Source organism: Paenibacillus sp. NPDC058367 (assembly GCF_042723305.1).
In the GTDB taxonomy this organism is placed as follows: domain Bacteria; phylum Bacillota; class Bacilli; order Paenibacillales; family Paenibacillaceae; genus Paenibacillus_AQ.
On record NZ_JBHXIZ010000003.1, the window covers coordinates 326781 to 557466 of the forward strand.

At 43.7% G+C, this 230686-nt stretch carries 196 protein-coding genes, 1 pseudogene and 1 riboswitch (1 of these 198 running past the window's edge); of the genes and pseudogenes, 31 read left to right on the forward strand and 166 right to left on the reverse strand.

What is annotated here, in order from left to right:
• From ACFWMP_RS18325 to ACFWMP_RS18360, 8 genes are all read right to left on the reverse strand, one after another.
• On the reverse strand, positions 1-211 hold a 211-nt coding region (locus tag ACFWMP_RS18325; RefSeq protein WP_379424419.1), incomplete at its 3' end, for a hypothetical protein.
• A gap of 657 nt (positions 212-868) precedes the next feature.
• A complete protein-coding gene (locus ACFWMP_RS18330) occupies positions 869-1174 on the reverse strand; it encodes a hypothetical protein (RefSeq protein ID WP_379424420.1) in 306 nt (101 codons plus the stop codon).
• A 321-nt stretch (positions 1175-1495) separates the two neighbouring features.
• Positions 1496-2410, reverse strand: coding sequence for a hypothetical protein (locus ACFWMP_RS18335; protein ID WP_379424421.1), 915 nt, complete (start codon positions 2408-2410; stop codon positions 1496-1498).
• 640 nt (positions 2411-3050) lie between these two features.
• Positions 3051-3236, reverse strand: coding sequence for a hypothetical protein (locus tag ACFWMP_RS18340; protein WP_076219113.1), 186 nt, complete (start codon positions 3234-3236; stop codon positions 3051-3053).
• A 26-nt stretch (positions 3237-3262) separates the two neighbouring features.
• A complete protein-coding gene (locus ACFWMP_RS18345; RefSeq protein ID WP_379424422.1) occupies positions 3263-3910 on the reverse strand; it encodes a hypothetical protein in 648 nt (215 codons plus the stop codon).
• A 29-nt stretch (positions 3911-3939) separates the two neighbouring features.
• Positions 3940-4167: a hypothetical protein gene (locus ACFWMP_RS18350; protein WP_076219111.1), complete on the reverse strand. Its 228-nt coding sequence runs from the start codon at positions 4165-4167 to the stop codon at positions 3940-3942.
• Positions 4164-4763, reverse strand: a complete 600-nt coding sequence (locus tag ACFWMP_RS18355; protein ID WP_076219110.1) for a GIY-YIG nuclease family protein — start codon at positions 4761-4763, stop codon at positions 4164-4166. Before ACFWMP_RS18355 ends, ACFWMP_RS18350 begins: the two co-directional genes overlap by 4 nt.
• A 925-nt stretch (positions 4764-5688) precedes the next feature.
• Entirely contained in the window at positions 5689-6036 is a 348-nt protein-coding gene (locus tag ACFWMP_RS18360; protein ID WP_379424423.1) for a hypothetical protein, read from the reverse strand.
• 282 nt (positions 6037-6318) lie between these two features.
• Between ACFWMP_RS18360 and ACFWMP_RS18365 the strand changes: the two genes are divergently transcribed.
• Positions 6319-6561 (forward strand): helix-turn-helix domain-containing protein, encoded by a 243-nt coding sequence (locus tag ACFWMP_RS18365; protein ID WP_379424424.1) that lies wholly within the window; start codon positions 6319-6321, stop codon positions 6559-6561.
• Positions 6558-6797: a hypothetical protein gene (locus ACFWMP_RS18370; protein WP_379424425.1), complete on the forward strand. Its 240-nt coding sequence runs from the start codon at positions 6558-6560 to the stop codon at positions 6795-6797. The genes ACFWMP_RS18365 and ACFWMP_RS18370 overlap by 4 nt, the downstream gene beginning before the upstream one ends.
• Before the next feature lie 355 nt (positions 6798-7152).
• Here ACFWMP_RS18370 and ACFWMP_RS18375 read toward each other — a convergent pair whose 3' ends face one another.
• The 29 genes from ACFWMP_RS18375 to ACFWMP_RS18515 all read right to left on the reverse strand — a co-directional run bounded on the left by ACFWMP_RS18375 (position 7153) and on the right by ACFWMP_RS18515 (position 32281).
• Positions 7153-7701 carry a hypothetical protein gene (locus tag ACFWMP_RS18375; RefSeq protein ID WP_379424426.1) on the reverse strand — a complete coding sequence of 183 codons (549 nt, stop codon included), beginning with the start codon at positions 7699-7701 and terminating at the stop codon, positions 7153-7155.
• A 517-nt stretch (positions 7702-8218) separates the two neighbouring features.
• Positions 8219-8341, reverse strand: a complete 123-nt coding sequence (locus ACFWMP_RS18380) for a hypothetical protein (RefSeq protein ID WP_379424427.1) — start codon at positions 8339-8341, stop codon at positions 8219-8221.
• Positions 8342-8867: 526 nt separating this feature from the next.
• The gene (locus tag ACFWMP_RS18385) at positions 8868-9845 is read right to left on the reverse strand and encodes a tyrosine-type recombinase/integrase (RefSeq protein WP_379424428.1); all 978 of its coding nucleotides are present in this window, start codon (positions 9843-9845) and stop codon (positions 8868-8870) included.
• 184 nt (positions 9846-10029) lie between these two features.
• Positions 10030-10845, reverse strand: coding sequence for a sporulation transcription factor Spo0A (gene spo0A, locus ACFWMP_RS18390; protein ID WP_042129795.1), 816 nt, complete (start codon positions 10843-10845; stop codon positions 10030-10032).
• A 199-nt stretch (positions 10846-11044) separates the two neighbouring features.
• Entirely contained in the window at positions 11045-12157 is a 1113-nt protein-coding gene (gene spoIVB / locus ACFWMP_RS18395) for a SpoIVB peptidase (protein ID WP_081382880.1), read from the reverse strand.
• A 138-nt stretch (positions 12158-12295) separates the two neighbouring features.
• Complete coding sequence (gene recN / locus ACFWMP_RS18400; protein WP_379424429.1) at positions 12296-14023, reverse strand: DNA repair protein RecN; 1728 nt, start codon at positions 14021-14023, stop codon at positions 12296-12298.
• A 59-nt stretch (positions 14024-14082) separates the two neighbouring features.
• On the reverse strand, positions 14083-14532 hold the full coding sequence (gene ahrC, locus ACFWMP_RS18405) for a transcriptional regulator AhrC/ArgR (RefSeq protein ID WP_042190440.1): 450 nt from the start codon (positions 14530-14532) through the stop codon (positions 14083-14085).
• 148 nt (positions 14533-14680) lie between these two features.
• Positions 14681-15046 carry a hypothetical protein gene (locus tag ACFWMP_RS18410; protein WP_262495691.1) on the reverse strand — a complete coding sequence of 122 codons (366 nt, stop codon included), beginning with the start codon at positions 15044-15046 and terminating at the stop codon, positions 14681-14683.
• A gap of 219 nt (positions 15047-15265) precedes the next feature.
• Positions 15266-16168, reverse strand: a complete 903-nt coding sequence (locus tag ACFWMP_RS18415; protein WP_379424430.1) for a TlyA family RNA methyltransferase — start codon at positions 16166-16168, stop codon at positions 15266-15268.
• Between the two features lie 46 nt (positions 16169-16214).
• Positions 16215-18119: a 1-deoxy-D-xylulose-5-phosphate synthase gene (dxs, locus tag ACFWMP_RS18420; RefSeq protein ID WP_379424431.1), complete on the reverse strand. Its 1905-nt coding sequence runs from the start codon at positions 18117-18119 to the stop codon at positions 16215-16217.
• A 99-nt stretch (positions 18120-18218) separates the two neighbouring features.
• Complete coding sequence (locus tag ACFWMP_RS18425; RefSeq protein WP_042190447.1) at positions 18219-19166, reverse strand: polyprenyl synthetase family protein; 948 nt, start codon at positions 19164-19166, stop codon at positions 18219-18221.
• The gene (gene xseB / locus ACFWMP_RS18430) at positions 19153-19410 is read right to left on the reverse strand and encodes an exodeoxyribonuclease VII small subunit (RefSeq protein ID WP_042129807.1); all 258 of its coding nucleotides are present in this window, start codon (positions 19408-19410) and stop codon (positions 19153-19155) included. Before xseB ends, ACFWMP_RS18425 begins: the two co-directional genes overlap by 14 nt.
• On the reverse strand, positions 19388-20767 hold the full coding sequence (gene xseA, locus ACFWMP_RS18435) for an exodeoxyribonuclease VII large subunit (protein ID WP_379424432.1): 1380 nt from the start codon (positions 20765-20767) through the stop codon (positions 19388-19390). Before xseA ends, xseB begins: the two co-directional genes overlap by 23 nt.
• Positions 20768-20779: 12 nt before the next feature.
• Positions 20780-21637 (reverse strand): bifunctional methylenetetrahydrofolate dehydrogenase/methenyltetrahydrofolate cyclohydrolase FolD, encoded by an 858-nt coding sequence (gene folD, locus ACFWMP_RS18440; RefSeq protein ID WP_042129810.1) that lies wholly within the window; start codon positions 21635-21637, stop codon positions 20780-20782.
• Positions 21638-21782: 145 nt separating this feature from the next.
• On the reverse strand, positions 21783-22235 hold the full coding sequence (nusB, locus tag ACFWMP_RS18445; protein ID WP_042190451.1) for a transcription antitermination factor NusB: 453 nt from the start codon (positions 22233-22235) through the stop codon (positions 21783-21785).
• 298 nt (positions 22236-22533) lie between these two features.
• Complete coding sequence (locus ACFWMP_RS18450; RefSeq protein ID WP_042190453.1) at positions 22534-22767, reverse strand: DUF2273 domain-containing protein; 234 nt, start codon at positions 22765-22767, stop codon at positions 22534-22536.
• A 15-nt stretch (positions 22768-22782) separates the two neighbouring features.
• Positions 22783-23322 (reverse strand): alkaline shock response membrane anchor protein AmaP, encoded by a 540-nt coding sequence (gene amaP, locus ACFWMP_RS18455; protein ID WP_042129814.1) that lies wholly within the window; start codon positions 23320-23322, stop codon positions 22783-22785.
• 74 nt (positions 23323-23396) lie between these two features.
• Entirely contained in the window at positions 23397-23813 is a 417-nt protein-coding gene (locus ACFWMP_RS18460; RefSeq protein WP_042132343.1) for an Asp23/Gls24 family envelope stress response protein, read from the reverse strand.
• A 114-nt stretch (positions 23814-23927) separates the two neighbouring features.
• A complete protein-coding gene (accC, locus tag ACFWMP_RS18465; protein WP_042190455.1) occupies positions 23928-25271 on the reverse strand; it encodes an acetyl-CoA carboxylase biotin carboxylase subunit in 1344 nt (447 codons plus the stop codon).
• Positions 25272-25325: 54 nt separating this feature from the next.
• Positions 25326-25835, reverse strand: a complete 510-nt coding sequence (accB, locus tag ACFWMP_RS18470) for an acetyl-CoA carboxylase biotin carboxyl carrier protein (RefSeq protein ID WP_042190457.1) — start codon at positions 25833-25835, stop codon at positions 25326-25328.
• A 147-nt stretch (positions 25836-25982) separates the two neighbouring features.
• Complete coding sequence (locus tag ACFWMP_RS18475) at positions 25983-26909, reverse strand: SpoIIIAH-like family protein (RefSeq protein WP_379424433.1); 927 nt, start codon at positions 26907-26909, stop codon at positions 25983-25985.
• Positions 26910-26976: 67 nt separating this feature from the next.
• The gene (gene spoIIIAG / locus ACFWMP_RS18480) at positions 26977-27618 is read right to left on the reverse strand and encodes a stage III sporulation protein AG (protein WP_379424434.1); all 642 of its coding nucleotides are present in this window, start codon (positions 27616-27618) and stop codon (positions 26977-26979) included.
• A 40-nt stretch (positions 27619-27658) separates the two neighbouring features.
• Positions 27659-28420 (reverse strand): stage III sporulation protein AF, encoded by a 762-nt coding sequence (spoIIIAF, locus tag ACFWMP_RS18485; protein WP_379424435.1) that lies wholly within the window; start codon positions 28418-28420, stop codon positions 27659-27661.
• Between the two features lie 104 nt (positions 28421-28524).
• Complete coding sequence (gene spoIIIAE / locus ACFWMP_RS18490) at positions 28525-29766, reverse strand: stage III sporulation protein AE (RefSeq protein ID WP_042190464.1); 1242 nt, start codon at positions 29764-29766, stop codon at positions 28525-28527.
• A gap of 42 nt (positions 29767-29808) precedes the next feature.
• Complete coding sequence (gene spoIIIAD, locus ACFWMP_RS18495; protein ID WP_042129828.1) at positions 29809-30198, reverse strand: stage III sporulation protein AD; 390 nt, start codon at positions 30196-30198, stop codon at positions 29809-29811.
• Between the two features lie 7 nt (positions 30199-30205).
• A complete protein-coding gene (gene spoIIIAC, locus ACFWMP_RS18500) occupies positions 30206-30409 on the reverse strand; it encodes a stage III sporulation protein AC (protein WP_036682849.1) in 204 nt (67 codons plus the stop codon).
• A gap of 13 nt (positions 30410-30422) precedes the next feature.
• Complete coding sequence (spoIIIAB, locus tag ACFWMP_RS18505) at positions 30423-30941, reverse strand: stage III sporulation protein SpoIIIAB (protein WP_042190466.1); 519 nt, start codon at positions 30939-30941, stop codon at positions 30423-30425.
• Complete coding sequence (spoIIIAA, locus tag ACFWMP_RS18510; RefSeq protein WP_339266316.1) at positions 30934-31935, reverse strand: stage III sporulation protein AA; 1002 nt, start codon at positions 31933-31935, stop codon at positions 30934-30936. The genes spoIIIAB and spoIIIAA overlap by 8 nt, the downstream gene beginning before the upstream one ends.
• An 82-nt stretch (positions 31936-32017) precedes the next feature.
• Positions 32018-32281: a YqhV family protein gene (locus tag ACFWMP_RS18515; RefSeq protein WP_371915730.1), complete on the reverse strand. Its 264-nt coding sequence runs from the start codon at positions 32279-32281 to the stop codon at positions 32018-32020.
• A 302-nt stretch (positions 32282-32583) separates the two neighbouring features.
• Between ACFWMP_RS18515 and ACFWMP_RS18520 the strand changes: the two genes are divergently transcribed.
• Positions 32584-33450, forward strand: a complete 867-nt coding sequence (locus ACFWMP_RS18520; protein WP_081382878.1) for a YitT family protein — start codon at positions 32584-32586, stop codon at positions 33448-33450.
• A 96-nt stretch (positions 33451-33546) separates the two neighbouring features.
• Here the strand turns inward: ACFWMP_RS18520 and ACFWMP_RS18525 are convergent, their stop codons facing one another.
• From ACFWMP_RS18525 to ACFWMP_RS18540, 4 genes are all read right to left on the reverse strand, one after another.
• Positions 33547-34800, reverse strand: coding sequence for an aspartate kinase (locus ACFWMP_RS18525; RefSeq protein WP_379424436.1), 1254 nt, complete (start codon positions 34798-34800; stop codon positions 33547-33549).
• A 302-nt stretch (positions 34801-35102) separates the two neighbouring features.
• Entirely contained in the window at positions 35103-35660 is a 558-nt protein-coding gene (efp, locus tag ACFWMP_RS18530) for an elongation factor P (RefSeq protein ID WP_042190473.1), read from the reverse strand.
• Positions 35661-35707: 47 nt separating this feature from the next.
• Positions 35708-36778 carry a M24 family metallopeptidase gene (locus ACFWMP_RS18535; RefSeq protein ID WP_076300855.1) on the reverse strand — a complete coding sequence of 357 codons (1071 nt, stop codon included), beginning with the start codon at positions 36776-36778 and terminating at the stop codon, positions 35708-35710.
• 74 nt (positions 36779-36852) lie between these two features.
• Entirely contained in the window at positions 36853-37344 is a 492-nt protein-coding gene (locus tag ACFWMP_RS18540; RefSeq protein ID WP_076284474.1) for a YqhR family membrane protein, read from the reverse strand.
• 207 nt (positions 37345-37551) lie between these two features.
• Between ACFWMP_RS18540 and ACFWMP_RS18545 the strand changes: the two genes are divergently transcribed.
• Positions 37552-38499: a DUF1385 domain-containing protein gene (locus ACFWMP_RS18545; RefSeq protein ID WP_371916578.1), complete on the forward strand. Its 948-nt coding sequence runs from the start codon at positions 37552-37554 to the stop codon at positions 38497-38499.
• Positions 38500-38506: 7 nt separating this feature from the next.
• Positions 38507-38848: a hypothetical protein gene (locus ACFWMP_RS18550; protein ID WP_042190481.1), complete on the forward strand. Its 342-nt coding sequence runs from the start codon at positions 38507-38509 to the stop codon at positions 38846-38848.
• Between the two features lie 80 nt (positions 38849-38928).
• Here ACFWMP_RS18550 and ACFWMP_RS18555 read toward each other — a convergent pair whose 3' ends face one another.
• The 3 genes from ACFWMP_RS18555 to mntR form a co-directional block, all read right to left on the reverse strand.
• Positions 38929-39858: a patatin-like phospholipase family protein gene (locus tag ACFWMP_RS18555; RefSeq protein ID WP_379424437.1), complete on the reverse strand. Its 930-nt coding sequence runs from the start codon at positions 39856-39858 to the stop codon at positions 38929-38931.
• Positions 39859-39949: 91 nt separating this feature from the next.
• Complete coding sequence (locus tag ACFWMP_RS18560; protein WP_379424438.1) at positions 39950-41581, reverse strand: family 10 glycosylhydrolase; 1632 nt, start codon at positions 41579-41581, stop codon at positions 39950-39952.
• A 303-nt stretch (positions 41582-41884) separates the two neighbouring features.
• Positions 41885-42310 (reverse strand): transcriptional regulator MntR, encoded by a 426-nt coding sequence (mntR, locus tag ACFWMP_RS18565; protein ID WP_042190488.1) that lies wholly within the window; start codon positions 42308-42310, stop codon positions 41885-41887.
• Between the two features lie 193 nt (positions 42311-42503).
• Here mntR and splB point away from each other — a divergent pair, with 193 nt between their 5' ends.
• On the forward strand, positions 42504-43580 hold the full coding sequence (gene splB / locus ACFWMP_RS18570; RefSeq protein ID WP_379424439.1) for a spore photoproduct lyase: 1077 nt from the start codon (positions 42504-42506) through the stop codon (positions 43578-43580).
• Here the strand turns inward: splB and ACFWMP_RS18575 are convergent.
• From ACFWMP_RS18575 to ACFWMP_RS18610, 8 genes are all read right to left on the reverse strand, one after another.
• On the reverse strand, positions 43577-44290 hold the full coding sequence (locus ACFWMP_RS18575; protein WP_379424440.1) for a cytochrome c biogenesis CcdA family protein: 714 nt from the start codon (positions 44288-44290) through the stop codon (positions 43577-43579). The genes splB and ACFWMP_RS18575 overlap by 4 nt on opposite strands.
• A 63-nt stretch (positions 44291-44353) precedes the next feature.
• Positions 44354-45157, reverse strand: a complete 804-nt coding sequence (locus tag ACFWMP_RS18580; protein ID WP_042194307.1) for a metal ABC transporter permease — start codon at positions 45155-45157, stop codon at positions 44354-44356.
• Positions 45158-45388: 231 nt separating this feature from the next.
• Positions 45389-46138 (reverse strand): metal ABC transporter ATP-binding protein, encoded by a 750-nt coding sequence (locus tag ACFWMP_RS18585; protein WP_042190495.1) that lies wholly within the window; start codon positions 46136-46138, stop codon positions 45389-45391.
• Positions 46139-46172: 34 nt separating this feature from the next.
• Positions 46173-47171: a metal ABC transporter solute-binding protein, Zn/Mn family gene (locus ACFWMP_RS18590; RefSeq protein WP_076284469.1), complete on the reverse strand. Its 999-nt coding sequence runs from the start codon at positions 47169-47171 to the stop codon at positions 46173-46175.
• A 210-nt stretch (positions 47172-47381) separates the two neighbouring features.
• Positions 47382-49394 (reverse strand): methionine--tRNA ligase, encoded by a 2013-nt coding sequence (gene metG / locus ACFWMP_RS18595; protein WP_339242880.1) that lies wholly within the window; start codon positions 49392-49394, stop codon positions 47382-47384.
• Between the two features lie 350 nt (positions 49395-49744).
• Positions 49745-50008, reverse strand: a complete 264-nt coding sequence (gene yidD, locus ACFWMP_RS18600) for a membrane protein insertion efficiency factor YidD (protein WP_042190501.1) — start codon at positions 50006-50008, stop codon at positions 49745-49747.
• A 2-nt stretch (positions 50009-50010) separates the two neighbouring features.
• Positions 50011-50472, reverse strand: coding sequence for a Fur family transcriptional regulator (locus ACFWMP_RS18605; protein ID WP_042190503.1), 462 nt, complete (start codon positions 50470-50472; stop codon positions 50011-50013).
• A gap of 228 nt (positions 50473-50700) precedes the next feature.
• On the reverse strand, positions 50701-52953 hold the full coding sequence (locus ACFWMP_RS18610) for a stalk domain-containing protein (protein WP_379424441.1): 2253 nt from the start codon (positions 52951-52953) through the stop codon (positions 50701-50703).
• A 315-nt stretch (positions 52954-53268) separates the two neighbouring features.
• Here ACFWMP_RS18610 and ACFWMP_RS18615 point away from each other — a divergent pair, with 315 nt between their 5' ends.
• Genes ACFWMP_RS18615 through ACFWMP_RS18625 form a run of 3 tightly spaced genes read left to right on the forward strand, consistent with a single transcriptional unit; the run spans position 53269 to position 57631 of the window.
• The gene (locus tag ACFWMP_RS18615) at positions 53269-55074 is read left to right on the forward strand and encodes a sensor histidine kinase (protein WP_379424442.1); all 1806 of its coding nucleotides are present in this window, start codon (positions 53269-53271) and stop codon (positions 55072-55074) included.
• 11 nt (positions 55075-55085) lie between these two features.
• Positions 55086-56330 carry a response regulator gene (locus ACFWMP_RS18620; RefSeq protein WP_379424443.1) on the forward strand — a complete coding sequence of 415 codons (1245 nt, stop codon included), beginning with the start codon at positions 55086-55088 and terminating at the stop codon, positions 56328-56330.
• 23 nt (positions 56331-56353) lie between these two features.
• Complete coding sequence (locus ACFWMP_RS18625) at positions 56354-57631, forward strand: ABC transporter substrate-binding protein (RefSeq protein ID WP_339242888.1); 1278 nt, start codon at positions 56354-56356, stop codon at positions 57629-57631.
• An 82-nt stretch (positions 57632-57713) separates the two neighbouring features.
• Here ACFWMP_RS18625 and ACFWMP_RS18630 read toward each other — a convergent pair whose 3' ends face one another.
• The 20 genes from ACFWMP_RS18630 to ACFWMP_RS18725 form a co-directional block, all read right to left on the reverse strand.
• Positions 57714-59312 carry an ABC transporter substrate-binding protein gene (locus tag ACFWMP_RS18630; RefSeq protein WP_379424444.1) on the reverse strand — a complete coding sequence of 533 codons (1599 nt, stop codon included), beginning with the start codon at positions 59310-59312 and terminating at the stop codon, positions 57714-57716.
• Between the two features lie 93 nt (positions 59313-59405).
• Positions 59406-60368: a carbohydrate ABC transporter permease gene (locus tag ACFWMP_RS18635; protein ID WP_379424445.1), complete on the reverse strand. Its 963-nt coding sequence runs from the start codon at positions 60366-60368 to the stop codon at positions 59406-59408.
• Positions 60369-60383: 15 nt separating this feature from the next.
• A complete protein-coding gene (locus ACFWMP_RS18640) occupies positions 60384-61376 on the reverse strand; it encodes an ABC transporter permease (protein ID WP_379424446.1) in 993 nt (330 codons plus the stop codon).
• 563 nt (positions 61377-61939) lie between these two features.
• Positions 61940-62725 (reverse strand): response regulator transcription factor, encoded by a 786-nt coding sequence (locus ACFWMP_RS18645; RefSeq protein ID WP_076284462.1) that lies wholly within the window; start codon positions 62723-62725, stop codon positions 61940-61942.
• Positions 62700-64556, reverse strand: a complete 1857-nt coding sequence (locus tag ACFWMP_RS18650) for a cache domain-containing sensor histidine kinase (RefSeq protein WP_076284461.1) — start codon at positions 64554-64556, stop codon at positions 62700-62702. Before ACFWMP_RS18650 ends, ACFWMP_RS18645 begins: the two co-directional genes overlap by 26 nt.
• Positions 64557-64584: 28 nt before the next feature.
• Entirely contained in the window at positions 64585-65415 is an 831-nt protein-coding gene (locus tag ACFWMP_RS18655) for a carbohydrate ABC transporter permease (RefSeq protein WP_042129876.1), read from the reverse strand.
• Positions 65415-66299 carry a carbohydrate ABC transporter permease gene (locus ACFWMP_RS18660; protein ID WP_042190519.1) on the reverse strand — a complete coding sequence of 295 codons (885 nt, stop codon included), beginning with the start codon at positions 66297-66299 and terminating at the stop codon, positions 65415-65417. Before ACFWMP_RS18660 ends, ACFWMP_RS18655 begins: the two co-directional genes overlap by 1 nt.
• 126 nt (positions 66300-66425) lie before the next feature.
• On the reverse strand, positions 66426-67835 hold the full coding sequence (locus ACFWMP_RS18665; protein ID WP_042190521.1) for an extracellular solute-binding protein: 1410 nt from the start codon (positions 67833-67835) through the stop codon (positions 66426-66428).
• A 422-nt stretch (positions 67836-68257) separates the two neighbouring features.
• Positions 68258-68995 (reverse strand): pyruvate formate-lyase-activating protein, encoded by a 738-nt coding sequence (gene pflA / locus ACFWMP_RS18670; RefSeq protein ID WP_379424447.1) that lies wholly within the window; start codon positions 68993-68995, stop codon positions 68258-68260.
• A 215-nt stretch (positions 68996-69210) separates the two neighbouring features.
• Complete coding sequence (gene pflB / locus ACFWMP_RS18675) at positions 69211-71472, reverse strand: formate C-acetyltransferase (RefSeq protein WP_042190525.1); 2262 nt, start codon at positions 71470-71472, stop codon at positions 69211-69213.
• 252 nt (positions 71473-71724) lie between these two features.
• The gene (gene adhE / locus ACFWMP_RS18680) at positions 71725-74346 is read right to left on the reverse strand and encodes a bifunctional acetaldehyde-CoA/alcohol dehydrogenase (protein ID WP_042129885.1); all 2622 of its coding nucleotides are present in this window, start codon (positions 74344-74346) and stop codon (positions 71725-71727) included.
• Positions 74347-74746: 400 nt separating this feature from the next.
• Positions 74747-76210 carry an ABC transporter substrate-binding protein gene (locus tag ACFWMP_RS18685; protein WP_076300846.1) on the reverse strand — a complete coding sequence of 488 codons (1464 nt, stop codon included), beginning with the start codon at positions 76208-76210 and terminating at the stop codon, positions 74747-74749.
• A 132-nt stretch (positions 76211-76342) separates the two neighbouring features.
• Complete coding sequence (locus ACFWMP_RS18690) at positions 76343-77215, reverse strand: carbohydrate ABC transporter permease (protein ID WP_042190530.1); 873 nt, start codon at positions 77213-77215, stop codon at positions 76343-76345.
• A gap of 1 nt (position 77216) precedes the next feature.
• Complete coding sequence (locus ACFWMP_RS18695) at positions 77217-78137, reverse strand: carbohydrate ABC transporter permease (RefSeq protein WP_042129891.1); 921 nt, start codon at positions 78135-78137, stop codon at positions 77217-77219.
• A 117-nt stretch (positions 78138-78254) separates the two neighbouring features.
• Positions 78255-79583, reverse strand: coding sequence for a response regulator (locus ACFWMP_RS18700; protein WP_042190532.1), 1329 nt, complete (start codon positions 79581-79583; stop codon positions 78255-78257).
• A gap of 19 nt (positions 79584-79602) precedes the next feature.
• Complete coding sequence (locus tag ACFWMP_RS18705) at positions 79603-81396, reverse strand: cache domain-containing sensor histidine kinase (protein ID WP_042190535.1); 1794 nt, start codon at positions 81394-81396, stop codon at positions 79603-79605.
• A gap of 400 nt (positions 81397-81796) precedes the next feature.
• Positions 81797-81937: a hypothetical protein gene (locus ACFWMP_RS18710; protein WP_379424448.1), complete on the reverse strand. Its 141-nt coding sequence runs from the start codon at positions 81935-81937 to the stop codon at positions 81797-81799.
• A gap of 281 nt (positions 81938-82218) precedes the next feature.
• Positions 82219-82854 (reverse strand): beta-phosphoglucomutase, encoded by a 636-nt coding sequence (pgmB, locus tag ACFWMP_RS18715; RefSeq protein WP_076300843.1) that lies wholly within the window; start codon positions 82852-82854, stop codon positions 82219-82221.
• A 32-nt stretch (positions 82855-82886) separates the two neighbouring features.
• Positions 82887-85169, reverse strand: coding sequence for a glycosyl hydrolase family 65 domain-containing protein (locus ACFWMP_RS18720; protein ID WP_379424449.1), 2283 nt, complete (start codon positions 85167-85169; stop codon positions 82887-82889).
• On the reverse strand, positions 85166-87472 hold the full coding sequence (locus tag ACFWMP_RS18725) for a glycoside hydrolase family 65 protein (RefSeq protein WP_379424450.1): 2307 nt from the start codon (positions 87470-87472) through the stop codon (positions 85166-85168). Before ACFWMP_RS18725 ends, ACFWMP_RS18720 begins: the two co-directional genes overlap by 4 nt.
• 418 nt (positions 87473-87890) lie before the next feature.
• Here ACFWMP_RS18725 and ACFWMP_RS18730 point away from each other — a divergent pair, with 418 nt between their 5' ends.
• Positions 87891-88616, forward strand: coding sequence for a Crp/Fnr family transcriptional regulator (locus tag ACFWMP_RS18730; RefSeq protein ID WP_042129903.1), 726 nt, complete (start codon positions 87891-87893; stop codon positions 88614-88616).
• Between the two features lie 174 nt (positions 88617-88790).
• On the opposite strand, the gene ACFWMP_RS18735 is transcribed toward ACFWMP_RS18730, so the two are convergent.
• The 9 genes from ACFWMP_RS18735 to ACFWMP_RS18775 form a co-directional block, all read right to left on the reverse strand.
• Positions 88791-89582, reverse strand: a complete 792-nt coding sequence (locus ACFWMP_RS18735) for a formate/nitrite transporter family protein (protein ID WP_042190547.1) — start codon at positions 89580-89582, stop codon at positions 88791-88793.
• A 52-nt stretch (positions 89583-89634) separates the two neighbouring features.
• Entirely contained in the window at positions 89635-89955 is a 321-nt protein-coding gene (locus tag ACFWMP_RS18740; protein ID WP_042190549.1) for a nitrite reductase (NAD(P)H) small subunit, read from the reverse strand.
• A gap of 32 nt (positions 89956-89987) precedes the next feature.
• On the reverse strand, positions 89988-92411 hold the full coding sequence (gene nirB / locus ACFWMP_RS18745) for a nitrite reductase large subunit NirB (RefSeq protein ID WP_339242909.1): 2424 nt from the start codon (positions 92409-92411) through the stop codon (positions 89988-89990).
• A 218-nt stretch (positions 92412-92629) separates the two neighbouring features.
• Complete coding sequence (locus ACFWMP_RS18750) at positions 92630-93340, reverse strand: hypothetical protein (RefSeq protein WP_379424451.1); 711 nt, start codon at positions 93338-93340, stop codon at positions 92630-92632.
• Between the two features lie 535 nt (positions 93341-93875).
• Positions 93876-94625: an iron-sulfur cluster repair di-iron protein gene (gene ric, locus ACFWMP_RS18755; RefSeq protein WP_379424452.1), complete on the reverse strand. Its 750-nt coding sequence runs from the start codon at positions 94623-94625 to the stop codon at positions 93876-93878.
• Between the two features lie 213 nt (positions 94626-94838).
• Positions 94839-95570 carry a hypothetical protein gene (locus ACFWMP_RS18760; RefSeq protein WP_379424453.1) on the reverse strand — a complete coding sequence of 244 codons (732 nt, stop codon included), beginning with the start codon at positions 95568-95570 and terminating at the stop codon, positions 94839-94841.
• Between the two features lie 250 nt (positions 95571-95820).
• Entirely contained in the window at positions 95821-96138 is a 318-nt protein-coding gene (locus ACFWMP_RS18765; protein ID WP_042129916.1) for a winged helix-turn-helix transcriptional regulator, read from the reverse strand.
• A gap of 124 nt (positions 96139-96262) precedes the next feature.
• Complete coding sequence (locus ACFWMP_RS18770) at positions 96263-96586, reverse strand: hypothetical protein (protein WP_094873764.1); 324 nt, start codon at positions 96584-96586, stop codon at positions 96263-96265.
• A 25-nt stretch (positions 96587-96611) separates the two neighbouring features.
• Positions 96612-97547 (reverse strand): Gfo/Idh/MocA family protein, encoded by a 936-nt coding sequence (locus ACFWMP_RS18775; RefSeq protein ID WP_339242921.1) that lies wholly within the window; start codon positions 97545-97547, stop codon positions 96612-96614.
• Between the two features lie 165 nt (positions 97548-97712).
• Between ACFWMP_RS18775 and ACFWMP_RS18780 the strand changes: the two genes are divergently transcribed.
• Together ACFWMP_RS18780 and msrA are read left to right on the forward strand one after the other, a co-directional pair.
• Positions 97713-98333, forward strand: a complete 621-nt coding sequence (locus ACFWMP_RS18780) for a TVP38/TMEM64 family protein (protein ID WP_339242923.1) — start codon at positions 97713-97715, stop codon at positions 98331-98333.
• Between the two features lie 99 nt (positions 98334-98432).
• Positions 98433-99419: a peptide-methionine (S)-S-oxide reductase MsrA gene (gene msrA / locus ACFWMP_RS18785; protein WP_339242925.1), complete on the forward strand. Its 987-nt coding sequence runs from the start codon at positions 98433-98435 to the stop codon at positions 99417-99419.
• Positions 99420-99539: 120 nt separating this feature from the next.
• On the opposite strand, the gene ACFWMP_RS18790 is transcribed toward msrA, so the two are convergent.
• Together ACFWMP_RS18790 and ACFWMP_RS18795 are read right to left on the reverse strand one after the other, a co-directional pair.
• Entirely contained in the window at positions 99540-100670 is a 1131-nt protein-coding gene (locus tag ACFWMP_RS18790; RefSeq protein ID WP_379424454.1) for a DUF4349 domain-containing protein, read from the reverse strand.
• Between the two features lie 237 nt (positions 100671-100907).
• A complete protein-coding gene (locus ACFWMP_RS18795) occupies positions 100908-101687 on the reverse strand; it encodes a hypothetical protein (protein WP_339242926.1) in 780 nt (259 codons plus the stop codon).
• Between the two features lie 369 nt (positions 101688-102056).
• Between ACFWMP_RS18795 and ACFWMP_RS18800 the strand changes: the two genes are divergently transcribed.
• On the forward strand, positions 102057-102209 hold the full coding sequence (locus ACFWMP_RS18800; protein WP_076120659.1) for a DUF1540 domain-containing protein: 153 nt from the start codon (positions 102057-102059) through the stop codon (positions 102207-102209).
• A gap of 138 nt (positions 102210-102347) precedes the next feature.
• Here ACFWMP_RS18800 and metE read toward each other — a convergent pair whose 3' ends face one another.
• From metE to ACFWMP_RS18845, 9 genes are all read right to left on the reverse strand, one after another.
• On the reverse strand, positions 102348-104648 hold the full coding sequence (gene metE, locus ACFWMP_RS18805; protein WP_379424455.1) for a 5-methyltetrahydropteroyltriglutamate--homocysteine S-methyltransferase: 2301 nt from the start codon (positions 104646-104648) through the stop codon (positions 102348-102350).
• A 154-nt stretch (positions 104649-104802) separates the two neighbouring features.
• A riboswitch (cobalamin riboswitch) is annotated at positions 104803-105008 on the reverse strand.
• A gap of 258 nt (positions 105009-105266) precedes the next feature.
• Complete coding sequence (locus ACFWMP_RS18810; protein ID WP_042190575.1) at positions 105267-106127, reverse strand: undecaprenyl-diphosphate phosphatase; 861 nt, start codon at positions 106125-106127, stop codon at positions 105267-105269.
• Positions 106128-106176: 49 nt separating this feature from the next.
• Complete coding sequence (locus ACFWMP_RS18815) at positions 106177-106800, reverse strand: DedA family protein (protein ID WP_042190577.1); 624 nt, start codon at positions 106798-106800, stop codon at positions 106177-106179.
• Between the two features lie 17 nt (positions 106801-106817).
• Entirely contained in the window at positions 106818-108767 is a 1950-nt protein-coding gene (locus ACFWMP_RS18820) for an ABC transporter permease (RefSeq protein ID WP_379424456.1), read from the reverse strand.
• Positions 108742-109512: an ABC transporter ATP-binding protein gene (locus ACFWMP_RS18825; protein WP_379424457.1), complete on the reverse strand. Its 771-nt coding sequence runs from the start codon at positions 109510-109512 to the stop codon at positions 108742-108744. The genes ACFWMP_RS18820 and ACFWMP_RS18825 overlap by 26 nt, the downstream gene beginning before the upstream one ends.
• A gap of 85 nt (positions 109513-109597) precedes the next feature.
• Entirely contained in the window at positions 109598-110596 is a 999-nt protein-coding gene (locus ACFWMP_RS18830) for a sensor histidine kinase (RefSeq protein ID WP_042190583.1), read from the reverse strand.
• The gene (locus ACFWMP_RS18835) at positions 110593-111294 is read right to left on the reverse strand and encodes a response regulator transcription factor (protein ID WP_379424458.1); all 702 of its coding nucleotides are present in this window, start codon (positions 111292-111294) and stop codon (positions 110593-110595) included. Before ACFWMP_RS18835 ends, ACFWMP_RS18830 begins: the two co-directional genes overlap by 4 nt.
• A 585-nt stretch (positions 111295-111879) precedes the next feature.
• A complete protein-coding gene (locus ACFWMP_RS18840) occupies positions 111880-112233 on the reverse strand; it encodes a hypothetical protein (protein ID WP_379424459.1) in 354 nt (117 codons plus the stop codon).
• A gap of 218 nt (positions 112234-112451) precedes the next feature.
• Positions 112452-113246 (reverse strand): TIGR00266 family protein, encoded by a 795-nt coding sequence (locus ACFWMP_RS18845; protein ID WP_042190589.1) that lies wholly within the window; start codon positions 113244-113246, stop codon positions 112452-112454.
• A gap of 481 nt (positions 113247-113727) precedes the next feature.
• Between ACFWMP_RS18845 and trhO the strand changes: the two genes are divergently transcribed.
• Positions 113728-114624 carry an oxygen-dependent tRNA uridine(34) hydroxylase TrhO gene (trhO, locus tag ACFWMP_RS18850; RefSeq protein WP_042190591.1) on the forward strand — a complete coding sequence of 299 codons (897 nt, stop codon included), beginning with the start codon at positions 113728-113730 and terminating at the stop codon, positions 114622-114624.
• 258 nt (positions 114625-114882) lie between these two features.
• On the opposite strand, the gene ACFWMP_RS18855 is transcribed toward trhO, so the two are convergent.
• The 6 genes and pseudogenes from ACFWMP_RS18855 to ACFWMP_RS18880 all read right to left on the reverse strand — a co-directional run.
• Positions 114883-115554, reverse strand: coding sequence for a YitT family protein (locus ACFWMP_RS18855; protein WP_379424460.1), 672 nt, complete (start codon positions 115552-115554; stop codon positions 114883-114885).
• Between the two features lie 317 nt (positions 115555-115871).
• The gene (locus tag ACFWMP_RS18860; RefSeq protein ID WP_042190595.1) at positions 115872-116372 is read right to left on the reverse strand and encodes a Crp/Fnr family transcriptional regulator; all 501 of its coding nucleotides are present in this window, start codon (positions 116370-116372) and stop codon (positions 115872-115874) included.
• Positions 116373-116646: 274 nt separating this feature from the next.
• Positions 116647-118578, reverse strand: coding sequence for a PTS fructose transporter subunit IIABC (locus ACFWMP_RS18865; RefSeq protein WP_379424461.1), 1932 nt, complete (start codon positions 118576-118578; stop codon positions 116647-116649).
• A 38-nt stretch (positions 118579-118616) separates the two neighbouring features.
• Positions 118617-119528, reverse strand: a complete 912-nt coding sequence (gene pfkB / locus ACFWMP_RS18870; RefSeq protein ID WP_379424462.1) for a 1-phosphofructokinase — start codon at positions 119526-119528, stop codon at positions 118617-118619.
• A gap of 147 nt (positions 119529-119675) precedes the next feature.
• Positions 119676-120215 carry a DeoR/GlpR family DNA-binding transcription regulator gene (locus tag ACFWMP_RS18875; protein ID WP_331281445.1) on the reverse strand — a complete coding sequence of 180 codons (540 nt, stop codon included), beginning with the start codon at positions 120213-120215 and terminating at the stop codon, positions 119676-119678.
• A gap of 51 nt (positions 120216-120266) precedes the next feature.
• A pseudogene (locus tag ACFWMP_RS18880) lies at positions 120267-120449 on the reverse strand (DeoR family transcriptional regulator); the annotation flags it as partial.
• 309 nt (positions 120450-120758) lie between these two features.
• Between ACFWMP_RS18880 and ACFWMP_RS18885 the strand changes: the two are divergent.
• Positions 120759-121049 carry a hypothetical protein gene (locus ACFWMP_RS18885; protein WP_042190603.1) on the forward strand — a complete coding sequence of 97 codons (291 nt, stop codon included), beginning with the start codon at positions 120759-120761 and terminating at the stop codon, positions 121047-121049.
• Between the two features lie 198 nt (positions 121050-121247).
• Positions 121248-122357 carry an AI-2E family transporter gene (locus ACFWMP_RS18890; protein WP_379424463.1) on the forward strand — a complete coding sequence of 370 codons (1110 nt, stop codon included), beginning with the start codon at positions 121248-121250 and terminating at the stop codon, positions 122355-122357.
• 93 nt (positions 122358-122450) lie between these two features.
• Here ACFWMP_RS18890 and ACFWMP_RS18895 read toward each other — a convergent pair whose 3' ends face one another.
• From ACFWMP_RS18895 to rnhA, 3 genes are read right to left on the reverse strand one after another with little or no spacing between them, the layout of a single operon-like run.
• Positions 122451-122855, reverse strand: a complete 405-nt coding sequence (locus ACFWMP_RS18895) for a hypothetical protein (RefSeq protein ID WP_042190609.1) — start codon at positions 122853-122855, stop codon at positions 122451-122453.
• Between the two features lie 31 nt (positions 122856-122886).
• A complete protein-coding gene (gene ung, locus ACFWMP_RS18900; protein ID WP_379424464.1) occupies positions 122887-123555 on the reverse strand; it encodes a uracil-DNA glycosylase in 669 nt (222 codons plus the stop codon).
• A 44-nt stretch (positions 123556-123599) separates the two neighbouring features.
• Entirely contained in the window at positions 123600-124262 is a 663-nt protein-coding gene (rnhA, locus tag ACFWMP_RS18905) for a ribonuclease H (RefSeq protein WP_379424465.1), read from the reverse strand.
• Between the two features lie 310 nt (positions 124263-124572).
• On the opposite strand from rnhA, the gene ACFWMP_RS18910 reads away from it, so the two are divergent.
• Positions 124573-125145 (forward strand): hypothetical protein, encoded by a 573-nt coding sequence (locus ACFWMP_RS18910; protein ID WP_042190616.1) that lies wholly within the window; start codon positions 124573-124575, stop codon positions 125143-125145.
• Positions 125146-125202: 57 nt separating this feature from the next.
• Here ACFWMP_RS18910 and ACFWMP_RS18915 read toward each other — a convergent pair whose 3' ends face one another.
• The 4 genes from ACFWMP_RS18915 to ACFWMP_RS18930 form a co-directional block, all read right to left on the reverse strand.
• Positions 125203-125775 carry a type 1 glutamine amidotransferase family protein gene (locus ACFWMP_RS18915; protein ID WP_379424466.1) on the reverse strand — a complete coding sequence of 191 codons (573 nt, stop codon included), beginning with the start codon at positions 125773-125775 and terminating at the stop codon, positions 125203-125205.
• On the reverse strand, positions 125776-126888 hold the full coding sequence (locus ACFWMP_RS18920; RefSeq protein ID WP_379424467.1) for a DNA alkylation repair protein: 1113 nt from the start codon (positions 126886-126888) through the stop codon (positions 125776-125778).
• Positions 126889-126988: 100 nt separating this feature from the next.
• Entirely contained in the window at positions 126989-127636 is a 648-nt protein-coding gene (locus ACFWMP_RS18925; RefSeq protein ID WP_379424468.1) for a hypothetical protein, read from the reverse strand.
• Positions 127637-127652: 16 nt separating this feature from the next.
• A complete protein-coding gene (locus ACFWMP_RS18930; RefSeq protein ID WP_341128864.1) occupies positions 127653-128183 on the reverse strand; it encodes a hypothetical protein in 531 nt (176 codons plus the stop codon).
• Positions 128184-128449: 266 nt separating this feature from the next.
• Here ACFWMP_RS18930 and ACFWMP_RS18935 point away from each other — a divergent pair, with 266 nt between their 5' ends.
• Positions 128450-128668 carry a hypothetical protein gene (locus ACFWMP_RS18935; RefSeq protein ID WP_042190628.1) on the forward strand — a complete coding sequence of 73 codons (219 nt, stop codon included), beginning with the start codon at positions 128450-128452 and terminating at the stop codon, positions 128666-128668.
• 88 nt (positions 128669-128756) lie between these two features.
• On the opposite strand, the gene ACFWMP_RS18940 is transcribed toward ACFWMP_RS18935, so the two are convergent.
• Positions 128757-129770 (reverse strand): Gfo/Idh/MocA family protein, encoded by a 1014-nt coding sequence (locus ACFWMP_RS18940; RefSeq protein WP_379424469.1) that lies wholly within the window; start codon positions 129768-129770, stop codon positions 128757-128759.
• Positions 129771-129894: 124 nt separating this feature from the next.
• Complete coding sequence (locus ACFWMP_RS18945; protein ID WP_339242965.1) at positions 129895-130749, reverse strand: sugar phosphate isomerase/epimerase family protein; 855 nt, start codon at positions 130747-130749, stop codon at positions 129895-129897.
• A gap of 173 nt (positions 130750-130922) precedes the next feature.
• Here ACFWMP_RS18945 and ACFWMP_RS18950 point away from each other — a divergent pair, with 173 nt between their 5' ends.
• On the forward strand, positions 130923-131828 hold the full coding sequence (locus tag ACFWMP_RS18950) for an AraC family transcriptional regulator (RefSeq protein ID WP_339242967.1): 906 nt from the start codon (positions 130923-130925) through the stop codon (positions 131826-131828).
• A gap of 433 nt (positions 131829-132261) precedes the next feature.
• Here the strand turns inward: ACFWMP_RS18950 and gnpA are convergent, their stop codons facing one another.
• From gnpA to ACFWMP_RS18970, 4 genes are all read right to left on the reverse strand, one after another.
• Positions 132262-134415, reverse strand: coding sequence for a 1,3-beta-galactosyl-N-acetylhexosamine phosphorylase (gene gnpA, locus ACFWMP_RS18955; protein WP_379424470.1), 2154 nt, complete (start codon positions 134413-134415; stop codon positions 132262-132264).
• Positions 134416-134441: 26 nt separating this feature from the next.
• Positions 134442-135296 (reverse strand): carbohydrate ABC transporter permease, encoded by an 855-nt coding sequence (locus tag ACFWMP_RS18960; protein WP_339242971.1) that lies wholly within the window; start codon positions 135294-135296, stop codon positions 134442-134444.
• A 9-nt stretch (positions 135297-135305) separates the two neighbouring features.
• On the reverse strand, positions 135306-136247 hold the full coding sequence (locus tag ACFWMP_RS18965) for a carbohydrate ABC transporter permease (protein WP_339242973.1): 942 nt from the start codon (positions 136245-136247) through the stop codon (positions 135306-135308).
• A gap of 90 nt (positions 136248-136337) precedes the next feature.
• Positions 136338-137816: a carbohydrate ABC transporter substrate-binding protein gene (locus tag ACFWMP_RS18970; RefSeq protein ID WP_379424471.1), complete on the reverse strand. Its 1479-nt coding sequence runs from the start codon at positions 137814-137816 to the stop codon at positions 136338-136340.
• A gap of 431 nt (positions 137817-138247) precedes the next feature.
• Here ACFWMP_RS18970 and ACFWMP_RS18975 point away from each other — a divergent pair, with 431 nt between their 5' ends.
• Positions 138248-139936, forward strand: coding sequence for a sensor histidine kinase (locus ACFWMP_RS18975; RefSeq protein ID WP_379424472.1), 1689 nt, complete (start codon positions 138248-138250; stop codon positions 139934-139936).
• 14 nt (positions 139937-139950) lie between these two features.
• Positions 139951-141558: a response regulator transcription factor gene (locus tag ACFWMP_RS18980; RefSeq protein WP_256716408.1), complete on the forward strand. Its 1608-nt coding sequence runs from the start codon at positions 139951-139953 to the stop codon at positions 141556-141558.
• Between the two features lie 62 nt (positions 141559-141620).
• On the opposite strand, the gene ACFWMP_RS18985 is transcribed toward ACFWMP_RS18980, so the two are convergent.
• Both ACFWMP_RS18985 and ACFWMP_RS18990 read right to left on the reverse strand, forming a co-directional pair.
• A complete protein-coding gene (locus ACFWMP_RS18985) occupies positions 141621-142163 on the reverse strand; it encodes a DinB family protein (protein ID WP_379424599.1) in 543 nt (180 codons plus the stop codon).
• Positions 142164-142230: 67 nt separating this feature from the next.
• Positions 142231-143178, reverse strand: coding sequence for a helix-turn-helix transcriptional regulator (locus tag ACFWMP_RS18990; protein WP_379424473.1), 948 nt, complete (start codon positions 143176-143178; stop codon positions 142231-142233).
• A gap of 205 nt (positions 143179-143383) precedes the next feature.
• Here ACFWMP_RS18990 and ACFWMP_RS18995 point away from each other — a divergent pair, with 205 nt between their 5' ends.
• Positions 143384-144574, forward strand: coding sequence for a coenzyme F420-0:L-glutamate ligase (locus ACFWMP_RS18995; RefSeq protein WP_379424474.1), 1191 nt, complete (start codon positions 143384-143386; stop codon positions 144572-144574).
• A gap of 403 nt (positions 144575-144977) precedes the next feature.
• Here ACFWMP_RS18995 and ACFWMP_RS19000 read toward each other — a convergent pair whose 3' ends face one another.
• The 3 genes from ACFWMP_RS19000 to ACFWMP_RS19010 all read right to left on the reverse strand — a co-directional run bounded on the left by ACFWMP_RS19000 (position 144978) and on the right by ACFWMP_RS19010 (position 147980).
• Positions 144978-146117: a 5-methyltetrahydropteroyltriglutamate--homocysteine S-methyltransferase gene (locus ACFWMP_RS19000; RefSeq protein WP_042190650.1), complete on the reverse strand. Its 1140-nt coding sequence runs from the start codon at positions 146115-146117 to the stop codon at positions 144978-144980.
• Between the two features lie 128 nt (positions 146118-146245).
• Positions 146246-147019: an ABC transporter permease gene (locus ACFWMP_RS19005; RefSeq protein ID WP_076284690.1), complete on the reverse strand. Its 774-nt coding sequence runs from the start codon at positions 147017-147019 to the stop codon at positions 146246-146248.
• Positions 146997-147980 (reverse strand): ABC transporter ATP-binding protein, encoded by a 984-nt coding sequence (locus ACFWMP_RS19010; RefSeq protein WP_339242984.1) that lies wholly within the window; start codon positions 147978-147980, stop codon positions 146997-146999. Before ACFWMP_RS19010 ends, ACFWMP_RS19005 begins: the two co-directional genes overlap by 23 nt.
• A gap of 245 nt (positions 147981-148225) precedes the next feature.
• Here ACFWMP_RS19010 and ACFWMP_RS19015 point away from each other — a divergent pair, with 245 nt between their 5' ends.
• Entirely contained in the window at positions 148226-148495 is a 270-nt protein-coding gene (locus ACFWMP_RS19015) for a hypothetical protein (protein WP_379424475.1), read from the forward strand.
• 56 nt (positions 148496-148551) lie between these two features.
• Here ACFWMP_RS19015 and ACFWMP_RS19020 read toward each other — a convergent pair whose 3' ends face one another.
• From ACFWMP_RS19020 to ACFWMP_RS19030, 3 genes are all read right to left on the reverse strand, one after another.
• The gene (locus ACFWMP_RS19020; protein WP_042129995.1) at positions 148552-148740 is read right to left on the reverse strand and encodes a hypothetical protein; all 189 of its coding nucleotides are present in this window, start codon (positions 148738-148740) and stop codon (positions 148552-148554) included.
• Positions 148741-148814: 74 nt separating this feature from the next.
• Complete coding sequence (locus ACFWMP_RS19025) at positions 148815-149438, reverse strand: nucleotidyltransferase family protein (protein WP_340971974.1); 624 nt, start codon at positions 149436-149438, stop codon at positions 148815-148817.
• Between the two features lie 421 nt (positions 149439-149859).
• Positions 149860-150744 carry a LysR family transcriptional regulator gene (locus tag ACFWMP_RS19030; RefSeq protein ID WP_339242994.1) on the reverse strand — a complete coding sequence of 295 codons (885 nt, stop codon included), beginning with the start codon at positions 150742-150744 and terminating at the stop codon, positions 149860-149862.
• 110 nt (positions 150745-150854) lie between these two features.
• Between ACFWMP_RS19030 and ACFWMP_RS19035 the strand changes: the two genes are divergently transcribed.
• Positions 150855-152246, forward strand: coding sequence for an MFS transporter (locus tag ACFWMP_RS19035; protein WP_379424476.1), 1392 nt, complete (start codon positions 150855-150857; stop codon positions 152244-152246).
• A 91-nt stretch (positions 152247-152337) separates the two neighbouring features.
• Here ACFWMP_RS19035 and ACFWMP_RS19040 read toward each other — a convergent pair whose 3' ends face one another.
• From ACFWMP_RS19040 to ACFWMP_RS19080, 9 genes are all read right to left on the reverse strand, one after another.
• Positions 152338-153270, reverse strand: coding sequence for a hypothetical protein (locus ACFWMP_RS19040; protein ID WP_379424477.1), 933 nt, complete (start codon positions 153268-153270; stop codon positions 152338-152340).
• A 96-nt stretch (positions 153271-153366) separates the two neighbouring features.
• Entirely contained in the window at positions 153367-154578 is a 1212-nt protein-coding gene (locus ACFWMP_RS19045) for an MFS transporter (protein WP_042190672.1), read from the reverse strand.
• Entirely contained in the window at positions 154565-155749 is a 1185-nt protein-coding gene (locus tag ACFWMP_RS19050) for an MGDG synthase family glycosyltransferase (protein ID WP_379424478.1), read from the reverse strand. The genes ACFWMP_RS19045 and ACFWMP_RS19050 overlap by 14 nt, the downstream gene beginning before the upstream one ends.
• Positions 155750-155847: 98 nt before the next feature.
• The gene (locus ACFWMP_RS19055) at positions 155848-156627 is read right to left on the reverse strand and encodes a COG4705 family protein (RefSeq protein ID WP_156113166.1); all 780 of its coding nucleotides are present in this window, start codon (positions 156625-156627) and stop codon (positions 155848-155850) included.
• 57 nt (positions 156628-156684) lie between these two features.
• On the reverse strand, positions 156685-157434 hold the full coding sequence (locus ACFWMP_RS19060; protein WP_042190678.1) for an ABC transporter permease: 750 nt from the start codon (positions 157432-157434) through the stop codon (positions 156685-156687).
• Positions 157409-158164, reverse strand: coding sequence for an ABC transporter ATP-binding protein (locus ACFWMP_RS19065; RefSeq protein WP_379424479.1), 756 nt, complete (start codon positions 158162-158164; stop codon positions 157409-157411). Before ACFWMP_RS19065 ends, ACFWMP_RS19060 begins: the two co-directional genes overlap by 26 nt.
• 225 nt (positions 158165-158389) lie before the next feature.
• Positions 158390-159079, reverse strand: a complete 690-nt coding sequence (locus tag ACFWMP_RS19070) for a response regulator transcription factor (RefSeq protein ID WP_379424480.1) — start codon at positions 159077-159079, stop codon at positions 158390-158392.
• Positions 159054-160541: a sensor histidine kinase gene (locus ACFWMP_RS19075; protein WP_339243002.1), complete on the reverse strand. Its 1488-nt coding sequence runs from the start codon at positions 160539-160541 to the stop codon at positions 159054-159056. Before ACFWMP_RS19075 ends, ACFWMP_RS19070 begins: the two co-directional genes overlap by 26 nt.
• Before the next feature lie 15 nt (positions 160542-160556).
• Entirely contained in the window at positions 160557-161189 is a 633-nt protein-coding gene (locus tag ACFWMP_RS19080) for a DedA family protein (protein WP_379424481.1), read from the reverse strand.
• Positions 161190-161273: 84 nt separating this feature from the next.
• Between ACFWMP_RS19080 and ACFWMP_RS19085 the strand changes: the two genes are divergently transcribed.
• Complete coding sequence (locus ACFWMP_RS19085; protein WP_379424482.1) at positions 161274-162728, forward strand: hypothetical protein; 1455 nt, start codon at positions 161274-161276, stop codon at positions 162726-162728.
• Position 162729: 1 nt separating this feature from the next.
• Here the strand turns inward: ACFWMP_RS19085 and ACFWMP_RS19090 are convergent, their stop codons facing one another.
• From ACFWMP_RS19090 to ACFWMP_RS19130, 9 genes are all read right to left on the reverse strand, one after another.
• A complete protein-coding gene (locus ACFWMP_RS19090) occupies positions 162730-163401 on the reverse strand; it encodes a response regulator transcription factor (RefSeq protein ID WP_379424483.1) in 672 nt (223 codons plus the stop codon).
• 285 nt (positions 163402-163686) lie between these two features.
• Positions 163687-164700, reverse strand: a complete 1014-nt coding sequence (locus tag ACFWMP_RS19095; protein ID WP_379424484.1) for a zinc-dependent alcohol dehydrogenase family protein — start codon at positions 164698-164700, stop codon at positions 163687-163689.
• A 31-nt stretch (positions 164701-164731) separates the two neighbouring features.
• On the reverse strand, positions 164732-167281 hold the full coding sequence (locus tag ACFWMP_RS19100; protein WP_379424600.1) for a beta-mannosidase: 2550 nt from the start codon (positions 167279-167281) through the stop codon (positions 164732-164734).
• 66 nt (positions 167282-167347) lie between these two features.
• Complete coding sequence (locus ACFWMP_RS19105) at positions 167348-168409, reverse strand: BtaManbiosPhlase (RefSeq protein ID WP_379424485.1); 1062 nt, start codon at positions 168407-168409, stop codon at positions 167348-167350.
• Positions 168410-168445: 36 nt separating this feature from the next.
• The gene (locus ACFWMP_RS19110) at positions 168446-169390 is read right to left on the reverse strand and encodes an MTP-1 family protein (protein WP_379424486.1); all 945 of its coding nucleotides are present in this window, start codon (positions 169388-169390) and stop codon (positions 168446-168448) included.
• Positions 169391-169407: 17 nt separating this feature from the next.
• Entirely contained in the window at positions 169408-171063 is a 1656-nt protein-coding gene (locus ACFWMP_RS19115) for an alpha-glucosidase (protein ID WP_379424487.1), read from the reverse strand.
• Between the two features lie 23 nt (positions 171064-171086).
• Positions 171087-171926 (reverse strand): carbohydrate ABC transporter permease, encoded by an 840-nt coding sequence (locus ACFWMP_RS19120; protein WP_379424488.1) that lies wholly within the window; start codon positions 171924-171926, stop codon positions 171087-171089.
• Positions 171913-172791 (reverse strand): carbohydrate ABC transporter permease, encoded by an 879-nt coding sequence (locus tag ACFWMP_RS19125; RefSeq protein ID WP_188114673.1) that lies wholly within the window; start codon positions 172789-172791, stop codon positions 171913-171915. Before ACFWMP_RS19125 ends, ACFWMP_RS19120 begins: the two co-directional genes overlap by 14 nt.
• Before the next feature lie 2 nt (positions 172792-172793).
• Positions 172794-174107 carry an ABC transporter substrate-binding protein gene (locus tag ACFWMP_RS19130; RefSeq protein ID WP_379424489.1) on the reverse strand — a complete coding sequence of 438 codons (1314 nt, stop codon included), beginning with the start codon at positions 174105-174107 and terminating at the stop codon, positions 172794-172796.
• Between the two features lie 345 nt (positions 174108-174452).
• On the opposite strand from ACFWMP_RS19130, the gene ACFWMP_RS19135 reads away from it, so the two are divergent.
• The gene (locus ACFWMP_RS19135) at positions 174453-175463 is read left to right on the forward strand and encodes a LacI family DNA-binding transcriptional regulator (protein WP_076284701.1); all 1011 of its coding nucleotides are present in this window, start codon (positions 174453-174455) and stop codon (positions 175461-175463) included.
• 175 nt (positions 175464-175638) lie between these two features.
• On the opposite strand, the gene ACFWMP_RS19140 is transcribed toward ACFWMP_RS19135, so the two are convergent.
• From ACFWMP_RS19140 to ACFWMP_RS19200, 13 genes are all read right to left on the reverse strand, one after another.
• Positions 175639-176754, reverse strand: a complete 1116-nt coding sequence (locus tag ACFWMP_RS19140) for a glycoside hydrolase family 88 protein (RefSeq protein ID WP_379424490.1) — start codon at positions 176752-176754, stop codon at positions 175639-175641.
• Complete coding sequence (locus tag ACFWMP_RS19145) at positions 176735-178609, reverse strand: DUF2264 domain-containing protein (RefSeq protein ID WP_379424491.1); 1875 nt, start codon at positions 178607-178609, stop codon at positions 176735-176737. The genes ACFWMP_RS19140 and ACFWMP_RS19145 overlap by 20 nt, the downstream gene beginning before the upstream one ends.
• A 24-nt stretch (positions 178610-178633) precedes the next feature.
• The gene (locus ACFWMP_RS19150; protein ID WP_042190710.1) at positions 178634-180232 is read right to left on the reverse strand and encodes a response regulator transcription factor; all 1599 of its coding nucleotides are present in this window, start codon (positions 180230-180232) and stop codon (positions 178634-178636) included.
• Entirely contained in the window at positions 180207-181979 is a 1773-nt protein-coding gene (locus ACFWMP_RS19155) for a cache domain-containing sensor histidine kinase (RefSeq protein ID WP_076300792.1), read from the reverse strand. Before ACFWMP_RS19155 ends, ACFWMP_RS19150 begins: the two co-directional genes overlap by 26 nt.
• A 132-nt stretch (positions 181980-182111) precedes the next feature.
• Entirely contained in the window at positions 182112-183476 is a 1365-nt protein-coding gene (locus ACFWMP_RS19160) for an ABC transporter substrate-binding protein (protein WP_076284704.1), read from the reverse strand.
• 139 nt (positions 183477-183615) lie between these two features.
• Positions 183616-184398, reverse strand: a complete 783-nt coding sequence (locus ACFWMP_RS19165) for a carbohydrate ABC transporter permease (protein WP_283912227.1) — start codon at positions 184396-184398, stop codon at positions 183616-183618.
• A 63-nt stretch (positions 184399-184461) separates the two neighbouring features.
• On the reverse strand, positions 184462-185361 hold the full coding sequence (locus ACFWMP_RS19170; RefSeq protein WP_076284705.1) for a carbohydrate ABC transporter permease: 900 nt from the start codon (positions 185359-185361) through the stop codon (positions 184462-184464).
• A gap of 293 nt (positions 185362-185654) precedes the next feature.
• Complete coding sequence (locus ACFWMP_RS19175; protein WP_076300765.1) at positions 185655-187037, reverse strand: MATE family efflux transporter; 1383 nt, start codon at positions 187035-187037, stop codon at positions 185655-185657.
• An 18-nt stretch (positions 187038-187055) separates the two neighbouring features.
• Entirely contained in the window at positions 187056-187487 is a 432-nt protein-coding gene (locus ACFWMP_RS19180; RefSeq protein WP_042190718.1) for a MarR family winged helix-turn-helix transcriptional regulator, read from the reverse strand.
• Positions 187488-187745: 258 nt separating this feature from the next.
• Positions 187746-190676, reverse strand: coding sequence for an insulinase family protein (locus ACFWMP_RS19185; RefSeq protein WP_076300764.1), 2931 nt, complete (start codon positions 190674-190676; stop codon positions 187746-187748).
• 151 nt (positions 190677-190827) lie between these two features.
• On the reverse strand, positions 190828-191301 hold the full coding sequence (locus ACFWMP_RS19190) for a YhjD family protein (protein ID WP_042190722.1): 474 nt from the start codon (positions 191299-191301) through the stop codon (positions 190828-190830).
• Positions 191298-192560 (reverse strand): DNA polymerase IV, encoded by a 1263-nt coding sequence (locus tag ACFWMP_RS19195; RefSeq protein WP_379424492.1) that lies wholly within the window; start codon positions 192558-192560, stop codon positions 191298-191300. Before ACFWMP_RS19195 ends, ACFWMP_RS19190 begins: the two co-directional genes overlap by 4 nt.
• Entirely contained in the window at positions 192553-192750 is a 198-nt protein-coding gene (locus ACFWMP_RS19200; RefSeq protein WP_042190727.1) for a hypothetical protein, read from the reverse strand. Before ACFWMP_RS19200 ends, ACFWMP_RS19195 begins: the two co-directional genes overlap by 8 nt.
• A gap of 319 nt (positions 192751-193069) precedes the next feature.
• Between ACFWMP_RS19200 and ACFWMP_RS19205 the strand changes: the two genes are divergently transcribed.
• Positions 193070-193948: a helix-turn-helix transcriptional regulator gene (locus ACFWMP_RS19205; RefSeq protein ID WP_379424493.1), complete on the forward strand. Its 879-nt coding sequence runs from the start codon at positions 193070-193072 to the stop codon at positions 193946-193948.
• A gap of 44 nt (positions 193949-193992) precedes the next feature.
• On the opposite strand, the gene ACFWMP_RS19210 is transcribed toward ACFWMP_RS19205, so the two are convergent.
• Positions 193993-196176 (reverse strand): alpha-galactosidase, encoded by a 2184-nt coding sequence (locus ACFWMP_RS19210; protein WP_379424494.1) that lies wholly within the window; start codon positions 196174-196176, stop codon positions 193993-193995.
• A gap of 267 nt (positions 196177-196443) precedes the next feature.
• Entirely contained in the window at positions 196444-198909 is a 2466-nt protein-coding gene (locus tag ACFWMP_RS19215; RefSeq protein WP_379424495.1) for a beta-mannosidase, read from the reverse strand.
• Between the two features lie 131 nt (positions 198910-199040).
• On the opposite strand from ACFWMP_RS19215, the gene ACFWMP_RS19220 reads away from it, so the two are divergent.
• Positions 199041-199892: a helix-turn-helix domain-containing protein gene (locus tag ACFWMP_RS19220; RefSeq protein ID WP_339243035.1), complete on the forward strand. Its 852-nt coding sequence runs from the start codon at positions 199041-199043 to the stop codon at positions 199890-199892.
• A 68-nt stretch (positions 199893-199960) separates the two neighbouring features.
• Here ACFWMP_RS19220 and ACFWMP_RS19225 read toward each other — a convergent pair whose 3' ends face one another.
• The 3 genes from ACFWMP_RS19225 to ACFWMP_RS19235 form a co-directional block, all read right to left on the reverse strand.
• A complete protein-coding gene (locus ACFWMP_RS19225) occupies positions 199961-201574 on the reverse strand; it encodes an extracellular solute-binding protein (RefSeq protein ID WP_379424601.1) in 1614 nt (537 codons plus the stop codon).
• Positions 201575-201711: 137 nt separating this feature from the next.
• Positions 201712-202602 (reverse strand): carbohydrate ABC transporter permease, encoded by an 891-nt coding sequence (locus ACFWMP_RS19230; protein ID WP_042190738.1) that lies wholly within the window; start codon positions 202600-202602, stop codon positions 201712-201714.
• A gap of 27 nt (positions 202603-202629) precedes the next feature.
• Positions 202630-203586: an ABC transporter permease gene (locus ACFWMP_RS19235; RefSeq protein ID WP_042190740.1), complete on the reverse strand. Its 957-nt coding sequence runs from the start codon at positions 203584-203586 to the stop codon at positions 202630-202632.
• A 227-nt stretch (positions 203587-203813) separates the two neighbouring features.
• Here ACFWMP_RS19235 and ACFWMP_RS19240 point away from each other — a divergent pair, with 227 nt between their 5' ends.
• A complete protein-coding gene (locus tag ACFWMP_RS19240) occupies positions 203814-205568 on the forward strand; it encodes a cache domain-containing sensor histidine kinase (RefSeq protein ID WP_340972030.1) in 1755 nt (584 codons plus the stop codon).
• Between the two features lie 59 nt (positions 205569-205627).
• Here ACFWMP_RS19240 and ACFWMP_RS19245 read toward each other — a convergent pair whose 3' ends face one another.
• The 3 genes from ACFWMP_RS19245 to ACFWMP_RS19255 all read right to left on the reverse strand — a co-directional run bounded on the left by ACFWMP_RS19245 (position 205628) and on the right by ACFWMP_RS19255 (position 214817).
• The gene (locus ACFWMP_RS19245; RefSeq protein WP_379424496.1) at positions 205628-210436 is read right to left on the reverse strand and encodes an S-layer homology domain-containing protein; all 4809 of its coding nucleotides are present in this window, start codon (positions 210434-210436) and stop codon (positions 205628-205630) included.
• 287 nt (positions 210437-210723) lie between these two features.
• On the reverse strand, positions 210724-212265 hold the full coding sequence (locus tag ACFWMP_RS19250) for a response regulator transcription factor (protein WP_379424497.1): 1542 nt from the start codon (positions 212263-212265) through the stop codon (positions 210724-210726).
• A gap of 227 nt (positions 212266-212492) precedes the next feature.
• On the reverse strand, positions 212493-214817 hold the full coding sequence (locus ACFWMP_RS19255) for a glycoside hydrolase family 95 protein (protein WP_379424498.1): 2325 nt from the start codon (positions 214815-214817) through the stop codon (positions 212493-212495).
• Positions 214818-215070: 253 nt separating this feature from the next.
• Here ACFWMP_RS19255 and ACFWMP_RS19260 point away from each other — a divergent pair, with 253 nt between their 5' ends.
• Positions 215071-215940: a helix-turn-helix domain-containing protein gene (locus ACFWMP_RS19260; RefSeq protein ID WP_042190749.1), complete on the forward strand. Its 870-nt coding sequence runs from the start codon at positions 215071-215073 to the stop codon at positions 215938-215940.
• Positions 215941-216011: 71 nt separating this feature from the next.
• Here ACFWMP_RS19260 and ACFWMP_RS19265 read toward each other — a convergent pair whose 3' ends face one another.
• From ACFWMP_RS19265 to ACFWMP_RS19295, 7 genes are all read right to left on the reverse strand, one after another.
• The gene (locus ACFWMP_RS19265; protein ID WP_379424499.1) at positions 216012-218078 is read right to left on the reverse strand and encodes an alpha-galactosidase; all 2067 of its coding nucleotides are present in this window, start codon (positions 218076-218078) and stop codon (positions 216012-216014) included.
• A gap of 503 nt (positions 218079-218581) precedes the next feature.
• Positions 218582-220960: a glycoside hydrolase family 95 protein gene (locus ACFWMP_RS19270; RefSeq protein WP_379424500.1), complete on the reverse strand. Its 2379-nt coding sequence runs from the start codon at positions 220958-220960 to the stop codon at positions 218582-218584.
• 146 nt (positions 220961-221106) lie between these two features.
• Positions 221107-222813 carry an alpha-1,3-galactosidase-related protein gene (locus tag ACFWMP_RS19275; RefSeq protein WP_379424501.1) on the reverse strand — a complete coding sequence of 569 codons (1707 nt, stop codon included), beginning with the start codon at positions 222811-222813 and terminating at the stop codon, positions 221107-221109.
• A 61-nt stretch (positions 222814-222874) separates the two neighbouring features.
• Positions 222875-224008, reverse strand: a complete 1134-nt coding sequence (locus ACFWMP_RS19280; protein WP_379424502.1) for an SGNH/GDSL hydrolase family protein — start codon at positions 224006-224008, stop codon at positions 222875-222877.
• 98 nt (positions 224009-224106) lie between these two features.
• Positions 224107-225762, reverse strand: coding sequence for an extracellular solute-binding protein (locus tag ACFWMP_RS19285; RefSeq protein WP_042194338.1), 1656 nt, complete (start codon positions 225760-225762; stop codon positions 224107-224109).
• A 107-nt stretch (positions 225763-225869) separates the two neighbouring features.
• Positions 225870-226766: a carbohydrate ABC transporter permease gene (locus ACFWMP_RS19290; RefSeq protein ID WP_042190759.1), complete on the reverse strand. Its 897-nt coding sequence runs from the start codon at positions 226764-226766 to the stop codon at positions 225870-225872.
• Positions 226767-226781: 15 nt separating this feature from the next.
• A complete protein-coding gene (locus ACFWMP_RS19295; RefSeq protein WP_143759569.1) occupies positions 226782-227666 on the reverse strand; it encodes an ABC transporter permease in 885 nt (294 codons plus the stop codon).
• A 408-nt stretch (positions 227667-228074) separates the two neighbouring features.
• Here ACFWMP_RS19295 and ACFWMP_RS19300 point away from each other — a divergent pair, with 408 nt between their 5' ends.
• Entirely contained in the window at positions 228075-228998 is a 924-nt protein-coding gene (locus ACFWMP_RS19300; RefSeq protein ID WP_379424503.1) for a helix-turn-helix transcriptional regulator, read from the forward strand.
• Between the two features lie 179 nt (positions 228999-229177).
• On the opposite strand, the gene ACFWMP_RS19305 is transcribed toward ACFWMP_RS19300, so the two are convergent.
• A protein-coding gene (locus ACFWMP_RS19305) for a helix-turn-helix domain-containing protein (protein WP_379424504.1) crosses the window boundary here: on the reverse strand, positions 229178-230686 show its 3' portion. Its footprint extends 702 nt past the window's final position; 1509 of the gene's 2211 nt are visible here — the last part of the coding sequence; its start codon lies off the right edge, out of view; the stop codon is at positions 229178-229180.

A 230686-nucleotide genomic window follows, 5' to 3' on the forward strand; every position in this document is an offset into this window, starting at 1 on the left:
GCACTTCAGGTGCAATTCCTATCTTTGCAGCATCATATGCGCTCCCTAGCTTCAGCACTTCAGGTGCAATTCCTATCTTTGCAGCATCATATGCGCTCCCTAGCTTCAGCACTTCAGGTGCAATTCCTATCTTTGCAGCATCATATGCGCTAGGAATTTCCTTCAACTCACTTGATTCAGTTATTAACGGTTTATCTTTGTCATCTAGCATCTCTGTCCCTCCACTAAAAGTAATAATTTATTTTTCATTGTTTTTAATTATCAATAAGACAAAATTCAAAACTATGCATAAACTAAAATCTTGGTATTTACATTATACCAGTTGTCACTTGGTTATTTTTTGAAATTGTTTGTCCTATTTAAGTAAGTTGATGGTGAAAGGTTACTCCTTAAACAAACGCTATACTACTGATAATCTTCTTCGCTTGGCTTTCATTCTCAGAATGATATACATTGGACTGTATACGCTTAATTTCATTTCAAATTATTGTTCTCTCCTGCTTCCTCAAGTCCAGTAATGAAGCTTAAGACATGTATTGTAGCGTTGGGATCATGTTTCCCTCTCAAATGCTAAACGCTTCTAAAATACTAAACCATTCCTTTCTATTGCGAATGATTATGACTATCCATACGTTCTTCTGGATACTATGCCACAGTCTGTCTGTTACCTAATATGGATTAGGTAACACTTTTCATATATAAAAACTACATTAATTACAAATAATGTATTTATCTACTACTAATTATAGATTTTCAACAAAGTGTCCTTGAGACATGGACATCTGGAGAGTTAAGCCATGAGAATAGGTTTTAAAATGCCCTAGTGAAAATTCCTTGTAGCCTCCACTTATAACAAAGGAGACTATCGCTAGGCTCCTTCCTGTTGTATATCATATTCGCCATCTATATATATATATCTCATATCAGTGAAATCTGAATCAAGCTCATTGACTCTTTTGGTCAACCTTGGCATGTCAGCCTTCACAAGCATGATCACTCTTTCTAGTTGCTCCAATCTTTTCCCAAATCGTTCTTCCCTCAGTGCTGAACCATCGCTAACCGCAAGTTTCTCTACCAATTCCTCCAGCATATCCTCTACTCGCTTGTTACTCTCCCTTTGTTCCCTTATAAAATCCTGTAACTCATTCTGTAAGCCTCTGATATCTTCATTCATATTGAATTACCTTTCATCTATGGAATTTTAGTTGTTAATATGAATAATATAATTTCGTATGATACTTGCTATCGTTCATTGTTTTCAATTCATGTAAACTTCAGCCAACTTTTTGATTTCTTTCAATTTCAGCTTCACTCAAAATTAGCAGCTCTCAGCGATTGAATTAATGGCATTTCAAGGCTTTTTCACAAATACTATCGCTAGGTAACAGGCGTCGCGGCGTAGAACTGTTAAACAGGCTACCCGATTAATATGGTAGCCCGATACCTTATTTCGTTTTAGAATCCTCATAACGCATTCCAGCTTTCAAGTAAACCCTCAATGGTAGATTCCTTGTTCATCATATCCATGTTCTAACGTCATGCCGCTGATATTAAAGTCTTCACTCTCTTGTTCGTCTTCAAAGTCCTCTTCCTCAAAATCTAAACCATCATCGTCTTCACCTATAAATTCAATCTCCTCAACATCTTCCTTGCTATTCCACCGTTGAGTATTTCTATTCATAGTCTCTTTATTTATTTTTAAGAAATCTTCATATTTCATAACACTTTTGCAAATCTTATGCTCAAGCTTTTTTCCACCTTTTCCGTTATTTCTATAAAAAGAACATAACACATTTTTCTCATTCATAACTTTGATATATTTATGGATTGTATCTTGATGACTTCCCAATGTTGCTGCCATCTTTGTAATCGTCATAAAAGCCTTTTGTTCTAGACCATTTGACAACTTAGACATCAAGCAATGTAATGGAAGGTATTTGTCACTTAGTTTTTTTCCCTTATACAATTCGAGCATGTCTAAATCTACAGAAATCCATAAATCATCAGCACTCTTTATCTCGTCCACTCGCTGTCCTTCTTTCATAACTGAAACAGTCTGTGGCACATCAATTGCTCTCAGCACAATTAGCTCTTTAACTTTAGTTTCTTTTTTTTCATCTTTTAACCTGTCCCATCTAGTTGGCTTTTCTAGTTTAATAATCTTCTTTCTTATGAGCAATTTCAATAATTCTATGGTTTCATCAGCAGAATAACCACTTTCATGCCTTAATTCTGTGATTGTAGTATAGAATAAGAACTCCTCATTTAAATTTTCTCTTTTCAGTCTATATTTGCATAGAGTCAAGTACATGTTAAGTCCTTTGTAGCCTATATCCAAAATCTTTCTTTTTTTATTTTTTTGGTCGAACCAAGATGATTTAATCTTTACGCTTCCATATAACTTCTCCAAGTTACTCTAGTCTCCAATGTATAAATTTTTTGGTAATTCTGCCCGAAGGGCATTAGGCGAAGCCAATCAAAGAATTAGTAAGCTTCGCTTGCTAAGAGATATTAATCTTTATTAAGGGAGTATATTAATAATATTTAATATGTCCTATTATCAGGAGATTTGGCATCGTCGTAACATCCTTATTAATCTAATTTTCAGCTTATTGTCATTAGTTCCATTTCAAGACTTCTGAGATTAATTCTTATTAAACATGGCTAACATCATTCCGTTTACTTTTGATCTGTATATCCTGATTTCGAGACTTTTGTCACTACAAATTAAAAATGGATACCCTGTTATTGGACGGTTTGTCAGCAAACTGAACAGTCATATCCTAACTTATCGAACGTGGTCATTGTGGTTTGCAAATTTCATATGCTTTCTCGGTAGTAATAAGAGCTTAAAAAAAGCTACCTGTCATTTTACGTAATCCACTTCAATTCAGCTCCTTTCGAAGTCCGCAGATAGGGAACAAAACTCTACTCTCCATGGACTTCGAAATACTCAAACCTTTCAGTTCACGTTCACTGTGTCTTCAATATATCTGCTCATAACTGACTTTAACAATCTGAGAACGGATAAGATCCATCACTGTTTCAAGCTAATTTGTAGCGATCATTGTTTTAATTTCACTCATTTCAGTTTGAATATTGTCGTACATTGTCTTTAGTTCCTCATACATCTGCAACATAGCAGCTTTTGCCACATCGTTATAACCAGCTTCTATGTTCATGAGATGTACCCTTTGCTCAAGTTCTGACAATTTCTCATTGATATTCGCTTCCATGTTTCTATTCCTCCATTATAGAAATATTATTTTTCGCGCTCTTCCCTAGACAAGCGTATTGCCTCTTCAACTGACATATCAGCATTTTTTGGCAGCTCACCAAGTTCCTTTCTCATGAGAAAATACACTTGTCCACATTCCACGCACTCCCACCCTTGACACATTTCTAAATCTTCATTTTCTTTTTCTATCTCTGCAAAGCTATTACTACTACAAATACACATGGCTGGACGCGAAAGCACATAATACACTGGATTAGCCTCGTCACGAATTATGAAGGGCTTCATCATCTCTTTTCCGCCAACGTTAACGTATGGTAATGGCTCAATCCCAATAATGCCTGATTTGCAAACATCAATAACGCATGTATGAGCAGCTTCCTTTGCAATAGGAGTATCCTGATCAAAGAGAATAAGTATCTCCTGCTCTGATTCAGTAATTATTGCGTTGTACATCGGAAACTCCACCTCACCAACTTTGGGCAAATGTATATCAATTAGGGACTCATCACCATCTCGCTTGTTAATAATTCTTATTCCTAACAAATTGTCCGCAGCATCGTAAAGAAGGAAACAACATATATCAGAGCGCGTCTTAGTTCTCTCATGCTTGTGTTCCTCGCTGTCTTTTAAATAGATATACATCATGCAGTCCTCAGATATTGTAATTTGCAAGTCCATCCCTCCAGTTCTTCAAGTGAATTTTACTTGATTCTACCAATTTCGCGTTCCAATTCACCAATCCGAGTCCAACAGGTTTTAATATCCATCCAGTTCGTCGCTAGTAGCTGCTCTAGTCTTCTTACTCGTGCTGGTAGGGTAAAATGTGAGGTATTCTCAATCCCCTCACTCTGAATAGCCTTCAATTGTTCCTTAACCTCTTTGAGTTCAGTAGATAGCTTGTCTAGCATCATGGATTTATCACTACTCATATAGCGAACCTCCGTTTAGTTTTGAATTGTTTATTCCCCAAGTTTTCAATCCATTCAACTGTTGGCTTGAAGTTTTCATCATGTATTGATTTTCCCCTTATACTATTAAAATACGCTGGACCCCTTTTCCATACTCTGTCTATTTTTACATATTCGTTTATCAGATACTTATATATGCCTGTATCATAAAAAGCTTTTTGATAATTCAAGATTGGTTTATACCTATTAATTAACTCCAGTTCAAGAAGCAACATATCTACATATGAGGATACGTACCAAACCGTAACACCACCACAGTAAAACCCATGGAAATTCATATCAGCCAAGGAACCAGATGCCATTCCAATATATTTTTGGATTGTTCTGCTTCGAACCTTCCTTGATGCACCAACATTTAATATAGTTGAATAAGCATTTTTCAAGCCATATACAGCTTCTACGTCTGCCTCTATGTCATAAGGATTCTCATACTCAACACTACGAAAATTCGACTCACATCCTAGAAATGAAAATAACAATTTTCTGTATTTTAGGGACTCATAATACACACTCCATTTTTCTTCTTCAGTAGTTTTCTCTGTGATTGCTATTAACATTCTGCGTCAATCTCCTAAAGGTGTTATCTTATGTTTATTTATCTCTGTTATTCCAGGCTCTCCATATCAAATAAACGATAATGACAAAGCAACCACCTAATCCAAACCCCTTAACGTAGGACATTTGAAATTTCTCATTCGTTAGCTCTATTACATTCATCTTCACATCTAAGAATCGTATATTCATATTTATCAGAATGATTTTTTGCTCCTTCCTAGGTAATACGAATAACCTTCATGGGTACTGACAATCTCTTTTTGTTGACATTCAAGTCTTTTCAGATTATAGTTATCACATAAACTGAAAATTTATAATGTGATATCTGTATAAACATCATTTTTAGTACAGATAAATATGTGTGCTTACTATACTTTACTATATCTCAAATAGTCAAGAGCATTTTGATGCTCTTTTTTTTGCGTTGAAAGATAATTTCAAACGCACACTTTTCCTGACTTGTCACCAGAGCAGCTCCTATACGTTGTACCGCTCTCTCTTTGCTACTCCAACACTCCCATGCTTCAGTCTTTTAAGAGGCGCTCTACTCTATTTGAATTGCTCTCAGCCCCATATTCATGCTTCAAACCTTCTCGTCACAGAACAAAAATAGGACTACGCAATATCTAGGGAAGTGGCTATGTATCCTTTAAGCGAAGATTTTCAATACCATGACAGTTATTTCATTGTTGGGAATCCATGGATTCTAATATTTATTGTGATTGTTCTTACTCTGTTTGGCGTGATGATCTATAGGCTTATAAAAGAAAAGTAGTACCCAACCAATTAACATTTTACTGGCTTCGCCCAAGGTTTCCTTTGAAAGCGACAAAGAGTACTCCACCCAACTCGCCAGTTGATGAAAAGTGATGAATTTCTATAAAATAGTAAAGGACGACTTTTCGGGTCGCCCTTTTTTTTGAATACTCATGCTGTTTTTCGTGTTTTCTCTCCACTAATTAAGTTCCACACATGTTCCACAGTATCATTCATTCTTGCATGGTATATCCATTCACCTGTAATTCCTGATGCCTCCAGAAGCTCTACCATCCACGCAGGGACAGCTTCAATGAATAATGCTTCCAGAGCTAGTTTCTTGCTGTTACAATACAACGATTCAAATTCAGAAAATGAAATTTTCGATTGCACATGTTGCATTTTGTGCTGGCGAAAATCACAGATATCAGCAGGAATTGTATCAATATTACCACTCCAGAAGCCGTTCCACTCTCTCAGATCAGCTTCGTTTTGTAATAAAAAGTCCAGTTTTTGCAACCAAAATGGGATGTACGTTGTTGTATTGTAGAAGTTCTAGCCAAGTTTTCTTTGAATTTCCAAGGTCATTGAGTATTGATTCGTAGGTCTTTCCGTTTCCCAGCATTATAGATCATTCTCCTTCGTAAAATAGGCATAGTTAAACAAGGAAATATATATACACTCCTTCATTAAAATGATATGATCGTTTTAAGTTTATATACGTTAAACGACTATATTTAAACTATAGGACTATAGACGTTTAATGTCAATAGTTTATTATTTATTCATTGGAGGAGTATTATGAAAAACATGTTTTCTCTTCATTGCAATCTTGCTCAAATCCTTACCAATAAAGAAATTACACCATACAAACTGTCGAAAGAAACCAACGAAAGAATAGGTACAATCTACAAGTTGGCTAACAATGATGTTGAAGGAGCAAGACTCCCAGCTTCTTTACTGGCAAACGTTTGTGGGTATTTGGATATAACGCTGGACGAATTGTTTACTATCGTAGGGAATAAAAAGGAGAATGAACTATGATCTCTGATAATGCTTTGAATGAGATGGGAGTTATCAAAAGCAAAGATGGGGTATTCATTCCGAAAGACTTCTGTCTGGTTACGCTGCTGAATCATTATCAAACTGAAAACACTGTGCTAACTGATGAAGAACACAATGCGATATCTAATTTCCTTTTTCATCTAGAGCTGGATTTAGGAATCTGTGACGGAACGAAACAAAAATACATGAAACAGAGAGTTGTTGAAGCGGAGTAAGCGGCTCATTCGCTCATATACTTCGTGGCTCTTCCTGCTTGTTCCCCTGACTAAGGGAAAAGGAAGTGCTAAACTTTATAATGGTTTGTTCTCAGCACCATACTCACATTTTCATCCAGTAACGACTGCCACGGTGTCAGCAAAAAATGTTTTTGTCCCACGTGGCTTTTGATTTATCATACCGTCAGACTTCATTAATAAGTTTTAGACTGAGCCTAGTAATTGATAAAGCTATAGCCAAGGACATGAAAATAAAGTCCTAGATTTTCGCTGGTCATTGAGCTAACATTACACATTAGCTCAATGAATTTCAGCCTGACAAAAAGGGTATATGCCTTGATGCGTAGATATGTTATTATGCATAGCTACTTATGAGATCACTCAATAGAATTTTTTCTGTTTTGGAATCTCCATCCTTCTTACACATTACATAGATGTTATCTGAGGTATTGTCAAACGTAGAAATATCCTCACTAAACCACCTCATAAATTTTTCAATAAATTCGTATAACGAATAATTATACAAAATAAAAATTCCGTTCCTGTAATTATAATCCCGTATAAATATGCTAATTGTTTGGAAATCTTTTTTTATTTGCTTCTTAACTAATACACCTTTTACTTCAATTACTATTTCGTTATTAGAATGCGAGCCAGCACTATGCAGAATAAAATCTGGGTTTTTCTGATCTACTCTCCTGAAGTCACGATGACCTCTCTTATCAATTTCACCACACAACGATAACTCAGGTTCGTCTCCCATAATCATTCTTATCTGATGATACAATTCATAACAAAAAACTCTTTCCCTAATAACATTAGTAGAATAAGTAGTAATAACATCGTGATATCTACTCTCCACTTTATTTAAAGCACTTTCAATGATTTCTAATTTTGATTCCACAGACGACCCTCCAACAGTAATTTTCGCGTAACCTTCTCTTTTATAAATTTTGCAAACTCACCATACCTGAAGTTTTCTCGAACTAATTAAGTTATCATACCCGTTAGCGTAATATGACGCTACCAATCTAAAACTATATTTTCTTCTACTACAGAATCGAAAAAGTTGTATCACAGCTTACGAATCCTATTGAATTGCGCTAATATTCGATTTAAATAGTAGACATAGAGTAATAGAGGAAAAGGGGTATCTAAATGTTTTTCAAGCATTCTACACCCCTTGATTTTACCCTCAAATGTTCGGTTTCGAGGGAGCCTCTGGACGTGATCGAAACCCCTGAGATTAGGATATGCCAGTGGATGTGAGGAAAGCCTTATGGGACAAGGGATTGAGAGCAAATTTTGACACGCTGCTCCGTGATTGAAACCTCCGTTTTGCCCTCTGACGAGGCTCTGCGGCGTGATTCAACCCTCCGAAATTAGGATATAATATTCTTTTTTATATCTTTAATATTCTCTTATATATCTCCGGTGAACGGGGTTCCCCGTTGGGGCGGCTTCGCCTTTGGACGCTTCGCTTGTTGGGCTTCGCCCATGGCTTCCTTCGGAAGCGAAATACGTTGATACAGGTAAAATGACAAAGAGTAATCCACCCCCCAACCCTGAGAAAGTTGATGGATTACTTTTTGCGTAGTGCTTCTTTGTGAAAAATACTTCTTTGTCCTGAAAGACATGAACAAAAAGAAATAATCCGCCCACCCTCAAAAAGTGACGGATTACTCTTTGTATGCAAATAACAAGGAAAATAATAGCACAAAAATATATAAATGCAAGTTTTCCCAAAACCAAAAATCAAATCATACCTCACCACAACCATCCCACATCATTTAAATGCCGCTGTATCCTCTATGGGCAGATTTACCTATTCTGTTTCTACAGAAGGTATCCACTGATATTTGAATCGCTCTGAGAGCGTCTCTGAGAGTAAAGAAATGATCATCCTTCCACACTTTAATTTGCCGCTAATCAGATATTCTTCTAAACTCTAAGCTTATTGAAGATCTAATGATATATCGTACAACATCAGCATCTTCTGGCATAGTTGCAGCATTAGAATTAATATCCACCTTCCTTTGCATATCAATCTGACAGATACATTAATCAGCATCATAACTCTTCAATGAAAGTCAGCGGACTATGTTTCTGATATTTCTTCCCAATCTCTTCGTCTGAAAAATCAAGATATGCTTTTTGAGTAACCTCCACTGAGGAATGACCTAATATTCTACAAAGACTAAACCAATCCCCTCCATTCAATATATAATATTTTGCAAAATTGTTTCTTAACAGATGTGGGTGGACATGAACTCCAACTTTTTCACCAGCTTGACGTAAAGCTCGTTCATAATTCCGCACTTCAAGCTGCGTACCTTTGGTGGTAGGAAACATAAATGGACTGTCAGAATATCTATCTCTGAACCGCAACCATGATTTTAACTCATTTGCAGTTTTATAGGAAAAATAAACGAAACGTTCTTGTTTGTTTTTTGCGTTTATCACATGGATACTCTTATGCTGGAAGTCAATATTCTCAGGCAATAAACTCAAACATTCACCAACACGCATTCCAGTATCAAGAAGTAGTCTGGTGATCACACGATTTCTGTAACCATGAAATGTACTGGATTCAAATTGATTAAAAATACCTTTGAGCTGATTAGGTGACAAAGTTTGCTTTAACTTGCGTTCAACTTTAGGATTCTCTATTTTCTCCATAGGATTCTTGGTAATTTCTTTTTCGACCTGATAAAGGTAATTGAAAAAAACTTTGATATTTCGGACGTAATTAGAAATTGTAGACGTTGATACTTCTGAGTTGTAATCTTTTCTGCCTTCTGGATGGTTGTTATGATTTGAATTTGACGCAGCAACTACTGTGTATTTGCCACGCTCCCTTAGATACTTGATGTAGTGCCTCATATGTCCTGTTTGAATTTTCTTGACTTCTTCAATTTGGAATTCGTTTTTAAGATACAGCATAAAAAGCTTCAGTGTCTGTTCGTAACTCGCAAGTGTTTTCCGTGACAAATTCTTGGATGAACAATAAAGCATAAAGTTGTCCAATTGAAATTGCATGTCTGTCATAAAAAAATACCGCCCTTCATTAGGTTTTTGACAAACCCAATAAACAACGGTATCAGTACATTTATCATATAGAAGTTAGTTGGCTTCAAGCGGCTGATTTAAGATGTTTACCGCCATAATTGTTCTGACTGTAAACACCTACCAGCAACCCACAATCCCTTACCACGCACTGCCCCTAACCCTTTCAACTAACCTTATGCTCAATCCGCAGCTTGTCTGCTACCATGGCAATAAATTCCGAGTTAGTAGGCTTAGATTTGGAGATATTAATGGTGTAGCCGAATAAATGGCTGATGGAGTCGATGTTGCCACGGGTCCAAGCCACTTCAATTGCATGGCGAATCGCGCGTTCTACGCGTGAAGGCGTGGTCTTGAATTTCTCTGCTATGGCTGGATAGAGTGTTTTTGTAATCGCACCAAGGATCTCGATATTGTTATATACCATGGTGATCGCTTCGCGCAGGTACTGATAGCCCTTGATATGTGCTGGAACACCGATTTCATGGATGATCGAGGTAATGTTAGCATCAAGATTCTTGCCCTTCGTAAGCGGCACTACATTCGATCTGGACGTCGACGAATAGTTGTACATGTTAGAGGATGAGCTCATGCTGCCTTGGACCCCTACAAGCTGACGTACACGATTTGCCAGGACCTCCATATCGAACGGTTTCAAAATATAATAGGATGCACCAAGCTGTACAGCTCTTTGAGTGATGTTCTCCTGACCAAAAGCGGTCAGCATGATGATCTTCGGTTGAGGATTCAGATCCATATCACGCAGACGTTCCAAGACACCCAGACCGTCTAAATGTGGCATGATGATATCAAGAATAAGGACATCGGGAACTTTGCGTGCTTCGCTTAGCATTTGAAGCACTTCTTCACCATTGTAGGCGATACCCGTTACCGTCATATCTTCTTGTTCAGAAATGTATTCGGAAAGCAAATTCGTAAACTCCCTGTTATCATCGGCCAACAACACTTCAATATTCTGCACTGGCTGCTTCCTCCTTAATTATATCTGCTATTCGAAAATAACATTTTTTTCTTGTCTCTTAACATTTTCGACATGGAGATTGAATTCCCTTCTGTCGAAAATTATTTTTCTTTATTTTTTTTCTGGCATGGATTATAATTAAATATTTTATTTCAAAGTTCGATGATCTTCGTATTCCTTCGACAAAAAAATCTTAAGGCTAAACCGCCTTAAGATTTAATGGATACCTATTCTCCTGTAGGGTTACACCAGAATCCTTAAGCATCCATTCGATGAAGCAACCATAGCCGGACTTAGGATCATTTACAAACACATGAGTTACAGCGCCGATGAGCCGTCCATTTTGAACGATTGGACTTCCACTCATCCCTTGAACGATACCACCTGTCTTATCAATTAATCGCGGATCTGTGATACGAATGACCATACCCTTCGTCGCCGGCGTCTGCTGATGTGCCACATGAATGATCTCAACCTTAAATCGTTCTACCTGCTGCCCATCTACAACGGTAAGAATTTCAGCTGGACCTTCCTTGACTTGATTGCTCATTGCTACAGGAATAGGTTCTTTATAAAGACTATGCTCGGGATTACGACTCATTTTACCGAAGATGCCAAAATCTGTGTTACTCTCCACATTACCAAGCACTTGGCTTTCTTTTAAGAAATGGGCTCGTTTCTCACCCGGATCGCCATCCTGGCTTTTAGAAATCGAAGTTACACTGGACTGAACAATATGACCGCTGCCAACAACAATTGGTGTTCCTGTATTCATGTCCGTAATCACATGTCCTAAAGCTCCATAAACCCCCTGTTTCGGGGCATAAAAAGTTAACGTGCCGACACCCGCTGCAGAATCTCGAATGTACAGGCCTAACCTCCAGACTTTGTCATTAATATCATACGCAGGTTTCAGCTTGGCTGTATGCTCTTTCCCAGCGCGTTTAAAGACAATCGTCAGAGAATTATTCGCTTTTCCAGCACGATCCACAAGCTTGGCCACCTTAGATAACTCGTCCAACTTCTCTCCATCAATGGAGATCATCAAATCACCTGGCACCAAACCGCTGACCTCACCTGGGGAAAGCTTGGATTTCTCGGATACTTCAATCAGATGATGTCCAACAACCAGAACACCTGCTGATTTCACCTTTACTCCGATCGTTTGACCTCCCGGGATCACCTTCAGTTCCGGTTTCATTCCATGCGCAGTCACCTTGGCAGGTTCACTGTTCAGTGGTGCGGCAAAACTTTGGTGGGTTCCCGTTATGCCCGATAAACTAAGAAAGAAGGCAAATAAAAGGCCTGGCATTAACTTCCTGAGGTTAGGCTTCAATGGCTGTCACGCTCCCTTTTGCTTCTTTCGCTTGACGAAAAAGGTGGTCGCCAATTGCGTACCTATAAGATAACCTTGCCCCCAGGCTTTTATTACTGTCAATCATTGTTCCGCTTAGCTTGTTGCAGCCTTACTTGCCTCGGCCAAATTAAGCATTTCCTGCGAATGGTGCAATGTTTTTTCGGTAATTTCCACCCCACCCAGCATTCGGGCCAGCTCCATTACACGTCCATCATTCGAGAGTGATTCCACTTCCGTCATGGTTCTTCCGTCCTCAACCTTTTTGCGGATTAAGTACTGATGATCAGCCATACAAGCCACCTGCGGTAAGTGCGTAATGGAGAACACCTGACAAGTGGAGGACAGCTTATACAGTTTATCTGCAATGGATTGAGCAGCCCGACCACTCACACCGGTATCTACCTCATCAAAAATCAGAACTGGAATCGCATCATGACGCGCAAAAATACTCTTCATTGCCAACATAATTCGCGACAACTCACCACCCGAGGCAATTTTGCCAAGAGGTCTTAACGGCTCGCCAGGGTTAGGGGAAATCATAAATTCCGCAATGTCGATCCCTTGTCTTGTAAGACGAATACGCCGACCCTTATAATCAACTCCACGTGGGTCCTCCAACGTGTCTAATTTAACCTGTAGCGAAGTTCTTTCCATCTGAAGATCTTTAAGCTCACTCTCCACTTGCGTGGCTAAATCAGACGCACACAGCTTCCGTGCTTCACTTAATTCAGTAGCTGCTTCCATCAATACAGACAGCAATGCATCGCGTTTGGTCGTCAGTTTCTCCAGATATTCATCTTTATTCTCAAGCAGATCGGTTTCCCGATGGATTTGTTCATAATAAGCCAAGATCTGTTCTACACTATCTCCGTATTTACGGCGGAGGCCGGTAATTAAATCGAGACGATTCTCGATTTCTTCGAGTCGCTGTGGATTGAATTCGATCTCTTCTCGGTAATCACGAAGCTGAAATGCAGCATCCTCTAGTTGATAATAAGAAGATTGCAGCTGCTCAAGCACGGATTTAAGACCCTTTTCATCATAACGAACCGCATCCTCGAGTCTGGAAATGACATTACCTATGGATTCTAAGCCTTGTCTATCGTAGAGAAGCTCATATGCACCGGATACGGAATCCATCATTTTCTCACTGTGGGATAGTTTGACCCGTTCTTCGGCAAGTAATTCATCTTCTCCCGGTTTTAATGCTGCAGATGAAATTTCTTCTAACTGAAAACGGTACAAATCAAGCATTTGATAAGCCTTTTGGCTAGATTCCTGCAGCTCTCGGAGCTCTTTCTCCACTTTTGCAAAGGCTGAATACCTTTCCTGATATACCGCTTTTAGCGGCCCGATAATGGGTTCGCCGTATGTATCTAACAGTCCCAAATGTCGTTCTGCCTTCAATAAGTTTTGGTGTTCATGCTGTCCATGAATATTAACCAGCTGCTCGCCAATTTCACGTAGCATAGTAAGATTGACCATCTGTCCGTTTACACGTGATGTACTTTTACCCTGAGAGGTGAGCTCACGGCGTATTATAAGATGCTCCTCACGCTGAGCCTCAATGCCAAGACGCTCTAAAGTATCCCAGACGGGATGACCGCTTGGGAGGCTGAAGAGCGCTTCCATCTCTGCTTTTTCACAACCGTAACGAATAGAATCCGCGGAGCCGCGCCCTCCGGCAATCAGTCCAAGCGCATCAATAATAATGGATTTACCTGCCCCAGTCTCCCCTGTGAGCACATGGAAGCCAGGATAAAAATGCACATCTACCGCCTCAACGACGGCTAGATTGCGGATAGACAAGGTTTCTAACACTAATAGAGCACCTCCGAGAAGATGATAAGAATATAATGAAATTTATACTTTCTTATAATTTAAGAAATGTAACCCATGATTTGTGAAATTACAGTCTTACTGTCCTCAGGCTGGCGGCAAATAATTAGAATGGTATCATCACCAGAGATGGTCCCCATAATTTGTGGCCAGTCAATATTATCAATCAAAGCAGCGACTGAGTTAGCCGTCCCTGGTAAGCATTTCATCACCACAAGATTAGCCGATGAATCGATCTGCACAAAATTATCCACCAAAACGCGCTTCAGCTTCTGTATTGGATTGTACCGTTGGTCAGTTGGAAGCGAATATTTGTATCTTCCATCATCCATAGGAACCTTGATGAGCAATAGCTCTTTAATGTCTCGAGATACTGTAGCTTGGGTAACCTGGAAACCAGATTCACGCAAGGCTTCTACCAGCTCGTCCTGTGTCTCGATATCCTTTTGCGTAATAATCTCACGTATCTTAATATGTCGTTGACCCTTCATTGTTGCCTCCTAAAAGTTTTGTAAGCGACACTTCCAGATTAGCAGCGACAAAACTACATCGGAAGCATGGACTTAGTTTTGTAAGCGATGCTCCCCGAATTGCTTCGGCAAAACTACTTCGGAAGCATACACCTAGTTAAATATGGACTCAGTTTGATTCTCCGTCATCTCTGCCAAGCTTAATCACTTGAATAGATCCCGCTGCAGTATTTACATACAAAACTCCGCTACATTCCGGATAAATCAGCAAGTACGGAAGCAAGGTATCTCGTAAGCCACTGCCTGTGAAATCCAAAGGTTTGCGTGGTCTAGAAAGAATAACCAAATATATTGATCCTTCCTCTTTAGTCGCCACATAATCTATAAATAACCGGCTATACATCTGCGCCCCGTTTACGTTGAAGGACAACGGGATTTTGAGCTTCCCTCCAACGACCTCGTACCCTTCATCCTCTAGTATGTCTATAGATGGGTGAGGAATAATCACTTTATTAAACGGGATCTGATCCTTCATGAAAGAACGCGGAGAACTTTGCAGCCATATATATATCCGATAAATTATAAAAATCGATAATGCTACTCCAATAAACGCCATGACGACCTTGTCAGAGCTACCCGCCACTATCAATCACCTCGGTGATTTATTCGCGTGAAGCCATGCCAATTCCTTCTTCTAAGCTGCCTTTTTAGAAGCTTTCCGAATAATTGTTATTTTCCATATGGAAAAAGAAACTCACCGGCGCGATGAGTTTCCATGAGTCGAATTTACATTAAAAGTACCCGTAGCCTGCTTAATCACTTCATCCGCTAGGGATGGAGAATCCTCCACTGGAATGACTGATGATACAGCATCTGAAGGCTGTAATGTACCTTCTTCAGTTTCCGCCGATTCAGGCGTTAGTCTCCAGTGAGCAAGAAACTCAATATTGCCCTCCCCACCTGTAATCGGTGAAAAGGTTAATCCCTGCAGCTGGTAACCCAGCTCTGCCGCCATGGTCAGTACATTAATTAATACCTCTTTATGAACAGCAGAATCACGAATTACACCTGATTTACCAACCTTCTCCCGTCCTGCCTCAAACTGTGGCTTGATCAGCGCAGCAATATCCGCCGGGCGCTTAAGCAAAGCTTTGAGCGGTGGAAGAATTATTTTTAAGGAGATAAATGAAACATCAATACTCGCAAAATCTGGAATCGGACCCACCAAATCTGGAGGCGTCATATATCGGAAATTCGTTCGTTCCATCACACTAACGCGTTCATCATTACGCAGCGACCAATCCAGCTGATTATAGCCAACATCAATCGCGTACACATGGCTTACCCCATTCTGAAGTGCACAATCCGTAAAGCCTCCAGTAGAAGCACCGATGTCCAGCATGGTCCGTCCCGTAAGATCAATATTAAATTGGCGTAGAGCCTTCTCCAGCTTTAGGCCCCCACGACTGACATATGGATGCACAGAGCCTTTAACCTTAAGGGTAGCCTCCCGTGACACCTTCATACCAGCCTTTTCAATGCGTTCTTCATCCGCGAGCACCAGTCCTGCCATAATGGCTGCTTTAGCCTTCTCACGGCTTTCATAAAAACCTTGCTCAACAAGTAGTACATCTATCCGTTCTTTACGGTGTTCCATGGTCATCTCCCGATCGTTCAAAGGGTTGCTAATTTCCGGCTTCCATTTAGGAAGACGAAGTTGTTTTGTAGTTATAAGCACTCAAAGCCATCATGGACTTGATACGTGCACATAGCGCTTCTACAGTAAGACCTGTTTCCTGGCGCTGTTCTTTAATAGAGCCGTGCTCCACAAAGATGTCAGGTACACCCATCAGATGTACACGAGCATCATAAATTTCATTCTCTGCGTAGAATTCTAATACCGAGCTTCCGAGGCTTCCCGCTTGGCAAGCCTCTTCAATAACAACCATGTTGGTTCCAGCGTGAGCCAAATCAAGCAGCATGGAGTTGTCGAGTGGCTTCAGGAACCGCGCATTCACGACGCCTACCTGAATCCCTTCCCGCTTCAGTAAATCAGCGGCTTCTTCAGCCACTTGAACCATAGGTCCACAGGCTACAACAGCATAACCTTCGCCTGTACGCAGTCGTTCCCATGATCCGATTGGAATAGTACGCAGCTCAGGATCCATTGCTACACCTGTACCGTTAATACGCGGATAGCGATAAGCAATCGGACCGTCATTATATTCAAGCGCCGTCTTCATCATATGACGCAGCTCATTTTCGTCTTTTGGCATCATCATCACCATATTCGGAATATGGCGCATAAAAGCAACATCGTACACACCCTGATGAGTCTCACCATCCGCACCTACAAACCCCGCGCGGTCAATGGCGAACATAACATTCGCGTTATGCCGGCAAATATCATGGACGATCTGATCATAGGCACGCTGCATGAAGGTAGAATACACCGCATATACCGGCTTCATCCCTTCCATAGCCAAAGCTGCACAAAGCGTAGCCGCATGTTGCTCGGCAATCCCGACATCAATCATACGATCGGGAAATTCCTTAGCAAAAGGAAATAAACCCGAGCCTCCTGGCATCGCAGGTGTAACAGCAATCAGACGGGAATCTTCCCGACCCAGTTCGATCAGCGTCTCGCCAAATACTTCCGTGTACATTGGAGGACCCACAGCTTTAAGCGCCTGACCCGACTCAATTTTGTATGGTGAAATGGCATGTGATTTATAGAAATCGGTCTCAGCCGGTTTGTAGCCCTTACCTTTAGTTGTTAGTACATGTACCAACACAGGTCCAGCCACGTTATCTGCTTGGTGGAAGGTATCAATCATCTTCTCCAGATCATGTCCGTCTACAGGACCGAGATACGTAAACCCGAGCTCTTCAAACAATACTCCAGGTACCATCATATATTTGAGACTATTCTTTAACTGTTCAGCAGTCTTCGCTAATCGTCCTCCGATGGCAGGAATCTTCTTAAGCAGCCCTTCGACCTCGTCTTTGGCACGCAAATAGTGGCGATCTGAACGTATTTTACTTAGATAATTATGCATCGCCCCTACATTAGGAGCAATTGACATTTCATTATCGTTCAAAATAACCATCAGCTTACGCTTCTCATGGCCAATATGGTTAAGTGCTTCAAACGCCATTCCACCAGTAAGAGCACCGTCACCAATCACAGCAATAACCTTATTGTCTTCACCCTTGAGATCGCGAGCCATCGCCATCCCCATTGCTGCAGATAATGAGGTACTGCTATGTCCAGCTTCCCACACATCATGCTCACTTTCGGTGCGCTTAACGAAGCCGCACAAGCCCTGATATTTACGCAGGGTATCGAAGCGGTCTTGACGACCAGTCAGAATCTTGTGGACGTAAGCTTGGTGCCCTACGTCGTAAATCATTTTGTCACGAGGGCTGTTATAACAATAATGCAAAGCCAAAGTGAGCTCCACGACTCCCAGATTGGATCCGAGGTGCCCCCCAGTTGCTGTAAGCTTCTCAATCAGAAATCGACGAATTTCCTCCGCTAAGGTAGTTAATTCATCGACTGACAATGATTTTAGTTGCTTAGGATCATTTATTTGTGGAAGCAGCACGTATAGTTCCCCGCTTTCCTAGATGTTGTAAATTATATAAAACCCATTATAACACAAACGAAACGGCTGTCGAAATACAGCCGTTTCGAAAGTTCATAATTAGTGATCACGTGCCATTAAGTAATCTGCAATTTCCAGCAGGCGCTGGCTGTCATGAAAACCACCGTTCAGAACAGCATTTCGGGCTGTTTCTGTAAGCTGCTTCACTTCTTCTCGCGATGCTTCGAGACCGATAAAATAAGGATAGGTTACTTTATGCTGCTTAACATCACTGCCTGTTTTTTTGCCAAGTTTACCTTCGTCTCCAACCAAATCTAGAATGTCATCTTGGATTTGAAAAGCGAGTCCAATGGCTGTTCCAAATTTATGCAAAGCCTCAAGCTGCTGCTCGTTAGCACCTGCAATACGACCGCCAGCTAGTAGCGAAAAGATAATCAAATCTCCTGTCTTATGCAGATGAATGTACTTTAGCTGTGCAAGATCGGTTAGACCCTGCTCGCCTTCCATATCTGCAATCTGACCGCCAACCATACCACGAGGGCCTGCCATTTCCGCCAAATCCTCCACGATGGATAGTACACTTTCCGCAGGGACGCCAAATTTACGTGAGGCTTGTACCACACTGTAGAAAGCATGGGTCAGAAGGGCATCACCCGCAAGAATAGCGGTCGCTTCGCCAAAGACTTTATGATTCGTCAGCTTCCCGCGCCGATAATCATCATTATCCATGGCAGGCAAATCATCATGAACTAACGAGTAGGTATGTACCATCTCTATAGCAGCAGCGACAGGCAGGGCAGCCTCTCGATTTCCTCCTAGTGCTTCACATGCGATAATCACCAGCAGTGGCCGGAGGCGTTTGCCCCCAGCCATAAGTGAATACTTCATGGCTTGCTGCAAATTCTCTGGAACCATCCATTGTGTGGGGAGAATAACCTCTAGTTCATGTGAGACTAGATCGCTTAAGGACGCGATGTAATCCTCCAGTGGCTGACGCACTGTTTCTCCTTCAGAGCTTCTCTCAAGCTCATGCTCAAAGCGAGTCATCGGCGTCCCCTTCCAGACGTGCACCAAACGGCTTCTTACGCAGTTCTCCGTCCTCTAGGGTAATCATTTCGATCTTACGCTCTACCTGCTCAAGCTTGCTGCCGCAAAGCTGAGATAACTTCATACCTTGCTGAAATAAATCGATGGCCTTCTCCAGGGGAACGTCGCCGTGTTCAAGCTCACGTACGATTTCCTCCAGCCGGTCCATGGCGCCTTCAAAATCAAGTTCCGCTTCCTTCGTCATCGTCTTTGCCATCCTCCTTCATTCCCCATACCTGGCAGTTCAGCTGTCCGTCATTCATCTTTATCACTACAAGATCGCCAAGCTGTACTTCGGTCAGCGATTTGATTAAATGTTCTTCTGCTTCGTCATAGACTAAGCTGTAGCCTCTCGACATAACTTTAAGAGGGCTCAGTGCATCCAGATGACGAATCTCCGCTACATAGCGAGCTCGCTTCTCCTGCAGGCGGGCCTGCATAGCACCCATCAGCTCACGGCGTATGCTTTCGGTGCGCTGACGCGCAGCGGCAACACTGCCGTGCGGATGGAACCGCTGCAGACTATGATGCAGCACAGCTTTGCGCTCGCGGGCACGGCTAAGCCGTGCATCCGCTGAGCGCTGGAGCCGCTCACGCAGCTGATCCAGCCGCTGCGTGTGCTGCATCAGCGAGCGGCGCGGGCCTGCCAGCGCCAGCGAGCGTTCCAGCCCCGCGTGACGCTCGCGTCCGCGCTGGGCGCGTCTTTGCAGCGCTTGGCGGAGCCGCTGTTGCTGCTGGCGAAGCTGCGCAGCTAGCTCGCCGGCGTGTGGCACGGCCAGCTCCGCGGCCGCTGTGGGCGTAGCCGCGCGGAGGTCGGCGGCGAAATCGGCAATCGTGAAATCGGTCTCGTGGCCAACGGCCGAGATGACCGGAATCCTTGATGCCGATATCGCTCGCGCGACTTCCTCCTCGTTAAACGCCCACAGCTCCTCGAGCGAACCGCCGCCGCGGCCGACGATAAGCACGTCGGCCTCACCCATGCGGTTCAGCGCTCCAATCGCCTTCACGATCGAAGGCGCGGCGCCTTTGCCTTGCACCAGTACGGGATAGATTACAATAGCCACCTGCGGGAACCGCCGCTGGAGAGTAATCACGATATCCCGCACAGCTGCACCCGTTGGCGAAGTAATCACGCCAATGCACTTTGGAAAGCGAGGCAAAGGGCGTTTACGCGCTTCTGCAAACAGCCCCTCTTGCTCAAGCTTGCTCTTCAGCTGCTCATAGGCTAAATATAGACTACCAATTCCATCAGGCTGCATGTGAGTGGCATAGAACTGATACTGCCCGTCCCGTTCATATACGGTCACATTACCTCTAGCAATTACCCGAGCACCTTCCTTCGGAATAAAGGGTAGGCGCTGGTTATGAGAAGCAAACATAATCGCCTTGATCCGACTGCTCTCATCCTTTAGCGTGAAATACATATGACCGCTACCATGATGCGTAAAGTTGGAAATCTCTCCGCGAATCCATACATCCGAAAGTAAATTATCCGAGTCTAGCTTCATGCGGATGTAACGGTTGAGTTCTTTTATCGAATAGACCTGCCGCTCTGCCGCCATGAATTCCTACCCCTATTCCAAGCCGTGACGGCGTTTAGCCGCAATCAGCGTATTGCTCATCAGCATTGTAATCGTCATCGGTCCAACCCCACCCGGAACAGGTGTGATGTATCCGGCAACTTCTTTTGCACTATCATAATCAACGTCACCCGCAAGCTTACCGTTATCCAAACGGTTCATACCCACATCAATGACAACAGCACCCGGTTTCACGTACGAAGCGTCAATGAAATTCGCGCGTCCGATCGCAACAACTAGAATATCTGCTTGGCGGCTAATTTCTTGCATATTAGCTGTACGGGAATGGCACATCGTCACAGTAGCATTCTCACGTTGCAATAACAAAGACACTGGCTTACCTACAATATTACTGCGGCCAATGACCACAGCATGTTTACCAGCCATTCCTGTTCCTGTACGTTTGATTAGTTCAATTACACCTGCAGGTGTACAAGGAAGCAGACTGTCAGCACCAATCACTAGGTTACCTACATTTACAGGGTGGAAGCCGTCAACGTCTTTCTCCACGGAGATCGCATCAATAACAGCTTTTTCCTCAATATGCTTAGGCAATGGAAGTTGAACTAGAATCCCATCAATATCATCGCGTCCATTAAGCTGCGCTACGAGAGCCAGCAATTCTTCTTGAGTAGTAGACTCATCCAGTTTATGCACTTCCGAATGGAAACCAAGGCTGATACAAGATTTTTCCTTGTTGCGAACATAAACTTGTGATCCTGGATCTTCACCTACTAGAATTACTGCCAGACCGGGCTTCACGCCACGTTTCGCCAGTTCAGCAACCTCCTGGGCAATACCAATACGAATTTCCTCAGATACTTGTTTACCACTGATGATTGCTGCTGTCATGATAGTCTCTCCCCTTTTATATACTTTACTATTGTACAAGCATAAACGCCTTCGGCGTCCTTATGTGGACGGTAAGCGTTTATGCGAGAAATATAAAACATAAAGAATAGGTGAATAACTTATACTTGCTTATATTTTTTTAAAATTAAGAATGGTCAGCTTTAATTGTATCTATCTCCTGGATCATCTTACCAAGCACACCGTTTACAAACTTACCGGAATCATCCGTTCCAAAATGCTTGGCCAAATCTATAGCCTCATTCACAGCAACCTTAGCCGGAACATCATTCGCGAACACCATTTCATACGCCGCAAGACGTAAAATTTGACGATCCACACGTGACAGACGGCTCATTTGCCAGCCTTTCAAGTAATGCTCAAGCATATCGTCAATTGCAACCTTGTGCTCCCACACACCGTTTACATGCTCCACCACATAGTGCTTAAGCTGAATTTCGTCCGTAATTACACGCTCTGTTTCATTCTCCTCTGAAGCTTCCTCCAGCAGCATTTCCACAGCTTCCGCGCTCTCTACATCGTTCATTTCCATCTGATACAGGCTTTGGACAATAATCTCTCTCGCTATACGTCTTTTCATGTGTTCCTCCTAAAATCTTATATCGCATTAACATCTTTACTCAAACTTCTATAACGTCGGGCAACCATAAATATAACTTCACACCTCAAGTGTGATAATAATTCAGACTTTAATGACATCGCCTATAATTATTTTAAGCCCAAATCCTTCGAATTCTATCCCTAATCCTTAGAGGATTATTGTCCGATGTCCGTTAAAGATATCTTTCACAATTAAAAAAACCGCAAAGTCTTTCTTCCAGGGGCATTGGACAACACAAACTTACGGCTTCCTGCTCCGGGAAAAAGACTATCGCGGTTCACTTGAAGGGACGCCAGCGTCCGGATAGACGCGTAATCAGCTCCTGCCACTGAAACAGGGGAGCCTCTGCGTTATCCTTTCTTTTGCCGAACGTATATCCGATGAACACTACCAGTGCAAAGAACAACATATCCCAAAAACCGCAAATTAAATATATCAAACCTAGACCAATGCCGAAAGTCACTCCGGCGATTCTACCCCCGTGACTTTCCCATACTTCTTTCCAAGACATAAGGGAAATTCACCTCTATTCCACTCGACTTTTGAAGCTTGGAGACTGCGTGAGGTTAGCAATGTATACAGACACATCAGCAACCGGAATACCGGTTGTCTCCTGCACAAAATCATGCACCTGACGTTGCACTTCTGTGGTTAGTAGCGGCAATGAATGTTCACCATCCACTACTGCGCGAATTGTAATTTCAAGGCCCGCCTGAGAAACGCGAATACGCGATTTGAGATCTCTGATTCCCTTCACTTTACCGGCAGCCTTCAGACTCAGATTCTCAATGGTCTCCACTGAAATCTGGATATCCCCATACTCTGTACGCTGATCAACAGAAGGTAAAGAAGCGCGATCACGACGCAAAGAGATATAGAAAAATCGGATGCTCAGAAGGAACAAGACAACTGCTACTACAATTGCAGTAATATAAGCTGCTGGTCCATTCTCAATCTCCAAAGTTTTAGGAATAGCACCGCTCAAGAGGAGGATGGCAATAACAGATAATATTCCGATACTTAAGCTGTAGACAAACAGCAAAAGTCTGTCCAAAATTTTTGCCACGAGTCTCATAACCTCCTTAAATTAGAGTAAACCCTCGACTTTACTGTCGGGGGTTTATGGAAGAACGACGACTGTTATTTCACGCGAAGAACCGTTTCAGCTTCCTCGTTCTTGTCTACAGTGTTGTTGTTCTTGAATTGTACATCATGAATATGCACATTCACTTCCACAACAGTCAGACCAGTCATAGTCTCGATGGAACGCTTAACATTACGCTGAATTTCAGCAGCCACTTCAGGAAGACGGTTACCATATTCAATGATTACAGAAACATCCACTGCAGCTTCGCGTTGTCCAACCTCTACTTTAACTCCTTTAGACAAGTTCTTACGTCCGAGAAGCTCAACAATACCACCGGCGAAACCACCGCTCATGCCAGCTACACCTTTAACCTCAACGGTCGCTAAACCTGCGATCACCTCGATCACTTCAGGAGCAATCTGGATCTCACCGATTTCTGTCCGTTCGTATTCTGTCGGCAATGTACTCATTTTAGACTTCACACCTTTCAACAAAGATTCTCATAAATTCAAGCGTAAAGCACGTCTCTTATTAAACATACTATATCATTTGACGAACTTTATGACAAACAAAGCGAAGTCGTCCTAAATTTCATACTCTTCCAGAAACTTGATGTCAAAATTACCATCCAGAAATACAGGATGCTCCAACAGTTTCTGATGGAAAGGGATCGTAGTATGGATTCCCTCCACGGCAAATTCAGCCAAGGCACGCTTCATCTTTGCAATCGCTTCCTGACGTGTGGGTGCCCATACAATCAGCTTTGCAATCATAGAATCATAGAAAGGGGAAATCGTATACCCAGGGTACGCCGCGCTGTCTACACGAACACCGAGACCTCCAGGCGGCAAATAAAAGCCGATTTTACCTGGTGAAGGCATAAAATTACGTTCTGGATCTTCCGCATTGATACGGCATTCAATCGACCAGCCATTAATCACGATATCTTCCTGTGTAAATGACAAAGGATTTCCTTCTGCAACCGAAATCATTTCCTTGATCAAATCCACACCCGTAACCATTTCCGTTACCGGATGCTCTACCTGAATACGAGTATTCATCTCCATGAAGTAGAACTGTCCATCCGGTCCAAGCAAGAATTCAAGCGTTCCCGCTCCCGAATAATTCACAGCGAGTGCTGCACGAACTGCTGCATTCCCCATCGCTTCACGGATATCCGGTGTAAGTACAGAACAAGGTGCCTCTTCAATCAGCTTTTGGCGACGACGCTGTACGGAACAGTCGCGTTCACCTAAATGCACTACATTACCATGCTTATCTGCAATAATTTGAATTTCTACGTGCTTCATACCTGTAAGGTACTTTTCCAAATATACACCAGCGTTGCCGAACGCCTTCTGCGCTTCCTGTTGTGCAGCAGTAATCTGCTTCACCAATGATTCCTCGTCCTCAGCAATCCGAATGCCCTTACCCCCGCCACCTGCGGTAGCCTTAATGATAATCGGGTATCCGATATCACGACCCAGCATGACGGCTTCCTCAACATCACCTACAAGGCCATCTGAGCCCGGGATGATCGGAACTCCAGCCAGCTTCATGGTTTCCTTCGCCACAGCTTTATCACCCATACGGTTGATTGCATCTGGAGATGGCCCAATGAAGATAATATTGCAAGATTCACAAATCTCTGCAAAATCTGCATTCTCAGCTAAAAATCCATAACCAGGATGGATGGCATCACATTCTGTTAAGGTGGCTACACTCATAATATTTGTAAAGTTCAGATAGCTGTCCTTGGACGGCATCGGACCGATGCAGTAAGCTTCATCAGCCAACCGGACATGCAGTGAATCCCGGTCGGGTTCCGAATAGACCGCGACGGTGGAAATGCCCAGTTCTCGGCAGGCCCTAATAATGCGGACCGCGATTTCGCCGCGGTTGGCAATCAACACTTTTTGAATGTTCATGCGTTTCCTCCCAAAGTTTTGCGAAGCTTCCGCTCCATAAGTAATCTGCGGTATTTATTCCGGTTTAACCAAGAATAGTGGTTGACCGTATTCTACAAGCTGACCATTCTCGGCCAGTACGGACACGATTTCACCTTTAATCTCCGCTTCCAGCTCATTCATCAGCTTCATCGCTTCGATAATGCATACCGTTGTTTTCTCACCAACACGGTCTCCAACATTAACAAACGATGGCATTTCCGGAGAAGCGGCACTATAAAATGTTCCCACCATTGGAGATACAATTTTATGTAGTTTGCCTTCTGCGACGGCTTGTGGCTGCTGCGCTGGAGGAACCTCACTGATTACTGGATAGGACACTTGCTGCACGCTCTGCGGCTGCGGGGCAGGCGTAAAGGGATAGGCATTATAAGGAGTCGCCTGTACTGCTGTTCCATCAGCTTCAGGGCGATCCGGTTTGCGAATTGCAAGCTTCATTCCTTCGCTTTCGATCTCCAACTCATGTACAGAGGAGGTCTGGTCCAGCAATTTAATTAATTCCTTAATTTCGCTCAACTTGAACATACATTAGTTCACTCCTTCAGCTTTCTCTCGAAGCCACTTCTTAAGCGGACAAGATAACTTTATGTATTATATCATAAACGCTAGAAATGGAAAGAGCCCGGGAGAACCCGAGCTCTTTCGTCATTTTTCCTATAATTTCACGTCTTATTATTTCTCGGAAACGTATTGAACACTAACTTTATCCTGAGACACACTCAGTTCCTTCATTACGAGATCAACGATGCTAACCGCTTGTTTTACATCCAGCTTGTCACTCAGGACGACTACTTTATAGCTGTCCCCAGCTTCTTCCTTCACGATGGCTTCCCCATATTTTTGTTGAAGCTGTTCTTCGATGCCCGTAATTTTAGATTCTTTTTCTTCAAGGTTAAGGAGCTGTTCTTGAGCAACTGCGTTATCAGCAGGCGTCTTCTCCATATCGTTAATCAAAGCCAGTAAGTCTTGTTGGCTCTTTAGATTCTTTTGCTCACGTTCATACAGGTAGTTAGTGAACATGCTGCTCGCCGATACACTTTGTGAAGCTACTTCATCCAGGATTTCTTTATCATTCTTAGCAGGGGTTTTGGATGTTGTAGTAGCCGCTGTATCCTTAGCTGCCGTATCCTTAGTTACTGTATCCTTAGTTACTGTATCCTTAACTGCTGTGTCCTTAGTTGCTGTGTCAGAAGTTTTACTGGAGTCTTTTGCAGCAGTGTCCGTAGAAGCTTTCTCAGAGTTACCGCTGTCTGCTGCTTTACTGCTATCATCCTTAACCGCTGTAGTTGCACTGTCATCAGTAGTTGCAGTGGCTGCACTATCGTCAGTGGCTGTAGTGCCGCTAGCGTTATCTACAACGCCTCCATCAGCAACAACATCTCCTTGATTGACAACTTCGTTCACAACGATGCCTTTGTCGCCAACCGTTGGTAATGCTGCGTTTGCTGTATCTTTTTTCAAGGAGTCTACCTGCATAGTTCCTGCTGTGTCTTTTGGAACCGATGCACCTGAATCTTCAGTAAATAAATAGTATGCCGAGAGTACAACCATCAAACTGAGCATAGAAACCAACCATATTGTTTGTCTTTTGCCGTTCATTCTTAATTCCTCCTAAAATTTAATCTAGTGGCTGCTTCGGAAGCACTCACTTCTTGACTTTCTCCTGCTACTCTTGTTTGCGTGGTACTACTGAAATGCGCTGAATTGGGACATTCAAGCCTTTTTCGATAGCCTGCTCGATAAGTCCACGAACGACTTTGTTCTCTGCACCTTTGGCAACTACCAGTACGCCGCGTACCTGAGGCTTAATCCGCTTCGTCACAATAGGTGTTTCATCACCCGATTGCGAGTAGGTTACGATTTCGCCATCCCTCGTATATTGTGTCGTGTGACGTTTTCCACCACTGGCATCCGTCTCCTCACTAAGCTGCTGGGAGTCGTTCATATTTCGCACCACGACAATTTCTTCCGTGGATTCCACAGTGACCATGATATCAACGGTACCGACACCAACGATTTTTTCCAAAATCTCCTTCGTCCGGTTCTCCAGTGTCTGTTCAATACTCTCGAACGAGTTAGTCGCTCCAGTATCACTCTGCACCAGCGCCGTTTGGGAGGACTGATTCAACGGTGGCTCACGCCCCGTATTCTCGTTATCAATCTTCTTCACATTGACGAAGGAATTAAACAGCATAATCGCTGCGCCCAGCAGACCCAGAATGATTAGCCAGCGGAAAGTATGACTTCTCTTCGGACTGCCAGCCCCACCCCCAGCCCATTGCTCCAGCTTTTTCAGCCAATTGCCCACTCCTATCCCTCCTAACATTGATAGTTTAGAAGCTACAGACTCATAACTTGATGTTATTCACAACGCCGCCATCCACTTGGATTACTTTGGGATCCAAATCCCATTTTTGTTCCAACAGCTTTACGATGGACTCCGTTTCACTTGAAGGCGTGTTATTTTCTGTTACATTTCCGTTCACTGCTTTGGGCTCATCTGCAGAAGCTGATCCATTTTCTGGATTCGTACCGATCTTTACTTCTACAGGCTCTACAGGAGCGATTGCAATCGGCGGAGCAGCGGCTGCGCTGGAAGTACCGGAAGCCCCTATGGAATTAGCTGCTGCTTGGGACATTGAGACCTTCACTGCAGAGATGACAGGAATATCTTCATTACCAGAGCCGCCGGATTTCCCCATGCCGAGCGTTACAGTGACATTAACCCCGCGTTTGCCGGTCTCGCTGATGATCTGCTCCCTCATTTGCTCAGCAACCTCTTCTGCGGCCAGCTTTAGACTTTGATCCTGTCGCCCTTGCGCAAGCTTTTGACCATCTGCCAGAATCTTTTCCAAAGAGGGATCTCCACTTCCCCCTCCTGTGAATAAGCCTCCCTCTTTCTCCTGACGCCCCATGGCTATACTCAGCTCGGCTATTGCGTCACCTTTAAGGAGAGAAACGATCGGGCTAAGCATGGTAAGTAAGATCAGGAGGCTCAGCACCAGCCTTGCATAACGCTCCATGGATTTGCTTGGGAGCAGTAATTCAACGAATGATGCTAGCAGCACGACAAGTATGATCTCTCGTAGCCAATCGCCCAACCAGCTCATCGTTTCCCTCCTAAAAGTTTTGTTAGCATAGCCTTAAGAGAATTTCTTCGTACAAAACTAGCTTCGTAAGCACCCGCTAAGTTTTGTTAGCATAGCCTTCAAGCTCACCTCATCATGACGGTTAAATTGCCAGCGGTTAGCATGATCGTGACGGCCATAAAAAACATTAACGATACAGCTGCCAAAGCAGCGAATACGTACACCATGCTTTTTCCGATGGTCTGGAGGCAGACCACAATCGGCGTCTCTCCTAATGGCTGCATTACAGCAGCAGCTACATTGTAGATCAGAGCAAGCACCAGAATTTTGATCGCCGGAAAAGCGCAAAGGAACAAAATGATGATCACTCCGGATAGCCCAATAGCGTTCTTCACCAGGAGTGAAGCTGAGATCACTGTGTCTGTTGCATCTGCGAACATTTTTCCGATGACCGGAACAAAGTTGCCTGTAATATATTTAGCGGCCCGGATCGTAACACCATCTGTCACTGAACTCGTAATTCCCCTGACTGAAATCACACCGAGGAACACAGTGAGCAGTACTCCTAGTAATCCAGCTCCGATATTTCTTAGCAGATTCGCCAACTGGGTCAGCTTGTATTTCTCCGACAATGCACTTACGAGATGCAGCACCGCCGAGAAGAATAATAGTGGAAAGACAATGGTGTGGATCAGTGTGCCAACGGTATGAATCATAAAAACAATTAGTGGATGTGTGACCGAGACGGTAACAATGTTCCCCATGGAAGCTAGTAACGCGAACAGTAGCGGAATCATGGCCATCATAAAATCAATCATCCGGTCGATAGCATCCTTCGCATAACCTATAGCGATATTGAAGCTGTTCACGGCAATAACGAGCACTACCATATAACAGAGCGTATAAGCCACCTTGCTGACCGTTTTTCGCTCAAAAGCGGTTTGTAGCGTCTCCAGTATCATGCTGAGCACACTGACCATGACAATCGTGACCAGCAGCCTTCCGTTGTACAGCACCTCATGCCACATAAATCCAAGAAGCCCAGATAATACACCTTGTAAGCTGAGTCCCTTATCCCCTGGAAGCAGCATGTCCATAAGTGATGGTGTTGCCCCGTCTGGAAAAAAACCTCCGTAATCCTTCATCAGTTGATCCCAGTACGACTCCACCTTATCTGTTGGCAGATTGTTCACCTGACCCTTGACCCACTGGTCTACTGGGGAGGAGTTCCCCGATCCAGGTGCTGGAGTTGCTGGAGAAGCTATGGCCACCTGAGCTGTACCTGCAAACCATAGAATGAAGAAGCATGGGAGCAGCAGCAGTATTATTTTTAATTTTGGAGGACGAAAAACACTGCACTTTTGCATAACTTCTCCTCCCTAATCGTTGCTTAGCTTCCTTCAATTGCTTTAAGCAGGCAGCAGCTTCATGACCGTTTCAATAATGATGCTGATAATGGGTACAGCTAGTACCATAATGAGGACTTTTCCGGCGAGCTCTATTTTGGAAGCAATCGATTCCTGCCCTGCATCACGCACAATCTGTGCTCCAAATTCAGCGATATATGAAATTCCGATGATTTTGAACACGGTCTTCAAATAGATCATTTCCATCCCCGATGACTCTGCCACCCGCTCCAGTGTGGAAAGTATCATTCCAATCTTGCCGATTAGAAACAGGAAGATCAGAATCCCTGTGGCAGTAGCGAGGAGAAAGGCAAACATCGGTTTTTGTTCCTTCAGCACGAGAATCAATATGGTCGATATCAGCCCTATTCCAACAACTTGAATGATCTCCATAGCACGCCTATTGAAAAAGAAAGATCGTTTTTATTTCCTGCAACAGTCCGTCCAGCATTCGAATAACCATAAATAGCACGACGACGAACCCGATTACGGTAACCCAATGTGCGAAATCTTCTTTTCCCATCTGTTTAAGCACCGTGTGTATCATGGCGATAATTATGCCAATGCCGGCAATTTGAAAAATCGCATTGACTTCAATATTCATTCCTGGCACCTCGCTAAAAGATCAAAATGACGATCAATGCTCCAAGCAGCAGACCCAGGCTTTTACTCAATTTTTCATATTTGCCTTGATCCTCTCTGGCCACCGACTCCTCCTGCTTCAATTGCTGCAATGCTAACGCGATATGAGTGCTCTGATTGGACCTATCGCTTGTACCGAGAGTACAACTGAGCTGGCGGAGAATCTCTTTTTCTGTCCCCTTCAATGCGGTAGACTTCCAATGCGAGTCCATAGCCCTCTGAATGGCATCCTGGGCACTTCGATCATGGGGTGGGCTCATCTCCTCAGCTGTTTTAATAAACAACGTTTTGAGCGGTTCCTTAGACTGAATCCCAATGCGCCGCATAGCTTCAGGCAATGGGGTAAAGCCGTACATAATTTCTGTTTCCAGCCGCTGTAGCGCTGCTATCAAGCCTCTGATATGTCTTGGCCTGTCTGCATATTGTTTTGCAAATTGGAGCCCTGCTAACGTACCAGCCAGCACAATCAGAACGGCACCGAATAGCTTAAGCATGTAAATCACCACCTAATCGATCCCCGGGTGAGATAAGAAGTAATCCGCGTTTCTGTCCATCCAGAACACGAAAGGAGAGTCCTGCTTCTGAGCGATGCAGAATGACGTATCTTTCGAACATCTTTTGTTCCAATAGCCCGCCAAGCCCGGGTCTACGAGCCAGTTCTATTACTTCTTTACCGTGAGCCGAAGCAACGACTGATATTCCAGCATGCAGCGCTTCAGTGACTGCTTCAGCGTCTTCAGGACGACCAATCTCATCAGCGATCAATACATCCGGTGACAAGGAACGAATCATCATCATCATGCCTTCAGCTTTGGGACAGCCGTCGAGGATATCTGTGCGCGGACCAACATCAAAGGCGGGAATCCCGCGTCTGCTTCCGGCAATTTCAGAACGTTCATCGACAATCCCCACCTTCATACCGGGTCTTCCGCCTTCACGTTTCCCCAAATCTCCTAAGGAGATTTGTCTTGCGATATCGCGAAGAAGTGTTGTCTTCCCGTGCTGTGGAGGCGAGAGGATCAAGGTGTGCATCATTCGTTGCCTCCCCTTGTCCAGCAGATAAGGTAGCACTTTATCCGCGACTCCGGGAACCTCACGGGCTATGCGGACATTGAAGCTTGTAATGTCGCGTAGATGCTCCACACCACCACCACTCAGCACCGTCCGACCAGCAAGTCCTATTCGATGGCCGCCAGGAATCGTAATAAATCCCTTTCTCAGCTCTTCTTCCATCGTATATAGTGAATGGTTGCTAATCAGATCTAGCAGTCTATGAGTGTCCTCCCGATCCGGCCTATAGGCTTCTTCCGGCCTTTGCGTTACGCTGCCATTTGCTCTAAGAAAGTGATATTTACCTGAATAGTTAATCTCCAGCGGACGACCTTCACGGACCCGAATCTCTTCCACCATTCCAAGTAGCGGAAGGGGAAGGCACTTTAATAGTGCTCTTACTTTTTCAGGAAACAATTGCAACCAATCATCTGCCATACAAAGTACCCCCAAGTTGTCCTCTATCTAATTGCTTTATTCCATATTTATGCTTGTACGCGCTCAATATGCCTATCATCTATCATTTTTTTAGAATCCCGATTAAGAGAAAGGCTACACCGCAACCGACCCAGCCCAGTTTGCTCCAGGACAACTGCTGAGCCATCCCTGTAAGTCCGATCGCTGTCGTCAATATCAAGATCGTCGGGCCTACCAAAGCTAGTCCAGAATTGACTGCAAGCGCCTTGTCTACCTGATTCAACCGCAGCATAATCAGTGCAGCTATAATCTCCGCACTACCCGAGAACAGTCGAAGAGTCGCCATCCAGCTTACATACTTGTCCAATCCACTCCACTCCTAACTTTTACTATTTCATACAGAATGATATTCAGGGCTTGTTTGTCCTTCTCTTATCCATGGATATGCGATAATTACTCACTTTAGACAAGGAGAAATGACAGAATTGCAAGTCCAACTGTGAAAGAGTTCATAGTACACACCTATATAAATAAATATAATCAGTACGATAAAATTATTTTTTACGAACACTTCCATCTGTGGTATCCTTGTTAATTGGAAATATAGTGGGTTTATATTTTCAAAAAGAGCAGACTATAAAGACATAAGAAAAAGAGGGGATTTGTGTCATGCAAGTTCGAAGTTACGGGTTACCGCAAAACATGCGGACCGTAGTCAGACCACTCAAGGAAGTAGCTATCATTATTTTTTCAGCCTTTTTAATTGCAAGCGGGATGCGATTGTTTCTAATTCCTCATCAGCTTCTGAGCGGTGGGGTAGCAGGGGTGGCTTCGGTCGTCGGTTATTTAACGGATCCGAAGTACATTTCTAAGCTTTATTTTGTAATAAACCTTCCTTTAATTGTCTGGGGATTTATTGCAGTGGGGAAAAAGTACATCTTACTAAGCTTGCTTTCCGTCGTGGCCACCACCTGGTTCATTACCATTATTCCTGAGGTGCAAATGACCAAGGACCCCATTCTTGCAAGTATTTTCGGCGGAGTAATTATTGCTGGGGGCGTTGGTTTTTCTCTCCGTACTGGGGGCTCTTCTGGGGGATTTGATATATTAGGCTCGATTATTTCACGTAAACGGGATATTCCCATGGGGAATATCATGTTCTTAATGGATGGATTAGTTATTCTGAGTTTAGGCTTCTTTAAAAGCTGGGATTCCGCCTTATACGCTATGCTCTGTATTTTTGTAAAGAGTAGAGTAGTCGATATGATCCATATTCGCCATGTGAAGCTGACCTGCTTTATCGTTACCAAAGAACGGGAGATGATGTTAACCCGTCTAAGAGAGTTACCTCATGGCATCACTGTCGTCAATGCAGAGGGTGGATACAGTCATGAGGGAAATACCATGCTAATGACTGTAACGACTCGGTATGAACTTGCAAATCTGCGGAGAACTATTCTTGAGGCAGACCCAAGCTCCTTCGTCAACGTTGTGGAGACTGTAGAGATTCAGGGCCGGTTCAAACGATTAGGATAAATTCAGGGACCTACCTCCCTTGCTGTTATATAAATGAAAAGGGATGCCCGCAGCCATTTGGCTGTAAGGCATCCCTCTTTGTTTACTCAGCAGCTCTTATCGGCGATCTTTAGGACCTCCGACAAAAGCCTGCTCTGTTGTATCGAGATTGTAGGCGGTATGAAGCGCCTGTATGATTGATGGCAAATTGCCTGATTCAATAACGCAAGATACTTTGATCTCAGAAGTGCTGACCATCTTGATGCTTACACCCTCTTGGGAGAGTACATCAAACATTTGAGCCGCTACCCCTGGATGGCTGACCATACCAGCACCAACGATGGATACCTTCACCAGGTTATCCTCGGAGGTAACTTCACGATAAGGCAAAGTTTTATGAATTTCTTTAATTACTTCCTTCGCCCGATCCAGCTCATCAAGAGAAACTGTAAATGAGAAGTCAGCCTGCTCATTCTGAACACCACTTTGTACGATGATATCTACGTTAACGCCCTCTTCAGCAAGCTTGCCGAAGACCTGAGCGAGTACACCTGGTACATCAGGAACTCCAAGAATACTGACACGTGCTACATTCTTATCAAATGCAATACCACTAACTACGATTCCCTGCTCCATGCTTATTTCCTCCTTCACAACAGTACCTTCATTATGATTAAAGCTCGATCTAACGACCAGCTTAACTTGATGACGCTTAGCGTACTCCACTGCACGTGGATGTAATACAGCTGCTCCCAGATTGGCAAGCTCCAGCATTTCATCGTAAGAGATTTCCTTCAGCTTACGTGCCGTCTTCACAATACGTGGGTCTGTGGAGTAAATACCATCTACATCGGTATAGATCTCGCATACATCTGCTTGAATAGCAGCAGCCAATGCTACGGCTGTTGTGTCCGAACCACCGCGGCCTAATGTGGTGATCTCACCGTCCACAGTCATTCCCTGAAAGCCTGCAACGATCACGATCTGTTCACGCTCCAAAGACGCTAATACACGACGCGGGTCAATTTCATTGATACGAGCTCTGCCGTGAGTTTCGTCTGTTCGGAATCCAGCCTGCCATCCTGTATAAGAAACTGCATTCCGCCCGATCCCATGCAGGGCAATGGACAATAGAGCGACGGAGATTTGTTCACCTGTCGTCATCAACATATCCATTTCACGTGCGGGCGGCTGCCCGTTTAGTTGCTTCGCCGTATCGATCAAATCATCTGTTGTATCCCCCATTGCAGATACAACCACAACGCAGCGATGTCCCTCATCTTGCTTGTCTGCGATGCGCCCCGCGACGCGTTTCATTCGTTCAGTGTCGCCGACGGAGCTGCCTCCGAATTTCATAACATAAAGTGACAAAGTCCCATTCACTCCCCATATCGGTCTATGTAGTTGCTTCTAATCGGTTTCCCGCTTTAAATCAGTATAATACGAAAACAGTGCCTTGCGTTAATGGTTTCATAAAAAATTTATTAAATTTCCCCGCTGTGAAAAAAAAAGATAAGGTCAGCATCTGCCCTTCAGCTGTGCTTATTTTACTCAACTTCCAGTATTTTAATGTAGGTTTCCATAGCATCTTTATCCGTTACTGTTCATAAAAAAACCTCCACCGTATAAACGGGGAGGCTCTTCTGGTAATATCCAGGTTATTGTTCTGTTTCCTACGCGCGGGAGATATATTTACCTTCACGAGTATCAACCAGCAAGATGTCTTCCTCGTTGATGAACAATGGAACCTGAACACTATGTCCGGTTTCAAGCTTGGCCGATTTCGTAGCACCTTGAGCCGTGTTTCCTTTAACGCCAGGCTCAGTTTCAACAACCTTCAACTCTACGCTGGTAGGAAGGTTGATCCCAAGAATCTCACCTTTGTAACTAACGATGTTTACAGTCATGTTCTCTTTAAGGAAATTCAATTCCCATTCCAATTGCTTTTCGGACAATTCGAATTGGTCATAAGTTTCGTTATCCATAAATACGTGGTCCGATCCACTGGCATAGAGATATTGTACACCACGGTTTTCGATAATAGCACGGCCAATCGTTTCACCTGCACGGAATGTACGCTCTACTGTATTACCGTTACGCAAGTTCTTAAGCTTGGAACGAACAAATGCTGCGCCTTTACCTGGCTTAACGTGTTGGAAATCAATAACGGTAAAAATATCTCCCTCTACCTCTACGGTCAAACCTGTTTTAAAATCATTTACTGAAATCACTAAAAATCCCTCCAAAATTTATATTCAATCTAATACATCACACTTACTTACAGTACTGTATATTCTTTAGACGAATGGGTCAGCAGTGATATTCCGCTCTCCGTGATCACAATGTCGTCTTCAATACGTACTCCGCCAATTCCCGGCAAATAAATACCAGGCTCCACAGTTACTACCATCCCCGGCTGCATAATATCGTCGCTAAGTTTGGACAAACGCGGCCACTCATGAACTTCCATTCCAAGTCCATGGCCTGTGCTGTGTCCAAATTGTTCACCATATCCGTAGCTAGCAATGATATCACGTGCCAAGGCATCACATTCCCGTCCAGTCATACCCGGCTTGATATGTGCTAAAGTATGTAACTGAGCTTCCAGCACAATATCATAGATCTCTTTCAGCTTCGGATCCGGTGCTCCGAGTGCGATGGTTCTTGTCACATCTGAGCAATAGCCATCAAGTAATGCACCGAAATCAAGGGTAATGAATTCATTGCCTTGAATTACACGGCTGCTTGCTACGCCGTGTGGCATGGACGAGCGTTCACCTGAAGCAACAATCGTATCAAACGATGAAGAAGTTGCACCATGGGTACGCATATAAAATTCCATTTCCAAATCAACATCGCGCTCAGTCATGCCCGGCTTGATCACGTTCAGAATATGACTGAATGTAGCATCGGCAAGATCTGCTGCACGTTGCATAACGGCAAGCTCTTCCTCATCCTTGAACATACGAAGGTCTTCCACAGCTTTGGAAATTGGAACTAACACTGCCGGCTTAAGTGCTTCTGCATATGAAGTGTACGCGCTGAATGAAACATCATCCTGTTCGAAACCGATACGTACCTCTTTACCAGAAGGCAGAAGCTCGCGAACTGTATCAATGAACTTAGTTGTATGTTCTACAACCTTAACCCCCATTGCTTGGTCCGCGGCCTGTGTCATATACCTGAAGTCAGTCAGCAGATAACAATCATCACTTGTCACCAGTACATAACCGGACGATCCGGTAAATCCACTTAAATAGCGGCGGTTATAACCGCTAGTTATCAACATTGCATCCAATCCTTGATCCTGCAAAACCTTACGCAGCTTGGAGACACGCTTGTTACCCATTTTCATTCTCCTCTCGAAATAGCCACATTGTATTTTAACATAGGGATATCCCCTTGAGAAGTTTTTTCGCGCCGTTAGGCAAGCGCTGTACTTTGCTCACGCTTCCGTTCGTCCGTATACTCGATCGCTGCTGTATATCCAATGAACATTCCCCATAGCAGAAAAATGCAGAACTCACTAATGACAGTGTTCCACGGCAGCTTGAATGGGGGCTGCATAAGAAACATCTGCGAACCAGGAATAAATATAATCGCCCACCATAAAACGCCGTAGACCAGGCCTGGCCAAGGTCCCTTCAGCTTACGGAGAAGCAGAACATACAGCATGGAGGCGATGACCGAAAATACAATAAACATCATATATCCCACGAAATGTCCAAATGCTGTTGTCAAAAACGCATGCCTGAAAAAAGGCTCTGCGATAAAGCCAGGGCTGACTTTGGTAAAACTGAACCAATAGACTAGCCAATGAAGCCCACCCCAAATTAATCCTGCAAAAAAACCTAATTCGAGTGCAAAAAGCCAAATATTTGTATGCCCCGATTGTTGTTGATGAGATTTGCTCATGAAATTGCCTCGCTTTCTTTATTTTCAATGCCGATTTATCTCTCGTTCTCTCTAGAAGATAGTATGTACAGCAAAAGGCGATCCAACTAGTAATGTCTTCAAAAATTAGTTACAATGTATTATATAAATCATATTAAATACGAGAAGGTGAATTGGTTGTCCCAGGAAACTCCCAGTTACGGCGGCCAAGCCGTCATTGAAGGCGTCATGTTCGGCGGTAAGCATATCAATGTAACAGCCGTGCGACGCAAGAATCAGGAAATCACATTTTTAGAAGTACCCAAAAGCGATAAGAGCTGGGTCACGAAACTGCGCAAGATTCCGCTGCTTCGCGGCCTTGTCAGTATAATAGATGCCAGCGCTAAAGGCTCTAAGCACTTGAACTATTCAGCCGAATCCTACGCTGAAGATGAATTGGAACCGGAAGATATCGAGAAGGAAAAAGCGAAGCCGAAGAAAAAGGATGAGGGCTGGAGCCTTGGAATGATTTTTGGGGTTGCTGTAATGGGTATTCTCTCCTTCTTGTTCGGAAAGCTCATTTTTACGCTTGTTCCGGTATTTGTAGAGGATTTTTTATTTAAAAATGTATTTGATAACTACGTACTGCACAACCTCATAGAAGGCGGCATCAAAATGATTCTCTTGCTGGTCTATTTATGGGCGATTTCTCAAACACCTGTGATCAAGCGACTGTTCCAGTATCACGGCGCCGAACATAAAGTCATCAGCGCTTTTGAAGCAGGCGAAGAACTGACTGTTCAGAACGTTCAGAAATACAGCCGTCTGCATTACCGCTGTGGAAGTAGCTTTATGATGCTGACGATTATCCTCGGTGTGATCATTTACTCCGTAGTCCCATGGGATAATCTTTGGGAACGAGTGATCCAGCGGATTATCTTGTTGCCAGTCGTAATTGGTGTATCGTTCGAAGTTCTAAAGGGAACCAATGCGGTAAGAGAAGTACCAGGCCTTAAATATCTGGGTTACCCTGGATTGTGGCTGCAACTCCTTACAACCAAAGAGCCAAAAGACGATCAGGTAGAAGTATCTATTGCCTCTTTTAACCGTATGCGTGAGCTTGATGCTGCGATTGAAGCAAGAGGATATTCGGAGGCAAGTGTGTCAGGCGGCATATTGGATCCTGCGAAAGGATGAGTGATCTATGATCAGGCATGCTTTAATTTTTTGGATTACGGTTACGCTTGCGATTTTCGGTTTTGTGATTGGTGTCTTGACTGAGCCCTTCTTTACGCTGTCGAAGCTGATTCTCCCCCTAGTACTGTTAGCAATCATTTATTATGCTTACAAAAAAATGGGACCAGGCAAATACGCTCGTAGCAGCAGTGGATCTAAGGTTAAAGTGAAGCCTTCCCAGAAAACCATGTCAAAGGTAGCAGGAATTCGCAAGACTCAAGCTGCACCAGGCAAACGCAAAAGCTATCCTTTCCAAGTGATCGAAGGAAGTAAAGGGAAAAATGACGATCAGCTTCCGAAGTATCACTAACTTCATAAGAACTCCAAAAAGCATCTCCACGTTTTAAGTAACGTGCGGGATGCTTTTTTCTCATATGGATACCTCGCTCGTTATCTTGGTCGCCACTCCTTAAAGAAATCTTCTCCTGCTTTAAGTCCAGCAGCATACATTTCATCGCTTTGCGCTTTTGTAATTTCAAATTGAGTCGTCCCAATCCCAAGCGTAGGAATTTTTACCGTACGAACAAATTTATCCCCTTCAATAAACTTCTCATCATGAGCAGAGAGCATGGTGGTTACCAGAGCTTGGAGCATACTGAATGGCCCTCTAATTTTATGCGGCTGTGGATCGGTCTTACCTACCGTTTGATAACCTACCGTAGGAATTCTGCTCCCAGGTTGTTTGCTCCCATTATTCTTGCTGTCAAATAGCCACAAAGGAAAATTACTCAAGAGCCCACCATCTACAACATACACAAACTGCTCGGCAAAGGATTTCCCTCTTGCTGCCTGCCCGTTTAGTCTTAACATCACAGGATCAAAAAAATAAGGAATGCTGCAGCTCATTCGCACTGCCTTGGCCACTTCAAAATGCTCCGGAGAGATCCCATACTGCTCCAAGCCATCTGGCAAGACCAATATCCTTCCATTTGTGATATCGGATGCGATGATAGATAATTTACCGGCAGGCAGATCACGGAAGGTGATGATCCCCTTTTTCAGTAATAATGCTCTTATCCAGGACTCCAAGGCTTCCCCAGAATATAATCCTTTCTTCAATAACACTCGCAGTGCAGGACCAACGATAGCCGTATTATAAATGGGACCTCGCTTCAGAAACGATGAAAAGGATGTTCCTTGGATTATCCGACACATTTCCTCCCCTTCATAGCCCGCTGCTAGTAAAGTGGCTACAATCGAACCTGAGGAGGTTCCTGCTACCCTTTTAAAAGTCCAGCCTGCCCTTTCTGTAGCTTCAACTGCTCCCGCAAGAGAAATCCCCTTTACGCCTCCTCCTTCAAATACTGCGTTAATCTCCATACACAAAAATCCCCCGTTTCCCATAGATTCTATTGCTTATCTATGAGCACGGGGGAACATTCATGACTCCTTATGAATAACAGCTAAACTATTAGGATTTAAAATAAAAGGTCAGTAAGCTCGACAGTCCGAACGGATTGCGGACTACGACGTCATTCGCTCTAAACATAATACTACCTGCAACCTCTTCGTACTTCTCATTATATTTGAGCTGATTAATAATTTGATCTCCACTCTGCCATTCAGCCTTTTGATCACTGGCTCCGACCTTATAACCAGCTAACCCGATGTAGAGTTTAACATTCGTATTCTCGACTTCTTTTACCCACCAATCTACTAACTTGTCATAACGAGCTGTGCTAAAGGACAAACTCCAATAAATTTGCGGAGCGACATAATCAATCCAGCCCTGCTTAATCCAAGTCCGAACATCCGCATACATGCTGTCATAAGCAGATACCCCTGCAGTCGTGTCCGAACCTGTACTATCATTTTTAATATTTCGCCATACTCCAAAAGGACTGATTCCATAAGAAGCCTTTGGCTTCACCTTATGAATCTGTTCTCCCAACTGACGGACAAATTCATTAATATTATCTCGGCGCCAATCAGCTTTAGAAAGCTTTTTCGTATTATAGGTAGAATAAGCAGCATCATCAGCAAAAGTAACATTTGAAGGATAAAAGTAATCATCCAAATGGACACCATCGATATCGTAACCTTTAACCACTTCAATCACCGTGTCGATGATATGCTGGCGAGCCTCCGGAATACCTGGATTAATGTATTTCTTACCATCGGCATTCACAATCCATTCTGGATGTGCTTTTGCCACATGGTTACTTGCTAACGCTGAGGTGGAAGCATCCGTCGTTGCACGGAATGGGTTGAACCAAGCATGAAACTGCATGCCGCGGGAATGCGCAGCACTGACCATATAGCTTAGAGGATCATATCCCGGATTCTTCCCTTGTGTACCCGTCAATACCTTAGACCAAGGAACTAAAGTCGATGGATACAGACTATCTGCTGAAGGTCTAATCTGAACAAATACAGCATTAAAGCCAACAGCCTTTAGCTTGTCTAACAAATTATCAAACTCCTGCTTTTGTTTCGCTTCATTTCCTGCCGAAGACGTTGAAGGCCAGTCCAGGTTGAATACGGTAGAGATCCAAGCCCCCTTCATCTCCTTACCAGTCGATCCACCAGGGATAGTCGGTAACGTCGGCACTGTTGGTGTCGTTGGTGTCGTTGGTTTTTCTGGATCGACAGATTGTGGTGGTTCAGTGTTGGAGATCAAGGAAATATGCTTATTAACCTGATCCCATAACACCTGCAGTCCCAATTGCTCACTTACAAAACGAATGGGTACCATTACCCGCCCCTGCTTAATCTGCACGGATGTATCCAGCGCTACCGAAGTATCATTTACCCATGCATTTTTCAGGCCACTGGTCAGCTTAAGAACCGTCTCTCCTTGAGTGATCGTTACAGTCTTACTATTTTGATTCCATACTACGCCGGCATTTAATCCTTTACTGATCACACTTATTGGCACCATCGTTACATTGGAAGTTGTGATATACGGAGGCACATCACTAACCAGCGCCTCTCCATCCAGTTCAATCGTAATTTGCACCGCTGCCGCGCGTGCACCAGGAGACCATAAAGGCAGAAACAACATAAGTACTAACAAACTCAACATCCATTTACGATAATTCATAATTCCTCCCCAAATCTAAAAAATATGTATCCAAAAAATAAGAAAAAACGGATAAATCCTTCAAGCAGATGAGAGAATGCCTCCTTCTAAAAAGGGGGTATCTGTCTCTGCAAAAAATATAAGAAGTACCGAATAAAACTCATACTCTCTTATATTTTTAAAGGACTGTATCCGTTTTGACGCTAAAAACTGGGAAAGGTTGCACTAAACAAAATAGAAACGGCTATACTATCCACTGATTATGCTCACGAAAGCCTTGCTGCGCATAACTTTTAGGACAGTATCCGTTTCGGGAAAAACATTTCAAGAATCGCTTGTCAGTTCGTTGTGAATCGCATATAAAGTCTGTACACGTTCTTCGTCGCGGCGGAAATATTCTACCAATGTTTCAATACGCGTAATCGAATCCCAACTTAAGTGATGCTCGATTCCTTCAACATCATTATAAATGTATTCCTGCTGTACTCCGATCAATCCGAGGAATTCCTCCAATAGTTGATGGCGATCAACCAGACGTTTTCCTACTTTTTTCCCTTTGTTGGTTAGGACAAGCCCACGATATTTCTCATAGATGAGATATTCGTCCTTATCCAGTTTTTGGATCATCTTGGTCACAGAGGAGGGGTGTACTTCCAGTCCCTCGGCAATATCCGAGACCCGCGCATAACCTTTCTCATCTATGAGCTTGTATATGCGCTCCAAATAATCCTCCATGCTGGGTGTTGGCATTAAACTTTACCTCTTTTCTATAATGAGCATGGCGCCGGGCCAAACCTTGCTCTAACAATGATACATGTTTCTAACGCACCTTGGCAAGTCCTTCAAAGGAACTTACAGATGAGTTGCACATGTTTGCCATGCTTCTATTGGGGCTGAGTTAGACATAATAAACATACTCGTCATTCAAAAGGAGCGTGAATTTATGACTATAGTGACGCCAGAGCCCTCTACTGTAAAAAGACCCAGAAAACCTACTGCACTTTTTCTTCCAGAGCTTGTTTTCTTCGAACCGAATGCTTTAAATTACCCTAAAGGTGAAAAAATAATGGAATGGGTAAAGGCTAACAATATCCCATATCGTATGACCACATCACATAATCGTATTATGAATTTCCCTGGTGAAACTGAGGTCGAGCAATATAAAATTGCCAAAAGAACGCTTGTTGTCGGCCTACGCAAAACTTTGAAATTTGACCAATCCAAGCCATCGGCTGATTATGCTATTCCCATTGCCACCGGCTGTATGGGGCACTGCCATTATTGCTATTTGCAGACTACCTTAGGAGCAAAGCCCTACATTCGCGTATATGTAAACACAGATGACATTATAGATGCTGCCAAAAAATATATTGAGGAGCGCAATCCAGAAATCACCACTTTTGAAGCTGCCTGCACATCAGATCCTTTAGGACTTGAGCATATTACCGGCTCTCTGGCAGAACTGATTACATTTATGGCAAAAGAACCCCTTGGCCGTCTGCGCTTTGTGACCAAATACCAACATGTTGAACCACTGCTTGCTTTGGAACATAACGGACATACCCGAGTTCGCTTCAGCGTGAACGCAGATTATGTAATTAAAAATTTCGAGCCTGCCACCTCCCGCTTTGAGGAGCGTATTGAAGCCGCTGGAAAGGTAGCACGGGCGGGTTATCCTCTTGGCTTTATCATTGCTCCAATTATTTGGTATGACGGCTGGCAAGAAGGTTATGCTGAGCTACTGGCCAAGTTAGCCCAGACCCTCCCCCCTGAAGTCGGAAAAGGATTAACCTTCGAAATGATTCAGCATCGATTCACCAAAACCGCTAAGACGGTTATAGAGAAGCGCTACCCCAAATCCAAGCTAGAAATGGACATGGAGAAGCGTAAGAAGAAATGGGGACGCTGGGGACAAAATAAATATGTCTATCCAGATGAACAGCAAACCGCCCTGCGAGAGTTTATCACAGAGCGGATATTCGAACATTTTCCAGAAGCAGGAATTGATTATTTCACTTAAAAAATGAGCCAATTTGGTGTAATTCCCTGTAGCCAAACTGTGATCCGAAACATTTGATCTGTAAAGAGCAGAACACCCATAAATACCATGAGAACGCCACCAATCTTCATCAGCACATTTGAATATTTAAGGATACGTCTGGCTCCTCCAAGAAAGAAGGCTAAGACAAAGAATGGCAATGCGAACCCTATGCTATAAGCCGTAATTAACGTAAACCACGTGCCAGGCTCACTGGCGGAAAGTGCGATAATCGCAGTCAGAATCGGTCCAATACATGGAGACCAGCCCGCTGAAAAACCGATACCAAAAATAAAGGATCCCACATAACCCGCCGGCTTCCATTTTAAATCAAGCTTACGTTCGCGAAGTAGAAATTGCGGCTGAAAGATCCCAAGCAAAAATAATCCCATCACAATAATCAAAATCGCCGATAATTGCCGGATCAGATCACGCTGTCCATTAAAAAATTGTCCAAATAGTCCTGCACCAAATCCTAAGGTGTAAAAAACCGCTGAAAAACCTAAAATAAATGCCAATGTATGGGTTATTGTGCGTATACGGACCTCTTTGGTATTGCTGCCTGACTTCAATTGCTGAACGGATAATCCGGTAATATACGATAAATAAGAGGGATAAAGCGGTAAGCAGCAGGGTGATATAAATGATGCTACCCCTGCTGCTAAGGCTATTCCTGCATTGATATTAGACAAGGTAGCGGCTCTCCTTCCAGCATTCGAATCACTTCAGGGCATACCCTATATTTTATTCGCTGTTTATGCTGGCAAACCCTTTTTACCGATCAAAGTCAACACTAATAGTGATATGAGTAAAAGCACAATGGTTGCACCAGGGGCCAGATTCCAAACTCCTGCAACCACTAATCCGCCTACAACAGCAATTTCCGAAATGATGACGGATAGAATGACTGAGGATTTAAAGCTTCGAGATAACAATAAGCTGATGGCCACCGGAATGGTCAGTAGAGCTGATACTAGCAAAGATCCAACAATTTTAATCGCAGTACTGATTACAAGCGCCGTCAGAATGGTAATCAACATGTTAAGCAGCTTCACTGGGAGTCCGCTGACACTCGCAGCATCCTCTTCAAAGCTAAGTAAGAAGAACTCCTTAAAGAACAGAGATACTACTACTACAACTGCTATCGTTACGATCCCTACTACGATTAAATCGGTATTGTCTAGCGTATAAATGCTACCGAACAAGTAACTCATAACATCTGCATTATAACCTTTTCCTAAAGTGAAAAAGAGTGAGGCTAAAGCCACTCCGCCCGACATTATTATGGCTATCGAGAGCTCTGCATAACTCTTATAAGCCTTGCGCAGCTTCTCTATCGCGAAGGAAGCCACCACTGCAAAAATAAGACCTGCTCCCAGCGGGTAAAATCCTGTCAAAAAACCAAGTGCCACACCGGCAATCGTAACATGAGCCAGCGTATCCCCAATCATAGATAAACGTCTGAGCACAAGAAAAACGCCTATAAGCGGCGCTGTAATGCCTATCAGAAGACCGCCCGCAAGCGCTCGCTGAAAAAAATCGCTAAATAGAATTTCCAACTTTAACTCTCCTCCGTAGAACAATTGAAACATTTTTAAAAGCTTTTATTAAAATCTTTTTTCGATTCCTCCCAAACCCTCCCTCCTAAGGGAGGGCCCCAAGGGCTCTGCCCTCTGGACACCCGTCAAGTGCAACTGCCGTAGGAGGTGGGGTTACTGAACATATCCGATGCTCTATGTACGCCCCCAATAATCGAGTGTTCCCTTTTACTACCAGAGTTTAACTATGACCTAAGAGAGCGTGTGCTGCAGGTTCTCCTCTGTACAATTCTGCAAATCATGAGAATGACGGGAGAAAAAGTTAATCTTACCGTTCGTTTGCACAGGTTCATTCCCTAAGTAATTCTTAATCATGTCAATATCATGCGACACCATTAGGAATGTCATATGATGATGGGCGTGCATATGTGTAATTAATTCAAAGAATCCTGCTTGTGATTCAGCATCAATACCGACTGTAGGCTCATCCAAAATCAGCAGATCCGGATGGTTGATCAACGCACGTGCTAGAAATACACGCTGCTGCTGGCCGCCCGACAGCTGGCCTACTCTTTTCTCCGCAATATCCTGTATCCGCATCACTTCAAGTGCATCTTCGCACTGACGATGCTGAGCCTTAGATACTCTTCGAATAAGATTCTTGTTGTTGTACAAACCAGATAGCACTACTTCACGCACCGTTGCTGGAAACAGCGGGTTGAAGGCGTTCTTTTGTGGAACATAACCTATCCGTTCCCAGTCTTTAAACTTGCGGACAGGCGTTCCAAATAGTTTGATTTCACCACTGCTTGCCGGAAGCAAACCGACGATCATCTTCATCAGTGTTGTTTTACCAGCGCCATTAGAACCAATGATACCAAGGAAGTCTCGTTCTCTTACACTATAGTTAAGATTTGAGATCACCTTCTGTTCACCATATGAAAAAGAAAGATCCTGTATATCGATGATATGCTGATGGCAGTCCAAGGATACCGATTGCATGCTTTAGCACCGCCTTTTCCTTATACTTTCCTTTTTATTGTAAAGCCATAATCAGATTTTGCAAATTTTTCTCCATCAAGGTGAAGTAGTTATCCCCGTTCTTTTCTTGCTCCGCAGTAAGACCCTCTACAGGATTAAGAACCATAGTAGACACACCAGCTTCAGCCGCTAACGTCTTAGCCAGTTTATCGGAGACAAGCTCTTCAAAAAAGATGTATTTAATTTTCTCCTCTTTAACCATCTTCGCCAGGTTTACTAAATCCTGTCCACGCGGCTCAGCGTCTGGGGATAATCCCATAATCGCATGCTGCTCAAGCTTATAGTCACGGGCAAGGTAGGCAAAAGCTTGGTGTGAAACTACAATTTTGTGGTTAGGCAGCTTGGTAAGCTCCTGTTCAAATTTACTATCCAAAGCCTGTAAACGTTCAGCAAGCTTATTGTAACGCTCTTCATAACCATCTTTATGCTCAGGGTCCACAGATTGAAGGCTTTCTTTTATATTGCGCGCCATGATGATCGCTGATTTCGGACTTACCCAGGTATGTGGGTCCGTATGAAGGCTGTCCTCAGAAGAATGGCTATTATGATCAGCATCATCTTCGTGATGATCCTCTTCGCCGCTTCCCCCATGATCATGTCCATCATCTTCATCGGTCATTATTAAATCAACACCTTTACTTACTTCAACAGCTTCCACTTTACTGCTGCTATCAAGTCCTTTTAGAAAATTAGGAACCCATCCCTCAAGCCCTGCTCCATTGTACAAGAATAATTGCGCTTTGGAGGTATTGACAATATCCTGACTGCGTGGTGTCCAATCATGCGGCTCTACACCAACCGGAAGAAGATTAATGGCATTTATATCATCTCCACCAATTTCCCGAGTAAACTCATAAATAGGATAAAAAGTAGTTACAACATTTACTTTCCCTTCAACTATACTTCCACTGCTCTTAGGTCCACATGCAGTGAGTGTAAATACAAGCACCAATGCAAGTATAAGCAGACTTATTCGTGACTTCATAGCAACCATTAAATTGATCTCCCTCTCAAATCGTAATCTTTACTATTAGAAGTATAATAGTAATCATTACGATAAGTCAACAATAAATCCTAATAAGATGATTCTGAATTTTATCCCTGCTTATACGTTGAAAAAGGAATGTTCCCACAGCCTAGCTGGCTGAAGGAGCATTCCCTTTCTTATATAACAAATACATATATAGATTCTACATAACGATTCTTACTTCACAATAGCTCCATTTGGCATGCTGTCTGGAACTGTGGCGATGGTTAACTGATCACCTTTAGAAGCCGCTAAAATCATCCCTTGGGATAATTCTCCGCGCAGTTTCACTGGCTTCAGGTTCACAATACAAATCACTTTTTGGCCTACCAGCTCTTCCGGTGTGTAAAACTTTGCGATACCAGAAACGACTTGACGCTGCTCATAACCTAGATCCAGCTGCAGCTTCAGCAGCTTGTCGGCTTTCTTCACAGGCTCAGCTGCAATGACCTGAGCTACCCGAAGCTCAGCCTTGGCGAAATCGTCGATGCCGATCTCTTCTTTATGCTCTTCCTCAGGCTCGGATAACGCAGGAGCCGCAGGTGCTGCTTCGGTCGCTTCAGCAGCCGGTTTACCAGCGCCCATGGCTTCGGCGATATAAGCTACCTCTTGCTCCACATCCAGGCGTGGGAAGATTGGATTGCCTTTCACCAGCTTTGTTCCTGCCGGAATCAGACCAAAGGTCTTGCCGCTGTCCCATGTCGTTAATTCACCAACTTCGATGCCAAGCTGTTCCCAAATCTTCGCTGGGGTTTGCGTCAAGAACGGCTGCAGTAGAATGGAAGCGGTGCGAAGACCTTCCACAAGATGTCTCATTACGGAAGCCAACTCAGCTGTTCTGCTCTCATCCTTAGCAAGCACCCAAGGCTGTGTCTCATCAATATATTTATTGGTGCGGCTGATAAATATCCCGATCGCTGTTAGCGCTACGGAGAACTCCATTTTTTCCATCGCTTCTTCTACTTTGGCATAAGTATTCTCTGCCGCAGCTTGAAGCTCACCATCAAATGCTGTTACATTTCCTTCATACGCTGGAAGCTCTCCACCGAAATACTTCTCTACCATCGCACCTGTCCGGTTCAACAGGTTACCAAGGTCATTAGCAAGATCATAGTTAACCCGATCTACAAAGCTTTCCGGTGTGAATGTACCATCCGAACCAAACGGTACTTCCCGTAGCAGGTAATAACGAAGTGCATCCAGGCCGTAACGATCGATTAATGTAACTGGATCTACAACGTTCCCTTTGGATTTTGACATTTTGCCATCCTTCATGAGCAGCCAACCATGAGCAAATACCTTTTTCGGAAGAGGCTCACCCAGCGCCATTAGAATGATCGGCCAGTAAATCGTATGGAAACGGACGATTTCTTTGCCGACAATATGCACATCAGCAGGCCAGAAATTATCGTACAGACTGCGATCCTCGGAACCGTAACCCAAAGCAGTAATGTAATTTGTCAATGCATCGATCCATACGTACACTACATGCTTTTCATCGCCTTTAACCTTAACACCCCAATCGAAAGTCGTACGGGAAACCGCAAGATCCTCCAGACCAGGCTTGATAAAGTTGTTAATCATTTCGTTTTTACGGGATTCCGGCAAAATAAACTCCGGATTCTCCTCATAAAATTGCAGCAATCGATCTGCATATTTACTCATCCGGAAGAAATAACTCGCTTCCTTCACCAGTTCAACCGGATGACCGCTATCAGGGCTTTTTGCACCAATGATTACGCCATTGTCATCTCGAACGATATCGACCAATTGTGTTTCTGTATAGAAGGTTTCATCCGGAATACTGTACCAGCCTTCATATTCGCCTTTATAGATGTCACCTTGCTTGAGCAGTCGATCAAAAATATCCTGAACTACCTTCTTATGACGTTCTTCCGTTGTGCGGATAAAGTCATCATTGGAGATGTCTAGCTTGCGCCATAATTCCTTAATGCCAACAACGATGTCATCAACGAACTGCTGAGGGGTTTTGCCTGCTTCCTCTGCCTTCCGTTCAATCTTTTGACCATGCTCGTCTGTACCTGTAAGATACCTTACATCATAGCCGCGTAGACGTTTGTAGCGGGCCATTGCATCTCCAGCTACGGTAGAATAAGCATGTCCGATATGCAGCTTATCACTCGGATAGTAGATAGGTGTAGTTAAGTAAAAAGTTTTCTTTTCGCTCATTGATTAATCATCCTTTCTTTCATAAAAAGACAAAAAACTCCCGCCCCTTTAATGGGGCGAGAGTATAACTCACGCGATACCACCCAAATTTCCTGTCTCTTCACAGAGATCAGGCTTCGCCAGTTCCCTCTCGGGAACTGTCCATTAACGCTGGAACACGCCGTTATCTTACGTGAACCTCAATTGCAGTTCCCGCTCGAACACAGTTCCTCCCGGACCATATTCAATCAAACGCTCCATACCGGCTTTCAGCTCGTTCCGGCTCTCTGTAATGGGCGTACCGATTTACTCATCCGTTCCTCGGAATTCATACTATTACCTGTGAATATACCCAATGGCAAGGGCTCGTGTCAAGTCGCGCGAGCAGAATCCTTCTTCGTGGGGTGTTCCTCAAGAGGCGGAACCGGATCAAGTCCCCCTGGATTGAAGGGATGGCATCTAGCAATCCGCTTGGCAGCAAGCCATGAACCTTTAAGTGGACCATGGACTTCAATAGCTTCTAGTGCATAGGCAGAGCAGGTTGGATAGAAGCGACAAGTGGCAGGCTTAATCGGGGAAATGTACTTGCGGTACACCCGAATGGGAGCCTGAATCGTTCTACGAAGGGTAGCCATCCTTAGACCCCTTTTTTGCGATTAGCTGCTGCGACTAGTTCTTCTTCCCGGTTCTCTTCACATTCCTTGCAATAACCGAACACCTCAAATTTATGCTTGACTACCCGGAATTGATCAGGTGTATCCGTTAAATTCATCGGGCAGAAATTAATCGGGTAGGTTTTCTCGCATTGAAGGCAGATCATATGATGATGGTGATCCTGATGATTGCAGCTTCCCTTGAATTTCACGCCGTCTTCAAAGACGATTTGTTCAAGTACACCAAGCTCTTCCATTACACGCAGATTGCGGTACACGGTATCAAAGCTAAGTCCGCTATACTTGCGGCCCATATGCTCATAGACATCCTTCGCTGACAAATAACCCTTATTCTCGCCGAATAACTTGGCAAGCGTTTTGCGTTGGTCGGTGATTCGCAGACCTTGCCCCGACATGACCTCTAATATTTGTTCTGTCGACAGCATACGCTCATCTCCCATTACATTTCAGTTCATTTCATTTATGCTTCACTCTCTTAATAATGCCCCAAAATAAATGCCCCGTCAATGAAACAACCAAGTGTATGAGCGTCCATCAGAGTAAAATCATACATTTAAATACAAAAAGTCCAGCTGAGTATTCCTTTGCGGAATATTCAGCCGGACTTTTATTTCAGGTGAATCCCAAATAACTTAAAGGATGGACCTATTTTGTTATTTCTTCGCTGGCAGCGGTGTAACCAGGAAATTCACCGGCAAGTTACTACCAGAAGCTGCTGTGAACAAAATCTCCACGGAGCCGCCATAATCGCCAGTACGATAAATCACACTGTTCATATCAGCACTAGAGAGACTTCCTGAATTCGGCATTTGTACGATTTGACCATTAACCATAACTGGTCCCATGTAATTACCGCCACGTGGATTAAACGTAATCAATGAATTAGGTGCAACACGGTCGAATTTGATTTTGTATAACACACCAAAGTTACCTGCATTGGATGCTTCAGTACCATTCATTGGGTCTACACCGGTCAAATTCAAATCACTCGAATTGTCACCGAGAAGAAGTCTCGCAGGAGTTGTTCCTACTTCGTCGGTAACCGTGATGATGCGTGTAGAATCAGCATAAGTTCCTCGGTTATGCACCCCATCACGATCCAATATTGGAAGTGTAGGAAGTGTAGTTAGAGGATCTTTATTCGCTTCGATCATCATGACATTATATTCAATAGGATAATCGCTAAACAAATCCGCTTGGAGGGATACAATCTCGCCTGGTTTCATTGCAATTTTGTTTAGATCCGTAAGAATCGAGACGCTTTCTCCTGGTTGAAGGACCGTTGTCTTATAATGTTCCCTAGTAATCATAGACTTCCAGTAACGTTCCACAGACATTTTACCAGTGCCTTCTGGAAATGAACTTGGACCGCCAAAGCCTACATACTCTGTTGTAATTGTCGTAGGGTACAGATTGTTATTCTTAGCAATCACATACACCTTCGTTTTAATATTCATATTATTCTTATGGTGGACCAAGAAGCGAGTTCCGCCGAATGATGTTTCTTTATATGTGATTCCTTCCGTATTCACTGTTTCTGGACTATTACTGCGAATAAGGTTATATGGCTCAGAAGAAAGATTATAGGCTACCTTCTGCCAAGTTGGAACCATCGATCCGTCGATGTTAAATACGCTACCAGGAGCACCGAATAATCTATAGAAATCTTCTTTACTGTACAAGATTTCATCTGAAATATTAATGGTTTTCTCAAAAGTGCTGATTGCGCCATGTGAATCTTTAACTTGAATAGCGACTGTTGCTGGACCTGGTGTAAAGAAAGCTTCTGCTTTGTTCGTCCAAGTCACTTCAATTGGATCACCGTCTGGGTCGCTGCTTAGATCCGAATAAGTGATCATTTCACCCATCTTGTAAGAATCTTTGTCTGTCGTGAAATTAGCGACTGGCGGTGTATTTGGTTTTAGTACGTTGATGGTCACAGAGTAAGGATCACTCCACTGTCCATTCGCATCCATAACGGAATAGGATACTACATAAAATCCTGGTGTATCATAGACATCTTGCTTATTTCCTTCCCAGCGTTCATCGACAATGGCCGTACCATTCGGTGAAGAGCTGGAAGTTACAAAATTCACAGGATCACCAGCATAAATTTCAGTTGGCACTGTAAAAGAAGCTTTTGGCTTCGTGTTCAGCGTAAGAATTACTCGTTTTTGCACATTATCAACGGTATAAGGAATGCCTAATGCCCCGGTGATGGACGTCAAAGGAACCATGAATGTACCATTAGTTTGGTAAGCTGGACCTTTCATCGTCACATTTTTACCATTAACGGAATAGATCTTACTGTCCGTTTTAAAGCGCATTACGTCGCTTCCTTTGGTAACAATGGTCTCTTTCGTTTTATAATCGTAAATGTATTTCACACCTACGCGTTCTACCATAGCTCGGATCGAAACGTATGAGACGCCATTCTTCACGGCCATTGGCTGATTAGCCAAATACTCAACGCCGTTTTGGTACATTTTGTTGCTGTTCATCATAAGTACAAGCTGATTACTAGCTGCAGCACGAACACCATCCGTTGGTGTAGGTTGTGTAGTGGTTTCAGGTGTTGCACTTGGGAGTGGTGTAGCAGTTGGTGCAGTTGTTGCTGTAGGTTCGGATGTTGTTGTCGGTTCAGTTGTTGTCGTCGGTTCAGCTGTTGCCCCAGGGATTGGAGTTGGAGTTGGTGTAGGTGATACGACTCCCCCTGGTACCTCAGTTGGCATTGGCGGTAATGGGTCAGTAGCTTCTGGCATTACATCCGTCGCGGATGTGGCAGCTGCTCCTACTGCATTGGTATTACCTGAGGTACTATTGACAGATTCAGCAAAAGCCGGCACTGCCGAGGCGGCCTGAGATATGGCCAAAACAGCAACTAACGTTAATTTCTTCAAATCCATGATATGACTCCTCTGCTCCTATTTGTAAATATAAGTAGGTCTCTGTCTTTTTCATACTCCTCTTATATTCCCCGCAAAAACGCAACCGCTCTCAGCGGAGCGGAAGAATTGCTTTTTGCCACGTTCGTTATAACAAAACATAGTATTAGACGCATCCGACCGCAAAAAGTTTCATTTTAAAGTAAAGAAAGATTAACCCAGTATTAAAACAAGCAAAAACAACCTTTCATCCGCTACCCGAAAAATATGAGATTATCCATATAAATATGTGTATTTTACGGCAAGGTATATTCGCTTTCATTTGCTTTTGTTACAATGTATGGAAGAATATCTTTTCATGCGGGTGATGACATGTCCAAGAAAATCTCCATCCTCGTTCAATTAATCATGGGTTTCTCACTGATCATTTTCACTATCGTAGCCTTTACGATTTTTTTGTCCTACCGATCGTCATCCCAAGCCGTTCTTAACCGGTCGAACCAATATATTCTGGAGTCCGTCAAACAACTTCAAGGTAAAATGGACGCTATCCTTCAAGATAACGACAAACTCTCTTCTACGATCATGTTCAGTCCCTTGATTCAAGAAACACTAGGAGACTTAGCAGAATCCCGCACACCTCCTACTGACGCTATGGATATCACCCGCTACATCGATCAACAGACACGTTCCATCAATTATGACATCCAGTTCAAGCTGCTCGGACTTTCAGATAATCAGGTATATACCAATAGCAGCTCCTTAAAAGTAATCTGGGACAGCGAGAGAGAAATCCGCGGCGCCTATTGGTTTCCAGCTATAGCCCAGAATAACGGCCGTATGCTCTGGTTTGGTGTAGATGTATGGCAGAACGGCACGATCCCAGTGGTCATGGGAGCTAGGCAAATTAATGATTGGAATGATTTAAATCGGCTAGGAACCCTATTTCTCGTCCTTCCTGTGGAGGTTATCCATAACGCTGTCAGCCAATTTCATCTTGGTAAGAATGAGAAAATTCAAATTGTTGATTCCTTCAACACCATTGTTTATTCCACCGATCCAGATGAGATAGGTCTGTATATGGATGATAGAATTCTAAGTCAATTCAGTAATCATAAAGCACGAATCATCCCAAATACCATAAACTCCCGCAATATGTTCGTATCCTACGCTTATTCCCCCTACAGCGAGTGGAGCATTTTTGCTTACATTGATTCTAAAGAAGCTGTTAAAGATTTAAATGGCATTCGCAGAAATATTATTTTAATTGGCCTGCTCGGGATGGCCGCAGCGTTATTATTTACCTTCTTTTTCTCGTGGACACTGTCTAAGCCGCTTCGTAATCTCGCAACCAAGCTAAGCAACGTTGAACGCGGAACCACGCTACCGTTTGTAAAAACAACCATGAATAAAGAAATGGCTATCCTATACTCAAGCTATAACTCCATGCTTCAAAACCTAGACCATACGATTGCTGACCTCTCAAGCAAACAAATCAGTGAAAAACAAGCTCAGATCGTAGCTCTTAAAGCACAGTTTCGCCCTCATTTTCTCTACAATACATTGAACACCATCTATTGGTCACTGGCTAATAAACATATGCGAGAAGAGTCACAGATGGTTATTGCACTAAGCGATTTGCTTCGATACAGCATTGATCGTGGATCGGAATTTGTTACGGTTGATGAGGATTTACAACAACTAGAAAGGTTCATTTACCTGCAAAAACTACGCTACGAGGACAAACTACAGGTTGATCTGCACGTGAATCCTGAGGTCATGAATAGGCAGCTTATGAAGCTAACCCTTCAGCCCCTTGTAGAGAATGCTATCACGCATGGACTTGAACCTACACTACGCGAAGTATGGCTTATACGTATTCGGGCCTATAGTGAAGGCAACTCACTTGTGCTAACAGTAGAAGATAACGGAGAAGGCATGAGCGAGGCAAGAATGGAAGAGGCCTTAATCAGCGGCGAGGTTAATCCGGAGAAGCTGCTCCACACGGGTATCGGTCTCTCCAATCTGAATCATCGTATAGAACTAATCTATGGACATGGATTTGGCCTTCATTTATCAACCAGCGAGCTCGGAGGCTTACTCGTAAAAGTCACTGTTCCATTACAGTTCGAACAAGGGTAGGGGGCGAAGTGATGAAAGTGTTAATTGTTGACGACGAAAGTTTTGTCCGACGATCCCTGTCAGAAATGCTGGGAAGTGCGAACCATAATTTTAGCATCATTGGTTCAGTAGAGAACGGATTAGAAGCGATACAACTGTTAAAAGAGCAGACAATTGACCTTGTATTATCAGACATACGTATGCCTGGCATGGATGGACTCGAGCTTTCTAAGCATATCCATGAATGTTACCCTGACACCGAGACGATACTGCTCACTGGTTATCAGGATTTCTCCTATGCCAGCCAAGCCATAAGGTACGGTGTACGAGAATATCTGGTCAAGCCAAATTCAGTTGAAAATATCCTCGAAGTCGTAACAAGTGTGTATGAACGTCTGGAATTGAAGAAGCAACACAGGCAAGTCTCGCAGCTGCGAGAAAAGAATCTTCGGGAGAAACGCCTTTCTGATCTACTTTATGGCATTCCATTACCCTACTTTGAAGAACAGCTCATACCTCCCTTTCATTCTTTTGTCATCATTACTGTAAATCACCTAGGTGATGTTATGCCACAGTACTGGTCTGAACAAGCGATGTATGCGGCCGTAATCAATATATTAGAAGAGTGTTTTTCGCTTTACGCTAATGTTGTCGGCATTCAAGAGGAGCAAGAAGCGATAATCATGTTGTTTTATCCCGATGAACAATCCGAAAGAATCGATGAGGCGCTAACTCAGGAAATGATGATTAAGCTGTCTAGCCTCTTGAAATCGCCTTTCAGCGCGGGTGTCTCCAACCCTCACTATGATCTTGGAGCCCTCGCAACAGCTTATCATGAGAGCCTGCAGGCATGCCAACAGCTCAAAAAGGATAGTACCCGACCCGTTATCTATTATAGTGATGTATCCATGTGCTCAGCTTCTCCTCAGCTTACGGAACAACTACAGGTGAAGGCTACACGCAGGGTAATCTCTATGATGATTGAGGCTATGAATTCGCGACTCCAAGAGAACCTCTCTCTCAAAATGATTGCAGATGAATTATACATGAATCCAACCTATCTGGGCCGTCTGTTCAAAGACGATGTAGGAGAATGCTTCTCCAGTTTTCTTACCAAGCTTCGTATTCAAAAAGCGATAGAACTGCTAAATAATGTTACGCTCAAAGTTTACGAAGTTAGCGAATTAGTTGGCTTTAAAGATCCTGCGTACTTCAGCCTCATATTCAAGAAATACATGGGTATGACTCCTCAGGAATTTCAGAAGCACAACAAATAAAGACGAGGTGTGTTCTCTTGCATGTGAATGCTAAGTTGTTGACTATCCTGTTAAGCTTTGGATTGCTGCTTCATACAAGCGGTTGCCAGATCTCTCCTTCTAAGGAAGATATCGACCTTCAAGACCCGATCCAGCTGAACATCTGGCTTACGGCTGGATCAGGTCTTGAGCCGCTTATAGCAGAGTATCAATTGCAGCATCCCGAGCTAGAAATCCATATTCAGACCTCAACCTCCACGCAGCTTCCCGCCAAGCTGCAAACTTCATTCGCAGCAGGATATAGCTCCCCTGATGTGGCGGCCATTGATATTAGCTATTTGGATCGTTTCAAGCAGTTCCCCGATTATTTTCATAATCTAACAACATTTGGAGCGAATGATCTAAAGAATCAATTTCTGAGTTGGAAATGGCAGGAGGTGCTCGGTAATGATTTTATCTTCGGATTACCGACTGATATTGGTCCCTATGCTATGTTGTATCGGACTGACATCTTCGCGTTATCTGGACTCCCTACCAAACCTGAAGAAGTAGCAAAGCGAATCCAAACTTGGGAGCAATTCCTCAAGGCCGGCACTAGAGTCCATGAGGCAACAGGCAAAGCCTTTGTCAATGACTTAGAGAATCTTTATCTAACCCTTCTGCGTCAGTCCAAGCTTCAATATTACAGCCCCACTTCCCAAGAGCTGATCATAGGAAATAATCCAGCAGTAAAAGGGGCTTGGGACTTTGCAATTCAAGCTCTGAAGCTGAATTTATCCGCAGGTATTGCTGTAGATACACAGCGCTGGGGCGCAGGTCTGCTAAACGGCGACTTTGCAGTGATGCTCTGTCCGGCTTGGATGATTGATCATATCAAGAGTAGTGCTCCAACAGCCAGCGGATTATGGAATGTAACGACCATCCCAGGAAATAGCGCTAATCGAGGAGGTTCTGTCCTTACCTTGCCTAGAACAGGTAGTCATCCAGAGGAGTCATACGCGCTTATCAAATGGTTAACCGAGCCCGCACAACAGCTAATTTCATTTAAGTTAGAAGGGGCATTTCCCTCCACGCCCGAAATTTATGACGATCCCGAGATCCATAACCTGTCTGATCCCTATTTTCCTAATTCTGAGGTTGGACGTGTCCTCTCTACAGCAGCACAAGAAGTAGTTCCCACCTACTACGGTCCGCACCACGCCGATGTAGAAACAAATATGCTCGAGTATTTAACCAAAGCCGAGCAAGGTAAGCTAGATCCCGAGCAGGCTTGGTCACTTGCCATTCAGGTAGCGCAAAAAATAGATACTTCTTTCCGCTAACCTATTCACCAAGCGTACAATAAAGGCTATCCCCAGCGCATTAATCATGCCAGAGATAGCCTTTTAGTTTCATTTAAAGTATTTATTTTTGAGCAGCCAAGAAAGCATCTAGTTGTTTTTGTTTCTCCGCAATAATCTTATCAAGTCCGGCTTTCTTCAGCTTGTCGGCGTACTTAGTCAATACGGTATCGGGATCAACCGAACCCGTATCCAAACTGATGTCGTATTCATCCATTACAGCTTTACAAGCTGCCATTTCAGTCTTCATAGAGGATGCGTCGAAGTTAAAACCGAGCGCAACAGAAGCTTTACCTTTGGAGTTGAAGGCCTTGAATTGCTCCCATTTGTCTGGAGCTTCACTTTCCCATACAGGATTCAGGAATTGGCTTCCAAGCATCCAGGCAGCAGCGGTATTATAGTCACCCGTTTTGTCAGTAGCTTTAATCGTATCACCGCTAACGACATCATAATGGACACCTTTTACACCAAATACGAGCAGATTATTGATTTCTTTATCCGTGTGCAAAAGATCTAATACCATCATGGCACGAGCTGGATCACCCGAGGAAGCAGAGATTGCTAACATTGATCCTGCTGCATCACTAGTAGAAATCGTCGGTTCGTTAAAAGCAATTTGTTTCAGTTTTCCGACCAAACCTGTAGCATTAGCCAATTCACTATCTTTACCAGGTTTAAGTGATTGTACTGTCATAAAGACATTACCGGCCTTCATTGCATCTTGCGTAGAATTTGTAGCCACGGCCGCATCTTTGTTAATATAACCTTTCTTCATATATTCACGAGTAAGTTTAATGATTTCTTTATAACGATCCAGTTCAATCATGGATTGAATTTTAGTGTCCGATGAATCCTTAAGCAGAACGCCCGGAATTGAAGCATCACCAAGCGTATCGTACTGCGCCATGTACTGAGAGTTAAAGGTCTCTCCTTGTTTGAAGTACAGTGGGGTTAGGTCTGGTCTCTTCTCCTTTACGACTTTGAGCACGGCATCCAAATCTTGAATGGTCTTTACATTCGTCATATCAATACCCAGTTCATCAGCAATATCGGAACGATAAACGATCCCGCCTTGTGCTGCTAGCTCCTTATTCGTAGGAACGGCATAATTCACACCATTGATCGCAGAACCTTTTAAGAATTGCGGGTCGAGATTTTTAAGAATCCCTTGGCCATATTCGTTCAATAGATTACCGTACTTGCCGTTATCATCATTAAGTGGGAGGTAAGCACCTTTAGCTGAATTCGTTACATAATTTTTCCATTGGGCTGTAAAAATAATATCGAATTTCTCCTGACTGGCAATCTTCAGATTAACATCATTGTCCCATGGACCCCAGTCGATCGGTGCGATATCCAATTTGGCGTTAATTTTAGGTTCCAGAAGCTTATTGATAGCGTCTTCTACAACCTGCTCATCCTTTTGAACGGCACCGACATAGATTAACTTAACAGTATAAGGATCTAATTTCTTCTCCGGTTCAGCTGTAGGATCTGCAGCGGGCTCATCTGTTGCCACAGCATTGGTAGCGGTTGCATTTTCACTTGGCGCTGGTGAGGCTCCTTCATTATTCCCGTTATTCCCTCCGCATCCAGCTAAGCTAAGACTGAGTACTACGATAAGCATCAGCGTTAAAAGTATGCTTGTTCGAATAGCCTTCATGTACACCATAACCTCCCTCAAAATATTTATATATGCTGAATCGGACGTTCACACACTTGCATGGAACGCCGAATTAAGCCATTCCAATCCTCATTAGCCTTTAACAGCACCAACGGTAAGTCCTTTGATAAAATACTTTTGGAAGAAGGAGTAAACGAATACGATAGGACCGATCCCAATAACAGCCATTGCCATTCTTACTGTCTCTGTCGGCAGATTGATTTCTACACCTTGTGCAGCTAAGGCAGCCATCGCTTGAGGGCTTGCAGTCAGGAACTGAACGTTCAACATCGTCTTATACATTAGATATTGCAGATTGACATGCCCTTCGGGTGAAATAAAGATCAAGCTTAGATACCAGTCATTCCAATACGCCAAGGTTTGAAATAATCCCACTGTAGCTAGCACCGGTAACGACAAAGGCAGAATGATTTGAACGAAGATCCGAAACTCCGGTGCCCCGTCAATTTTAGCGGATTCAACTAGTGCCGGCGGGATTGTGTTTGCAAAAAAGGTTCGTAAAATGATGACAAAGAATGCTGAAACCAGCAGTGGCATAATCAGAATCCATAGCGTATCTTTCAAATGCATCATTTGAGTATAAACTAGATACCAGGGCACTAAGCCTCCATTAAACAACAGTGTAAAAAATATAAAGAACGAAAAGAAATTACGATGTGGAAAATCCCCACGCGAGATAGGATAGGCATACATTGCCATAATTACGAGACTCAGAATCGTTCCAACCACCGTCACAAATAAGGAAACGGCAGCCGCATCTATGATTTGCCAATAATCTTTTAACAGAAATTCATATGACGAGATATCCCACTTGTTCGGGAAAAAGCTGTAGCCGTGCTGCACAACCGATTGTTCATCTGAGAACGATACGATAATCACGAGGATCAGTGGGACCACACAAATCGCCGTATAGATCCAGAAGAATATATTAATTAACAAATTGGAGATATTAGAAATTTCATTGGGTTGTCTTTGCCGTTTAGCTCTCTTTCCTGTACGACCCGACGGCCCGATTGCAGTTTCTGTCTGGCTCAACACGCCCACCTCCCTCTAAAATAACGCATCATCTTTACTTATTCGTCGTACTGCTAGATTTGCTAAGAATATCAGTAGAAATCCTACAATAGATTGAACGAGACCCGCGGCAGAGGACATCCCAATATCACCAATCGCCAGGAAGGTCTGATATACATAGGTGTCGATAACTTGCGTAGTGGAGTATAATGCTCCTGCGTTTCTAGTCACCTGAAAGAACAATCCGAAGTCTGCGTTAAAAATCCTACCAATCTGCAGTAGCGTCATTACGATGATAACCGGACTGATCAGCGGCAGCGTGATTTTACGAATCTGCTTCCATTTAGAAGCACCGTCAATCAGCGCAGCCTCATAATATTCGTGATCTATGCCGATGATCGCAGCCATATAAATGATCGTCGTATAGCCAATCTCTTTCCACAGCTTTACTATCACTAGAATCCCCGGCCAATATTGCGACTGCGAATACCATTCAATTGGATCAACCCCAAAGAACGGAAGCAGTGTCTTGTTCATGAACCCGTGCTCAGCACTTAGAAAGCCGTATACTAAATAACTGACGACGACCCATGAGAGAAAATATGGGAGAAACATCGCACTCTGATGGAATTTCGATAGCCATCTGCTGCGCATTTCGTTAAACATAATCGCAAAAGCCAGTGAAAAAAATAGTGTAAGTACAATAAACGCAGTGTTGTACAATAGGGTATTTCTTGTAATGATCCACGCCGTCTCTGTCGAGAATAAATATTTGAAGTTCGAGAACCCGACCCAATCACTGCCTAGAATGCCCTTCTGGTAATTGATATCCTTAAAAGCAATTACCGTCCCTAACATCGGTATGTAGTTATTGATGATCAGAATAATAATGGCTGGGAGCATCATCAAATAGAACACCCAATATTTCTTCATCACTCTCAGAAAATTCGGCACTCTCCCCCTGCCACGTTTTTTTACTTCTGATAAGCTGACGGAAGGATTCGTCACACTCATGTTCTGTTCCCCCATTTCCCCATCATCCTAATCTAGAGCCTTTTTCACGCTTGCTTGGCTATCGCCTTGCACTTCCTTCTTACACTCTAATTAAAACATATGATAAATTTTGGGAGTATAGGGGGCATATTATATTTCTATAAAAAAAGAGATGATTATCCTTAATAACTAAGGATAATCATCTCTACTGTTTAAAATCATTAAATTGGTTATAACTTATGTACCTTTATCACAGCCGCAGGCTGGTCAATAATCCCTTCTTTCCCCTAAGGAGTCCCCACAACCGCAGGAGTGGGACGACCCCATACCCACAACGAAGTGTGGTGAGGGAGAAGGCATGGAGAGGAAGTTTGGAACTGTAGGAGCGTAGCGTTCGCCTAAAAGCTTTCCTTGGAAAGCTACCTCGGAAGCATATGCTATCATTGGATTTCAACCGCGAGCAGCGGTTTCCAATCAAGAAATCCGAGGATAACAGCGACCGAAAGTCCAAACATTCCTCCGTAGTGACGCTTACCTCACCATGCTGAGTAACAGACATTCCTTGCAGTGACGCTAAACATCACCATACGCCGCCGACCTTATAACACTTCGGCCCGGCACCGGTCACGATACTCCTTAGGGGACATCCCCGTCTGCTTCTGAAATACCTTCGTGAAATAACGTCGTTCCTGATAACCGACTCCGGAGCCAATCACCGTAATGCTCTTATCACTGTTAGTAAGCATAAACTTGGCAGCTTCAATTCGCTGTTGTGTTACGTATTCCACGAAAGTCATTGCAAAACGGTTCTTAAACAAGAGGCAGAAGTAACTGCCACTGATGCCGATCTTATTCGCCACTTCCTCAATCCCGATATCTGAATGAAGATGTTCAGTGATGTATTGAGCGGCCAAGTTCATTAGCTGATCCGGCGTTTTTTTGCCATTGTCAACTTCAGGAATCTCCTGAAACAAAGGGATGCTATTATACAGTTTATTCTTAAACTGTTTACTACGGATATTAGCTCCGATCTCACGTACCTTATTGCCAAGCTCCTCATAATGTATCGGCTTACAAATGTATTCTTTTACCCCAAGCCGGATCGCTTCCCGTGCATAGTCAAATTCCTGATACCCGGTAAGAAGCAGTACCTCACTATCCAATCCCAATTCCCGCAGCTTTCCTACAAAAGTTAACCCGTCCATCACTGGCATACGAATGTCACTCAACACAAGATCGGGTTGCTCCTCTTCAGCAATGCGCAAGGCGTCCATACCGCTTCGCGCCATACCGACGACCTCCATCCCCATCTCCTGCCATGGCAACACTCTCTTCAGATTATTCAGAATTGGGGCTTCGTCATCTACCAATAATACTTTTAGCATAATGATCTTCCCCCTGCTCGTATTTAGGTATGACACATTGAATAATAGTACCATATCCTGGACTGGAACAAATAAATATTCCATATCTGTCACCGTATTCAATGCGGATGCGATCCGCTACACTGCGAATGCCAAGGCCTCTACGTTCAAGATTCATCCGGTTTTCCCGTTCAACTTCAACCTCTTGCTCCACAGGATCATTCACAATATATTGGAAAATAGACAACTGAGAGGGTGTAATTCCAATACCGTTATCTTCAATTCGTAAAATTAAGTCCCCTTGCTTCTCCCAAACTTTCACAGAAACTTGACCTTTGTAATCAATACCCTCAAATCCATGTTGAATGCTATTCTCTACAAGCGGTTGCAAAGTAAGCTTTAAAATGCCGCAACTCATCAATTCTTGTGGGATATCAATATCGTATTCAAATAAATCCTCAAATCTAAATTTTTGAATATCCAAATAATTGCGCAGATGTTTAATCTCTTCATCCAGTGTAATTTCTTCTCGATCCTGAATGCTAATACGTAAAATACTTGCCAGTCGGTAGACCATCTCACTGACTTTCTTGCCTTCATTCTGTATAGCCAGAACATTAATCGACTCTAACGTATTGAATAAAAAATGCGGTTTAATCTGAGCCTGTAGAACACGCATCTCGGCTTGATTCTTGCGACGCTGTTCCAAATGGATTCTGTTAAACAACCGGTTAATTTTATCCATAAGATCATTAAAGCCTTTACCAAGAAGCGTTAACTCATCATTCCCCTTCACTTCTACCCGCGAAGTCAGATCTCCATCCTCAACACGTCGCATAAAACGAACAATTACGGCGATTGCACCAGTAATGCGATTCATAAAGAATAGATTGAAGATCACTGCTGCCAAAAAGCAAAGGAAGATAACCCCAACAAACCAGCGTGCAAATACTGTAACTTCTCGAGATAAAGAGTCCCATGAGGTTACAGACACTAGACTCCAAGGATAATCTTTCAAATGATACATGGAGAGAATACTTTTCTCCCCGTTATACTCTGTTTTAAAACTCTGAAACCCTTTTTTGAAGGTAATCTCTTTATTCGCGAATGACTGAATATCCTGCCCATCCAGCTTTTGATCTGGGTCAAATAGAATCATTCCGTCATCATTTACTAGCATAAACGAAACATCCTGATTACTATCCCCAATTTTTAAATTGCGAAATATCGATTCGAGCTCCCAATTTTTGATCTGTACAACAAGGATACCTATGTTCTGAAAGAAGCTCAGTTCCTTCACGAGTCGAATTTGTGTAAACACAGGTTCAGTTCCTGTAAGTTCGGGATACTCATGAGGAGCCAGCCATTTTGGCACGCCATTCAAATCCATTACTTCCTGGTACAAATCACTTTTTTTGAAAGTATCATAGGGTAGCGTTCGGAAATTTTCCTTATTAAAAAGCGACACGATTTCAGAGTTACCTCTACCGTTAAAATTGTATAAAAAAGCATAGCTAATCGATGGATGGTTAAACAACAGACTACGGAAATTGCGCTGGCTTGCATTCAAATTGAGTTGCTCAGCATCAGTCAAATCTTGATTAGAAGGATCTTCTGCGCTAAGTGCCATATGAAAAACCGAGGTAGCAATTCCGTTGTCTGTAACGTTATCCATATCTTTTAACACATTTGAAATACTATAACTAATTGCTTTGAGTGAGTATTCCGACTGTTGACTGTACTTCTTCTCAATAGAGTTATAAGTCACGAAAAACATAAGCATGCCTAGAATAAATAAGGGAATGATTATCAGGCCCAAAAATGCCGTAAATAATTTATAGCGCAAATTCATCGGCTAGTGCTCCTGACTGAGAAAAAAGTTATCCTTTTACGCCACCCGCAGTTACGCCTTCAATAATTTTTTCCTGTAAAATCGCATAAATCACAATTACTGGCAGAACGCTGAAAACGATACCCGCTGACATTTGTGCATAGTTCATCTGATATTGATCACGGAATTGAACCATACCCACTGGGAGCGTACGTAGTTCATCATTTGATAGGAAGTAGTTTGCCAGCAAGAATTCGTTCCAATTGCCCAGGAAATTAACAATGAATACAGTAACCATGGCAGGTACGGTTAGAGGTACAATAATTTTAGCAAAGATACCTGGTGCCTTCAACCCATCCATGACCGCTGCCTCTTCAATTTCTCTAGGCAACGAGCGCATAAATGCAGCCAATATAATTATCGTAAACGGAATTGCATTCGCGATATAAGGGATAATCAATGCCCAGTGCGTATTCAGAATTCCCATCTTACGTACAATCGTATAAATAGGAAGCATCAATGCGTTGTTTGGAATGAGCATTCCCACCATAACTAAGGTGAACAAAATCGTATTCCATTTGCCTTGGCGCATCCGAGTAACTGCAAAAGCAAACATAGACGCTAGAATGATAGATACTACAGAAGCCAATATGGAAATGTACAAACTGTTAAAAAAGTAGGTGCTGATCTTGGCATTTACCCAAGCTTCAACGTAGTTATTGAAGACGAACTCCTTTGGAATCCCAAAAGGGTTAAGTGCTATTGCATTGTTATCCTTTTTCACAGAGGAGAATAACACGAACAGGAAAGGAAATAGAATAACAAGTAGATAGGACAATAGTGCGACGTGTGGCAGACTTTTTTTCAGGGCGCGTGGCATCAGTATTCAATCCTTTCTGTGCGTCGGGCTATCAGCAGCTGATAAATAGCTGTAACCACCAATGTAAATACAAAGATCAGGACTGCAATGGCATTACCGTACCCGTACTTAAAGTTAGTGATAGCATATTTAATCATGTAAGTTGCCATTACATCGGTTGAACCAGCAGGTCCACCCTTAGTCATTACAATGACGATATCCGCCGCTTTCATTGCTCCAGCAATGGACAACATGATTACAACAGAAATGATCGGAACAATTAAAGGAAGCGTGATACGTGTAGCACGTTGGAATCCAGTTGCGCCATCAATGGCAGCTGCTTCATCCAATTCACCTGGTATCGACAGAATAGCTGCAAGTACCATTACAATGTAGAATCCGGTCCATTGCCAAGCATTCGTGATCAGGATCGATAACATTGCGAATCTTTCATCCGACAGCCAGTAAAGTGGATCAATACCAACTAAGCCTAGAACCTTATTTAAAAGTCCAATGTTGGGCTCATAAATGAAGCCCCATAGAATACCGATAACTGCTGTAGACATAATAGAAGGCATGAAGACCGCTGTCTTATACAAGCCTTTTAGCTTCTTTACATTCGATATCAATAACGAGAAGAATATGATTAACGGTACCTGTACAAAACAGGAGAAAAGAATGAAGAAACCGTTATTTTTGACAGATATCCAGAATCGTTCGTCTCCTAATGCCTTCTCAAAATTACTGATTCCGGCAGACTTGACTGTGTCAGATACCCCATTCCAGCTAGTAAAGCTGTAATAGATTGAACTAAAGATGGGATAGATGAAGAACATCGTGAACAAGATCAGTGCTGGAAGAATAAAAAGGAAAAATACCAATGGATTTCTTAGTGCTTTATTCATGACTACCTCCGGTTGCTTTGACATCTGGCGAACAATGAATGTTTAGAGCTTTGCAAACACATAATTTCTTTGAGTTTAAAAATGTACCCTGGTTCTGGCACCAGGGTACATTCAATTTGCAGCTACTTATTCAACTGCTGCGTTTGCTTCTTCTTGTACCTTCTGTAAAGCTTCGCCCATTTTCTCTGGAGTTGTCTGACCACCAATTAGCTTTTGAATTTGAATGTTACTGATTTCTGTAGTTACATCAGCTTGAACAAGTGAGTCAAATGCTGGGAACGAAGATTGTGAGTTATTAAGTACACCTACGATTTCGCTCATCAGATCATCCGTAATATTTTCATTCAGCACGTTTTGATCAATCTTCATTGCTGGCAATACGCCATCTTCAACAAGACCACGTAATTGCATTTCTTCGTTAAACAAGTTTTTGATGAAAGATTTCACAGCAGCCAATTGACGTGGATCTTTCTCAGCAGAAGCAGAGAAACCGTAGCCATTGTTTACATCACGCATCAATGCAGTTTGGTCACCTACGCCACCATCAACTGGAGGAATATTGAAGAATCCAACTTTACCGATCAAACCTTCGCCAGATTGTCCTTCTTTAAATACGGAAGATTTCCAAGTACCATCATACAAGAGGATTGCTTCACTACTAGTGAATTGTGTTGTATATTCAGCATACTCGAAACCAAGTTCGCCTTTTTTGAAGTATCCTTTGTCAACCCATTCTTTGTACTTCGCAAAACCTTTTACAACGTTTGGATCAGTCCATTTAGCTTCGCCTGTTGCAAACTTAGCGGTTACATCTGGACCTGCATAACGTGACCACAAGTGGTTAGCTAGCATAAGTGGTACCCACCCAGCCTTAGATGCACCAGCCAAAGGTACTTTTCCGTCAGCCTTGATGTCAGCCAATTGTTGTTCCAATTCAGCAAATGTTGTTGGAGCTTTCCAACCCTTGCTATTGTAGTATTCTTTGTTGTAGAAGAACCCTTCACCAGATCCACCGATAGGCAATCCGTAAATTTTTCCTTCATAAGTGAAAGGATCAAGATTTGAGAATTTATCCTTAATTCCAAGTTCCTCTAGGATTGGAGTCAGATCGAGTAATTTACCTTCTTTAGCATAGATCTTAGAGTCAGGGCTTCCGAAAAGATCGAAGATCTCTGGTGGATTACCTGCAGCCATTTCACCACGTAATTTTTCTTTACGGTTTACATCTGAATCTACTCCATCAAGCTTAAAGGTCAGACCCGGTACATCGCCTTCTACCTTTTTCACTACTTCTTGCAGAATAGCTAAACGTTTCTGTTTGTCGGCACCGATTTGAGTGTGACGAATCGTCATTTCGAACGGCTCGCTACTAACCGGTTCTTCTGTTGCTGGAGCATTTGTAGCATCCGCTGAATTCGTCGCGGTAGCGTTTCCATCTCCTTTGTTAGAAGATGCATTGTTGTTGCCTCCGCAACCTGCCAGTAAAGCTGATGATACAAAAATCAGGGACAATAGCAAAGTCATACCTTTTTTCATTTCTTGTGACCCCCCATATAATGTTGTGCTTTACACTTCTTATTATAGAAAACAGATTCCATTCTCGTAAGGTTAAGATTCATCCACTATAGGGATAAAAATCTCTAATGAAAGCGGAATCAACTACACAATATGTAATATAATATAACTTTACTTCAGTAATGATTACGATTAATAGCTATATAGCGTGATTTAACCATACATATACTTTGAAAATAATCATAAATACTCAATGCAATGATACAATATATATCATAACGTATTTCCAAGTCGTTAATTAACAGCAGTAAATATACCATTTTTTTAAAGCGAAAATACAAAATTACCCCTTTAAATGACATCAGACGTCCCTCATAACAAAAAAAGCCGTTCCTTCAGCAGTAAATCACTGAAGGAACGGCTCCACTTAATGTAGGTAAGAATTATACCAACGCTGTCTGATTACGACCTTCTTCGACTAAGCGGTACGCCCGCTGAACTTCTTCATCCGTAGGGGATGGCACTCCATCCAATTCATAAGCCTTGCCGAGCATTTCCCATTTATAGATACCCATTTGATGATAAGGTAAGATTTCAAATTTCTCAACGCCATTTAAGGTTCCAATATAACGACCTAGATTGATAAGGTCCTCTTCACGGTCATGAATGCCTGGAACATATACATGTCTAATCCACATCTTACGGTTATGATCTGACAGCCAACGTGCAAGCTTCAAGGTCCGATCATTAGATTTACCAGTTAACTTAATGTGTGCTTCTTCATCAATATGCTTCAAATCGAGCATCACCAAGTCTGTAACATCCAATAAGTCATTAATCTTGTCACCTTCGTTATAACCATTACTATCTAATGTGGTGTGCAGATTCCAACGCTTCTTAACTTCCGTAAATAACTGTTTTACAAATTGTGCCTGCAAAGTTGGTTCTCCGCCGGATACAGTTAATCCACCACCGGATGAACGATAGTAGTTTAAATATGGCTCGATCTCCGAAAGCACTTCTTCTAGAGTCATTTCCTTACCTTCATCTAAAGCCCAAGTATCAGGGTTATGGCAATACTGGCATTTCAGCAAGCACCCTTGCATAAATAAGACAAATCGAATACCAGGTCCGTCAACGGTTCCAAAGGTTTCCAAGGAGTGTATGCGACCTTTAATCATAGGATGTCATCCTTTCTCCAGGACTGACTAACAGTCCATCTTTCACGAAGAAGAATCCCTGCCCTTAAGACTGTGTTCTCCTTAATCGCGACCGTAAAATTTAAAATTTTAATGATTCTTGAACAAGATATTACCGCCCTTGAAACAAGAGCGGTAATTCCTTGCAAATATTTTAGTGCATATCTCAATGAAAGATCTTTATAAATATAAACAAATTACATTGAACCGTGGAAAGTACGGTTAATTACGTCCATTTGTTGTTCGCGAGTCAACTTGATGAAGTTAACTGCATAACCGGATACACGGATGGTCAATTGTGGATAGTTCTCTGGGTGATCCATAGCGTCCATCAGCTGTTCACGGTTAAATACGTTAACGTTCAAATGCTGAGCGTTATTATGGAAGTATCCGTCCATCATGTGTACCAGGTTAGACTTACAGGATTCATCGTCTTTACCTAGTGCCTTAGGTACGATAGAGAACGTATTGGAGATACCATCTTGTGCATCGGAGTAAGGCAGTTTGGCTACAGAGTTCAGCGAAGCCAGAGCACCTTTCTTGTCGCGTCCGTGCATTGGGTTAGCACCTGGTGCGAATGGTTCGCCTTTTTTACGTCCGTCAGGTGTTGTACCTGTCTTCTTACCGTACACTACATTCGAAGTAATGGTCAATACCGATTGAGTCGGTACAGCATCACGATATGTTTTGTGTTTACGGATCATAGACATGAAGGTTTCAACCAATTCTACTGCGATGTTGTCTACAGCATCGTCATTGTTACCGTAGCAAGGGAATTCGCCTTCAGTTTCGAAGTCAATTGCAATACCTTGTTCGTTACGGATTGGTTTAACCTTCGCGTATTTAATCGCACTCAGTGAGTCTGCTGCAACGGACAGACCAGCGATACCGCAAGCCATTGTACGCAGAATGTCGCGATCATGCAGTGCCATTTCGATACGTTCGTAAGAATATTTGTCATGCATATAGTGAATGATGTTCAAAGTGTTAACATAAGTCTTAGCCAACCACTCCATCATCGGTTTGAAGCGTTTCATTACTTCGTCATAATCTAGATATTCAGAAGTGATAGCTGGGAATTCCGGTCCAACTTGTGCTCCGGATTTTTCGTCTTTACCACCATTAATAGCATACAGTAAAGCTTTTGCCAGGTTGGCACGAGCGCCGAAGAACTGCATTTGTTTACCGATACGCATTGGAGATACGCAGCAAGCAATCGCATAATCTTCACCCCAGTATGGACGCATTAGATCGTCATTTTCATACTGAATTGCACTAGTTTCGATAGAAACCTTAGCACAATATTTTTTGAAGCCTTCAGGCAATCTTTCGGACCAAAGTACAGTTAAGTTTGGTTCCGGAGCTGGACCCAAGTTGTACAGGGTGTTCAGGAAACGGAAGCTGTTCTTGGTAACACGAGTGGTTCCATCTTCAGCCATACCACCGATGGATTCAGTTACCCAAGTAGGGTCGCCGGAGAACAGGTCATTATAGTCAGGTGTACGCAAGAATTTCACGATACGCAGTTTCATTACGAAATGATCGACAATTTCTTGTACTTGTTCTTCAGTCAAAGTACCTTCTTCAATGTCGCGTTCTGCATAAATGTCTAGGAAGGAAGAAACACGTCCCAGGGACATCGCTGCACCATTTTGTTCTTTAACTGCTGCCAGATATCCAAAGTATACCCATTGAGTAGCTTCTTTGAAGTTCATCGCCGGTTTGGAAATATCCATGCCGTGAGCAGCTGCCATTTCTTTCAATTCGCCCAGTGCACGAATTTGCTCGGACAGTTCTTCACGTAAACGAATTACTTCTTCTGTCATGGAATCAACTTCAAGCTCAGCTAGTTGTTGCTTTTTGTCTTTAATCAAGAAATCAATACCGTACAGAGCTATGCGGCGGTAGTCGCCGATAATACGTCCACGGCCGTAAGCATCAGGAAGACCTGTGATAACGCCGGATTTACGCACTGCTCTCATGTCTGGTGTATATGCATCAAATACGCCTTGGTTATGCGTTTTGCGAATGTTCGTGAACATGTCAACGATGTTTTGTGGAAGCTCGAAGCCATAAGCCTTCGTAGCATCAACCATCATCTTGATCCCGCCGAATGGTTGGATGGAACGTCTGAAAGGAGCGTCAGTCTGCACGCCTACAATTTGTTCCTTGTCCTTGTCAATGTAGCCTGGAGCATGTGAAGTGATTGTGGAGACAGTATCTAGGGAAACATCCCATACGCCGCCTCTTTCTCTTTCTTCCTTGCTCAGTTGGGAAATAATCTTCCACAGTTCAGTTGTGTTACTAGTAGGACCTACGAGGAACTCTTCGTTACCTTCATAAGGCTTAATGTTACTAGCGATAAAGTTGTTAACGTCAACTTTCTTGGACCATTTACCTTTTGTAAAACTTCTCCAACCGGATTTCACTTCATTTACTTCTTTTTCAATCACCGACATGCTAAATCCCTCCATCTATATTTATTATATTTGTAGAGATCGCGGGCTTGAAGGTTGATCCCGTGTCTCGTGATCCCCAAAAGATGTGGTTGTTCCAAATTTCACAATCAACATTTCATATGTGGGACCGTTGTTTATATAAACATTCTAGTTTATTTTCTATAAAAACACTGTGACAAATATCACCTTTCGAGTGATATTTGTCACCTTTATCTAAGTCCACAACTATCCTATTCTCTATTTAACCATTTATTAATTATCAAATCTTCCGTAGAACGCATTACGGTATACATCAGCAAGCTCAGAAACCAGTGGCAGCTTAGGATTGGCAGTTGTACATTGATCTTCAAACGCACGGTCAGCCAAGTAATCTACGCGGGATTCGAAGTCCTTAGGATCAAAGCCCAGTTGTTGGAACGATTCTTCGATGCCCAATTTTTTATTCATATCGCGAATAGCATTGATCAGGCTAGTTACACCTTCTTCAGTTGTGCGAGCTGGCAATCCCAGAATACGGGCAATTTCAGCATAACGCTCATCAGCTACGAAGTGCGAATATTTAGGGAACGAAGCGAACTTCGTAGGTTTTTTAGCATTGTAACGGATAACGTGTGGCATAAGGATCGCGTTAGTACGACCATGAGCAGTGTGGTACTGTCCGCCCCATTTATGCGCCAAACTGTGATTAATACCCAAGAATGCATTGGCAAAGGCCATACCAGCAAGTGTTGATGCGTTATGCATTTTCTCACGTGCTACTCTGTCGCCTTCCAGCGCCGATTTTTCAAGGTATTGGAATACCAGTTGGATCGCTTTAATAGCTAGACCATCAGTATAGTCACTCGCCATAACAGATACATAAGCTTCGATAGCATGTGTCAATACGTCCATACCTGTATCAGCAACAGCAGTTTTTGGCAAGCTGTATACGAACTCTGGATCAATGATAGCCACATCTGGAGTTAACTCGTAGTCAGCCAAAGGATATTTAGTGTGCTGTTCAGTTGTTTTATCGGTAATAACTGCGAAAGATGTTACTTCCGAACCTGTACCCGAAGTAGTTGGAATCGCTACAAATTTAGCTTTGTTACCAAGTTTAGGGAATTTGTATACCCGTTTACGGATATCCATGAATTTTTGTTTCAGACCATTAAAGTCTGCGTCTGGATGTTCATAGAATAACCACATTCCTTTTGCAGCATCCATTGGCGAACCGCCGCCAAGTGCGATAATGCAGTCCGGTTGGAATCTGTTCATCATTGCAGTACCTTTTTCAACTGTAGTTGTCGATGGATCTGGTTCAACTTCAGAGAACACTTCGATAGCGACAGGAGTTTGGCGTTGACGCAGGTAATGTTCAACTCTCTCAACATATCCGAGCTTAACCATCATTGGGTCAGTGATAATTGCGACACGTGTGATATCAGGCATTTTGGTCAGGTACTGAGTAGCGCCTTTTTCGAAATAGATCTTGTCAGGTACTTTAAACCATTGCATATTCACGGTACGACGATTCACCCTTTTCACGTTGATCAAATTGATTGCTGTAACGTTTTGCGACACGGAGTTACGACCATAAGATCCGCAGCCCAGAGTCAACGAAGGGATATTAGTGTTATAGATATCGCCGATCGCACCATGTGTGGAAGGCGAGTTAACGAGAATACGTCCTGTTTGCAGACGGTTAGAGAACTTCATGATTACTTCTTCATTGTTGGAGTGGATAGCCGAGCTATGTCCCATACCACCAAATTCAACAATTTGAGCTGCGCGTTCGATACCTTGATCTGCATTCTTAACTTTGTAGCAAGCAAGAACCGGGCTTAATTTTTCAGCGGAAAGTGGATATTTAGTGCCTACACCTTCAAGTTCTGCTACCAGAATCTTTGTGCCGGCAGGGACTTGAATGCCACACATTTCAGCAATCTTCACTGCGGATTGACCTACGATTGCTGGGTTAACCGCACATTTATCTACGTTCATTGCTCCACTAGTCAGTTTGGCAGCTTCTTCTTTATTCACAAAGTAGCAGCCATTAGCAATCATCTTTTTCTTCACTTGATCGAAGATTGGTTCTTCGATAATAACAGCTTGCTCGGAAGCACAGATCATACCATTATCAAATGTTTTAGAAAGAATGATGTCCGTTACGGCTTGATCAATATCCGCGCTCTTTTCAATGAAAGCAGGTACGTTACCAGGGCCTACGCCAAGTGCTGGTTTACCACAGCTGTAAGCTGCTTTTACCATTGCAGAACCACCAGTTGCTAAGATAAGAGCAACGTCTGGGTTGTTCATCAATGCGTTTGTCTTGTCCATTGTTGGCATTTCAATCCATTGGATACAGTTCTCAGGAGCGCCAGCTTTCACGGCAGCATCATGAAGAATTTTTGCAGCAGCTGCACTACACTCTTGCGCAGATGGGTGGAAACCGAATATAATAGGGTTCCGTGTCTTAATCGAAATCAACGCTTTAAACATCGTGGTGGATGTAGGGTTGGTTACCGGTGTGATACCCATAACAATTCCGACGGGTTCAGCAATTTTTTGGAAGCTATCATAAGCGTTGTCTTCAATAACGCCTACTGTTTTATCGTATTTAATTCCGTGCCAGATATATTCAGTTGAGAAGATGTTCTTCGTAATTTTGTCTTCGTATACGCCGCGTCCAGTTTCTTCTACGGCCAATTTTGCGAGGTACATATGTTTGTCGAGTCCAGCCAACGCCATTGCATGAACGATTGTGTCAACTTGCTCTTGGTCTAGCGCCATGAACGCCTCATGCGCTTTTTTTGCTTTATCCACTAAATTCTGAATATACTCTTCAGCGGTAACTTGTTTAACTTGGGCGGCGACTTCGTTCTTAACTGCCATCTCCCTCGTCCTCCTGTCAATTTTTAGTTGTTTTTCTCTACACATTTATCTTATCACATGATTTCCACCTTGTATAGTGAAATCTTTCACAAAGTATAAAGTTTTTTTGATTTGTTTTCAAAGCGCTTTCATTCGATCATATTATAGTCTTTTTACCATATTATGTGCTATAAAACCCTTTAAATCTTAGAATTATACTTTAATAAGCAAAATTTCAGCTCCTTTTTATTCCATATATCTAAAATCAGTACACAAAAATGTATTCTCTTCATCACAGTCAATTACGATTTCTCTACACTGTAATAATTTCCAAATGATTATCACTATTTCTGAAGATTTATAAATTTATAAATCTTCACAACAAAAAACCGACCCCAAAGGGGCCGGTTTTTGCATTAGACTATTCCGCTTTAATCGTATCAAAGAATTTCTCTTGCACTGTTTTAGCTGCTGCTTCTAACTGGCTCTTGGAATCCGTTCCTTTTTTGGAGAACAGCTCTTGAATAACATTGGACATGGTTGCGTAATAGTCCTGTGTGTTGTATTGAGCTTCAGGTTTACCATCCAAAAGTCCCATAATGTCAGGGCTATATTGGTATACATTTGTGTACTTGTCATAAACCGCTTTGGTCTTCTTACCAAACTCAGAATCAGCTGAGTAGTAGTCTAAGAGCGGCGGGATAAAGTATTTGCCATCGGTTGTACGTTGTTGAAGAATTGCATCCAGTGCTTCCAAACCTTTGTCAGAGAAATAATCAAAAGTAATGTAGCGGAATGCCATTTCTTGTTCATCTGGCGTAGCATTTGGATTGATTACTAGATAGTCACCACCAAGTACCCCTGTGTGTTTTCCGCCTTTTTCCATAGCTGGCATAGGATACGTAAGCACATCCTCAGGTTTCAGTCCACCTTGGTTCAATGCTTGCTCGATAACGCCATCAGATCCGGCCATTACCATTGCTGTACGACTTTGTTGGAACGCACCTACAGCATCGCCCCAACCAAGTGCCCAGTCCTGAGGAATCGCGTTAGCTTCCCATCTAAGTTTCTTGTAGAAATCCAGTGCTTTAACGCCAGCATCGGAATTAAATGTAGCTATAACCTTACCGCCTTCAATCTTTTGAATCTCTCCGCCAGCTTCAAACAGGAAGTTGGTCCAGTTCCAACCTGATTCGTTCCCCTTACCCATTGGAGCAATACCGGAAATACCTTTTTTGGCATCAGCTACACCTTTAGCCGTATTCAGCATATCATCCCAAGTCCAATCCATAGGTGGAATGGCTACGCCTTTTTCATCCAGCATTTTTTTGTTGATCATAGTGGTTGTTACATAACCTTTTTGTGTTACTCCGAAAACTTTGCCGTCGATAATAAATTGATTTTGAAGCACGGTGTTAATTTGATCTTTAAATTCATATTTGTTCCACAGATCTGTGATGTCAGCAACCCAGCCCTTTTCAACCAGGAATTTAGCTTCTGTAGCAAAAGTATTAAAGAAGGTTGGTGCTTCATTCGCAGCCATTTTGATTCCTATTTCACTTACATTGTACTGCCAGTCGTCTTTAACGATTTCTACGTTCGGATATACCTCTTGGAAACGTTTGATTTTGTCGTCTTCCTGTGCTCTTATTTCAGTCAGGTCAGGTGTTGGATAGTGAATCTTGATCGTCACTTTTCTTTGAGTAATGTCATCCACTGGTGCATCCGTAGCGGTTGCTGTATTATCCGTTACCGCATTTGTTGGCGCAGCAGATGCTTCCCCGCCTTTGTTCCCCGCTGTGTTTCCGTTATTGTTGCCGCTGCAAGCAGATAGCAACGATCCGGCTACAAGTACGCTTAGTAGAACGCTAGAGTACTTACGCATTGAAACTCCCCTTTTCAATTCATAATTATCTTACATATCGATCATAAATTAGAAACCGTTTACAAACGAGGTGCATTTATATTCCTTTCATGTGCATGTTTACGATCCGTGGATAAATCCGTCGATAATTGCTTATCCTTTCACTGCCGACAAAGCAACCCCACGCATAATGAATTTCTGGAAAATCAAGAAGACAATGATTGGAGGCAAGGATACTATAAACAGGATTGCAAATTTAATATTAGTATTGAGTGCCTTCACATTAATAACGTATTTATAAATGGCTGTCGCAAGCGTATATTTCTCTTCACTGTGCATAACCAGAGATGGCCAGAACCAGTCATTCCATGCAGTAGAAAAGATAAAGATCGCTAATGTAGCAAAAATCGGAATGGATAGTGGCACGGCAATGGAGAAAAAGCTTCTCGGCTCAGAGGCCCCATCAATTCGTGCTGCTTCAAAGATTTCTGGATGAATCCCGTCAAAAAAGTTCTTTAACAATAGAAAGTAGAACGTGTTCGCTCCCGCTGGCAACCAGAAGGCCGCGTACTGATTTAGCAATCCAAGCTCCTTCAAATTGACAAAGTTCGGGATCATGTAACTGGTCGCCGGAATAAACAATGTCATCAGGAAGAAGAAGTAAATAGCTCTTTTGTAAGGAACATTCATACGAGAAATACTAAAAGCTGACATTCCCAAAACTACAAGAGTCACGACCATATTCCCTAAAAAGATATAAATGGTGTTTCTAAGGAACATGGGTAGATCAATATAGTTCATCGCGTCTTTAAGATTACTGAAGTGCCATTCCTGAGGGAAAAAATGAGGCGGGAATGAATTCACCTCTTGATTCGACTTCAACCCGTTGAATAACGTCATACAAATCGGGTACAACATGCTAAAAACCATAACCAAAATAACTACGCACATCAAACCATAAACGATTTTATTACTTGTTTTTTTCAAATCGTGTTCTGAAAGAATTCCTCTATCTGCGCTCTTCATCTTAGTAGTCCTCCTTGTTAAGCTTGAACTGTAAAATGCCCAAACCACCTAGGACAATGAACATTAACATGCCAAGCGCAGTAGCTGTTCCATAATCGAGTCTTGTAAATGCATATTTCACGATCAACAGCGCATAGGTAAGCGTAGTATTATTTGGACCGCCATCAAGCAGCGCCATCTGTGACTGATACCCTTGTGAAGTACCAATAATTTGCAGGATCAGCATCAAAAAGATTAAATTACGCAGTGAAGGCAATGTGATGTACTTTATACGTGCCCATATACCTGCTCCATCAATCTCAGCGGCTTCATACCAATCTCTTGGAATGCTGAGTACAGCAGCTAAGTATATTAGCATCCCTGATCCGAACTGCTGCCATGTTTCCATAAACACAAGGGAAATCATCGACCATCTTGTATCTGTTAAGAAGGCAACCTGATCCACACCCATTGTGCCTAGTAACGCATTAATCGGGCCCACCGGATCATAAAGCCATCTCCACAGTCCATAGAGAACCACACCAGGCATTACGAAAGGAAGGTAAGCCGCTACACGTACAAAGCCCCCAAACTTTCTCAGCTCCGAGATCATGATAGCAAAAGCAATCGGAACCCAAAAACCGATAATAAGACATAGAAACATGTAATACCCAGTGTTCTTTAATGCGGTCAAAACATCTGGATCACTAAGTGCTCTACTGTAGTTCTCAAAGCCTACAAAGCTATTACCTTTCACAAAATCAACATGGTAGAAGCTGTACAGTAAGCCTTTAAAAATTGGAACCCACAAGAACATAATAAAAATAATTACGGCAGGTACGAGGAACATATATCCCCAAAAGTTTTTCTTCCAGCGGTTTTGCTTGTACGGTGTCCCCTTCAGCGTCGCCGGGTTTTCGGTTACTACTGCGGTTTGATTCATCAGGCTCCCTCATTCCATTGTTCTATCAGCATTTTTCGCAAAATGCTTCCTACCTTAAATTGTAGGAAATGAGGGTTGTACTGAACATGTCTATATCTACCGAAGTCATGAGTGTTTTTACTTCTTCAATTCACTGGGGCTAATCCCATAATATTTTTTAAAAATTTTACTAAAATGCTCGGGCGATTCATAACCCACACGTTCCGCAATTTCGTATCTGCGAAGATCGGTATTCAAAATCATCTCCCGACTTTCTTCCATCCTGAGCTTAATTACATATTCCCACAGGTTATAACCTGTATTTTTCTTAAATAGGTAGCTCAAATAATTGGGGCTAACATGATTCTTCTTAGCCACATCGTGAATAGTAAGTCCTTTTTGCGCATAGTTCTCGTCAATATATTCTTTTGCTTTTTGTACGATCAGATTGCTATGCGTATGAAGTTCTTCTACAGAAGGATCACTCGTGTAACTGTTCCAGTTGAAATCCCCATAATAGAACACGTAATGGTCACTATGCTCATTATTCCAGAGAATTGCATTAGAGGCCTGACGGTTCAACACGGCCATAAACGAAAGCCCCTTTAAAATCTGGCTAATGCCAATGACCACATTCAGATGTAAATACTTATGGATATTAAAATGAAGACTACGACCAAGTATATCTAGCCTGTTGATTTGGCCGGCAGAAGAATCCTCATAGCTTTTTTCATCCCATTGAATAATGATCGTAATTTCTCCATCTGGCGCATAAAAGGCTATCGAGTTCCATTCCTGATCCATTAATTCTTTGGCAATGTTCAGCGCAGCATAACAAAGAAGCCGTCTGTCCCGAATAGTATACTGCTTCTCCTGGTTTACTCCAGTCAGTGGTACCTTAAGTTTTAAGACGGAAAAATACGGCCCTTGTAGCTTCAGGTTATCCAGCTTCAGCAGGTTATCTCCTTCAGCTAGTACAACCCCAGGGTCAATGAGCAATTCGTTCAAGAGCTTGCTATATTCCGGCAGCGGCTCTTCCAGTCGAAAGCTTTCGTTAATTCCAGACATGAAGACATCTAGTTCTGGTGAGGGCTTCCCCATCTTAAGGAGTACATTTCGGACCGAATCCAAAAACTGCTCACTATTCAAAGGCTTGATTAAATAATCCTTTGCCCCGAGCCTAACAGCCATTTGAGCATATTGAAACGTCTCATGAGCAGAAATCACGATGGTCTGTACCCATGGTTTGGCTAGTTTGGCATGCTGCATCAAATCAATTCCACTCATCGCACCCATCTGTATGTCCGTAACGAGCAGATCAATTTCCTCCATACGTATACAGTCTAGTGCTTCAAATCCGCTATTAGCTGTATAGATATTAGAAATATCCAGCCCGGATGAAGCTAATAAATTGCTCAATCCTTTACAAATCAATGGTTCGTCATCCACAACCAATATATTGAACATATCTGCATGCTCCCCTTCCTTAGTCCTGATTCTCCGATTTCGGAAGCTTAACTGTTACTAGCGTTCCGCCTTCTGTACGAGGGGTATAGCTGATGCCATAATCAGAGCCAAAATGTAAATGAATACGCTGGTTAATATTGCGGATACCATAACCGCTAGTGGGATTGGGGCTTTCATCATTCAATACAGCTTCTATGGCTTCATAGTCAACAGACTTATAGCCGTTATCTTCAATAGAGATCCTAACGGTTTCATCCTCACACACTGCTGTGATGGTGATCTCACCATCCTCGCCCATATTTTTAACCCCATGAATAATAGCATTTTCTATTAATGGCTGCAGCGTGATTTTTGGAATTAGGTTGCTTTTCGTATCCGGGTGAATATTCATCACAACTTGAAATACATAATCATAACGGTGCTGCTGTAGCTTGATATAGGCCGTTGCATGCTCCAGCTCTTCTTCAAGGCTGATCAGCTCCCTTCCCCGACTAAGACTGATCTTCATTAATTTGGACAATTCCTTGATCATCTCGGCGGATTCGACATTTCCTTCTAAAGAGCTTTTCCAATAAATGCTCTCTAGGGTGTTGTAAAGCAAATGAGGGTTGATTTGTTGATATAGAAGTTGAAGCTGGGATTCCTTCTGTTTAAGCTCCATCTGATATTTGTATGTGATTAATCCGTTCAGCCTTCGGGCCATATCATAAGTAGAAGCAATCAGCACACTGACCTCATCGTTACTCCCCCTCCGTGGTGTCTCTGGAACTCGATTACCCGGCTCGTATTTTCGCACGAAAAAAGCCAGCTTTTGCAAAGGAGTCATTAATGAACGCCAGAAGTACGTAATCATAATTAGTCCAAATACTGCATAAGCCACGGTGATATATTGAATAACACTTTTCATTTCGTTCTGTTGCTGCAGTAGCGCCTTCACTGGAACTTTGTAGACCAGTTTTTGTCCAAGCGCATGGTTATTGTTAACCACATAGATAAAATCGGAGGTAATCACATCCACTGTACCTTCCAGATCCTCGGCAACAACCGTCTCCGGCAGCTCAATCACTTCTCCAGTATTATTCGTAGTGGAGGCGAGAACACGATTGTTTAAATCTGTTAAATAAATTTCGCCGTCAGGCAAAGAGATGGATTTGAGAGATTCTCCAATTTTAGAGTCCATTTTGGTGATGACCAAAACCCCTATAGTCTCCGCTTTTCTGGAAATGTTGTTTACAGCTCTCATGTAAGTAAGTGTCTTTAAATTCTCCGCTTGAGCGCTTAGCCTCTCCGTGAACTTCAGCGAGCCGCGTCCTTTCTTCTGAACAACCTCCTCAAACCAGTAAGGCTCTTCGGCTTTAGAAAAGAAATAAACTCCCGCCTTCTTAACCTGTGGAAAATTGGGAGCAAAAAAGTAATAATCATTCGGATCGTATATATAAAGGGAGTAATAGATGCCATCACCACGTTCAGCCCCCTGAGAGTAACTGACCAACAGCTTCTCTATTGTCTCATATCGTTTGACCCGCTCCAGTATGGTATCCGAGCCAGTCATATTCATTTGCTGAATCAGAGGATTTTGAATCACGGTGGTAGTGATTTTATTAACTGTATCGATATCCCGATTAATGATCGTAAAGTTCTGCTTGTTCAATTCCACATATGCATTCGTAACATGGCGCTTCAGTATTTGCTCTGCCTTCAAATTCCCATATATGTTCAAAAAGAAGATCGGAGAAATCATAATCAGAAATAGCAGGATGAGCTGCTGCTTGACGTTCAGCTTTCGAATCAATCTAATAAGCCTAGACAACACTATAGTCACACCTCCGGGTTAAATAACTATATCAAAGGGATAAACGCTTACATATGTTCATTTTAAAGTTTTTTATGGTCATTTGTATGTAGTTTTTTTCTGTTGTACGGATTTGAATGAGAGGGAATCATGGTGTCATTACGAGGAAACTTTGGACTTACGGCCGCTGTTGTCTCCAGATTTTCTGATTTATACCGCCACTGGCGGATAAAATCCGGAGACAAAGGCGGACGCTTTCGCTCCTCCAGTTCCAAAATTCCTCTCCATGACCTTCTTCCCTCTCAAAAAAACCGAAAACAGAAAAAAGGGAGGGCGGGCAGGGACCACTGCGTGGGGCTTTGGGGGACACTTATAACTGGTCATTTCTAGGAAGGATTATGAGGGTACGGTGATATAGACGTCACTGCGTGGAGCGTTTGGGCTTACGATCGCTGTTATCCTCAGATTTCCTGATTTTATACCGCTTGGCGGTAGAAATCTGAGGATAAAGGCGACCACTTCGTTTCTCCAGCTCCAAACCTCCACTCCGCAACTCCATCACCGGAATTCTTAAAAAACAAAAATAGAAAAATAGGGCGGGAGAGTGAAGGCCACTGCGTGGGGCTATGAGAGGTATTATTCGCCTCTGTTTTACACTGTTGTGGGCTTCACATTTGTTGAGCCTTTGGATGAGCGATTGGATTACCCAATGAGCGACATTACTACTTGGTGTGCGCAGTTGTACTTGATAGCTGAATACACAGCGTGAGCACAGGAATTTAAAGCAAAAAAAGACCGACCCCACAGTAGCATCAGCTACTTTGGAGTCGGTCCCCTTTTTATTTAACTCAACAACTCATACAATCCTTTTACAACCATATCGGCTTCCTTCAGCACTTCCGGCTTACCTATGCCTACTACCTTCATACCTGCAGCCTTACCTGCTTGAACGCCCGCTTCCGCATCCTCAAACACGACACATTCGTCCGGCTGTAAGCCTAGCTCCTGACCAGCGATCAAGAATACCTCCGGGTCCGGCTTGGCAAGTGACACTTTGTTACCGTCAACTACGGCATCGAACAGATCCGTAATGTTCAGCTTATTCAAAATAAACTCTGCATTCTTACTAGCTGAACCTAACGCAATTCCAATCCCGCGCGTTCTCAGTCCTGTTAAGTATTCTTTGACCCCAGGAAGCAGTTCCGACTCCTCAAGCTTAGAGATGTACTCTACATATAGGCGATTCTTCTTCTCCGCCATCGCAAGCTTCTCCGCTTCTTCAAATTGTAGGCCACCAACTTCCAGAAGAATATCGAGCGATCTCATCCTGCTCACGCCCTTAAGACGTTCGTTATCCTCCTCTGTAAATGTAAAGCCAAGCTCGTCAGCAAGACTCGCCCAAGCCAAATAATGATATTTGGCCGTATCTACAATAACGCCGTCCAGATCGAAAATGGCGCCTTTCATATTTTGCAACATGGATTTACTTCCTCTCCGTTGTTAGTTAATGACTATACTGTTGTTTCGGCCAAGGTTAGACGCAAGCTCTCACCTGCACCACAGGACTTTCCTTCTCCCCCTTGTACCGAGAACACCAGAGTCCCGCTGTAGTCGGCTGCTGTGGTAACTGTAACTTCATCCTTGCTGATCCGCAGCTTAAAGGTATTCCCCCGAAGCGTAACCGGAAGCTCAACAGACTGCCAATGTTTAGGCAGTGAAGGTTTGATATGGACAGTTCCCCCATCATAATCCAACCCAGCAAAACCAAGCACCGCAGCCATCCAAGCACCACCGTTAGCGGCTGGGTGGGTACCACCGATATAAAGATCGCCTACGTACTGCTTAGATTCTCCCGTGAGATCAACAGTAGCCGTGCGCATAAAATATGGATATCCCCAATCCGGCGAACCAATATCGGCAGCTACCAAAGCGTAGATACAAGGACTAAGGCTTGACCCATGCTCGGTGCGCGGTTCGTAGAATTCCCAGTTCGCTTGTTTCACTTCCTTGGTGAAGGAATGTTTGAATAGATTTAACATCAATACGACATCCGCTTGCTTCAGTATTGTTGTGGTTGTGGCTAATCCATTACCGCCACCCAAATACTCATTTTTGTTAAGTACACGGGATTTCAAATCTGGCAGCCTAACATCTTCTAAGGTGAAGTAACGGTCGAATTGTTCGATGACAAGACTGGCAGGGTCTGGCTGCGGAACATAGAAGCTATCCAGCATAGCTTTGAACTCTGTCAGAAACGGACCTTCACTAAACTCTGTAGACAGTTGGTTGTACACTTCCGGATACTTATCTTGCAGCAATTCTGCTGTGCGCAAGGCAATTTCCAGTGTCTCCTTAACCAGAGCATTCGTAAAAGCATTATTGTTCACACGCTCATGATATTCGTCTGGACCTGTTACATCTAGAATCTCGAAGCGTTCTTTTACTGAATTATAGTAAGCATAAGAGTAGAAGAACCGGGCACATTCCCAGATCACTTCCGCCCCTCCGCTAGTCAGCAGACTCTCGTCACCTGTAAATTGAACGTATTTCCAGATCCCATGTACAACATCCCCACTGATATGAACTTGCTTATCACGGAAATAAGTCCGCATTGGTCGACCGGTAAATACATCATTCACATTAAACAGTGTACAAGCATCGTCTCCTGTATCCTGACTTTCCCAAGCATAGAATGCTCCCAAAAAACCATATTCCGCGGCTTTCCGGCGAGCTCCGTCCAAGGTATGAATCCGGTACATCATCAGGTTGCGAGCAACCGTTGGATCAGTATGCAGGAAGAAAGGCAGCATAAACATCTCCGTATCCCAGAATACGGCCCCTTTATAGACCTGACCCGATAAACCTCGAGCCGGGATAGAAACCTTTTCCGAAACTGTAGGTGCAATAATTAACAGCTGATAAATACTGTATCTTAGAGCAAACTGAGCATCCTCATCGCCTTCGATAATGACATCGCTAAGCGACCATCTTTCTTCCCATTGCTGGCGATGAGCCTGTAATAACTCGTCATAACCGAGCGTTTCAGCAGCTAGAACAGATTTTACTGCTTCTGACTCCGGTACACTAACATCAAGTCCAGTATATACCGCAACGTACTTAAACCATTCATAGGTCTCACCCGCACGCGCTTCAAAAGAAATCCGGCGAATACTAGCGCCCTCATCCAGTTGCTGATCTCCGAAATTAAATACGGCTCTCTCCGCCACAACTACCGGAATGTTCAATTCTCCACTAGTGGAGGAAGAGACTAGTACCTCACCCTGTGACTGTACTTTTTGACCATAGAGGTGGGGACCATTGATATCCCATACATCTACGTCAATCCCGGTCTCAATCACAATTTGGCAGTCCTGTGTACTATGGATAGAGTATTTACTAACGAGCAGGTGAAGATTGTCCTGGCTTACGAAACGATCTGCTGTAAATGTCAACATCCCACCATCAGATAGACTATAGCTAGTGCTCCGATGATGAATGGCACTACGAATATTCAGCTCCTGAACATGAGAGCTCGGTTCTTGCTCTAGCACACTTAAAGGTTGACCGTTGCAGACAATCTTGGTCCATAATCCATTAGGAGCATTGACAGGTTCTCTCCACTTATCTCCCGCTTTGTCATATAGACCAGCTAAAGTTACGGCAACTAACTCAGTTTTACCGAATTCCTCAAGTGTCCCGCGATATCCCATATAGCCATTGCCTAACATATATTTGTTCCCGTTCGTCGTCACAAGTTGCTTGTCAAAACAGCTATCCCTAACCGCCCAGCTCATCGAGCCAACATCCCTTCACCTAGCGGAAGCGTCGTCCCGGATGCGTCCACCGTAATTGACTGCCCATACACTGTAATATCAGTGCTACCCCCATTAATTGCGGTGAGCGTTACTGAAGTCTTGTTGACCAAAATACGTAGTAATACCCCTTCATACATCACTTGGAAGCTATACTCGTTCCAGCGCTCCGGCAATGAAGGCTGGAAGGACAAACGATCCCCATCTGAACGCATACCTCCAAAGCCATACACAATATTCATCCAAGCGGCTGCAATCGAAGTCGTGTGCAATCCTTCGCGTGTGTTACGGTTGTAATTGTCTAAATCCAGTCTTGTCGCAAATTCAAAGAACGAATAGGCTTCTTCTGGCTTGCCGATTTCGCTTGCCAGTATGGAATGGATCGAAGGTGAAAGTGAAGACTCATGAATACATCTAGACTCGTAATATTCATAGTTAGCCAGCTTCGTTTCTTTAGAGAATTGTCCATTATATAAGAACATAAACATGAGAACATCCGGTTGCTTAATCATGTCATAACGGTACAATCGATCATACGACCAGTTCGAGTAGAGCGGAAACTCTGTTACAGGAATGGAATGAATATCAATATGTGGCATATCGAAGAATCCATCATGCTCCTCAAATACTCCAGTCACTTCGTCAACCGGAATCTTCATATTGTCTGCTTTATTTTTCCAATCGGTAAGTTCTTCGTCACGAAGCCCCGTCTTTTCCGCAACCAATGCAAAAGCCTCTGGTGCCTGTTTTTTCATTTCACTCAGGGTGTCTAGGGTGTATTCAAATGATTTTTGGGCCATCAAATTAATATAGCAGTTATTATTCACCATCAATTGGAACTCATCAGGACCCATTACGCCAAAATATCCATATTTTCCACTCTGTTGACCCCATTGACCGCGTGTAGCATAGAATCTACTGATCTGGATCAGCATTTCAGCACCTTTACTGTGCAGAAATTCTTTATCCCCAGTATTTTTGACATAATGCCAGATACCATAGGAAATAGCAGTCCCTACATGAAGCTGAAGATTCGAATGCTGCCAGAGATCACAGCTTTCAGTTCCGTCTATTGTTGCAATAGGGTAGCAAGCGCCATCGCAATCAACATCTTTAGCACGTTGCATAGCCTGAGGTAATGTCTTATATCTAAAGTCCAGTAAACTCCGTGCAGCCTTAGGATTATTAAACATATAGAATGGTAAGCAATACGACTCTGTATCCCAGAACGCCAAACCACGATACACTTCTCCAGTCAATCCTTTAGCGCCGATGTTGAACCCTGGATGATCACCATGATAAGTCTGATAAAGCTGGAAAATGCAAAAACGAATGCCCTGCTGATTCTCAGGATCGCCCTCAATCCGAATATCACTTGTCTCCCAGATACCATTCCAATATGCCGTCTGATCCGCGAATATTTGAGTATCGCTCAGTTGGCTTGCACTTTCAGCAAGAGCTAGCCCTTTGCTCCACAGCTCTTCAGCTGTAAGGGCAGATTCACTATCCGAATAGTTGATAACCAGCTTTGTAAAATGGGTCGCTTTTCCCTGAGCAAGATCCATAGTAAAGCTTTGTCCAATAAATTTCTCATGTTCAACTCGCGTAAGCTGAAGCGGCTGTGAAGATTGTAAAGAAAAGCTAGAGAATAGCTTGTTAGCTGTATTCACTGTTCTCGCCATAATAGCTGTGGTAGATCCTTGTTCTCCACTGCGGAGACTACTCCACATACATTCGCCGCGTTCCTCATGAATAATGCTGAAATCAAGACCTGCACAAATGTCCACGCTGCCCGAGAAATTAAGGGGCTCAAATTCCACCCGCTGTAGTCCCAGATGAGACATCGTCATACTTACCAAGCGTGTAAAGACAACTTTTAAGATTTTTCCATCATCTAGGTGCCAGATTAGCTCCCGCCGATAGGTCCCACTACGAAGATCCAGTTTGCGCACATAATCCGATATTTTACTTTTTGCCAGATCAAGCTGTTCACCATTCACAGTGATCCGCGTATACAGCCAGTCCACCGCATTTACCATATATCTCAGCGAGCGAATAATCCCCTTATAATGATTGCCAATGTCCAATTGTTCATTTAGCCCGTTGAAATAACTGCCTTGCAGGGAATCCCCAGAGTAACCTTCCTCAGCATACCCCCGCACACCCATATACTCATTTCCTAGTGAAAAAATAGATTCCGAGGTCCGATTTCGTTCTGGATCAAAGCCCTCTTCAATAATTGCCCAAGGATCTACCTTAAGATATTTGTCCGCCACTTTAGCCATGTATGATTTCCCCTTCTCCTGGTTTTTGCTCCATTCTCAGGATATCGTTCCATACCCGTTGCGCCAATGTCTGACCTTAATGAAGATGTGTGCGTTTATACGGAGTTGAAATCGAACGAATTTCTATATCATGAATTTTTGCAGTATAATATGTAGAATCTAATAAGAACAAAAAAAACAGCGACAGACCCATTATTTGAGAATAATGGATTGCCACTGCTGATATATAAAGAACATATACTTCTTACTCCTTTTTAGTTAAAAATCATATTACATCTTGCACTTTTGAAGTGAAAATAATCACAATGTTGAAAATTCGACACTTTTAATTGGTTTTTCTTAACCAAATCGAAGAATTTAGAGGTATAATTAATTTAAAATTTACTGAAAAACTGAGGGAATAAAGGGGATGTCGATTATGCTAAAAGAACATTACAATGTCATCGAAGCCCACGGAAATACAAACTGTTTCTCCGAACAGAATTTCAACAGACTTCTTGTTACTATGAAAGAACGCGTTGTTCCAGAGGGTTCACATCTTTTCTGGGAAGGCGACTACTCGGATAAATTGTTTTATATCAAACGTGGACGTGTGAAATTAACTAAATCAACGGATGAAGGTAAAGAACTTATTCTTTATATGTACCAAGCCGGCGATATGGTAGGTCAAGCGGACCCATTCTTCAGCACCAAGCACAGCTTTACTGCAGAAGTGATTGAAGAAAGTGAAGTTGGCGTTATCGAGCAAAAGGATTTAGAAATTCTCATTTGCCAACATTGTGATTTTGCCATCGACTTTATGAAATGGATGGGCATTCATCACCGTCTAACTCAAACGAAATTCCGTGATCTGATGATGTACGGAAAACCAGGCGCACTTTGCTCCACTCTCATTCGACTCGGCAACACCTATGGTGAGAAGAGCAGCGATGGTGAGAACATCCTCATCAACAAAAAAATTACGCATACAGATTTGTCCAACATGATCGGCGCTACTCGTGAGAGTGTGAACCGGATGTTGAGCGACTTGCGTAAAAAAGACGCGGTTGAGTACGAGAACGGTATGATTGTCATCAAGGATCTTGGCATGCTGCAGGAAATTTGCCACTGCGAAATGTGTCCAAACGAGATCTGCCGCATCTAATTTCCGTTTATAATATACCCTCTATTCTCCTCAATGAAACACATATGACCCAATTATTCTGCACATTATAAAATAGAGTGGTCAAAGGCGCCTAACATAGGCGTCTTTTTTTATACCACAAGAAGAAAAAGAGCTGAACCCGAAATTGGGTCAGCCCTATAACTATATATACTCTTAACGCTTGGTCTGAGTACCCCGCACGGGAGAGATCATCCAGTAGGCCATACCGACGAATACGCCACCGCCAATTATATTTCCTAAGGTAACAGGAATCATATTGTGGATCCATCCGGCAATTGTAACGGTGTCAGGGTGATTCGGGAGCAACACAGCAACACTCAGCAGCGTCATATTAGCCACACTGTGCTCATATCCACTCGCAATAAAGGCAAATAAACACCACCAGATTAGAACCAGCTTGGCAGTTTCACTTTTGGCGCGTGAGGCCATCCATAGCGCTAGACAGACCAGCCAGTTACATAGAATCCCACGGAAAAATAGCTCTGAAAACGGAAGGCTCATTTTCTTGGCTGCAGCCGCAAAGATCAGATGCTCTGGGGGAGCCGCACTGAATAGCCCAGTTCCTCGAATCAAAAGTGCTAAAATCACTGCCCCTATCACATTCCCTACAAACACAAGCACCCAGTTCTTGACAGTATCCCAGATACTTGTTCTACCAGCAAGTGTACTAACCGTAAAGAACATATTATTTCCGGTAAACAGCTCTGAGCCTGCAAACACAACAAGAGTCAAGGCAATACCGAAGGATGCACCCATAATGAGGGGTTGGAAAGGCGATTTGGCAGCCGCTAGAGGCGCTCCCAGCGAGAAAATAAGGATAATCCCAATGCCTACATATGCCCCTGCCAAAAGGGCTGCTAGAAAATATCTTGGTAAACTTTCATTCATTTGGTCTCGCTTGCTGACTGCCGCCTCGACAATGTTCTCCACACTTTGAGTAAACATAATACTCCACCCCACCGTTTTCTATTTCATCCTTTACTACAAGCTTCGGTGTCTACAAGCTCACTGTCACAATGTCTCCGACAAGGGAGACTGGATAAGTCATAACGATACCTTGATCCGGTGCCTGAACTTCACCCGTGCGAAGATCTATTTTCCAATCATACAGTGGATCATAAAGAAAGTGACCCGAAACGATCCCTTCCGCAAGCGGCCCCCCTTTTGGATGAGGGCTCCGATTCTCAAGTGCATAGATCGCTCCGTCAGAGGTACGAAATACAGCCAGCTCCACATTTCCAGCAATCACCACACGGCCAATCTGCAGCAGGAAATCCTGTACTGATCCTATTGGATACGTTTGTGTTGTCTTATTCATTGGTCTCTCCCCTTCTGTGTGCGTTATATCCGCTAGACTCTTGTTTCTTCAAAAAGCGCAGCACGAGTGCTGCTGTCATTGAGCATTTTTTTCCAAGGATCCGTAACCTGAGTCAGAGCAAAGTCAATCCGTGCGGCCAGCTCTTTGCGGTTATCTTCATTATTCAAAATAACCATTTGAATCCGCTCAAGTCCCATACGCTCAACCCACTCGGATGTTCGCTCCAAATAATTGCCGGTCTCACGGTAATATTGCATCACAGCGGAGCACACTTCGATTAACTCTTCATCGGTCTTAATTTTGCAGAAGGAGTCTGCGATCCGTGGCTTGATCCCACCGTTACCACCGATAAACACTTCCCAACCACCATCATTTCCAACGATGCCAATATCCTTCGTGCAGGATTCCGCACAGTTACGTGGACAGCCGTTGACAGCTATTTTAAACTTGGCAGGAAAATCAAGACGTTCATACTTACGTTCTATGAGCGCGCCCATTCCCAGCGAATCTTGTGTGCCAAAGCGGCAGAACTGGGAGCCCACACAAGTCTTAACCGTACGCAGGGATTTGGCATAACCGTAGCCTGAAGGCATATCCAGCTCTTCCCATACCTTAGGCAAATCTTCCTTCTTCACACCGATTAGATCCAGGCGTTGCCCTCCAGTTACCTTCACAACTTTCACGTCATATTTAAGGGAGACGTCGGCGATTTTCTTCAAATCCTCCGGCGTAGTTACCCCACCATACATGCGTGGTATCACGGTGTAGGTTCCATCTTTTTGAATATTGGCACCCATTCTTTCATTTACAAATCGGGATTCTTTCTCATCTTGATGGGTATCAGGGTTCATCATCCCTAGATAATAGTTAATCGCCGGACGACACTTGGAGCAGCCTTCCTCTTGTTTCCAACCGAGTACATTCATGACCTCTTTTGTTGTTTTAAGACCTTTAGCTGTAATTTCAGCAACAATTTCATCACGGCTAAGCGTTGTGCACCCACAAATACCTTGCTTAGCAGCTTGCTGGAAACTGTCACCTAAGACAAATTGCAGGATTTGTTCTACTACGGGTTTACAACCACCACAAGAGCGAGTAGCGCCAGTGCATGCTTTGATCTCATCCACAGTAGTAAAACCATGTTCAGTGACAGCATCTACTATCGCTTTTTTAGTTACACCATTACAGCCGCAGACAATTTCTTCGTCCGCCATAGCTTCTACGGATGTGCTCTTCTTAGCTCCGCCACCGCAGCAGCCCGTTCCCATAACCTCCGTATAAATCTCATCGGTCATTACCGCGCCTTGTTTTACTAGCTTTTGCAGATTCGCGGACTCCGTTACATCACCGAACAAAACCGCACCGACAATCACATTATTTTTGAGCAAAATTTTCTTATAAGTTTTCTTCCATTCATCTTTGCTTGAGATCACAGTATGTTCAGGACAATCCAAAAACTCACCTGCAGAAAATACATCCACCCCAGAAATTTTAAGCTTCGTGGAAACAATCGAACCTTCATAAGGCTTGGTATCGCTACCACATAAATGTTTAGCTAGAACCATGCCTTGTTCAAATAGTGGAGCCACCAGTCCGTAACACATACCGCGATGCTCAGCACATTCGCCGATGGAATATACATTCTGCATGGAAGTTTGCAAATAATCATCCACCACGATCCCACGATTTACGGAGATTCCGCTATCTTTTGCCAATGTCACGTTCGGTTTGATTCCAACAGCCATTACCACAAAATCTGCAGCAAGCGTACTGCCATCACTAAAACGCAATCCACTTACTCTCTGTTCCCCGCTCAATTCTATCGTTTGTTTGCCCATAGCAAATTTCACGCCTTGACGCTCAAGCTCAGCTTGCAGCATCGAGGAGGCATTCCGATCAAGCTGACGCTCCATCAGATCTTCCATCAAATGAACTACGGTAACATCCATACCAAGGTTCAGAAGACCTTTTGCCGCTTCCAACCCAAGCAACCCCCCGCCGATAACAGCTGCTTTGCTGTATTGTTTGGCCGCTGCCAGCATCGCATCACAGTCTGAAATATCCCGGAATCCTACAACGCCCTCTTTATCACTGCCAGGTACAGGTAAAATAAACGAATTCGAGCCTGTCGCAATAATTACCTTGTCGTAGGGGACTATCATCCCACTATCCGTAACAACTTGCTTCGAACCTTCATCAATTCGTGTCACCGTTGTTCCCGTGTGTAGAGTTATATTATTGTCTTCATACCAATTCCAGTCGTTTAGGATGATATCATTAAGGGTCTTACTTCCTTCAAGAACATAAGACAACATGATCCGATTGTAATTGGGATGAGGTTCACTTCCAAAAACCGTGATGTCATAAGCTCCACCCAGCTTCAATATCTGCTCAATCGTACCTATGCCTGCCATACCGTTGCCGACTAATACTAGTTTTTCTCTTATCGTTGTCATGGTTAGGTGCCTCCTCAAGCTTATGAATACCTGATCAATTTCTCTTCTACATATTGGAATTATACGGTTCAAATTCAATTCGTCATTGTGATTGCAGTCACTTCAATTGTGAATATTTTCACACTTTAGTGTACTGATAATTGTTAGATATCTTTTCCACATAAAAAGCCAGATTAACGATTCTGAACAACCGTTTCTCTGGCTTAATGTACGATTTTTTAGCGTAAAGTCAATAAAATCTCCAATTCATCTTGAGCCCTGAGCTTCATATCCATTCCATCATCGAGTAGTTGTTTTCCGTTCACCTTCAGCTTCCATTCTTCATTACTAAGAGGAGTATAATCGTCGACGGAAAGCACCTTTTTATTGTCATCGGCTAACTGTACGCTACTACAGCTTTTGAGCAAATCTCTTACAGTTAAATCCTCTTCAAATAACATAATATACGTATGATGCAAGTCTACTTCAACACTTCCACCGTTCAAGGTCAGCCTTACAGTTTGAAGTGGTGCTTGATGGTCCTTCGACTTCGCGGTGAAGACTAGCTGTGAATCATACTCTACAGTATTATTCCAATCCGCATTCCCAATGATTTGACCGCCCATCTGAAGCTCCCAAACCATTCCCGCCTCTAGCGAAAAATCCTTTACCGAAACAATGCTTGAGTTATCCTCAGCAAATGTGGCAACATTACTACCTTTCAGTAGCTCCATGATCGATATTCCATTTCTATAACTCCCACTAAGTAACCTATCCGATGGTTTAGTAAGCAGTTCATTATCTCCAACCCTTATTGATATTGTCGGTCCCTCTGATCCTGCCACACCATTATTAGCATTACTATTGCCGTCATTGTTAGTAGAGCATCCACCTATTATGAATACAATGACTAATCCTAGCATCAATTTCCACAAAGATCGCATGGGCATCCTGGCACCGCCTTGTCCCGCCTAATGACCATATAGCGTCTCAGGCTTGTAAAGTTATGTATTCTGTCTTTTTAAGGATAACTTAAACAAGCCATGTTCTCAAATAAGTAATAACAAGCTTACTTCTAAAATTGACAAAAACTTTTTAAAAAGCTAACCTCTATCCCCCTCTTTTTGCTCATTCGGCGCTATCTCGCATATTCTAGGGGATTTATCCCCCTCTTTCTGCTCATCCGGCGCCATTTCACATATTCTGGGGGATTTATCCCCCTCTTTCTGCTCATCCGGCGCCATTTCACATATTCTGGGGGATTTATCCCCCTCTTTTTGCTCGTTCAGCCCTATCTCGTAGTCCGCTTTTAAGCAATCCTTCCACCTGCCTGCCTGCCATCCATCTATCCATCAATCGATCTTACCCATATTTTTTACGATCATTTCTTCTATCTTTTTCAACGGAGTTATCCACATTTCTGTACATTCTATAATTCCCTATAAAAAAAGCCCCCTAAGGGACTCTTTAGAACACTATTCATCTTCACTGAAACCTAGGGAACAATATATTATTCTCCAAATGTACGTGTTCAAAAGTCATACTCTCCAGCTCTTCCAGCCGGGCATATGTCAATCGATAGGTCGTGCAAGCATGCGCCGGTGGAGTGAAATCATCTGTAATACTACGTATTTTTCTCAAAATATCGCCCGCACCATCATGCTCACTCTCCAGCTCAGACAATGACTCACGAAGCGATGTCAGGCCTTCTTCACTAGGATTAGCAGCGTATGTCAACAGCTTAGGAAACTCATCTTCTTCTTCTTTAGCCGTATGCTCAAGTAAATCTTCCTTAAGTATGTTGAACAAGTTATATAACTCCACCAAATGGGGAGAATCTCCGCCATGCACTCGATATACCTTAGTTACATTTTGTCTAATGAGGGGTAGCTCTTCACGAAGATAACGGTGGTGTTTGTTAATAATATGGTCAATTAACTCTTCTGAAGGTGCAGTATTCCAAGCGATTTCCTCTTGGGGTACTGGATACTCTTCGAACAGCTTGTTTAGATCGCCGATGATTATCTCGTGATCCAGACCACGCTCAGCAGCTGCTTCAGCAAGAGGTTTAGCTCCACCGCAACAGAAATCAATCCGTTTTGCTTTGAAATAATCTGCCGCTTTAGGGAACTGTAATACAATATCCCTCACTAGTGCATCTGGGGTAAAACCAGCTTGTACCGATTGTGCTTGCTTCGAATCCGAAATACTATCATTAAGTTGTTTAGTTTCCATTATAGCTCCTCCTTGGGTTATGGGATTAGGTTATGGGATTAGGTTCTGAATAAATCTTATCCACTTCTTCACCTTAACGCTGAAAGGAACTTTGACTTGTGATTGTACGCACGGAAATTGTATCTTATTTTTGAACGAAATTGGAGATTGATGTAAATGCAAAGTAAACGCAAAAAAGCACCTTTGCCTACAAAGGTGCTTTTTCAACTCACTTTATTGCACATAAGCCTGCATATACGTCCGCTGTCCCTTTGAATCCTTCAAATAAGGTCCCAATCCGGCAAAACGGGAGTGATCCATATAAACACCGGTCATCCATCTGCCTTCCGTCAAGCCACCATTCCATTTAAGGACAAGATCAGGTGCGGAAATCCATTCCTGAAAAACTCGTATATTCTGATCTTTGTATTCTTTACATGGCTTAGACCGCTCGATAAGGTGGAATTCATTAAGATAAGTTGGAACGAAATAAGAGGATATCGTATACAAATCATCATCGTCAAAAAAAGGCTCGTCGCCTAAAAAGGGTTTGAATAATACGATATTCTCGTACATGGACCAAATTAAGGCTTGAAGCACCATACTCTGGCGAATGCCGTTATGAAACTTATATTGTCGCCCATGATTCGCCACATTTACATCTTGTGGAGGTTCCGTGGACTCCAGACAGTGCCGTTCACAACCAATACACTTCCAACCTGTCGGACTTTGAATCCATTTTTGAAAAATAGTCCCACTATCATTGTTTCCTTTGTAGAGTGAAGAGATAATGCTGTAAGGCACGCCAATCCACGCATCCCATAAGGAATCAGGAAGATGGCTATGCAGCATGAACAACGTCTTGTCATAGATGAGCTGTACTTTGATAGAAGCGTTCTCTAGCTCAGCAACATCCTTTTTTCCATACGTTATTTCCCGGGAAAACAGGGTCGTCTTCGTCTTCATCTCCCTCGCCTCCTAATAGTTTTGCTATGCCTGTACTCCAGCTGAGTAGATTTGAGCAAAAACCAATACGCGAGCGCTTCCATTCAAGGATCATACAATGTTTTTCTATTATATTACAATTATTTTTAAACTGTGCAAGTTTTTTTCAAGCATAAAGGATTGGAACAAAACTGTCACTGTCTAATATTTAGAAATTGAAAAGCCCCTTTTCCACCATTCCGGAAAAAGGGCCACAACATCACTGTGAATTTTAGTCTACCCAGCTCTCAGCCCAAGACTGAATCTGCTGCATAACAGGCTGCAATGCACGGCCTTTGTCTGTTAATTCGTACTCAATACGTACGGGTGTTTCTGGGTATACATGCCTAACCAGGATACCCTCACCTTCCAAATCCTTCATCCGCTCGGACAGCATCTTATCGCTCATTGAAGGAATGAGGCCGGAGATATCTTTAAAACGCTTCGGTCCACTCATCAATGTCTGAATAATAAGTCCATTCCAACGTTTGCCTAAGAAAGAGAAGGCTGTCTCAAATCTGGGACACATCGCAAATTGATGTTCTTCCATTGTTCTCACCTCTCACTAGCGAAACTTACTATTAGTTAGTATATATAATATTAACACATTTTAACCATGATGAACATCGTTTACCTAAAAAAGTTCATCTGACTCTATTATTATATCCCCAATGTCAATCCCCCACAGGTCCTTTAGATCCCCTTTGAGCAATCGCTTCAGTTACGATTTGTGCCAAGTCATCATTTCCAAAAAGCGAAAGTACACCCAGAACGGTGTCATCAGAAATGTCCCCCGCTTCCTCCGCGGAAACCGTGAGGGCAAGTGCCTGACGCAAGGCTTCATTCCCTTCCTGCTGCGGATAAGCCTGCAAGTATAGAGCATGTGGATCGAGTCCATTATTTACACACCACTGAGCGAATACAAGAATCATCATCTCTTCTTCGCGTTTATAGCTTTCGATGATCTGTTCCTCCACTAATTTACGGTTATCCTCCATATATTCTTCTCCTTTCTCAGAGACCTCATTCAGCAAGCTGTGCCGCCAGCATATGACTAGGCAGTACCGCTGAAGCAGCAATGCTGCAAAGCTCTGGTGTATTTATGTTGCTAAGAAAATTATTGACCACTCCACTAAAACCTCTTCTATCGAGTATAGTATCCCAGCTTCCAAAGCCTTGAATATGCGGTAAGGCATCCTTTTCATAAAGAATGGCCTTGTCCAGATCCATTACTTCCACCGATCTGCCATTTCCGTGCAGCTCAAGCTTCTCCAGATTCACTCCAGCTTGACGAACCATGCTGTACATCCCTACTGCGCTATGCTTCCAGCCCAACATTCCAGATGCCTGCAGCAGACGACCTTCTCCACTAGAGTGAAGATGACTACGAAGCAGTTCATAATGATCTCCGCACAACCACAACAGCAGGTCAAGCAGATGGATCAGATCATCATGCACGGTTTCGCGGCTGCTTCCTGTTTGAAGCTTCGTTCGATGTTTAATCGCATTGCAATGACTAATTCCACCGACTTCCTCAAGCCATTGCTTGGCGGTGACATACATTGGGGCAAAACGGCGATTAAAGCCCACTCCTAGCAAAAGCCCCTTATCTTGTGCTAGCTCTGCCATCCTTCTGGACTCTTCTAGATCATAGGAAAGTGGTTTATCTACATATACCGAAATCCCACGTTCGAGACATTTTGTTACTATATCATAATGAGTAGTTGTTGGGCTATGTACAAATACTGCATCCAGATCCCAAGATAACAGCTCTTCCAGATTAGTCGTCCCTTTAGGAAAACGGTAGGTATGAACGGCCTGCTCTACCGTTGTCGGTGAATGACTAAGAACACCAACTACCTCGGCATAATCATGCTGAGAGAGCAGTGGTAAATATACTTTGCGGGCTATATTGCCGATTCCTATTATGGCGACTCTTTTACGTTCAGGTGCAATCACTGATCCATCCCCCTCTTAACACTTCAATATATCATTCTTTTCTCTTTGTTCTCTACAAATGCTATTATACCTGCTTCTCCTTCTCTGACAATTGATCTTTACTTCAATATTTATTCTTTATCCCGTATGATGAGATGAATGAGTGGAAGAAGGGGCATATTATCTATGAAGAAATGGTTCTCGATTATTCTTTATGTTTCGGGTACAATCCTTGCGTTTATCTACAGATATGACATCCTAAGCTGGATGAAAGAGGATCATAATCTTTTCAGTTCTATAGGGATTGCAACTTTACTGGCCCTGTTTCCAGTTGTCCCTTATAAAGCTGTCATCGGATTCTTCGGTTATGCATACGGAAGTTTAGCGGGTGCCTTGATTTGCTGGCTAGCTACAAATTTGGCTGCCGCAATCCTTTTTGGCGTTGTGAAGTACTTGTTTCAAAGCCAAGCGAGAGCTTATTTAGCCTCTATTCCCGCACTCGAAAAGTTCACAGTAGGCATTGAGCGGCGACCTTTCGCTTCGATTGTCCTAGCACGACTCGTGCCTATCATTCCCCAAACAGCTGTTAACATCTACGCTGGAGCAGCTGGTCTGCCTTTTTGGAGCTATATTGCAGCTTCTGGCATAGGAAAAATACCGGGGATTGCATTATACGCTTTCCTCGGGGATCATCTGTTCCAGGACCCTGTAAGTGCGATTATTGCCATCATCGCCTATGTCGCTGTGCTAATTATCGCTGGACTGAGCTTGCGTCCGCGCTCTCAAGAAGCGAAGAATAACCGATAGCGAAAGAACTTATCGGTTACAAACTGGCAGGCAGTTAGTATTTGCTTTATAATTAAATTGTGATCTATTTAATTGCATTATGTGAATGGAGGGATATCAATGAGTGAACATCAGACTAACCATATAAATACCAAGACAGAAAAAGCAACCTTTGCAGGTGGATGCTTCTGGTGCATGGTCTCGCCGTTCGAAGAATTGCCAGGTATCATTAGTGTCGTCTCTGGCTATACCGGCGGTCATACAGTGAACCCAACCTATGAAGAGGTTTGTTCTGAAACGACAGGACATGTTGAAGCTGTACAAATTACGTTCAACCCAGATATTTTCCCTTATAGCAAGTTACTTGAGCTGTTCTGGCAGCAAATTGACCCTACCGACGCAGGTGGACAATTCCATGATCGCGGGACTTCTTACGGAACAGCAATCTTTACCCATTCGGAGGAACAAAAAGAACAAGCAGAAGCTTCCAAGGCAGCTCTGCAAGCAAGCGGTCGGTTCTCTAGTCCGATCGTAACCCCGATTCTCCCGGCAGCCACCTTCTTTCCTGCCGAAGAATATCATCAAGGTTACCATCATAAGAATCCAGGCCACTACAAACGTTATCGCAAAGGTTCTGGCCGAGAGGATTTTATCGAAACCCACTGGACACATAAAGAGGACAAACAAAGTTTGAAAGAACGTTTAACCCCTCTTCAATATGAAGTCACTCAGAACAGTGCAACAGAATCTCCTTTCCGGAATGATTTTTGGGATCACCATGGAGATGGTATTTATGTAGACATCGTATCTGGCGAACCGTTATTCAGCTCGCAGGATAAATACGATTCCGGTTGCGGCTGGCCAAGCTTCACTCGTCCGATCCGGGACTACGCTGTGAAGGAAAAGACGGATCTCAGCCATTTGATGGTTCGGACAGAAGTTCGCAGCAAAGTAGCGGATTCCCATCTAGGCCATGTCTTTGACGATGGTCCCGGAGAAAACGGTTTACGCTATTGCATAAATTCGGCGGCGCTACGATTTGTACCGAAAGAGGATTTGGAGAAGGAAGGATACGGGGAGTATCGCATACTCTTCCAGCCTGCCTAAACATCAATCCTCAGCACAAAAAAAAACGGTTGTCGTCCTTTTAGGATGACAACCGTTTTTTCTCTTAAAATATAAGAAAGTATAAGTTTCACGTTATACATTATTCTTATGCTTGTAGGGCTATTCTTTCTTTGAGTCCTCTGAGTCCTTATTAGCCTTCGAATTATCCTCTGAAATTTCCTCCTTAAACTCTGTTGCCGCAGGGATGGCTTGCTCTCTGTTCAGCTCCTTATTTCGCTGACGAATTCTCTCGGTCTGCTGCTCCCGACGCTCGCGAATATTTTTACGGGAAACTAATACAATAGCTAAAATAATGGCAGCCCCGATAAGTATCGGTAACGCTCCTGCAAGGATAACGACAATCCACTGAAACATAACAGATAACGCATTTAAGCTTCCTTTAAGAGCATCTGAAGCACGTTCCAGTAACGGCTCTTGCTCCTCCTTCTCCTTCACAGCAATGCTTTCATCCGTCTGATACACTCTCAATTCTACCGTAGAAAAGGATACATTCTGATTGATATAACGCATTCTACCTTTAATCTGCTCAATACTTTCTTGAATCGAACCAAGCTCGTTCGCGAAGGCGACCAGATCAGTGGATTTCGTCGCTTTTTTCATAAACTCTGTATATTGTGCTTCCATTAGCTGTTTTGCCTTCAAACGTGACTCCAGATCAACATACTCTTCTGAGACATCCTGACCTTGAATGCTGCGCTGTAGAGATTCGTGTTTTACTTGTTCTAATTTATTCAGAAAAGGTGAGAATCCGGAGGCAGGCACCTTAAGGATAAACGTCCCACCTTGCTCGTACTGCGACATATTTTCATTAAACTCAATAATATATCCATTGGCCATGGTTACTAAATTACGTATTTCAGTCTGTGCTTTTCCATAGTCTTCTACTTCCATGTTAAGATTCGCTTTATAGATCAGCTTCTTGTTCAAGCCCGCTACTACATCGCTACCAGTAAATCCTGCACTTGCTTGATCTGTATTTTCTGATGTGGAGCCCTTTACAGCCATATTCTCGCTGCCAGTTGCTTCTGCCTCAGGAGCTGCCGAAGTGCTTTGATCCGCTGTTGAGGCCATCGAGCTTTGCGATTGTACCTCTACTGCTGCGTCGTTACTCGTACTACCATTTTCTTTTGCCAAACTATCTGCCGCTGAATTTCTATCCGCTGAGCCACAACCCGCCAAGACTACCGTAAGAATTAATAAACATAAGTAATGCAGACCCCATTTGCGCATTCTCATTCCTCCAAAAATGTAATAGATACCGCTTGCACGGATCATAATATCGTTACGGAATGTCTTGTTCTAAGCAGATCTCTTCCGTCACTCTTTACTAAGACGTTCCAAAACTTGGAAGGTTGCACTGAAAAATGGAATTGTGTACAGTTTCTTATGAATTATGTTCTCTAAATAAAAAAAAGAGTCGCATTTCTGCAACTCTTTTAGTTCAAGCTGTTATTTTTCAAGCAAAAATCAACCTGGGTTAGAAGCGCTTTGTTTAATGGCATATACGCCATCTGGTAACGAACCGCTTAATAATCTCGCAATGTAAATATCAACATCATAACTAGTAGTGCCTACAAGAACTGAAGAACCCTGAACATTGGCATAGGTCTTCTCCGTAATCACACCAAATGAGTTATTCATAATCGGCGTGTATTCCATCCAAGCATAATTGTAAGGATTCACTGATGCAGTTGTCGTGTTACTGCCACCATAAGTATTAGACCATGATGAGCCACCAGTAATACCAGTACTTACAGCTGTTTGTTTTGCGGTTACACCAAAGCTTGTATTCGCGATATAGCCTTGAGATACTGAATAGCTAATGTTTAACAACGAATTTGCAGAAGCACTATTATATACAGGCTGAGAGATTCTTCTAGTCAAACCACTTCTAGTGACATATGAGACATAACCATTTTGCTGGTAGGAATATATCGTTGTTTGATAAGCATCTCTAGGTGCAATTACAGAAGCGTCATCAAAGGAAGAGTCCGTTATGAACAGGGGTATACTTGGTATCAGCCCCTCTTTAGCAGCTTCTAAAGCTTGACCTTGTGCAAGAATTTCATTGTACTCCTCTACTGAAATTTCTGACAATCCCGTAGCTGAGGCTTTGTAGACTTTTATGATTTCTGATTCACTTATTTGAGGAGCTTGGTCATTATGTACACCTTCTGCACCTGCATAAATAGGTAAGCACAAGATGAGCATTAAGGCAAAAGGGAATAGTAATAACTTTTTCAACATCTTCAACCTCCAATATTTCAGATTAGGAGCGGCCGTTCCCTATCGAAAATATTACCATATAATTCTTGTAATAATATAGATATTTAGAATTATTTTCTATTTTTAGGCATGTAAGTAATAAGTATCTTTTGTGCTTTTTTATAATTTTTTGTATAACTTTGTCACATTTCTGTTATCGAATAACCCATTTGCTTACAAGCACTTTATTTGGTACAATTACCACGTCTAAACACGTAAAAAAATACCAAAAAACCCTCTATTCATAATGAATGAGGGCAGAACACGGTTCTGTTCGGACAAGCTCCACCTTGTTGAACAGAGAAGTTTTTTAATAATGCTGTCTATTACTAAAAGGGGAGGTGTACCCTCATGGCAAAAGACGTAATTTGCGAAGTTAACTCCTGCACCCACTGGGCAGAAGAGAACAAATGCAGTGCTGATTCTATCTTTGTAGCTTTCCACAGCTCCCAAGAACCTACACGTGCAGAAGAAACAGATTGCAAGACTTTCGAAAGCAAATAAGGTGATGATTTGAAGGGACCCTCCACGGTTCCTTCTTTTCTTTTCTCATTCTATCAAGAATGAGAATTATTATCAAGTGGCTGAAATAAAAAGCCAGGGAGAAATTCCCCGGCTATGATTTATTGTATACCTCTTATGTTATTTGGAAGCACTAACTCCTGCATTTTCTCTTGCAATAGCGGCAGCCTTTACCATGTTACGAAGTGCATCTTCTGTCTCCTGCCAGCCACGTGTCTTAAGACCGCAATCCGGATTAATCCAGAACTGTTCAGGATCAAGCACCCGCAGCGCACGATCAATATTAGCTGTCATCTCTTCTACTGCAGGAACCCGTGGACTATGGATATCATATACACCAAGACCAATTCCTTTATCATACGCCTGCTCCTCAAAGCTAACGATCAGTTCCCCATGGCTACGTGAAGTCTCAATAGAGATAACATCTGCATCCATCGCTGAAATGGAGTCTATCATGTCATTAAATTCGCTATAGCACATGTGGGTATGAATTTGTGTCGTAGCCTTCACATGATTCGTCGCGATACGGAACGACTTCACCGCCCAATTCAAGTATGCCTCATGATCTTCAGCCTTCAAAGGAAGTCCTTCACGGATAGCCGGTTCATCTACTTGAATCATCTCTATGCCTGCATCCTCCAAAGCTTTAACTTCATGACGGAGCGCTAAGGCAATTTGATTCGCTACTGCTTCCCGACTAAGATCATCACGTACGAAAGACCAATTGAGATTTGTAACAGGACCAGTCAACATGCCTTTAACAGGAAGGGAAGTTAACGACTGAGCATAGACGCTTTCTTTTACAGTCATAGGCTGGATAAAAGCTATATCCGCATAAATAACTGGTGGCTTAACGCAGCGTGATCCGTAGGATTGAACCCAGCCATTGCTAGTAAATAAGTAACCATCCAACTTCTCACCGAAAAACTCCACCATATCGGTTCTTTCGAACTCACCATGCACGAGTACATCCAGACCCAGCTTTTCTTGGAAAGTGATTGCATCTGCAATCTGCTCACGAACGAACCCGTCGTAACGCTCTTGATTCCATACGCCTTTACGCCATTTCAACCTTGCCTGGCGCACTTCTACAGTCTGTGGAAAGCTTCCGATTGTTGTCGTTGGCAGAAGTGGCAGCTGCCACTTCTCCTGCTGCACCTTCAGGCGTTCAGCAAAAGGTAGGCTACGTTGGTCTGGTAAATCTGTAAGTCCGAGAACTTGCTCGGCCACATCCTTACGACCGCGTTCAGGAAGTGCACGGAAGGCAGTAAGGGCTTCACGACTGGCTGTCAACGCAGCAGCAGCTTCTGCTGTACCCTCTAAGGCTGCAGCAAGCAGGCCAAGCTCTCTAAGCTTCTCATCAGCAAAAGCTAAAGCAGCCTTAACGGTGGCCTTCAGCTTCACCTCACCCTGAACAGTAACCGGAACATGCAGCAAACTGCAAGAAGGCTGTAGAAGAAGACGGTCAAGCGGTACATGTACACTCAGCTTCTCGATTAGCTGCAGCTTAGCATCCAGATCCGAGCGCCAGATGTTGCGTCCGTCAATAATACCCGCTCCCAGCCACTTATCCTCAGGCCAGCCAAGACGTTCAATCGATGCCAGGTTCGCCCCGCCATCATGGACAAAATCAAGACCTAAACCTTGTACCGGAAGCTTGAACAGTGCCTCCAGCGGTTCAGCAGCTTCAAAGTAAGTCTGCAGAATAATATTTAATCCAGGCACGGATTCAGCAATTTCTGTGTAAATCGAGTTAAGTAAGGATAATTCTGATTCATTAATTCCTGTAACAATCGCTGGTTCATCAATTTGTACCCAGCTTACTCCTTCTTGCTTCAGTTCCTGCAACAGCTGAACGTAAACCGGAAGAAACCGAGCAGCAATCTTCGCAATATCCGCAGATGCAAATCCTTTTGACAACTTAAGGAATGTATAAAGGCCTAAAACCACAGGTTTACCCTCAATTCCCGCTTGGGACTTGGCAAAACGATAAGCAGCCAATGGTTTATTCTCGGTCAGACGCGGCGTTTGTGCACCGATCTCTGGAACGATGTAATGATAGTTCGTATTGAACCATTTAGTCATCTCGCAAGCGGTAGCCTCAGCATTTCCTCTAGCCATCGCAAAATAAAGATCAAGCCCAATATCGCCACCATCATACGCATAACGTGGAGGTACGATCCCGAACATTACAGCTGTATCTAGCACATGATCGTAGAACGTAAAATCATTTACCGGAATTAAATCAATTCCTGCCTCCTGCTGAGTCTTCAAATGCTGAAGCTGAATTCCTGTCATTTCAGTACGGAACGCTTCCTCATTTATTTTTCCCGCCCAGAAGGCTTCCAACGTTTTCTTCCACTCGCGGTTTTTTCCGATTCTTGGATAGCCAAGATTGCTTACTTTTACTTTGTTCGTCACTTTGCAGCTCCCCTTCTCCATCTTCTTATTTTGGACTCGATATCACTTGTATTCCTTTAAAAAAGAGCGCCCTTCCCTAAAAAAGTCAAAGGGAAAGACGCCCATAATATACCTATGGTTAACGTCTAACACCTTCCTATCCTCCGTAGGTGAAGCAGTGCTGTTGAAACAGGCAGGTCTCCTGGCTAGCGGTGTCAGCATCCTTAGCAGTCTTCCCAGCAGTAGTAAATTGCCAGTGACATATGTTGCTATGGACTCTTCCGTTACAGTGGCGGGACCGCATCGGCTTCAAACCGAATTTCCCTATTAAGCCTACCGAATTACTAATTTCCGGCAAGCACCTGTCTCCGATATTGTCAAGCTAAAACGCCTTCGGTGTCCTTATACGGACGGTAGGCGTTTATGCGAGAATTATAAGAAAGTATTTCGTGATACTTATACTTTCTTATCATCCATAAGCTAAAACGCCATCAGCATCTTTTTAAGGACGGTAAGCGTTTATGCGAGAATTATAAGGATAAAGTGAGTGTCTTAAATCTGATGTCATCATACGTGAAAGCCCCCGTCATCTGCAATAGATTACGGGGGCTTCTGTTATATCGATTCCTTATAACGGATTTAGAAAAACACGAAATATACTACTGCAGCAAGTACTATGCGATATATAGCAAATGGTAAAAGCTTAATCCGGTTGATCAATTTCAAGAAGAAACGCATCGATAATAGTGCAAATACAAAGGCACTGATAAAGCCTGCAATGAAGAACGGCAGGGCATCGATGGTGAAATATTGCCAGTTCTTCATCAGTGAGAGTAAACTGGCGCCTGCCATGATTGGAACAGCCATAATAAACGTGAAATCAGCAGCAGCGCGATGACTCATACCCAGAAGAACACCACCAGAAATCGTCGACCCGGAACGAGAAAATCCCGGCCACAAGGAGAAGCACTGGACCAGACCAACACCTAGCGCCTGCTTATATGTAATCTGATCGACACTCTCCGTTTGAATCTTCTTTGGTCCGAATAGATCTGCAATAATCATTAATACAGCACCGACTACTAGACCGATTAACACGGTGGATGTAGAGAATAAATGCTCGTCAATATAATCATTAAACAGAACCCCCAGCACACCTGCTGGCACTAAACCTACAAGCACCTGTGTAAGCTTCAGGTGGCCGCCTTTTTCAAGCTGTGGTTGTTGCTCGGTTACAGGATCCAACTGCTTGCGGCTGAAGCGCTTTAAGCCCAACAATTCAATGAACCTATTTCTAAAAATAACTACAACTGCTAATATTGACCCCAGCTGTATAACCACTTTGAACGTATTGGCCGTATATTGTCCAAATAACTCTGTCGATTTTAACCACATATCATCAACAATAATCATATGACCTGTGGAGGATACCGGAGCAAATTCAGTCAATCCTTCAACAATCCCCAAAATAATAGCTTTAATAATCGTTAATAGCTCCATTTGTTCTCCTCCTTTTAATCATAACTTTTAACTATAAGTCCTTCTCGGCTCAACCTTCGGTGTTCATTTTCCGGCTGCGCTTGCGGAAGAACAAATACCCAAGGATCACTACTCCACCTGCAAGAAGCACGTACACTACGTTGGAGTACATATCCATATACATGGCGATGTCTTCCCAGGACTCACCCAATGCCGCACCAATAAGCACCAGCAATAGATTCCATCCCAGCGTACCAATCGTTGTGAAGATCATAAACACTCCAAATTTCATGCCCGACATCCCTGCAGGGATCGAAATCAAACTACGCACTAGTGGAACCATCCGACAAAATAATACGGTCCAATAGCCATATTTGTCAAACCAAGCGTCAGCCTTGTGGATGTCCTTTTTGCTAATCCGGAGAAGGCCGCCCCAGCGTTCAACGATCTTTTCCAAGCGATTTACATCCAACAAACGACCGATATAATAGAGAATCACTGCACCCAGCAGTGAGCCAAGCGTAGCAGCAATAATTACACCAGGAATGGTCAAATTCGTTGTGGTTGTCATGAATCCGCCAAAAGGAAGGATCACTTCGGAAGGAATCGGTGGAAATATATTTTCAAAAGCGAGCATCAGGAAAATACCAAAGTAACCAAACTGCTCCATAAAATCTGTAATCCATGCTTGCATTTCGTAACCCCCATTATTCAGATCAAGTTCTTCTTCAAGTTGCGTAAATAACGGCTGCGAATAAAAAAGAAGTAAAGTCCCTGGACAGCCAAATATCCCAATAACACCGCCCCGGTCTCCACAGCAATAGATAAGTAAAACAACCGCTGAAGCGCAATAAAGGCAAACACACTATGCAAAATGGCTACCCCAACCGGAACAAAAAACAACAACGACAATTGTATCGTTACAATTCGGTTTAGCTCTTGATCTGTAAGTCCCATTTTGGACAATGTAGAATATTGATGGCGATCATGATCTAGATCTGTATACAGCCGGAAGTAAAGGAAGCTGCCTGCTGCAATGAAAAATACAGTACCCACCAGTAAAGAAGCGAATAGCATCGTGTTGTACAATGTTCTTTGTATTTCAAACAGCGTGCCGCTAACAACAATCGCGTATGGCGAGTTACTTTCATAGGACCGTTTCCCTTTATGAGCAAGATCCGCCGCTATACCTACTGTTCGCGGGAAATCATCCATGTAAAATCCTGTATACAAATCGGTCTGTACGGGATGAATAGCCTTGTAAAGCTCATCGCTAATCACAACACCACTGAAATCTCCCCCATCCCTTCCATCCAGCTCCGGCAATAGATATTCGGCAATCGGAACATGCTGGGTATAACCCATTTCTCGAATGGAAAGACCTTGCTTCAAGGTATATACCGGCTTTACTCTACCCGCTTGCAGACTCCTGTCTCGTTGCGAACCGATCATCACCAGTCCTTCATCTCTACTTAGAGGCTGCTCATCCGTCGTAAACCCTGCACGAAGCAGAGCAAGCTTATAATCACTGTAAGCAATCAAGGGAAGCCTTAACGTGCGATCTGGCCCGGTCTGAGATTCCACCTCTGCGTATTTAATCGGAATACTAAGTGTCTCATAGGGTAAACCGAGCGTTGTAAGCTCTTCCTGAATTTCGTCCAAATGCTGATCAAAAGAATCCTGCAATTGATTGCCTTTGGATACATAACCAACTGCTGCGGGATAGTCCAATTTCAACTCTCTGGAAAGCGTATGGATCGATGCGAATACTCCCACTGAAGTAAAAGATACTGCAGATACAATCGTCACCATAAAAAACATTCGGGCATTCTCTTTCCAGCGGTAAGACAAGCCCGATAAAGTAATGATATTCGTGTGGTTCCAATACAGGCGCCGGATCGCCTTAAGTAGTTTAACAGTGTAAATACTGAGCTGAGTATAAAAGAGATAGGTACCCGCAACCGTAATTATAACGACGGGGAACATCACCTTTTCAACCGAAGCCGCTTGTGCTGTAGCTGCCATAAAATAGCCCGTTAACAGCAATAAAGCAGACAGTATAGATAACACCAGGGAAACTTTAGGTTCCTCTTCTGCTTTTCGTTCTCCCTGAAACAGCCGCATCAGTGATTCATTCCCAATAAAGAAGAACGTGCTTAGCGAGATTAGAATAAATAACAGCGCAAAGCTACATATCGTTAGTACAAGCGCCTGCCATGGTAGATGAAACGTTAAAAGAGGTATCCCTAGAAAAGTAGATCCGATCATCAAAAACAACTTACCCAGAATTAACCCTAGTAAAGTACCTGTCAGGATGGCAGAGGTGCCGATCATCATATTTTCCAAAAATACCATCATGTTCAGCTGTCGCTTCGTCATTCCATGCATCAATAAAATCCCAAACTCCATCTTACGTGACTGCAGGAATGATCCGACCGATACAAGAACGAACAAGGAGCAAAACACATAAATAATGGCTTCTGCCGCCATCATTGTATGAGCAGCTGTACTATAAACCAAGCTCTTAGAAATATCCGGATGGTAAATAAACAATGCGCACACAAAAAAGATCATCACTGAAAAAGCACTGACGACAAAATAAGCCGCATATTTACGCTTGTTACGTGTAACATTCCTATAAGCGAATTGCCGAAAGGTCATGGCTAGTTCCCCCAAGCAGAGACAACATATCAATGATACTTTGGAAGAAGGCGCCTCTGCTGCTCCCCCTGTACATTTCACTATAGAAACGTCCGTCTTTAATAAAGATGACTCGGTTACAAAAGCTCGCGGCCACTGCGTCATGTGTGACCATCAGCACGGTTGCCCCTTCTTCCTGATTCACCTCTGTCAGCATATTCATGACTTCACCTGAAGCTTTGGAATCCAGATTCCCTGTAGGCTCATCTGCTAAAATCAATGAAGGACGATGAATCATCGCCCGGGCGATGGCGGTCCGCTGCATCTGTCCACCTGAAATCTCATATGTCCTTTTTTGCAGCAGATGCTCAATGTCCAGCATACTTGCTACTTCTTTCAATCTGCTCTCCATTTCCGTTACACGGACACCAGCAAGCGTGAGAGGCAGCACAATGTTCTCCTCTACAGTGAGCGTATCCAGCAGATTGAAATGCTGAAAGACGAAACCAAGCTCATGGCGGCGAAAGAGTGCCTTTTCTTTTCTGCTAAGCAAATTGGGATCTCGGTCGTTGATCAGAATCTGACCGGAGGTCGGCTGGTCGATGGTGGCGATCGTGTTGAGCAGTGTTGTTTTCCCACTCCCCGAAGGTCCCATTATGCCAACAAACTCCCCTTTTTCAACAGAAAAACGGATATGATTCAATGCCTGAGTGGACACTTTACCCTCATATATTTTTGATAAATTATGAACATCTAGAATGGGCAAGTGTTACCTCTCCTTCTTTCGACTGGATTGCCTTCATTATACAAAGTGTATACACAGGCTGCCATTTCTCTAACTTACAATGACCTTACATTTTTGTAAGGTAGGACTCCCTAAACACTATCCGTACGGTTGTGCCCTTACCTTCTTCTGAGCAAATGCTCACCTCGTGACCAAGTTTTCCGCAGATCTGTTTCACAAGATATAGACCCATCCCCGTGGATTCTTGAAAGGTTCGTCCATTCACACCTGTAAAATAAGGATCAAACACACGCGGTAGATCACCTGCTGGGATGCCAACTCCTTCATCTCGTATCTCCAGTACTGCTCTCTTTTCTTCTTGTATGTACCCATGGAAATATACATGTTTGCCGACTTCCGTCGTATAACGTATTGCATTCGTAATAATTTGCGTAAGCACAAAACTTAGCCATTTCTCATCTGTGGTTACGGCGATTCGCTCATCTATTTTAATAGTAGGAAATATACGGTTACGTATGAACAGACGCTTCTGCTCTGAGGTCACACTACGTACGAGGGTTTCCAAATCCAAACGTTCCACGTAAAAATCATGCTCAAAAGTATCTAGCCGAGCCGTATAAAGTACAGTGTCCAGTCCTTTTTTCAGACGGTCCAGTTCATCACCTATCGCCGTAAAAGGCGGTCCGTCTTTATCTTGAATCATCAAATGGATGACAGACAATGGCGTCTTCATCCCATGCACCCACTGATTAATAAAGTGAATATGTTCCTCCAGCTTGTGGCGGTAGCTGTGTAAATCATTTTTGTAGAGGCGGAATTGTGACCCTAGTAGTCCTCGTAAACTCACGGCAAGCGGAGAATCCTGTGATGGACCGCCAGCTTCATCTAGAGAGGTGGGTACAGTCTCCAGTCGTTCATAGAACGTACGATTGCTGATATACCGATAAGCGAGGTAGCCAAGCAGCAGACAAGTGCTGAGAAGAGCAGCGTACAGACTAACACTCACCCCACTGCCCCCATCCAGCCGATATACTAGTGTGATCAAGATGAGCTGTGCTAGATAGACAACAATTAAAGGGATCTGCTCCCTTAAAAATAGCTTCAATCCTCATCCCCCCAATTCGGAATCAAGCGGTAGCCTTGACCTCGAACGGTTTGTAGACCGTCCGTAATCTCAAGAGCGGCAAGCTTTTTACGTACACGGGTGACATAGACATTAAGCGTATTCTCATCCACAAAGGCTTGATCATCCCAGATTTTTTCGAGCAGTCTGTCGCGGGTAACGATAGTTCCCGACTTTTGCATCAGCTCATCTAGTATCTTGGCTTCCGTGTGACTTAAATCCACTTTGGCTTCTCCTCGGATAAGGACTAGTCGCTCCACATCCAGTGCCATTCCGGCAACGGTTAGAGTACGCTCATTGTTGCTTCCCGCATAGGTACCGTAGGCGCGTCGCAGCTGGCTTTTAATTTTGGCCATCGCAATTTCGTAATCAAAGGGCTTCGTAATATAATCGTCGGCTCCGTTCTCCAGCGCCATTACTTGATCCATTTTGCCATCGCGGGCAGATATAAAAAGGATAGGGCAGGTGGAAATCCCACGAATCTGGCGGCACCAATAATACCCATCGTATTTTGGCAAATTAACATCTAAAAGAACCAGGTGCGGAGCGAACGTCTCAAACTGAGCACGAACCCGCTCAAAATCATTCACAGCCTGTGTTTCATATCCAAACTTATGTAAATAATCCTGCAGCAGAGCCACCAGTCCACGGTCATCTTCTATAATAAATATTTTGAACATATCATGCCTCCGGTCACAGCCTTAACATTATAGTACGTGTTCAAAAAGTACGGTTTTCAGCACCGAGAAGATTGGATGAAGGTAGAAACTGAGGAGCGGAGCGTAGTGGAAGCTACGTGAGCACCGGAAGTTTCGCCTGAATTCAATATTCGATGTCGAATAATCTTCTTGGAATACTTCGTGATCAAAAGCGGACTTTTTGAACAACCTCTTATAAGGGCTTTGCCAAATAATATATACATCGCGGACAGGGTTAGTCAAATTGTTAAGGGGATGAGCGATAGATCATCAGCGTAAAGCTAGGCAGGTCGCCAAGCGTAACGTGAGGCAGATATATAATGGTTATGAATTAAACTATCCCAAGCCCAACCTCTAAAAAAAGACCCGTGAATGAGCATAATCATTCACGGGTCTCACTATATAGTTAGTTGCAGATACAGTAGCGGTGAACATCACAGAGTCGATAATACAAACGTCGAATGGTGATATCACATCGAACATAAGTAACCAATGTTTTGCTGAAGCAATTAGAATTGGATCCAGCTATTTCTACGGGATTTATACCGTTCTTTTGGCTGGATTCGCTCAATCCGGCCCATTTCTACGGGATTTATACCGTTCTTTTGGCCGGATCCGCTCAATCCGGCCCATTCTACGGGATTTATACCGTTCTTTTGGCTGGATTCGCTCAATCCGGCCCATTCTACGGGATTTATACCGTTCTTTTGGCCGGATCCGCTCAATCCGGCCCATTTCTACGGGATTTATACCGTTCTTTTGGCTGGATTCGCTCAATCCGTGCAAATCCAGGGCATTTTTACCCCTCTTTCGCTCTATTCGGGCTAATTCCCAGAAATCTAGGGCATTTTTACCCCTCTTTCGCTCCATTTGGGCCAATTCCCAGAAATCTAGGGCATTTTCACCCCTCTTTCGCTCCATTTGGGCCATTTCCCAGAAATCTAGGGTATTTTTGCCCCTCTTTCGCCCCATTTGGGCCAATTCCCACAAATCCAGGGCATTTTTGCCCCTCTTTCGCTCTATTCGGGCCAACACGCACAAGACAAGGGTACTTCTGCCCTTGTCTCCCCCTAATAAGCCCACTCCCTAAAACCGCTCATTCTCTGCCTCGAAAGTTCTACCCTCAACCTCGCCCAAGCCTATCTGCCATCCAGCAGATTGCCGAGTCCCCCAAGTACGCTGCCTTCTTCTTTGCGTCCGCTGTTACCAGCTGCGGACAGAATGCGGTCAGCCATACGGCTGAATGGCAGTGACTGCACCCACACCTTACCGGGTCCGCGCAGTGTGGCGAAGAACAGGCCCTCTCCGCCGAATAGCGCGGTTTTGACACCTTTTACAAACTCAATATTGTAATCCACGGAAGACGTCATAGCGACAAGACAACCTGTGTCCAACTTGAGCGTCTCTCCCGGCTGCAGTGTGCGTTCCATAACATAGCCGCCAGAGTGTACGAATGCAAGACCGTCGCCCTCCAGCTTTTGCATAATAAAGCCTTCTCCTCCAAAAAAGCCTGTGCCCAGCTTGCGCTGAAATTCAATACCGATCGAGACGCCCTTCGCCGCACAGAGGAATGAGTCCTTTTGACAGATCACTTTTCCAGCATATTGCTGAAGATCGAGCGGGATGATTTTCCCTGGATATGGGGCAGCAAAGGTGACACTTTTTCGTCCATAAGAACCGCTGTGTGTGAATACGGTCATGAACAAGCTTTCCCCTGTCAACAGACGTTTGCCCGCACCCATCAGCTTACCCATCAGTCCGCTTCCGCGCGTCCCCCCACTACCATCACCAAAGATCGTCTCCATCGTAATTTCCTGATCCATCATCATGAAGCTTCCAGCTTCGGCAATTACACTCTCTCCGGGGTCAAGCTGCACCTCCACACACTGAATTTCCTCGCCCATAATGACATAATCAATCTCGTGAGCACTCATCCCGCAGTTCCTCCTTATTATTAAAGTCACCATGTGACTCTTCGAATGAAAATTAATACGCGCGTTGTGATTCACGGTTTCGCCAATCATAACTATCCATGTTATTCGCCTATATCCAGCAAAAAAAGTCAACCAACATTCTGGCTGACCTTAATCGTAGTATCCCCGAAAAATGCAGGTTATCTCAGCCGACAAAACGACTACATCCAACAGGATGAATACAGTACCCACTTTGACTCCTACATCCACTGATCAGCAGCGACAAAATATCGTCTCATCCACTCGCGCCGCCACTTCGCAGACTTCCCCCATAGGTATGATGATTCAGACATATTCATTGCGCTGTTTTTCTTACTAATATCCAAGTTTCAACCATTACCCAATCAAGAGTATCTTTTTCAAGTCTTGATAATATGTTACAATACTTTTTATACTTAAACGTTTATTTAGTAGTCTAATTCTAATGATAAAGGTGAAAAGAATGAAACCACAATCGGAATATGCAATTCTGCTATACTATAAATTTGTAAAAGTGCCTGATGCCGAACAATTCGCTCAGGAGCATTTGGCTTACTGCAAAGAGCTTGACGTAAAGGGACGAATTCTCATCTCAGATGAGGGCATTAACGGGACACTGTCCGGTACGATTGCCCAAACCGAGCAATACATGAAGGATTTGCGCGCAAATCCGCTGTTTAGCGATATCGTCTTCAAGATCGATGAGGCTGATGGTCATGCCTTCAAAAAGATCTTCGTTCGTTATAAAAAGGAACTCGTGACGTTCCGGGTCGAGGATGAACTGGACCCTAACGTGATCACCGGAGAGCATCTGGCGCCTAAAGATTTCTATGAAATGATGCAGCGCGATGATGTGGTAATTCTGGATGGTCGTACCGGCTACGAATTCGATCTTGGTCATTTCCGTGGTTCCATCCGCCCTGAAGTAGACAGCTTCAAAGAATTCCCGGACTGGATTCGCGAGAATATGAGCGAGCTAAAAGATAAACCAATCCTAACCTACTGTACAGGCGGAATCCGCTGCGAGAAATTAAGCGGGTTTATGATGAAGGAAGGCTTCCAGCAGGTATACCAGCTGGATGGCGGCATTGTGACTTATGGTAAAGACCCTGAGGTACAGGGAGAACTGTTCGATGGAAAATGTTATGTCTTCGATGAGCGGATCTCCGTACAGATTAATCATACCGACGGGGATATCATTGTCGGACGTTGCCATCACTGCGGTCAGCCAGCTGACCAATTCATCAACTGCGCCAACGATGCTTGCCATCTTCAGCATATTTGCTGTGAGGACTGTGAAGCACAGCACAGTGGTCATTGCTCGGACGAATGCGAAGCTATCACGAATGCCGTGGGCTAAATAAAAGGGCAAGCTGGTCGCAAATTTCTCTACACGATTCAAAGACGAGCACAAGAGAGTCTTAAATTAACTAAAAGGTGGCGCACAGGATTTTCACTGTACGCCACCTTTTGTTATGAGCGAAACGTCCAAGCAACGCCCCTGAGATCTTCAACCCTTTTAATTACGTCACTTATCCAACAAAAAAAAGTCAACCAGAAATTCTGGCTGACCTTAAATGTAGTATATCCCCGAAATAAGCTGTTTATACAGCCTTATTCACATTACCGTACCATCATGCGGTTTACGCATCGTAGACTGAATCTTTGGCGCCTTCACTAACTTTGGTTTGCCTAAAGAGGTTGTAAAGGTGATCACATAACCTGCGACAACTACCGCCATCACCGTATACATCGTTTCTCTAACAGGCATATAAAAGAGTGATAATGCCAGAACGACTACGTCCAACATGATGAATACTGTACCTACTTTAATTCCCTTCCATTCACTTATCAGCAGCGACAAAATATCGTCTCCACCACTTGCGCCGCCGCTTCGCAGAATAATTCCCGCGCCTAAACCTGTCAGTACGCCAGACAAAAGGGCTGCTAATGCCAAGTTGCCCTGCAAGTTGATGACCAAACCGGAATAACGTTCCATGAGTCCGTAAAAGATTGTAAAAGCTCCTACAGAAACAAAGGTGTTACACACGAACGCTTTCCCTTTGAACATCCATGCAATCAAGAGTACTGGAACGTCTAGAAGCAGAGTTGAAATTGAAGGTGAAATTCCTAATACATATTTGCCGAGTAGCGATAATCCTACGAATCCACCCTCAGACAAATGGTTCTGAAAATTGATGTGATAATAAGCAAATGCAAGCAAAAATGTTCCAAACAAAATGACTGTCAACCGGAGCAGTACATTCACTCCGTAATTGTGGTTCCTCATACAGGTCTCCCCTTATCGTATATGGCGGCTAAACGTCCCACCAACCTCTACGACGGGTAAAACCGGAGGTATTGCTCCTTCGCATATATATACTCCTTCCCCTCGCAGAGGCGGTTCGTCGAGTAACAACGGTTCACGCACCTTCTACAGGGAAGCTAAGTATAAGACAGATCATAACGTTTCCAAATCGTCCTTTGGGGAATCGTCCTTCGGGGACACATGGTATCCTGATCCTTTCTGTAATTTAATAAGTTCTGAATACATTATACCACGGAGATCCCCTACTCTAAACACTTCGTTATAAAAATAGGCAGGAATCACTCCACGGTACGCAACAAACGATTGACTGTTTCGCGTCTCACACCGATCAATTGTCCAATTTCTTCCTGTGTCAAAAGCTCTGTTAGCGCTGCGCCATGAGAGTAGTCATTGAACCAACGGGTTAAGAGCTCCATACGTTCTGCGGGTGTTCCAACAGTAAGGTGATCAAGCCGAGTCTGCATAAACCGTACCTTCTCCTGAAGAAGGATAGCGATCTCCATCGCTCGACCTGGCTCATCCCGTACCTGTTGATACCATTCCGCTGAAGGAACTGCCTCCACCTCGCTCTTCATCATCGCAACCGCTGTTCCATGCGCCTCCTTTGGCGAAATGAGTGAATGATGGGGAACCATCTCACCAGGATACAAGATGTTGAACAACACCATGTTCCCATTTTCATGAAGCCTTGTTACCTTGAACAGCCCATTTTTCACCTTATATAAGAATTCGCAGCTGTCCCCTTGACGGAACAAGACTTCCCCCTTGTGCAGTATCATCTCGCTCGCTCCTTTGCCCTCTTGTTATATATATTTTCAATTATACAAAAATAAACCTCAATGAAGGAGATTATTCTCGCAAGGGTTGAGGGGCATACGTGGTCAAAGTTTAGGTAAGAAGAACGCCTTCGGCTTCCTCTTAGGGACGATGATCTTTTCTGCGAAAAATAGAAGAATAGTTTTTAGCGTAAGTATAAAAATTCTTATATTTCAAAAAAACTGCCGAGCACCAGAAGAAGCGTCTGGCACCCAGCAGTTCAAATTATTTATTTTATTACTTTGCCTCAAGAGGTTTCTTCCATAATCCGAGCATTAATCCGGAAATAACAGATCCGATCAGAACGGCCAATAGGAACAACAACGCATGACTCGAAAGCGCGGCTACAAAGATCCCACCATGCGGTGCTGGAACGTTGATATTCCAAAACTGAGTGAGACCACCAGCTACGGCTGAACCTAGGATACAAGAAGTCAGGACACGCAGTGGATCGGCAGCGGCGAATGGAATCGCCCCTTCTGTAATGAACGATAAGCCCAATACATAGTTTGTTAACCCTGATTTACGTTCTGATTCTGTAAATTTGTTCTTGAAGAAGGTAGTAGCCAGCGCTATTGCAAGTGGAGGAACCATACCTCCTGCCATTACAGCCGCCATCATGAATCCGTTAGTATTTCCACTGGTAGTGAATACCCCGATGGCAAAAGTGTAGGCCGCTTTATTGAAAGGACCTCCCATATCAATAGCCATCATTCCACCGAGAACGAGACCCAGAATTACTGCATTAACGGTTCCAAGATCGTTAAGCCAATTAATGAGTCCTACGTTCATCCAGCTAAAGATCGGATCGAACAGGTAATACATCAATCCACCGGTTATCAATAGACCAAATACCGGATATAACAGAATCGGCTTTAATCCGTCGAGCGTTTTTGGCAGACCTGCAAACAGTTTGCGCAGACCGATAACAACATAACCAGCCAAGAAACCCGCAGCCAGACCGCCGAGGAATCCAGCGTTGGAATTCAAGGCCATGTAACCGCCAACCATACCTGGCATCAGGGCTGGACGGTCACCAATACTAATCGCAATAAATCCAGCAAGAACCGGAATTAGGAAATGGAAGGCACCATCACCGCCACCAATCGTCTGCAGCAGTTGGAATAGAGGGTGATTCTCTCCACCGACTTGTTCAATCAGGAAGGAGATCGCCAGCAGAATACCACCGCCGACTACAAACGGCAGCATGTGGGAGATACCGTTCATTAAGTCCTTGTATATTTTACTCCCGATACTGCCGGACTTCTCTTTCGACTCTCCTTCATTACCACTACGACCTTCATTATGGTAAATCGGTGCATCGCCGTTCATTGCTTTGCGAATGAGCTCTTCCGATTTGCGAATACCGTCACTAACCGGTCTTTGCAGTACTGGCTTACCATCAAAACGGGCCATTTCCACTTGTTTATCTGCTGCCACAATTACACCACTTGCACGCCGAATCTCATCGGGTGTTAAGACATTTTTGGCACCTTCTGAACCATTTGTCTCTACACGGATATTAACACCCATTTCCAGAGCCTTCTTCTTGAGCGCATCTTCAGCCATAAAGGTATGCGCAATTCCAGTAGGACAAGCAGTAACAGCTACGACGAATGCTTGGGAATCCGGGTTGCCGACGATTAGCTTTTCAGGTTCTGACTTCTTGACAGCAGCTTCAGCAGCTTCGCTCTCTTTCTCCTTGGCTTCTCCTTCCGCCTGCTTCGCATCGAACAAGGCGGATACCTCATCTGGCGTTCGGGTATTCATCAGCTGTTCAATGAATTCACTATCGATCAACAGTCTGGACAGCGAGGCCAATGTTCGAAGATGCATGTTGCCCGCTCCTTCTGGGGCGGCAATCATAAAGAAGATCCGAGCCGGCTCATCATCAAGCGATTCAAATTCCACGCCCGTCGCACTCTTGGCAAACACAACGGTCGCTTCATTCACCGCTTTAGTCTTGGCATGTGGCATTGCGATACCGCCACCAATCCCAGTACTGGACTGCTCTTCACGCTTGAGGATCATCTCTTTAAATAGAACAGGATCATTGATACGACCACTTGCGGCAAGACTGGCAATCAATTCATCAATTGCACCTTCCTTAGTGGTTGCTTTTAAATCCATAATCATTGTATCTTTTATCATCAAATCCGTAATTCTCATATCTTCCAACTCCCTTGAGTACTTTGAATGCTGTTAGCTTACACTTCTGAGATGTTGATCAGCGGTCTCAGCTGCTCAATGAATGCTCTATCTGCCAGGTCATCAGAGAAAGCTGTTGCGCTACCTGAGGCAACACCTGCACGGAAAGCTTCCATTAAATCTCCAGTCAAAGAAAATGTGCCAACGAATCCAGCGATCATAGAATCGCCCGCGCCTACAGAATTTTTTACTGCTCCTTTTGGAGCATTGGCGTGATATACCCCCTGTTCCGTAATGAACAAGGCACCTTCACCAGCCATTGAAACTAACACATGCTTCGCGCCAGCTTCGAGCAGCTTGCGGCCATAAGTAATAATTTCTTCCTTAGTCTGTATCGTAACGCCGAATAGCTCTGCAAGCTCATGATGATTAGGCTTAACGAGCAACGGCTGATGAGGGAGTGCCTTTTTCAGCGCTGAACCTGTAGTATCAATAACAAACTCGGCCCCTCTTTGCTTGCATACAGATATCAACTTGTCATAGAAATCAGCACCCAGTGAAGGAGGAACACTTCCGGACAATATCACAACATCGCCTGCATTCAGAACAGCCATCTTCTGTAATAATGCCTCTGCCTCCGTATCTCGGATGATGGGCCCTGCACCATTAATCTCCGTTTCCTCTCCATGCTTAAGCTTGATATTAATTCGGGTATCATCAGAAACAAATACGAAATCACTTGAAATCGACTCTTTCCGCAACCATTCCTCAATATATCGTCCAGTGAATCCACCAAGGAAGCCTATAGCTTTATTCTGAACCTCAAGCTGATTTAACACGCGTGATACGTTGATCCCTTTACCTCCAGGAAGCTTCAAATCACGTTTCATCCGGTTTAAGCCACCTAGTCTCAAATCTTCAACTTCCACGATGTAATCGATGGAAGGATTAAGCGTTACTGTATAGATCATAATTATCCCTCAATTATTTTGGTTTTCTAAGCCATAGATTACCGGCTAAACATGCGGCAAATGTAATTTCTCCAAACGATCTTACAATGATTCCATACCACTCAAATTAAGACATTTTCTAACCGTAGAACATCCTCCACCTAAAGGTCATACCAGCGAGAAATCTACGCCCATTTGCGTAATCTCACGGATGAACTTATCTGACGCACCAGAATCAATAATGCAGTGATCCATTTCCGTCACGTCGGCAACCTTACAGAAGGATACTTGACCGAGCTTGCTATGATCAGCCAGAAGAATTACTTGCTTCGCAACCGAAATCATCTTACGTTTGGTCGCTGCTTCAAGCATATTAGGTGTAGTGATTCCTTCTCGTAAGTCTAATCCGTTGGTTGCAAGAAAGGTTTTATCAACTCTTACCATCTCTAAAGAGCGTTCTGTCATCGGTCCTACAAAAGCCAATGTATCCGGCCGCAACATTCCGCCTGTAATCGAGACTTCTATATTGCGACAATCCCGCAGTTCATTAAGCGCCATAATCGAATTCGTAATGACTTTGATATTAGAAAAAGCCCTCAGCTCTTTGGCAATCTGTAGCGTTGTGGTTCCAGCATCCAGCAGAATAGCATCGCCTTCCTGAATCATCTCTACAGCCTTGCGTGCTATCCTCTGCTTCTCATCCAACAATCGATCTTCCTTATCTGGATAAGTCGCCTCAAAGTTAACGCTCTGCAGGGAAACTGCCCCGCCGTGCGTTCGTTTCAGCAACTTGGCTTCTTCAAGCTCTTTCAGGTCACGGCGCACAGTAGACTCAGACACGCCCAGTTCCTGACTTAGCTCCTGTACCGAAGCTCTTGAATTCTTTTCCACAAAAAGCACGATTCTTTGTTTTCTCTCTTCCTCAAACAACATCGTGGTTCGCTCCTTTAAGTTACAGTGCTATCCCATTTATTAAATGCGCTTATCTTTGGAAATCCATGACCATTATTTGATTATATCTGACTGTTATTGATCATTTGTGCTCGTTTATGATTTTAACAGCGTTTTCATCATCTGTAAAGCGCTTTAACATTAAAAATCATACTCCGGCAAAATGTAATAAATGGAATGATTTCATGCTTCGCTCAAGGTGAAACAGGCCCATAAGAAAATTACATACCAATTGCCTATCTCCTCACTGGTGTTTAAAACATATTAATACTACATATAGGAAAAAGCGGGTGATCAGAAATGGCCAACGGAAGAAACAACAAAAAAATGGGCGGTAACAGCAACGCTAAGAGTAACGGAAATAGTAATGGAAAAAACAACGGGAACGGTAATAGTGAGGAAACAGCAGAATTAAGTGCTGAAGATTATGAAATCATTGCTGCCGCACTGGCCACTTTAGGGGAATTTTTTGCTTTTTTATCTCTCGTCAAGGCAAGACAAGTTACGAAGGAAACCGGAGGCGAGATTGAAGTACCAGAAATATTCACCCTTTCCACGAAGAAGAAACCTTATAGACGGAAGTTAAGATGATCCACAAAGCCCCCGAGTGATTTATATGATGATGTACAGTTATGTGTTGTGAACAACTTACTTGGCGTAGCCTCAGTCATTGGGTCATCCTCCACGGATATGCCAAGAACTACCTATAGGAGAGTAATCCATTCTTTTGAATCAAGTCATGTGAATTAGGGTTATTAAACTACATAGATTATATTTTGAACTTGGGGGATGTTCCTATTGCAACAACAGAAGTATTTTCGGACAAGTCTTGCTATTATCGCTTTTTTACTTATTTTGTACTTGGGCTCCAAAGTAATGTTTCTATTCGCACCACTGGCTGCCATTATCAGATTATTACTCGTTCCCATGGTACTATCAGGTTTCATGTACTACTTATTACGACCGTTAGTAAGAGTTCTTGAGAAAAAAAAATTAAACCGGGCGTTCTCCATACTGCTCATTTATTTCTTATTTGCCGGTTTGTTTATTCTCTTCTGGATTCTAGTCTGGCCGACACTGCAAGAACAAATTCAGAACTTTATTGATAACACGCCTTACCTTGTTCAGGGATTACAGGATCAGTTCAATGCATTAAGGGATAATCCGACACTCTCACGCTTTTTCCAAGGGGACTCCGACATAGCTGCCCGTATATCAGAATATCTTAGCGAGGCTATTACTTGGGTAACCAATTCGATGTCCAATTTGATCGGCGTAGTTTCCAGCATTGTTATTCTAATCGCTACCTTGCCCATCATTTTGTATTACATGCTTAAAGATGACTATAAGCTGTCACCAAAACTACAGGGCTTAATCCCTAGAAAGTACCGTAAAGAAGGCAAAGAAATGTTCGGAGATATCGACAGCGCACTGAGCAGTTTCATCGTCACACGTGTGGTGCTAAACGTCGTACTCGGTATTATGTTGTATATCGGTTTCCTTATCATCGGATTGCCTTATTCACTGCTGCTCGCAGTAATTTCAGTACCGCTCAATTTCATTCCTTATGTGGGTTCTTTCCTTGCGGGAGTACCAGTAGTTATTGTTGGATTCATTGAATCACCTACGATGGCAATATGGTCGCTGGTCGTCATATTCATTGCACAGCAAATCCAAGATAATGTACTCTCACCAATCATTTACGGCAAATCATTAGATGTGCATCCACTGACCACGGTCCTTCTTGTTCTTATAGGTGGAGATTTCTACGGTATTATTGGTGTGCTTATTGCGCTGCCCGTCTATATGATTGCCAAAATTATTTTTCTGCGAGTGTATGAGATTATTGTTGCAGATCGAGAGGAAGAGGCTGAGCCTCTCAAGCATGAGAATCTATAGCACTTACGAACTGAATGAGGTTCCATAAATAAAAAAAGGTACGTCTCCAATTGGAGATGTACCTTTTCGTGCTTCTTTATAGGATTACTGAAATTAACCTCGCAAAGAACGAACTACAAATATATGATTGCCTTTCATAAGGTTCTGTCCATCCTGAAGTGTAACTGAACCTTTGGTATGCGAAATGATGGTCGTATTCAGAGCAATCAGCCGATCTTCTTTCCAAACACTTACAGCCGATTTAAAATATACTGCATTATCAAATTGCTGCCGTTCCCTCATCACATAACCCACAGAATGCAAGACTGGAGGCAGTGCTCTTTCTCTAGGAGCCAAAGCTTTAATGACCACAATATCCCGAAATGGCACAGCAATTTCCTGATGACCGATGACCGCTACAGAAGCGGAAAGATCCCATTTGCGAAGAATGCCTTTCATGATCGTGTAAGGTTCGTCCCCGCAGTACATGATAACCGGTTTACCAACCCAATGCTTCATTGCTCCCTCCCCCTTCCCAACATCCCATTAGTTATATGTCCGAAATGAACCAATCGATTCCTTTCATTCCCTTCGACTCCAAAAACTGATTGACCTTCGAAAAAGGACGGCTACCAAAGAATCCACGATACGACGAGAGCGGACTCGGATGTGGAGACTGAATAACCTCATGACGACTTTGGTCTATGAAGGCACCCTTTTTCTGTGAATGACTTCCCCATAAAATAAACACCATCGGCGTAGTTCTTTCATTTAACTTCTTCATTATAGTGTCTGTGAATGTCTCCCAGCCTAGACCTTTATGAGAATTCGGCTCTCCCTCACGTACCGTTAGTACCGAGTTGAGCATAAGCACTCCCTGTTCTGCCCATCGCAGTAAGGATCCGTGATTTGGAATTGGTACACCGATACCCTCCGATAGCTCCGTATATATATTACGCAGTGAAGGCGGTATACGCACCCCCGGATTTACCGAGAAGCTTAAACCTTGTGCTTGTCCCGCTCCATGGTATGGGTCCTGTCCCAAAATAACAACCCTTGTCTCACTATAAGGTGTATGCTTTAACGCCGTGAACAGTAATTCTTTTGGCGGATAGACTGTATGTTCCTTATATTCACTTTCCAGATTAGCCATTAGCTCCAGAAAATAGGGCTTTTGCATTTCATCCTGTAATATCTCATCCCAATCGTTGCCGAACATCCCCAATTCTCCTCCTCTAGCCGAAACCCAGAACCTTACTCTAACTATTTCCGACCATAATCTGCTTTAATTTCGCCCCACTCTTTAGTCTGCCACTTAAGCACTTTATTGTCATATGTATTGGTTTGCAACCAATGCTCTGCCCGATCAATAAGTACCCATATTTCCTCTGTTGAAGCATCACGTGGCAAGGTTGTAGCAACCTTTTTCTGCTTTACCCACTTCATTGCATTCACAGAGTCACTGTAGACCGTTTTAGTGCTTCCTTCTTTCTTCAGGAGCGCCAAAGCATGCACAATCGCTAAAAACTCACCTAAATTATTAGTGCCCTTCTTGATCGGCCCACAAGAGAAGATAATATCTCCGGTTTGCGTATCCACACCCTTATATTCGACGGGACCCGGATTGCCACGCGTTCCTACATCCACAGAAATGCTGTTGTAATCGATCTCCTCTGAGGTCTCCACTGTAGCGCTTCGTTTAAAAGAACTTGTCCCCTTAGACTTAGCCGCACCGGATGCTGATGACCCTGTACCCCAATTACCTTTCCAACCCGCTGTGTAAGCCGCATCTGCCGCCGCTTTAGATTCATACGATTTATATTTGGCTCCGGTATAGTGATCGGTCTGCGCCTGGCATTCCGCCCAAGTGCTATAGACTCCCGGCTGCTTGCCTTCCCATACTACATAATATTTCTGTTTAGCCATTGGTACAGCTCCTTTTTTCACCTTAACTTATTGTAATCCAAAATGCTTCTTCATCAAAAGAAGAATGTTATTTTTCGTGAATTCCTTCGAATAATTCATATTTTCCAGGTCATACTATACGCCAGAGATGTCCAGGCCTATATTACCATTTGTAGAATGATCGGTAAATATTATTGTGTACTTAAACAGAAAAGTCTTCAGCGTCTCTCAAGGACGGTAAGCGTTTGTGCTTACACCACATTAATACTAACTAATCAGTCTATATTAAGCTCGTAGGATATCAGTACAATTACTCAGGGAGGTTATACAGATGAGAAAGATAGCAAGCGTAGCCGCAGTATTTGCAATTGTGCTGTTAGTCGGATGCGGAAACTCAACCAATAACAATGCCAACGTTACCCCTACCGCCACTACTACACCTGGTAACACAAATAACGCTGGCAACACTAATAACACCACTGATGCTGTAACCTCAGCGTCGGTAGTGGATAATGAAGAGGCCTTTAAAAAGGCAATCAGTGCGGACGGTACTTGGATTGCTGCTACGCTGAAAGACTTAACCTTCACCGAAGATCTCGTACTGGACGGGCAATTCACGAATAAAGATGAACCTGCTCGAAAAATCGCTCTCTACACACAAGATGCAGAGCACAATATCACTAACTCCTATAAACTAACTGCACCAAAACTTACGATCAAAAGTAAAAACGCCCGTATTCAAGGCGGCACATTTATTGGTGATGTATACGTCGAAGCAGATGGCTTCAGTTTAGTAAATGCAACGGTTGAAGGGAATGTTTACTTCGCAGATGCTAAGTATCAATCCACCTTCGATACCTCGGATCAAGGAAAAGTAACGGGTGTTACAGAAGTGAAAAAATAAGTAAAAAGGTGCTCTCAAGTCGATAAGACCTGAGAACACCTTTTTTTCATGACTTCATTATTCTTGATAAAACCCATTTTTGAAAAAGGTATACCATCCATCGATTTGTTCTAATGGCATAACCTTTAACTTCTTCAAGACTTCCCTTGTAAATTCCAAAGAAGCCGTACCATTAGCAGTAATGATATTGTCACTCGAAACGGTCTGTTTTTCTAAAAAATTTGAGTGTCCTTTATAATTAGGAGCGAACTCTTTTAAGTAATCTAATGAATTTCCAGTGTGAGGAATCTCATCTAAATAGCCACGTTCTGCCAAAAAGGTTGATGCGTCACATATAGCCGCTATAGGAGTTCTATTCTGTATACAACTTTCAATCACTGGAGTAATCGCTGAATTATCTTTCCAACTCGTACCTCCAATTAAAATTAACATTTCAAACTGGGCGGGTAAACTATCTATAGTATAGTCTGGAATAACAGTAAATCCTCCCATAGATTGTACATTGTCGCTATTTAAAGAAACTGTCTTAACTTTGTATTCACTTTCTGGCTTGTTTAGTTCGGCACTTATATAGCCAGCTTCCCAATCTGCATATTCATTAGAAATAAAAATCAATACTTCTTTTTTCATTTACTGATCCCCCTCAAGTTTCAACAACGTATCTGCAACTTCCCGCCCGTTAACCAACAGGACAATCCGATGTTCCCCGGGATAATGACGACGAGTGGTTAAATCCGCCCAGCGATGTGTCCGTTTGCCTGACAGAATTGTACCCCCAGGTACTGTTTTATCCGATAGTAAGAAAGATTTACGAGAGGTTCGACCTGTAGCCTTCACGAAATAGATGCCATATTCTATTCGTACACGGGCAGGAGTTCCTTCACAAACTTGAAGTTCGTATTGTAATTCAGAGTTTTCTCCAATTCGCAATTGGGTAGGATCAATCGTTATAGAAGCACTCGTTATGAGTGGTGTTGCTTCGTCTGCTTGCTCCGCATATCCGAATAAAGCCATAATCTCCGGATTAGCTTTACGGATTAAAGAACGACAACCATGCCGCACAATCCAGTCTGTGAGGGGATCTATACCTATCCAGCGGCGAGCTGTCTCAAGTACCACCTCCGGGTGATCCTTAGCAATATCGTTCAGATTGTTAGCCACGCTTTTGCGCACATATAAGGAGGAATCCTTCTTCAGTTGCTCAAGTACAGGTAACACAGGGGCTGGATCTACCTTAAACATTGGGAGCGCCTGTCCCCATGGTAGACGAGGACGACACCCCTCACTTGCTAACCGGCGCACATGCTCATCGGGGTGCTTCGACCATACTAACATTTGCTCCATCATCCGCTCCGGTTCACGCAAGAGAAACGGTCTAACCGCAAACTCTGCTGATGATTTCGGTGTGAACCTTTCCAGCGCCTGCATAGACAGCTCCCAATGCTCAGCCCCTTGACCAAATACCTCTACAAAATCTGGAAAGATCAAGTATGGAAATCCCACACAATCCTCAGTAATAGCGAACAGAATCGCCAGCGCTTCCTCATAAGGAAGCTGTAAATGACTTCCCAGTGTCTCCGTAATCCGCCGCATCCTTGCCTTCAGTTCGAGCGTATCCCAAGGTTCAGCCATAGCCGAAATTACAAATGCATCAGTGTCGAAAACACTATGTACACTGCGAATCTTTTCGCCAAAACCATGCAGAAATTGTTCATTGTACATCGCTTTTAAAGGTTCAGCCATTGTGTAACCCTCATTTTCTTCTATAAATCATCAGAAGTTAATCTGTTATGAAATCGTAGCACACCCAATTTGACAACAGTGTGTCAACTTCGGCTATTCCCTAATCTAGAACATAAACCTGCCTAGTATCGAGATTAATCATTCGACTTCTCGTATCATTACGCGAAATATAAATAGGTTGTCCGGTAGAGTCGATCCAATATGAGATGGGAATCGAAATTCCACAATTTCGGTAAGATCCGTCAGCATGGCTTGTCCCAATAATCATCGTGTTATATTTCACAGCAATCCTAGTGGCTTCCTCGATCCATAATTCAAATTGTTCTTCGCTGAACATGCCTACCCCAATCGGATGTGCGATGAAATCTAACGACTTAGCCTGTCCTTCCAAACCAACATATCCCTGCAGCAGCTCAACGCACAGCAAATAACCAATACTGAGGCCATCCGCTTCCGCAACTGACGGGCGATACAGCTGTTCATCCATCGGCGATTTGGCTCGTTCCAAAATGATGTCCCCAGAAGGATGAATCATTAGCGCTCTATCCTTGTTATTGCTGTTCCTATATCCTGTAATGATCAGCTTTTTATATGTTTTGGCAACTTCACATAAGGTCTTTACACTGGCTTCATCTGCTACATAACCTTCTGGATACAACACCGCGTCAAAAGAATCCTGTCTGCTCATTTCTTTGAGCAAATGCTCCAAATGGGGGTCATGATTAGGTTGCGCTACGAGTAATCTCATATTTCCCCTCCAACGGTTAATTAATTAGCACCTTCACCTGTTCTAAGCTTTGCTCTGCACGACTGTTCAAAGCTCTCTTATCTTTAAGGCCAAGCTCCTTAAGCTCATGTCCAGGGTCAATGACCAGCGGCTGTGAGATTACATTTTCGAGAATTTGCACAGCAACTTTACAGGCCTCAAATAATAGTTCTTTTGGGATCACTTGTTTATGAGAGCCAATAATTCCTACCAGTTTCTCTGCGTAGATCAATCTAACCAGACTATCCGCACTCATCATATTCCGCGAGGCAAAAGAAGATACCTTCTCCACAATCCAGCTGTCTTGATAGTTTCTCGATAAGGCATCTAGTGCAGTAATTGCATCCCAATCTCGGATCGACAACTGCTCGGCGTACGCCAAGGCCATTTCATTGAGCCATTCTATCTCTTGTTCTCTAGGAATTTCAAAACTCTTATACTCTTTCAGCAAACCTGCCTTATGCATATCTAAAAAATGACCCAGAAATCGTGTGTATAACTCCTTGGCTCTTTGTAGCTGTTCTGTCATTTGGCGATCATCCTTTCACTACACAAATCATATCCGTCCGCAGGTTTCTTTTCAAACCAGAAAGTAAAAAAAAGACAGACAGCGAAACAACTTCGCTACCTGCCCTCGGATGATCTTCAGATTTTAATACAATTACAACCAAATTTCGCATATTTTTGACCGAAATCAAGTAATTCCTCCTCAAATTCATCCGCAAATCGTGGTAAAATAGTTCCTTAGGATTATTTATATTCATACATGTTGAAGATATCACCGGAGGGAATACCATGCCACATACACTTAATAAAAATATTGATTTTTTCATAGCTGCTTTATCCCAAACTTATATCACTGCCCTACAGCTTGATCCTGATGGAATGTATTCTGAGGTTGCCTCAGGAATCGTTGAAGAGTTCTCCGATGTACAGGTACGCCTTAGAAGATATGACGGCTCCGTATCACACTATGCTAGGGACAATACAAAATTCCAGCGCAATAAAGGTTAGCTGAGAATGCATGCCAAAAAGACGTGACTGGAGAAATCATCTACAATGATCTTTCCTCCCGTCACGCCTTTGCATCCTCTATATCCTGCTAGTTAAGTACAATCCATTCCCCTTCGGCATTCGCTGACTGTACTTCCGCCTCTATGATTTCCAAAGAATCTGCTGCACTCTCAGGCGTACAAATGATAATAGGCTTATCTTGAATAATCGCATCCAAGAAATAGACCAGCTCCCTGTAGTAGCCCGCATCCGGGGAAAGCTCTACCGTGAAGCCTGCTCCATCATTAGGATTCACCTTGACTCCACTACCATCAAATACAACATTTCCTCGCTCGAAGTTAACCCTGTACCCCATGTAGAATCCAAAGTCGCCCTCCAGCGTCCAGTCCACCTGAGCATTGATCACCTTTGCATCCTTATAAAAATAGTGTGTAGAAGCAATATCATATCCGCTTCCCGGTAGAACATTTCGTCCCAAGGTCGATACTTTATCCGGTCTGCCGAACAGATAGTTAATCATATCCGTATCGTGAATATGCATATCCACAATGCATCCACCGCTTAGCTTCTCATCCAGAAACCAATCTTTAGGAGCCCCTGAACCACGGTAGAAATATCCTTCTGTCACTTTACCAAATTGCTCAGTTTCCACAACTTCTTTCAAATATTCATACCCTGGCCAAAAACGCAGGCACTGCCCGATCATCAATTTCTTTCCACTGCGCTCCGCTGCTTCTACCATTTTCTGTGCTTCTACTGAAGTTCTAGCCATCGGCTTCTCACAAAAGACATGATATCCTCGATCCAGCAGCGAACAAGCCATTTCAGCATGCAGGTAAGTAGGAACTGCAATATCGATCATATCCAGTTCCTCATTCGCTATCATTTTCTCCAGATCATCATAGAGACTGTAAGCTGTTAAATCATACACTTCTCGAGCGGTACTCATATTGCCGTCCGCTTTACCGTCTTTCAATTCCTCAATTCGCAAGTCACAGATGGCTTTAAGGGCGATGGGATGCCCCTCTTCCGTTAAGCGAACATAATTATCAAAATGCATCCGGCCCATAAATCCAAAGCCAATCAAACCTATTTTCAACATAGTGAAGCCTCCCCAGCTAAATGATTAATAATTAAACAAGCTCTATCCAAGCACCTTCCAGCCCAGCGGATTGTATCTCAGCCTCAATGATTGCTATAGACTGAGCATCACCTTCCCCCTTACTTTAAGCTTTGAAAGTGGTACGTCCGAGAATGGCATCCATAGCTGCAGAAGTATTAAAAATAATTTGCTCCGTATAATGTGTGTATGACGGTATCATTTCACCGGTAACATAATTGTTGTATCCAATGTCTTCAAGCGCTTTCATAACTGCTGGATAATCGACATCTCCGGCAAGCAGATCAACAAATCCATGAAGCCCACCAGCCGTCCGACGGTAATCCTTGAAATGCACCTTTTTAATTCTATGGGCTAGAATCCGTATCCACTGCTCTGGATAACCGGAATGCACGATATTTCCAACATCAAGATAGGAACCTACATAACTGGAACCGACCGTATCAATAAAAGTACGTAATTCAAGCGGAGACAACAGGAATTTATTCCACACATTTTCAAGACCAATAGAAACGCCTGCTTGCTCAGCATCCTTGGCTAAATGACTAATCGCTTCCAGCGCTCTATCATAAGCTTTTTCATAATCAACAACCTCACAGCCCTCGATGAAATCCACACCAACAGCGCCAGGGATGACAAGAATTGTATCTACACCTAGCGCAGCCGCCAGCTCCAGTTGCTTTTTGCATACGTCGATTGCCTTGGTTCGATTCGCTTCAGATTCACTAGTCATCGCATAAGACCAATATAGACCTGTTGCCAGCCCCGCGATCTCCAGACCCGTTTCATTAATAGAATCACGAAGGATACGCGCTTCTTTCTCAGTGGTTTGCAGGCCAAGTTCACCTGACTCATTTAATGACAGCTCGATCCCCTCAAATCCAGCCGCTTTGGCTAGACGTACGCATTCTTTAATTTCAGTTCCTTCGCGAAACGACCAGATGTTTATTCCCTTTTTCATTTGAATCCTCCTCCTATTTGTTCTTTTCCGTTTTCCACTTCCTAGGCTTAGATGCACTTTGTATCCTTTAATTATTTATATTATACTAGATTTAAAATTCGATTTATTTAGGCGAAGAAGAGACTTTTTGCATTATTCCGGTCTATTCTATTAATCATTCAGGAGGCAGTGACATGTCTGACAAAGATCCCTCTTACCCACTGAGAAAGCAGGTACCCTCTCGTGATTGGGCACCCGGAATTCACTATGCACAATTGCAGACACTTCCACCTTGCACCTTCCAAAGAAGAAGGCTATATGACTTCGAGCTACTATATGTTCGCCAGGGCAAATTATTAACAAAGATGGATACGGAAGAATATATACTGAACGCTGGGCAGCTAATTTTCCTCTCATCTGGGGTATATCATCAGAATATTATCCTGTCAGATTCAGATACTAAGCTTATTGGAATCCATTTTGATTTCTTTGGGGAATCAATTATTACACATGATGAAGATATGGTAGTTAATGAGGATGAAGTCATACACGATAAATTCGCCTTTGAAGCCGTAACTGTCCCCTTCATGCCATTGTCACAAGAACCGATCTACTCCCCGCCACCCGAATGTGTTCATGCCATGGAACAGCTCGTTCATGAATTCACTATGCGGCCTGCCGGCTATGAGTGGGTCTGTCGAGGGCTACTACTTGGTATTCTGACTTCGCTGCTTCGAACGCAAAGCTCCCGAGATGCAGCTAAGTCATCAGTTCACACCGAGCGGATCAGGGCATTAATAGACGAGATAGAAGAGCGGTTAGCAGAACGCTGGACCAATAAATCCATGGCCACATCCATGAATATGCATGAGGACCATTTTGCCAAGCTCTTTCGAGAGGTCGCAGGTATGCCTCCCGGAGAATATCTCCGCTCGATCCGGCATAGGGAAGCGCGTAAGCTGCTGCGAGAAACGGATTGGCCGATTGAGAGGGTGGGCGATCAGGTCGGCTATCCCGATATCCATTATTTCAGCAGGGTGTTCACGGCGAATGAGGGGATTTCTCCGCGGGCGTATCGCAAGTTGTCCCGGATTCTCTAGATACGGAAACCCCAGAACATCTCAATCCAAGTAAGAAGAACTCGCCAAAAACATTGCGGTTGATGGATTCATGCTTATGATTAAAAAGCAAAAGCCCCCTTCCCTGAAAAATCGAAGAAGGGGGCGGCTCTAAAACTAATTAGGGAAAAACTCCCTGAAAATAATCAAAATTCGCTCTAAACGAACGAAATCAGGGAAATCCTCCCTAATAATAAGGGGGATTCCTTTAATTGCTATCGAATCAGCAAAACTTTAGGGAGGTTTTCCCTGATTATTAATCTAATGACCAAAAATCCCGGAATTTCAGGGAGAAATTCCCCAATTACTCTATCGAAGCGGTACAATTCAGGAAAGTTTGAGACAACAGCGGCCGCAAGTCCAAATATTCTCCGTAGTTACGACTGACTCCTTAAATGTATGTCTTAAAGTGAAGTTACATATTCATATCCAGCCACACACTTTCCATCCCGTTCAATTCCAGCTCTATTCTCAAATCGTTCTCCATCAGGATCGTCGTCTTTTGGGTCTCCGCTGTGTTATTTACAGCACAATAGCGGCCAGTCTCAGGGTAAGCATGACACTCTACATTCGGATTCAATGAGAACCAAGAATACAATTGTTCCTCTTGATGTGCAGCCCAAAAGATCGCCCGGCTCAGTAATCTAGTATTCTGGATACTATACGGCAGCCCTGCAATATAAACACCTCGACCCTGCCCAAATGAATTCACGGCAAGATTGCAGCTATTGTCGTGTATATCCAAGACTTGTGCTCCAATCTCCGCTTGATAAATCATGGTCATCCCTTCACCATAATCAATGTCGCCTTCCAGATCTTCCGTAATGAAATGCTCCTTTACTGGCGTTACCTTAGGCTTATTAACGCTTGCTGTAAAACCCATTTCCTTTTGAACACCTAAAATATCCGCTAGTTGAAAAAGAACCCCTTGATGCTCATATGCCGTTGGATCACCAATTCCAATAAAACCGCCGCCTTGATGCACCCATTCACGAATGCTAGACACCACTTTTGGATCGCTCCAATGATCTCCGCCACTCCAAGAAGTATGGACATCACCCGCGTTAATGATCACACCGATACTAGGATCAATCCCGTGTTGTCTAATATCATCAAAGCTTATAAATTCAATGTCGAAAGGCAAGCCTGCGAGTGACTCCAGTGCCCCTATGTAGGAATAACATCTTTGATTCCATAAAGAGTGAGCCACTTGGTGCGTCTGCCAGCTGCGAATGTAGCCCCAAGTATTAAGAATCGCCACTTTAAACGATGCCTTATACGGCTGAGTCCCTTCAGCATTTGCATGAATTCCTTTAAACTGAGTCGCAATCTCCGTCACATGATCAATAAAATTAGGGAATTGGTACGCCAGACTTAGATATCCGCCATACCCCATTCTTCCAACCGATTTACGCATAAGTGCCCGGCGACATTTTATCCAGATCGGCATGGACTCTCCAACAGGATCTCCACCTTCAAAGAATATATCTGGGAAGAAGTAAGGGTAGAACCGGGCTTCGGTATCCTTAATCGGAATATCCGCGATCATACGGGTCGTAACCCCATCTCCGGCAGCCCCGACCACTGCATCTAGCCCAATCTCGGAAAAATATTTACCATAAGGCTCTGTCCCTGCCCAGTGATCCCCAAAGAACATAATGGCTTTCTTACTGAAATCATGCACCATATCAACACATTGTTTGGCATAACCTGCAATGAATTTCTGATTAAATTCCATCCAGTCCAAATACCTTGGCGTCGGATTCATAAACGGTGTATTATATCGTCCTTGATCCACAAAATCTTCCGCAGTCAGACGATATCCATAAGCTTGTTCAAACTGATCTAATGCTAATGGACTTACGCAGCTTAGATAGCCAAACCAATTAACTTGCTTCTCCTTACCTTCCTTATTAAAAATCAAGTCGAAATTATAAAAGAAGGTAGTAAAACGAACGATATCAGTCTTCGGATGCTTTGCTAGCCAATCTTTCAGCACCTTCAATACATGCTCTTGCGCCTCGGGATAACGAACATCCAGTGGTAAGCGATGCTCTTCCGTCCAGTTATTCGTGATGTGATTGTACATAGAGACCGGTTCCCAAATCTGATAGGCCAAGAAACTGACGGTATATTTGTGAAACTGTTCCGCCTGCTCAAGCGTGACGATCCCCTCTGCATAACTCCAATGTGCCGAAGGTACTATTTCTCCTGTGGTCCGGTTTACAACCTGCCAATACTTTTTAATATCCACATCTGTATTAGGAACAAATTGATCTGCAAAAAAATCTGCCATAATATCGATGGTCTTCACCTTCGGTGTCACAATCAATGGTGCAGACATCAGATAAATCTGCTGTCTATACTGTGGATGCTGCTTTGCCCACTCGTTGTCCTCACGTACCAGACAAAGCGTTGAATAGATTTGCAGACCCATATCAAGAATGTCCTGCGATAGACTCGTGCCATCACTGTCACGTACAGCATCTACGCCCCATCTCTCTACAAGATCGGCTATGACCTCTTCCATTCCTGTTTCACCAGGTAGTGTAAATCTTCCTTTGTCCACACAAATTCCCTCCATGACTTTGTAGTTCAGCCCTTAATTCCACCAGCGCTTATTCCTTGGAGCAATTGTTTTTGTCCTACCACATATAGGAGAATCGTTGGAATGAGTACCAAGATCAATGCGGCAAATAGTGCGCTCCAATCTGTAGCATACCTTTGAACCTCAAACAGATTGGCTAAACCCACCGGTAATGTTTTTTTGCTATCCGTTTGAATTAGAACTAATGCCAGTGGATACTCATTCCAAAAGCCCATCGCTGCCAGCATACAGACCGTTACAATTCCCGGCTTAGCTAGTGGCGCAATTATTCTGACGAGTACCCCTGTATTCCCGCAACCGTCAATCTTGGCGGCCTCTTCATAATCTCTAGGGACAGATCGCAGAAATCCGCTTAACACAAAGATCGCAAAAGGAAACTGAAGGACAGCATAGATCAAACCGAGCATCCCGCGATTGTCCAGCATCCCGAAAGAATTCACCTGAATAAATAAAGGAACCATGATATAAGAAGCTTGGAGAAAGATACAGGCCATATAAATATTAAGAATCATTTTGGAACCCCAAAACTTAAATCTCGTTAATACATAAGCTATAGGGACCACAAAAATAACTAGAATCGCAGTGGAAAGTACCACTAGAAAGATAGAATTCAGGAAATAACTTCCCATCTTAGATTTCTGAAAAGCACGTACATAGTTATCCAAGTGTAAGGCTTGTGGAAAGGAGAAAGGATCGGTTAGAAATTCCGTGTTGCTCTTAAATGAGGCTAAAAGATTCCATACAAACGGATATAACAAAACAATAGTAGCTACAATCAGAAACAGCCGAGTGATCCAATTGATAATGTTCATTTTTATAAGACTCTGTTGATTACTATTCACCCTTCTCCCCTACCCTTCTGCTCGATTTGTAAGTAGTCTAGACAGAAAAGAAAGGACAAAGGCAAACGCAAGCGTAAAGATTGCGATAGCCATGGCATAACCAAAGTTCGCATTTTGGAACCCTTGAGTGTACATGTAATGGAGTAATACAGTAGTACCACCTGCCGGTCCACCGCCGGTCATGATTGTTACGACTATAAAGCTTAAATTGATCGTACCCGCCAGGGACAGCACGAAGGTTATACCAATGATTTCTTTTAACAGTGGGATCGTAATGCTGACAAGCTTCCGGAAATATCCTGCACCATCAATGGTCGCCGACTCGAACACATCCGCAGAAATCCCATCTATTGCAGCGATATACATCACCATATAGTAACCAACCGCCTGCCAGATCAGAGTGACCGCTACGCACCATAATGCAGTTCGGCTATCCCCAAGCCAAGTCATAGTCAGTTGATCTAGCCCAATACTTGAGAGAATATTGTTCAAGATCCCCATGTTCGGATGAAACACAAAGGACCATATGATCCCGACTACCGTCAAAGAGATAATGCTGGGGAAAAAGAATACCGTCCGGTAAAAGCCTCTCTCTTTCAGCTTCGTCTGCGTCAATAGAAAAGCAAGCACTAAGCCAAAGGCTAAGGTAACCACCGGCACGACCAGCATCAGCTTGAACGTATTACTAAGCGCTTTGAGGAACATCTCATCTTGGAACATATATTTATAGTTATCCAGAAAGATAAACTTGTTCTCATCACTCATCCCGGTTGCATCCGTAAAAGACATAAAGAATGCCCGAAAGGTTGGAATGATCATAAATACGAGAGTCAACAGGAGCGCAGGAATGGTACATACGGCTATGAATAGCTTCGGATTTTTAGTTTTCGTTGACTTAGTCTTTAATTTTCTGTTTCTAGGAGCTACTTCCGTTAGTTGCATCTCAGACATCTTTCTCACTCCTCTTCATGCAAAATGCATCCTGTTCATAGATGTCTGTATCCATTCTTAACAGGATGCATTGGCATGAGATGCTATAAATTATTTACTAGCTGCTTTCTCTTTACGAATCTGTGCAAAAGCTTTTTCAACATTATCCATCCATTGGTCAGTGGTCATTTGACCTGTCATGACTGGCGTCATCGTATTTTTGAACATTTCAGTGACTACACTAACTTTGGAGCCCTTCGGTAAGGATTGCCAGCCTTGCAGAATTGAAATGGAACCATTGTAAGCCTCAAACATGTCATATACACCTTTGGTCAAGTATGGCTTCGACAGCTCCTTCGCACCATTAAGTGCGTACGCACCATTAGCTTTTTCCGCGAATAATTTAACGGACTCATCCGTATACAGGAACTTTAAGAATTCTTTAGCCAGCTCTGGATTTTTAGCTTTTGCTGGAATGGAGAATTGCTCATAGCTGGAAAGCACGTACTTCTGATCTCCTTTATTAAATACAGGGACGGTTGTCATCCCAAATTCAAAGCCATTCTCCCTTGGTGAATCCTTCATTTCATTTTCCATCCAGTTGCCGTTTACAATAAACAACGCTTTCCCCATCATCATATCGGTCTGCGATTGGGTATGGTTCAAGGCGACCGTGCCATCCATCAGATATCCGTCTTTAGATATTTTGTAGAATATATCCAATACTTTTTTGATCGTGTCGTTCTTAAATGAACCTTCCTCATAAGCAAAGACTTTATCCAACGTTTCTTTACCGCCCGCACTAGCAATCGCAGGATACAGAATTTCTTCCAAATAGTCCGGATAAATACCTTGGTAAGTGAACAACGCTCTTTTCGTTTTCGTTCCATCTGCATTGACCAAGAAGTTCTCTTCTTTTTTCAGCTCATCGCCTAATGCAAAGAACTCGTCCCAAGTCTCAGGAACACTCCAGCCTTTTTCCGCGAACAAAGTTTTGTTGTAAATCAAGCCCATCGGTCCCGCGTTAAAAGGTGCCAGATAGATCTTCCCGTCTTGATACGGCTGAAATCTTGTGCTGTCCAGCATTCCTGGAAGAATCATATCCTTTAGCGTCTCATCTTTGTCTAAGGCCTTGCTTTCGAATACATCACTGATATCTAGAAGTCCTTTTTCTTTAATGAGGGAAAGCATAATCCCACTTTGCTCTGTATCCGTAACAGATAGGAAGTCAGGAGGATTACCGGCAACAATCTGTGGTCTGATCACTTCACCAACCTTAGGGTTGATCGTCATATTCACTTTTACCCCTGGATAAGTACTCTCGAATTTACTGACAATTTCATTCCAATAATCGGCGCCATATCCACCTTGGAATACAGCAATACTCAGTTCCTTGTTATCAAAATCCTTCTTAGCATCCTCTTTAGAAGTATTCTCGGCGTTCGTTGTACTTGTCGCTTCCGCTGTACTCGTAGCTTTTGTAGAATTCGAATCCTTTGAGGCAGCTGGTGTATTCGTGCTATTCCCACAACCAATCAACCCCACACCCAGCAGCGTAACTGCTAATAACGTACTCATTGTCTTTCTCATAAACGCCCTCCTTAAGATGTTCTTGCTAATGACCCAACCACAGATTAAATATTGAAAACGCTTTATCTGATAAATTAAGTATAGAAGTGTTTACGTTTTATTTACATTTACAATACAAACTTACCTATGTATTATTTTATCCATCTATCATTCAGGCTTCAGATATGCTTATTCATCAGAATCACATGACTTGTAAACTTAGCGGTTAAAGGAATGGATAATACTAACGATTCCATAGATTATTCTTGCTTTTCGCCCATGCATATATATTCCATTCTTCTTTTTATGTTAACTTGTAAGTAAAGGATATCGAATGGGAGGTCATCCACCTGAGTCATAACAAAGGGAAGCGGTATTTTCCTAGTCCCCCACAAATCATACGAAAAATTAAAATTCAAAATCGCTTAACCGTTATCTTCTTAATCGTTTCCGTGATTCCAATCATCTTTATAGGTTTCTATTCCTATACTATCTACTCCAAATCCATTAACAATAAATTAAGCAAATCTACCTTTCAGGCTTTGACACTGCTCAATCGAACGATGTTAAGCGAGCTTAATAATTATCAATATCTTGCCGGATCTGTTTCTACCAATCCTATTATTCAGGAGCGTTTAACGGCAGCACCTAATGAACCCGCTCCTAGCAATGCTACTATTAACCACGCTATGGATAATGTGTACAGGACCATTTATCCGGGATATGTTCAGAACGTTCGGATCATAGATTCCAAGAACGAACCTATTTATGAATTAGGCTATGATGGCATTCCCAATCCAAAGTATGGTGAAATCATGAAACAGGTAGATCTGAATGCCCCTTATGACAGTCTTAATTATGTAAAAAGCTATCGTGCTTCCCATACGATTGTCCTGGGGCGTAAAATTTTTGATCAAGAAGACATTGGCGTTCCATTGGGTTATGTGTTTGTTTTTATCGGCGGGGAGTTATTCTCAAAAGTCATTCTTTCCAGTGTGGACTTAGGAACAGGTTCTAATCTGCTTATCATGAATAGAGAAGGAATAGTGATGTCCTCCAACCTAAAGGGTACAACACTTGGAGAAGCGTATGATAAAGGTCAACTGTTTAAGCAAATCAAGGAACAAGAGGCACAGAAGAACCATTCCTTTCAAGGCTTAGTCAATGGCAAAATGCATCAGATCTCCTATATCAATAATAATCAATTAGGCTGGTACATGATTTCTACGGTTCCTTTCTCTTATATTAATTCTGAGACAAGTAAAATAACCTCTGGACTCCTTATCGTCGTCAGCATCATTGTAATCCTTTGTATCCTAATTATCATCGTCTTGTATAAAAGCATCCTAAAGCCTATCAAACAAATTATTGTCTTCTGTAATCAAATTTTTTATGGCAATTTATCCAATCGTATAGAAGATCACAGCAACGATGAGATGGGTGTTCTTGCTAATAGGATAAATAGCATGGTCAGCCGGATTGAGCAACTGATAGAGGATCAGCAGAAAGATCAAAAGAGACAGCGTTCGCTTGAATTACAAATGCTACAATCACAGATTAACCCTCATTTTTTATTCAACACTCTAAATTCCTTGCGATGGCTCGCAATGATTAACCAGGTTCCGGTGCTAAGTGATGGTATCTCCTCTCTCGCAGAATTACTGCGCAGTACCATCATCGATCAAGATGAGAAAATAACCATCAAACAAGAACTTAATAATCTGGACAATTACTTTGCTATTCAAAAAATACGTTATGCTGATCGATTTGACGTTGAATATGATCTAGATGAATCGGTATTACATAGTCTGATCCCTAAACTTATTCTGCAGCCGATCGCTGAGAACGCTATCATCCATGGGGTTACGGATATTGGAGGAAAAGTACTTATCCGCATTAGGGCATACGCAAAAAACGAATACACACTTGTTATAGAAATCATTGATAACGGAAAAGGCTTTGACACGAAAAAATCGGAAAAGGCTGATACGCTGTCCGGTATCGGAATTTCTAATGTAGCCGATCGCATTAAGCTTCAATATGGTGAGAGCTACGGACTATTCATCACAAGCTTGGTGGGTCAAGGAACCTGTTGCCGCCTGATTATCCCCAAACAAACCTACGAAGAAGATAAGGGGTGATACTAGTGTATCCAATGTATAATGTAATGCTGGTGGATGATGAACCTATTGTAAAAGTCGCGCTCAGAACCATGATTCCATGGGAAGAGCTTGGATATATGATCTGTGCTACAGCCTCTGACGGAGTTGAAGCTTTAACCCTTGTTGAGAAATTTAATCCCCATATCATCATTACAGATCTCAAAATGCCTAATATGGATGGTTTGCAGCTGATAAAAGAACTCAATAACAGAGGGTTTGCCGGGAAAATCCTGGTGGCAAGTAACCACGGGGAGTATGAATTGGTTCGTGAAGCATTAGTTCTTGGCGCTGTAGATTATATGCTTAAGATTAGTATGAAGACTGCGGACCTCATCCAGTTGCTGGAGAAATCCACGCAGCTAATCCAAGAACAGCTTCAGTCCAAGCAGCAGCTAGAGACACAATCTCAGCTATTGCAACACAATTTAAAGAGTGTAAAGAATGCGATTTTAAAAGATTATTTTACCGACCCATATTATGATATGAATCAGCTTGAGCAGCAAAATTCTATAACACTCGCTTTTAGTGAAAATAGCTGCTACTTGTTCTACATTACCTTTGAGCAAAATAGCGCCAGCCCTAGCGCACGTAAAAACCAGCTATCGGTATCCTTCATTGAAAACATCATCTTAGATATCCTGGAAACCGTAGACCAATTCGAAATTATTCAGCTTGAATCGAATGCATTGTTGCTGCTAATCTCCACTGATACCTTAGACAATCAGCAAATTATCCGTACCGACTTTATCCATAGAGTCATTCAGTTGATCAAAATGTATATTTCCATTACCCCTACCATTGTTTATTCCCAGCCCATTAGAGGATACGCTGAGGCGAAAGTAATGCTAGAGCGATGTAAAGAATCCTTGGAAATCCAATTTTACAACGAAATAACGATTATTGATCCCGAGATTGTCCATTTAAATGATACGCTCGATTTCGAAAACGTTCATGAGTTCTCTACGAATTTAATACAGGCCTGGAAACGTTCGGGCGTTGAAGCCGTTAATCAAGCCACTCAAAATTTCCTTGAAACCTGCAGATCGAAACAAATAAAGCCGGCTGAAGCCAAAACATTCATCGTCAATTGTCTGCACTATCTTCCATTATGCGATGCTCACATTATCGTTGAAGATCCAAAGCTTTTGAAAACAACTATTGAGAATATTGCAAACAGTAAACGAAGTGCTGAGATTCTAACGCAGATGGAGCTTTTATTTCAATTATTCTCACATCAAAAACAACAGATTGTGACTACCCATAATAGGGATGTTAAACAAACAATTGATTATATCAATGCAAATTATCAGAAAAAGCTGACCTTATCTCTGATTGCCAAGCAGGTCAACTTAAGTGAGAACTATCTATCCAGAATCTTTAAAGAAGAAGTCGGCCAAAGTATCATTCATTACATTAACACCGTAAAAATGGAGAAAGCCGCAGAGTTAATTCTAAAGGGCAACCCTTATGTCAAAGAGATTTCTACGCAAATCGGTATACATGATCAATTTTATTTCACCAGACTTTTCAAGAAGCATTTTGGAGTTAATCCGAGTGAATATAAAGATTATGTTCAAGCAACGCTTGGCTCAGGAAATTAAGATCCTTTCTTTTACGACGAAAGGCCGTTGCTGTAGATCAGCAACGGCCTCTTTTTTTGGTATTACATCACTTTCCGAAACAATTCATTGTTTAATCGCTCCAGCTGCAGAAGATGATGACGATAGTGCATCTCAATAAGCAGGAACCATTCCTCCGCGGATAGTCCACCAAATCGCGGGTGAGATACGGTATTTTGTTTGGACGCTTTTTCAAGAGACGGTTCGATCTCTCTCATTCTTTGGATGACTGAATGTAACCCTTGACTTAATTGTTCCTTGCTCTCCGGCTGCTCCGGCGTATATTGGGCGGAAGGCGGAACCTGAATACGAATGGGCGGAAAACTGCCTTGTGCAAATATAGCCGCACCATCCTCGGTTTTCCCCACATGAGATACCGAGGGATCTTGGTTGAGCACCAGACATTGATCAATATTACGAAGCTGCATATACAGTGCCGAGTTAATGAGATGTTGAACCATCTGTCCGATGGACCACTCGTTTTCACTTGGCTTTAGCTTCAGCTGCTCCAGATTGAATCGCTCTACTTCTTGAATATAGTATGTCGCAGTTTCTTCAAAACGTTGTAAGGCTTCTTTTGTTGTAATCATTATATATCAGCTCCTGTAGTCATTGATTATCCAAGTATATAAAAACGCTACTGACAGCGTTATGTCAGTAGCGTTTTAACATTATTTCTAGTTCGTTTCTAACTTGATGGCGAAAAGATTCCGGCTCTAGTACAACCATGCCGCCTCCCCAGCCCAACACCCATTGCAGCAATTCTGCTGGCTCTCGAACTCGATAAGTAACCCGTAAGCCTTCCGCATGATCCTCTATAGTTTCCATATAGAAATTGTTCGATTCCCTTACCTTATCAGCTATATCAGAATGGACTAAGATAACCACATGAACGTTGCGATCATCAGGAGGTTGGTATACCTCCAATTGAAAATCCGCTGGCCGTATAAATTTATCTTCCAGTTCAATAAGCTCCCTCATTCGGGATAACCGGAAATGACGGATGTCTTGACGCAATTCACACCAGGCGACGAGTACCCATGATCCTTGATGAAGCACAAGTCCGTAAGGAGCAACCGTACGAATACTTTGACGGTTCCCATCGGCTTCGGCGATTCTTTTGGAATAACGAAATCTTATTTTCCTTTCCTCCAATATCGCTCGACGAATGGCTTCCAGACATGCTTTTTCTTGTATTGGTGCTATATCTGCTGCGGATGCAAATAAACGAAAACTTTTGCGGATCTGTGATGCTTCACTGCGGATGGCTTCTGGCAGGATAGCTTCTATTTTCGCTTTAGAACTTCTAGCCTTATTGCCATAGTGGGCATCAAACCACTGCTCGATAAAGTCAGTCCCGATAAGCAATGTCACTGCTTCGTCCAGCGTGAAACTAACGGGTGGCAGGAAATAGCCCTCAATCAAGGAGTAGCCCTGCCCTGGCGCTCCTATTATGGATACGCCCGCTTCACTAAGTGCCTGAATATCCCGATAAATAGTTCTCACGCTCGTTTCAAACGTAGCCGCCAAATCCTCCGCTCGCAACACTTTATTACGCTGCAATTCAAGCACTATAGCTAACAAACGGTCCATTTTGTTCATACGGATATCCCTCCCCGAGAAATTGTTTTTCTATCTCTAACGGCAATGTTAAAAATCTCTAAAAGCTTCTATATCTATAAATCATTTTTATATTAGATATTATAAACATTAATTTTACTTATATCGCTCTAAAAGGGTATAGTAATATAGGGTTTATAACCATTTTAATTATATAGAGTATACCCTTATTAGAGGAGAGATCATATTGGAAAGAGTAGTTGGAACAGTGGTACGTGGACTCCGCGGGCCTATCATTAACAATGGGGATAATATTGAAGAAATCGTAGTTCAAACCGTATTGAATGCTGCAAAAGTCGAAGGTTTCTCGATCGAGGATCGTGACATTGTAACTGTAACGGAATCCATTGTGGCTCGGGCACAAGGAAACTATGCGACGATTGACAATATTGCTGCTGATATTAAAGGGAAATTCGGCGAGGAAACCGTGGGTGTTATTTTCCCAATCCTTAGCCGTAACCGATTTGCTAACTGCTTACGCGGTATTGCCAAAGGAGCAAAAAAAGTAGTCTTAATGCTAAGCTATCCAGCTGATGAAGTGGGCAACCATCTTGTAGACATCGACGAATTAGATGCTAAGGGCGTTAATCCATGGACGGATGTGTTAACAGAGGCTCAATTCCGTGAGCTTTTCGGCTATATTAAGCACCCATTCACAGGTGTTGACTATATCGAATATTATAAAGGTTTGATTGAAGCTGAAGGTGTGGCTTGCGAAGTCATCTTCTCCAACAACCCAAAAACCATTTTAAACTATACAAAAAATGTATTAACTTGCGATATTCACACACGGTTCAGAACCAAACGTATTCTCATGAGCAATGGTGCTGAAAAAGTGTTTGGTCTGGATGATATTCTTACACAATCAATCGATGGCAGCGGCTTTAACGAAGCCTATGGTCTGCTAGGATCAAACAAAGCTACAGAAGAAAGTGTAAAGCTATTTCCAAACAACTGCCAACCTATCGTGGATGGTATCCAAGCAAAAATCAAAGAAATAACAGGTAAAACTGTAGAAGTTATGGTTTATGGCGATGGTGCATTCAAAGATCCAGTCGGTAAAATATGGGAACTAGCAGATCCAGTTGTATCCCCTGCTTACACTGTAGGACTTGATGGAACACCAAATGAAGTGAAATTGAAATATTTGGCTGATAACAACTTCTCTCATCTTCGTGGTGAAGAGCTGAAACAAGCCATTTCTAAATACATCCAGAATAAAAATGATGACCTGGTTGGTGCGATGGAAGCACAAGGGACTACTCCTCGTAGATTAACGGACCTGATTGGTTCATTATCTGATTTGACTTCTGGTAGTGGCGATAAAGGAACACCGATGATTTATATTCAAGGTTACTTCGATAACTATACAAAATAAGATAAGCACAGCAAGGGGACCTCTAAACGAGGGCCCCTTTTACTTTGCGGCGCCCTCTTTCATATTACGGCATTGATAGATTAGGGAATTCCTCCCTTATTATCAGAGGATTCTGGTCATCAGACTAATAATTAGGGAATTCCTCCCTGAAATTCGACTGATTTGACGGTAAATCATGATTTCACTCTGTTTTTTAGGGAGGAATTCCCTGATTGCATTCATTTAAAGCAATTATCGGCTTTTATTAGGGAGCTTTTCCCTAATTACTCACAATCCACTGGTATAGTGACAGCACGCCAAGTAAATCCATGTACCCACTCTATATCAAAATACACCTTTAACCGTACGGATGAACATCCGAATGGTTAAAGGTGTATTGTCTCTGTCTACTTTTTAATTAGAGTTAATTCCAGATCTCTTCAGCAATCTCTTTAATATAAGCAAGCTTGCGCCATTGCTGCTCTTCTGTAAGGTGGTTACCTTCTTCAGTGGAAGCAAAGCCACATTGCGGGCTCAGGCAAATCCGGTTTAGATCGACATATTGCTTCGCTTCCTCAATACGCTTCAGAATATCTTCCTTGCTTTCAAGCTCACCAAATTTGGAAGAGAACAGGCCAAGCACGACCTGCTGATTGTCTTTTAGGAAGCGTAATGGTTTGAAGTCACCAGCACGTTCAGTATCAAACTCCAGATAGTAACCTGAGTAGTTATTGATGTTCAGAAGTGTTTGCGCGATAGGTTCATAACCTCCGCCTACTCCAGCATAAGTAGAAACATAATTGCCTCGGCATACATGTGTCGTTACAACGAGATCTTCCGGCAGTCCGGATACCACTTCTTCGTTCAACTTCGCAAGCTCGTTCGCATATTCAGCTACATTCACACCAACCTGATTCATAAATGCTATAAACTGTTCGTCGCACAGCGCTCCCCACGTGCAATCGTCGATTTGAATGCTGCGGCAGCCCGCTGCATAAAAGGCAAGAATTGACGCTTTGTATGCTTTGGCAATATCCGAAATTAGCTCTTCACGATTCGGGTATAATTCATTCGTGCTTTCCTTATTTTCTACCCGATCCAGCTCAAACAGGAATTGCGCTGCTGCAGGAATCGATTGGCGCGCAACAACATCCTCACCAGCAGCGCCTTTTAAGAATTCATAATGCGCTACAAAAGGGTGGCTGCTGTAGCTTATTTTTCCGGTCAGTCGTGCGGTTTCTGGTCTGGATTCTGCACCATTAAATTGGTAGCCTTGATCAATAATGGTCCGCTCTACACCATCAAAACCCCAGAAGAAGTCGAGATGCCACCAAGAGCGGCGGAATTCGCCGTCGGTTACAGCTTGAAGACCAACCTCTTTTTGTTTTTGCACGAGCTTCACAATCTCGTCGTTCTCTACTTCCTTCAACTGCTCGGCAGTAATTTCGCTGTTTTTGAATTTCAATCTAGCCTCTTTCAACGCCTGAGGGCGCAGGAAGCTGCCAACAATATCATATCGAAATGGAGTAACGGTTCGCTTTTTAGGTTCGGTTTGAGTGCTCATATATTAATCTCCTCGTGAACAAATTATTAAAATTAATATAGCATATCCGATTGCCTATACCGTTACACCAATGAGTTATGGCAGGTTATAAGTATTAGCTATACCTAATAAATAAACGATTGTGTGCGCTAGTATTGCCCCAGAAGCCCCTTCTTCATGGCTATTTTCTCACATCGATCAAACACAACGAGCCCTAGAATCAAATAAACCAGCGAATTTAATATTAATACGCCATAGTCAGATAAAGATAGATCCGTTAACGTTAGATTCTCCAGCATCACCGTTCTTACCATATTCACGCCTTTAACGAATGGGGCAAAAGCTAAAAACGGAGCTACAGTGATCGGAACAAATACAAGTCCCATCAAGACAAATTGGAAAATCTGTAGAAATGCTTGAATTTGTTTCACAATAATAGCCAAACCAGCAATCATAAAACTAACGCCTACCATGCTTATCATAGTAACTATAATGATTGGGATCGTTGTCATGGGATTAAGACTCAACCATTGTCCCGAGGTTAGCATCGCACCAAACAGCAAGAGAATCATAATGACGGACTGTAAGCCCAATTGACTGACGATCCGCGTGAGCATAATTTTCCACACACCCATGGGAGACATATATAACTGCTCTAACGTTCCACGCGTCGCTTCTGTGATTACCGAATAACCAATAAAGTTCATCGTCATCATCGTTAAGCTCCAAAAGACCACACTTACAATTGAATATTGAACATTCGTATCAAAGCTGGCTGGATCTCCTATGAACATAATTCCAAAAAATGCAGCCAGAAATATAATATAAAAAGTGACTACTAATGCAATCGTGTTCGGTAAATATCGTTTCAACTCAATATATTCCTTACGAAAATTAGCATTAAATAAATGGAGCCATTTCATGAGTCTTACCTCCCTTCACAATCTGAATAAACACTTGTTCAAAATCAATGGTTATACGATCGATACTTTCCACCATCGTTCCTTCCTCTTTCAGAAGATCGAACAGCTCGTAGATATCCTGACCATGCTCTAAATTCACTTCCACGATCGTTTCATGAGAGCTTGCTTTATAAGTACTTAAAGGGAATATACTCAACAGTTTGTTCTCCTGTTCAGGGCTTAATTGCTCACCTAATTTAATGGAATATGCCCTTGTTTCAAATAACTTAAGTAAATTCTCCACCCTGTCGTCAATCACAACTTCACCTTTGTTAATGATAATGGCACGGTCACACAGCTCCTGAACGACGGGCATATCATGTGAGCTAATAATGATCGTACGTTTCTCTTCCCTTACTATCGTTTTTAGAATATTTCGCAATTCATAACTAACCTCAACATCCAAACCGAGCGTTGGCTCATCCAGCAAGATGACATCCGTATTAGCTAATAATGCCACAGCAATTGCCAGCTTTTGCTGCATCCCACGAGATAATCCATTAACCAGCTCATTCTCTTTTTCTTTAAGGTTGAATTGCTCTAATAATTTATCTGTCTGATCGGCAATTTGCTTCCGAGAGTACCCCCGGTTACCTGCAAAATATTCTAAATTTTCCCGAACCGTAAGACGCCAATATAAATTCCGGTTCCCTTCTAATACAGCACTGATATGCTCTAGCGCTTTAAGTCTCTTCTTGCAAATATCTAAGCCATTAATGGATATAGAACCCCCATCCGATTCTAACAAACCACAGAGCATCTTTATCGTTGATGTTTTCCCAGCACCGTTGGGGCCTAGTAAACCGAGAACCTCTCCACGATTTACATAAAAAGAAACATCACGAACGGCATGTATTTTCTCTTTCGTCTTTCTTTTCTCGTAGACCTTGCTAATCCCCCGTACTTCTATAATTTTCTCCACCTTATAACCATCCTCTCCCGTACGATTTAAAAGAGTGATTCCATTGTTAAATTTATTTTATTTTAGTATCTAAATTTAGATAACTGGCTCCAGATGGATACTTTCTCCGTCTGAGGAATGAGATTTGTATAGAGGACAACTATGATAAGTCTATAGGAAATATCACAATTGTTAAGAATGACTGGGCGAATGTCCGGCATGGAGCAAATGTAGGTTATTTCATCATAGAAAACGAGGCGGACATCATGAATCACAACAAGAAAAATCCATTTTGCGTGGTGGGTATTAGTAGGACTTGCTTTAATGGTTGGAGTTGCAAAAAGTGGCGTTATGACCGCAGGCGGGCTATTTTTGACACTAACAATGATCTTATCGTTATTGCCGCAGACATTAATGAGGTAGCGCTAGAGAAAGTAAGCCAGAAACAGAATGTTTATGGAATGAAATTGCATGTTGTCTCAGATGAGGATTGGCAGAAAATTAATTCCATCGATGGAGGATACTCAGCTCAATAACGATAATGACAGCCCTCAAGTTAAATGAGGGCTGTCATTTTTTCATTACAAGGCCATTAGAAGATCCATATGAGTAAGAAAATAACTGCAATTATTGCCACCACGATAAAGAGATTGATTACCTCGCTCCAAAATCCAGGAACACCTTGTGTATGATATTTTTGCGCATTGACATCATGGTTTGCTTTATGACCGCCAGGGTCCGTCACATTTGGATTAGGTCCTGGATCAAAAAAGTCAGACATAGAAATCAACACCTTTCTCGATTATAAACCATATTATACCAGTTAATTCCCTTTTTAGTAATAACCTTCTTAGCTCAATTCATTTGAGAATAAAAATAAGGTAAGTGTTTCTTTGATAGAGCTTTTTCGATTAGTTCTTGATCGTATCCATATTTTTGCAATGCAGTAATAATCGCTTGTGTCCTGTCTGATCGTTGTCTTCTTAAATTTGATTCTAGCTGTATTTCTAGAGGAACCGTAGGAATAGTGTACCGTCCGATTGTTACATTCCTAAAACGATTCCAAATGAATTGACCACCTTCCCATATCCCATCACCATCCATAGAATCAGGAATTCCCGCTGAATTGGAGATATGAACAACTTCCACTTTAAACCCATCGATGATCCAACTCCCCTTTGTCCATGAGAAGCCCGAAGAAAAGGTCTGAGTGTATGTAGGTTCTTCTAAAGAGGATAACCAGTTCTCCCCATGAGGGAATTCACATTTATCCAGCAAGGAATATTCCTTCAGAAGTTCTGCAAATTGTGCAACCCCTTCTTTATTTTTTGTATAAATATCAACGTCTCCCGGAGTCATTTCACAGCCCTGTAAAACCGAACCCACCGAGCCAACCAAGATCCATTCTAATTTCGAATTCACTTCCGATGAAAAATAAAGCTCACATACCTTTGACAATGCTGTTTCCCAGCTATTCATAATTCCACCCCAAATTGACTAGTAAGTTCGAGTACATGAAACCTTAATAACCTCAGATGCGTTAAAGAACTATACAAATTCACAGGAGGTTTTTAAAATGAGATACAGTGCTGCAGGCGCGCGAATAACCTGTCCTTGTTGTCAAAACGATACCTTTCATCTGGATTATAAACTGCTTAACACAAGTGGAGCATCCTTTCTAGGATTTGACTGGGCGAATAAAAACGCTGCTATACTTATTTGTAAGAGATGCACCCATATCTCATGGTTTATGGAAGAACCAACATCAGATAACTAAACACTACCTGATTTTTCTACATCTTCATTATAAAATATTTCTATAGACTATGCGTTCTTGAGCTGGATGCAATTGTTCTTTTGCATCCAGTTAAATACCTCTAGATAACCATCCCCGATTGTCTTAAGCCTCTTTGGATAACGATCCGAAATATTCTACAACTACCTTACGAAATTCCAGAGCAGCTCGCGAAATATACCGACTCTTGTGCCATATTAAAGCAATTTCCCGTACCAATTCGTGATTCTCTATTTGGAGATATTTGATGTCTTCCCGTGAATTTCTTGCTGTACTTGGTATGAAGGCAAGACCAATCTCAGCTTCCACAAGCGTGATCAACCTTGCAGGCTCATCCCCCTCATATACATATTTAGGCGTAAATCCGACCGATTGGCACACAGAGTCTATTAAATCCCGAGTTCCATAACCACTCTTAACCCCGACGAACCATTCATCTCTCAGCTCTATCAAAGATACGCTGCTTCGATCTGCCAACCGATGCCCCTTAGGAACCGCTACAAGGATTGGGTCGATAAATACGACTTGGCATTCGATGTCGTTCCCTTCTATAGGGGGAGATGACAGGCAGAAATCCACCTCTCCTCTATCCAAAAGTGTAACCATTTCCTTCGTAGTCAGCATCTGCACATGAAATTGAATATCAGGTCTCTTTTTTCGAAACTCGCGAAGGATACTGGGTAATGTACTGGCGGTGGTAACCGCTAATTCTAGCGTGTTATGTTCCGGGTGAGATAAATCGCTAAGCTCCTGCTTTCCCTGCTCCAATTCAAACAAAGCTCTTTCTGCACGGCGAAGGAATCTGCTTCCGAACTCATTCAGACGCAGGTTCCGCCCTACTCGATCGAATAAAGGGACCCCTAGATCCTCCTCCAAGCGCTGTATTGTTTTGCTAAGTGATGATTGAGTAACGTGCAGATTGCGCGCAGCTTCGGTCACATGTTCCAACCGAGCTACCGCGAGAAAATATTGCAGCTGTAGAAGTTCCATTTCGCACCCCATTCATTCCTTTAAGTCAATGAGAATATAACATAAAATGCGTTGGAATGAATAACTAAAATCAAGTAGGATGACATTAATACGCTTTAGGGGGACACAAAATGAGTGCTCGGAATTGGTGGTTAATGATTTCAGTGGGTCTAGGGATACTATTGAACCCATTAAACTCTTCAATGGTTTCTGTTGCTATTCCAAGATTGCAAAATGTATTCCAACTTGACTATACAGGTGTTTCCTGGATTATTTTTTCTTTCTACATTGCTAGTAGCATCGCTCAACCTGTCATGGGAAAGGCCAGCGATTTATTTGGTAGGAGAAAAATATTTCTTACCGGGCTTGTAGTAGCCTTCATTGCCTCATTATTAGCTCCATTCGCACCAAGCTTCGCGTGGCTCCTCGTGTTCCGCATTGTGCAAGCCATTGGAACTAGCATGATGGTTGCCGTTGGGATGGCTATAGTGCGAATTCATGTAACGGAAAAACAAGCGACAGCGCTGTCTGTTTTATCCATCTTCCTATCTGGTGCGGCAGCCATTGGACCCTTTATTGGCGGGGTTATTATACACTGGTGGGGCTGGCCCGCTATCTTTTTCGTTAATATTCCATTTGTGGTAGTGAGCTTTCTATTGTCTTGGAGAAATATTCCTAAGGAAAACTCGTCATTAACCGTTGCACCGGGCATGTCTCTTCGCAAATGGTTCGATTGGATAGATGGATCTGGGATTCTGCTCTTCACAATGGGTCTGGTTGCCCTGCTCATTGGATTGCTCTCAGCAAAATCATCCGGGCACATTGCTTTAGGAAATGTCATTGTTTCACTGATAGGACTCGCTCTGCTAGGGGTATTCGTACGACATGAGTTAAAAGCGACTTCGCCTTTTATCCCTTTACGCACATTTGCTAAATATCCTGCAATGACATGGGTTAATGTGGAATTCATGCTCGTTAATGTACTCTTTTACTCACTCTTTTTCGGAGTTCCGTCCTACTTGCAAATGGTTCGCCATGTCAACGAGTATCAAACAGGGATACTTATGCTAACCTTAGGCCTATGCTCTCTAGTTACTTCTCCAATAGCAGGACGATGGATCGATAAATCCGGACCAGGACCGGCACTACTAGTGTCTGCAATATTGATGACTGCGGGATCGGTATGGCTCGTGACATTGAATCAATCTTCACCGGTTATTAGCGTGTGCCTGGCTTTGGCTGCATTCGGGATTAGCAATGGGTTGAATAATGTAGGTATGCAAGCAGCTTTGTTCCAAAGTTCACCCAAGGAAATGATCGGCGTAGCATCCGGTTTATTTAATACTTCAAGATATTTGGGAACCATTCTCTCTTCCTTGTTGATAGGCATCGTAATGAGAGGGAAGTTCAGCTTTGAGGGATTTCAAGTACTTGGGATTATTCTCACGATCATTGCATTGTCTTTGGTATTCATGAGTCGGCGGCGCCGGAAGTCAGGGGAGTTGCAGGAGAGGATAAATTGATGTGAAAAAAACTTTAATAAAGAAAGTCCCTATGACTAATCACATCATAGAGACTTTATAATTGCAGTATTTTTAGTTGTTCCACACTAACTTAATTACGATGTTCGTGTTCATGATCCTCTTTCAATTGCTGCACTTGTTTACCCGTCAAGTCAATAGACTCTGTTGTAGTGGCATTAAATGCGGAGAGTTGAACATCCAAACTAGCAGCCAACGTATGGGAGGTTCCTTGCGCATCCTTACCCACAAACGTAAGATCTAACTGCTGGTGCTGAAGCTCATTCGCTGGAGTGATATCAGCATTCAAACGGATGCTTTGAATCTGTACACCGTTCGTCAGAGCAATTGCTTGGAAATCAAACAGGTTACGCTGAATTAGATCTTCTGGATCGTTCGAATCTACAGTGGTTTCTTTACTGGACTCATGATCCTTCTCTTCAGAAAGATTCTTGAACAAAACCGGGGCTAACGCCTGCACCACTGCCGGGATTTGCGCATTGTCAAGCTGCAGCGAGATATGCTTGGCACCGTCTTTATCGGTGGTAGATGTGATTTCGTTCTTCAAATTCCCAATCAGCGCATCCATTATTTTCTCTTCTTGGCTGCTTAGCCAAGCTGTTTCCGTTGACTCTTTCTCGGTTTCCTGATCCTTCTTATCCTGTAAATCCTGCTTTACGTAATAAGTATCGGAAGCATCACTCTTCCAGACTTGTCCGTCAGACTGACTGTAGAGGCTAAGTACCTGAGAACCTTGTGACCCGGTAATCTTCACATCGCCGCTGACCGCTTCATTTTGCAGGTTTGCTTTTATACTTCCTTGTGCCTGACTCAGAATACTTCCGTTATCTTTAAGCAACGCATTGGCTTGTACGGTAACACTCTGCGTATTCCCTGCCGTATTCTTAAGCGCAGCTTTGTAATCCTCATACCCGGAGGTTCCCGCAAACGCCGTCAACCCGCTAACTAACATAATAGCCCCGCTAATTCCTGCTGCACCTCCGGTGATTAGCCATTTCTTCTTCATCCTTTTCCCTTCCCTTCATAACTTTTTTGGTCTTTCATATTAAGTTTAGGCGCAATTCCTAAATTCATCGTGAAGAGTCTATTAAATAAATCTTAACTACGATACATTTTGGAGTTCCTCGGTCACATTTTTTCTGTGAATAAATAATCGGGCAGGTGAGAGCAAGTAAACTACACTAATCAATCCAAATAAACCGGCACTAACTTGAAAAGGTAGCAATTCATCTCCTGAGCTTCCCAACCATCCCCCTATCAAAGGGCCAATAACCACACCTAAGCCTTCTATAGAGAACAGTAATCCCCAGCTTATACCCACAGAATCTTCAGGAATATAACTGGCCATTAAGGCATTCCAAGAGGGTAGCAAAGCAGCATAAGCACACCCCAGCAGAAGTGAGAGGCCAATGGCGGCGGAAAAGGAGCTAATAGAAGTTAAGCCGAACAAGGCAACTGCAAACACGCCGAACCCAACAACGAGGAACCATTTACCCCCGACATGATCAAACCATTTTCCCATAGGCACGAGAAATAGAACTACCCCAGCTCCTCCCATAAATAGCACGATGGACAGCTGAGAATGCGAAAGGCCCAAATGCGAAATGGCAAAGCTTGTTAGAAACGGAACCAGTATCCCGCCCGCTGTAGTTTGCAGTAGCATACCAGGAACCAGAAAACCGCCCTTCTTCACTTTGTTCCACAAAGAAACAAATTGTTGCCCTACAGATATATTCACGTTCCGCACCGATACCTTATTCATCTTCACAAGACCTACCATGATCCAACCAGCTACAAAAAATAATCCAATCACACCAAGGGACAACGACATCCCACCGCCAATTAACAGATTCATAGTCACGGGTCCCAGACCTAAACCAGCCATCCAGTATACATATAAGGTTCCCATCTGCTCTGCTCGTTTCTCCTCTGATACCTGGCTCATACAAATGATCCAGATCGGTGAGAATCCAGCTCCCAAGCAAGCAGAAGCTACTATAAGTATCCACGGACTATGCGTTGTAACCATCAACAATAGTCCAATAAACCCGAGGAAGAACCCTCCATGTAGTACGGTTCGCCCATGAAATCTGTCTAAGAGATAGCCGATGAAGCTTTTGATCAAACTGTCCGTCAAATAGTGAGCGGAGACCGCAATGCCAACTACTGAGGTTGTAAGTCCCCAGCTAGTCAATACATAGGTTGGTAAGAAAGTAATCAGAACAGCTCCTCTTATCCACTCTATAAAGAAAAGGAGCATTGCAAGACGGGTGAACGTCTGCTGTCGTTTTTCTACTTTGCTAATAGTATCCATGAATCGTCTTCGCCTGCCCTTCAACTATCATAGATTTCGCTGATGGAACTGACGGCTGTCTTAGCTTAATTGCATCTAAAGCTTCGGAGACGATACAATCTGAAGTGTATTTTCGTGAAAAAGCCTTCATACGCTGCTCCCTTTCTTCTCTGTACGCCATATGCTCCAATCGCTGAAGCTGCTCTACTAACTGCTCCTCATTTCGTGCGATCTCTATCAGATGGTGCCCAGATAACCATTCTGCATTGCCTGCTTCCTGGCCGGGGAGTGGTCGATAGACGATAACCGGAAGTGTTTGAGCCATCGCCTCAGTCAAGGTAATCGCGCCCGCTTTGGTCAATAGACAGGAAGATATACACATCAGCTCCTGCATTTCTTCCGTATATCCCAAAATGTGAACTCGAGAATTCTCTTGAAACAGCTCCTTCGTAGCTGATCGAAGCTTATGATTATTTCCGCATAATACGATGACATCGAAGTTTGATTTAAGCAGTACTCTTTTTATTAAACTGCTAATGTCACCTAATACGCCGTAAGCTCCTGCCGCAAGTAATAGATAACGACGATTTCTGTCTAACTTATGCTTGCGCAAAAGTCCTTCTCGATCCAGCGTTTGCTCAAAAGCCTCTCGTATTGGAATCCCGCTAACCACAAGCTTCTCTTCAGCAATCCCAGCCGATATCAGCGTTGCCTTCATGCTTTCCGTAGCGATAAAATATTTCGTAGTTTGAGGATGGAGCCACCTGCCATGAACCACATAATCCGTCATCACCGTGAACATGGGAATTCGACTTCCTGTTGTTGATGCAAGCTCAGCAGCGGCCAAATAAGGGAAGGTGTGAATAATAATATCCGGCTGTATCTCGTCGATGATCCTTTGCACTTTTCGTTTGCCCATAGAATGGATGAGTCTACCCATGAACTGCTCTGGTCTCATCTTGCTAGTCACTGTGTACAGTAATCCATAAAGTTCTTGTGTAAAGCCCGTACTGTTCAAATAGAATCTTCGGGACAGTTCATTCAGGTAAGGATGGACTACAGCGAATAGATCCATGGTGGTAATCCGACTGATACCTCTTCGTCTAAATGAATGTTCGATGGCCTCAGCCACTTTCATATGCCCGTCTCCAAATGCCGAAGTAACAATAAGTACTTTAGGATCTGTGTTCATGACAAAGCTCCTTTTTCTCATGGCCTCCTCTAACTCTAACTCTGAATCGTAAAGGGATAGTAAAGGGATTCTTAACTGAATATTAACTTCAATATTTTCTAAAGAGAGACCTCGTCTGTCTTTGTCTTGGTTAAATAGATAACTAACCCTAGAATAATAACAATAAAAATAATACTTGTTCCCGTTGTGCCCAGTTCTAGCCCACCTTCACTTCGGTCCTGTGAAAGATAGTCACCTAGTGATGCTCCTAATGGGCGAGTCAGAATATAAGCAAACCAGAAGGCAGTTACTGCATTTAGCTTAAAGCGATAAGCGAGTGTTATCGCGCCAATCAGAGCGGCAAAAATAATAGCTGAAAGTAGGTATCCCCAGTTCAGACTTTCTGCAACTAAATCACCTGCGGCTGTCCCTAAGGCAAAGGTAAATAGAATCGTTAGCCAATAGAACATCTCGCGCTTTTTGGTAGTAATCGAATGGATGGATAACGTCTTCTGACTGGCATACCAGACTCCAAAGGTCAGGATTAAGAGTACAGAAAAAACAATAGTGGTCGTCTCCAGCGATACGCCCAGATTGTCCACCAGATTGTCAGTGATGAGCGTACCGACCACACTGATTAATACAACTGCAAGCCAATATAGAGCAGGTACGTATTTTGTAGCAGTCATCTGGAAGTATAGTGCTGCAATCAGTAGTCCACCCATCACCAAGGTAGTGTTGGTCAAGCCCCAGTAGAGGTTAAAATTGAGAAAATCCGCTGCCGTCTCCCCCACGGTGGTAGCCATAATCTTTATGATCCAGAAAAAAATCGTAACCTGTGGCACCTTGTTCCATAATTTCTGATCTTCTTTTAATAATGAACTGGTTTCCTTCACCAATCATCTCCCCTTCCTTTAGCGAAACAAATGTTACAAGAATCAAGAATAGCTCTAAGGCTAAACTTCCTTCCGATCAAAGAAGATGTAACCCATCGATAGAAATAACATTAATCCTGAGAGTAAGAACAAGGAAGTTGTGGCAAGTCTGCCTGCGGAAATCGTATGACTTAACCATAGAGAGTACCAATCTGTATAAGAAACTATAGAAAAGGATGAGAATCCACTTATAAAGTAAGGCACAGCTTTGGCTCCGCTGAAGACAAAGATTGAGAACACTAGAAACCCACCTGCGCTGCGAAAAAATTGAGCGATGAACACAAACAAGGCAGCCAGTGACCACATGGAGAGAAACGCCGCTGTATAAGCTTTTATCAAGCCAATAATGCCTACGCTCCCTATATTCAAAGTTCCAAACAAGAAGCTACATAAAGTGCTCACTATCCCTAATAGAAGAAGCAGTCCTCCGATCGCTATCCCAAGCGTGAGGAACTTAGCGGCGTACGCTCCCAATCGCGTAATCGGTTTGAGTAACGTCAGCTTCAAGGTACGAGAGGAAACCTCTTGTGGAAAAAGCTCAGAGATCTCTACGAACATAAACAATGGAATTAGGAATGTTGTGTAAATCCCCAGCATCTGGACTGGATAGGAGGAGCCAACAGCGACAAGGCCCAAAATAGGGTGAAGCGCTTGAAATAAAAACACTAGCAATAGTGGAATAAAGGCAGAAATAATGAAGAACATTAGGGTCTTTTTGCGGTAAAACATCAGTAGCAGCTCATTTTTAATACCCGCTCTTAAGCCGTCCATTCTCAAGCACCTCCTTTCCTCTTTTCAGCTCTGTAATGTAAAACTCCTCAAGCGATAGGCTGTCGGTAAGCAGCTCCTGCACTTCACCCTCACGAATCAGAACGCCTTGATTCAGAATCCCTACTCTATTACATAGCTGTTCCAATTCATGAATCATATGGCTGGAGATGAGAAAGGTGATACCCTGATTAACAGAAAGCTCTTTAACTAATGCACGGAAATGAACAACCCCCTCGATGTCCAGTCCGTTCGTCGGCTCATCCCAAATCACCAGCGCTGGGCTATGGATGATGGAAGCAGACATGGCGAGCTTTTGCTTCATTCCTGTAGAGAAATGTCTGATTTTTTCTTTGGCGAACGAGGCAAGACCCACCGTTTCCAATACCTCGGCGATCCGTTCTGGATGAATATTCGGATAAAAGCTGGCTGTCAGTTTCAAATATTGTACAGGTGTAAGATAGTCGTAGAAATCAGCCGATTCGATCATGCAGCCTACTTTCCTCATACTAGAGGAATAGGATAACTCCAGATCGTGCCCGAATAATGAGATACTGCCGAAGCTTGGTGAAATCAGACCCGTTATTACTTTTAAGAGTGTTGTTTTCCCTGCACCGTTAGGTCCAAGCAATCCATAGACATCACCCTTTTGAAGCTCCAAGGAAATCCCGCTAATCCCACTGCCATTACGAAATTCTTTGGTCACACCTGTTAGCTTGACTACGCTCTCCATCTTAGTTCCCCCTTTTCTTCAATTCTTGTCCTCCAATTTAGCAACTCCATTTTCCTGCAATATTAGACTAAATCGTAAATCTAAAGTGCCCGTGAACAGACCCTTAAATAATTCTTAACTCCTTGTATTTTTTAAAAAAAGAGGTGCCTCAGAAGCCATGAAAAATGGCTAACTGAGACACCTCTTGTGGTTGGGTCAGGATTAATGTGATCGCTTGGAGTAACTCTAAACATGAAAGCGATAGCCGGCACCCCATAGGGTTTCGATATAAAGTGGATTTGCAGAGTCCTCCTCAATTTTCTCGCGGAGCTTACGGATATGGACTGTCACCGTCTGGGTATCACCCAAAGAATCAATTCCCCACAATCGCTCAAAGAGCTGATCTTTACTGAATACCCGATTGGGATGCAGCGCCAAGAAATACAGCAGATCAAATTCCTTGGTCGTTAAGGTGACCTCCTCATCCCTTACAAAGGCACGTCTAGAATCAGGGTTTAACCGCAACCCCTTAATTTCCAGTTCATTCGTTGAGGAACCTCGTCCCTTCAGCCGATCATAACGCGAAAGATGTGCTTTCACTCTGGCAACAAGCTCGGCTGGCTTAAATGGTTTTGTGATATAATCATCTGCACCAAGGCCCAGCCCACGAATAATATCTATATCCTCTAGTCTGGCGGTGACCATAAGAACCGGAATATCCAGCTCAACACGAATTTTCTTGCAGACCTCAAATCCATTCAGCTTGGGTAACATCACATCCAGTACGATCAGATCATATTTCCCCGTTAAGCCCATCTCCAAGCCTTTTTCTCCATCCTTGGCAATTTCCGTCTGATACCCGCTCATCTCCAAATAATCACGCTGTAGCTCAGCAATAACAGGCTCGTCTTCAACAATCAATATGGTTCGGTTCATCTCCGATGTCTCCTTTCACGATCGGCAAGGCGATATAAATAATAGTCCCTATCCCTTCCGTACTATTCGCATAAATCGTACCCCCATGCCCAGCGATGATTTGTTTAGCAATAGCCAGACCTAATCCACTTCCGCCAGTATGCGTGTTTCTGGACTGCTCCCCACGGTAAAAACGTTCAAAAATATGCTCCGTTGCTTCTGGAGGAATTCCAGGCCCATTGTCTTCAATAGCGAGAATAAACTGCGCTGCTTCCTGCCAGCTGTGAACTGTAATTTTCTTTTCAAGCTTATCCATGTATTTGAGACTGTTCTGAATTATGTTGCCAAGTACGCGCTTAAAGGAATCACGATCTACAGTGACCCATACTTCCTCGCCACCTGTCATTTCGATGTTTAGGGCGACCTCTTGCTTCTCCAGCTCTACCTTTAGTTCCTCTGCCCAATCATTTAAGAAGGGTATAATTCTTACGGATTCAAAAGAAAACGGCAGTTTTTGCATATCCAGCTTGGAGTATAGAAACAATTCATTAATTAGATGATCCATTTCTCCAGCTTTGGCCGCAATCGTACGCATGTATTTTTCATTTTTTTCTGGAGAATCCGCTATACCTTCCAAAATTCCATCCACATACCCTTTAATAGCAGTGATGGGTGTCTTTAAATCATGTGAAATGTTGGTGATTAGCTCTTTCCGGTTCGTCTCATATTGCTGCTGTATAAGAATAGACTGTTGAAGCCTATGTCTCATTTCTTCAAAAGCCATCCCTAGCTGTCCTAGCTCATCTTTACCATTAATCTCCACCTGAAAATCCAAATCCCCCTCGGTGACTCGTTTTGTCGCTTTACGAAGTTCCAGCAAGGGACGGATAATCCGTCTGGACATATATTTAGTCAACAATGTATGTGTCAGTACCAGAATGACCAATGTAATCAAAAATAGTGTCGGAAAGAACGTTCGCACAAACTGGACAAGAGGATCGATCGGAGTCAGAAAAAATATACTTACTGGCTTGGCGTCCTTGGATAACAGATCAAACTGGCCTACTTGATACCATTCATTATTAAATTGCTGTCTAATAGGTTCTATATGCGATCTGTCTCCTTTGTATCCAGGCAAATGATCGATTAATCCTTGCTTAAGCTTCAGATCCTCTGAAGCAAACAATGTCTGGTCCTCAGAACGGATATAGACAGACGTATTTTTTTTGAGCATATCTGCCGATAATTCATTCAGGAAAGCAGTATCTGTCAGTAAATCTGTATTTTGCAAAAAAGTATGTTTAATAAGATTGCGGGTATCGTTCTCTTCCATTCCTTCAAATTTACTTTCATACGTGCTCTTTAAGCTCTGCACATCACCGTGATAGACAATGCTCATTAACATAGCCGTAATGATAAGGAGAAGAAGAGGAACTACAAGCATTGCCGCATAGGATAGCAGAAATTTCCAACGTATAGACATAATGGAATACTCACCCTACCTCTTCTTGTTTCTTGATGAGCTTATCATACGATATCTCCGTACTAACCACCATAAGAGCAGGAGGAGCACAATCCCGCAAACGGTATAACTAATCGGACGTATATATTGTTCCACAATACTCCAATTATCTCCTAATCGGTAACCTAGATAGACTAACGCTAGATTCCATGGGATACAGCCCAGCGCTGTAAATACAATGAATTTCCATGCCTTCATTCCAGCAATCCCTGCGGGTAGTGAAATAAATGTTCGGATAAAGGGTAACATACGTGTAAAAAACACAGTACTCTCACCATAACGCTTGAACCATCGCTCGGATTGCTCCAGATGATGCTCATTCATGAGGATATATTTACCGTATTTCTCTAATAACCGTCTACCTCCGGCTTTCCCAATATAGTAAGCAATGACGGAACCTAATAGATTCCCAAATATCCCAGCGACAGCAACTTCCAAAAAAGTAAGTGAGCCTTGCGCAACCAGCCAGCCGCCGCTGAGCATTATAACTTCACTGGGAATGGGGATACAGGCACTCTCCAGGATCATCCCTAACCATATGCCCCAAATTCCCATCGTATTGACAAGTTGGAGCGCAGTTTCAGATATCCAAGTTAATAATTGATGCATGAGTGTTCACTCCGCTTCATAAATTTTACTGTTCCTTAAGAATATAACGCTATAATTAAACAAAAAGCCGGGGGAAGTACCATAATGAAAAAATTACAAGCACCTAAGTTTTTATATGGTCTATTCGTAATAGCTATTATTCTGCTGATGATTCCCAAATTCTCTTATAACGATCCTGATACCTTCTGGCATATTGAGCTGGGACAATATATGATCGATCATGGACAAATCCTGCATCATGCCATACATACTTTTTACGGAGATGAGCTTCCCTATGTCCCTCATGAATTTGGATTTCAGCTGCTCGTCGCTCCGCTTTATGCTGCATTTGGATGGCCAGGGGTGTATATTTTGACCGCTGTGTGTTTGTTCTTTTTAGTACTCGGTTTGCTTCGGCTAGGTAAGGTTTCCCGCAAAGAGCTGGGACTTCAACAAGACCATGTGCTGATGCTCCCTTTTGTACTGCTAATCACCTGCTGGATTTACTACAATTATTTCAAGGGTCGTCCGCAGATGATCTCCTCGTTTATGATTGTCTGGTTCTTCGTTTATTTACGGGAATACCAGATGGTAGCTCATAAGAAATACGCCGCTGCAATGGTTGCTCTTTCTATAGCTATTGCCAACTTTCATGCAGGTGTATGGCTTGTAATTGCTGTATTTACAGGGATGGCTCTGCTAGAATCCTTGATTAACAAAACGCTCAATTGGCGTAAAATCACAGTCTTTGTTCTAGTTTGGTTAGCTGGCCTTTTAAATCCCGGTGGTGCAACAAGCCTCTTATTTATTTTGACGGTTACGAAAAAGAACTTTAACCTGCTGATCAACGAATGGCAGCCTATTCAGTTCAATAGTTTGGATAATTTACCCATTCTTCTCTTGCTTCTGTTCTTTGCCTGTACGCTTCCTTTCGCACTTCAACGTAAACCATTCCGCTTCTTTCTAATGCTTGGGATACTCTATCTCGGCGTATCCAACTTCAAGCAGAACCTGTTTATGTGGTTATTCATTCCTTATTTTGCGGCCGTGTTCTTTGATGCGCTTCCTTACTTCCGTAAACCTGGTGTTGTTCTGTTCCGTCAAAGTACCTTACGACTCTGGCTTGCGATAGGACTACTCCTAAATATTGTGTATATATTCTTTGCACCCCCTGTTATTGATGCAAATAATTATCCTGTTGATGAAATGAACTATATTATGCAGCATACACCTGAAGGTACTCGTCCAAAAGTTCTTGCTCGCTACGGTTCATCCGGGTATGTCATGTTTCGAGGTGGTGATGTGCTGTGTGATGGCAGACAGGATCCCTTCGTTACGCAGGCTTCACTTGGAGTGCTCGGCTGGACTGCTTTTGAGCGTTCCATGTACGGATTCTCAGAATATCTCCCTGAAATTGTAGAATATGACCATCCCGATTATGTAATTACCAGCAATGGCGTCTCACATAAGCTATTCAATGAATGGGCACAAAAATTCGGGCAACCCGTTTATTCAGGAACCTATGGCAGTGTCTTCTCACTCCTCAAAGCGACGGAGTAACTTATTTTCGAATCACATATCCTAGGCCGCGCATCGTCTGTACAATACTTGGCTGTCCCACCTCATCAATTTTACTCCTAAGGTAGCTGATATACACGTCAACTACCTTAACATCCACCTCGGAATCATATCCCCATATGGTTTCTAGCAGCATCTCCCGAGTCATTACTCTGCCTCTATTCTCCATTAGCACTAATAGTATTTCGAATTCCCGTTTCGTTAAATTAACAAATATCTTCTTCTTTCTCAGCGCCCGTCCGTCAATGTCTATCTCCAAATCGCGAAATATTAGCATCCGTCCTGTGTTAAAAGTGCCTGCCCTTCTTAACAGCGATCTCATTCGTGCCAGCAGCTCTTCCATAGCAAATGGCTTTAGAATGTAGTCATCCGCACCGCTATCCAGACCTCTGATTTTATCCGCGAGCCCCGCTTCTTCCGCAATGATTATGATTGGCGTTTGTTTAGTCTCACGTATTCTACTACACAACTCCGTTTCACTTAGCCCAGGGATCATTAAATCAAGCAATATGAGGTCCCATTCCTCTTCTAGTGCTAACTGTAATCCCTTAAATCCTTCGTGAGAAACAGTAATAGAATACGATTCATGACGCAATTCCAATTCCATAACCCTAGCTAGACGCTTCTCTTCTACTATTAATAATATTTTATTCATAGGCTTCCTCTCCATGTTCGACCTATATTAAAACTTAATTTTCGAGGCTGTATTGCCAGTCTACTCGCTATCTATTAAATATTTATTAACTCCTTCTAAAGGAGCACGGTTTAAAGCACACAAGCATAAACGCCTTCGGCGTCCCTTTAAGGACGGTAAGCTTTTAAGCGAGAAATATAAGGATGATTTATTACGTAGAACATATAAATTCTTATATTTTAAAAAAGCGATGACCCCTGGCGAAATAGCCAGTAGTCACCGCTTGTATAAACTTAAAATTAAATACTACCTCTCGTGCACAATAATCCCTTTAGAAACACGCAGTTTCGGATATTCGCCCATGATTTCCGGTATATCTTTTAGCGAAAACTGATGGCTAATCAACGACTCAATCTGAACGATCCCCTTCTCAATTAACGCAATCGATTCCTCATGTGTATATGGATTAATGAAAGAGCCCATGATGTTCAACTCTTTTGTAAAAATTTCGAATGGTGAGACTTGAATCAACGTGTCCGGGGAAGCAACTCCAAACATTAAGACTTGTCCACCCTTACGCGATGCCTTAACCGCCAGCTCCATGGAATCCGCCCGGCCTACACATTCGATCACAATATCAAATTGATGATGGAGAGCTTCCATCACACCTTCTGCTGCAGGAGATACGGCTTCATCCGCACCTAATTCGACTAATCGGTCATGTTTGAACACTTCTGGCTCACTGACAATAATCCCTTTAACACCCGCAGCCTTGACGAGCTGCAAGAACAATTGACCAATAAAACCTCCGCCGATAATCAGGACTTGGTGTGCCTTACGGATATCCAGCTTCTTATAACCGTGAAGTACACAACCTAAAGGTTCAATCATCGCCCCTTCGATCCAGCTCATTTCATCAGGTAGCAAGTAACAGTTCGCTACAGGAACAACACAATACTCGCCCATGCCACCGTCACGAGTTACTCCAACAGCCTGCAAGTTATCGCATAAATGTACTTTTCCATTCCGGCAAAAATAACAGTTTCCACAATAGATGTTCGGATCAACCGATACACGGTCCCCCACTTGTAAGGTCGTAACCTCATTACCTACAGCCACTATTTCGCCCGCAAGCTCATGTCCTAACACAATCGGAGCTGTCACCTCCGCAGACCCTGGGTATCCATGATAAATATGCTGATCTGTACCACAGATCCCGCAGCATTTCACACGAAGTTTAACTTCTTTGGAGCCAACAGCCGGAGCTTCCCAGTCCTTAAATTCAATGTGCTCAGTTCCTTGAAATACAGCCGCCTTCATCTTAACTCATCTCCTTAAATCCAAGTTCTTGTTAACCCGCATCATTCATTGCCGTTACACGTAAAGTCTCCCAAGGCAGTGCCCCGGCATCCACATGATGCACACGAACCGTCTTCTCCTCACCCGGAATCAGATCAAAGAAATTATCGTCCATAATCACCCAGGGTGCATCTAGTTCGATCATCACCATCCGGGCAACGCGATCTGAGATCAAGTGGATATGTCCTTTCGCTTCATCCACTGAGATCTGAACATGTGCGGGTTGATAATCCATATCCTTATAGTCTCTTAAATAAAGTACATAATCTTCTGTTAACCGTTTCTTCGAACGAAGTACGACCACAACCTCGCAAGCGCTATGTTGCTGCAGTACCTCAGCTTCAGTTAACTTGGCAAAATTAACTTTACTGTTCGAATCAACGGTAACGTCGAATGCACGCTGATATACAATTGTACCATCCATCCGATAGATCGTTAATTCCGCCTCATCCTGATAAGCTTCGCGGCGATCATTGAGAGCCCATAACTGCAGCAGTCCATTCGGATCATGATCTACACATAAGAGTACCGGTGCAAAGAATTTACGCGCATAGTGGTAGCTCGCCTTTGGTAAACCATAATAATCGATAACAGACCAGCTTGTTCCCGGCCAGCAATCATTGAACTGCCAGAATAAAGCCCCGCTTGTATCCGGCTTATTACGGCGGTAATGCTCAATGCCATACCTCAATCCCTCTGCCTGGGTCAGCATCGAGAATTGAATATATTCATTGATATCCTTCGGAACTCCTGTATAACCCTCCATGAGCATAATGCCCTTTGGATAATGGACATCTTTATTACGATACTTCATTTCATCGCTATCCCAATAGAACTGATTGTCCGGCATGTTCTTTGCTAAGGTGTAACGATTGGAAGCGGCATGCAACCCGAATTCACTGGCGAATTTCGTGAAGTCTGACTTGAAGCGTTTGAACGATATCCCTTCAACACTATAATCCTGTGTCTGCGGTTCACCAAACTGACGCGGCTCATTATTCCCATGCCAGACTTGCCAGTTATGGGTATCGCCCACCTCACGTGAATTGTGATCATTGCCGCCAAAAGGCGAGCTAGGCCAAAACGTTCGTGTGGGATCGAGTTGCTCTAGTACTGCGGGCATGAGCTCATGATAAATTTTTTCTCCATAAAAGGGATGTGTGATCTCGCCGTTAGAGGAGAGTGCCTCATACAACCAATCATTCTCGTTATTCCCACACCATAAAGCAAGGCTCGTACGACTGCGAAGACGTTTTACGACCTGCTCAATTTCACGGTGAACATTATTCATGAAATTACGATTGTAATCTGGATACAACGCACAAGCGAACATGAAGTCCTGCCAGATTAAAATTCCTAACCGATCACATTCATCAAAGAAAATATCCCGCTCATAAATGCCTCCACCCCAAGCGCGAATCATATTCATATTGGCATCCTTGGCCATCTGAAGCAGATGTGCATAGCGGCTGTCTGGCACGGTCGCAATAAAGCTATCAATAGGGACCCAATTAGCACCTTTAGCAAAAACTTTTACGCCGTTCAATACAAAAGTGAAAGCATGGCGCCCTTCTTCATCCAGCTGCATCAATTCGATCTTTCGAATCCCAAATGGCTGCTCATAGGTATCTATTAGCTCTCCATCAGCAAATAACGTAACGAGTAGATGATATAAGAAAGGCGTTCCTAGATCATGGGTCCACCATAACTTTGGATCCATCACCTGCAAGGTAACTGAATGATGAAGCGTACGCGCTGTAATCGCCCCGTCAACTGCAATCCCTGAAGCTCTGTCCAAAGCGACATTCGCTTCCGCAACACGCTCCGTCCCGTCCAATAGTTCCACACGCGCCGTATACGAACATCCGCGATCAAAGGCATGTGCGCATAAATCCACATCAACAACACCTACTTGACCCTCTATCGAGGTTGTACGAGCAAACACATGATCTAAATGTGCATGACGCCGTTTGATCAACTGTACCTCTTTCCATATGCCTGCACAGACCAGACGCGGACCCCAGTCCCAGCCAAAATGACTCTGCGCTTTACGTGTCCAAATCCGCTTCTTACTATAGCCCGACCAATAATATTGGACTTTATCGCCTGCGTGTACATGAATAGGATCAAATTTTACGGCAAGCGTATTTTTCCCCTTATTTAATTCACGGGTTACATCAAATGAATGGCTAATGAACATATTATCTGTTGATCCAAGCTCCACGCCGTTGAGATATACGGTTGCATAGGTATCTAACCCTTCGAATAATAGCTCCATCTTCTCACCAGGTTTAAGATCAGAATCGTATGAAAAGACCGTACGATACCACCATACCTTTTCTTCAATCCAACGGCATTTCTGATCTTGGTGGCCAAAGAAAGGATCATCAATAATGCCTTTCTCCCGAAGCGTCGTATGGATGTCACCGGGCACTGTTGTGGTCATCCAGAAATAATCAATAAACTCTGGCGATGCAACTTCAAGATCCCGGGCTTCCCCCACATGAAAATCACGAAGTTTCCAGTTTTCAGTTAATTTAATGTTCATTTTCTTCATCCTCTCTCCCAAATTAAAACGCCAAAACCACTTCGGTTTTGACGTTTATTGTTATACGTATATCAAGCTATCTAAAATTTCTTGTACACTAAGTTCTGCGCAAGCCATTGATGTATCCGCGACTCCGTAATACATTTTAACAACATCGCCTTCCACGAGTGCACCGCAAGAGAATACAACATCGCCGAAGAATCCGTTCTTCTCATAATCCGCTTCCGGCTCCATGATAGGAGCATTGGAGCGCGCAATCACCTTCGAGGGATCATTTAGATCTAACAAGACTGCTCCCATGCAATAACGATGTTCCAGCGTGGCTCCGTGATACAGCTCCAGCCAGCCTTTATCGGTCTTGAATGGAACCGCACCGCCGCCAATCCGGCCGCTATCCCACATCCCCTCACGCAAACCGATCAGATGCTTATGGTTACCCCAATATAATAAGTTGTCCGATTCTGCGATCCATATTTCCGGATCTCCCGTACTTTTCGTTGTTGGACGGTGCAATGCATAATATTTGCCGTTAATTTTCTCCGGGAAAATCAATACGTCTTTATTATCCGGCCCAAAGATCATGCCGTGGTGAGTTACATTCACGAAATCTTTGGTTGATACCAGTGATTCTCCAACGCCCACAGGGGAGACTGCCGAGAAATAAATATAGTAGGTATCCCCAATTTGGGTTACCCGAGGATCTTCTACCCCGAAGGTCTCCAGTGAATTGGAAGGGTACACAAATGGCTTCTCATCCACCGTAAAATGATGTCCATCCTTACTTCGAGCGATTCGGATATAAGATAATGAAGTCAAGTACTGAAATGTAGCACTAGCGGATTTATTCTTAATCACACGCGGATCAGAGAAGTCGAAGCGCTCATCATCTGTATTCAGATCCAAAATATCCAATTCATTGGTCTCCGGATTATAAATCGGAGCTTTCACAATTTTTGGATCCTTGCTAATTGGGCGTTCTGCTACACGGAGAAACATTAATATTTCACCATTATAGCTAGCAATACCGGCATTAAATGCACCAATCACTTCAAAGTCATCGTGATACGGTTTAATGTCAGCCGGTGTAATAAGTGGATTTTGTTCATAACGATAGATTTTCATGTTGTAATAACTCCCTTAACCAAATGGATTTCATACTTATAAAATTTCAAATTGAGCAAAAGGATCAGGAATTGTTGCTTGTTGTGCTTCCGCATCGCTGATTCCTGCATATATATTAGCTGTACCGTCCTCATGACGTACGAGCCCGCCGCTGAACACGACATCCTCCAAATCAGGACGTTTGGCAACGCCTGGCAAGAACTGATTGCGTACAGCAATTAATTGAATATCCGAGTACTCACCTGTTGCCGGATCGATAGCGAATACCATCGGGTAATAGTGACGATCGCCCGCATCATCAAAAGATGCGATATGCCCAAGAACACCGAGCAGTCCGTTCTTTAGCAAGTGTGCTTCATTCGCACCACCCCACTCTTCATCAACAAACTGTCCATCCAATAACGGTGTTTCTTCGATCAATGGAATGGATAACGCTTCTAACGATGCAATGCGGGTAAAGCCGATTTTACCGCGTCCTCCTTTATCTCCTTGAGGGCGGGTCAGTACTCCGATGCTATCTTTCAGATCCACTAGGCGCAGATCTTTCATGCCATCCGGTCCTTTAAAGAATGGTTCTAAGCTCGCGATGTTCTTCCCGCGGTAGAATACTGTACGCCACATTAAGGCATCAGCCTTTACCGGATGCGGATAAATTTGAACGCCTCCAACTATCAATTCGCCATTAATTTTCGTGAAAAAAGGATCTTGAAGTTCAAGGGTAGGCGCTCCTTCACGGGGTACCCATTGTCCATCACGTTCGACAAAAAAAACGACATCGGAATGCTCGCTGTCACGGGATTCAACCCGACCCGCAATCACCCACTCACCCTCATCTTGGAATGGAGCTGTAATATTGTAGACATCTTTATGATCTACACCTGTGAATGTTAATTTCTGTGTATTGGTTACGGATACGTCTTTCATCGCGTATTCCATGAGCAGTTGTTCACATGTCTTCACAGCATTCTTGAGCAGTTTCATAATAATAAAATTCCTCTCTAGTCAAATAATAGCGGCGCACGCATCCATATTGCGGCTTCATTCGGCAACAGAGTTACCAAGTCTGTACCGCTCACTATGTCTCGGCGGCTTGATAATATATTAGTTGCTTGCCCATCCAGCAGCTCACTAGGATCAATCTGTATGCTCTGATTATCGTAATTCAAGGCTACGAGCGCTCTGGTATTGGTTTCTTTCAATGTTCTTACATATAAAATAAGATTGCCTCTGCGTTCCAGCACGTCATAATCCCCGAATTGAAATACATCCTGTGTATTGCGCAAGTGGAGAAGCTTTTTATAATAATGTAATAATGAATTCGGTTGATTGCATTCGGACTCCACGTTTAATTGCTGATAATTTGGGCCCATGCCAATCCATGGTGTTCCTGACGTAAACCCGCCATGTGGACTTGCGTTCCATTGCATTGGTGAGCGAGACGCATCTCTTCCCTTTGCATTCGCAATTTTCAGGGCTTCCGCCCGGGTTATCCCCCGCTGTAGTGCGATTTCATATGCCTTCAATCCTTGGATGTCCCGCATATCTTCCAGCTTATGGGCTACGAAATTCCGCATCCCAATCTCTTCACCGAAATATAGGAAAGGTACCCCTTTTGCGGTCAAGGCCAGCGTTGCCATAAGGCGGGCCCGTTCTTCCTCAATCTCCGCGTCCCCTTCGCCAAAACGCGAAATCACGCGATCCATATCATGACTGCCGAAGAATAACGTTGGAATCTGATCCTCACGGTGTACCTGCTCCATCATCTTAAGCTCGGCGAACAAATTCTCTGGACTAAATTCCTTCTGGCTTCCCAGATTAAAGTTAAAGACCACATCAAACTTACCCGTTCCGCTGTAACGCTTCAGCATGTCCATATCTTCAGAGCCGACTTCACCTACCATGAACATTCCGCTATGCGCATGAACAAACCTGCTAATTTCCTTGATGGCATCCATAATTCCATCTTGATTCTGATCATGTACATGCTTCTGCTCACCCGTTACTTCATCCATCGGGTTATCCAGGAATTGATCGGACACCGATAAGAAGTTGATAACATCTAACCGGAAGCCACTTACGCCTTTGCCCAGCCAATAAGCCATAACATCCTTCATCGCTTCTTTAACTTCGGGATTCGCCCAGTTCAAATCGACCTGTTCTTTCGCAAACCCATGATAGTAATACTGTTCTGTTGCAGCATCCCATTCCCACGCGGTTCCACCAAAAAACGATTCCCAGTTATTAGGTACGCCGCCGTTCACAGCATCCTTCCAAATGTACCAATCCCGCTTCGGGTTCGTCCTTGAAGATCGGGATTCCTTGAACCATGCATGCTCTGAAGACGTATGATTCAGGACAAGATCGGCAATCACTCTGATCCCGCGAGCCTTCGCTTCCTGAATAAACCGTTCGAAATCTTCCATCGTTCCAAAGTCTGGATCAATCTGACAATAATCTGCAATGTCATACCCGTTATCTACTTTTGGAGACTTATAGAACGGCGTTAGCCAAATCCCTCCGATGCCAAGTTCCCGCAAATAATCCAGCTTGGAAGTAAGACCGCCGAAATCACCAATCCCATCCCCGTTACTATCACAGAAGCTTGGCATATACACTTCATAGAATACCGTCCCTTTCCACCAAGGCTGTTCCAACCGATAACCCCTCCTGTGCAGACCTATTTCAAGTTAAATTGCATGCCTTCCTGGAACTTCTTGCCGAAAATAATGAACAAAATAATGATTGGCAAGGTGAGCATCACTGCACCGGCATACATCGGACCCGGATACGATTGATACGGACCGAACATCTGAGATAATAAAACGTTCAATGTTAACATGCCGTCACTTCGGATGACGATCATATCCCATAGGAGCTCTGTCCAGCGTTCCATTAGCAGGAATAGGAATACAACGGTCGTAATGGACTTCGACATCGGCATCATAATCTTATACAGGATTTTGAAATCGGATGCCCCATCCAGCTTGGCAGCTTCAATGAAAGCGTCGGGTACCGCCTTAAAGAAGTTGGTGTACATGAAGATCCCCCATAAACTCATCGCCTTGGGAATAATGAGCGCCCAATACGTATCGAACAGTCCTACTTTTTGAATAATCAAAAAGTTAGGGATGATCAGAATGATTGCCGGAAAGAACATATGAAACAACACAAAGTTGTTAATAGAGTCTCTCCCGCGGAATTTCAGCTTCGCCAACGCATAAGCGACCATAATCGCGAACATCATCATTAAGGCTGTAGATACCAGGGAAACGAACACACTGTTAAAGAAGGCGTGAATCCATGGTCTTGTAATCCCGGTCTCACCACCTGTAAAGAGCCATTGATACGAGCGCAGCGTAAATTTCGTCGGTATCAGCTTCCGGTCTACCTGTGACCAATCTGCAAGTGAGTTCAATACCATATATAAATAGGGGAATACCATAATCACGAGCAGTACGATCGCAATCAGATAGCGGATCGACAGCCGGAGCTTGATGTTTGAATTAGACCCAACCATTGCGCTTACCCCACATTTCCAGAATTTTTCGGATTACGAATATAGATATAAATGTCGCAACCGCAGCCATAATCGCGATAGCTGATGCGTAACCTGCCTGCAGGTTCTTAAATGCCTGACTGTATATTTCCATTTGCCATGTATTCGTTGCATAGTTCGGTCCGCCGCCTGTTAATTGGTAGACCTCAGTAAAGATACCGAATGTTGCACCAAAGGATAAAATTAAGGTTGTATAAATCGCAGGGTAAAGCAAAGGCAAGGTAATTTTCCAGAACCTTTGGCTGTCCTTCACGCCATCAATTGCCGCTGCTTCATATACTTCCTGATCAATGCTCTCTAAACCTGAAGTAAGAATTAACGCATAGTAACCTGTAAATTTCCAAGCCATAATCATCGCAACGACGAACAATGCCGAGAAAGATCCCCCGAGCCAGTCAATATCAAGACCTAACCGATCCCTTAGAAACGTCTGAACAGGACTTGTATGTGACAAAAAGCCTTTAACAATAAGGGATGCAACAACCCCTGAGGATAGGTAAGGCAAGAAGAATCCAATAAGAAATACGGTTTTTAATTTAGGTAAGCCTTTTACAATTACCGCTACAAAAAGCGACATGGCTGTGACAATCGGTACAAATACGATCATAAATTTGTACGTTACCCAAAATGCCGATCTTACCCCTGGTGTGCCTAATGCTTTGGTAAAATTCTTGAATCCTACAAAATCATAAGTCGGTGAAATCAAGTCCCAGTTAGTAAAAGACAAATATAGAGACCAAATAAGCGGGCCCAAGAAAAACACAGTCGAAAAAATAAGGTAAGGGCTGGCAAAAAGCCAGCCTAACCGATTATTATTTTTTTCAATCATTATTGAAGTTCCCCTTCAATCGCCTTCTTCATATTGTCCCAACCCGTTTTTGGATCAATCTCACCACGAACGATTTTGTTAAAGGCCTCTTGACCAATAAAGGTTTGCAATTCGTTGAATTTCGGATTGTCCATGGATGGAACAGCATTCGGGATTGCTTTTGCATACTCTTGCAATACAGGCGTTTTTTCAAATACTGGTTTAAACACTTCATTTGTACCTACATCATCACGTGCTGGAGGCAAGTTAGTTTCTTGGAAAAAGGCAACATCGTTTTTGTCATCCGAATATACCCACTTGATGAATTCTATTGCAGCAGCTTGTTGCTCTGGACTTGCCGATGCATAGATAACAATTCCTTTAGCATCCGCAAATGTTTTTGCATTCGCTGGATCCATACCGTCAGGAACAGGAGGCAATGTTACTTCAAAGTTCTCCTTGTACTGAAGCTCTGGATATTTCTCAGCCCATGTGCTGAATGTCCAAGGTCCTACATCCGTAAATACGCCCACTCCATTTTCAAAAGGTTCTGTTACATTCTGAGACAACAGCCCTTTCTCCTTACGAAGATTGTCCACAAAAGTAAGAACGTCTACACCAGCTTTTTCATCGCCAACAAATTGGCTGCCTTCAATGAATTTGTTGCCGTCTGAAGCGGCATTGTACAGCATAAAGAAGTCGAACCATCTTTTCCAAGAGGTAGGGTCTGCTAAGTCAGGTTTCGCCCAAAGATATTTATCTGGGTATTTTGCTTTTAATTTTTTCGTTGCCTCAATCACTTCACTGTATGTTCTTGGAACTTCGTTCACACCAGCTTCTTTCAAAATATCCGTTCTCCATCCGAACAACATTGCATTGGAGTAGATTGGAAGAACATATTGATGGCCATCGGCAAATTCCCAAGGCTCAATCGTTTTGGTCATATTACGTTTTGTCACAATATCATTGAAGCCAGCAATCGTATCCAATGGAACTAACGCTTTACTGTTTGCAAGTTGTGCTGCAAAACCACGGCTAATGTTCTCAGTCATCGTCGGAGCGCTTCCACCCGCGATTGCGGCTTGAATACTTGCCTCAGAAGTAGGGGACTCCTTGATCGCACTTACGTTAATTTTCACCTTAGGGTTAACAGTCTCATACTCTTTGGCGATTTTCTGCCAATATGCTTGTTGAGTCGGGTTAGGTGCAGCCCAGAACTCAATAGTTGTTACTCCATCTGCTGAAGTGCCTGAATTACTGCTCTTTGATCCACAACCGGCAAGAATCGTGAATACAAGCGTAAGTGCAAGCATTACTGCAAGCTTCTTCTTCATAAAATAAACCCTCCCTGAGTATCGATGCACATCAGTGCAGCATTTTGTAATTCCTAGATATAATTTTGTAACGTTACAAAATTAGATGAATATATACCTGTAAGCGGCTTTGTAAGCGTTACAATTGCTATTATTATAGTTTTTAGCGAAAATGTCAACCTATTATTCGAGTATTAATGAAAAAGACACAATTAATCACATTACAAATTAACTTTACTTAAATGTTTTGTAATGTTAAAATAATTTATAGTTGTAATGTAGTTTTACAGCATAATCTTTAGTATTATGAGAGACAGTATGGAAGAATATTCATTACACTTCTAATTAGAAAGGACGTATCTTCGCATGAAGGTGAAGGTAACAATGCAAGATATCGCCGATCGATTGAATATATCGAAGAACTCTGTTTCTCAGGCTCTGTCCGGTAAAGACGGTGTGAGTGAGGAAACGAGACAATTAATTATCGATACTGCGAATGAAATGGGTTACACCTATTCGCGAGGGCGCAAAAGCACAGAAGAAGAAGCTGGAACCTTTGTCATTTTGGCATCAGAATTTGCATTTTCCAAACGTAACTTTTTTGGAGAAATTTATTTGAGTATTGAGAAGGAAGCAGCGAAGCGAAATAAGCGTATGGTTATTCAATCTATTGATCATCACGCTTCCGAACAATTGATTCTGCCTCCTATATTATTTGATCCTTCCGTAGAAGGAATCTTGATTCTGTCCCATATTACGACCCCATATATTCAAGCAGTGACGGGCACAGGGATTCCCACCGTGTTAATTGACCACCATCACCCTGATCTTAAGGCCGATAGTATTCTCACCAATAATCGTTATGCCGCTTATACAGCGGTGCAGCATTTAATTGAATTGGGACATACCCGTATTGGCTTCATCGGCAATATTCAATTCTCACCAAGCTATTACGAGCGTTTAGAAGGTTATCGCCTGGCTCTATACCAATCTGCCATTGAATACAACCCAATATGGGTGTTCGATCGTGCCATTGAAGAAATGGATGATGTGTTCAACGCTGTACAAAAGTTGGATAAGCAGCCTACGGCTTGGTTCTGTGTCAATGACGGCTTTGGGTTCTTGATCAATTCCGTGATGTACAAGCTTGGGTATCAGATCCCCCAAGATGTATCTATTGTGAGCTTTGATAATGGACAGTTATCACGGATAACAACTCCTTTGACTACAACGATGGATGTAGATTTGTCTTACTTTGGACGAAAAGCTATAGAACAACTCTTCTGGCGCATTGATCATCCCGAGGAGCCTTTTATAGAAGTTCTCCTTCCTACCCATCTGATCATTCGGGAATCCACACAACATCCAAATACATAATCAGTTCATATAGACAGGAATGTTGTATGGAGAATAAATACACGCGCATCACAAAAAGGGAGGGTCACACGAGCCATGAAATGGCTGTGGAACTCTCCCTTTACTTTCAGATTAGGATGTATGTTGACGCTCGTTGTGGTCACTACGTGAATGGACCGTTGTTCCATTCACCCTACTACCAATATCCTCGGATTCCGGACTGCATGCGGATCAGCGCTTCCAAATAATAATAGTCTCCCCAAATCATATGGCCATCAGGCACACGTCCACCTCTGACATGATAGGAACCATGCTTTAGAAGCCCCTCCGCCTCCGGATTTCCGGATGTCGCATAATGTTCCGCTAAGGATTTCATGCTGCGGAGTAAGGCTGCTTCATAAATAGCACGATCCGGGTCATCTGCGTCCAGAAGATCCAGCAGCTCCAAAAGACCGGAAGCCGCAATGGCTGAAGCCGAGCTGTCGCGAGGGGTACTCGCTTCCACCGGCACATCAAAATCCCAATACGCCACACTATCCTCTGGAAGATAGCTGATAAAGTAATGAGCCAGACTTTTAGAGGTATTAAGAAAGTCTTCCTCTCGTGTATAACGATAAGCCAGGGCAAATCCGTATATTCCCCACGCTTGACCACGTGTCCAGGTCGATCCATCCTCATAGCCTTGATGTGTTCCTCCACGAATTGCACTTCCTGTAGCTGGATCAAAGTAAAAAGTATGATAAGAGGAAGCATCCCCACGCACAAGAAATTTCCGGCTCTTTAACGCATGTTCGAGTGCTATATCATAATAGCGATTGTCCCCCGTTTCCTCCGCAGCCCAGAACAGCAGAGGCAAATTCATCAAGCAGTCAATAATGATACGTCCCGCATTCTCGGGGTCACTCTCTAAACCCCAGGCCTGGAGGATTCCAGCGTTTTCACGCCAGCGCTTGCATAGTGTATCCGCAGCCTGTAGACCGACAGCTCGGGCTTCTTCGCTGCCTGTTATTTTCCACTCTGCTACTGCAGTCAGTGAGTACAAAAAGCCAATATCATGATGGTCCAGGGCGATGTGATGATCCAGACGATGCTTAAAGTCTCCTAACCAAGAAGCTGCCGCCTCCTTATAGAATGAATCTTTGCTATATTCATAAGCAAGCCACATCATACCAACATAGAATCCCTCTATCCAATCATCATTGTCTCCCCATTCGTATTGTTGCCCCTCAGCGATATGAGGCAGTTTGCCCGGATGGCCCGCGATATTACTCTCGATCTTGCGAATAGCATCCTCAATTGCCGTTGTCCACATCTTTGTCTCTCCTTTCCGATAAATCAACCGTATGAAGTACTGCTTGGTTACGAGGATCGTAGATAACAATCCTTCCGTCCGACTGCCGCTGAATAATCGGCGGTGATGACAGACTCTCCTGGTTCTCTGGGGTATTCGTAGCTCCGAAGACTGCAGATATTAATACCTGATCTCCCGGCTCCAATCTGGAGATCAAGCTCGGAAGAAACGTCCGAGGCTTCAGCAGATTAGTATTCGGTTCGGGTAGCACGCATTCTCCCCGATCAAAACCGCTTAGCATATGTATGGCACTGATTCCCCAAGGCAATTGCACCGAGACAGCAGTGTTAGATACATGAATGGTTTCCCGATCACTGCGTGAGAAGCCAGCAGACTGGCCAATGGCAAATCCACCCTCCGCTACGTCGAGACACCGGGCGCTGTGAATGCTGTGAATACGGACATGCCACAGACCCGCTGGAATAATCCATGTCTTCACATGTACATCGCTCCAGGGATGCCAGCGTGAATATACATAATTCTCTCCAATTTCCCACGTCTCGCAGAATCTGCGTACCCGGTAATGCTCATCGCATTCACACAATGCTAATGTAGAGTCGTAAGCGCCTTGAACTAAGCCATAACCCGCCTTCGGCACACTGAATCCGAACAGCGTGGAGTAAGCAAACTTGGAATATTTAGCTGCGCTATGGGCCATATCAAAGTTAGCCATCTGACCAGAGGTATAGGCAATAACATGCTTATTTCCTTCTGGACGACTCACCAGCATACGCGCCTCTTGAAGCGGCAGTTGATCTTTCAATACAGGCAGTGGTTCTTCTTCCGCTTGCCAAAAAGGATGATCGTCCGGTAAGGCAAGAATAAGCATAGCTTTAAAGGCCCAATACGGTGATCCGGGGGCATTGTAGTTCTCCGTCATTACCAGATTCGGGTACGCATATCCGATACTTAGTAATCCGTCTATTCCCATAATAGGCTTCTCAAACCACCAACGAAAATGACGCATTATAATTCCTTTGAGAACGCCATATGAAAAAGGAAGGACCTCAGCATACACCAGCGCACTCCAGAAAGAGACCTGCGCAAAACGATAGGTCAGACTACGTCCGAAAGGAATCGCACTTCCGTCCTCAGCAAACCAATACATAAAATCTTTGGCAAATTGCGCGGATCTTTCCCGGTAAACTGCAGCCCTCTGAGGATCATCATCCGCCATCAATTTAGCATATATCAGCGTATAATAATGCATAGCAAAAGCAATATAATAGTCTCTCTGATCGGTCAGCCCGTCGGAATACCAGCCATCACTCAAGTAGTAGGTATCAATCTTCTCCAAATAATGATTCATTATCTCTTGATCGTAGGGCAATCCGACTTTCTTAAAGCCCACATTCACAAGAACCGTGAACATCAGCCAGTTATTCGGGTTCGAACGATCCACATGATTGATCTGGTTCAACCAGTTATATACCTGCATTTTCTGAACATCACTCAGCGGCTCCCACAGCTTATGCGGCGCAAGAGCAAGCCCCAGTCCCAGCACAGCCTGTTCCACCATACGCTGGTCTTTGGTTGAGAATTCACCCCAGTATTCTTCATGTTCAGGGTCAGTCCCATTGACGATCCCCTCGAGGAACTTCGGCCAAAGCGCACTCTCCCCTCCCCCGCTGGCATGGGGAACAAGCCCCCATAACGGACGAGCGAAGGCTTCCATAAGCGCGGTAGCTTCATTGTATATTGATCCTGTAGCTCCCATATCGATTCCTGCACATCCAGAAGTAAATCGACTCTCCAGCGGAGCATATAGGTCATTTAAGAACATTTGTAATTCATTTTTAGTACCCTTCAGTTCCACAGTAATGGTTCCTCCAATCCAAACTTAATGCCAAGCCGCATATTCACTGGGCCTCATGCCCATTTCCCGTTTAAACAGCTTGATAAAATAACTTTTGTTGGCATATCCCAGATACTCGGAGATCTCTTCCACAGTCTTTCCAGACTGATTAAGCAGCTCTTTTGCCTTCTGGAGCTTTAGCATGTTTACGTATTCGATGAAATTCTGGTTTGTTTCCCGTTTGAACAAGCGGCTGAAATAGCTGGCATTCAAGTTCAGGCGTCCAGCCATGTCCTCCAGCGTTATTTTCTCCGTTACATGACTGATCACGAACTGCTGGGCTTTAATAACCTCGCTCCGTTTGGACTTAATAGAGAATATACTTATTTTCCGCGCTAATTCTTCCAAGTACTGAACTAACCACTCTTCCAAATGCTCGAGGGTATCAATGTCACTCACCACGCTAAACAGCTTTTCTTCCGCCATAGGCAATGGAGACTGCAACAGCTGTTTCGTCTTCAATTGCAAGTCCATCAGCAACCGGAGAACACATTCCTTAACTTCATTTGGATGAAACTTTTGCGTTGCCACCCATTCTCGCCATTCCTTTACATGAACACGAAGCTCTGTTTCCCTATTCAGGGCAATATCATCATTAATAACAGCGTACAGACTTCCATATTCGGCATAAATATCATCCCGCGAAAAGCTAATCTCTTCAAAACGATGGATGCCCGCTGCTGGAAAATAAAACCGCTGGATCTTCTCCTTTAACATCCGCTGCAGTGTTCCGCGAATTTCCTCAGGACTGCGTGCCTCAGCACCAAATATGCAGGAGACAGACAGCTTGAGATATTTCTGTACCGCAGAGGCTGCATTTTGAATGGAATGATAGATCGCTTGGTGGTCTCTGGAAGACTGATCGCTGCAGAAAAGAATAACAATCTCCTTATGGCTGTATCTCGAAATAAATAAACTGTGATCAGCCTCAAGCACTTCCTGCATAATATTCTCGACGGCAAAAGAAATCGTATATTCACTCATACGCCGCACCCGTGAGGCTTCCTCTGGACGGTCAATCACTATAAGCATTGGAATGTAGGTCTTGGCATGGATCATAATTCCGTTTGACCGGGCTTGCTCGATCCAAGCTACCTTGTCCCAAGATTGGTATAACGTATCTTTTAGAAACTTTTCTTTTAGCGCAGCACGGTTTTGTGATTGCTTTTGCTTATATACCTGCATCTCGGTATGCTGCTGCCTGTTCAGACCCACTTCCTTCACAAGTGTTCTGAGTGCATGTTCCAGCTGCTCGATATTCAGTGATTCTTTTAAAATATATTCTCCTACGTTTAATTTCAGCGCCTGCTGAGCGTATTTGAACTCGTTGTGGCAGGACAGAATAATCGCACGAATTCCGGGCTTCATCGCTCTGAATTTCTCAAGCATCTCCAGTCCGTTCATCTTAGGCATGCCAATATCGGTGATAATCAGATCCGGTGGATTCTGCCGTGCTTTTTCCCAAGCCTCAAGACCGCTATAATAACATCCGGTGAGTTCAATCCCGAGCTCACTCCATGACACGGCCTGCGACAAATAACGGATAACCGGATAGTCATCATCCACCAAAATTGCCGTCAGCATTCTCTATACCCACCTTTCCGTAGTTCAGTGGAAACTCCAAACAAATCTCCGTACCCACATCAGGTTCGCTTGATATATTCAACTTAAATGAAGCACCATAAATCATACTGAGGCGTTGGGCCACATTACGTAAGCCTATGCCGGAGAATCCTTTTCTGTCCTCTTCTGCAATTTGCTCACTACTGTATGCGGTTTCACGAAGTCTTTTTAAATTCTCCTGTGACATTCCGATACCATTATCCTTAATGGTGATAACCAAGGTTCCTGTAGTTGCAATAATACGAGCTTCAATAAAGATCTCACCACCAAACTGCTCAAAACCATGGATGATGGCATTTTCGATCATAGGCTGAATCATAAACCGAGGCACCAGTGCTTCAGCAGTTCCGTCTGCTAAATTCATTTCCAGCCTGACCTGATTGGCATGACGAAAATTCATCAAAGTCACATAATGAGATATCGTATCTGTCTCCTCACGAAGCGGGATAAACTCATTGTCTCTGTTAAAGGTCATACGGAGCAAAGACGACAACGAACCAATCAACTCGGCGTTCTCCTTGTCTCCTTGCATCAGAATATTTAACCGGATCGAATTCAACAGATTAAACATAAAGTGCGGATTGATCTGTGCCTGCAGCATTTCCAGTTCAGCTTTTCTTTTTCCTGTTTGCTCATAGGTGATTTGTTCAATCATCGACTCGATTCGATCTAGCATTTGGTCGATGGTACGAGCCAGTTGAGCCGCCTCATTATTCCCACGGATTAGCGAACGTTCGTCCAATTGACCACGACCTATTCGCTTTACAAAAGCACTTAATTTCACGATGGGCTGAGTCAGCTTAGAGATTAGAACGGTTAAGAGAACGGAAAAGAAGGTAAAGAATAGAATTTGCACGGCTAAGCTGATAAATAAAATCTGTTTATTCTTTGACAATGCCGCCTTCATAGGGATAATGCTCACCATCTGCCATCTGTTGCTGCTCAGCTCCTGGTCAACATACAAAAATTTCTCCCCACTGATCTCGACAGTATCAAGCCGACCTTCCTTTTTCCACCACGTCATTGTTTCACCAATTCGGGCTGGATCAGCATGTGAGACTACAGTTCCCTTGTCATCCAAAAGCATCATCTCTTTGCCATTGTCATTGTTCAGATAAGGGCGGAGTTTACGCTCATTGATGTTGATAATCATATATCCGATCGTGCTGCTGGAGGTCGATTGTATAGGTCTCGCAATAGTTACCCAATTGGCTGAGCCCTTATCAGAATAGTTGTAGTAGGTGTCGTGCTCCGCTCTCCAGAAAGTCGAAATCGGCTGAGTTTGTTTCAATAGTGACATCCAACGCTCGCTATAAAAGGTTTTCGGATTAAAGTCGCTATAAGGATAACTCGTATAAATAAATCCATTCTTACCGATCAGTGTCACTTTCAAATACTCTGAAAGAACGAACATATCATCCAGCATCCGCGACATACGGTTATACTGGATGATCTCTTTCGCTGAATGCAGCGACTCTGGAACAGCAGACATCATCTGCCTGATTTCGCTGTTCTGAAGCACAAAATTGGACTGCTCCAGCGTTTGTTCAAAAATGGCATTCATATTGGCACTGGACGCATTGAGAGATTCTCTTGCGCTGCCAACGGCCTTCTCCAGAATCAGATCCCGGGTTAAATAATCTGTAACCATGTAAATGCAGACTAGCGGGATCAGTACGCAAATCATTGAAGACCAGACAAGTTTCATTCGAAGTGATTGATGCTTTCTAAACACGGATGACAGGCCCCATATCTGTTTTAAATTTGGAGCAGGAGGCAGAAATGCTTTCCTGCCCCCACATTATAAGCCCCCTTGGGGAAGCGTACAATCAGTCTCCGCCTACTTTCCGCTGTTGTTCTGAACGACTTCCGAAATTTTCTTATCGATATTGGTAACGGTGACATCCAGATCCTGTTGGCCAAGGAGATACATTTCCGCTTCTGGAATAACGTTGTTCTTAGCTTCATCCGCATATTTAGCCGGAACTTGCGTCGCACCAGGTGCCGAATTCTCCATCGTATATTTCAGGGAATCAACATCAATCATAGATGGATCCTTAGAACCACTCACAATCGTATCCACCAATTTGTTCGTATCCGATTTCGCCCAGCCAGAGAAGACACGTCCGCCAATTTCCAGTCCTTCTGAGGTATACCAGCGTACAAAGGTGTAAGCAGCTTCCTTATGCTTGGATTTAGCAGCGATCCCCATATAGGTTGGCTGAACAGGTGAGTAATGTTTGCTCTCACTATCCAGTCGAGGGATCGGCGCAAACGCGGTAACGAAGGTTGCTGGAATGGCATCCGTACCACCCGATTCCGCAACCATCCAGTCACCCATCGGAAGCATCGCTGCTAAACCATTAAAATACTGATTCCGGTAGGCAAGCTTCTGCGAAATAATATCCTCGTAAGGAGTAGCACTCTTATCTTCGTACATCATTTTCTTCATCATCTGCAGATTAGCCTTAAATTGCGGGTCCAGGGCATTGGAGGTTCCGTCAGATTTTAGAAAAGTATTATCCTCAGGTTTACTCATCAGCTGGAGTTGGAAATAATCTGGCCAATTGTGCAGATAGGCGCCAAAACGCTTCGTTGCGCCCTCACCCTTGGTCAATTTCTTGGCATACTCTTCGAAATCCGCCCAAGTCCAGTCGGTCGGAACCGGCAGACCAGCCTCATCTAGCATTTCTTTGTTAAGAAGCACGAACCAGCGCTGCATAGATGACGGTAACGCATAGACTTTGCCATTGACCGTAGTGTCCACTAGATATTCATCGGAGAGCTTATACCCTTCTTTCTGAATATATTCGTCCATCGGCGCTAACACACCGATATCTGCTCGCTGCGAATAGTTGGTATACGGCAGTTCGACAATATCCAGCGGGTCACTTGCAGCGGCCATCAAATCCAGTTTCTGCATAGAGGCTACTGAATCGCCTTTTTCATTCAGTAGATCCACTTCTACATGAATGTCGGGATGCGCCTTCTCAAACTCTGCGATAATCGTACTCCACTTCGCTTTAGCTTCCGTCTGCCAGGTACTCAGCTTCAGCGTAACCTTCTCTGCTGCAGGCTCCTTATTTCCACCAGCATCAGGCGCATCTGTTGCTCCTGCATTATTTGTTTTCGCATTTCCACCGCAAGCGGCCAATGACAACGCCATAGATGTGATCATAAGCACGGATAATAATTTCTTTTTCATATAGACCCTCCTATAAATGTGTTGGGTATACCTCGCTTTACAGCCAAAGCTATGTAACTGCTTACAAGAACATCCTAACATGCAGGATAGACGAGGAAAGTTCTCATATTCTACCGAAGAGAAACTATTTTGACTTTTATTATCCTTTCACGCCTCCGAGGGCAATTCCCTCAATAACCTGCTTCTGACCGAGAGCAAAAATAATCAGCAGTGGCAGAATTGCAGATACCGCACCAGCCATCATGAGGGAATAAACATCCCCGTATTGGTCCCCAAACAACCGAATACCTAACTGAATAGTAAACAGCTCTTTAGATTTCAAAAAAATGAGTGGGTACTGATAGTCGTTCCAGGTCCAGATAAAACGCAGAATAGCATAAGTAGCTACAGCGGGACGGATCAGCGGAAATGCAATTTGTAGAAAAGAACGAAAATGACCTGCTCCATCCATCCGCGCCGATTCAAGATACTCGTTGTTTACCCCCATAAAAAATTGCTTGAGCATAAACGCACCGATAATACTAAAGCTGTTAATTAAGATCAATCCTAAATGCGTATCAATCAGATTCAGCCAGTTAAATAGTAGAAACTGTGGAACCAGCGAAGCCTGCGGAGGAACCATGTAAAGGGCCAATACAACTACAAACATCGCATCTCTACCCGGAAAACGCAGCTTGGAGAACCCATAAGCAGCCAGTGCGCATATCAGCACATTAATTATAGTCGTGGCTAGCGTAATATAAATGGAATTTCCATAATAGCGAGCGAAGTCACCCGACCAAACCTGTTTATAATTTTCAATGAGGTTCCACTGCTGTGGCAACCATTGAATTGGAAAGTTAAATACATCTTTCTCCAGTTTAAAGGAAGTGGACAACATCCATAGAAATGGTAAAAGAAATGCGATGCCTAGCAGGCCCATTGCGATTGTCCAGATGGTTCTGGATAGAAGCTCTTTTCTCACTGTAATTTCTCCTTTCTGCCTTTAATAATTGACCCATTTTTTTTGCGCTAACATCTGCAGGGCTGTAATGATTAGGCAGATGAGGAACAGTACAAGTGCCATGCTAGAGGCATAACCAGTCTTCAATTGATTGAAGGCGGTGTCATATAGCTCATAAACGATAACGGTCGTGGAGTTGGCCGGTCCACCCTGTGTCAGTACTTGAATCAGATCGAAGATTTTAAATGAACCAATGACCCCTGTAACCAGCAGGAAAAAGGTAGTTGGCGAAATGCAGGGAACCGTGATATTGCGGAATTTCCGCCAGCTATTAGCCCCATCAATATCAGCTGCTTCATAAAGGTCCTTCGGAATACTCTGTAACCCAGCGATAAAAATAATAATATTGTAACCGAGCTGAATCCAAATCTGGATCAACATAAGCGACGGCAAAGCATAATGGATATCAGCTAACCATTTTGGCGGATTACTCCAACCCAGTGACATCAGGAATTGATTGACAGGTCCTAATGAGGGATGAAACATTACCTGCCAAACCATAGCGATGGCAACTACACTCGAGATGTAGGGAAGGAAGTAAATCACTTTAAACAAGTCCTTCAGGAACACCTGTTTATCAATCAGGATCGCTAACAGCAGAGCAACGATGATCGTAACCGGTACTGTGATAATAAAGAGCAGATTGTTCAGCAAGCTTTTCATAAAAGCATCATCATGAAACAGCCTTATGAAATTATCCATGCCCGCGAACTTAATCCCCCCTAACCCAGCCACAAAGTTCCAGTTCGTGAAGCTTAACAGCAGTGAGCCCAGCACTGGGATCAACGTCAAGATGATCAGCCCCAACATCAGTGGAGCGACGAATAAATACCCAGCGATTGCTTCGCGCGTATCCATTTTAAGATGAAATTTTCGTATCATAGTTCTCCTCCTTTACTTATCCATAATTGTAGAAAAAGTAAGCCGTAATCATAAGAACTAGAATTGTTCATTTTGGAACTAATTTTACCGATCCTTTAGTTGCGAAGTTTTCTAGACAACCAAGCATAAACGCCTTTGGCGTCCTTATAAGGACGCCAAAGGCGTTTATGCGAGAAATATAAGACATAAAGTATATTGTAAAACTTATATTTTCTTATATTTGCAAAAAAAGCGCGAGCCAAGCTCCCGCCATCCACTACATTTCTATTTTTCCACGTAAAGTAAAGATCGTTTTACACGGACGCAACCTCTACAACACCTTTTCCATCCCCACCCGTGCTTTTCAGCTTCTTACTAAAAATCACAAACAAGATGACGCCCATTAAGCTCGTTATAACTTCTGTTATGGTCATTGACCAGATCACGCCATGAAGTCCAAAAACAGAATGTAACACGATAATCATAGGGATAAACAATACGCCTTGTGTGATGGCCATAATGTTGGTTGGTACTCCCTGTCCTGTCGCTTGAAAAATACTCATAAACAAACCTGTAAATCCATTAAATAAAGCAGAAATCAGCATGGCTACCAAAATATAAGTTCCCATACTTAACACTGAAGGGTCATTAGAGAAGAAGTGCAGGATCGTTCCTCTAAACAGAAACACTAGACCTACAAAGACAAAAGCAATACCTCCGATATAGGCAAAAGCATGTTTAATTGTTGATTTAAGTCTCGCCATATTTTGACTAGCAAAGTTAAACGCAAATAGCGGAATCAAACCTAAGAATAAGCCCATTGATAAGAACTCCGGAACTTGCACAATTCTTAAGGCCACACCAAATCCGGCAACCACATTTTCTCCATATTGAATCGCGAAGTTATTTAACAAAAGCGTGCTCACAATCACAAAACTAAATTGCAATAACTCTGATACACCTATTTTGTATACTTCTAATTGATCTCGAACAGATATCTTGAAATGCTTCAAAAATCCTCTTAAATGCTCACTTTTCGTTTCTAAAAAATAGACATAATAAATCGCGGAACCCACATTCGCTAAAACCATCGCCAACGCAGCACCTGCCACATGCCATTTCAGCACAAGAATAAAGAGTGGATCAAAAATTAAACTTAAAGCCGTACTAATAAAGATACCGTACATCGATTCTTTGGAGGCACCTTCGGAACGGACTAGCTGTTCCAAGGCAAAATTAAGCACAATGGCAAATCCACCGACAAAAAGGGTCAAAGCATAAGCCTTAGTAAAGTCTAGAGTAGCAGCATCTGCGCCTAGTAATCGCGTAATTGGATCAATCGCTAACATCGCTATTAGAGCAATAAGAATACCCACTATAATGCTTCCATAAAAAGTGTATCCGGCAACCTTCTTTCCCTTCTCCGTATCCTTTTGCCCCGCGAGCCTTGTAATAAATGTTCCGCCACCTACGCCAAGCATATTCCCAAAGGCCATAAGGACTGTGAAGATGGGTAGACCCAGCGTAATGGCAGTCAGCATACTAGTATTGTGGAGTAAGCCAATGAAATAAGCATTGATTACATTATAGATGGTACCAACAGACATCCCGATCATCATAGGAATGGATAAATGAGCAATTGCCTTCTTGATCGGCGCCGATTCTAAATAATATTGATTGGAGACTTCTGTTTCCATGATTAACCCTCCGAACGTTTATAGACTTGAATTAACTTTTTGCAGTAAAGACTTTAAGTTTGCTGTTTCTTCCGGACTGAGTGCTTTTGTAATGCTTGCTTCTACCCCTGAGAAAATCTCATTGAACTCCTCGACCAAAAGAGCGCCCTTTTCCAAAACAAAAATGCTCTTCTGCCGTTCATCATTTTCAGGTGTGACACGCTTGATATAGCCTTTCTTTTCTAACCCTTGAAGCATGCTGGTGATACTCGCCCCTTTTCTATTAAAGACTTCCGCCAAATCCTTTTGAATTACACCTTTTTCTTGATGCTCAAAAATATAACCGATCATGCGTCCTTGCTGTGAATTCAGCCCTAGCTCATTCAGCCTGGCGTCAGCTGTACTTTTTAGTTTCATCCCGATCTCTCGAATCAAATTAGAAAATGGTGTATTTTCAACGGGTTTGCTCATTATTATTTCCTCCGCATTCGTATTAGTTAGAACTCTAAGTAACATCATTATCATAATAGTTAGAACTCTAACTGTCAATATTCTAACTAAATAAACTGGTTTTATTCTTCCTTTAAGGTAAGTACATGACGGCGGTGAATGTTTGGACTTCCGGCCACTGTTCCCTTGTAGAATGTTTTTTTAGTTCACCTTATTAAAAAACGCCCCTCTCCAGCACATGCCCGTAGACATGTACTGAAAAGGAGCGATTAGAGAAACTTACTTCACAAGTTCCTCTAAACTTCCGAATAATGCTTTTGTCGATTTCAGCTTGGACGCATTGCCGACTACAGTGAAATAATTTTGTTCCGTCACAGCCTTAAGTAAATCGGTGTACTGTCTGATATCTTCTGGTGTTGTCGACAAGATTTCATCCCGCTCTCGCTGCAGTTCGGCCTCCGTCACCTGTTCAAAATAATGTCGGTCCGCCCGCCGTCCCTGTGCGCTGGGACTAAGAGGCTGATCCAGCATAGATAAGGTACCGATGATCGCTTTGGTCATCTCATCGGGATCTGCTTCATACCCCTCAACAAATCGATAAGCCTGATCATAAACCTCCAGCGTCTCCTGCAAATTCGGATCACGGTAGGAGGTGAACATCATTATCCCATCTCTGCGCAGAACCAGGTTCCCGCCATACGCACCGCCCTTCACACGTACGGCATTCCACAGATAGGTAAGGCTCATGATTTTCTTGAGCACCTGCATTTTGCCTGAATATGTGAATCCTAGCTTAGTGAAGTCGTATCCCTTAACCACATATTGCACCTGGCTGGAAGACATGAATCCTTCATTGTCCGCATGTCCCTGTGCCGTAATCTTAGGCCTATTTACTACTGGCCGATCCTGGATACCCAGCTTCGCTGCATTAGCTATGAATTCTTCATACAAATCAGGCGTACCAGTCACGCTGATGATCAAATTGTTTTTATTGAACAAATCCCCACAGATGCCCTTTAGTGTGTCTGCCACCTGAGCTCCCTGTTGGTCGAACGTCTCCGCAAGCTCGCGGATAAAGCGGTAATAAGTAGCACCGCCCTGTTGTTCCTGATAAGCTCCCATATCCGAGAAATAGGACATCAGGCGGCTGGCCGCAATCTCATTCCCTCTTTGATTCAGAATCGATTCCATCTGCGAGGCTTCCCGGCGGACGATTTCCTGCAGCTTGGTCAGATTGTCGAGCGCACTTGTGTAGAGTATCTCTCGCAGCAGGTCCAGTGATTCACCAATATGCCCCGCCATCACCTTCACCAGCGCAGAGAATTTAGGCTGATAACTCGCCCCCGTAGCTTTTGCAGCGCCATAGAGCTCATTCCTGAAATATATGCCCCCGGTTTTGATCCCGATTTCACTGGTGAGCTCTTCGATGCTGTAGGACGCAGTCTCCATTTGGCCCAATACCTCTGCCAATAGCACCAAATAAGGAATCTTTTCAGGGGCTATAACACCCGTATCCCAATAAAGCTTGCAGTAGGCAATCTTATGGGTAGCTACCTCATGGTGGATCACTTTTATTCCCTCATGGATTTGTTCATGGGTCGGCACCTGAGGTTCTACGCTGCGGTTAATATCCTGTAAAGACAAGCTCGGTAGCTTCTGTAAATCTTCGGCTGCATCCGCACGACTCTGCCGCGCCAGAAGATGCTGTGTACTCTGAACAAGCTGCTCCAACTGATCTGGTTGCAGTGACGCTTTGTATTCACTCAATTGATGCTGAGTGGATGCTTCCTTTTCCGCTGCGATCGTCTTGGACGGGTTCAGTACCACCACACTGCAATGATCACTGTTCAGCAAATAGTCCTCAATCAGCTTCTCAAAATAACGGTCCGCAAGCTTTTCCCGAATGGCCGTGAGCACCTCTTCATAGCGCATGTGAGTAGTCGGCTGACCGTCATAGAGCCAGGACTTCATCACTTCGATATTGTAAGTAAGACCCTTCGGATACTGATTAAAGTCCGCTTCCCGCAGTTCAAATTCCTTACTGTTGACCGCTGCCAGCACCAGCTTCTCATCTAGTCCGTCCTGAACCAAACGCTTTAATGTAGTCTTCACCAGCTCCACAAAAGCATCTTTGGAGGAGGCATTGGAATGCGTCAGCGTAATACCAAGCAGCGGTTGAACCATACTGTCGGAATAAAAAGCAAACGCGTCTTTGCCAAGTCCGCTTTCGAGCAAGGCTTGCTTGAGCGGAGCTGCGTTGCTGTCCATCAGCATGCTTTTTAAAATATCAAAAGCAAGGTTCAGTTCCCGATCAGTAGAAGTTCCAATCACATAATTTAGACTCAAATAAGTCTTATCAGTGGCTGCTTCTGCTTCCAGAATCGGATAATCCGCTACCAGCTCCGTCATTCCAATGGGCTGTTGTAGCGCAATGGAAGTATCGAAGCTATTTCGTTCATAAGACCCAAGATATTCCTGGTCTATAAATTGCAGCTTTTCTTCAATATTAACGTCTCCGTAGAGATAAAAATAACTGTTGGACGGATGATAATAATTGCTGTGCGCCTTGAGAAACTGCTCATAGGTTAGCGCAGGAATTTCCTGTGGATCTCCACCTGAAGAATGACGGTAAATCGTGTCCGGATACAATGACTTTTTGATTCTATCCATCAATACCGTAGTCGGCGAGGAATATGAACCTTTCATCTCGTTGTAAACCACGCCTTTATAGATTAACTCATCTTCGGGATGCTGAAGCTCGTAGTGCCAGCCCTCTTGCTCAAAAATTTCTTGTTGCTTATAAATATTCGGTTGAAAAACACTATCCAGATAAACCTCCACCAAATTAGAGAAGTCCTGATCGTTCCGGCTCGCTACTGGATACATTGTCTTATCCCCAAACGTAAATGCGTTCAGGAACGTCTGCATCGAGCCTTTCAGTAATTCTACAAAAGGTTCCTTGACCGGATATTTCTCTGAACCACATAATACGGAATGCTCCAAAATATGAAAGACCCCCGTACTATCTTCAGGCGGGGTCCTGAAGCTTACACTAAACACCTTGTTGTCATCCTGATTCTGCACGAACAGCAGCCTGGCGCCGCTCTTCAGATGTTCCAGCGTGAATACGTTGGATTCGTTCTCCGGGATAAATTCCTCATTAACAACCTGAAATCCATAATAAGTGTTCCCTGTGATCAAACGGCTCATAGATTTCCCTCCTCTGTTTAGGGATATGATAACTCTACATGAGCTTATCATATCCCTGGGCGATTATTCCATCAGTAGAAGGTCTCCGGGATTAATTTCTGGTTCACACAAAACAAGACCACACCAGTATAATTACTGACAAAGCCTTGTTTTATTTCAAATGATCTTTTAATATTGCTCCGAGTTCAGCTGTGTATTTAGTCAACCTTAAGCTTATCTCTGTACGCATAACATCTCGAGTTAAACCAAAGCGTTCCTGATATCCACGGCAAAAGATTTTGTAATACACCAAGAATTCCTCCTGTTCATCTGCCAGCACCCTGATATTCCGCTGTTTAAGCTCTTTTTGCAGCCGATAAGTATCCTGCATGATCCGGCGTTGAATGGCTTGACCAGCCATCAAATAGGCACGTTTAAGAATGTTGCTGGAGGGCTCGATCTCTTTCAGGCTCTTGCTAACCATAGTATCTATATAAGGAAGCAAAATGAGGTCTCGAACCATCGTACGTTCCTCCATAGTTATCATTTTATCTGGGTTCTCACGCTGCTGTTCCTCGTACTGCTCAACATGCTCGGTCATGATCATTTTCGTTTTCCAGCGTTCATTACCCTCAAGTTTACTCATTTATAGTGACCTCCAATCTGTTCAGCTCTTTCTAGGGCAACACCGGATTCAAGCATAGATGAAGCTCTGATTAGAGCTTTACTGCCATAACGAGCTTTTATTTGATCGATTGCACGTTCTTTGTTGTAAGCCCGAACCCTGTCATCAAAGAGTGTAAGTTGGATGACGCTATCATCTGATAGGTTAGACAAGGAAATCGCTAATCGACCTATGGGAAGGCCTGACCAGTTGTCTGCAAATAATTTTTGCGCAGCAGCAGCTACTTCGTGTGTTAGTGATGTGGGTTCGGGCAATGTCATCTGACGCTCGTAAGCGTTTGAACGCTCTCCGTCCGTCTCTAAAACTGAAATAGATACTACCGATCCCATATAACCATACCGCCGGGCTCGCTGGCATACTTCAATGACGAGCTCAAGCAGCACAACCTCAATATCCGTATGCCTTGTGTATAAATTCCAGCGCAAAGCCTTGCCATGTCCCACTGATTTGATTTGATGACGCATTCCTGTGACCACTGGACTAGGATCTAGCCCGCGTGCAGTTTGCCAATAATATTCCGCTTGAATATCACTTTGCTTACCCATGGTAGTTCGCATTCGTCGCTTAAATTCTGACAGTTCCATTCGCGCAATATCTCCAATTGTGGATATACCCATACGCCAAAAATTCTTGGTCATTCTAGCCGCTACCATAAACATATCCTGCACGGGAAGTTTCCAAAGGGTCGTCTCTAATTGGTCAAAAGAAAGTTCATATATCCCATCCTTCATCTTTTTGGCGTAGTTATCTGTCGCCATCTTTGCCATAACCTTAGTAGATCCAATACCTACCCGTGTCCAGACTCCCGTCGAAAGTAAAACATGGTGCTGAATTTTATGAATCATATCCTGCAGCGATCCTCCGAAATACGCAAGAGATCCTGTGACATCCAGAAACTGCTCATCGATACTGTAGGGTTCTACCAGGTCGGTATATGTTCGGTAAATCTCTGATATTAAGAGTGATACTTTAATGTAAGTCCCCATGCGTGGCCTTATTACGATTAGCTCTGGGCATTTTGCTAAAGCTTCACCTACACGCGAAGCCGTTGTTACCCCCTTCGCTTTTGCAAGCGGGCAGGCCGCCAACACAATACCGTTCATTCTTGTTGGATCCCCCACTGCAACAGGTTTATCTCGATATTCAGGGTGGGCAGCTTTCTCCACGGAGGCGTAAAATGCCTGGCAATCAGACAGTAGAATGACGCGATTCTTAGGCATGGCGTTGTTCCTGCACGGGTTGCCATGAAAGAATATTTGCTGCCAAGAACATGCGAGGCGTTCCTGTAGTCAGACAGCTAGCTCGTATGCGTCCGTCACGGATACTGTGTATTTCTATTTTCCGCTGGCTGATATTTCTCGCCTTATCCTGATATATAATTTCAATTATTTGGCCGATGCTGATTTGCATGCGATCGCCTCCATAAAAATAAGAACACTTGTTTGTATTATATGCGTAATCGGGAATTTTAAGCAACAAAAAAGGTGAGGTAATTTCCCCCACCATACCGGATCTGATTTTTTTAAAGCTAAGAATAATCTAATCCAGACTGAACGAGATCACAGTTCATTAGAGTGCATCCATGTGCTATAAAAAATGAGCATCCAGACCTGCGTAATCAACAGAGATTGAACAGACAACGAAAAAAGTTTACACTTTGATAGAGTAAACAACAGTAGTAAATTATTGATCTGTACTCAAAAGCTTTTTCTAGAAAGGAATTTTGCTAATGTTCCGTTCCTCCTACACCTTTCGCTCGGAAGAAGAAGCTTCCATGCTTCTGTTTGATTCTATTGGTTGGGAACAACTCGATTCACCTGCCTACTCCTTCAACGGCCAGAACCGGACGGAGAGAAGTTGTGTTATTTTTCAGTACACATTATCGGGAGAGGGTAGAATTGAAATAGATGGGGTTGTTCATCGGTTAACGAAGGGCAAAGCTTTTCTAGTGACTGTCCCCAGCATACACAGGTACTATTATCCGGAAGAAGGCACCGAGCCTTGGGAAGTTTTATGGCTCAATCTACGGGGGCCTTTAGCGATTTCACTTTGGAACCAACTCGCTGCTCATTGCGGTCCAATTGTAGAACTCCCCCAAGAATCGGTTTCGATAGATTTATTGTGGAGTACATTCAAGGACATTCAGGTTCATGAAGAAAGAGATTTGCATCTTTTAACGGGAAAAGTCTTTCAGTGGATCTTGTCCATGGAGAAAACCCTCAAGAAACCAAATTTGTTAACCACTTATATAAAAAATGACAAGCTTCACGCCGCTATTCAATTCATGAAGAATGATCTGCATAATAATAATCTAAGCTTAGACGATGTTGCCGCTCATGTTGGTGTTTCCAAACATCATCTTTGCAGACTGTTTCAAAAAAACATCAATCTTTCACCCTTTGAATATTTAAAAAGACGGCGGATCGAGTTGGCAGCTTCCAAGCTTAAAACAACAGATTTGAGTATCAACCAGATTGCGACGGAAAGCGGATTTGATAATGCCAGCTACTTCGGAAAGGTTTTCCGGTCCTATTTTGGGGTCAATCCTTCGACTTACCGCGAACAGGATCTGGCGTTCCAAACCAAACATGTATTTTTCGAAAATTGATCCATATAACAAAGGAGCAAGCCAGTGGCTTACTCCTTTTCTTATTAAACCTCTTTGAGTACAAATAATAAGCTTTTGAAATCGCCCTCAAGCTGTGGAAGTGAGAGTCCGAAGTGCATCAGCTCATCCCCTCTGTACACTTCACCGTTAAGCTCAAGTTTGTAGTTCTTAGCTGGGTCGAGTCCTTTCAACCGCAATCTGCGGAGAGGTGCATTAGGCTCGGCCAGAACTCTGAAATACGTGGCAAAAGCTTCTTTTTTATCATCCGAAACAAACATCCATGCAGTCTGATTCCCCTCAAATGGACTGAGCAGTCGATAGAAATCACCGAACTGAATCAGCATTCTCAGTTCCTTGTACTCAGAAACCTGCTTACGGATATCTTCGCGTTCAGCTTCAGTTAGCTTGGTCATATCTAGTTCGTAGCCGAAGTTACCAGACATCGCAACATGACCGCGTGTTTCGAGTGGTGTGATACGGTGCACCTGATGGTTAGGAACAGCCGATACGTGAGCACACATAGAACTTGCAGGATACACCATGCTTGTTCCATATTGGATCTTCAATCTTTCAATCGCGTCCGAATCATCACTAGTCCAGGTCTGTGGCATATAGTACAGCATTCCCGGATCATATCGTCCGCCGCCGCCGGAGCAGCTCTCGAACAAAATATGAGGGAAACGGGTGACGATACGCTCCAGCACATCATAAAGTCCAAGAATATAGCGGTGAGCCGTTTCGCGTTGACGTTCCGCTGGCAGAAGAGCAGATCCAATCTCCGTCATATTCCGGTTCATATCCCATTTCACATAAGTAATCGGAGCCGATGACAGCACGGAGCTAACCGAATCCACAATATAATCACATACATCCTTACGGGATAAATCCAGAACGAGCTGCTGGCGAGCTAACGTTCTTTTGTGACCTGGTACATGAAGACACCAATCTGGATGTTCACGATAAAGATCACTTTCTGGCGATACCATTTCCGGTTCGAACCATAATCCGAATTCCATGCCCATTGCCGTAATATCTTCTCCAAGTTTTCCAAGACCTTCAGGAAGCTTGCGGCGATCCTCTACCCAATCTCCGAGGGAGCTATCATCATTGTCTCGTTTCCCAAACCAGCCGTCATCTAAGACAAACAGTTCAAGTCCGAGATCTTTGCCTGCTTGAGCGATTTCTTTGATTTTATCTGCATTAAAATTAAAATAGGTAGCTTCCCAGTTGTTGATGAGAATAGGGCGCTTACGATCACGGAATTCGCCTCTGCATAACCGGGTCCGATATAGGCGGTGATAAGTCCTTGATAATCCCCCAAGCCCTTGACTGGATCTTACCAGCACAGCTTCAGGAGCCTGGAAGGATTCCCCAGGTTCAAGCAGCCATTGAAAATTAAACGGTTGAATGCCGATCCCCACTCTGGAAATACCGTATGGATCCACTTCTGCTTGCGCAAGAAAGCTTCCGCTGTACACAAGGCTGAACCCGTATACTTCACCGTGGTCCTCTGTTGCATCTTTTGCAAGCAAAGCCATAAAAGGATTCTGCGTGGAGCTACTCGCGCCGCGCTTACTGTCAATTCGGTGGATACCAGGTACAAGCGGTCTTTTGTGGATATGACGTTCTCTTGTCCAAGTACCAGATAATTGCAGCATGTCATAATCAGAATCATGGAAGTCAACATTTGCGCTTAACACACGCTTCAGCACCACATTGTCCTTACCTTGATTCTCAATCCGTACAGAACGTGTGATCACATCCTGATTATTAAACACGGTGTAGCTCAATACAGCAATCAGCCCGCTTTTGTCATCTTGAAGAAAAAGTTCCAGTGTCTCTGCTTCTTCTTCACTTTCAACATAAGTGGAAGGCAATCCCTTTAACTCAGGCTTCCCTTTATTGATCTTATAGCTCTTATAAAGGAAATCCGTAACGGTCGTACCATCTACCAAATGAACCTCAAGCGCCGGTTCCCGGAAATCACCATTCCCATAAGACGGAAATTCACTCGGAATAGTGTCGAGGGAGATTCTCTTGTCCTCCATTGTGTAGGTCGGGCTAAAAGAGCAACGTTCCACCAAATTCAGCGGTTGCACTATTCCTTCTAATTTAGGACCCCAATAGACATGCGCTGGAAGCTCACCTCTAACGACTTCAATAACGTAGCTGGACTGCTCAGACTGTAAATGAAACACCTTGCGGCTGTCATCATAATAAATGCTCATAATATCCTCCTACTCTTCTTATCAGATCTTGTTGTAATATAACTGACTTAATTTATCTTGTTGTTTGAAGTCTATTTTAAAGATAATTGGAAGGGGATACAATCTTAATATCTATACCTTAAGTAGTAAAATATTGATCTATAAAAAATTCAATTTCATGTTATTAAGCTTTGCAGAACAATAAATGATTATTAGCGGCTATAGTAAAAAAAATACATAAAAAAAGAGGCCCCAAGATAAGGGCCTACTTCCTGTGAATCTTCCTAATTAAATATCAAATACGGAACGTACAGTAAGCTGTGCACGAAGTTCTTCCACCGTAGCCGGCTTGTCGAGATCTTTTTTAGCGATGGTAATGGTCCTAGTTGTACCACCCGACATATCAAAATAGTTGTCGCTGAAGATGGCATCTCTCTCCTTGAAGTCTAGGCCGACAAAACGAGCATACGTCTTAGCCTTCACGGTAATGACAAATTTTTCTTCTTCCTCGGTAAGCATAGCTTCAAGCTCAGGGTCAACGAAGCTAAAATGCTTCGGCTTCACAAACAGGACCGTGCCGCCACTCTTTGTCTCGCTCTCTACCTCAAAAGAATATTCCAGATAAGTCTCACGTTTCTTCCCTTTCGTATCCAGTATGTGGCCGAAATCAAGCTGTTCGAACTCAGCAGTACTTAACGCGGCAATCTCCACTGGCTTTGTGCCTTCCAGCAAGACCTCCGATGTCGTAGTAAGCAGTCTCCAACTCAGTTCACCAATAACTTGTTCTCTGCTTTCGTTAGAGACATGAAGGGAGACCTTCGTTCCTTCGTCATGGGCAGAAACAAGAATCGGCGCGAAGAAATGTTTAGCCGCATAATGCATAGCCTTCCACCGGCCATAATAGTCGATACTGGACCAAGAAGCTACCGGCCAGCAGTCATTCAACTGCCAGTACAATGCACCCATGCAGCGACCTCTATGTCTACGCCAGTGCTCAACGCCGCAGCGCATCCCTTCTGCTTGGATCAGCTGTGAGGCATACAATACAGAATCAAAATCTTTCGGATATTTGTAGGTCTCCCCAATATAATAGAGAATTTTCTCATTCCCGGTATTGTTCTTCTGATGGGACTCCATGACATAAGAGAAGATATTGCGATCCTCCGGCAGCGTGAACGACTCGATGGTCTTCAGGCCCGGAAACGACTGTAACCCGAATTCAGACATATAGCGCGGATATAGCTTCCGGTAATCGGTAAACGGTTCCTTCCCATGCCAGACTCCCCAATAATGCATATCTCCGTAATTCTCGTCATTTGGCTTGTCAAAGCTACCCTTGGAGGAGGGTGAAGCACGCCAATAGAAGGTATTCGGATCAATTTCTTTAGCGATTGCCGGTAGAAGCACCTCATATTGCTTAATATAATCTGCCTTAAGCTGCAGTGAGTAATGCTTCTCCCAGTCCCATTCGTCCCAAGCCAGCTCCTGCTCGTTGTTGCCGCACCACAAGCCTAGCGAAGCATGATGGCGAAGACGTTTCATGTTATCGATGGTCTCGTGAGTGATATTCTCCTCGAAGGCTTCCGTCAGAGCATAAATGCCGCAGGCATACAGATGATCCTGCCAGACAATGAGGCCATATTCATCGCACAGATCATAGAAATAGTCATCCGGATAATACCCGCCACCCCATACGCGAATCGTATTGAAATTGGCAGCGACACAGCTTTGGAGCAAACGATCCGTGCGCTCCCTAGTTACGCGAGGTAGAAGATTATCTTCCAGAATATAGTCAGCACCTGTAGAGAAAATAAGCACACCGTTGACTTCAAAAGCAAACGATTCTCCCCACTGATCTTCTTCCTGCTTCACAGTAATGGTTCTAAGTCCAATCCGCAATTCTCTACGATCTAACTCCTGCGCCTTTTCCTCAACTACAACCTCTACGTTATACAGTGACTGAGCACCGAGATTATTCGGCCACCACAGCTCTGGCTCCATAATTTCCAATGCAATATGATGATCCGTCCCGATCATTTCAGACACACGATGCTCAATGCACAGACCCGCTGGTGTTTGAACTTTAACCACAATTTCTCGATCAGCCGCTTGCCAGCTCTCTGTTCTAACTCGAACATCCAGCATGACCTTATCCTTCTCATGGAATTGAGTAATATAAACATCATCAAGGCGAGCACTGTTGTAACCCTGAATAGAGAGACTACGCCAGATTCCTAGATCGGGTAACTTTGGACCCCAGTCCCAGCCGAACATGGAGTGTGCTTTGCGCAGATGCGATATCCCCTCTACCGCATCAGCACATCCACTAAGCGGCAATTCTGCTTGCTTCCGTAGAGTGAATTCTACTGGGGAGCGAAAAATGGCGTGGATAGTATTATCACCAGGCGTCAATACAGACTTGATATCCACTTCATACGTCCGGTGCATATTGTCACTGTTCAGAATATTAGTTCCATTCAGGGAAAGCTCACAAAGCGTATCGAGCCCTTCACACAGCAGAAATACTCGGTCATGCTCTAGTACGCCTGCTTCCAGCTGAAAACTACGCTTATATTCGTAATCGTAATTGGACAGTTCCAGAACCTCATACTCCTGCTCGCGGTAGAACGGATCTGGCATTTCACCGGCATTCAACAAATCATGGTAGACAGAGCCTGGCACGCTGGCTTCCAGCCATTTCGGTTCATGAAGCCGTTTCATTTCCCATTTTCCGTTTAGATTGACAAGTTGCATATTTCCGCCTCCACAAATGTGCTATTTTGACTTCTTGTATTAAAATTTTAACAATAATATGTATACATTTCTTCTATTGTGTTCGCAAAAATAGTGTGCTATTTTGATATCACTAACACTGGAGGAAAAACATGATCAAATACACTGAGGCAAGCCATATTAACCCCGAATTGCTAGCTGATCCCTTCTGGGTAGAATCTCTGAGTCAGGTATCCCCAGAACATACGCATGATTTTTATGAATTTTTCATACTCACTGAAGGCCGATGCCGGCATATCGTCAACGGGGCTGCCCAGCTTCTTCAATCTGGCTGCCTTGTCTTCATCCGACCCGATGATACCCATCGCTATGAAGCTGACGGGGATAGCGATTGCCGCTTTCTGAACATTCCCTGCCGAAAAAGCCTCATTAATGATGCCTTTAGTTACCTGAATGAAGAAGAATTCCTGCACGGGCTATTACATACTCCGCTCCCTAGAATCGCCATGTTATCTCAAATGGAGATGGATGATTTCATTCGTTCTTTCGAACGCATCCGAATGCTTTCTACCTTAGACAAAGTAAAGTCCAGGATTTATCTGAAAGGAATACTCGTAGATACACTTACCCAGCATTTTTTCTCTCCAGAAACCATCGAGCAGCCAGAATTCCCACTGTGGCTCGAACATGCCGTTTCCAAGATGCATCTAAAAGAAAACTTAAACAAAGGCCTTCATGCCCTGTACGAGTTATCGGGCAGAAGCGCCGGTCATGTCAACCGGGCCTTTCGCCAGTACTTGAACCAGACACCAACAGAATATATCAACCAACTTAGGCTCAACGTGGCACGTAATCTGCTACTTACTACAGAACTACGTGTGGTCGAAATTGCTCTGGAGTCCGGCTTTGACAATGTCAGCCATTTCTATCATCAATTCAAAAAGTACTATCACCAGGCCCCGCTGGATTTCCGCAAAAATGCGCATGCTAATAGACTAGTTTAATTAACATTTGAAAACATAGAAAAAGGCTCCCCCTCTGCCTGAATGCAGAGAGGAAGCCCTTACAATAATTATTTTGAATTCCACAGCTCCATACGCTCTGCGTACTTTTGGTTAATGATTTCTTCTACTTTCTCATCCCCAGCCTTTTTCATTTCCGCAAGCATCTTATCGAATGTCGCATTGGCTTCGGCTTCAGTAGGAGCAATGATTACTCTCGTAATACTTTGATCCATAATATCTTTTACCTTCTGTGCAGTCAGTGCTTCAGGTGTTCCGCCATCAGGGCTCAAGTTGTCATATGCCGCTGTATCCCATACGGAATCCCCAAGACTCTTGATTGCCATCTGATCTACTTCACTGCGTTGATATTTAACGGCCATATCGTAAGGCTGTTCATTTGCATCCAGACCATTCTTGATAAACCACAACCATTTGCGGACACCGCTCTTCTTGACTGTGTCGTCCCAGTTTTCCTTGAAGCTATCCAAGAATACAGGGTCCGGTTGTCTCTTGCCATCCACCATGGTGTATTGAACACCTTCTTGGCCCCACAGCAGCAAATGCTGTCCTTCATCACTTGCCAAGAAATTGAACAGCTTCATTGTTTCTTCAGGGTGCTTGTTGTTCTTCGTAATAGCGATAGCATCCCATCCAAGTGAGCTTCTTGGTCCAAATGTCGTTTGGGCAGGGTCTACTCCAGGGGCAACAACCTTGTATGGGAAGAGCTGATTATCTTCTCCGCCATCCTTCTTCAAAGTTCCGTTCCCGTTACCTGGATCCCAGTAAGCGCCTGGTGTGGAGAATACTGCGCCTGTAGCCAGCTTTTGAACCCAAGTTTGCGTTTTGCTAATCGCAAATTCCTTCTCAATCAGACCTTCTCTGTATAATTTATTTACGTAGAGCAACATTTCACGATACTTTGGATCCTTAACATCATATTGCAATGTTCCATTGTTATCATAGTAAGTTTTCAGACCCCACATGCCTTTGAATGTTCCAAGGTTGGCGCCCATATTCTCGCCGTTCATGGTCATTGGAATCGATTCTTTTCCATCAATCGTCTTGTTTTTTGCTTTAAAATCCTTCAAAATCGCTTCTAATTCATCTGTTGTAAGCGGTGCTCTGCCATCTGCTTTGTCCGGAGCCAGATCTGCAAGCAGATTTTTTCTCATCAGCATCCCGAAGACTGGATCACTATCTAGTCCATACCAGTTAGCCAAGTAATAGTTCTTTCCGTCTTTATAACGAGTCTTGGTCAGTGTGTCGCCATACATTTCCTTGATATCAGGGCCATTCTTCTCAATCAGCTCATCGAGTGGAATGAAGGCACCGCTTGTAATGTATTTATCAAGTGAAGCATCCCCACGGCTCATCACGACCACATCCGGATAGTCACCGCTGGCAAGCATCAAGCTTAGCTTCTCTGTCGGATTTCCTGTTGGCTGCTGAATGGAGATCTCAATGCCAGTCTTTTTAGTGATTTCTTGGGCGACAGCATCAGTAAAAGGCTCTCCCTTAGTATTCGAATCAAACCATGTAAGTGTAATCGGCTCTTGTTTTGTATTGTCTCCAGCCGCTTTGTTTGTATTGTCTGTTCCACCATTAGAGCCACAGCCCGCTAATAGTGAAGCAGATAATGCAGCAGTTATACTTACGCTCAACAATTTGTTTTTCTTTATCATAGACACCCTAATTCCTCCCATTAATTAAGTTACGTCACAAGTCTATCAAGCAACCAAGCAAGTCTGTCCGCTCACCCCCCTTCAGGGCCGCCAGCTGGACAACTCCTCTCCGGCTGGCGTTCGGTTATTTAATCATATTAACTCTTAACAGCTCCCAAAGTCATACCCTTAACAAAATACTTTTGCAGGAACGGATATACTAGAACGATAGGCAATGTTGCAACCATCGTCGCTGCCATCCGGATCGTATCGCTTGAAACAGCATTTCGCTTAGCGGAGTTAGCCAGCATTTGCGATTGCGATACCATACCTCCGGTCTGGAATTGACTCAGTATTTTGACGAGGACCGCTTGCAAGGTCTTCAGGTCTGAGCTGTAAGTAAATGCATAGGAGTCAAACCACGAGTTCCAATGCGATATTGCCTGAAAGAGGCCCACTGTCGCGAGTACTGGTGTTGTTAACGGCAGCACAATCCGGAAGAAAATCATTAAGTCGTTCGCTCCATCTACCTTCGCTGACTCCTCAATCTCACCAGGTAATCCCTCCATAAAGGTACGGACAATAATCATATAGAAGACATTCATCAAGCCTGGCAGAATAAAAACGGAGAAAGTGTCGATCATATTCAGGGCTTTAAGCACCATGTAATAAGGAATCAAACCGCCTCCGAAATACATCGTAAAGACGAAGTAAAGGTTCCAACCCTTGCGTCCCATCAAATTCCGCCGGCTTAGCGGATAAGCAAGCATCGTAATCACAAGAACCGATAGTGGTGCACCAATTACGGTCCGTTTAACCGTTACCCATATCCCATTCATAATTTCGGTATCTTTCAAAATTTGTTTGTAGCTATCAAAGGTGATATCTCTTGGCCAAAAGTAGACGCCGCCACGAACAGTATCCTCAGCAGCATTTAATGAAAGAACGAGAATATTCCAAAAAGGTAAGAAGGTAACTAGCAATACAAGGATAAGAATCAAATATACAAAACACTTAAAGATATGATCTCCGTATCTGTTCAAAAACATCTCAAGCGCTCCTCTCCATTTTGTTATTTAGAACAACGCTTGGTCGTTCACTTTTCTAGAAATTCGATTCACGATTACAACAAGAATGAAGGCAATAACGGATTTGAATACCCCCACGGCAGCCCCGTATGAGAACATGCTGTTTTGCAACCCGTATTTGTATGCATAAATATCGATAACTTCCGAGTACTCAAGTACAGTGTTATTTTGCAACAGATATTGTTGTTCAAAGCCGGCATTCAAAATACCTCCGACTGCAAGAATGGCCAATATCACGATAGTTGGACGTAAAGCAGGGAGCGTAATATTCCACATTTGCTTGAATCGGCTTGCTCCATCTACTCTTGCGGCTTCGTAAAGCTCTGGATTAATAGCGGATATTGCAGCTAGGTACATAATGGCGCTAAAACCCATTTCTTTCCACATATTAGATAAGGCGATAATCCACCAGAATAAAGGTCCGTTTTGTAGAAAAGCTACCGGTTCGTTAACAATCCCGAGCGTTACTAGAAGATTGTTGAACATCCCATCGGAAGCTAGCAGCGTAATTACAATGTTAGCGGCGATAACCCATGAGATAAAATGCGGGAGATAAGAAACCGTCTGCGTAAAGCGTTTGAAAAATCCCTGTTTGGCTTCATTCAGCACAAGCGCGAGTATGATCGGCGCAGGAAACCCGAATAACAAGGTCAAGAGGCTTGTCGCAAGCGTATTACGCATTACACGGTAGAAGTCTCCTGTGGTAAAGAAATATTCAAACCACTTAAAGCCAACAAAGTCAGCATGGAAAAATTGTTGAAAAAATGTTCCTCCACCCGGTTGATAGTTTGTAAATGCCATATACATACCAAACATAGGTCCATAGGAAAATAGCAATGTCGCAATTATGGCAGGTAGCATTAGCAAAAATAACCATTTCTGCTCTTTTAATCTGTACCAAAAATTATTGCCCCTGACTGTTTTGATAGCGCTTGCTTTATGCATCAAATACCCTCCCTTTTTATTTAGTGCAGCATGCCCTGCTACATCTCGATTCAGCTTCTCTCCTATTTATCTTAAGTCCGTATAGAGCTCCTTTCTATACTTCAATCCTCCGAATGATAGCGCTTTTTAAAGGAGTTTCTTAACATTCGAGCATTGGATTTCGATATTCAGTCTGATATGATAAACTTGGCTTTCCGTGAATTCACAGTAAAGAAGGGACTTCTACGATGCGTCATTTTTACAAAAAGTATATTTATATGCCTTTTATCGACCTTAGCTTTCGCTCCAAGCTATTCCTCGTGTTCGTTCTGGTCACCATTCTTCCAATGATGCTTTTTGTCTATTTTTCATTCGAACTTACAAAATCAAAGCTGACCGATCAAATCTACATCAATATGATGAATTCAACGGCCCAGATCAACAAGAACCTGGAGAACAAACTGGACAGCTATGAGCATATTTCCGCTTCTATTTACTTGGATAATAGGCTAGCTACTTACCTCACGAGCGAATATCAAGATGATCCATCTTATCTAGACGTCTATCAATATATTGGCAATCGTATAGACACGGTAATGGCTGCCTATCCCGATTTTGGTAGCGTTTTCATTTATTCCGACAATCCATCACTGCCCAAGGATAATTACTATATCAAGCCGGTTACACCCGAAGTGAAGGAGACAGAGCTGTACAAGCAGCTGATGCAGTCTCACGGGAATATTATTCATCTGTCCTCACCGCAGTCACAAGATAATCCCGCAATGTTTACACTGGCTAGGTTACTGAACAATAATCGCAACCAATATCCCTACGGTATTCTGGTCTTCGAAATATCCGAATCGGTGATCTATTCTTTAATGGAGAAAGAAGCAGGCGGCAAAGATATTTTTATCGTTAATGACAAGGGCCTTATTTTATCAGCTGCCGACAAACAATTATTAAATACAAGTCTGCCGGAAATGCTTGATCAGAACTTTGATGAATTGCCTTCTGGCAGATTCGATACTACCTATAAAGGGGAAAAGGCTTTCGCCGTCTATAACACGCTCACAAATGGATGGAAAACCGTCTCTATATTTCCTTATGACAGTATCATTCAGGATGCAAAATCACTGTCAGAGCTCATCATCAAAATTTCTTTAGGCTTTATAATCGTCGCATTATTGCTGATTTATATTACTGCATCGATGTTTAGCAAGCGTATCCGAATGTTAATCCGAATGATCCGGCGGCTAGAACGTGGTGACTTCAACCCTACGAATGATGAATATTTAGGTAATGATGAAATTGGCCAGCTTCATTTTGCCTTCAAGCAAATGACTACACGCTTAAAGAGTCTAATCACCGAAGTGTATCAGAAGGAGCTACAGAACAAGGAGGCAGAGCTTGACCTGCTTCAGGCCCAGATCAACCCCCATTTTCTGTACAATACACTGGGCTCCATTTCGTCTCTTGCCCTAAAACATCAAGATACTCGCATTCAGGATTTGGTGCTTCATCTCGCCAAGTTTTATCGCATCTCCCTGAATAAAGGAAAGAGCATCTTAACTATTAATGAAGAATTGAAGCTGACGCAAAGCTACAATGCCATTCAACTGATCCGATTCAAAGGACAACTGAACATCACCTACAATATTGATGAAGCGATCTTACCTTACTCTACAGTCAAGCTAGCCTTGCAGCCTTTTGTAGAAAATGCGGTGCTTCATGCGGTGTGGAATCAGGAAAGCCCGCTAAATATTCATATCAAAGGCATAGTCGAAAATAGTGATATTATTCTATCTGTAATTGATGATGGTATGGGGATGAGCCGTGAGACACTTCACACTTTACTTGACGATAAACCCGGGCGAGGTTATGGGATTTCAAACGTAGATCGACGGATAAAACTGAGGTTTGGTGAGCATTACGGCGTTACAGTGTTTAGTAGGCTCGGAATAGGAACCACTGTGCAAATTCGTTTGCCGCAAAAGGAAATGTAGGGACAGAAAGAGACTGCCTCAAAGTAGTTACTCTACTTTTGAGACAGCCTCTATTAACATTACTTCATAATCAAGTTATAAATCACTTGGGTTGCTTCTGCTCGGGAAGCGATCCCTTTTGGTGCAAATAGACCTTCATTTTGACCTTGAACCAGTCCTAGGCTGGCTGCTCCCTTTACAGAAGCGGCTGCCCAAGAGGAGACCTGCTTCATATCTTTGAATGTCACATCAGTTGAAGCAACAGTTACTTTGCCATTCTTCAGCTCATAGGCTTTCATTAACATGACCGTGATTTCTTCACGGGTAATCTGTGCAGCCGGCTCGAACTTGGTCGCACTTCTGCCGCTCACGATGCCCGCCTTATAAGCGATAGAAATGGACTCTGCGTACCAAGCAGACGGTGCAACATCAGCAAAGCTAACATCTCCCCCTGTGGTCAACCCTAGGGAATGAACGAGCATAGAGGTGAACTCGGCACGCGTAATCGCACGGTTTGGTTCAAACTTGTCTTTGCTAGTCCCTTGAACATACAGCTTCGCCGCCAGCTCTTGGATTGCAGGACTAGCCCAGTGATTGGCTGGTACATCGACAAAGGTCCGTTTGAGCTCCAGCACAGCATATTTACTGAAGTGGTTAACTTGTGCTGTCAATACACCATCAGCATAATTCGCAGAGATATATTCCAGCTTACCGTTATCCGCAATATAGTAAATGCCTCCACGCTTGGAATCAAAGCCTTCTCCCACTGTCAGGCTTAGCGTAATGGGTTGTTCGAACGCAGAAAGCATTTCTGTTGTGCCAGTTTTCGTGGTCACCGACAGACTGAACTCATAGATATCACCCATGAGTCTAACCTGTGCTTGAGTAGTTCCCTCCGCTGCAGCAATGATCTCATTCGCCTTATTGCTCAGTGGTACTAATTTCAGGGTTATCGTGCTATCATCCCGCTGAGCTTCCGGTAGCTTGTTCTGCAACTGACGGAGCAGATCCGCAGGCACCTTTATGGAGAACTTACCGGACTTCAAAACCAGCGTATGATTCGCCAACTGACGAACTACATCAGAAGATAATTGTATTTGCTGTATATCTCCCTTTATCTCCACGTTTACTTCACCAGACACACTATCTACTTTCAGCATCTCTGATGTAAGGATTAGAGTGCCCGCGCCATTCTCTTGATCTACAATGCTACCAGGAGTACCGTTGTTGTTACCCGGATTCGCAGGGACTTCAAGATTTCCCGGTTCTACAGTGGAGGCTGCTTTGACTGTAACTTCTGCCGTAGCTTTGAAGCCGCCGTCTACTGTTTCCACAGTAATTGTGGTTTTCCCAGCATTTACAGCCGTTACCGTTCCGTACACTACGTTGGCAACAGACGTATCGCTCGAAGTCCAGTGTACTGCTTTATTCGCCGCCTCTTCCGGAGATAGCGTAGCCGTCAGCTTGCCGGTTTCACCAGCGGTTAATGTTAGCTCTGTCTTATCTAGCGATACACCTGTTACTTTCTTAGGTGCAGCTGTCAATTTTACCAGTTTCGATTCAGTCGGCTGCAAGGACAATGCGAGTGTTCCTGAAATAGTCGAAACCTCTCCCGTCCATAGGTCTTGCATAGTGTACGAATCCGCTGCGTCCAGTCCGGCTCTACCAAGATTCACCGTTTTGTCTGCAGAAGCATTGGCGCTGTAGTTGAATACGGCCATATAATAATCGTTGCCGTCTTTCATAACAAAAGTATCCGCTGCATTCGCATTCGTATTTCCTTCCAGCGGCTTGAATACTTTTCCTTTTAACGCTAATTCGAGAACCTCCTTGTTGTTAAACAAGGCAGTCATGTACTCCTGTGCCTTTGGATCGTTAACATCATCAGAGCCGAGAAGTACGGTACCGGCGATGACGCCAGAGTTCATTCGACTGCGAGCTTCAGTTAAGCTGGAAGCGCGGGCCAACGCTAAATGATCGGGATCCGTATAGGTGTAGATCGTGCCATTTTGCCAGAAGCCATAAGTTAACGAATTCAGCATGTACTCCGTTTCATTGATCTTGCCGTAGGTGTCGCAGGAAATACGTCTGCTGTGTGCATATTGGCTTGGAAAGATTGGCGCAATAGATGCGCTAATGAACATTTTTCCATCCAAACGATCTTTCACATAACGCATTCCTTCATTGTAAGCTTGAATCCCTGTCGTTACGGTTGGATCGAAATGTTGTCCCTCAAGCGAACCGTGCGTCAAGAAATCCAATTTGATAAAGGTAAAGCCCAGATCCTTAAATTTGTCCAAAAAATAATTCATGCGCAGTTTAGCACCTGGATGTGTCACATCCAGAGGAAAAGCCCCATCCAGCGTCGGCAGCGGTTTGCCCTCGGCATCTTTGAGGACAATATCGCCATACGTATACTTATTGTCGGTACCCTCTACCGGCTGGCTCATATTGTTGCCCCAATATACAAATGGTGCCCAATAGATACCTGCATGCTGACCATTACCCTTAATTACTGATACAGCGTCAGCAAGCTGCTTATCATTCAAATTGTCCCAATAGGAATCCATATTAATAAATACATTACCGTTATTATTGAAATCATTTAAGTGCTCCTTATAATAATTGGAGACATCCACAACGTCTTGGTATGAAAGTGTACCTTCGTAAGCTCCCCAGCTGTTAAAACCAACCGGTACGCCTTGCGGCAACTCAGGATTCAGCAACAGTGGAGGTGTGATGATCGCATTAGCTTTTCCGTATTCCTCGAGTCCTGTGCGGTAATCACTGAATGCCCCCACCATAATCATCGGCGAAGACAACTCTGCACCTGTAAGGATGCCATGAGGCTGGGTATCCCGTGTAACGTCGCTGGCTGCCCCGCCATAAACCGCTAGCTCATTCAGCCGATTAGAAGAACCTTTCCAGTCGATCCCGGTCTTCCACGTATCATGAGTGACCGACCCAAGCACAAGACCGCTGCGTGTCGAGTTATTAAAGATAGTCGTCATTTCATAGCTGGTATCCGCACGGTTCATAGATTGAGATTTATAACGAATCCAAGCATCATTGTCAAAAGGAACGGTTAGTACCCGATTATCTGCACTGGCACCGATATCCACTCCACCTGAACGTTTTACGGTAATAGGTGACATATAATTAGTCTGTAGCACCGTATCGCTAATGGCATCCAGACGAGTTAAGAAATACTTCTGATCGTCATAAAACTTGTAAACCTGTTTGAGCGTTGGCTGTCCAGCTGAGGTGTGAACAAAAGTAAGCTCCACTCCTTTGCCGAAGTCATCCTGAATTTCTACTGGAGCACCAACACTTGCATGATTCTCATAGCTTGTAGTCTCAACGAGAGTATCACCGAGTTTGATGCTGCTATAGATTCCTTGCAGCTTCTGACCATCCGTCCACTTGTAGCTTGCGTATCCAGACTTAGTATTAAAGGAAACCTCATATTGTCCATTCGATACGAGCGTTCCATAAGTATATTCGGTAACGGTGATGGCCCCGTAGTTATTCGAAGCCCCTGGTGTCCCCAGATCACTTTCCTCTTCAACTGGAGGATTAGGATCTGTACCCAATGCCGGTTCTACAATAATTCGATCCAGATCTGGCGCGTACCAGTTGCCGTCTGAGAATTTGATTGTATTCTCGCCTTCGTTCAGGGGCAGTGTAAGCTCATATGTGAGCGCCGTATCCCAGTCTGGTGTCTTTGGCAGTTCATAATACTGCTCTGCCCCACCATTAGCGCTGACGTATAAGCTGCGCGGGTCACCTGAGAAATAAGCTACCGTGATCCGATAATCCCCTGTCATCGGAGCCGTAATCTTATTGAAAGTTAAGGAACTGCCGCCATTCAGATACCCTACCTTCTGTCCACCGGAAGCATTCGGGCTATCGCCAACTCGCGCTTCTCCAGTTAAATCATTAACCGGAGACTCAGCTTCATAACTGATCGTATACGGAATGACTTCAATCCGGTCGAAATCTGGAGAGTACCAGTCATGATCCGAGAAAGTGATCGTGTTCAGCCCTTCCTGCAAGGAGGCTTCTACATCATAAGTTCCTACCGTATCCCAGCTTGCTGTCTTTGGCAGATCAACCAATTCATCCAGTCCATCATTCACCTGCATATAGACAGGCCGCTGGTCACCGGAAATATAGGAAATACGGATCAAATACGTTCCCGCTGCCGGCACAGTGACATTTGTGAACTGTAAAGTACTGTTTTTATTCATATCCTTTACAATTTTCCCACCGGAACCAACGCTGCTGTCCGCTATTTTGGCGTTGCCTGTAATTATATTTTCAGGCGCTTCAGCTTCTATGATTGCACCATGCAGCTTCTCCTTCCAGTCGCCTCCAGATCCTTCACCTGGGTCGCTGTCGTCCAGTCCATGAATTACGATCTTGTCGATGTCTGGAGAATACCAGTTGTTGTCATCAATCAGGATGCTGTTCTCTCCAGCATTCAGCGAAAGTGTCACATCATAAGTTCCCACCGTATCCCAATCCACTGTCTTGGGTGGTTCTTCAAACTGCTTATCGCCGCCATTGGCACTGATATTGAATGGCCGCGAATCGCCAGAGATATAGTACACTGTAATTTTATAATTCCCACTCTCACTTACAGTCACATGATTGAACTGCAAAGTGCTTCCTTGATACATGCCTCCGACTTTCTGCCCCCCGGAAGCCGCTGGGTGTTCAGAAATAGAAGCATTGCCAGTCATAGCATTTCCATCAGCTTCAGCTTCATAGGTAGTATTCTCCGTATCATCGGCATAAACCGTACTGACAAACTGACCGCCACTGCCTATTACCAAGCAGATGATGACCAAGAACAAAAATCCTCTTTTCATTGCTTTCCCGAACATTTAATCCCTCCGTTTGTAGGTCTCCTTGCACTTTTTGTGATATTCGGGCTATATCTGTCCATCAAGTCATCAAAGGAGTTGGTTAAGAAGCATCTTGAAAGCGCTACCGATTTTCGATGAACTAAAACACCTTTGATTGCCTTGATGAATGAAGCCCCTCACATGTGCTAGTTATAATACATGCTTAATTGTAAAAAGCAGAGGGATTAATATCCATATCGCAAGTTTACTATTCGTAAGGGAAAGTAACTTTATTTCCTATTTGCCGAACCGAAGCGCTGGCACAATCATAGACTCTTCCTATACTCGTTAGGTGTAACTCCTTGGTTCTTCAGAAATAGGGAGATAAAATAAGACGTGCTTTCGTAACCGACTCTTTGAGCGATATCCTGAATTTTGAGCGAGCCGTCAGCCAGCAACTCTGTAGCCTTATCGAGCCGGATACGTGTTAAATAATCGTGAATCGTGATACCAGTCTTGTCTTTAAAAATGGAGCGTAAATAGTTGGGCGATAAATAAACCTGATCAGATAAGCTATTGATCGTAATCGGCTGATCAAAATTCTGGTCGATCATACTGCGAACCTTGTGAACTAGCTTCGTGTTTTTGTCCATAAGCCGCTCACCCAGCAAGCTCATAGCATTGCCTGCAGTGCCCAGGATCAAATCCTCAATCTCATTTAAAGTCAGTGCATTATAGATGGAATGATATAACTCCGCCCGTTTAACCCCCTCAGGAACAGGTTGATGCAGTTGCTCCAGCAGCTCATCGACAAGATCAATCGCCCAATCGCAGATATTTTTTTTCTTGATTCTTAGTGTGGCTAGCCCCTCGAAATACTGATGCAGCTTCTGTGCGGCTTGCTCGAAATCTAGCTGATTGATAGCTTCAAACCACTCTTTCCTATTAAAAGGAGGCACATGCTCACTATCAAACTGGTTTGAAATCGCCAAGGCATGAATAATTGAACCCGTACCTTTATAGAAACGCTCGTTTAGGATTTCACGCGTCTGCTTATACAGACAATGAACCTCCGTTAATTCGGTTTCCTGTGCACCGACTGCTGCCGTCACTGTGAAATCCAGTCCACTTCGGATAGCCGCGGCCAAATCCTCCCACGCATAATACCCAGGCTGTTGGCGTGCTTCCATAAACACACCTACCTCCCCATCTTTGTAGGGCACAAATACCGTCTCTATATTCTTCGACTTGAAGAAATGATCCAGAAAAGCTACCAACCGGTTCTTACAATCCTCCAGACTCTGCTGTTCCCCCTCTGCCTCAATCGGATCGATACTGAACAGCGCCATTGCGTAGCGATTCCTCTCAGACTTACGGGTAAGCTTGCAATAGCTGGTCGCCAGATCAGCGGCATGTTCCGCATTTTTTTCATAGGAAAGCTCCTTAAGAAGGTTCGTTTTAGCCGCCTCCATGGAACGTTTCTTCATTTGAACTTCCTCACAGCGCTGCTTCACCTTTGCGATAACGCTTCCAATTTCATTCAAGTCGAGGGGCTTCAGTAAATATCCAACAGCACCTACATTTAGAGCCGATTTTACATAGTTGAATTCGTCATGCCCAGTCAGGAACATTAACTGCATCCAGTCATAGCTCTCATGTATTTTTTTAGCCATTTCAATACCGTTCATAATCGGCATCTGGACATCTGTAAGAATAATATCAGGTCTAATGGCCTCTATCTTCTCTAGAGCCTCTCTACCATTACTCGCAGTTCCGACGACATAAATGCCCATTTCTTCCCAGCGGATATAATCTCTCATCATCTCAAGGCCTATTTCTTCATCATCAACTAGAAAAATACTATACACTGATGTCCCCTCCTCTTTGTTGTCTGCATCTGTTTCTTCTATTATATTCTTTTCCCCTTAGGCTACTATGATCCAAATAAATGAAAGTTATTTTCAGGCATGAATCGTTAATTTGCAGACATCGGCAAAAGGGCTATCCGGTCCATAACAGACCGGATAGCCCTTTAATTATGCGCTAATAACCCTGCATAATTAAAGCGGGGGTTCATATCACCCCCGCTGAATCATTATACCAACTCTAACTGACTGTTAAAATAGTAGCTTCCTCCTATTTCTCCTTGAACAGTAGCTCTTCTATCTCCCAACCGAAGTGTCACGGTTCCTGGCGAGTAGGTACGGATCGTAGCTTTCACCAATTGACCATTGTCCCAAGCTACATCAACCTCAGCATTTCCTTTGGCCCGCAGTCCAGATACCGATCCTGTACCCCATGCTTTTGGAAGTGCAGGCAGCAGATGAATCTCACCCTCATGGCTTTGCAGCAGCATCTCGGCAATAACAGCCGTACCCCCGAAATTCCCATCGATCACAAAAATATTGCACTCCGCTCCTCCAATGCCCGATTTGGAAAAGCTAAATAAATTATCGAAACTGAGTCCACCAATCAAATGAGAAATATGATTAAAGGCCTTTTCCCCATCATACAATCTGGCAAAGCCGAGACCGAACAATGCGGCGGTAAATTCCACATCCTCCAGTTCTTCCTGAACCATCCGGTTCTCAAGTGTTACTCTCACCGCAGCGCTAAGTTCAGGTGTCTTACCTGGTGTGATCTGATTACTTGGATATACCGCGAACAAATGGGCCAAATGCCGATGCTCCGGCTGCGCTTCCTCGTAGTCCTCGAGCCATTCTTGCAGCTGTCCTCTCTTGCCGATCTGAAATGGTGGCAGCTTGGATATCGCTTGCTCCAGCTGCTCCTGTAGTTCCTCATCCGTATTCAGTAGTTTCGCAGACTTCAAACAGAACTCAAAAAGGTCTTTCACCAGCATCTGATCCATAGTGGTACCCATAGACAGCTGCTGTGCGCCCTCGCTGCTATCCGCAGGATAGAAATGATTCTCCGGCGAATTAGAAGGTCCGGTCACCAGCCAGCCGTATTTTGGATGAATGGTCATATAATCTAGGAAGAATGCTGCGGCTTCTTTTAGCACTGGATATGCCTGTTGCTCCAGAAACACACGGTCCTGACTGTATTCATAATGCTCCATCAGATGCGTCGCAATCCATAGTCCACCTGTAACGTTTAGCCCCCAAGATGTCTCCCAGCCCGGAGCCGTGAATCCCCAGACATTCGAGAATACATGTGCTACCCAGCCTTTGCTGCCATAGAAATCGCGAGCGCTTGACTTTCCAGCATGAGACAAACCCTCAATATAGCGCATTAATGGTAAATGACTATCCCCAAGATTTACGACTTCCGTCGGAAAGTAATTCATTTGCGTATTGATGTCCAAATGATAGTCACAGCTCCACCCCATACGGCAAGCCTCACCATCATTCCATATTCCCTGTAAATTCAGCGGTAACGGGGAGTCTGCCCGTGCTCCAGCGATAGTCAGGTAACGTCCGTACTGCAGGAACAACGCGAACAACTGCGAATCTTCCTCCTGGCCCTGTGCCAGTAATCGAATACGCCTGTCAGTCGGCAGATTCACCTTCCCAGTTGTACCTAATTGGATATCCACCTTACCATATTCTTGCTCATAATCTTCGATATGATCTTCTTTTAACTGCGCATATCCTTTAATCAAAGCCTGCTGTAATGTGCTGCTGCTCTCCATTTCCCACTCCGAGTTACTACGGTTGTAATCGGTGCTGACGGCAAAATAAATTCGCGCCTCATTGGCCCCGGCAATTCTCAATTGACCGTCCCCTCTGTACATCGTACCGCCGGAAATGCTTACCTTAATTTGTCCCTTTGCCCATACCCCGCAAGTGCCGTCACTATGCACATTCTCTGTGGCTTGTCCTCTGAATTCAATAGTGTCGTCATTCACGACTTGAGTCGTAAACGACTCTGAACCACCCTCCAGACCGATCGTAAAGGATACACCTCCCGGTTCATCGCTCCAAATTCTTGAGACCACCAGATCATCAGCATGGGAGGCAAAAATCTCACGATGCAGCGTTGTTCCTCTACTTTGAACCACCGTCTGAGCCACCGCACAGGTCAAATCCAGCTCTCGCTCGATAGCTACTGCTGGCCCGGAATCCGTGTCCTGTTCTGCAAAGTCAATGACAACCTCGCATAAACCAAGGTTCGTACCGAAATTTCGTTTCTTCGGCTGCAGATGTTGTTTGGCTAGACGGTCACCTTCATTATAATCGCCAGCAAAGAAGTACTTCCGCATCTCTTCCAGCGCAGCTTTGCCTCCGAAAGGAGCAGGCTCTGACTCAGCTTGACCCGACCAGTAGGTAACCTCGGTCATGTTCCATACCTCACGATACGGAGCAGCTATCACTACTGCACCTATTCTTCCATTACCTAGTGGCAATCCTTGTGACCAATCCGTTGCAGGGGTAGAATACCATAATCTAAAATCGCTCATTTTATTTTCTCCTGTCCATAGTAGAATCTGTGCAAGCGCGATAACCCTCTAAAAAATGTTGTTAATTAATCCGCTATATAATGTGAAATAATTCATAATTCCATCTCTTTCAAGATGAATCATACTTTCTTAAACCTATCCATTATGTTGCGGATTCACTGTATTTATCGTATCATTTGAATGAATCACTGTCTTTGTTGACCTGTTCGATTATTTGACGATTTGTACGGTAAGATAAGAAAAGAGGGGCCGCATGAATAAACTATCTGAAATGACTCCGTATGTCGGCGCAATCATGCCTTATGTGTACGACGGCAGCAGCAATGAGCATCTGAGAGTCGGTAATGCATACGCGTTCCACTTGTTTACTGATGGCCCCGGTGAGATGGAAATCGACGGAATACGTTATCCGATTGAACGGAGGACGCTTGTCTTTCTCCGTCCCGGTCAACCCCATGCTTTTCATATCGTGCCTTCTCATCCACTGTCGTCCTACAACATCTATTTTGATTTATGGGACAACCGCTCTCCAGTATCCAATAACCTTTCATTTATCCATGCCCCTGAAGTCTTACAATTTGAAAAAAAAGCCACCGAAGCACCCTGTGCCGAGCTGAACGAGTTGCCTTGCGTATTTCCACTAGCTAAATATCCCCTGCTATACGATAGTCTTGTGATGATTGCCAAGTCTTACAATGACGCGCTGTTCTATCGTAATGAGACGGCCAATAGCTATCTGTACGGCTGGATCTTGAGCTGGTATAATGCCCTCCATCAGCATCAGCCAAGTGATTATCGTATTGTCCGCCTGCTGGAATATTTGAACACCCACCCCGAGCGTGGTAAGTCTATCGAAGATTGGGCACAGTTCTGCGGGCTCAAGCGGACATATTTCCATGAGCTGTTTCTACGGGAGACCGGAATGACGCCGCGCGTCTATCATCATAATTTAGTCATGAGGCGGGCGGCAGGACTGCTTCTGGAGAGTGAGCTTAGTGTGACTGCGATCGCTGAGAAGCTGGGTTATCCTTCCATCCATCCTTTCTCCAGACATTTCAGTACCTGCTACGGCATTAATCCAACACAATACCGCCTTAATCCGCAAAGCCGAATACGAATGTAAGACTCCAACAAAAAAGAATACGCGCTATCCGCGAGAAGCGGTTACGCGTATTCTTTTTTCAATGTGTATAATCAGTTGGCTTTTGCCGTTAATTTGAAGATTTTGGACTCTGCCGGTTCGAGCGTAACTACAAGCTCTCCCGCTGTTTCCCCTTGTATGCCTTCCCATAGATCAAGCAGTTGGTAAGCTGTTTGACCCTTCAGCCCTGCACGCTCCAAGGAGATAGATTTATGAGCAGAATTCGCAGCATCATAGTTGAAGACAGCAAGATAGAATACATCATCTTCTGCATCTTCAAGTACGAAAGTATCGGAAGCTTGCTTGCCAAGATCCCCTTCGACAGGGTGGAAAGTCTTCCCTAGGCGGGCGACATCCATAATCTCTTTATTGCCCAGCCACGCTTTGGCCCGTGCGGCTGCTTCTTCTTTTCGGAAATCATCGCCTAGCAGAAGTACCGTTCCAGCGATGACCGAAGCAGTCAGTCGGCTCCGTCCTTCATGCCAGCCAGTGGCATCTTGGTTGTGGCTCTTGTAGAGCACGGAATGATCCGGGTCATTGTAATGGTACAAGGTATGACTCATCCACCAGCCATGTGTCAACGAATTCAGCAAATATTCTGTATCGTGCAGTGTACCAAAGACGTCACAGGATACCCGGCGGCTATGCGCAAATGCATAAGGGAACAATGGTGCGATGGATAGATTGATAAAGAACGGCCGACCGATCACCTCTGGTGAGAGCTTGTTCTGCAAGTAAGTCATCCCATAGTGATATGCCGCAATTCCCGTCGTAATTTCCGGATTGTAATGTTGCCCTTCCAGTGCACCATGTGCCAAGAAGTCTAGCTTGACATACTCGAAGCCTTCCGAGATGAATTTATTCGTATACCAATCTATTCTTTGCAGGTTGCCTGGATGTGTCGGGTCAATGGCCAGCCCTCCATCAACATCCGGCAGAATTTCTCCTTCACTGTCCCGCAGCAGGATATCACCATAAGTGTATTTTCCGTTTGTACCTTCCACGAGATCTCCAAACTGAACCGGACTTCCCCAGAAGGCAAAAGGCGTCCAGTAAGTTCCCGGTCTATGACCATTCTCCCTAACCAGGTCCAGTGCATTCTTCATTTCTTCTGGTGTGAAATTGTCCCAGAAAGCATCAAAGTTGATGTATAGCGTGTCCTCATTCTGGAATCCTAGCGGCTGCACTTCATTCTTCAGAAAATTACTGGTGGACGTATACAGATCGTAATCAAGCTCAGCCATTGCCGCAGACCAGCTATTCCAGCCGATAGGAACGCCGCCATCCCATGACAGAGGAGCCTCTATCCAGGTATTAGCCTGACCGTACGCTTCAAGACCTTTTCTGTAATCATCATAGAACCCTACGAAAACGAGCGGCGACTCTACTCTTGTTCCTTTCACATAACCATGTGGCTGGGAATCGCGAGTCATTTCACTTACAGCGCCGCCGTAAAGATCCAGCTCCTCGATCCTTCCGCTCTGCTCGCTTTTGATACGAATCCCTGTTTTCCACACCTTATGTGTAATGGAACCCATAATAATTCCCTGCCGGCTTTCCGGCGCGAACAATGCAGTAACTTCATAGCTTTCCGTATCCATCGGCGGTTTCACTACTGTATATCTGACCCATTTGTCGTTGTCATACGGCACACGCAGAATGCTCGGTTCTTCTGGTTGACCTGACTCCCCGCCAATTGACACCGATTTGGTCTGAAGGACTGCCATCCGGTTTGCCTTGATCTCTTCATCGCTTGCGCTTGCGATTACGATTTGCATCAATACAAATGATGAAGATTCATAAATATAGAAATGCTGCTCCAGCTGTGGCAGCAGGGACGTTTCGTGCAAAATGACTACGTGAACACCTTTTCCAAAGCCCTCACGAACTACCACTTCCTGAGACTTGATTGTGTGGCTCTGATAATGTTCAGTGTTGTATTCCCGACCTTGCCAGCGGAATGCACTGCGAATCCCTTTTACATGAGAAGTGTTTCCGCGGGCAACGGATGCTTCACCCGTCCCGAGATCAATCTCTAGATTCACCTCATCATTGGTTACACGGATAAGAGATGCTGTGTCCGTATTCACTTTTACCGTTGTAGCACTATCAGTTAGCATGATTTGCCTCCTTGTTACTGCGTTTTGGACCTTGAAGGCGGCAGGCTCTGTACCTGTGTCCCCCAAGTATGCCCTCATTATAAAGATCAGATAAAGCGTTTTCTATACAACGATCTTCCGATCCATACCGCGATCTAACACATCTAGCACAAACCTTAATCCCCCTAATATTCATGTCGATGACAAGAAGAAGAGGCTGTACATAAAATACTGCTCATGCTCAACAATTTCGTATCCACACTCCGTTTTCACCTTCGGGCAGCTAGAAGAGATAGATTAGGGAAAACCTCCCTAAAAAACAGAGTGAATTCCAAATTCACCACCAGATCGGATGAATTTCAGGGAGAAATTCCCTGATTGTTAGTCTTACGAGCAAAAATCTCCGAATTTCAGGGAGTTTTTCCCTAATTCTTGATCAGCATTATATTCGTACAAAAAAACAGCAGCAGAACCTGTAATTCAGATCCCTGCTGCTGTCCATATTCGTATGAAACTGACTACTATTACTTACCAACTATAAGCTTGTAGGTCTGGCCTGCGGTCGTAGGAAAGCTCAACATTCCATCTGCAGAACGTTCATACTTCATCTCGCTGCCGCCATTACTCACCATAAGCGAAGCATCTGTGCGGATCACACATTCATTGCCTAGAAGGGAGGTAATCTGTGCTTCCACGAGATGGCCTCTATCCCACTGAATGCTAACTTCAAAGCCACCGCGTGCACGTAGCCCCGCGACGCTTCCCTCCTGCCATTCATCTGGCAGTGCAGGCAGCAGATCGAGATACCCGAGGTGAGATTGCAGTAGCATCTCAGCAATTCCGGCAGAAGCGGCGAAGTTACCATCGATTTGGAACGGTGGATGGGCGCCAAGCAGATTGGCATAAACCCCGCCGTGACTATACTGTTCGGACTCCCCGTCCTTCACCAGCCGCAGCATGTTTGAGAGCAGTCGTAGTGAGCGGTTGCCGTCCCGGAAGCGGCTCCAGAGCGCAACTCTCCAGCCCAGACTCCAGCCCGTGCTCTCGTCCCCACGCCGTTCAAGCGAAGTTTTGGCGGCAGCGAACAGCTCAGGGGTCTCTTCTTCTGACAACTGCCGGCCCGGATAGATACCGACCAAATGTGAGGTATGTCTGTGATACATATCTTCATCCTCAAAGTCTAAGGACCATTCCTGCAACTGTCCGTACTTACCAACCTGCAGTGGCAATAAACGTTCACGAGCACTTACCAATTCTGCACGCAAATCCTCATCCGTTCCAAGCGTTTCCGAAGCCTCGATACAATTCGTAAACAGCTCCCAGATGAGCGAAATATCCATAGTAGCACCTGCGCTGACTGCAGCCAAGCCCTCCGCTGTCTGGAATTTATGCTCTGGTGAAGTGGATGGGGAGGTCATAAGCCTTCCGTTACCATCGTCAATAAGCCAATCCAGTGCAAACAGAGCCGCCTCCTTCATCACAGGATAAGCGGAAGTCCGTAAATATTCCTCGTCCCCGCCAAAAGCATAATGCTCCCAGAGATGTTGTGTCAGCCAAACGCCACTCATCGTCCAGTAAGCCCAGCTTGGATCTCCGTCACCATAATCCCCCACCGGTGCTGTCTGTGCCCAAAGATCCGTATTATGATGAGCCACCCAGCCTCGGGCACCATAATTGACTTGAGCAGTCTCCGCACCCATCTTCGCCAAATTTCCGATCATATCCAGCAGCGGCTCATGACATTCCGCCAGATTACAAATTTCAGCTGGCCAATAATTCATCTCTGTATTGATGTTCAGTGTATAGTTGCTACTCCACGGCGGACGGGTAACCGCATTCCATATTCCCTGCAGATTAGTAGCCTGTGTTCCGGGGCGCGAGCTTGCGATCATCAAATAGCGCCCGTAATGAAACAGCAACTCGACAAGACCAGGGTCTTGTGCCGCGTATGTCGTAATCCGTTGCTCCGTGGACATCGACTCCGGGGCTTGTGTCTTACCTAATTGGAGCTTCACTCGGTCAAAAAGTGATCGATAATCCTCGACATGCGCTTGAAGCAAGCTGTCGTAAGACTTTCCATTCACATCTGCCAAGTAAGAAGCTGCAATAGCAGAAGCATCTTTCCCCTCAGCTCCCGGGATTTTGTCAAAGCCATTAAAGCCTGTAGCCGCGCTGAAATAGAAGGTTGCAGCCGTTCCTCCCAACAGATGAATTCCACTACCGTCAACGGTAACTTCCCCATCCTCTGCTACTACGGAGAGTTGTCCTTCAAAGGCCATGCCCTTGCTCTTGCCAGGTTCTCCGTATTGGATCGGATTGTCACTCCAAAAATAGCTTGGATCAACATGCTCCGGTGCAGTTCCCGAGAGTACAAAGTTATCACCCTGAGCGCGAAGGCTATGCCGAAGCGAACTATCTAGTGTAGCATGTACATTCAGCGCTCCCGGTGCACTTACAGTCAGATGCAGCACGAGCAACTGATCAGGATGTGAAGCGAACATCTCACGGGTATAAGTAACATTACCAATCTTGTATTCAACGCGGTGAACCGCATGTTCAATATCTAATGTCCGCCGATAGGATTGATAAACACCACCATGCTCAAAACGAAGTAGTAAATCTCCAAAAGGCAGATACGATTGGGTATACGGACCTAGCATCTCTCTAGTCAGGGTGTCCGCTTCTGTATACCGGCCCTCCTGAATCAGCTTTCGAACCTTTGGCAAAGCTTCCTTAGCACCTGGATTGTTCCCATCCTTCGGGAATCCCGACCATAATGTATCCTCGTTTAGACTGACTTTCTCCTGTTCCACACCGCCGAAGATCATACCACCCAGACGACCATTCCCAATCGGAAGCCCTTCGGTCCATACATTTGCTGGCTTGTCATATTGAAGTTTCATTGGTTCTCTCCCTCACGATCTGTCATGAATTAAATAATGTATTCCCCCAAGTCTGCCCTCATTATAAAGATCAGATAAAGCGTTTTCTATACATCGATCTACCGATCCATATCGCGATCTAACACAACCTGCCCTAGCTCATTGAATTAATTATCCTGAATATCGACATCGCTACAGGCGGTTAAACGTATCGCATCCGCAACACTGGAAAGACAGTTCGTTCTTTCCCCACCCATGACAATTTCGTTAGCACTGAAGACCAGTCCGCGGGTGCTCTTGGCACTAAGGACTAACGTTTCACCAGTCTCGAACCTGTTGTTCTTAATAACTATACCCTGATGAACAGGAGTGCTCTCATCAACCTCTGTGTTCTCTGGCGAAATGAAAATAACCGGATGCTCGTTGCCCCCGCATTCAATAAAATGATTCTGGGCGATGGTTACATCCTCCACCTTGCCAGACTCATACCAAGACTCCGCATCCAGGGCAACCAGAATCGCACTCATTTGCATCCGATCAAAAACATTCCCCTTAATCTCTACTTTACGCCGGGTTGTCACAAGGATACCGCGGGTCGGTACCCGAGCGAGGTGATTATTTACGACTTCAACCTCCGGTGTCCAGGTTACATTCTCGATCACATCATGGCTGCCAATTCCTTCAGGAATAGACTGTGCTAAAGTCAATATTAGCTCCCGTGGGTTGAGACGCGTAACCTCTATCACTTTATTAGCAGTATAGGTGGTCAGAGAGCCAGAACGAACAAATTCAATTTCGTCTCCTGGATGGAAGGCCATAAAACCGTAAGTCTGCGGATGCATGAACCGAACCTTCACCCTATTCGCAGACAGCTTCTCCACGATCCGTAGATAGGTACCATGGACATTGACGACGTCATCATGAGAACCGGCAAAACGGCTGTCCGCAACAGTTATTTTACCTCGGCAGCTGGACATGTGGATGAAATCCGCAAAGCCAGTAACCGTTCGGCCTGTCTCCAGGCGCGGCGAAATATCCATACGTTGAAAGGTGAGATTGTCGCTGAACTGCCCTACAACACCAAGTCCGTGTAAAAAATGCAGCCCCACATCGCTGAAGGTGATGTTAGAGCTTTCCACAATGAAGACACCTACCTGATCGCGAATACCATCACGGCTTTGCAGGACCTGCCCGGGGACAACCTCAGGCCCATGATCAAAATGCAAGCGGAGCTTCATCGGCTCCAGCTCTTCAACCGAATCAGCCAGCTCCGACCAGTTGTCCACCCGCCAAGTCGTATTGCTAAGTGGATCATAGGTCTGCATTGGTCCTTCCGAGAAGCTCCAGCCCTCACCGATCCAGACCAGCTTGCCATCCCTGATCTCATACCGTGAATCGGGGTGAACCTGGACATCGAAATAATGAGTACCGCTTTCAGTAATCTCCATCTCTGTCACAGTCGGCCGAGCGTAGTCGGTATGTAAATTACGAATCTCTACATTTTTGCATCCTTCCAGCAAGAACATAGTCTGCTTGCCATGGAAGATAAATAGAGAGCCATTGCCTTCAAATGTTAAATTGTGCAGCCCCTTTAAGAGAATACCTATAGTCTTGGTGACATCAGGATTCTCTTCTTCACTGGTAGTGTTGGAGATGTAGTAGGGTTTCCGGATCGCCTCTTCCGGATAGAAATGATAGCAGCCATTTGGACAATCCAGCAGGACCGGCCCAGTTATTTCGGCGGCTGCCTCAATAGCTCTTGTCATGGCTGGCTGAGCATCCAAGCCGGAATCCGGCAGAACACCAAAATCAGTCAGGCGGATTACGATAGGAGAAGAATCGACGCTGTGTTCTGTAAAAGAAATGATCAACACCCACTTTCTTAGTATTGTAAACGCTTAATATGAGGCAGTATAATCCTCTCGGTTAAATTAATCAATTGTACATTAGCTGCAAAATACGCAGACTGGTGCCTTTACTCTGTTCATCCTTTTCCCCTGTAATTCGCACGGTTACTTGCAATTCCTGACGTTGTTCCTCGATTCCGAACATAGCAATAATAGGCCGAAACGCAAGCGGACACCATTCATCGAATAAGTTAACCGCATGAAAGGGACCGCCATTGAGCGAATATTCGAATATCCCACTGTCCGGGCCGTAGAGCAGCAGCAGACCCACACTCTGTCCGGTTACTGTATAAGAAAAAGATGCCTCTTTGCTGTCTGTATATAAATGCTCCGTTCCAAATCGCCAGTTCATCAGTGGATCATCAGGGGTAAGCTCGCGTAGCTCGAACCCATCTGCATGATCAGCGCCTCTGAAATCCAGTAAATTACCGTATTCATAATTTCGCTCCTCCAAAGGAGCAATACTTAACGCGCTTCCGGTATTTGAATGTGTGTTGTCAGGAACAAGAGCTGCATCCAAATATTCCTGTAAAAAAGAAGCATACAGCGCATGTCCGTCATCATTGGGATGATATCCATCCGGAGCCAGCTCAGTCCATTCCATTTGTCCGGCCTGGGTCTGTGCATAAACTCTAGCTGCAAAATTAACAGATGGAAGATCGTAATGCTCAGCTACTTCTTCGTGGACGGCAATGTTAAAGGGATTGCTCTCTGACAGATTCTTCTCTGCTGCCGTATACAAGAAGCAAATGTCAGTGCCGGGCGACAACCGTCTGCACTGGCGCACAATTCCTTCCATACCTCTAATGGATTCTTCCCGGTCGTTGCCGTCATTGACGCTAAATTCAACGAATAGTAGATCAATCTTGCCGTATTGCAGGACATGCGACTGTAATCGGTGAGCGCCCAGCGTGGAATTCGTTCCACCCACTCCCGCATTGATGAAGCGGAATTCATGATTCGCAAATCGCTCCTGCAGATACTTACAAGTCAGCGCTCTCCAGCTAAATGTGTCCGCGTCGGAAGCACCTGCCCCTTCTGTAATGGAACCACCCAAAAAGGCGACAGTCACCGGCTCCTTTCCCGCAAGTCTTACGCTTGTATTCGGTAGTCCCCGTCTTGGAACCACAAATTGATGATTGCAATGTTTCTCTTCTGTCATGATTGAACCTCCGTAAATAAAAATGTATATTTTTCCTTGAAATCAAGAAATCAGGTGCTGGGGTATATCTTACAGCACCTGATTCTGATTTCAATATTTTATTTTTTAGAAGTTTCGTAAGCCTTTTGCAAGATTTCGAGATAACGATCTAGCTTCAAGTCTTTCAGACCTTTTATATATGCATCCCAATCTTTATTAAGATCCTTGTTGCCCGTGATGAATTGAAGCTGATTTTGCTCAATGTAATTCTTGATGTTGGTTTGCAGTAAACTCGCTTCATCGATTTCGCTTGGATCAATCCAAATCGACCAGATCGGGAATAATTCTTTAGGCTCATGTCCTTCATACAGCAGAGTCGCATCATACAATCTGCGTTCATAACCACTGGAAGCGTAGATGTCAGTAGCTTGAACGAAGGTATCACGGTACTCTTTTGGCATATAGAAGTGCCCCATACCGCTCCAGCCCGCATTACGCGGCGCTTCGCCCTCCGCCATAGGAATGGTCTTGATCACTGGTTTAACATCTTTGTCCAGCGCTACATCGCCTTCTTCTGGATCAGTCCAATCGATGCCCTTCATACCGCTGCCACCATTGGTCTGTCCTTCAGAAGTAAACATGTAGTCTACCATTTTAATTAAAGCGATCTGTGCTTCCTCGCTAGCTTTGTTGGTGATGACAAATTTCGCTCCTGGGGATACGCCACCTGCATCATGAGTCGCATAGGAGATACCTTCCGGTCCGCTAATCGGCGGTACAGGATTGTAGTGTGCCGAGCTTCTATTGCCCGGATCAATATTGACGAAAATCGCAGGGTGCATGCCCGCACCAGCGCCCAGAATTTCCGCATCGGCATTTTCACCGATTTTCTTAAAGGCTTCCGCATTCTGTGTGAATGCCCCTGGATCAATCAAACCTGCGTCAAACAGAGATTTGATATAGGTCAGGCCTTCCTTCCACTCCGGTGTGACAGCCGCAGATTGAACTTTTCCATCCATCATGTTCAGATAATTGCGGTCATCATCGTATACAAAGGCATTCATGAGGAATGGTACAATGCGTACACCAAACTCCTCAATGGAGCCACTCAGCGGCACTTCATCTGCTTTTCCATTCCCGTTCGGATCTTGTGTTTTGAAAGCTTCCAGCACTTTTTTGAATTCTTCGGTTGTCTTCGGCATTTCCAGATTCAGCTTCTTCAGCCACTCGGTATTGAGCCACATTTTGCTCGGATAGGAGCAGTGAAAGCATTCTGTGTAAGCGACAAGCCCGTAGATGTTACCATCAGGCGCTGTGTTAAGCGTTCTTAAATTATCGTTCTTTTCCATAGCCGCTTTAATATTCGGAGCATATTTATCAATTAGATCGTTCAGAGGAATCAGCACGCCCTGTTTGCCATACTTCAGAAGATCTGCCTGTGAGAACTGATCGATATAGTGAGTGAGCAGGTAAGCATCAGGGTAGTCGCCACTAGCAAGTGAGATTTGGCGCTTTTCCTTGGCTCCGTCTGAAGGGTTGATTTCCCATTTGAATTTAATATTGAATTTGTCTTCCACAAATTTCGAAAATTTATTGGTAGGAACATCGATCCCGGATTCCTGAACCGAGAACACGCTGATTTCCACCGGTTTGCTTGCTGATTCCGAGTTACCTGAGTCAGCAGGTGCGGAGGATGTGTTATCTGTATTTTTATTAGCACATCCGCTTAACACCACCGTAAGAATTAATACCAGCACCAATGACAAGGTCATCATACTTTTCTTCAAATCCGATCACTCCCTTTTATAATTTAGCAGGTACGATATCTTTCTGTCATTTTACTGCATGCCTCTCCCCCTCTCCAGATTCTGAAAGCTGTGAATTAGCCTTTAACTGAACCGACCAGCATTCCTTGGACAAAATAACGCTGAACAAACGGATAGATAACAAGTACAGGCAGAGTAGCGATAACTATAAGTGCATATTTGAGTAGCTCAGCAAGCTGCTGCCGCTCCACCATTTTCATCGCATCCATTGTACCTGCACTGTTGTTCTGGATGATAATGCTTCGTAAGACAAGCTGAAGCGGGAACAAATTCGCTGATTTCAAATAAATCAAAGCGTCAAAGTATGCATTCCACTGTCCTACCGCATACATAAGGACTAACACCGCGATAATGGGCTTCGATAACGGAATGACAACGCTCCAGACAAACCGCATATCACTGCAACCGTCGATTTCGCTGGCTTCCAGCAGCTCCTCCGGAATGGAGGATTGAAAGAATGACCGGGCAATAATGACCTGCCATACCCAAATCGCGTTTGGTATCAGCAGTGCCCAGCGGGTATCAATCAAATGGAGTTCCTTCACGACCATATAGGTCGGAATCAGCCCGCCGCTGAATATCATCGTAAAGGTGATGATCATCATCAAAGTGTTGCGTCCGAAAAAACCTCTGCGTGATAAAGGGTACGCGATCATGATCGTAAGCACAACACTAATGAACGTCCCTGCGGCTGTATAAAAAATGGAGTTGCCGTAGCCTGTAATGATCTCAGGTGTATTTAGCAGAACCTTGAAACCTTTGAAGGAAATATCTACAGGCCATAACCAGACTCGACCGGAGGTAACGGCTGCTGGACTGCTAATTGAGCTGCTGATGATAAAAATTAGCGGATAAATCACCGCGATGACCACGAGGCTGAGTAGAATATAAATAGTAGTCAGAAATAGCTTATCGCCAGTTGATTCTTTAATTTTTTGTTGAACTGCTGCCATGTGGTTGCTCCTTTCCTACCAGATGCTGTTGTTTGTGATGCGTTTAGCCAAGCCATTCACCGTAAGCAACAAAATAAGGTTGATTACCGAGTTGAATAGACCAACCGCAGTTGCAAAGCTATAATTGGCGTTCAGCAAACCGACCCGGTAGACATAAGTGGCAATGATCTCGGAATTCGCCAGATTGAGCGGGTTCTGCAGAAGATAGACCTTCTCAAAGCCAATAGCCATGACATTCCCAACATTCAAAATCAGGATGATGACGATGGTAGGCACAATACCTGGCAGATCAATATAACGAATTTTTTGAAAGCGTGAAGCGCCATCGACTTTGGCTGCCTCATAAAGCGTAGGATCTATACCGGCAAGCGCTGCTAAATAGATAACGGCACTGTAGCCCGCAGTCTGCCAAATATCAGACCAGACATAAATCGAACGAAACATTCCCGGTTCTCCAAGGAAATTGATCGACTCCAAACCGAAGAAGTTGAGAGCGATGTTCGCAAATCCAAGACGAGGTGCCATAAATAGCATAATAATGGACACCATGACAACCGTCGAGATGAAATAAGGCGCAAAAGAGACCAGCTGGACGAACTTTTTGAACCTTCCCCCGCGCAATTCATTAATCATGAGCGCAAGGATAATCGGAATTGGAAATCCCGCCAGCAGCAGGTAACCACTAAGCATGATGGTGTTCTTGAGCAGGGTCCAAAACTGCGGATTATCAAAAAATAATCGAAAATTATGAAATCCAACCCATGGACTTCCCCATATTCCTTTAATCACGTTGTAGTCCTTGAAGGCTAGAACCGCGTTCAGCATTGGATAATACTTAAAAATGAGGAAAAATAACAGAGGTGGAATCACGAGCAAATGTAGCTGCCAGTGCTTTTTCATACTTCTACGAGCATTTTGTAAAAATACAGAGCCCTTACGCTTCGGTAACGACTTGTGGTGTAATACTATTTCTTTCTCCAGAACAATCCCCCCCTAAGCAACCGCCAGTAGTTTATGATAGCGCTTTCTACGAGTTGATCATAATTGACTTTTATCCCCAAAGAAAAGGTACACTTGGGCATTTCAGCGTACAAATAACCCTATTCAGGGAGAACAAAATAGCTGTAGAACGGCCATTTTTCCGGAATCAGGACCCTCTCTGGAGATTTTCAATCTGGACAATTCTACCGGCAGTTGAATAAAGCGCATGAGACAATTCAACCAACGCTTGATAGGATTGCGTTTGCAGAAATGCTATGCTGTTTTTGACAGTGCGCACTGTACATTTTGTTTTATTGGAGGTATACAATGCTCGACTTGCGTAAAATTGGAGCTTATATTTCGAAGCTTCGCAAAGACCAGGATTTGACCCAATTGGAACTTGCCGATCAACTGAATGTAAGTCATCAAGCGGTATCGAAATGGGAACGGGGCGACTCGCTACCGGATATCGGAACGCTTCCGAAGTTTGCGAGATTATTCGGCAAAACGGTAGACGACATTTTAAATGCAGGAGACAATACAGAAATTCGGGAGCACCCGCACTTAGGAACGATCGTTGAGGAGATCTCAGAGAACAGGCCGGAACAAGTTGCAGAGATGGTCAATACCGGAGAGGCCGAGCTGGAGGAGCTTGTAGAAGTAGCGCCGTTTGTAAAAGCAAGCGCTCTGCATAAGGTTACAGAACGATTAGACAGCAGCGTCCTTAAGTTAGACGTGATCATGAAGCTGGCTCCGTTCCTTGGAACAGGTACATTGGATGAACTGGTTCGTCAGGCAGAAGAAAGCGAAATTGTGTGGAATACCATTTCTGGACTCGCTCCGTTCGTCAGCAGCGACACATTAAGTCGACTGGTAGATAAATCGATTGACGGTTCCTTAGAAGTGCACAATCTTGTTGGGATTGCCCCATTTCTTGATAGAGAACATGTAGATCGCTTGGTACAACAAGCAGAAGAGAGCAGCTTGAGCTGGCATTCCGTTCAAGGGCTGGCACCCTTTATTAGCAGAGAAACATTAAACCGCTTGGTAGACCGGGTTGCAGACGGTACTATCGATGCGGACCAGATCATAAGCCTCGCACCTTTTCTGGACAGGGAAAATCTCGAGAAGTTGATTGGTGGAGTCGAAGCTGAACATCTTAGCCCAGATCTGCTGGCAAGTCTTGCTCCTTTCGTCGATCAAGGGACATTGAGCAGAATGGTGACAAGCTTATTAAATAAAGTAAAGTAGACACGTATATCGGAGATCAGAGATTGGTGATGCATAGACCGTCGGCGATCACCAAAGCTAACGGGAAACGTTAGTTAAACGACAACAGCGGCAGTCTAAGACTTTATTTATCAAGTCTTGGTCCGCCGCTGCTTCTTTTAATGAATCAGTCTAATACTTAATTTTCACCAAACAACTGTTTATTCATCAATAGACTGTCTATAAGCGCTCGGTGAAACGCCGATTAACCGCTTGAAGGCCCGTCTGAAAGAATGTGAACTGTTATAGCCCACCCGCATAGCAATCTCATCGACCGTATACCGACTATCTTTGAGCAAAATCACAGCCTGATCCATTCTCACTTTTATCAGATGATCAGAGAAATTGACACCGGTAACCTCTTTAAACAATTGAGAAATGTATTTTTCAGGCCGTTCCACCTGTTCAGCTACCCGGTACAGACTCAGCTCTGTATCCGAATAATTCTCTACGGTATATTCCTTGATCTGCTTAATAATCTGAATATGAACATCCTTCTTTTTATTTGCAATAAGTCCGCACAGTTCTTCCATAATGACAAAAAATTCGGTCTGAATCATTTCGAGTCGTTCCGATGAACCAATGTCTATGACCCTCCGCTTCACACTCTCGATGTCCGGGTATTCTGTAAAAGCCTTTTGATCCAGAAGCTTAAGAAACGTCCCTTTTATTTCACCAACAAGCTGTTGCTTCATTTCCATGGATAATTCACGCTGTTCCATGTTCTGGGCAACAATCGCACGGACAATCCGTTTAGCCTCTTCTAGCTCTCCAGCCCGAATGGTACTGATCAGACGTTGCTCTGTATCCAGTGGATAATAGTAGGTCGTATTCTCATTTTGGGCTTCGCTACTCCATACAATTCCTTTTTTATTCATGTAGACGGCATATTCCAGAGCTTGTTTGGCTTGGTCAAAGGAAAGGCTAACCTCCGTTATTTCTGTGAAAAGATCACCGAAGCCCGCCTGAGTAGTAATACGGTACTCATTAAAAACGTACTGCGCCAAATTCTCCAGAATGTTAGTGATATTTTCTGCCTCATACGCTTTGTTGGTCTCTTCTTCCTTGGAGAAAAACAGAGTTACCACTTTGTCGGAGCCCATATCCGTCATTAGTACATCCACTCCGAGATCCGATAGGGACTGCTTCAGCAGCAAACGGGAAGCATTCAGCTCATTGAGGATTTCAACGCTGTCCATACCGGCATAGCCGTTAATCTGAACAATTCCTACATATCCAGTGTTCTGTTTCAAGTTAATCCCCACCTGCTCAGCGGCAGTGAGAATCTCATCATGCGTTTTGAATTCACCTGCTAATAACCGCTTCAGAAATGCATCCCTGACCAACGGCAGCTGACGATTAAGTTCGGTTTCCAGCAACTTGTTCTTGGTGATCATATTGGCAATATTTCCGCTTAAAAAGTCAAATTCATTCTTGGCGGAGGCCTCTTCCTTGCCAAATTGCTCCTTCATAACGCTAAGCATATGGTTGATTGGAGCGCTGTTACGGTAAGCAAGTATTAGTCCGACTATCAAGCCGATGAGTAATGTCCCTCCAGTAATTTGTATGGACATTTGCTTGATCTTGTTAGCATTCTCCATCAAAATATGCCGGGGAATCCCTGTCTGGTATACCCAGCCGTTCGAATCAGAACGAGTCGTGATCACTAG

Excerpts from the sequence above, each read along its gene's own strand:
- ACFWMP_RS18330 (WP_379424420.1), bottom strand. The coding sequence starts at position 1,174 with ATGAATGAAGATATCAGAGGCTTACAGAATGAGTTACAGGATTTTATA.
- ACFWMP_RS18340 (WP_076219113.1), bottom strand. The coding sequence starts at position 3,236 with ATGGAAGCGAATATCAATGAGAAATTGTCAGAACTTGAGCAAAGGGTA.
- ACFWMP_RS18350 (WP_076219111.1), bottom strand. The coding sequence starts at position 4,167 with ATGAGTAGTGATAAATCCATGATGCTAGACAAGCTATCTACTGAACTC.
- ACFWMP_RS18355 (WP_076219110.1), bottom strand. The coding sequence starts at position 4,763 with ATGTTAATAGCAATCACAGAGAAAACTACTGAAGAAGAAAAATGGAGT.
- ACFWMP_RS18365 (WP_379424424.1), top strand. The coding sequence starts at position 6,319 with ATGAAAAACATGTTTTCTCTTCATTGCAATCTTGCTCAAATCCTTACC.
- ACFWMP_RS18370 (WP_379424425.1), top strand. The coding sequence starts at position 6,558 with ATGATCTCTGATAATGCTTTGAATGAGATGGGAGTTATCAAAAGCAAA.
- ACFWMP_RS18385 (WP_379424428.1), bottom strand. The coding sequence starts at position 9,845 with ATGACAGACATGCAATTTCAATTGGACAACTTTATGCTTTATTGTTCA.
- spoIVB (WP_081382880.1), bottom strand. The coding sequence starts at position 12,157 with ATGCCAGGCCTTTTATTTGCCTTCTTTCTTAGTTTATCGGGCATAACG.
- ahrC (WP_042190440.1), bottom strand. The coding sequence starts at position 14,532 with ATGAAGGGTCAACGACATATTAAGATACGTGAGATTATTACGCAAAAG.
- ACFWMP_RS18410 (WP_262495691.1), bottom strand. The coding sequence starts at position 15,046 with ATGAAGGATCAGATCCCGTTTAATAAAGTGATTATTCCTCACCCATCT.
- ACFWMP_RS18415 (WP_379424430.1), bottom strand. The coding sequence starts at position 16,168 with ATGGAACACCGTAAAGAACGGATAGATGTACTACTTGTTGAGCAAGGT.
- ACFWMP_RS18425 (WP_042190447.1), bottom strand. The coding sequence starts at position 19,166 with ATGACTCGCTTTGAGCATGAGCTTGAGAGAAGCTCTGAAGGAGAAACA.
- xseB (WP_042129807.1), bottom strand. The coding sequence starts at position 19,410 with ATGACGAAGGAAGCGGAACTTGATTTTGAAGGCGCCATGGACCGGCTG.
- xseA (WP_379424432.1), bottom strand. The coding sequence starts at position 20,767 with ATGGCGGCAGAGCGGCAGGTCTATTCGATAAAAGAACTCAACCGTTAC.
- folD (WP_042129810.1), bottom strand. The coding sequence starts at position 21,637 with ATGACAGCAGCAATCATCAGTGGTAAACAAGTATCTGAGGAAATTCGT.
- nusB (WP_042190451.1), bottom strand. The coding sequence starts at position 22,235 with ATGAAAAGACGTATAGCGAGAGAGATTATTGTCCAAAGCCTGTATCAG.
- ACFWMP_RS18450 (WP_042190453.1), bottom strand. The coding sequence starts at position 22,767 with ATGTCTTGGAAAGAAGTATGGGAAAGTCACGGGGGTAGAATCGCCGGA.
- ACFWMP_RS18460 (WP_042132343.1), bottom strand. The coding sequence starts at position 23,813 with ATGAGTACATTGCCGACAGAATACGAACGGACAGAAATCGGTGAGATC.
- accC (WP_042190455.1), bottom strand. The coding sequence starts at position 25,271 with ATGAACATTCAAAAAGTGTTGATTGCCAACCGCGGCGAAATCGCGGTC.
- accB (WP_042190457.1), bottom strand. The coding sequence starts at position 25,835 with ATGTTCAAGTTGAGCGAAATTAAGGAATTAATTAAATTGCTGGACCAG.
- ACFWMP_RS18475 (WP_379424433.1), bottom strand. The coding sequence starts at position 26,909 with ATGAACGGCAAAAGACAAACAATATGGTTGGTTTCTATGCTCAGTTTG.
- spoIIIAF (WP_379424435.1), bottom strand. The coding sequence starts at position 28,420 with ATGAGCTGGTTGGGCGATTGGCTACGAGAGATCATACTTGTCGTGCTG.
- spoIIIAE (WP_042190464.1), bottom strand. The coding sequence starts at position 29,766 with ATGCAAAAGTGCAGTGTTTTTCGTCCTCCAAAATTAAAAATAATACTG.
- spoIIIAD (WP_042129828.1), bottom strand. The coding sequence starts at position 30,198 with ATGGAGATCATTCAAGTTGTTGGAATAGGGCTGATATCGACCATATTG.
- spoIIIAC (WP_036682849.1), bottom strand. The coding sequence starts at position 30,409 with ATGAATATTGAAGTCAATGCGATTTTTCAAATTGCCGGCATTGGCATA.
- spoIIIAB (WP_042190466.1), bottom strand. The coding sequence starts at position 30,941 with ATGCTTAAGCTATTCGGTGCCGTTCTGATTGTGCTGGCTGGTACGTTA.
- spoIIIAA (WP_339266316.1), bottom strand. The coding sequence starts at position 31,935 with ATGGCAGATGATTGGTTGCAATTGTTTCCTGAAAAAGTAAGAGCACTA.
- ACFWMP_RS18520 (WP_081382878.1), top strand. The coding sequence starts at position 32,584 with ATGCAAGTTCGAAGTTACGGGTTACCGCAAAACATGCGGACCGTAGTC.
- ACFWMP_RS18535 (WP_076300855.1), bottom strand. The coding sequence starts at position 36,778 with ATGGGTAACAAGCGTGTCTCCAAGCTGCGTAAGGTTTTGCAGGATCAA.
- ACFWMP_RS18540 (WP_076284474.1), bottom strand. The coding sequence starts at position 37,344 with ATGAGCAAATCTCATCAACAACAATCGGGGCATACAAATATTTGGCTT.
- ACFWMP_RS18545 (WP_371916578.1), top strand. The coding sequence starts at position 37,552 with ATGTTCGGCGGTAAGCATATCAATGTAACAGCCGTGCGACGCAAGAAT.
- ACFWMP_RS18550 (WP_042190481.1), top strand. The coding sequence starts at position 38,507 with ATGATCAGGCATGCTTTAATTTTTTGGATTACGGTTACGCTTGCGATT.
- ACFWMP_RS18555 (WP_379424437.1), bottom strand. The coding sequence starts at position 39,858 with ATGGAGATTAACGCAGTATTTGAAGGAGGAGGCGTAAAGGGGATTTCT.
- ACFWMP_RS18560 (WP_379424438.1), bottom strand. The coding sequence starts at position 41,581 with ATGAATTATCGTAAATGGATGTTGAGTTTGTTAGTACTTATGTTGTTT.
- mntR (WP_042190488.1), bottom strand. The coding sequence starts at position 42,310 with ATGCCAACACCCAGCATGGAGGATTATTTGGAGCGCATATACAAGCTC.
- splB (WP_379424439.1), top strand. The coding sequence starts at position 42,504 with ATGACTATAGTGACGCCAGAGCCCTCTACTGTAAAAAGACCCAGAAAA.
- ACFWMP_RS18585 (WP_042190495.1), bottom strand. The coding sequence starts at position 46,138 with ATGCAATCGGTATCCTTGGACTGCCATCAGCATATCATCGATATACAG.
- ACFWMP_RS18590 (WP_076284469.1), bottom strand. The coding sequence starts at position 47,171 with ATGGTTGCTATGAAGTCACGAATAAGTCTGCTTATACTTGCATTGGTG.
- metG (WP_339242880.1), bottom strand. The coding sequence starts at position 49,394 with ATGAGCGAAAAGAAAACTTTTTACTTAACTACACCTATCTACTATCCG.
- yidD (WP_042190501.1), bottom strand. The coding sequence starts at position 50,008 with ATGGCTACCCTTCGTAGAACGATTCAGGCTCCCATTCGGGTGTACCGC.
- ACFWMP_RS18605 (WP_042190503.1), bottom strand. The coding sequence starts at position 50,472 with ATGCTGTCGACAGAACAAATATTAGAGGTCATGTCGGGGCAAGGTCTG.
- ACFWMP_RS18610 (WP_379424441.1), bottom strand. The coding sequence starts at position 52,953 with ATGGATTTGAAGAAATTAACGTTAGTTGCTGTTTTGGCCATATCTCAG.
- ACFWMP_RS18615 (WP_379424442.1), top strand. The coding sequence starts at position 53,269 with ATGTATGGAAGAATATCTTTTCATGCGGGTGATGACATGTCCAAGAAA.
- ACFWMP_RS18620 (WP_379424443.1), top strand. The coding sequence starts at position 55,086 with ATGAAAGTGTTAATTGTTGACGACGAAAGTTTTGTCCGACGATCCCTG.
- ACFWMP_RS18630 (WP_379424444.1), bottom strand. The coding sequence starts at position 59,312 with ATGAAGGCTATTCGAACAAGCATACTTTTAACGCTGATGCTTATCGTA.
- ACFWMP_RS18640 (WP_379424446.1), bottom strand. The coding sequence starts at position 61,376 with ATGGGGGAACAGAACATGAGTGTGACGAATCCTTCCGTCAGCTTATCA.
- ACFWMP_RS18645 (WP_076284462.1), bottom strand. The coding sequence starts at position 62,725 with ATGCTAAAAGTATTATTGGTAGATGACGAAGCCCCAATTCTGAATAAT.
- ACFWMP_RS18650 (WP_076284461.1), bottom strand. The coding sequence starts at position 64,556 with ATGAATTTGCGCTATAAATTATTTACGGCATTTTTGGGCCTGATAATC.
- ACFWMP_RS18655 (WP_042129876.1), bottom strand. The coding sequence starts at position 65,415 with ATGCCACGCGCCCTGAAAAAAAGTCTGCCACACGTCGCACTATTGTCC.
- ACFWMP_RS18660 (WP_042190519.1), bottom strand. The coding sequence starts at position 66,299 with ATGAATAAAGCACTAAGAAATCCATTGGTATTTTTCCTTTTTATTCTT.
- ACFWMP_RS18665 (WP_042190521.1), bottom strand. The coding sequence starts at position 67,835 with ATGAAAAAAGGTATGACTTTGCTATTGTCCCTGATTTTTGTATCATCA.
- pflA (WP_379424447.1), bottom strand. The coding sequence starts at position 68,995 with ATGATTAAAGGTCGCATACACTCCTTGGAAACCTTTGGAACCGTTGAC.
- pflB (WP_042190525.1), bottom strand. The coding sequence starts at position 71,472 with ATGTCGGTGATTGAAAAAGAAGTAAATGAAGTGAAATCCGGTTGGAGA.
- adhE (WP_042129885.1), bottom strand. The coding sequence starts at position 74,346 with ATGGCAGTTAAGAACGAAGTCGCCGCCCAAGTTAAACAAGTTACCGCT.
- ACFWMP_RS18685 (WP_076300846.1), bottom strand. The coding sequence starts at position 76,210 with ATGCGTAAGTACTCTAGCGTTCTACTAAGCGTACTTGTAGCCGGATCG.
- ACFWMP_RS18690 (WP_042190530.1), bottom strand. The coding sequence starts at position 77,215 with ATGAAGAGCGCAGATAGAGGAATTCTTTCAGAACACGATTTGAAAAAA.
- ACFWMP_RS18695 (WP_042129891.1), bottom strand. The coding sequence starts at position 78,137 with ATGAATCAAACCGCAGTAGTAACCGAAAACCCGGCGACGCTGAAGGGG.
- ACFWMP_RS18700 (WP_042190532.1), bottom strand. The coding sequence starts at position 79,583 with ATGTTCAATATATTGGTTGTGGATGACGAACCATTGATTTGTAAAGGA.
- pgmB (WP_076300843.1), bottom strand. The coding sequence starts at position 82,854 with ATGTTGCAAAATATGAAAGGCGCCATTTTCGATCTGGACGGCGTTATT.
- ACFWMP_RS18720 (WP_379424449.1), bottom strand. The coding sequence starts at position 85,169 with ATGAGCTGGGCGGTTAGGGATAGCTGTTTTGACAAGCAACTTGTGACG.
- ACFWMP_RS18725 (WP_379424450.1), bottom strand. The coding sequence starts at position 87,472 with ATGGCTAAAGTGGCGGACAAATATCTTAAGGTAGATCCTTGGGCAATT.
- ACFWMP_RS18730 (WP_042129903.1), top strand. The coding sequence starts at position 87,891 with ATGCTAAAAGAACATTACAATGTCATCGAAGCCCACGGAAATACAAAC.
- ACFWMP_RS18735 (WP_042190547.1), bottom strand. The coding sequence starts at position 89,582 with ATGTTTACTCAAAGTGTGGAGAACATTGTCGAGGCGGCAGTCAGCAAG.
- ACFWMP_RS18740 (WP_042190549.1), bottom strand. The coding sequence starts at position 89,955 with ATGAATAAGACAACACAAACGTATCCAATAGGATCAGTACAGGATTTC.
- nirB (WP_339242909.1), bottom strand. The coding sequence starts at position 92,411 with ATGACAACGATAAGAGAAAAACTAGTATTAGTCGGCAACGGTATGGCA.
- ACFWMP_RS18750 (WP_379424451.1), bottom strand. The coding sequence starts at position 93,340 with ATGCCCATGCGATCTTTGTGGAAATTGATGCTAGGATTAGTCATTGTA.
- ric (WP_379424452.1), bottom strand. The coding sequence starts at position 94,625 with ATGGAAACTAAACAACTTAATGATAGTATTTCGGATTCGAAGCAAGCA.
- ACFWMP_RS18760 (WP_379424453.1), bottom strand. The coding sequence starts at position 95,570 with ATGAAGACGAAGACGACCCTGTTTTCCCGGGAAATAACGTATGGAAAA.
- ACFWMP_RS18765 (WP_042129916.1), bottom strand. The coding sequence starts at position 96,138 with ATGGAAGAACATCAATTTGCGATGTGTCCCAGATTTGAGACAGCCTTC.
- ACFWMP_RS18770 (WP_094873764.1), bottom strand. The coding sequence starts at position 96,586 with ATGGAGGATAACCGTAAATTAGTGGAGGAACAGATCATCGAAAGCTAT.
- ACFWMP_RS18780 (WP_339242923.1), top strand. The coding sequence starts at position 97,713 with ATGAAGAAATGGTTCTCGATTATTCTTTATGTTTCGGGTACAATCCTT.
- msrA (WP_339242925.1), top strand. The coding sequence starts at position 98,433 with ATGAGTGAACATCAGACTAACCATATAAATACCAAGACAGAAAAAGCA.
- ACFWMP_RS18790 (WP_379424454.1), bottom strand. The coding sequence starts at position 100,670 with ATGCGCAAATGGGGTCTGCATTACTTATGTTTATTAATTCTTACGGTA.
- ACFWMP_RS18795 (WP_339242926.1), bottom strand. The coding sequence starts at position 101,687 with ATGTTGAAAAAGTTATTACTATTCCCTTTTGCCTTAATGCTCATCTTG.
- ACFWMP_RS18800 (WP_076120659.1), top strand. The coding sequence starts at position 102,057 with ATGGCAAAAGACGTAATTTGCGAAGTTAACTCCTGCACCCACTGGGCA.
- ACFWMP_RS18810 (WP_042190575.1), bottom strand. The coding sequence starts at position 106,127 with ATGGAGCTATTAACGATTATTAAAGCTATTATTTTGGGGATTGTTGAA.
- ACFWMP_RS18815 (WP_042190577.1), bottom strand. The coding sequence starts at position 106,800 with ATGCAAGCATGGATTACAGATTTTATGGAGCAGTTTGGTTACTTTGGT.
- ACFWMP_RS18820 (WP_379424456.1), bottom strand. The coding sequence starts at position 108,767 with ATGACCTTTCGGCAATTCGCTTATAGGAATGTTACACGTAACAAGCGT.
- ACFWMP_RS18835 (WP_379424458.1), bottom strand. The coding sequence starts at position 111,294 with ATGTTCAAAATATTTATTATAGAAGATGACCGTGGACTGGTGGCTCTG.
- ACFWMP_RS18840 (WP_379424459.1), bottom strand. The coding sequence starts at position 112,233 with ATGGAGCGAAAGAGGGGTGAAAATGCCCTAGATTTCTGGGAATTGGCC.
- ACFWMP_RS18845 (WP_042190589.1), bottom strand. The coding sequence starts at position 113,246 with ATGAGTGCTCACGAGATTGATTATGTCATTATGGGCGAGGAAATTCAG.
- trhO (WP_042190591.1), top strand. The coding sequence starts at position 113,728 with ATGAAACCACAATCGGAATATGCAATTCTGCTATACTATAAATTTGTA.
- ACFWMP_RS18855 (WP_379424460.1), bottom strand. The coding sequence starts at position 115,554 with ATGAGGAACCACAATTACGGAGTGAATGTACTGCTCCGGTTGACAGTC.
- ACFWMP_RS18860 (WP_042190595.1), bottom strand. The coding sequence starts at position 116,372 with ATGATACTGCACAAGGGGGAAGTCTTGTTCCGTCAAGGGGACAGCTGC.
- ACFWMP_RS18865 (WP_379424461.1), bottom strand. The coding sequence starts at position 118,578 with ATGAGAATTACGGATTTGATGATAAAAGATACAATGATTATGGATTTA.
- pfkB (WP_379424462.1), bottom strand. The coding sequence starts at position 119,528 with ATGATCTATACAGTAACGCTTAATCCTTCCATCGATTACATCGTGGAA.
- ACFWMP_RS18885 (WP_042190603.1), top strand. The coding sequence starts at position 120,759 with ATGGCCAACGGAAGAAACAACAAAAAAATGGGCGGTAACAGCAACGCT.
- ACFWMP_RS18890 (WP_379424463.1), top strand. The coding sequence starts at position 121,248 with ATGTTCCTATTGCAACAACAGAAGTATTTTCGGACAAGTCTTGCTATT.
- ACFWMP_RS18895 (WP_042190609.1), bottom strand. The coding sequence starts at position 122,855 with ATGAAGCATTGGGTTGGTAAACCGGTTATCATGTACTGCGGGGACGAA.
- ung (WP_379424464.1), bottom strand. The coding sequence starts at position 123,555 with ATGTTCGGCAACGATTGGGATGAGATATTACAGGATGAAATGCAAAAG.
- rnhA (WP_379424465.1), bottom strand. The coding sequence starts at position 124,262 with ATGGCTAAACAGAAATATTATGTAGTATGGGAAGGCAAGCAGCCGGGA.
- ACFWMP_RS18910 (WP_042190616.1), top strand. The coding sequence starts at position 124,573 with ATGAGAAAGATAGCAAGCGTAGCCGCAGTATTTGCAATTGTGCTGTTA.
- ACFWMP_RS18915 (WP_379424466.1), bottom strand. The coding sequence starts at position 125,775 with ATGAAAAAAGAAGTATTGATTTTTATTTCTAATGAATATGCAGATTGG.
- ACFWMP_RS18920 (WP_379424467.1), bottom strand. The coding sequence starts at position 126,888 with ATGGCTGAACCTTTAAAAGCGATGTACAATGAACAATTTCTGCATGGT.
- ACFWMP_RS18925 (WP_379424468.1), bottom strand. The coding sequence starts at position 127,636 with ATGAGATTACTCGTAGCGCAACCTAATCATGACCCCCATTTGGAGCAT.
- ACFWMP_RS18930 (WP_341128864.1), bottom strand. The coding sequence starts at position 128,183 with ATGACAGAACAGCTACAAAGAGCCAAGGAGTTATACACACGATTTCTG.
- ACFWMP_RS18935 (WP_042190628.1), top strand. The coding sequence starts at position 128,450 with ATGCCACATACACTTAATAAAAATATTGATTTTTTCATAGCTGCTTTA.
- ACFWMP_RS18940 (WP_379424469.1), bottom strand. The coding sequence starts at position 129,770 with ATGTTGAAAATAGGTTTGATTGGCTTTGGATTTATGGGCCGGATGCAT.
- ACFWMP_RS18945 (WP_339242965.1), bottom strand. The coding sequence starts at position 130,749 with ATGAAAAAGGGAATAAACATCTGGTCGTTTCGCGAAGGAACTGAAATT.
- ACFWMP_RS18950 (WP_339242967.1), top strand. The coding sequence starts at position 130,923 with ATGTCTGACAAAGATCCCTCTTACCCACTGAGAAAGCAGGTACCCTCT.
- ACFWMP_RS18965 (WP_339242973.1), bottom strand. The coding sequence starts at position 136,247 with ATGTCTGAGATGCAACTAACGGAAGTAGCTCCTAGAAACAGAAAATTA.
- ACFWMP_RS18970 (WP_379424471.1), bottom strand. The coding sequence starts at position 137,816 with ATGAGAAAGACAATGAGTACGTTATTAGCAGTTACGCTGCTGGGTGTG.
- ACFWMP_RS18980 (WP_256716408.1), top strand. The coding sequence starts at position 139,951 with ATGTATAATGTAATGCTGGTGGATGATGAACCTATTGTAAAAGTCGCG.
- ACFWMP_RS18990 (WP_379424473.1), bottom strand. The coding sequence starts at position 143,178 with ATGAACAAAATGGACCGTTTGTTAGCTATAGTGCTTGAATTGCAGCGT.
- ACFWMP_RS19000 (WP_042190650.1), bottom strand. The coding sequence starts at position 146,117 with ATGAGCACTCAAACCGAACCTAAAAAGCGAACCGTTACTCCATTTCGA.
- ACFWMP_RS19005 (WP_076284690.1), bottom strand. The coding sequence starts at position 147,019 with ATGAAATGGCTCCATTTATTTAATGCTAATTTTCGTAAGGAATATATT.
- ACFWMP_RS19015 (WP_379424475.1), top strand. The coding sequence starts at position 148,226 with ATGAATCACAACAAGAAAAATCCATTTTGCGTGGTGGGTATTAGTAGG.
- ACFWMP_RS19020 (WP_042129995.1), bottom strand. The coding sequence starts at position 148,740 with ATGTCTGACTTTTTTGATCCAGGACCTAATCCAAATGTGACGGACCCT.
- ACFWMP_RS19025 (WP_340971974.1), bottom strand. The coding sequence starts at position 149,438 with ATGAATAGCTGGGAAACAGCATTGTCAAAGGTATGTGAGCTTTATTTT.
- ACFWMP_RS19030 (WP_339242994.1), bottom strand. The coding sequence starts at position 150,744 with ATGGAACTTCTACAGCTGCAATATTTTCTCGCGGTAGCTCGGTTGGAA.
- ACFWMP_RS19035 (WP_379424476.1), top strand. The coding sequence starts at position 150,855 with ATGAGTGCTCGGAATTGGTGGTTAATGATTTCAGTGGGTCTAGGGATA.
- ACFWMP_RS19040 (WP_379424477.1), bottom strand. The coding sequence starts at position 153,270 with ATGAAGAAGAAATGGCTAATCACCGGAGGTGCAGCAGGAATTAGCGGG.
- ACFWMP_RS19045 (WP_042190672.1), bottom strand. The coding sequence starts at position 154,578 with ATGGATACTATTAGCAAAGTAGAAAAACGACAGCAGACGTTCACCCGT.
- ACFWMP_RS19050 (WP_379424478.1), bottom strand. The coding sequence starts at position 155,749 with ATGAACACAGATCCTAAAGTACTTATTGTTACTTCGGCATTTGGAGAC.
- ACFWMP_RS19060 (WP_042190678.1), bottom strand. The coding sequence starts at position 157,434 with ATGGACGGCTTAAGAGCGGGTATTAAAAATGAGCTGCTACTGATGTTT.
- ACFWMP_RS19065 (WP_379424479.1), bottom strand. The coding sequence starts at position 158,164 with ATGGAGAGCGTAGTCAAGCTAACAGGTGTGACCAAAGAATTTCGTAAT.
- ACFWMP_RS19070 (WP_379424480.1), bottom strand. The coding sequence starts at position 159,079 with ATGAACCGAACCATATTGATTGTTGAAGACGAGCCTGTTATTGCTGAG.
- ACFWMP_RS19075 (WP_339243002.1), bottom strand. The coding sequence starts at position 160,541 with ATGTCTATACGTTGGAAATTTCTGCTATCCTATGCGGCAATGCTTGTA.
- ACFWMP_RS19080 (WP_379424481.1), bottom strand. The coding sequence starts at position 161,189 with ATGCATCAATTATTAACTTGGATATCTGAAACTGCGCTCCAACTTGTC.
- ACFWMP_RS19085 (WP_379424482.1), top strand. The coding sequence starts at position 161,274 with ATGAAAAAATTACAAGCACCTAAGTTTTTATATGGTCTATTCGTAATA.
- ACFWMP_RS19090 (WP_379424483.1), bottom strand. The coding sequence starts at position 163,401 with ATGAATAAAATATTATTAATAGTAGAAGAGAAGCGTCTAGCTAGGGTT.
- ACFWMP_RS19095 (WP_379424484.1), bottom strand. The coding sequence starts at position 164,700 with ATGAAGGCGGCTGTATTTCAAGGAACTGAGCACATTGAATTTAAGGAC.
- ACFWMP_RS19105 (WP_379424485.1), bottom strand. The coding sequence starts at position 168,409 with ATGAAAATCTATCGTTATGAACAAAATCCACTTATTACACCGGCTGAC.
- ACFWMP_RS19110 (WP_379424486.1), bottom strand. The coding sequence starts at position 169,390 with ATGAAACTGCTCAAGAATGCTGTGAAGACATGTGAACAACTGCTCATG.
- ACFWMP_RS19120 (WP_379424488.1), bottom strand. The coding sequence starts at position 171,926 with ATGGTTGGGTCTAATTCAAACATCAAGCTCCGGCTGTCGATCCGCTAT.
- ACFWMP_RS19130 (WP_379424489.1), bottom strand. The coding sequence starts at position 174,107 with ATGAAGAAGAAGCTTGCAGTAATGCTTGCACTTACGCTTGTATTCACG.
- ACFWMP_RS19135 (WP_076284701.1), top strand. The coding sequence starts at position 174,453 with ATGAAGGTGAAGGTAACAATGCAAGATATCGCCGATCGATTGAATATA.
- ACFWMP_RS19140 (WP_379424490.1), bottom strand. The coding sequence starts at position 176,754 with ATGTGGACAACGGCAATTGAGGATGCTATTCGCAAGATCGAGAGTAAT.
- ACFWMP_RS19150 (WP_042190710.1), bottom strand. The coding sequence starts at position 180,232 with ATGCTGACGGCAATTTTGGTGGATGATGACTATCCGGTTATCCGTTAT.
- ACFWMP_RS19155 (WP_076300792.1), bottom strand. The coding sequence starts at position 181,979 with ATGAAACTTGTCTGGTCTTCAATGATTTGCGTACTGATCCCGCTAGTC.
- ACFWMP_RS19160 (WP_076284704.1), bottom strand. The coding sequence starts at position 183,476 with ATGAAAAAGAAATTATTATCCGTGCTTATGATCACATCTATGGCGTTG.
- ACFWMP_RS19165 (WP_283912227.1), bottom strand. The coding sequence starts at position 184,398 with ATGGGCCTGCTAGGCATCGCATTTCTTTTACCATTTCTATGGATGTTG.
- ACFWMP_RS19170 (WP_076284705.1), bottom strand. The coding sequence starts at position 185,361 with ATGATACGAAAATTTCATCTTAAAATGGATACGCGCGAAGCAATCGCT.
- ACFWMP_RS19175 (WP_076300765.1), bottom strand. The coding sequence starts at position 187,037 with ATGGAAACAGAAGTCTCCAATCAATATTATTTAGAATCGGCGCCGATC.
- ACFWMP_RS19180 (WP_042190718.1), bottom strand. The coding sequence starts at position 187,487 with ATGAGCAAACCCGTTGAAAATACACCATTTTCTAATTTGATTCGAGAG.
- ACFWMP_RS19185 (WP_076300764.1), bottom strand. The coding sequence starts at position 190,676 with ATGAGCCGTTTGATCACAGGGAACACTTATTATGGATTTCAGGTTGTT.
- ACFWMP_RS19190 (WP_042190722.1), bottom strand. The coding sequence starts at position 191,301 with ATGAGTAAACTTGAGGGTAATGAACGCTGGAAAACGAAAATGATCATG.
- ACFWMP_RS19195 (WP_379424492.1), bottom strand. The coding sequence starts at position 192,560 with ATGCCTAAGAATCGCGTCATTCTACTGTCTGATTGCCAGGCATTTTAC.
- ACFWMP_RS19200 (WP_042190727.1), bottom strand. The coding sequence starts at position 192,750 with ATGCAAATCAGCATCGGCCAAATAATTGAAATTATATATCAGGATAAG.
- ACFWMP_RS19205 (WP_379424493.1), top strand. The coding sequence starts at position 193,070 with ATGTTCCGTTCCTCCTACACCTTTCGCTCGGAAGAAGAAGCTTCCATG.
- ACFWMP_RS19210 (WP_379424494.1), bottom strand. The coding sequence starts at position 196,176 with ATGAGCATTTATTATGATGACAGCCGCAAGGTGTTTCATTTACAGTCT.
- ACFWMP_RS19215 (WP_379424495.1), bottom strand. The coding sequence starts at position 198,909 with ATGCAACTTGTCAATCTAAACGGAAAATGGGAAATGAAACGGCTTCAT.
- ACFWMP_RS19220 (WP_339243035.1), top strand. The coding sequence starts at position 199,041 with ATGATCAAATACACTGAGGCAAGCCATATTAACCCCGAATTGCTAGCT.
- ACFWMP_RS19225 (WP_379424601.1), bottom strand. The coding sequence starts at position 201,574 with ATGATAAAGAAAAACAAATTGTTGAGCGTAAGTATAACTGCTGCATTA.
- ACFWMP_RS19230 (WP_042190738.1), bottom strand. The coding sequence starts at position 202,602 with ATGTTTTTGAACAGATACGGAGATCATATCTTTAAGTGTTTTGTATAT.
- ACFWMP_RS19235 (WP_042190740.1), bottom strand. The coding sequence starts at position 203,586 with ATGCATAAAGCAAGCGCTATCAAAACAGTCAGGGGCAATAATTTTTGG.
- ACFWMP_RS19240 (WP_340972030.1), top strand. The coding sequence starts at position 203,814 with ATGCGTCATTTTTACAAAAAGTATATTTATATGCCTTTTATCGACCTT.
- ACFWMP_RS19245 (WP_379424496.1), bottom strand. The coding sequence starts at position 210,436 with ATGTTCGGGAAAGCAATGAAAAGAGGATTTTTGTTCTTGGTCATCATC.
- ACFWMP_RS19255 (WP_379424498.1), bottom strand. The coding sequence starts at position 214,817 with ATGAGCGATTTTAGATTATGGTATTCTACCCCTGCAACGGATTGGTCA.
- ACFWMP_RS19260 (WP_042190749.1), top strand. The coding sequence starts at position 215,071 with ATGAATAAACTATCTGAAATGACTCCGTATGTCGGCGCAATCATGCCT.
- ACFWMP_RS19265 (WP_379424499.1), bottom strand. The coding sequence starts at position 218,078 with ATGCTAACTGATAGTGCTACAACGGTAAAAGTGAATACGGACACAGCA.
- ACFWMP_RS19270 (WP_379424500.1), bottom strand. The coding sequence starts at position 220,960 with ATGAAACTTCAATATGACAAGCCAGCAAATGTATGGACCGAAGGGCTT.
- ACFWMP_RS19280 (WP_379424502.1), bottom strand. The coding sequence starts at position 224,008 with ATGACAGAAGAGAAACATTGCAATCATCAATTTGTGGTTCCAAGACGG.
- ACFWMP_RS19285 (WP_042194338.1), bottom strand. The coding sequence starts at position 225,762 with ATGATGACCTTGTCATTGGTGCTGGTATTAATTCTTACGGTGGTGTTA.
- ACFWMP_RS19290 (WP_042190759.1), bottom strand. The coding sequence starts at position 226,766 with ATGGCAGCAGTTCAACAAAAAATTAAAGAATCAACTGGCGATAAGCTA.
- ACFWMP_RS19295 (WP_143759569.1), bottom strand. The coding sequence starts at position 227,666 with ATGAAAAAGCACTGGCAGCTACATTTGCTCGTGATTCCACCTCTGTTA.
- ACFWMP_RS19300 (WP_379424503.1), top strand. The coding sequence starts at position 228,075 with ATGCTCGACTTGCGTAAAATTGGAGCTTATATTTCGAAGCTTCGCAAA.